The organism is Pseudomonas sp. Os17, from assembly GCF_001547895.1.
In the GTDB taxonomy this organism is placed as follows: Bacteria; Pseudomonadota; Gammaproteobacteria; order Pseudomonadales; family Pseudomonadaceae; genus Aquipseudomonas.
In genome coordinates this window covers 1216389-1447074 of record NZ_AP014627.1, presented here as the reverse complement: position 1 = coordinate 1447074, position 230686 = coordinate 1216389, and the positions used below count along the sequence as shown (strand labels likewise).

Sequence of the window (230686 nt, the reverse complement as noted above, 5' to 3'; positions counted from 1 at the left end):
GCAAACGGCCACCACCAGTGAGTCTCGGAATCCGCGGCCTTGGCCACTGCCGGAGCGGGAGCCGGCTCGGCCTTCTTGGCTTCGGCGACCGGCTTGTCAGCCGAGTCCTTGGAGGAGAACGGCCACCACCAGCTGCTGCTTTCGGCCTTCGCGGCGGGCGCGGCTGGGGCGGCGGCCACAGGAGCGGGCGCGGGCGCCGGTTCGGCAGCCGCAGCAACGGCGGGCTTGGCGGCGGCCGGTGCTTTGCCGGCTGGAGCTGCAGGTTTGGCAGAAGCGGTGGCTTTGGCGGCAGGTGCCGGCGCAGCGGCTTTGGCCGCTACCGCCGGTTTGCCCGCAGGAGCGGCAGGCGCCGCTTCGGCTGCGGCCGGTTTCTCGGCCGCTTGCGGGGCTTGATTGCTGCTGCTCTTGTCGGACCCGAACGACCACCAATGGCCGCCATCCGCTTCATTTTGTGGGGTTTGTGCACAACCTGTGACGGTCAGGCAGATGGCCAAGGCTAGAGACTTGTTTGACGACATGGGATATCCACAAAATGAGATAAAAAATTCGGTCTAAATAACCGCTACAAACAGACGCTTGGAAATTATAAAAGCCACAGGGTTCATGCCTGCAGCTTTTCCAGCATGTTTAAGCAAAAAAGTTCTTAACAGCAACCTTTTTACAGACAATCCGACAAAACCCGCACCAGCTTCTGCGCCCGCGGATCCATCAAGACATAAGGCCCCAGGGTGTTTGTCACAAAACCGAAGGCCACGTCATGCTCCGGGTCAGCAAATCCGATGGAGCCGCCCGCCCCCGGATGCCCAAATGCCCGGGCGCCCAGGCCGAACGTGGCATTGGCGACCTGGGGCTGATCGAGCATGCAACCCAGGCCGAACCGGGTCTGGGTCAGCAAGGTCTTGTCCATGCCCAGGCTGTGCTCACGGGTCAGTTCCTCGAGCATGTCGGCCTCCAGCAAACTGCCGTCCAGCAAGCCGCTATAGAAACCGGCAAGACTGCGGGCATTGCCATGGCCATTGGCCGCCGGCTGCTGCATGCGCCGCCACTCGGGTTTATTGGTGCTGGTCATGATAGACGGCGGATTGGTAAAGGCCCGGGTGGTCATCGCCGTGGGCTCGCGCATGGTCACTTGCAACAGGCGCTGGGCCGCGGCATCGCCGACATTGCCCTTGCCCCGGGCGATATGCGCGACCCGATGAAATTCCTCGTCAGCCAGGCCCACATGGAAATCCAGCCCCAAAGGCTTGGCCACCCGGGCCACGATCGACTCCCCCGGGCCACGGCCATCGGCCCGCCGGATCAGTTCCCCCACCAGCCAGCCATAGGTGATGGCGGCGTAACCGTGCCCTTCACCCGGCGTCCACCAGGGCTGCTCTGCAGCCAGGGCATCCACCATGGTCTGCCAGTCGTACAGGGCTTCGGCAGGCAGCAGCTCACGCAGCGCCGGCAGCCCGGCCTGGTGGCAGAGCAACTGACGCAGGGTAATCGCCGCCTTGCCCGAGGCGGCGAACGCCGGCCAGCAATCGGCCACTGGCGCATCCAGCTTGAGCTTGCCTTCGGCCACCAGTTGCAGCGCGGTGACTGCGGTGAAGGTCTTGGTGCAGGAGAACAGGTTGGCGATGGTGTCGCTGTGCCAGGCCTCGGCGCCATCCTTGTCGGCGGTGCCGGCCCAGAGGTCGATGACGGTTTCGCCACCGATCTGGATGCACAATGCCGCGCCGCGCTCCTGGGGATCCTCGAACAATGCCGCGAAAGCTTCGCGTACTGCCTCGAATTTAAGTTCGTAATGACCCTGAATCTGCACCCTGACTCCCCCAGCACATTTGCTCGACAACGAGGCGCGCATTGTTCCAGCCCGTAACGGATTTGGGAACAGCCGGCGGGGCTGCGCTCATGGCGCCAGAGCCCCCGCCCGATCAGTGACCGTTGGCGGCGTGGCCACCGGCATGCACGCCGCTGTCCCTGGCGCCGTGCGCCTGGCCGGCGTCACCGGCGCCCTGTGCGGCGGCACCGGCCTGTTGCGCCTGGGCCTGAGCCTTCTGCGCTTCCTTGGCCAATTGCTCAAGCGCCTGCAGGTTGCTCTTGCGCACCGTGTCGACAAAGCCCTGAAACGGCACATCGGTAATGCCCACCAGACCAAAATGTCCGTTTTCACCGTCCAGCAGGCGCCCAGTCACGGGCTGGTCCAGATACTGGAACCAATGCACACCGACGATCGACGGCTCGCTCAGCGCCTGCTTGAGGAAGTTGGCGTAGGCCGGGCCACGCTCCTCTTCCCGGGCCAGTTCGGTCACACCGCCCCAGAACGGACCGCGATCCCGGGAGCCGAAGTTGAATTCGGTCACCAGCACCGGCTTGTCCAGGCTGCGCAGATAGGCAAAGTCCTGACCGTCCTGAGGCTTGAGGGTGTAGAGGTTGAAACTCAAGACGTCGCAGTACTGGGCGCAGGCGGCCACCGCTTCGGGGTTGCTGACGGCAAAACGACCGCCCAGCAGCAGATGATTGGGTGCATGCCACTTCAACGAATCGGCGATGGTCTTGAAATAAGTCTCGGCAAAGACTTTCTGGAAATACTTGAAGTCAGCCTCGATTTCCGGGTGCTCGGGGCTCGGCAACGGCGGCACGAAGCCCGGGTCTTCCATCAGTTCCCAGGCCGGCAGGTCGATGCCCCAGGCTTTCGACAGGCCCGCCTGATTGCGGTACTTGTCCCGCAGTTGCTTGAGGAAGGCCCGCTTGGCCGGGACGTCGGTGGTCAGGCGCAACGTGCCGTAGGCCAAGGCATAGCGGGCTTTAGGATCGTCACCCGGACCGGCCCAGGCCAGCTCGTTGTCGGCAAAGTAGCCGATCAGCCAGGGATCGTCGCGGTGATCGCGGGCGGCAATGGCCACCGCGCGCTCGGTGGCCATGGCAAAGCGCGGGTCGAAGGGATCGGGCATGCCGCCCCACCAATCGCTGCCGGTGCTGATGCTGGCGTAGTCGCCGACGATGGACAGCGGCACGGTGTAGGGCACACGGTCGGCCAGCCCCAGGGCCGGCGCGCTCCAGTTGCCGATGGTGTTGAATCCCCAGGCCTGCAGACGATCCAGGGTGTGAGCGACCCAGCGCTTCTCATCAAACGCCGGCGGCGCGCACGCAATGGCCGCCTCCGAAGCCACAGGCTGGGCTTGGCTGGCGGCCGCCTGCTGCGCCGCCGGGTCGTCGTGGGTGCAGGGCTTGCCATACGTGCGTTGCAGGTTGGCCCGGTAGAAGTCGTACCAGCGGCCGGCGTTATAGCCACGCCCCTGGTCGGCACCGTTGCCCCCGCGGTTGTCGCCCTCGCCGTAATAGGCGGCCAGGGGCTCGTCGTCCTTGGGCAAGGCACTGAACATCCACTCGCGCCCGGCGACATAGGTCTGACTGTTGTCCGCGGCCACGGTGTTGACCCCCAGGGAGTAGAACGGATGCCCCTGAGGGGTAACCAGGAACCAGCGGCCATCGCGTTTTTCCGTGCGGAAGAAGCCGCTGGCCTTGAAGTCCGGGCCCAGGCTTGAGCCGCCGAACTGGTCCAGCGGCGCCTTTTCCCGCTCGCCGAGCCAGCCCTTGAGCTGTTGCTGTTCCCTGGCATCGGCCGCCTTGAGCTGATCATCGCTGCTGACTTTTTCCGGCCAGCGGGCCCGGGTCGACTGACCGTAGCCATCCACCAGCGAGCCGTAGACCGCCTTGACCACGCCCTCACCGTCCAGCAAGCCGAAGCGTTCGAGGAGGATGCTCTGGGTCGCCTTGGGGTTATCCAGGGATAGGGTGACCGACACCACCTGACTGCGGTCCAGTTGCCCTTCGCTACTGGCCAGCAGAATGCGCTGGCCGTCCACGGTCATCGGCATCGGCGGAGCGGCCTTCATGCCCTGGCTCAGGGGGCCGCTGGCCACCAGGGGCACCAGCAGGGTCTGCGCCGGACCGGCGGGCAGGTCGACGCGGCTGACCAGGGTCTTGCCGTCGTTACTCTGAATGGTCACGTAGAGCGTCAGGGCCCAGTTCATCGCACTCTGGATGCGCAGGCTCATCATCCCCGACTGCGACCAGTCCCAGGCGCCACTCTGTGGCGTCAGGCTCAGGCTCGGCTTGGCGGTGGGGTTGAAGGTGATCCGCCGCAGCACTTCGCCCTCGGCCGTCTGCTCCGCGTTGGACTGCGGCAGGCTGGCATCTTGTGTCGCCACCTGCACCACGGCGGCAGGTCGGACAAAGTTGAACAGCGTCTGTTGTCCGGCTGGGGCCGCCAGTACGGGCGCGGCAAACAACAGGGCAAATACAGTGGGCAACGAACGGCGAATCATATGAACCTGGCTCTCCCTAAAGGCCGATGAACGGCCGGTGCTGAAGCGGTGACGTGAAATAGACAGCACGGCGCGCAAAGGTGCGCGCCGTGCTCAAGATATTTCTCGGCGAAATGGCGGCAAGGCATTGAGGATAGCCTTGCCGTAGCGCTGGGTGACCAGACGGCGGTCCAGCAGGGTGATGGTGCCGCGGTCCTGTTCGGTGCGCAGCAGGCGACCGCAGGCCTGGACCAGCTTGAGGGAGGCGTCCGGCACCGAGATCTCCATGAACGGATTGCCGCCCCGGGCCTCGATCCACTCCGCCAGCGCCGCTTCCACCGGATCGTCCGGCACCGAGAACGGGATCTTGGCGATCACCACGTGCTCACAGTAGGCACCGGGCAGGTCCACCCCTTCGGCAAAGCTCGCCAGCCCGAACAGCACGCTGGAATCGCCACCGTCGACCCGGGCCTTGTGCTTGTTCAGGGTTTCCTGCTTGGACAGGTTGCCCTGGATGAACACCTGCTTGCGCCAGTCGCGATCCAGGCCGTCGAACACGTCCTGCATCTGTTTGCGCGAGGAGAACAGCACCAGGGTGCCGCGGGAACCTTCCACCAGTTGCGGCAGGTCGCGAATGATCGCCGCGGTATGCGCCGGCGCATCCCGCGGATCGGCCCGCAGGTCGGGCACCCGCAGCACCCCGGCATCAGCGTGATGGAAGGGGCTGGGCACCACGGCGGTCACGGCTTTCTTCGGCAGGCCGGCGCGCATGCGGAAACGGTCGAAGGTGCCCAGGGCGGTCAGGGTCGCCGAGGTCACCAGGGCGCCGTAGGCCACGTTCCACAGATTGCGCCGGAGCATCTCCGCGGCAAGGATCGGGCTGGCGTTGACCTCGATGTCGAACAGCGAGCCGCTCTCGGCCAGGGTCAGCCAGCGAGCCATGGGCGGGTTGTCTTCCGGGTCCTCGACGGTGAATGCGGTCCACAACTCCCAGTTGCCCGAGGCCCGCGCCAGCAGGCTGCCAAACAGCGGGTACCACTCTTCGGCCTGGTTGCTGGCGATGCCGATATTGACCTCGCCATCCATGCCTTCCTTGAGCAGCTCGGTGAGGCGGGTGAACAGGTCGGTCAGACGGGAGAAGCCCTTCTTCAGCTCGATGCCCATCTCGCGCATGTGCTCGGGGATCAGCCCGCCGACGAAGCGATGGCGCGGCCGTTCGCGGCCCTCCATGTCTTCGCCGGTCTTGAAGTCGGCGATCTGCTCGCAGGCGCTGAACATGAACTGCTGCTGGGTCTTGATCTCCCGCGCCAGCTCCGGCACCTGCTCGATCAGGCGCCCCAGGTCCCCGGGCAGCGGATGCTGGGCCAGCAGCTTGGTCAGGTTCTTGGCGGTCTGCTCCAGCCAGTCGGCGGTGGAGCGCAGCCGGGTGTAATGGGCAAAGTGGCCAATGGCCTTGTCCGGCAGGTGGTGGCCTTCGTCGAACACATAAAGGGTGTCGCGCGGGTCCGGCAGCACGGCGCCGCCGCCCAGGGCCAGGTCGGCCAGGACCATGTCGTGGTTGGTGACGATCACGTCCACCTTGCCCATGCCTTCGCGGGCCTTGTAGAAGGCGCACTGGCCGAAGTTCGGGCAATGGCGGTTGGTGCACTGGCTGTGGTCGGTGGTCAGGCGCGCCCAGTCGGCGTCTTCCAGGGCCGTGGGCCAGCTGTCGCGGTCACCGTCCCATTTATTGCCGGCGAGCTTCTCGATCATGCTGGTGAACAGCTTCTGGCTGGCTTCATCCACTTCGATCTTGAAGCCTTCCTCCTCGAACAGCTGGGCCGTGGCGGTCTGGGCGTGGCCTTCCTGGAGCAGCATGTCGAGCTTGGACAGGCACATGTAGCGCCCCCGCCCCTTGGCCAGGGAGAAGCTGAAGTTCAGCCCGCTGTTGCGCATCAGGTCGGGCAGGTCCTTGTAGACGATCTGCTCCTGCAGGGCGACGGTGGCGGTGGCGATCACCAGGCGCTTGCCGGCGGCCTTGGCCGTGGGAATCGCCGCCAGGCTGTAGGCCACGGTCTTGCCGGTACCGGTGCCGGCTTCCACCGCGACCACCGCCGGGTCGCCACTGCGCCGGCCTTCGTCGTCGGTGTCGATATCACCCAGGACCTTGGCCACTTCGGCGATCATCAGGCGCTGGCCATAACGCGGCTTGAGGCTCTTGGCTTCGAGAAAACGCGAATAGGCGCCCTGGATCGTGGTTTTGAGTTCGTTGCTGATCATGGTTTTTCGGGCGCACAAAACGCTGGATAAATTTTCAGTGGTTCGAATCGGCCGCTATCATACCCCGCTAATTCATCCCGCGCAGAACGGAGTACCCGAATGACCCCTTTCGCCCTTGCCTACACCCTGCATGTGCTGGCCGCCCTGGTTTGGGTCGGCGGCATGTTCTTCGCCTGGATGGTCCTGCGCCCCGCGGCCGTGGTCGCTCTGGAAGGCCCCGCACGACTGAAGCTGTGGGCCCAGGTGTTTCCGCGCTTTTTCGTCTGGGTATGGCTGGCCGTGGTGCTGTTGCCGATCAGCGGTATCGGCCTGCTGCATTTGCGCTTCAGCGGCTTTGAAACCGCGCCCAAGTATGTGCAGATCATGATGGGGCTGTATCTGGTGATGACCGCCCTGTTCATTCGCATCCAGTCCCTGCAACTGCCGGAGCTGCGCAAGGCGCTGGCCGCCGAGGATTGGCCCGCTGGCGCCGCGGCGCTGGGCAAGATCCGCCGGCTGGTGGGCAGCAACCTGATCATCGGCCTGGTGCTGGTGGCCCTGGCCGCGGCCCGGCCGACCTTCTGAAAGCAAGCGCCCGCTACAGGAGCGGGCGACTGGGAAAGCGCGGCCTCAAGGCCGCTGTTACAAACGCTGGACCGTCAGCGTGCCGGCTTCTCCCGCCGGCCCTGGCTGGCCTTGGGCGCCGGGACGACCGCTCTTGCCGCCGTCGGTGCGATACACCAGGCAGCCCTTGGACTTGCCCCCCGCGCCCGGCTTGCCTCCAGCACCGGCCAGGCCACCGGCACCGCCATCGACCAGCACCTTGATCCGCTCGCCTGGGAAGTCGCGGGGCAACTCGAGCCGGACCTGGGCGCCCGCCGCCCCGGGTCGTCCGTCGCCGCCGTTGTCACCATCGGCGCCGCGCCCGGCCTGGCCCCAGGTGCACCCCGGCTCCTGGCCATTGGCGCCGTCGAGGCCGACATAGCCGGGAACACCGGCACCGCCTCGAGCGTCCACCGACAAGGTCTCGGCCTTCAGGGATTCGAACCGCAGGTTCAGATTGCGCCCCGGCTTGGGCGCCTTTTCATAGGTGCCCGGCGCGCCGCGGGAGCTGATCTGGCTGCCGCTGTCCAACTGCGCACGCTGGACCCGCAATTGCAGGCTTTGCCCGGTCGGCACGATGGCGATGCGCGCCTCACGTCCCAGGTGCAGCTCCTCTACCTTGAGCTCGGTGACATTGGCCGGAATCAGCAAGGTGCCGTAGTCCGCCACGTCGAGGCGCTCCAGCTGCAGGGTGCTGGCGGTATTGGGCAGGCGCATGAAGGAGTTGCTTTCGACCTGCACCACCTGGGCCACGGCCAGGGGACTGCAGAACAGGGCCAGCAGGCAGAGCTTACGCATGATCGGTCTCGACAGCAGGAACAGCAGCGGGAAGGGTTTGCAGGTGGAAGATGCCCACCAGCAGGATTTGCCAACGATCACGCCAGGGATGCGGACGGTCCTTGAGGCTGCCATTGAACAGCAGCAGTTCCAGCAGATGGGTCAACAGCAGCAGACTGCCCGCCAGATTCACCAGCAGGTGCAATGGATTGATCAATGGCTTGGCCAGATTGATCAGCACCACCAGCCAAAAAACCAAGGTCAGAAACTTACCCATCCCCCACAAGAACTTCATACGCTCCCCTCGTGAATTATTCTTTGCGCGCACAGTAACGACTTATCCCGGGGGGACGCCAGAGGAGGATGAAAATTCTTCCCGAAGGCTCTGTTTAGCCCCTCGATCGGCGAGGATCGCCTGCCACGGCCGAACTCGGCGGACGCATCGAGACCCAGGAGAAGACCAGCGCCGGCCTTATCAACAACGCCCGGAGCCGGAACCCGAAACGACCCTGCGCGGCAGTCACGCCGCGCAGGTCTAGGTTTCAGCGGTTGATCTGAATCTCCGTGCGACGGTTCATGGCTCGGCCTTCGGCGGTCTTGTTGTCCGCCACCGGCTTGCTTTCACCCGCGCCGGTCACCGAGACGAAGCTGTTGCGTGGAATGCCGTTGCTGATCAGGTACTCCACCACCGAGTGGGCACGCTTGTCCGAGAGTTTCTGGTTGTAGGCGTCGCTGCCGACGCTGTCGGTGTGGCCGGTCACTCGCAGTTGCGCGCTCGGCGCCTCCTGTTTCAGGCGGGTGACGATGGTGTTGAGCTTGGACTTGTCGGCTTCGGTCAGCTTGGCCGAGTCGAAATGGAAGTACACATCGCGAATGACGATGGTTTCTTCCTTGACCACTACCACCTCTTCCACCACGGGTGGCGGTGGTGGGCAGCCGTTGGCATCGACCTTCACGCCCCTTGGGGTATGTGGGCACTTGTCACGGCTGTCCGGCACACCATCGCCGTCCTCGTCGCCATCACCTTTTACCCAGCAATAGGCGCCGGCCAGGCCACCGACCAGCAATGCGCCACCGCCCGCCCACGAGGAGCTTTCGGTGGCGCCCAGCGCCGCGCCCGTGACACCGCCCACCGCGGCGCAGATCGGCCAGTCGGTTTTCTGCAAACCTGCACAACCAGTCAACACACTGGTTAACAGAACCAAGGGTACTGCCGTCCGAATGATGCTCATCTGATTTCTCCTGAGGGATCGGCTCAAGGCCGATTCACGGAGTAAAGACCCCGGCATTGATCTGCGCCAGCAGTAGGCCAGCGCCGTTTTCACCCCGTAAACACGGGAACCTCGCGCAATAAGTGGTGAACCGCTCTAGGCCCGAAGGTGGCGGCACGCTAGTCTTGGGCGTTCTGATCGAGGAGCTAAGATGAGCGCCGGCATTTCTACTCGTACACCCCAGCAGGCCCTGGCGGCCCTGCTGGATCGCTATGCACCGCAACAGCTGCTGCTGATCGGCGCCAGCGACTTCCCGGCCCTGACGGCCTTCAAGGAAGCCCACCCCGGCACTCAGGTCGCCCAGGCAGCGCCCGGCCCCTTGCCCGCGGAACTGGCGGCCCGGCGTTTCGACCTGGCCCTGGCGGTGGACTGCCTGGAGCATTTGCCCAAGCGCGACGGCCTGAACCTGCTGGGGGGCATCCGCAACCTCAATGCCAGTCGGATTGCGGTACTGGCCGACCTGTCCGCCTGCGGCTGGCAGGAAACCGATTTTTTCTCCCTGGCCCTGCAGGCCAGCGAACGCTTCCAGCGGGAACAGCAGGTACTGACCCTGTTTACCTATGATCTGCTTGAATACAAACAGGTGCCCGACTGGCTCAATTCACGCTTCTGGGCGAACCCGGAGAACTTTGGAAAGTATTGGTGGTAACACGATGAGCGCCTCGATTTGTCCCTGCGGCAGCGGCAACCTGCTGGATGCCTGCTGCGGCCATTACCATGCCGGCCATCCCGCGCCCTGCGCCGAGGCCCTGATGCGTTCGCGCTACAGCGCCTATGTGCTGGGCCAGGTGGATTACCTGCTGGCCACGACCCTGCCGGTGCAGCAGGCCGGCCTGGATCGCCAGTCCATCAGCGAATGGAGTGCGCAAAGCACCTGGCTGGGGCTGCAAGTGGAGAGCTCGGAGGTCTTCGGTGGCCAGCCGGAGCATGCCTTCGTCACCTTCACCGCGCGCTGGCACGACAGCCAGGGCGAGCACAGCCACCGTGAGCGGTCATCCTTCGTGCAGAACCAGGGACGCTGGTATTTCATCGATCCGACGGTGCCGCTGAACGCCGGGCGCAACGACGCCTGCCCTTGCGGCAGCGGGCAAAAATTCAAGAAGTGCTGCGCCAGCTACTTCACCCGCTGAACCGGGAATGCCCCAGGCCCAGGACGGGCCCGGGGAATTCAAAGGGAGTCTTGTAATGATCGGTGAACTGCGCATCCTGCGAACCCTCTGCCTGCTCGGACTGCTGAGCCTGTCGGGGTGCGTGTCCTGGTTCACCGAGGAGGAACTGGACCCCGCGGTGCATCTGGTGAAAGTCGAGGTGGTCAAGGCCAATCTGCTGGAACAGCGCTTCACCCTGCACCTGCGGGTGGACAATCCCAACGACAGCGACCTGACCGTGCGCCGCCTGACCTACCGGGTCTATCTGCAGCGCTTCCTGCTCAGCGAGGGCGAGCACGAACACTGGTTCACCGTCTCGCCCCACAGCAGCCGCTTGTTCAAGGTGCCGGTGCGCACCAACCTCTGGCCGCAGATCCGCGACGTGGTGAAACTGCTGCGCAAGCCTGAACACCCCATTCCCTATCGCCTGGAAGGCGAACTGGAAATCGGATTATTCATCGGCAAGGACGTGCACCTGAAGCGCAATGGCGTGATAATTCCCGGCGATTTTATTCCGGAGTAACCCGCAATGACCCAGCAACCTCATGTCCATGGCCCTGACTGCAACCACGATCATGACCATCACGATCACGACCATGGCCATGTTCACGGCCCGCACTGCAACCACGCGCACCAGGAGCCGGTCCGCAACGCGCTGAAAGACGTCGGCCGCAACGATCCTTGCCCTTGCGGCAGCAGCAAGAAGTTCAAGAAGTGCCACGGCGCTTGATCTGAGCGCAGGCCGGGCTGCCAGGGCGCTACGCCGTCAGCGGCAACACTGCCCGGCCTCCCCGGCCAGGAGCTGCTCCTGGCTCAGGACCGTGGCGTACTCGCCCTGCAGATTGGCCAGCGACATGGCATGCACCTCCTCGGCAGTACGGGCCCGACCGGCAAAGTCGGGCTTGTCGAAGGTGTAGCAGGCATCGGCCACCACCCATACCGCAAAACCCAGGTTGCCTGCAGTGCGCGCCGTCGACTCCACCGAGTTGTTGGTGGCGACACCGACCATCACCAGCCCCGTAATCCCTTCCCGGCGTAAATCCGCTTCCAGCGGGTTGGCACAAAACGCATCCGGCACCTGCTTGCGAATCAGCCACTCGCCGTCCTGGGGACGAAAGCGCGGCTGAAATTCCACCCCGGATTGCCCGGGCCAGAACACCGAGTCCCGGGAGCGCGACAGGTGCTGCACATGAATCACCGGCCAAGCGCGGGCCCGCCAGTGAGCCAGCAGCTCAAGCATGCGTGCCTCCGCCTCGGGGTTGTTGCGCGGCCCGAGCCGGGGCTCGAGGATGCCTTGCTGCTGGTCGATGAGCATCAGTGCGGTGCTGGCCGAAAGGGGCATATTTTCTCCGCTGCGGTCATTGAATTCGATGCACTTGAGCATCACATGCCTATTCAGGCAAGCCATCGAGGGCAAACAGGACGACCTCATGCCGGCATTGGCTGTCCATAACGTACGGATACATTCCAATTGGAGCACTGCATGATCGACCTGTATTACTGGACCACCCCCAACGGCCACAAGATCACCCTGTTCCTCGAAGAGGCCGGCCTGCCCTACACCCTGCACCCGGTGAACATCGGCCTGGGTGAACAGTTCAAGCCCGAGTTCCTGAAGATCGCCCCGAACAACCGCATTCCGGCCATCGTCGATCCGCAACCTGCCGATGGCGGCCAGCCGCTGTCGCTGTTCGAGTCAGGCGCGATCCTCCTCTACCTTGCGGAAAAGACCGGCCAGTTCCTGCCCCAGGATCTGCGCGGGCGCCAGGAAACCCTGCAATGGCTGTTCTGGCAGATGGGCGGGCTGGGACCGATGGCCGGGCAGAATCATCATTTCAGCCACGCCGCCCCGGAAAAAGTCCCCTACGCCATCAAGCGCTACGTGGATGAGACTGCGCGCCTGTACGGCGTGCTGGACCGACGCCTGGCGGACCGCGCGTTCGTCGCGGGCAGCACCTACAGCATTGCCGACATGGCGATCTACCCCTGGATCGCTTCGTACAAGAAGCAGAGCCAGAAACTCGAGGACTTCCCGCACCTGCATCGCTGGTTCAACAGCATCCAGGCCCGACCGGCCACTGAACGGGCCTATGCCCTGGTCGAGCAGGTCAATCCCGCCATCTGAACCTCGCCTTGCGGGAGCCGACTTGCCAGCGAAGGCGTCCGCAAGCTCCAAGGCCAGGCGCCAGGACCTGTTCGCCCACTAGCCGGCTCCTGTGTGCTTTGGCCGCGGCCGAAGGGCCGGCGATGGCTATTTGCTGCGCCTTCAAGAAATACCTCCCGCCCCCGCTTGCGCGGCACTCGCCTGCTCACTAACGTAGCGCCTTTATCGACGTTACCCCCCGCAGGAGCTTGACCATGGCCTCGCCAGCCCTTTCACATTTTCTTCCCCGGCTCGGCGTTGCCGCGGCTGTGGCCGGTGCCCTGAGCCTGGCCGGTTGCCAATCCTGGAACTCGCAGAACAGCCTGCCCCCGACCTCTGGCGTGCAGCCCCTCAAGGGCCTGGCCCAGAACGTCTCCGTGCGCCGCAACGCCGTGGGCGTGCCGCTGATCGAAAGCAATAGTTTCCATGACGCGCTGTTCACCCTGGGCTACGTGCATGCCAGCGACCGCATCGGCGAAATGGTCACCCTGCGCCTGCTGGCCCAGGGCCGCCTGGCAGAGATGTCCGGCGCCGAGGCGCTGGATGTCGACCGCCTGATGCGCGCGGTAAACCTGAAGAAAAGCGCCGACGAGCTGTACAAGGCCTCATCGCCACGGATCAAGCGCTTCTTCGAGGTCTACGCCCGGGGGGTCAACGCCTACCTGTTCCGCTACCGCGACAAGCTGCCGCCAGACCTCGCCGCCCGTGGCTACATTCCTGAATACTGGAAGGCCGAAGACTCGGCACTGATCTTCTGCCTGCTGAATTTCGGCCAGTCGGCCAATCTGCTGGAAGAGATCAACAGCCTGGTACTGGCGCAAAGGGTCGGCAGCGACAAACTGCCCTGGCTGACCCCGAGCTACCCCGATGAGCCGCTGCCCATGGCCGAGGCCGACAAGCTCAAGGGGCTGGCATTGTATGTGCCGGGTTTGAGCGAGCTCAGCCTGGCCGCCAAGCAGATGTCGACCCTCAACTCACTGGGCGTCACCGCCGCCAGCAACCTGGCCGTCGCCCCGCAGCGCGCTCGCAGCGGTCGCAGCCTGCTAGCCAGCGACAGCCAGATCGGTGCCTGGTACTACGTACAGATCCGCGCACCGAAATATCAGGCGGCCGGGGCCTCGATCGCCGGTTTACCGGCCATTCTGCAAGGGTTCAACGGCAAGCTGGCCTGGAGCATGAGCTCGGCGATGGGCGACAACCAGGACCTGTTCCTGGAAAAACTCAAGCGCCAGGGCAATGCCCTGTACTACCAGAACAACGGAAAATGGCAGCCGGTCATCGTTCGCAACGAGACCTACTTCGTCAAAGGCCAGCGGCCGATTCGCGAAGCCGTGTACGAAACCCGCCACGGTCCGCTGCTCAACAGCGCCCTGGGGATCAACGCCAACAATGCCCTGGACAGTGGCTACGGCGTGGCGCTGCAAATGCCGGAGCTCAAGGACGACAAGAGCCTGGATGCGTTCTTCGATCTGTCACGGGCACAGAATGTGGAGAAAGCCTCCGACGCCAGCCGCGAGATTCGCGCTATTGCCCTGAATATGGTCTATGCCGATGCCAGCAACATCGGCTGGCAGGTCACCGGACGCTTCCCCAACCGCCGCGAAGGCGAAGGCCTGCTGCCGTCTCCCGGCTGGGACGGACGCTATGACTGGGATGGCTATGCCGATCCGATGCTCCACCCTTATGACCAGGACCCGCCCCAAGGCTGGATCGCCACCGCCAATCAGCGGGTCATCTCCCGCGGTTACGGCATGCAGTTGTCCAACTCCTGGGAGGCGCCGGAGCGGGCCGAGCGCATCGGGCAATTGCTGTCTGGCGGCAAGCAGGACAACCGCAGCCTGATTGCCCTGCAGTACGACCAGACCACCCTGTTCGCGGCCAAGTTGAAAAAGATGTTCGAGGCGCCGGGCATGGCCCAGCCGCTGAAAAACGCCATTGACACCCTGCCCGAGGCAGACCGCGCCAAGGCCCGGGAAGCCTACAGCCGGCTGATGGCGTTCGACGGCAAGCTCACTGCCGGCTCTGCCGACGCCGCGCTCTACGAACTGTTCCTCCAGGAAAGCGCCAAGCAGACCTTCCTCAAACAGCTCGGTCCGGAGCCCGGCGTTGCCTGGCAGGCGTTCGTTGCCAATGCGGGCCTGTCCTATTCGGCCCAGGCCGACCATCTTCTGAGCCGCGAAGACAGCCCGTTCTGGGGCGACGCGCGGAACGGGCAAAAAGAGGACAAGCCAGCCATTATCGCCCGCAGCCTGGCGGCGGCCATCAGTTCAGGCGAGCAACTGCTGGGCACGGACCGCAAGGCCTGGCAGTGGGGCAAGTTGCACAGCTACCGTTGGACCAACAACAGTGGCCAGGCGATACGCGGTCCCTTGCAGGCCGGTGGCGACCAGAACACCGTCAACAGCGCCGGCTATCGCTGGGGACAGGACTTTGCCATCACCACGACCCCGGCCCTGCGTTTCGTCGTCGACTTCGCGCTGAGCGAGCCGTTGATGGGCCTCAACAGCAGTGGCCAATCCAGCAACCCGGTGAGCCCGAACTACGCCAATGGCATCGACGGCTGGCTCAAGGCCCAGTACCTGAGCTTCCCGATGCAACCGCAAAACTTTGAACGCAGCTACGGCAAGACCCGTCTGACCCTGGTCCCGGGCAAGTAAGCGCCTGGCCCAGCCACCCGCTTGCCCATCCGGTGCAAGCGGGCCTGCCCCAAAACGAACAGCCCGCCCCCGCCGAGGGCATGACGCGCCAGCGTGATGCCCAAGCCAGCGCCTCCCGCGATCAACCGCGCACCTTGCACCTTATTGGCGCCCGCCCCAAAACACGCCCCACTTGAGCGCACGCCGCCCCTTACACCGACACCTGCCAACGGTTTTAAAACACTTGTTCGGGACTCTGGTTCGGAAATTGCTACTTTCAATATGTCTTATGCGTTCCAGTAACAGTACTCATGCGCCACAAGCGCTCATATTGGTTCTTAGGGATTGAATAATGAAAAAAGCATTGCTGACCCTTTCTGCACTGGCTCTTTGCATGGCCGCCGGCTCCGCGCTGGCCAAGGAATACAAGGAACTGCGCTTTGGCGTCGACCCGTCCTATGCCCCCTTCGAATCCAAGGCCGCCGACGGCAGCCTGGTGGGCTTCGACATCGACCTGGGCAACGCCATCTGCGCCGAGCTGAAGGTCAAGTGCAAATGGGTCGAAAGTGACTTCGACGGCATGATTCCCGGCCTCAAGGCCAATAAGTTCGACGGTGTGATCTCTTCCATGACCGTTACCCCGGCCCGTGAAAAAGTCATCGACTTCTCCAACGAGCTGTTCTCCGGCCCCACCTCGTTCGTGTTCAAGAAGGGCTCGGGCCTGAGCGCGGACACCGCCACGCTCAAGGGCAAGACCGTCGGCTACGAGCAGGGCACCATTCAGGAAGCCTATGCCAAGGCCGTGCTGGACAAGGCCGGGGTCAAGACCCAGGCCTATCAGAACCAGGACCAGGTCTACGCCGACCTGACCTCCGGGCGCCTGGACGCCTCGATTCAGGACATGCTGCAAGCCGAGCTGGGCTTCCTCAAATCGCCACAGGGCGCGGACTACGAAGTCAGCAAGCCGGTGGAAGACCCCTTGCTGCCGGCCAAGACCGCCGTCGGTATCTCGAAAGGTAACAAAGAGCTGAAAGCGCTCCTGGATAAAGGTATCAAAGCGTTACACGATGATGGCACCTACGCCACCATCCAGAAAAAACACTTCGGTGACCTGAACCTCTACAGCGGTAAATAACCTGTCGGCGCCCATCCTCGATGGGCGCCTTTTTTATCGCTACGGGTCACTGATCGATGCTCGAAGAACTTCTAAAAAACCTGGGGCTTTCCGCATTCAGCCTGAAGGGTTTCGGCCCCCTGCTGCTGGAAGGCACCTGGATGACCATCAAATTGTCGGTGTTGTCGCTTCTGGTCAGCGTCCTGCTCGGCCTGATCGGCGCCAGCGCCAAACTCTCCAGCATGGCCTTGCTACGGATTCCGGCCCAGCTCTACACCACCCTGATCCGCGGCGTGCCGGACCTGGTGCTGATGCTGCTGATTTTCTACAGCCTGCAGACCTGGCTGACCTCCTTCACCGACTTCATGGAGTGGGAATACATCGAGATCAACCCCTTCAGCGCCGGGGTGATCACCCTCGGCTTCATCTATGGCGCCTATTTCACCGAAACCTTTCGCGGGGCGATCCTTGCCGTGCCCCGGGGCCAGGTGGAAGCGGCCACTGCCTATGGCCTGAAACGCGGTCAGCGCTTTCGCTTCGTGGTCTTCCCGCAGATGATGCGCTTCGCCCTGCCGGGCATCGGCAACAACTGGATGGTGATGCTCAAGGCCACGGCCCTGGTATCGATCATCGGCCTGGCCGATCTGGTCAAGGCCGCCCAGGACGCCGGCAAGAGCACCTATCAGCTGTTCTACTTTCTGGTCCTGGCGGCGCTGATCTATCTGCTGATCACCAGTGCCTCCAACTTTGTCCTGCGCAAGCTTGAACGGCGTTACGCCGCCGGCGCCCGGGAGGCCGTGCGATGATCGAACTCCTGCAGGAATACTGGCGTCCCTTCCTCTACAGCGACGGTTACCACATGACCGGGCTGGCCATGACCATGTGGCTGCTCACGGCGTCGATCTGCATCGGTTTCCTGGTGTCGATCCCGCTGTCCATCGCCCGGGTTTCGCCCAAGCGCTACATCCGCTGGCCAGTGCAGTTCTACACCTACCTGTTTCGCGGCACGCCGCTCTATATCCAGCTGCTGATCTGCTACACCGGGATCTACAGCATCGCCGCGATCCGCGCGCAACCGCTGCTGGATGCGTTCTTTCGTGACGCGATGAACTGCACCATCCTCGCCTTCGCCCTGAATACCTGCGCCTACACCACGGAGATTTTCGCCGGGGCCATTCGCAGCATGGCCCACGGCGAAGTCGAAGCGGCCAAGGCCTACGGCCTGAGCGGCTGGAAGCTGTATGCCTACGTGATCATGCCCTCGGCCCTGCGCCGCTCGCTGCCTTACTACAGCAACGAAGTGATCCTGATGCTGCACTCCACCACGGTGGCCTTTACCGCGACCATTCCCGACATTCTGAAAATCGCCCGGGACGCCAACTCGGCGACCTTCCTGACCTTTCAGTCGTTCGGCATCGCCGCCCTCATCTACCTGTGCGTGACCTTCACCCTGGTGGGCCTGTTCCGTCTCGCCGAGCGCCGCTGGCTGGCCTTCCTCGGACCGACCCACTAGGACTTGCAGCAGGAATAACCGTCAATGCGCCACGAGATCCACGACCTGCTCGCCCCCTTGCCGGGCACCGCGCGCCAGGTCCACAGCTTTCATTTCGGCCCCACCCAGGCCGCGGGCAAGATCTACATCCAGTCGTCCCTGCATGCCGATGAGTTGCCCGGCATGCTGGTGGCCTGGCACCTCAAGCAGCGCCTGACGGAACTGGAAGCCGAAGGTCGCCTGCGGCATGAAATCGTTCTGGTGCCGGTGGCCAACCCGGTAGGCCTGGAGCAGATACTGATGGACGTGCCCCTGGGTCGCTATCAGTTGGAGAGCGGGCAGAACTTCAATCGCGGCTTCGTCGATCTCAGCGAAGAGGTGGGCAACGCCGTCGAAGGACTGCTCAATCACGACCCCCGGCACAACCTCGATCTGGTGCGTCGGCACCTGGCCGACGCCCTGGCCCGGCAACGCCCCGAGACACAACTGCAATCCCTGCGCTTGACCCTGCAACGGCTGGCCTGCGACGCCGACATGGTGCTGGACCTGCATTGCGACTTCGAAGCCGTGGCGCACCTGTACACCACCCCCGAAGCCTGGCCGCAGGTCGAGCCCCTGGCCCGCTACATCGGCGCCGAAGCCTGCCTGCTGGCCACCGACTCGGCGGCCTGGTCGTTCGATGAGTGCTTCAGCCTGCTGTGGTGGCAACTGCAACAGCGCTTCGGCGAGCGCTTTGCCATTCCCACCGGCAGCTTCGCGGTCACCGTCGAACTGCGCGGCCAGGGCGACGTCAATCATGGCCTGGCCCGTCTCGACTGCCAGGCCATGCTCGATTACCTGACCCATTTCGGTGCCATCGCCGCCGAGGCGCCGCCCTTGCCTGAACTGCCCTTCCCGGCCACGCCGCTGGCGGGAGTGGAACCGGTAGCAACGCCGGTGGGCGGGCTGCTGGTGTTCACCGCACTGCCGGGGGAATACCTGCAAGCCGGACAGCAGGTGGCTGAAATCATCGACCCGATCCACGACCGGGTCACCCCTATCCATTGCAACAACGCCGGGCTCCTGTATGCCCGCTCGCTGCGGCGCATGGCCACCGCCGGCATGGTGATCGCCCATGTCGCCGGCCGCGAAGCCTATCGCAGCGGCTATCTACTTTCGCCTTGAGGATGCAAGCCCCATGTACAAATTGACCGTTGAAGGCCTGCATAAATGCTATGGCGACAATGAAGTGCTCAAAGGTGTGTCTCTCAAGGCCAAGACCGGCGACGTGATCAGCCTGATCGGCGCCAGTGGCTCGGGCAAAAGCACCTTTCTACGTTGCATCAACTTTCTCGAAACCCCGGACGACGGCGCCATGAGCCTGGATGGCCAGCAGATCCGCATGGTCAGCGACCGTCACGGCATGCACGTGGCCGATCCTGCCGAGTTGCAGCGGATCCGCACGCGCCTGGCGATGGTGTTCCAGCATTTCAACCTGTGGAGCCACATGACCGTGCTGGAAAACATCACCATGGCCCCGCGCCGGGTGCTGGGGATCAGCACCAAGGACGCCGAAGAGCGGGCCCGGCGCTACCTGGACAAGGTCGGTCTGCCGGCCCGCGTCGCCGGCCAGTACCCGGCGTTCCTGTCCGGCGGCCAGCAGCAGCGGGTGGCCATCGCCCGGGCATTGGCCATGGAGCCGGAAGTCATGCTGTTCGACGAACCGACCTCGGCCCTGGACCCGGAACTGGTGGGCGAGGTGCTCAAGGTGATCCAGGGCCTGGCCGAAGAAGGCCGGACCATGATCATGGTCACCCACGAAATGAGCTTTGCGCGCAAGGTGTCGAGCCAGGTGCTGTTTCTGCACAAGGGCCTGGTGGAAGAAGAAGGCGCCCCGGAGGACGTGCTGGGCAACCCGAAAAGCGAGCGCCTGCAGCAGTTCCTCAGTGGCAATCTGAAGTAGCGACCCGCTACGACGCTCCCGTCCGCACCGGCTTGCCGCGGGCGGGGCGTCGAGCGGCGACGGGCCGGCTCAGGCCACGGGTGCGGGTGGCGGCTCGTCGGGCAAGGTGGGCTCGCCTGGTTCCTGGGGGTCAAGGGGTTGCGGGGTATCCGGGTCAGGCTGACCGGGAATGCCACCCGCCATCTCGGCGGACGGATGGGCCAGTAGGGTCCAGGCCAAGAGCCCGACCTGATTGGGTTCCAGCTGGGCCAAGGTGGCGCTGATTCGCGGATCTATCTTCATAGGGCACTCCTGAGCTGGGCCCGGCATGCCTTGCGCATACCGGAAATACACCCAATAGAGTGTGGGTCCGCTCAGGAATTCCCGCTGTCTGTCAGACGGACGTACTCAGGTGCGCGGCAGGGTGACGCCACGTTGGCCCTGGTATTTGCCGCCCCGGTCCTTGTAGGACACTTCGCACTCTTCATCGGACTCCAGGAACAGCATCTGCGCCACGCCTTCGTTGGCGTAGATCTTCGCCGGCAAGGTGGTGGTGTTGGAGAACTCCAGGGTCACGTGGCCTTCCCACTCAGGTTCCAGCGGGGTCACGTTGACGATGATGCCGCAACGGGCATAGGTGCTCTTGCCCAGGCAGATGGTCAGCACGTTGCGCGGAATGCGGAAGTACTCGACGGTACGCGCCAGGGCAAAGGAGTTCGGCGGGATGATGCAGACGTCGCTCTTGATGTCGACGAAGCTCTTTTCATCGAAGTTCTTCGGATCGACGGTGGCCGAATTGATGTTGGTGAACACCTTGAATTCATCGGCGCAGCGCACGTCGTAGCCGTAGCTCGACACCCCGAAGGAGATCAGCCGATCCGGGCCTTCGCCACGCATCTGGCGCTCTACGAAGGGCTCGATCATGCCGTGCTCTTGCGCCATGCGGCGAATCCACTTGTCCGATTTGATGCTCATGGCGGGTGTCCTGAAATAGCGAGGTGAAAAAAAACGGTCAGGCATCTTACCGGGGCGCGGGGTCGGGTTCAAAGTCCGGGGCGTTTTTCTCGCCCGACTCCACGATTTTCAAGGGCTCGGCGACGAACGACGGGCCGTCAGTCACGAAAACCGAGAAACCTTGGCCCTAGCCATTGGCACGTTCAGGAAAAAGGGTTAAGGTGGCGCCACTGTGCTGCTTGTGTCACTGAGAATCTCTACACGATGTTGAATTTCGATCCAACCATCTCCAAGAATTTTTCCTGCTCTTTGCACTCAGTCTCGGCCAGGGCTTTTCCTGAGTCGCAGTTAACTTTGTCCAAGGAGATACACCATGTCTAATCGCCAAACCGGTACCGTTAAGTGGTTCAACGATGAAAAAGGCTTCGGCTTCATCACTCCACAATCCGGTGACGACCTGTTCGTACACTTCAAAGCTATCCAATCCGACGGCTTCAAAAGCCTGAAAGAAGGCCAACAGGTTTCTTTCATCGCTACCCGCGGTCAGAAAGGCATGCAAGCTGAAGAAGTACAAGTTATCTAACTTGTACTGATCCAGTAAAAAAGCCCCGCCCTCAACAGCGGGGCTTTTTTGTGCCCGGTGTTTTTGTCGGCGCCTTTTACTGAAAAGGCGCCCGGGCCGCTCCGGTTTACCAGGCCACGCCAAAGCCCACTGTGTAGCGGGTCTTGTCCAGATCGCTGTCTTTGGTGCCGCGAATCAGGTCCTTTTCCGCCTTCAGGTTCAGCGACGCCCAGTCGGTGACCTTGTAGCGCAACCCCATCTCGGCATCCAGCGCATAGTCGGCCACCCCGGAAAGCGGTCGCCCGACTTCGCCATTGGTGAAGAACTCCACCCGTTTACCGATCAGATAGCGGTTGTAGTCCCACTTCATTGCCAGGGAATAGAAGTTGTCCCTGCCGCCTTCGGCGTACTCGTAATCTGTACGGTTGAGCAGCGAGCCCAGGGAGAACGCCCCCAATTCATCGTCCCAGAACTGGTAGCCAGGGCCGGTACCCACGACCCGCTGCCGCTCCAGCTCCTCGACCTTGTCACGCTTGTAGGTCAGGCGCCCTTCCCAGAACCATTTTTCACTGATGAAACGGTCCAGGGCATATTCGGCACTCCAGTTGTCCGTGGTCACCACATGATCCTGGAACTCACGGTTGTACTCACCCTGCGCATTGTGGCGCCAAGCCCCATGGCGCGCCGACGTCTTGAAGTCGATGTCGTAGTCATCGGTATCCTTCTCCGCACGCTTGTAGTCCATGGCGACATCGACATTGCCCTTCCAGACCATGTCCTCCACCAGCGGCCTGGGCTTCATGATCTGCTGGATACTCGCCAGCTCCACCGTCTTGGGCGCTTCACCGTTGGCGAGAATGACCTTGCCCTCCTCCGCCGCCTGCAACGACTTAGTCTTCTCGCCGATGTAGGCATCCTGCTTGACCAACAGCTCCTGGTCGCTTTCCAGGGTCTTGACCTGTTTCCAGTCGATGGAAATAGCGCCGCCATAGTCGGTCTGGAGCAACAGCTTGCCGCCGTCGAAAACCTTGATCTTGCCGCTCAGGCGATCACCGTTCTTCAACCAGACGGTATCGGCCAGGACAGGCGTGGAGGCGCTGAGCACCGCGAAACACAACAACGTTTTAGGCAACATAGGTAATACAGGGCTCGATCTTGCGAAAAAAAACGGCATTATTCCTGCTGAACACGCCTTAGTCAGGACTGACCCGGGTATTGAGAGTGAGTTCAATATGCATCCCCCCCTCATCCCCTGAACCGACCAACGCCTCTTCATTGATCTGGAACCGCGAATGTGACCGAACACGGCGACGCCCCGCAGGACCCGGCGCAAATCCGACGCACGGCGCTGTACCTGACCCTAGCCCAGGTTCCCGCAGGCAAGGTGGTGAGCTACGGCCAACTGGCAGAAATGGCCGGCCTGGGCCGCGCCGCGCGCTGGGTTGGCCGCACCCTCAGCCAGTTGCCGGCCGACACCCGCCTGCCGTGGCACCGGGTACTGGCCGCCGGCGGCCGCATCAGCCTGCCGGCCGGCAGCCCGTCAGGCGATGAGCAGCGCGCCAGACTGCGCGGCGAAGGCATCACTATCCGGAATAATCGCGTGGATATTCAGCGCCATGGCTGGCGCCCGGTAGAGCACAGCGGTTAGAGTGCGCGCTTTGTTTCCGTAATCTGAGGCAGACTTCAGCCCATGCCCCGTAAAACCTGGCGCGCCGCACTTGCCGCCTATGCCAGCCCCTCGACGCTCGTGCTGTTGCTGCTTGGTTTCGCTGCCGGCATGCCTTACATGCTGGTGTTCTCGACTCTCTCGGTGTGGTTGCGCGAGGCCGGTGTGGCCCGCGAAACCATCGGTTACGCCAGCCTGATCGGTTTGGCCTATGCCTTTAAATGGGTATGGTCCCCGCTGCTTGACCAATGGCGCCTGCCAATACTGGGCAAGCTCGGCCGACGCCGCTCCTGGCTGGTACTGGCCCAGACCCTGGTGATTCTCGGCCTGATCGGCATGGGCTTCTGTGACCCGCAAAAACATCTGTCCTGGCTGATCGCCATTGCCGTGATCGTGGCCTTTGCCTCGGCGACCCAGGACATCGCCATCGACGCCTACCGCCTGGAAATCGCCGACGACAGCCGCCAGGCCGCCCTGGCCGCCAGCTACATGTCCGGCTATCGGGTAGCGGTGCTGCTAGCGACCGCCGGCGCCCTGTTCTTTGCCGAAGGCTTCGGCTCCACCGGCTTCAGCTACAAGCATTCAGCCTGGACCGGCACCTACGTGCTGTTCGGCGTGCTGATGATTCCCGCGCTGATCACCACCCTGCTGATGCGTGAGCCCGCCGTGCCACTGCGCACCCAACTCTCCGCGGGACGCTACAGCTTCGCTCACCAGCTGATCTCGGTATTCGTCCTGATCGTGCTGCTGGTTTCGGTGCCCGCCACCTTCACCCAGCTCTACAACACCGACTTCGCCAGCGTGATCTTCGATGGCATGAGCCTTTTGGACCTGCTGCTGGAAGACCGGGCGTTCCTGCGGGCCATCCTCTATATCACCCTCACCGCCCTATGCCTGTCGGCCATGGGCCGCCGGGGCCTGGCGCCGGTGCTGACGCCGGTCAACGACTTCATCCTGCGCTATCGCTGGCAAGCCTTCCTGCTGCTGGGGCTCATCGCCACCTATCGCATGTCGGACACGGTCATGGGCGTCATGGCCAACGTGTTCTATATCGACCAGGGCTTCACCAAGGACCAGATCGCCGGGGTCAGCAAGATCTTCGGCCTGATCATGACCCTGCTCGGGGCCGGTATGGGCGGCCTGCTGATCGTGCGCTTCGGCATCCTGCCGATCCTGTTCATCGGTGGCGCCGCCTCCGCCGCCACCAACCTGCTGTTCCTCATGCTCGCCGACATGGGCCCGAACCTGGAAATGCTGATTGTCACCATTTCCCTGGACAACTTCAGTTCGGGCATGGCCACTTCGGCTTTCGTCGCCTACCTGTCGAGCCTGACCAACCTCAAGTTCTCCGCCACCCAGTACGCCCTGCTCAGCTCGATCATGCTGTTGCTGCCGCGCCTGATCGGCGGCTATTCCGGGGTCATGGTGGAGAAGTTCGGCTACCACGACTTCTTCCTCATCACCGCGATACTCGGGGTCCCGACGCTGATCCTGATCGCCCTGCACTGGTTCCAGGAGAGCCGCCGCGCCGGGCCCAAACCCGAGCCGGAGCACCCCGCCAATGGCACCGCCGTGAGCGAAGAATCCTAGAAAATCCCGGGAGTTACGGGCCGTTCCCCGTCGCTCCCCGCCCTTCCAAGCGCAATCCTGTACGCCAGCGGAACTCGCCCGTACAATGCTCCGTCACTTCCAGTCTTCAGCAACCGACAACGGCCTACCATGCGTACCAGTCAATATTTGCTCGCCACACAGAAAGAAACGCCTTCCGACGCGGTCGTGATCAGCCATCAGCTGATGCTGCGCGCCGGCATGATCCGTAAACTGGCTTCCGGCCTGTACACCTGGCTGCCGATGGGCTTGCGGGTGATGCGCAAGGTTGAAGCCATCGTTCGCGAAGAAATGAACGCCGCGGGCGCGCTTGAAGTGTTGATGCCGAGCACTCAGCCGGCTGAGCTGTGGCAGGAATCCGGTCGCTGGGAAGAATACGGCCCTGAGCTGCTGCGCTTCAAAGACCGGCACGGTCGCGATTTCTGCGCCGGTCCGACCCACGAAGAAGTGATCACCGATCTGGCGCGCAACGAGCTGAGCAGCTACAAGCAGCTGCCGCTGAACCTGTACCAGATCCAGACCAAATTCCGCGATGAGATCCGCCCGCGCTTCGGCCTGATGCGCGGTCGCGAGTTCATCATGAAGGACGCCTACTCCTTCCACGCCGACCAGGCGTCCTTGCAGGTCACCTACGACCGCATGCACCAGGCTTATTGCAACGTCTTCACCCGCCTGGGCCTGAAGTTCCGTCCGGTTGAAGCGGACAACGGCTCCATCGGCGGCGCCGGCTCCCACGAATTCCACGTACTGGCCGAGTCCGGCGAAGACGATATCGTCTTCAGCAACGGTTCCGACTACGCCGCGAACATCGAGAAGGCCGAAGCCGTGCCGCGCGAAACCTCGCGCCCGGCGCCGACCGAAGAGATGCGCCTGGTCGACACCCCTGACGCGAAAACCATCGCCCAGCTGGTGGAAGGCTACAACCTGCCGATCGAGAAGACCGTCAAGACCCTGGTGGTGCATGCCGAAGAAGCCGGCAAGCTGATCGCCCTGATCATCCGTGGCGACCACGAACTGAACGAAATCAAGGCCGCCAACCAGCCTGGCGTTGCCAGCCCGCTGGTCATGGCTTCCGAAGCCGAACTGCGTGCCGCCATCGGTGCCGGTGCCGGCTCCCTGGGCCCGGTGAACCTGCCACTGCCAATCATCATCGACCGTTCGGTGGAGCTGATGAGCGACTTCGGCGTCGGCGCCAACATCGACGACAAGCACTACTTCGGCGTCAACTGGGAGCGTGACCTGCCCGTTCCGACCGTGGCCGACCTGCGTAACGTGGTCGCTGGCGACCCGAGCCCGGACGGCAAGGGCACCCTGGAAATCAAGCGCGGTATCGAAGTCGGGCACATCTTCCAGCTGGGCAACAAGTACAGCAAGGCGATGAAGTGCGAAGTGCTGGGCGAGAACGGCAAGCCGGTGACCCTGGAAATGGGCTGCTACGGCATTGGCGTGTCCCGCGTGGTGGCCGCCGCCATCGAACAGAACAACGACGAAAACGGCATCATCTGGAGCGACACCCTGGCGCCGTTCCAGATCGCCCTGGTACCGCTGCGCTACGAAACCGAGCAGGTTCGCGAAGCCACCGACAAACTCTACGCAGAACTGACTGCCGCCGGTTTCGAAGTGCTGCTGGACGATCGCGACAAGAAAACCAGCCCGGGCATCAAGTTCGCGGACATGGAGCTGATCGGCATTCCTCACCGCATCGTGGTCAGCGATCGCGGCCTCGCCGAAGGCAACCTGGAATACAAGAGCCGTACCGAAGCCGAGGCGCAAGCGCTGCCCGTGGCCGACGTTCTGTCCTTCCTCCAAGCCCGTATCCGTCGCTGAAACCAGATAGAGAAGTCATGTTCAAGCGAAACACCTTAAGCCTCGGGGGCGCCGCCTTGTGCGGCGCCCTGCTGGTCAGCGGCTGCGCCAATCAGATGTCGCAACGCAGCGAACACGAGGAACGGATCGAGCGCAAATTGCTCGATCACAGCCTGCAGATCGATGTCGGTGAGCCTAAGGTGCTTGAGCTGCCGCAACGCCGGGTACGTATCCACGAGCAGAAGACCTTCGAAGTCACCGAGTTCGAGGTCACCCGCCGCTACGATCGCTATACGCCCTACCAACCCTGGCGGGAGATTTACGAGATCCCGCTGGGTGCGGTAGCGCTGGTGGCCGGCGTCGGTGCCAACGTGGTCAATGTGTTCGCCCTGGGCAATCTGCCGGACAGCGTCACCAAGGACTGGGTCAGCTATGGCGTGTCGGGGCTCAACCCGTTCATGAACATGCCGTCCCACGGTCGGGCCCAGCAGAACCTGGCAGCCATCGATGAAGTCCAGCGTGACAAGCGCCTGGAGTATTCGAGCCTGCCCTGGAGCGAGCGCCCGGTGCAGGTCAAGGCCGGCAAGCAGACCTACGACATGAGCACCGATCGCAATGGTGTGCTGCGCTTGAACCTGCTGGACGCGCCGTTCTCCGAACAGGACCTGAACCACATCGGCAAGTTGCAGATCAGTGTCGAGGACGCCCAGGACGAAGTGCACTCCGACTCGTCCCTGAGCCTGAGCAGCAGCCTGCGCGGCAAGCTGGTGGAAGCTCACGCCCTGATCTACGACGACCTGGAAGATGACGAAGTGAGCCAATGGGTGCACCGAGTCAAGCGCCTGTCGGAACTGGGCCTGGAAGAAGAAGCCAGCGAACTGGAGCAGAGCCTGATCGAGCTGACCCGCAACGATCCGGAACTGCAGAGCGAGTTTCTCAAGTCCCTGACCAAGAACGCCGGCCGCCTGGTCGCCGACCCCGGCAGCAACTGACACCCCCTGTAGGAGCCGGCTTACCGGCGAAAAGCGCTACCGCGGCTGAATAACAGCCCGGTTCGCTGGCAAGCCAGCGCCTACACTCCGCCCTGGAACAGCTCCAGCTGTTCATGAGCGCCGCGCAGATCCTGCAAACGCACACCAATGCCCAACAGGCGCACCGGCTTGCCGCCCCGCTTGAAGGCCTGGGTCAGCAGTTGCCGATAACTCTCCAGGTCCCGCCCCGCCCCCGCCTGTTCCAGGGTGGTCTGGGTAAAGTCATGGAACTTCACTTTGACGAACGGCTTGCCCGGTCGGTAACTGGCGTCGATACGGGTCATGCGTCCGGCCAGCGTCTCCATCAGCTCCGGCAACTTCTGCAGGCAACTGTCCAGATCCGGCAGATCCACGTCATAGGTGTTTTCCACGCTGATGGACTGGCGCCGACTGTCATTCTGCACCGGCCGCTCGTCGATTCCCCTGGCCAGGCTCCACAGGCGCTCACCGAAACTGCCGAACTCGCGCACCAGCGCCAGCTTGCTCCAGTCGCGCAACTGCAGGCAGTCGACAATCCCCAGGCGACCCAGTTTGTCCGCCGTGACTTTGCCCACCCCATGCAACTTGCTCACCGGCAATTCGGAGACAAAATCCTCCACCTGATCCGGAGTGATGACGAACAGGCCGTTGGGCTTTTTCCAGTCGCTGGCGATCTTGGCCAGAAACTTGTTGGGCGCGACCCCGGCCGAGACGGTGATATGCAACTGATTGGACACCCGCCGCCGAATGTCCTGGGCGATGCGCGTTGCGCTGCCGGCGAAGTTCGGGCTGTCGGAAACATCCAGGTAGGCCTCGTCCAGGGACAAGGGTTCGATCAGATCGGTGTAATCCCGAAAGATCGCATGAATCTCTTTCGACGCCTCGCGGTAGGCATCCATGCGCGGCCGGACGATCACCAGGTCCGGACACAGGGTCAACGCGTGCCGCGACGACATGGCCGAACGCACACCATAGGCCCGCGCCTCATAGTTGCAGGTCGCAATCACCCCCCGCCGATCCGCGGAGCCGCCCACTGCCAGCGGCTTGCTGGCCAGCTGCGGGTCATCGCGCATTTCGATGGCGGCATAGAAGCAATCACAGTCAATGTGGATGATTTTGCGCTGCATCATATAAAGGCAGGGATCATTGAAAGCTGAAGTCGGAATCAAAGCGGGCGATCAGTATCTACCGCCCCCTGTATATAGCACCAGTACCTTGCATCTCGGAGCAATCGGCAAAGCGCCATGAGACATTTATTCTCTCAATGAGCGCCAAGCCTTCCATAGAGCTGCAAGCCACGTTCTACCTGGGCCCAAGCCTCGCCAAACGCTCCTGCGAGCACGCTAAGCGATTGAACAGGAAGCCTTTTTTAAAAATTAATGATTGACAGGCGCCCGCGACGCTGTAGAATCCGCCCACACAGACGCGGGATGGAGCAGTCTGGTAGCTCGTCGGGCTCATAACCCGAAGGTCGTCGGTTCAAATCCGGCTCCCGCAACCAAACATCAAAAAAGGCTACTCGAAAGAGTGGCCTTTTTTGTGCACGTCTGTTTTTCCCTGCCCGTACTCACCAGCAGCGCGGCAAAACTCTTTAGCTGTCGCTGACTTAAGCGGCAGAGTCGGCCATTCGACGTTTATTTGACCTGTCGGACCATTAATGGTTGACACTCAGTCGTTCGCCTGTAGAATGCCGCCACACAGACGCGGGATGGAGCAGTCTGGTAGCTCGTCGGGCTCATAACCCGAAGGTCGTCGGTTCAAATCCGGCTCCCGCAACCAAACATCAAAAAAGGCTACTCGAAAGAGTGGCCTTTTTTGTATCTGTTGAAAAAGTTCTTTCGCAACAATGACCTGAGAAAGTATTGCGAACCGTTAGCGGTGCTTCGACCCTTCAAGACGCGAGCTATGCTCTGTCTCGAGCAACCACCCGGCGGCAAGCGCCCAGGGTCGCCGGGCCACGGTGAGACGCGTTAATATCTGAAACTATTTTTTCTACAGGGATTGGTAACTTGGCTGGATACCCCCATCCTGTCGCGCACAATCCAAGAGGTGATTGATGCGCGCCAACACGTCTGACTCACAAGACAGCGATACCACCGCTACCGCCACTCAACCTGTGACAGCCACTCGCTTGCGCTGGCTGGACCTGTTGAGCAAATACCGCCAGCCCCTGGGCCTGGCCGTAACCCTGTTGCTGTTCGCCATTGCCCTGGTCGCTTGCCGGCATTTGCTCAGCGAGCTGGACTTCTACGCGCTGCACGACTCGATCCTTGAAGTGCCCAAGCCGGCCCTGCTCGGCGCCCTGGGCGCGACCATCGTCGGCTTCATCATTCTGCTGGGCTACGAGTGGTCCGCCAGTCGCTATGCCGGAGTCAACCTGCCCGGTCGCACCCTGGCCCTGGGCGGCTTCACCGCCTTCGCCATCGGCAACGCCATCGGCCTGTCGCTGCTGTCCGGCGGCTCGGTGCGTTATCGCCTGTATGCACGCCACGGGCTGGGGGCCTCAGACGTCGCCCACATGACCCTGTTCGCCAGCCTCTCCCTGGGCTGCGCCTTGCCACCGCTGGCGGCCCTGGCCACCCTGAGCAACCTGCCGGCCGCTTCGGCGGCCCTGCGCATGCCAGAGAGCCTGTTGGCCGGCATCGCCCTGGCCATCCTGCTGCTGGGCGCGGTACTGGCCGTCGGCATCTATCGCCGGCGCCTGCCGGAGCAACCCCTGCGCGACAACCTGCTGGTCCGGGTCGGACGCCGCACCCTGCGCCTGCCAGGTCGCCGCCTGACCTTCCTGCAACTGATCATCACCGCCCTGGACGTCGCCGCAGCCGCCACCGTGCTCTACCTGCTGCTGCCCGAAGCACCGCCCTTCGGCGCCTTCCTGCTGGTCTACCTGCTGGCCCTGGCAGCGGGCGTACTGAGCCATGTGCCCGGCGGCGTCGGGGTGTTCGAAGCCATCCTGCTGGCAGCCTTCGCCGACAAGCTCGGCGCCGCGCCCCTGGCCGCCGCACTGCTGCTGTACCGCCTGATCTACGTGGTGCTGCCGATGCTGGCGGCCTGCGTCCTGCTGCTGATCAACGAAGCCCAGCGCCTGTTCCAGACCCGGCAATCGCTGCGGGTGGCTTCCGGCCTGGCGGCACCGATCCTGGCGGTGCTGGTGTTTCTTTCCGGCGTGGTGCTGCTGTTCTCCGGCGCCACCCCGGAAATCGACACCCGCCTGCAACACATCGGCTTTCTCATTCCCCATCGCCTGGTGGACGCCTCGCACTTCGGCGCCAGCCTGATCGGCGTGCTCTGCCTGCTACTGGCCCAGGGCCTGCGCCGGCGCCTGTCGGCGGCCTGGATGCTCACCACCATTCTGCTGCTGGTGGGCGCCCTGCTCTCGCTGCTCAAAGGCTTCGACTGGGAAGAAGCCTGCCTGATGACCCTCACGGCCAGCCTGCTGGCGGTGTTCCGGCGCTCGTTCTACCGCCCCAGCCGCCTGACCGAACTGCCCTTCTCGCCGCTGTATCTGGTGGCCAGCGTCTGTGTGCTCGGTGCCTCCATCTGGCTGCTGCTGTTCGCCTATCAGGACGTGCCCTACAGCCATCAGCTGTGGTGGCAGTTCACCCTCGACGCCGATGCTCCCCGGGGCCTGCGCTCGCTGCTGGGCGCCGCAGTGCTGTTGCTGGTGGTGTCCCTGACCTGGCTGCTGCGCACCGCGCGCCCGGTGATCCACCTGCCCACCAGCGAAGAGCTGGACAAGGCGGCGCAGATCCTCATGGCCTCCTCCCAACCCGATGGCGGCCTGGCCCTGACCGGTGACAAGGCGCTGCTGTTCCACCCCAACGACGACGCCTTCCTCATGTACGCCCGCCGTGGCCGCAGCCTGGTGGCGCTGTACGACCCCATCGGCCCGACCCAGCAACGCGCGGAAATGATCTGGCAGTTCCGCGACCTGTGCGACGTGCACCATGCACGCCCGGTGTTCTACCAGGTACGGGCGGAAAACCTGCCCTACTACATGGACATCGGCCTGACCGCGATCAAGCTCGGCGAAGAAGCCCGGGTCGATCTCAAGCGCTTTGATCTCGAAGCCAAGGGCAAGGAGATGAAGGACCTGCGCTACACCTGGAACCGCGGCACCCGCGACGGCCTGTCGCTGGAGATCCACGAACCCGGGCAAGCGCCGATGGATGAGCTGAAGGTCATCTCCGATGCCTGGCTGACCGGCAAGAACGTCCGCGAGAAAGGCTTCTCCCTGGGCCGCTTCAGCGACGACTACCTCAAGCACTTCCGTATCGCGATCATCCGTTTTGAAGGGCGCCCGGTGGCCTTCGCCAACCTGCTCGAGACCTACAGCCACGACCTGGCCAGCCTCGACCTGATGCGGGCGCACCCGGACGCGCCGAAGCTGACCATGGAGTTCATGATGGTCGGCCTGATCCAGCACTATAAAAATCATGGATACGCCCGCTTCAGCCTGGGCATGGTGCCGCTGTCCGGCCTGCAACCCCGGCGTGGCGCGCCGTTGACCCAACGCCTGGGCTCGATGGTGTTCCGTCGTGGCGAGCAGCTGTACAACTTCCAGGGCCTGCGCCGCTTCAAAGACAAATTCCAGCCTGACTGGGAACCTCGTTACATGGCCGTGCCGGCAGGTCTGGACCCGCTGGTCGCATTGGCCGACACTGCCGCCCTGATTGCAGGCGGCTTGACTGGATTGGTGAAACGCTAATGATTCGACGCTCTTGGCGGTACCTGCTGGCAACCCTGGTGGTGCTGGCTCTGATTGCAGGTGGCGGCTACTGGTGGTGGAACCGCCCAGCTCCCGAACCCACCCTGGAACAACTGACCCAGGCCGACGGTTCGACCCTGACCCGAGTGACCCCAGGCACCAAGGCCAAGGCCCGAGTGGTGGTGGCGGTGCTGCCTGACGCCACCTTGACCGACAAGCAACTGCTGGCCCTGAGCCGCAGCGGTGCGGCGCAGATCGTCCAGGTGGTCCTGCCCAAGGACGACTGCAAGCTGCAGGAGCAAGCCCTGCAAGACGCCCTGCCCCAGCTCAACGGCCCGGCCACCCTGGTCAGCGGCATCGGCCCGGGCGCCGCCCTGGCCTGGCGCTGGATCGCCTCCCAGAACGACGACAAGGCCCAGGCCGTGTCGGTAGGCTTCACCATCAACCCTGCGCCCGGCTGCACCGATCCACTGCCCAAGACCCTGGCCCACGGCCACTGGCTGGTGGCCTGGAACGACAACCCGGACGACGAAAGTGCCGGGTTCGTGCGTGACACCCCCAACGCCACCACCAGCATCAGCGACTACGACATCCACCTGCCCCAGGTGCTGAACAACGAGCTGCGCAAGCTGCTGGTGGGTTCGGAGAACGGCGGCCTGAGCATCCCCGTGGTGGAAGTCCCGGCCGGCCAGGCCAAGGACACCGTGACCCTGTTCCTCTCCGGCGATGGCGGCTGGCGCGACCTGGACCGCGACGTGGCCGGCGAGATGGCCAAGATCGGCTACCCGGTGGTGGGCATCGACACCCTGCGCTACTACTGGCAGCACAAGACCCCGGAACAGAGCGCCATCGACCTCACCGAGCTGATGCAGCACTACCGGCAGAAGTGGGGCACCAAGCGTTTCGTGCTGACCGGCTACTCCTTCGGCGCCGACGTGCTGCCGGCGATCTACAACCGCCTGCCGGAAGCCGAGCAACAGCGCATCGACGCCATTATTCTGCTGGCCTTCGCCCGCACTGGCAGCTTCGAGATCGAAGTCGAAGGCTGGCTGGGCAACGCTGGCAAGGAAGCCGCCACCGGCCCGGAAATGGCCAAGCTGCCAGCGGCCAAGGTGGTGTGCATCTATGGCGTGGAAGAAGTCGATGAAAGCGGTTGCACCGACAAGACCGCCGTCGGTGAAGCCATGAAGCTGCCAGGGGGCCATCACTTCGATGAGAACTACCCGGCACTGGCCAAGCGCCTGGTGGATGCCATCGAGAAGCGCCAGGTCAAGGATCAGGCCACCGCTCAAGAGTGAGCTGAGCCTCGCCCCATAAAAGCCCCCGCAGCCCTGAAGCTGCGGGGGCTTTTTTACATCAGTTGCCTGAGTTGTCTCGCTGAAAGCGGCGCAATAGCGGATGACTCCCGCCCAGGTTGTAGGCAAACTCCGAGAGTTGTGTAAGAGGTGCGTTTTGGGCACTTTGCTGCCTTGTTGGCCTGCGCTTGCACGGGCTAGGCTCCGGGTGTCGCTGAACTTCAGCAACCGGGCTTGGAAACCCGAAGAGTCTGGGCAACTAGCACCCCATAGTGATTGCAGGCGAATTTAGCACCTGCAATCCATCTGTTATGGCGGCTGTGCGTGGGAGACCTTCGGGTCTGCCGGTTTCCTGGATTCCCGGTTTTCCAACCTGCGTACAGCTGCCACCCATTCGCTTGGAAACGAACGTGGTAGCTCCTCAAATTCAGGAGTTGGACCATGAACAATGCGAACCCGCCTCAACTGTCAGATCTGAAAACTATCGGCTTAAGCACTTTCCTTTACTGCTCGGAACGCCCGCTGTTCCAGGTCAGCCCCGGCCTCCCCATCGGCGACGCCCTGGCCCAAGCCTCCGACCTGCTGTCCCTGGCCAAGGCCTTTGCCGAGGACGCCGCCTACAGCCAGGACAGCGATCGTCACGCCTGGGCCGCGCACTACCTGACCGCCATGGGCAAGGCGGTGGTGGACGATGTGGTGCAGGCGCTCGCCGCGTAAATCTTGCGGTCAGCGGGCTCCGGGAGAAACCGTCCAACCACCAGCATCGATGTCGATGGTCAGTCCGTTATCGCGAGCAAGCTCGCTCCTACAGGGCCGTGAAACGAAAAAGCCCCCGCTGCCGCAAGGCAACGGGGGCTTTTATGGGCTCGGGTTTATATCTCGACCTGGGTGCCCAGTTCGATCACCCGGTTCACCGGCAGCTTGAAGAAGCGCAGGTTGCCGTTGGCGTTCTTCAACATGAAGGCGAACAGCGCTTCGCGCCAGCGGGCCATGCCTTCGAGCTTGGAGGCGATCACCGTCTCGCGGCTGAGGAAGTAGGTGGTGCGCATCGGGCTGAAGTCCAGTTCATCCAGGTGGCACAGCTTCAGGGCTTCCGGCACGTCCGGCTCGTCGGTGAACCCAAAATGCAGGATCACCCGGAAGAAGCCTTCGCCGTAGGCATCCACCTCGAAACGCCGCTGGGCGGGCACCCGGGGAATGTCTTCATAGACCACGGTCAACAGCACCACTTGCTCATGCAACACCTGGTTGTGCAGCAGGTTGTGCAACAGTGCGTGGGGCACGGCGTCCGGCCGTGCAGTGAGGAACACCGCGGTGCCCTGGACCCGATGCGGCGGCTGCACGCGGATGCTGCCGATGAAGATCGGCAGCGGCAGGCCGCCTTCGTCCAGGCGATCCACCAGCAGTTCCTTGCCGCGCTTCCAGGTGGTCATGAGGACGAACAGCACGATCCCCGCCAGCACCGGGAAGGCACCGCCCTGGACGATCTTCGGTACGTTGGCGGCGAAGAACAGCCCGTCCACCAGCAAGAAACCCACCAGGATCGGCACGGTCAGCACCGGTGGCCATTTCCACAGCAGCAGCATCACCGCCGATACCAGGATGCTGGTGATCAGCATGGTCCCGGTCACCGCCACGCCGTAGGCCGAGGCCAGGGCACCGGAGGACTCGAAGCCCAGCACCAGCAGGATCACGCCCACCATCAGCGACCAGTTCACCGCGCCAATGTAGATCTGCCCCTGCTCGGCACTGGAGGTGTGCTGGATGTACATGCGCGGGATGTAGCCCAGTTGGATCGCCTGACGGGTCAGGGAGAAGGCCCCGGAAATCACCGCCTGGGAGGCGATCACCGTGGCCAGGGTCGCCAGCACCACCAGCGGGATCAGGGCCCAGCCCGGCGCCAGCAGGTAGAACGGGTTGCGCGCGGCGTCGGGGTTTTCCAGCAGCAACGCGCCCTGGCCGAAGTAGTTCAGCACCAGGGCCGGCAGCACCAGGGCGAACCAGGCACGGGCAATGGGCTTGCGGCCGAAGTGGCCCATGTCGGCGTACAGGGCCTCGGCGCCGGTCAGCGCCAGCACCACGGCGCCAAGAATGGCCACGCCCATGCCGGGATGGACGATGAAGAAGCGCACGCCCCACACCGGGTTGAGCGCCTGCAGCACTTCCGGGTGCTGGAGAATGCCGTTGACCCCCAAGCCACCCAGCACCAGGAACCAGGCCACCATCACCGGGCCGAACAGCTTGCCAATGCGATCGGTGCCGTGTTTCTGGATCAGAAACAGCCCCACCAGCACCACCAAGGCCATGGGCACCACCCAGTGCTCCAGGCCGCTGAACGCCAGCTCCAGCCCTTCCACCGCCGACAATACCGAGATCGCCGGGGTGATCATGCTGTCGCCATAGAACAAGGCAGCGCCGATCAAGCCGAGGATCACCAGCACCGAACGCAGACGTGGGTAGGAGCCGGCCGCCCGCCGGGCCAGTGCCGTCAGGGCCATGATGCCGCCCTCGCCCTGGTTGTCGGCCCGCAGGATGAACAGCACGTACTTGATCGAAACGACCCAGACCAACGACCAGAAAATCAGCGCCAGGATGCCAAACACCCCATCGTGGTTGACCTGGACGCCATAACTGCCGGAAAACACCTCTTTGAGGGTATAGAGCGGGCTGGTGCCGATATCGCCATACACCACCCCGACCGCTGCCACCAGCATCCCCAGAGGCTTAGCCCCGGAGTGCTCGCCACTCACCGCCTGACCACTTGCCTGACCCATCAATGACTCCTACTACCAAGACCGGGGCTTCTTATATAGAAAGCGCAAGGTTATACAAGGGCTATTCTCTAAACTTGTGCAGTTTCCCATGTAACTTGCAGGTTTTTATTACCACTGGGTACTTAACTAAAGCCGCATGAAAACCACCGGGCATAACGCGAAGAAGCATAGTCCAGCGCTCGTCGTATTTCCCCTGCATAAAGCTGGTCAAGCGCCTCGACCATCGCTAGAATTGCGCACTTTTTGATCAGAGGCGCAGCCAGCGCCCAACTGTCGCACTTGCCCCCCAAGTGGCTCGACACCCAATACCGAGGTTAGACATGTCCACCCCCTCCGCGCCGGCCAACCCGAAAGTCGGCTTCGTATCCCTGGGTTGCCCAAAAGCTCTGGTCGACTCCGAGCGCATCCTCACTCAACTGCGCATGGAAGGCTATGACGTGGTGTCCACCTACCAGGACGCCGATGTCGTGGTGGTCAACACCTGCGGTTTCATCGACTCGGCCAAGGCCGAATCCCTGGAAGTGATCGGCGAAGCCATCAAGGAAAACGGCAAGGTCATCGTCACCGGCTGCATGGGCGTCGAAGAAGGCAATATCCGTGACGTGCACCCAAGCGTGCTGGCGGTGACCGGCCCGCAACAGTACGAGCAGGTGGTCAACGCCGTGCACGAAGTGGTGCCGCCGAAACAGGACCACAACCCGCTGATCGACCTGGTGCCGCCGCAAGGCATCAAGCTGACGCCACGGCACTACGCCTACCTGAAGATTTCCGAAGGCTGCAACCACAGCTGCAGCTTCTGCATCATTCCGTCGATGCGCGGCAAGCTGGTCAGCCGCCCGGTGGGCGATGTGCTCGACGAGGCCCAGCGCCTGGTCAAGTCCGGGGTCAAGGAACTGCTGGTGATCTCCCAGGACACCAGCGCCTATGGTGTCGACGTCAAGTACCGCACCGGCTTCTGGAACGGCGCGCCGGTGAAGACCCGCATGACCGAACTGTGCGAGGCCCTGAGTACCCTGGGTGTGTGGGTGCGCCTGCACTACGTGTACCCCTACCCGCACGTGGACGAGCTGATTCCGCTGATGGCCGCCGGCAAGATCCTGCCGTACCTGGACATCCCGTTCCAGCACGCCAGCCCGAAAGTGCTCAAGGCCATGAAGCGTCCGGCCTTCGAAGACAAGACCCTGGCGCGGATCAAGGCCTGGCGCGAGATCTGCCCGGAGCTGATCATCCGCTCGACCTTTATCGTCGGCTTCCCCGGCGAAACCGAAGAAGACTTCCAGTACCTGCTCAACTGGCTGACCGAAGCCCAGCTGGACCGCGTCGGCTGCTTCCAGTACTCGCCGGTGGAAGGCGCTCCGGCCAACGACCTGGACCTGGAAGTGGTCCCGGACGAGGTCAAGCAGGACCGCTGGGAACGCTTCATGGCGCACCAGCAGGAAATCAGCTCGGCACGCCTGCAACAGCGCATCGGCAAGGAGATCGAAGTGCTGATCGACGAAGTTGATGAGAATGGCGCGGTGGGCCGCTGCTTCTTCGATGCGCCGGAGATCGACGGCAACGTGTTCATCGATGGCGCCGGCGACCTGAAGCCGGGTGACAAGGTCTGGTGCCGGGTCACCGACGCCGACGAATACGACCTCTGGGCCGAAACCCTGTAAGGCGTAAAAAAACTGCCAAGCCCCGCTCTCGCCACGAGATGCGGGGCTTTTTTCGGTCTATCGTTAGCCCTTGCCAATCACCTCAGGGACAAGCGGCATGCGCCACCACTCGGTCATCCACACACCGAAAGTCAGCGACTACCCGGAACTGGTCCGCGTCTGGGAAGACTCGGTGCGCGCCACCCACGACTTTCTCCCGGACAGCTACATAGCGCTGCTGCGCAACCTAGTGCTGACCCGCTACCTGGATGCGGTGATGCTGATCTGTACCCGCGACCCACGCCAGCGCATCACCGGTTTCGCTGGCGTGGCAGCGGGCAAGATCGAGATGCTGTTCATCGACCCGGCCCATCGCGGCCAGGGCCTGGGCCGGCAATTGCTGCACTACGCGGTGGAGCACTTGAACGCCTATCAGCTGGACGTCAACGAGCAGAACCCCCAGGCCTTGGGTTTCTACTTCAAGCAGGGTTTCGAAGTGGTCGGCCGCTCGGAACAGGACGGCCTGGGCCAGCCCTACCCGCTGCTGCACATGCGCCTGAAGCAGCCACAGCTGCAAGCCCTGCGCGGCTAAAAGCCACAGCCGGCAAATGGACCCGCGATTAACCAGCGCCAGGCAGGTACAATAGCTGCCCTCTTTTGTTACGGCCCCTGACATGACTGACCCGATTCGTCTCTCCAAACGCCTCATCGAACTGGTCGGCTGCTCCCGCCGGGAGGCTGAGCTGTTCATCGAGGGCGGCTGGGTCACCGTAGACGGCGAAGTCATCGACGAGCCGCAGTTCAAGGTCGGCGCGCAAACCGTCGTGCTCGACCCCGAAGCCAAGGCCACCGCACCGGAGCCGGTGACCATCCTGCTCAACGTGCCCGCCGGCCAGGACCTGGACAGCGCCATGCAGTCCATCAGCGTCGACAGCCTGTCGCAGGAGCACCGCTACGGCAAACGTCCGCTGCGTGGGCATTTCCTGCGCCTGAGCGCCAGTGACGACCTGCAACCCAATGCCAGCGGCCTGCTGGTGTTCACCCAGGACTGGAAGGTGCTGCGCAAGCTGACCGCGGACGCGGCCAAGATCGAGCAGGAATACGTGGTCGAGGTCGAAGGCGAGATGATCGATCACGGCCTCAACCGCCTGAACCACGGCCTGACCTACAAGGGCCGCGAGCTGCCGCCGGTCAAGGCCAGCTGGCAGAACGAAAACCGCCTGCGCTTCGCCATGAAGAATCCGCAGCCGGGTGTGATCGCGCAGTTTTGCCAAGCCGTCGGCCTCAAGGTCGTCGCCATTCGCCGCATCCGTGTCGGCGGCGTGTCCATCGGCAAGGTGCCGCTGGGCCAGTGGCGCTACCTGTCGGCCAAAGAGAAGTTCTAAAGCCGCCCCCATTCAGACGCCGTGCCCTGGCGCGGCGCTCCACGCGCATTGATCAGGACTGTAACCATGATTCATAACGATGTACTGCGCAGCGTGCGCTACATGCTCGACATCAGCGACAAGAAGGTCGTGGACATCATCAAGCTGACCGGCTTCAAGGTCAGCCTCAACGACATCGTCAGCTACTTGAAGAAGGATGAGGAAGAAGGCTTCGTGCACTGCCCTGACGAAGTCATGGCGCACTTCCTCGACGGCCTGGTGATCTTCAAGCGCGGCAAGGACGAAAGCCGTCCGCCGCTGCCGATCGAGCTGCCGGTGACCAACAACATCATCCTGAAGAAGCTGCGGGTAGCCTTCGAGCTCAAGGAAGAAGACATGCACGCCGTGCTCAAGGCCGCCGACTTCCCGGTGTCCAAGCCGGAGCTGAGCGCGCTGTTTCGCAAGTTTGGCCACACCAACTACCGCCCCTGCGGCGACCAGCTGCTGCGCAACTTCCTCAAGGGCCTGACCCTGCGTGTTAGAGCGTAAGACAGCTGCAAGCTTCAAGCTGCAAGTTCAAGGCTTGTAGCTGGCGGCTTGTAGCGCAAGGCTTGAGGCTTGCCAAATGACCTACAGCGTTTCCCCCATCGGCTTCGTGCGCTCCTGCTTCAAGGAGAAGTTCGCCATCCCGCGCCAACCGCAACTGGCCCCGGCCGCTCGCGGCGTATTGGAGCTGGTGGCGCCCTTCGATCAGGGCGACGCGGTGCAAGGACTGGAGCAGGTCAGCCACGTCTGGCTGCTGTTCCTGTTTCACCAGGCCCTGGAGGACAAGCCACGGCTCAAGGTGCGCCCGCCGCGCCTGGGGGGCAACAAGTCCATGGGGGTCTTCGCTACCCGTGCCACCCACAGACCCAACGGCATCGGCCAGTCGGTGGTCAAGCTGGACAAGGTCGAGGCCAACCGCCTGTGGATCTCCGGCATCGACCTGCTGGACGGCACGCCGATCCTCGATATCAAGCCCTACGTGCCCTACGCCGACATCATTGCCACGGCGAGCAATGACATCGCCAGCGCCGCGCCGCAGATTATTCTGGTGCAGTGGCAGGATAATGCCCTGCAACAGGCTCAGATCCACGCTCAGCGCCTTCAGGAGCCCCTGGTGGAGTTGATCGAGCAGTGCCTGGCCCAGGATCCGCGCCCGGCCTATCAGGTGCCCACTGCCGAGCGGGAATACGGCGCGCAGTTCTGGGACCTGGATGTGCGCTGGCATTACCCCGAGCCGGGGCTGATCCGGGTGCTGGAAGTGGTCCCGGCGGGCTGAACCCCGGAAACGAAAAAGCCCGCGTTGCCTTGACAGGCAACGCGGGCTTTTTTGCGTTCGGGAGATCGTGCCCAATCAGCACGAATGCGCTGCTTGGGCGATCTTCGCGAGCAAGCTCGCTCCTACTTTTCGACGAAGGCGCGTTCGATCAGGTAGTCACCCGGTTCGCGCATGCGCGGCGAAACGGTCAGGCCGAAGCTGTTGAGCACTTCGCTGGTTTCTTCCAGCATGCTCGGGCTGCCGCACAGCATGGCGCGGTCGTCCTGCGGGTTGATCGGTGGCAGACCGATGTCGCGGAACAGCTTGCCGCTGCGCATCAGGTCGGTGAGACGGCCTTCGTTCTCGAACGGCTCGCGGGTCACGGTGGGGTAGTAGATCAACTTTTCACGCAGCGCTTCGCCGAAGAACTCGTTCTGCGGCAGGTGCTCGGTGATGAACTCGCGGTAGGCGACTTCGTTGACGTAGCGTACGCCGTGGCACAGGATCACTTTTTCGAAACGCTCATAGGTTTCCGGATCCTGGATCACGCTCATGAACGGCGCCAGACCGGTGCCGGTGCTGAGCAGGTACAGGTGCTTGCCCGGCTTCAAGTCATCCAGTACCAGGGTACCGGTTGGCTTCTTGCTGATGATGATCTCGTCGCCTTCCTTCAGATGCTGCAGTTGGGAAGTCAGCGGACCGTCCGGAACCTTGATGCTGAAGAATTCGAGATGCTCTTCCCAGTTCGGGCTGGCAATGGAGTAAGCACGCATAAGCGGACGGCCATTGGGCTGTTGCAGGCCGATCATCACGAACTGACCGTTCTCGAAGCGCAGACCCGGGTCGCGGGTGCACTTGAAGCTGAACAGAGTGTCATTCCAGTGATGAACACTGAGGACACGCTCGTGGTTCATGTTGCTCATGTACGGGGGCTCCTAGAAATTGCCTGCGCTGACCATGAGCGCAATTGCACAGCATTCTAATGGCGGCGACAATATCTGTTAACTGGATTATTAAGATAAGGGTTATCGGTTATATCGATATGCGATTTACTCTCCGTCAACTGCAAGTCTTCGTCGCCGTCGCCCAGCAAGAGAGCGTTTCTCGCGCTGCCGGGCTCCTGGCCCTGTCGCAATCCGCGGCGAGCACCTCGATCACCGAACTCGAGCGCCAATCCAGCTGCCAGCTGTTCGACCGTGCCGGCAAGCGCTTGAGTCTCAATGCCCTGGGCAAACAGTTGTTGCCCCAGGCGGTGGCCCTGCTCGATCAGGCCAAGGAAATCGAGGACCTGCTCAACGGCAAGTCCGGCTTCGGCTCGCTGTCGGTGGGTGCGACCCTGACCATCGGCAACTACCTGGCGACCCTGCTGATCGGCAGCTTCATGCAGGTACACCCGGAAAGCCAGGTGAAGCTCCATGTGCAGAACACTGCGCATATCGTGCAACAGGTGGCTCACTACGAAATTGATCTGGGTCTAATCGAAGGCGACTGCAGCCACCCGGATATCGAGGTGCAGACCTGGGTCGAGGATGAGCTGGTGGTGTTCTGCGCGCCTCAGCATCCGCTGGCCAAACGCGGCCACGCCAGCATGGAGGAATTGACCCACGAAGCCTGGATTCTTCGCGAACAGGGTTCCGGCACGCGCCTGACCTTCGACCAGGCCATGCGTCATCATCGCAGCGCACTGAACATTCGCCTGGAGCTGGAACATACCGAAGCCATCAAGCGCGCAGTGGAGTCGGGATTGGGTATTGGCTGCATCTCCCGCCTGGCGCTGCGGGACGCCTTTCGCCGGGGCAGCCTGGTGCCGGTGGAAACGTCGGGGCTGGATTTGGCCCGGCAGTTCTATTTCATCTGGCACAAACAGAAGTACCAGACCTCGGCGATGCGCGAATTTCTCGAACTGTGCCGTTCGTTCACCGCCGGGGTGCAGCGCAGCGACGAGATCGTCCTGCCGAGCATTCCTTAGATCAGGATCACCGCCCAGACGATAGTGATCATGCTCAGGGCAACAAACTGCGCGGCACTGCCCATGTCCTTGGCGTTTTTCGACAACGGGTGGCGATCCAGGGAAATGCGATCGATGGCCGCCTCCACCGCCGAGTTGAGCAGCTCGACGATCAGCGCCAGCAGGCACACGGCTATCAGCAGCGCGCGCTCGACCCGGCTGACATGGAGCAAAAAGCTCAAGGGAATCAGGATCACATTGAGCAGCACCAGTTGACGAAAGGCTGCCTCGCCGGTGAAAGCGGCGCGCAAGCCATCGAACGAATAGCCGGCGGCGTTAAGGATGCGTTTAAGACCGGTTTGACCTTTGAAAGGCGACATAGGCAGGGCAACTGAAGAAAAAGAAGTGGGGAAGCTAGTTCAACCAAAGTCAAAAAAGCGTGAACCAGCAGCCGGTTAATGGCTGGAAATTGACTCAAGTTGTTGCAGAAGCAAGGCCGCCTGGGTGCGTGTGCGAACCCCAAGCTTGCGGAAGATCGCCGTCACGTGGGCCTTGATCGTCGCTTCCGACACACTCAGTTCATACGCGATCTGCTTGTTCAGCAAACCTTCACAGACCATGGTCAAGACCCGGAACTGCTGGGGCGTCAGGCTGGCCAGGCCTTCGCTGGCGGCCTTGGCTTCCGCCGAAACACTGACTTCTTCAAACGCCTGGGGCGGCCACCAGACATCACCGTCCAGCACACTGCGCACCGCTTGTTGAATGACTTCCAGGGAGCTGGACTTGGGAATGAAACCGCTGGCCCCGAACTCTCGGGAACGGACCATGACGGAGGCTTCTTCCTGGGCCGACACCATCACCACTGGAATCTGCGGGTATTGCCCGCGCAACAGCACCAGACCGGAAAAGCCGTAGGCGCCGGGCATGTTCAGGTCCAGCAGGACCAGGTCCCAGTCGGCTTTTTCGGTCAGGCGGGTTTCCAGTTCAGCGATGCTCGCCACTTCCACCAGACGCACATCAGGCCCCAGGCCCAGGGTGACGGCTTGATGCAGCGCACTGCGAAACAGCGGGTGGTCATCGGCAATCAGGATTTCGTATGTGGCCATTTTTCAAATGATCCTGTTTTTCATGGCAGGACTGATGCATTCAGCCCTTATCCAGGCAACACGAGTGCTCGCCAGAGTGCGACACCCAAAGAGCACGAACACCGCGAAAAGCCTGAGCAAAACGGTGGTTCAAACAGCGCTGGCGCCCTAATCGGCGCCAAGCATGCCCAGCGCAGCCGGGGTGGTCAAGCGTGAAGCTTTGCGGCATCTTAGCCGGCTAACTAATAAGAGTGCCATCATGCGAAGCCAAGCCTTGCGTGCCGATGTCCTGATGCTGATCACCGCCGTGATCTGGGGATCGGCGTTTGTCGCCCAAACCTCCGGCATGGATCATATCGGGCCCTTCCTTTATTCCGGACTGCGCTTCGCTCTGGGTTCACTCTGCCTGCTACCGCTGGTCCTGCGCAGGGCGGCGGCCGATCGCCCTGCCGCACCGCTGCTCAATCGCGGCCTGTTGCTGGGCGGCATGCTGATGGGGCTGGCCCTTGCTCTGGGGATCAATCTGCAGCAGGTCGGGCTGTTGTTTACCAGTGTCACCAATGCCGGGTTCATCACCGGGCTTTACGTCATTGTAGTGCCGCTGCTGGGATTGCTGATTGGCCACAAGACCGGCCTGGGCACCTGGATCGGCGCGGTGCTGGCCGTGGTGGGGATGTTCCTGCTGAGCGTCGGCGACGGCTTTCAGGTGGCCTCCGGCGACTGGCTGCAACTGATCGGCGCCTTTGTCTGGGGTGGGCACGTGATTCTGGTGGGCGTATTCGCCAGCCGCCATGACCCGATTCGCCTGGCCTTCCTGCAATTTGCCACCTGCTCAGTGGTGAGCCTGATCCTGGCGCTATGCCTGGAGCCGATTCGCTGGAGCGCGATCGTCGCTGCCGGGCCAGCCATTCTTTATGGCGGCGTGATTGCGGTCGGCGTCGGTTACACCTTGCAGGTGATCGCTCAAAAGAACGCAATTGCCTCCCACGCCGCGATCATCCTCTCCCTCGAAGCCGTGTTCGCCGCCGTCGCCGGGGCCTGGCTACTGGATGAGTCGCTGCAGATGCGCGGCTATTTCGGCTGCGCCCTGATGCTCGGCGGCATGCTGGTTGCCCAGCTATGGCCGCAAAAAAAACAGGCAAACGCCACCACTACACAAAGGGCTTGAGCCGGGAGTGCACTTCATCCTGGGGATCGATGGCTTTCTGGAACTTCGCCGACAGGTAATGGGTGCTGAACACATCAAGGTAGGCATCCAGGACCTGGCTGACCTGCTCGTCCCCCGCCAGCTCCAGGCATAACGCGGCAACCTCGGCGGTACAGAAATGGTCGTCGCGCTTGGAGCGGCGCAGTTTGTAGCGCGACAGCTTCTCGGACGACAGGCTCAGGACCGGCAAGTGCTCAAGATACGGGCTCTTGCGAAACATCTTGCGGGCTTCGCTCCAGGTGGCATCCAACAGAATGAACAACGGGCGCTTGCCTTCTTGCCGCCGGACCTCACTGACCACCCGCTCGGGGGCCACGAACTCGCCGGGGAACACGATATAAGGCTGCCACTGCGGATCCGCCAGCAAGGCCAGCAATTGTGGATCGACCTCGGTGCGGGACCAGTGAAACGCCCAAGTGTCGGCAATCACATCGGCGATCAACCACCCGGTATTGCTCGGTTTGAGCGGCTCCACATCGTGCATCACCAGGCACATGGCCGATTCGGCACTGACCTTTGGCCGCCAGGCACACAGGCAATGACTGGGAATCACGCGGCAGCGCGGGCAACGCTCGGCTCGCGAGCCCCGGGCGAAAAAGGGTTTGACCACACGAGCCATACGCAAATCACGTAGGCGGGATACCGCGTGGCTCATCGCAGGCCACACCGGCAAAGGGCAGGAATCAACACGTCAAAAACTCGAGGCGGGAAAAAGTCGGACAAGTTTATCAGAGCTATCTGTTCAAACCTGTACCGCCTTCCTGGCTCTCCCCCTATAATTCGTCGCCACTGAACGCACAGTCGAGTGACTGGTCGAAGCTTCAGTCATTGCACCAGGAGAGTTTCATGTTGCGCTTTACCATCCCTACCGTCGCCCTTCTGCTGGCCTTGCCTCTGGGAGTCCAGGCTGCGTCTTTGCAAGAGTTCGAACTGAGCAAAATGCTGGAGAAGGTCGCTGCGGAAAGCAACGTCGGCACTCCCCGGGAAATCAACGAAAACATCCTCGATCAGGGTTATACCGTTGAAGGCAAAGAGCTGATCAACCACCTCAGCGTCCAGTCCGCTCACGCCGCCCAGATGCGCGCCAATCCCAAGGCGGTCTACCTGCAACTGGGTGCCAGCGTCTGCCGCAACCCCAACTACCGCAAGCTAATGGCCAAAGGCGCAATCATGCGCTACGAATTTACCGAGAACCGTACCAATCGCCCGGTGGCCTCGGCACGCTTCCAGGAATCGGACTGCCCCTCCCAGAACACTCCCAAGAAGAAGTAATCAAGAGCGGGCCGCGCGTCGCTGCAGATCCTCGGCGCGCAACTCCGCCACCAGGGCCTGCAGGTAACGCGAGTGCGGCTCCTCGCCCGCCAGGCGCCGCCGGCACTCTTCCTCAAGGCTCAAATCATGGGCCGCCGCAGCGGCTTGCAATAGCTGGTACAACTGCGGATCGATTTCCAGCACAACAGTGGTCATCCCTTGCCTCCTTGCCCTTCGCTTTCACGAATGAACGCCCGCGGCCCCTTCCCGGGCCCAGCGCTGTAACTTAGTAAATCAGGGGTACAGCCCCCTGCCGCCGCGCCCGACCAATGGTGCACAAGCCGATAAGTTCATCAAGAAGCGATTGCCAGCCAAGACTTTCTGGGCACATGATCAAGTCATGTCCGAAGGTTTCCATTAATGCATTGAGGACGGTTCAGGAGGCCGCCCTGATGCGCCTTGCAGTGCAATTGTTTTCTCAATAAAGGAAAGCAGGACCTCTGTGGATACCTCGATTGCCGCCCAGCGACGGTCAGCAGCAATCGGCGCAGGAGCATTGCTCGCACGCTGGGCCGAGCAGGCAGCGACACAGGCTGTGTCGTGGCACATTCGAATACCTCGAGCGTGCACAAGGTTCTGTGCAGAAGGAGAAGCTGAATGCCTTACCAATCGAATGACCTATTAACCCGTCATTTTCAGAGCAAGGGCGCCGACCTCACGAGCCAGGTCGAAGCGCAACTCAACCAGATTGCCCCCAACAGCCCGAATATCCCTCTTTATCGCGACATGGTTCTCACTGTCCTGCGCATGGCCGAGGACGACCTCAATCGCTGGAACGCCAAGATCACCCTGCAAGCCCTGCGTGAACTGGAACATGCCTTCAGAGTCCTGGAACAGTTCAAGGGTCGGCGCAAGGTGACGGTATTCGGCTCGGCGCGAACCCCCAGCGAGCACCCGCTGTATGCCATGGCCAAGGAGCTGGGCGCTGCCCTGGCACGCTCGGACCTGATGGTCATCACCGGCGCCGGAGGCGGCATCATGGCCGCAGCCCATGACGGCGCGGGCCTGGAGCACAGCCTGGGATTCAACATCACCCTGCCTTTCGAACAACATGCCAACCCGACTGTCGGCGGTACGGAGAACCTGCTGTCATTCCACTTTTTCTTCACTCGCAAGCTGTTCTTCGTCAAGGAAGCGGATGCTCTGGTGCTCTGCCCCGGTGGATTCGGCACCCTGGATGAAGCACTGGAAGTCCTGACCCTGATCCAGACCGGCAAAAGCCCCCTGGTACCGGTGGTGCTACTGGACGTACCTGGCGGGCAATTCTGGCAGGGCGCCCTGGACTTCATCCGCAACCAGCTGGAAGCCAATCGCTACATCCTGCCCAGCGACCTGAAACTGGTGCGTCTGGTGCATAGCACCGAAGACGCCGTCAAGGAAATCCAGCAGTTCTACGCCAACTTCCACTCCAGCCGCTGGCTGAAGCAAGAGTTCGTCATTCGCATGCACCACAATCTCACCGAACAGGCGCTGGCACAGATGCAGACGGAGTTCTCCGACCTGTGCCTCAGTGGTCGGTTTCAGCAACATGCCTACCGTGGAGAGGAGCACGATGAAGCGCAATTCAGCCATTTGACACGGCTGTCGTTCACTTTCAACGCTCGCGACAATGGCCGCCTGCGGGAACTGATCGACTTCATCAACCTGCCGCAGAACTGGGCCAGACAGCCCCCCAAGGCCCACCAAAGCGTGAGAGAAACCAGCGACGCCAACTGATCCGCCTCTCGCCCGCGGCATCACGCAGCGGGTACAGCCTCAGTCATCCAGCCCTCGGCCGCTCAACAGGCGGCCGATCATGTCCATGGAATAGCCGCGATAACTCAGAAAGCGCCCTTGCTTGGCCCGCTCCCGGGCATCCGCAGGAAAGTGCCCGGCAAACTTGCGCTGCCAGACGTCTCGCAACTGCTCTTGCCAGTCGATACCGCACTCACGCAGGGCAAGATCGATATCACTTCGCTGCAAGCCGCGCTGACTGAGTTCTTCGCGAATACGCATTGGCCCGTAACCTGAGCGGGCACGGTAGGAAACAAAGCTTTCGAGATAACGGGATTCGGACAGCAATCCCTCTTCCGTCAAACGGTCAAGGGCAGCTTCGATCATTTCAGGAGGGGCGCCGCGCTGACGCAGTTTACGCGTCAGCTCGACTCGACCGTGCTCGCGTCGCGCGAGCAGGTCCATTGCAGTTCGCCGCACCGCGACGAGGGTATCGAGTACGGCGGTCATTGGATCAATCAGATATCAGCGTCGGCCATATCGTCTTCGGTCTCTTTGACCGGATTGGCTTTGACGTCTGGCGAGGCTGTCAGCAGCTTCTCGCGAATCTGCTTCTCCAGCGCGTTGCCGATTTCCGGGTTGTCCTGCAGGAACTTGGCCGAGTTGGCCTTGCCCTGACCGATCTTGTTGCCCTGGTAGCTGTACCAGGCACCGGATTTTTCCAGGAAACCGTGCAGCACGCCAAGATCGATGATCTCGCCGTTGAGGTAGATACCCTTGCCGTAAAGAATCTGGAACTCGGCCTGACGGAACGGCGGAGCCACCTTGTTCTTGACGATCTTGACTCGGGTTTCGCTACCGACCACCTCATCGCCTTCCTTCACCGCGCCGGTACGACGGATGTCCAGACGAACCGAAGCGTAGAACTTCAGGGCGTTACCACCGGTGGTGGTTTCCGGACTGCCGAACATCACGCCGATCTTCATGCGGATCTGGTTAATGAAGATCACCAGGCAGTTGGCGTTCTTGATGTTACCGGTGATTTTACGCAGCGCCTGGGACATCAGGCGGGCTTGCAGGCCCACGTGCATGTCGCCCATTTCGCCTTCGATTTCAGCCTTGGGCACCAGAGCCGCCACGGAGTCGACGATGATCACGTCAACCGCGTTGGAACGCACCAGCATGTCGGTGATTTCCAGGGCCTGCTCGCCGGTATCCGGCTGAGAAACCAGCAGATCGTCGACATTGACCCCCAGCTTGCCGGCGTATTCCGGGTCCAGCGCGTGCTCGGCATCGACGAAGGCACAAGTGGCACCGGCTTTCTGCGCCTGAGCGATGACCGACAGGGTCAGGGTGGTCTTACCGGACGATTCAGGACCGTAGATTTCAACGATACGGCCTTTTGGCAGACCGCCAATGCCCAGAGCGATGTCCAGACCCAGAGAGCCGGTGGAAATGGCCGGGATCGCCTGACGGTCATGATCGCCCATACGCATTACGGCACCCTTGCCGAATTGACGTTCGATCTGACCCAGGGCCGCAGCCAAGGCTTTCTTCTTGTTGTCGTCCATTAAAGTCCTCACGTAATCAATAAGGCCTGACGGCCAACACCTGTATAAGTAGCCAGTATTATTCCACAGCGCTCAAGGATCGCCTACCCCTGATTTGCGATTTCTGCTGCGGCGTGTTGCAGCAGCCCCTCTAGCGCGGCCTTCACCGTTTGTCGGCGAACCTCATCGCGATTCCCGGGGAAGTGCCGGCACTCGGCAGTCAGCGTCTCTCCCGCGCCCCAGGCCAGCCACACGGTACCCACCGGCTTCTGCGCGGAACCGCCATCCGGCCCGGCGATACCACTGACCGCCACGGCAAAATGTGCATGGCTCTTGGCCTGCGCTCCGCGAACCATGGCCTCTACCACCTCACGACTGACCGCACCGACCGAGTTGAACAACCCGGCCGGTACATTCAGTTGCAAAGTCTTCTGGCGATTGGAATAAGTGACATAACCGGCCTCGAACCAGGCCGAACTGCCCGGAATCCGCGTGATCGCCTCGGCAATACCGCCGCCGGTGCAGGACTCCGCGGCGGTGACATGGGCATTCAGAACCTGCAGACGCCGGCCAAGTTCAGCGGCAAGCTGGGTAATTTCTTTCACAATCCTCTCCTGATGGGGCTGGCGTGTGCTTACCGTACACCAGCAAAGACGGCTTGCAAGTGACAAGCCGTCAGGAAAACCAACGGCTCTGGAACACGGCTTCAGACAACGAAGCCCCAAAGAACAGGAAAGCGCTCGCGCAAGCTCGCGAAGCTCGACACACAACTCAGGCCAGCAAGTCCCAAGTCAACGCGATTGCACCACCCGGAGTGGATGCATAGGCCCACAATGCCTGGCCTGCGGGAATACGGATCGGGTACGGCATGACAATCTCGGAGTCACTGCCGGAAATGCTGGAGCCGTTGCCCGAGAAGATGATGGCCGCATTGGAGATGGAAGACCCGGTCGGTCCCACATACAGATCGACCACACCGGTCGAGGTCTTGATCAACCCCGTCTGGATGATCAGCCCCCCCGTGTTTTGGGCCGCCGAAACGATCTCCACAATGCCTTTTGGGAATACGGTAATGAAGTGCTTGCCCATGGTTACTGCGTTCATATTTTTCACCTTTGAATGGAAGGGGCGGTCACGGAAAGTGCCGTTTTCATGTCGCTCAAAGGCGATGGGGTCGAAGCTCTTGGGCTTCTCGATGGACGAGCTGCAACAGCACACCCACCGATATCTTGAAGACGCCAGGCAAAGGCCCCGCACGATCGCGGGGCTTCTTGCGGCCTTTTAGAACACGTTGTCCCAGGTGTAGCTAGCGGTTTGCCACTTGTGATCCGGGTAAAAGACACGCGGCGGCTTGATGGTCGGGGTGTACCCGAAACGGGCCCAGATCGGCCGCTCGGTCACGATGCTCAAGCTGCCGTTGGCCTGCAGGCGAATGGTTGCGCCCGGATGGCCAGCAGTACCACTTTGCCAAACGACGGCATTGTTCGCTGCGTAGATCACCAGGTTACCGTCTGCCTGCATGACGCATCGCGCACCGCCCCTGTTCTGGGTGTACGTCGCCCAGACAACGCTCCAGTTCGGACCGTAGACCACCAGGTTGCCATCGCCCTGGAAGACCAGGGAATGATCACCAGCACGGTAGAACTGGCCCGGTACCAACTCCGCAGGGCCACCGATGATCATGGCCGCCCCGACTGCCGGAGTGAACACGCGACCGTTGGGCGCATACCAGTGAGGGATGGTGTCGATGGTCACGATGTTCCCGTCATCCTGAACCTGGGTGAACGCACGCAAGGACGCATCCTCGCGAGAGCCCATGGTGGGATCGCTCGGTGTCGTCGACCAGATACGGCCGCGCAACGGGTCATCCAGAACGAAGCCGTAATTCATAAAGACCATCATCGGGTCTTTCTTGTTGCCCTTGCTCACATTGGTAAAGGGCGTGTTCTGGTCGGCGACCCACGCCAACTGGGCGCCGTCATAAAGTGCAAGGTTGCCATCAGGCTGAAAGAGCAACTTGAAGCGTTTGTTCGGGGACTGCAGATACTGGTTCGGCGCCATGTAATAGCGAGCCGGCAGCACCGAAGAACCGTTGTCAGTGAAGTCGTAGCGAATCCAAGCCATGTTGATACCTATTGAGTCGAATGATCAGTCGCGGAAAAGTCCGCTCTCATGTCGCTCACAGGCGATTGCCCAAGGCTCGAGGCCTTCACGTGATTCAAGGTTCCACAGCGGGAACATTTGATCTGGAGCTCGGTAAACTCACCCACGCGGGCGAGAAGTCGTTTGCAATGACCGCATCTGCATTCTTTTAACATCGACAAGTCCATTTGATTTCAACTGCCCCACACTGCGGCAGCGATCCATTTCATAAAGGTCTCAAGGCCGTCAGTGCATCGCCGGAGCACCTTGCAACAGCGACTGAGACTCCCGCACCCACTGCTGCAATGCCCTCAATTGCTCGGCATTGGCATGGCATTGGCTGTAGTTGTCGACGACGCTGGCGGCGACGGTAGAGAGTGCAAGGCCCGAGGCGGCGTCATCAGCGACGCCGGGGCCTGGGGCCACGGGCAGGTTGGCGGCGCCGGCGTCGTGCACCCGGACAAAACCACCAGGCACAACACAGGCGTTATCAGCTGCTTTCGAAACATAGATCGGAACCTCCTTGGTGATAGTGGCGCCCGCCTGATAGACCTTGACGACGCGATCGACGTACTCGACCACCACCTTCTCCTTGACCCTGCCCAACGCCTGGCCCTGCTCGAAGGATTGCTGCAGTCGGGCCTCGTCCAGGCGCTGCTGTTGACTGCGTTCGCTGCCAACTCCGCTGACGAAGCCAAGGGCATAAAGCAACCCCGCTACGACGGCGAGGGCCAGCCAACTGCGGATATTCATCACGTCCTCCTCGGACCGATATGAAATGCATCAAACGGCCGAAAAAATCCCTGTAGCCGCTGCCGCAGGCTGCGAAAAGGTCCGCAGGACCTTCCCTCCAGGTCCAATCGCAGCCTACGGCAGCGACTACAGAAGGTGCCCGCCTCCGCATGAACTCAGACCACGGGCAGGCACAGCACCGCCCGCGCCCTGGCCCAGAGTTGCAGGCGATCCTGCAAGCCGTTCAAACCGCCATTGATGCGACGGGTGATGCTGTTGAACTCATCGCGATCGGCCAGGGCATTGAGCCCGCCGCGCTCCCAGAACCAGGCCGCCGACTCGGCGGCCCATTGCGGCTGCTCCAGCAGCTCGGGCAACTCCAGCAGGCGCTCATCGCCAAACAGCCCGAGGCTGCACTGGCGATAGTTGCTGCGCCCGGTGATCTGGATCAGCCCGCGCCCGCGATAGCGCTGACCGTCGCCATCGGCCTCGGGGGTGTTGCCCAGGCGTGCCGCGAGCGTGCCGGTGTCGTACTTGCTCAGGTATTGATCACTGCCCAGCTCGCGCACGTATTGCAGTTGCCCGGATTCGTGACCGATCTGGGCGAGAAAGGCCGCCTGGCGCTTCGGCGTATCGATCTGCCGATGAGCCATGGCGGTGTTGAGTGGAGAAACAAAAACGCCCGCTTGGCGGCGGGCGTTAGGCATGATTTGTTGCAGTTGTTGTTCGGTTATAGGCATATACAACCTTCAATCGAAAAAGCGTCCTTGGAGCACAGTGAGATTTTACAGAATTGCCTCAGAATGAGATGTGCATAGAGGGCGCTCCCCTACCCCTGCTGGCGGCCCTAGTTCATCTGTCAACATCCAGTGCATACGCTCGATCGGGTCAAGCGGAATCGCCGACTCCTCGACAAACCAAAAATACACGCCACCAGGAACGTCCTGACGAGCAATTTCATCGATCGTCAATCCGCAATTGCAGGGTGTCAAAGATGCAACTGTCTCACCAGGCAACTGATAAACAATACGCATAGCCATTACTTACCTCCGAAAATCTGCACGCTATTGTAAGGAAAGTCTGTCGGCTGAAAATTTGCGCCTGTTCCCATACCAGGAGCGCTAACACTGACAACACGCAAAGAGGTAGCAGTAGGAGTAGTTGTGGCGCCTGAGGCGAGATTCAAGGAGTTGTTACCTCCTCCAACCGTATAGCAATAACTAAATCCAGCATTCGCCAGTACACCAGGGATAATGTTGACGGTGAAGTCACCAACACCATTGTCTGTGACGCTCGATACGTTGTAACTATCTCGAATAGTGACAGCTCCGGTCCCATTCCAACTCACCCAGGCTGAGCATGTTCCCTTAGCAGCGCGGTACTTCCTGGGAGTCACTATCAGTGAATCGTCAATGCCGGAATCGACTTGAGCCTGAGTACTCACCCTCGCAATTCCCTGCTTGTTTTCGGTTGCCTGGGCCAATTGGGATGTAAGAGCCGCAATGTCTATATTTCCCTGATTAATCGGAGCATTCCAAGCTTTGATGCACCACATGACAGCCAGGTTGCGTGGACGGGTTTCAATGCCACCAGATGAATTTGTCCTTAAGTTTTCATCCTCAGTGACTCCATTCCCTGTATCGCCATAGACCCAGGAGTCAAATACATTTCCAGCGTATGAAGAGTCCTTTACTGAGTGTGTATGACTCTTGAACTCGTCAGCTTGCCAACTGCCAAGTCCCCTTCCCGCATCCACCCCCCGTCCATGATCCCAACCCCGCAAAAACTCCCCCCGCGACTCCGGCAAACGGAAGTTACCCGCCCCCTCGCCTCCGGTGTTGAAGGTCGTGCCCAAATAGGCCGCCAAATCCGGATAAGTCGCAGCGCTCTGCACACTGCCATCCACCTCCAGAAACCCCGCCGGCACCGTGCCCTTGGGAAACGGCACCATGGCCCCCACCGGCAGGGCCGACATGTTCTTCAGCAGCGCCTCAATCTCCGCCTTGGTATAGGTCACCGACTTGGTATAAGCATCGGTAATCCCGTACTCCGCCAAGGTGGTGCGGATCTTTTCCGGCGGAATCGAATCACGGACGATCGCCTTGATCGCCGCCAGTAGCTGATCATGCTCGGCCTCGGCCGGCTCCTTCCCACCCGCACGAATCACGTTGAGCAATTCATCGGTCACCGCATTTCCCCAGTCGGAAGAAATCAGTGAGCCGACTTGCCCTGTGACCGGGTTCTCGTCGACAAACTTCCCATTAACCAGCCCGACACTGGGCACACTCTTTGGATAATCCACTCGTCTGTCCTCTAGTTGAAATTGAAACCCACCAACGCAAGGTAGATGGGTAACCAATAAGTCAGAGACTCCAGGCCTAGGCCTGGAACGATCTCAATGTGCCGTGTGCATCAACTCGCCCAGATGCCGAACTCTGGCCAAACCGATAACGAACTGAATCGCATCGACAGTTGACTAGAGAGATCCGCATCGGGACTTATCAAAAGGTAAGAAAGGTGAAATGCCCCATCGAAGGACGAGGAGTCGGAAACAATGCCTTTAGCATCGTCCCGGTAATCAGAGGGTTGAAACAGGTAACTCGCAAACCACCAAAAACATCAATGAAGCGCTGTCACAACAATTCAGGCACTGCGGAAAACTCAACAGCCGGCCAACCTGCAATGAGCATCGACGCCTCATACAAGCCAGCATCAACAGCATCAACCAACTCGCTCTCACGCATAAAGCAAGCCTGTACGTAAGCATCAACGGCACTATCACAAACCTGTACCTGACGTGCATCGAGCTGTACGAAAGAGCCATTTTCCAACTTCCAGTGGATTACGTAGTTGGCATCTCGACTTGCCCTTACTGCGGCTCGAGTGAGCTTTGCCTGGCTTGCACGATCCGTTTGAATAGCCAAGCCTTGTACAACGATACCGGCTTCCTCACGCCTGAATCGCTCATCGGCAATCAATGCCAACCTATCGGTAGCGTTAAGAGCGAGAGTCGGATATTCGACTGAGAAAACCTCCCCTTCCAGCAAGTGCTCGACACCGTCCACCGCCCTGCAACCCCGGCCATCGGCTCGAACTGCAAAACCATTCATAAGTTGTCCTCCCATCCAATACATTGCAAAACACCTGTCGCCGCAAAAGATCCGAATCGAATCGTTGGTCCTTCCAGCAAAAACTGACCATTAGCAGTAGGTACCGGCGAAGACGGGTTATAACCGCCGACAAAGGGCGCAGCATTGAGCGTTGCGGTATTCAAATAAACAGGTGCTTGCGCGGTATAGGCACTGCTGGGGGCAAAGCCAACGTAGCCGTTGTTGGTACCGGCAGTCAGTGAAATTTTTGCCGCCGTCGGCGGAACAAAAGCAGAGACGGCAACATCCGCAGCGGGGCTGACAACCCCAGAAGCCATGACCGGCAGATTTTGCACATTGGAACCCGGAACCACCTTGTACTGAACGCAGTTACCCGCCTGAATAAACGACAACAGAAACTTGTTTGCCGTGGGGTCGGTTCGCGTCCAACTGACCCGGGCCTTGTGGGTGTAACCCACAGGTAGCACAGGAGCTTTCTCACTGAGCGACAGCAAACCCGCAACCCCAGCACCTCCCCATATCACCCAGACGCTGTACCAGGTGGAACCGGTCAGCACTCCTGTATCCAGTCCGTTGGCGCCGATGACCGTAGCGTTGATCTTGAGAGTCACATCACCCAGTGTCTTGAACGACAAATCGTTACCGACCACCAACTGCTCAGCCACCACATTAACGATCGAACTGAGCCCGGAAGCAGAAACCTTCAGACCTTTACAAATCCCGACCACAGCATTTTTCTGTGCATTACGAACATCAACGGCCAGAGCAGCAACATCGATGCTTCCCTGATTGGTCGGTGCGTTCCAGGCTTTGACGCACCACATCACCGCAAGGTTTCTAGGTCGGGTTTCCATACCACCTGAGAATGCGGTTTCTGTCAGGTACTTGTTGCCATCGGTAGCAATACCGCCAGCGTATCCAGACCCTGTTTCGGTAACGACGTTGGCGTCAAGCGCGTGCTTGTGACTCCTCAATTCGTCGGGCTGCCAGCTACCCAGAGCCCGCCCAGCATCCACCCCCCGCCCATGATCCCAACCCCGCAGAAACTCCCCCCGCGACTCCGGCAAACGGAAATTCCCCGCCCCTTCACCACCGGTGTTGAAGGTCGTTCCCAAATAAGCCGCCAGATCCGGATAAGTCGCAGCGCTCTGCACACTGCCATCCACCTCCAGGAACCCCGCCGGCACCGTGCCCTTGGGAAACGGCACCATGGCCCCCACCGGCAGGGCCGACATGTTCTTCAGCAGCGCCTCGATCTCGGCCTTGGTGTAGGTCACCGACTTGGTATAGGCGTCGGTGATGCCGTACTCGGCCAAGGTGCTGCGAATCTTCTCTGGCGGTATCGAATCCCGGACGATCGCCTTGATCGCCGCCAGCAACTGGTCGTGCTCGGCCTCGGCCGGCTCCTTCCCACCCGCACGAATCACATTGAGCAATTCGTCGGTAACCGCGTTTCCCCATTGCGAGGAAATCAGTGAGCCGACTTGCCCCGTGACCGGGTTCTCGTCGACAAACTTGCCGTTCACCAGCCCTACGCTGGGAACACTTTTCGGATAATCCACTTGTGCTTGTCTTCTCTAGTCATAGTTGATGTACACCTGTGTATGCGCCGGTGTACTGCGATGGATAAGGCACTCCAGGGCGCTCCCCGGATTCATGCCAAAACGTTCACCCCAATAGCTCGCGCCGAAACGCCGGCCCAGTTGCAGGCGGCCGCCGGTATTGAGGGTCCACATGAAGTTCGCCCGCCAGGTGCCGAAATGCGCATGACCAAAGCGTGAGCGGCCCATGCGCGGGGTACTCAGCTCAGTGACGCTGGCATTGGGGTAGCCCTGGCTGCGGGCGATTTCGACGAAGTAGGCAGCGCGCTGGCTGCCCACCGCCAACAGACGGCGGCGCACGGCCAGCCGTCGGTCTTCGAACAGCGGGGTCAGGCCCAGGCAGGGATCGGGCAGGTTCATGACCTTTTCCCAATCGGTCACCAGTTCGCTGACGCTGGCCGGGTCCATTTCGTTTTGCAGGTCAACGGCCCGGGCGTCGATGCGCGCCAGCTCCTGGGAGACGCCCTGCAACACTCGTTCAAGCTCCGGCACCCGCTCCGGGTCCCAGGCCGAGCCGCTGGGCAGCAGGCTGCGCAACTGATCCTGGTACTGGGCGGCGCTTCTTATTGCTGCCATTGGCAACCTCCGAAAACCAGCAACTGATTATTCGCCGCCGGAACATCGGCCAGGGGCGCCAGCAGCCGGTGATCCTGCTCGCCGGTGGCGCTGCTGATGGCTTCGCGGATATGGCTGAGCAACAGGGTCTGGCCCAGGCCGGCCTCGCGGCTGTGCAGATCGCGCAGCTGGTCCTCGACCGCGGCGCGCACCGCGCTGGTGTCGGGGGTCAGGCGCAACGTGTAGGTCACCGGCAGCATCACCGGGGCCAGCACATGCACCTCGGCAGTGACCGGGCGCAGTGGCTCGATATAGGCCTGGACCTGCGCCAGTTGCTCGGCATTGGGGATCGGCTGCGGGTCATCGTCACGCATGACGAACAGGCCCACCGTGCCTGGCCCCAGGTAATTGCGCCGGCACCAGGCACGGGTGATCCCCGGGCATTCCAGGGCCCAGGTTTCGTAGTCGTCCGCCGAGCCGCCGTGGGGAATGATCCGATAGGAGCGGATCACCCGGGAGCGCAGGGATTCGAGGCTTTCTTCGGCCACGCCACCGCTCAGCCCCGGGGCCAGCACGGTGAACGCGTTGCCGATGCCTTGCACCGGCTGCACCGCGGTCAACTCCAGGCCGGCGCCGGCATTGCCCAGGGCGCCGCCATCGACCGCCTGGATCGTGGTGCTGTTGAGCCCGGCGCTGGTGGTGCGCGCGGCGGTCACTTTGTAACTGCGACCGTCGCTGCTCTGCAGCAGGGTATCGACATCCAGCACGGCTCCGGCCGCGGCCGTGAAGCTGACGCTGCCACGGGCCGCCTGGGCGGCCTTGCGCGGCTGGTTCAGGCGCAGGGCAGCGATGCGCTCCAGAGTCGACTCATCGGCCTTGTCCGGAAGGATCTGCTCGGCGATCCAATCCAGGTAGCCGTACAGGCCAAAGGCGGCCCCACTCAGGGTTCGGGCCAGCACTTGGGCATCGGACTGGCGCAGCGAATCGCTGGCCAGGTCGCTTTGGGTGCGTTGAATCAGCACCGGCAGCGAAGGGGTTTCAAACGGCATAGGTCACCTGCCAACTGTGAATGGGGTTGAGGTCCAGGCGTTCGCCGTCGGCCAGGATCAGCACCGTGCGCAGGTTCAGGCGCTGGGCATCGAGGCGTTCGCTGAGAATCTCGACGGCGTTGCAATGACCATCGTCGATCAGCCACTGCAAGGCCTCGCGGGCATAGAACTCGGCGTCGAGCTGGGTCTGCCGGGTCAGCTTGACCCGGCGCAGCAGCCACAGCCGCGAACCGATGCGGTCGTCGGCCACCGTGGGAAAACTGTCGCCCCACCAGCCATAGCGCTGATCGTCGTCCAGGGCATCGTCATCGGCGGCGCGGCGCCAGGTGAACAGGCTGATTTCCACGGCCCGGGTCAGGGCGTTCTTCAGGTCATAGGTGGCGAACATGCTTAACCTCCCACCGGCGCGCCGGTCTGGCCCGGACCGGGTTGCACGCCGCTGTGGACGTGGTTGATCTGGCTGATGCCGGCGGCAAGCTGATCGCCCTGGGAGACGATCTTGCCGCTCATGCTCAGGGTCGGGCTGTCGATGTTGACGCCGCTGCTGGCGCGGATGTTCAGGGTCGCGGTGTCGATGTCGATGACGCGCCCACGCTTGAAGTGGATCTTGTCGCCCTCGTCGGTGTAGATCGCCACCTCACCGGCGGCCAGGGCCTTGAGGCGATAGCGCCGGTCGGCCACCACCAGCACCACCGCGTGGGACCGGTCGCCGCCGAGGAAGGTGGCGATGCCCTCGGCGCCGGCCAGGGGATTGCTGGTGAAACCGTAAGGCTCGAAATGCTCCATGTCGTCGTTGACCTCGCCGGCGGTAAGGCGCATTTGCAGCGATTGCAGTTTGTTGGCCGAGTTGGCGAGCACCACGGTGCCCCGCGCCAACAGGCGTGTCAGTAGGCTCATGCTGAGTTCCTTGGAGGGTAGGAGCCGGCTTGCCGGCGAACAGGGGTTGCGCGGTTTCGGGCCGGATGCCTTCGCCGGCCAGCCGGCGCCTACGGATAGGCGCGGGTTTCAGGTGTTGCCGGCTGTCGGGTTGGCGTCGAAGGTCTGCGGCGGCGCCACCTGCAGGGTGGTGATCGAGCCCTGCTCGGACAGCGACCAGGTGACCTTGGAGATCAGCATGTCCCGGTCGAACCCCAGCACCGGGTCGATCACTCGCACCAGGGTGTTGTGGCGCCACAAATCGCCATTGCTCTGGCGCCAGCCCTGCACCTGGTAGGTGGTGGTCAGGGCCTTGCCGGTGCGGGTGCCGCACTCCCAGTCAGCGCGCTGCTGAGCCAGCTCGGCACTCAGTTGCGCGGCTTCGTTGATCACCGTGACCCGCTTACGCGAAACCCTTGCATCGCTGGCCCGGCCAGACACTTCGCTGACCGCCGCCCCGCTGCTCTGATCGCTGCCCTTGTGCTGGCCGATCACCCGGTACTCGGAAAACACCGCGGAAAAATCCATCGGTGCATTGGCCGAGAGAATGTTCTTGCCCAGCTCCAGGGCATCACTAGCCCGCCCGCCGCTGCCCGGCGCCGCCAGCAGCAGGTAACCGTCGGCGTCGTCGGTGGAGAACACCCGGTACAGGGTCAGCAAACGGTCGATGGAGGCGAACACCGTCTCCCCCGGCACGATGCTGTGGGTGTGCAGCTTGCCGGTCGGGGCGATCTCGCTGCGCACCCCGACCCCGTAGGAGCCGGCCAGGGCGCGGACGATGCTCAGCACGTCCTGCTGGCGCCACTGACTCGGCCGGTTGATGGCCGCGCAATCCACCAGATCCTGGGTCAGCGAACCGCCCTGGATGCTCAGGCTGATCTGCTTGCCGTCGTAACTGATCGGCGCCTTGTAGACATGCCCGGTGAGCACCAGGTCGCAACCGATGCGCACCTGACAGCGAGCGCCCGGGCGGATCCGCACCTGCGAGTCCTGCCCCGGCCATTGCCAGGTGATGTTGAGGCTGAAGGTGCGGAACTGACGCTCCAGATCGGCGCTGATCTCCACGCTCTTCCAGCCGCTGTAGTCCAGCCCGTCCACCGTCAGGGTGACGATATTTGCCAGTTCGTCCATGGGTCACTCCCGAGCAATTTGCAGGTCGGCGGGCGGCAGGAAACCCGGGTGAGGCACCCGATTGCGCTGCACCACTTCGCCGACCCGGGTCGCATCGGCAAACCGCTGATAGGCCAGCACCAGCGCCGGAAGGCTGCTCTTGGGGCTGAGGCTGACCAGCCGCACCCCCGAGGAAGCCACGGCATTGAGGTGCCCCTGCACCTGCTGACGCAGAGTGTTGAGCGCCTGGTAATGCACCGCGTCGGCCTTGAGCGAGGCTTGCCAGATCAGCTCATTGAACTGATCGCGCAGCGCCAGCACATCGTCGGCCACCGGCACCTCCAGGCGCTGCACCGGCCGGCTGGCCTGCTGCGCCAGGGGCGGGGTGTTCTTGAGCTTCACCACCGGGGTGGCTACCGGCAACGCCGACACCAGGCGGGCGATCTGCACCAGCAGCGCATCCTGCACCAGGTTGGCCACTGCCTCGGCCGCCGCCGTGGTGTCCTTGCCGGTGGTCAGCTTCGGCGCATCGATGCGCCGGGCCGCCTCCACCTGCTGGGCAATATCGGCGAGCATCTGCCGATAGCCGCTGCGGGCAAAATCCTTGAGCCCGCGCACATCCTCCAGCAACCCCTTGAACTCCGTGCTCAGCTCCCTGGGTATGTCCTTGACCGCCTTGACCAGGGTGTTGAGGTCGCCATAGAACTCGATCAGCGGCTTGAACTCGTGCTCGATGACCGCATACACCTCGGTCAGCCCCTTGCGCAGCGCGTCCACGCCGATCCGCGCCTGCTTGATCAGATTGGTGGCGAACTCGAAACGCAGCACCGCCGAGCCCAGCAAGGTATCGCTGGCCACCAGCACCTGCTGCTGGGTGTTGACCACCGCCGAGGGAAAGCGCAGCGGCTGGTCCGGATAGAACTTCAGGCTGAAGGTCACCAGGCCGCCGTCCTGGCGGCTCTGGGTCATCTCGCATTCGCCGACCTTGACCTGCATCCGCCCAAGCCAGGGGTGCACCAGCTCGCCGCTGCCCTCCTCCAGGGCCTTGAGCAGCCTGTCGCGCTGCTCCAGGCAATCGGCGCCGACGATAAAGGCCGTCAGGTCATGGATTTTCGCCTGCTGGCCAAGGCCCTCGAAAAACGGCTGGTCACGCTGCGGGTACTCGTGCAACTGACCTTTCTGGCCCACCGGGGTTTTCGCCTGATCGACCCAGAACGGCACACCGCGAAAGGACGCGGGCAACAAACGATCACGCCAGTTATCCGCCATTGGAACCTCCTAGGGAAAGTGAGCGATAGCCCAGGGTCGAAGCCACGTTCAGGCCTGGTTGATTGGTCTTGGCCTGTTCGGCACGCAGGCCGGGAGGTGCGTTCTCAAAGCGCAACAGCAACCCGCCTTCAAGCCGAGTGCGATTGTTGGCCGCCGCCTGTTGCAGCAGCGAACTGGAGCTTTGCGGCAAATTGCCCGGGGTCAGCAGCGGAGAAGGTTTATCGGTCAGCGAGTCCTCACCCCGGTTTGCCGAGTTGTTGTGCTCCACCACACTCTCGGTCAGCGAGTTGATGCTCCCGGTGACACTGACAAGCAAATTGCCAAAGGTCGCTCTGAGCTTTTCGCGGATTGGCTCCAGGACCTTTTCCAGCCGCTCACGAAACGAAGAGAACCACTGGATCAAACCGTCGAGGTCCTTTCTCATCCCCTCACCGGGTGACCAACTGAATAGGCTGGCAACGTTGTTCTTTGCCGTGATCGACAACGCCCAGATCAGATCCCAGATCGCTGCAAACAGCCCCACCACGGGTTGCCAGTTACTGCTTATCAAGCCAAGCGGGCTCCACTCGAAAACCTCTCGCAGGCTGCGAAAAAGCACCTGGACAGCCTCTCTGATCGGCTCCAGGTTTCTGATCAACACCCCAAACCCGCTCATGTTGAAGAGCAGATTCAACGCCTGATACACCCGCCCGGTACCGGCGCTGAAGTCTTGCCAGAGGGCGCTCAGGTAAGCGCTGACCGGCCCCCAGTTGGCAATCAATTGCCCGATGGGCGTCCATGCGAACACCTCCTTGAAAAGACCAACCATGGACATGACCGTGGGTGAAATCTTCCCCCACAGCTGGATGAAAAACCGTGAAACCGGCTTCCAATTGGCCACCACCACACCGGCTACCGCAGCAATCGCCAGCATCGCCAAACCTATAGGCGAGGACAGTGCGGCAAAGACCGTGGCCGCCGAGGCTGCCACCGTAAAGGCGATTGCTGCGGCCGCTAGCCCCTCCACCAACCCGGGGTTATCAGCGACAAATTGACCGACCGATGTCAGTACGGGCTGAAGTCCCGTGACAATGCTGTTGATGGCCGGCAACAGTGCAACCCCCACATTGAGAGTGATTCTTTCCACCGCCTCATCAAAGTGCTTGAGGTTTTGCGCGGTATTGCCCAGCTCGTTCTCCGGACTTGCCTCCCCCCTGACCGCGGCAGCAGTGACAGCCTGGATGTTCTCCGCCTTGATCGCCGACTGCATGCCCGCAACAAAGGGGGTCAATAGGCCCTGCCCAGAGAACAATCCTGAAAGATCCAGATCTCCCAGACCACTTTCTTCCAGGCTTTTCCTGAACTTGCCCACCACTTGGCGAATGCCGGTGAGCTCCGGGTCGACGGCTTTGCTTGCGCTCTCGGCCACAGCAGGCTTGACCACCTCAGTTTCGGCTTTGACCTGCTGCACAGGTGCTGCCGGTTTAGCCTGTCTTGCCTGCTTGGGCCGCCGGCCCTTGGTCTTGTTTCTTTTTCGATACGCCATCACTGCACCTGCTGCATCGCATTGATCCGTTGCGCGTGCTCCAGGGATTCCCGGAGCACATCCAGTGGCCTGGCCATCATCTGTTCGGGGTCGACCTTCCAGAACCAGGCCAGGTCATAGGCGACAGCGATCAGGTCGGCGATGGCTGCGATGCCGCACTCATGAAAAAACTCGCCACCGCCCAGCTCAGGGCGTTGAGGTCCACCAGGTCCAGCTGGTTCACCGAGGACGGTGGAATACCGGCGCAGACCGCGATGTACTTGGCCGCGACATCCATGTCGAGGCTGACTTCTTCGCTCTTGTCGATCTTGTACGGCAGCGCCTTGATCGCCCGCACTTCCTGCACCGTCGGACGGCGCAGGGTGAGTTCGCTCAGGGGCTCGCCGTGGGCCTCGATCGGCACCTGCAGCTTGACCAGGTTGCTCATTGCCAGGTCCCCTTCTGCCCTTCGAAGTTCAGCTCGATGCTGGCGTCGTCGCCCTTGGCAATAGGCTCGTCCACCAGGTAGGCGCCGGCCAGCACGTAGACCTTGCCGTTGGCGAACTCGCAGGTGACGGTCATGTCGGAGCCGGCAATCAGTTGCTTGAGCGGAAAGTCCGGGGTGTGCAGCGCGGTGACTTTGAACGACGGGGTGAGGTCGGTTTCCTTGTAGAAGCCCGGAACCACGGTTTCCCGCTTGACGGCCATCAGCGGTGCTTCGCAGCCGCCGCTGATGGTCAGTTGAGCGCCGTCCACTTTGACGTAGCAGGTGCCCGCAATCAGTTGACCCATGATGTTTCTCCCAAAAAATAAGCCCGCTCAAGGCGGGCTGAAAAAGCGCAGTGATGCAGGTCCGGCTCAGGCCGCGGCGTCGTACTGCAGGCGGAATTGATTGAGCAGCGCGAACACCCGCAGGCCGTTGATATAGTCCGGCGGGAACAGCACGTTGACCCGGCTCGGGTCCTGCACGTCGCGCTCGACGATCAGGTGCTCGGCGAACAGGTCGGCGTTCTCCACATGGCCTTCCAGCTCCAGCTTGGCGTACTGGGCGATCAGCTCACCGCGAATGGTGCTCGGGGTGACGATCGGCTGGCCGGCGCCGAAACGGGTGCCGTCGGCGGCCAGCTTGTGGCGCCCGTACTTGCTGGTGATCACGCTTTGCAGGCGACGCACGATGAACGCCGACTGGTGCATGGTTTCGCTGTCCAGGTAGGAGTTGTCGGCCTGGCCGTAGGCGTTCTTCTGGTAGGTGGTGATCGCCCGCTGAATGCGCATGTAGCCGCCTTCGTAGTAGGCGGTGGCGATGCCGTAGCTGAGCAGCGACTGACGCTCGGTGAGGGTGAAGCGTTCGCTGGCCGGCGCCGGGTCGATCCCCGGCAGGCTGCCGCTCTGGGTCGGACGGCTGGCGTCGGCGGAGATGAACACCGAGGTCCGCGCCGCCAAGGCTGCGGCCTGAACCCACACCGGCTGGGGCACGCCGGTTTCCAGGGCCTGGATGGTGATGTGCTGGTCGTTGCGCGCCTGACCGGCCGCCACCAGGGTGCCGACGGTGCCGCGCTTGGCGCTGTAGACATGGCCGAACAGCTGCTTGGCCCAGGACCAGCGGCCGGTGTTGTCGTCCATCACCGCTTGCCAGGCATTGAGGCTGGCGGTGTCGGTCCAGGGCATGCAGATGAACTCGAACGGCTCGTCGCCCAGAGCCGCCAGGGCCGCGACCTGATCCGGCACGCCGGTGCCGCCGGCCATCTTGCCCAGCACCAGGGTCAGGCCGGCCGGGGTTTCTTCGCCATTGCTCTTGCCCAGGCGATTGAGTTGCAGGCTGATGTCGTTGCCGCTGTCGCCGGTCCACTTGGCGCTCAGGGTCACCGTGCCGTCGACCGCCGCCGCGGTCACCGGCAGGTCCACCGCCGCGTTGACCTTCAGCGCCAGGGCGCTGGCCGCCTGGGCAGCGCTGGCGCCACTGACGATCGAAGCCTGCACCCGCACCCCGCCGACGTACAGATTGAGCAGGCCGGCGGCGCTGGCGCTACCGGTGAGCTTCAGCTCGGCCTTGGCCACGCTGCCCTCGGTGCTGTGCAGCGGCAGGCACCAGATCTCGCCCACCGGGTCGGTCTTGCGCCAGGTTTCATACATCGAGGCGAGCATCGAACCTTGCCCGCCGATGCTCTTGGCCAGGGCCACGCTGGACACCAGCACCAGCTTGCCGAGATCGTCGCCGGCCTGGTTGTCATTGACCTGGGCGACGATCAGCCGGCGCATGGCCGACGACGCGCTATTGGCCGCCGAGTTGTCCATCTCGGCGTAGAACAGCGGAACACGGATGTCCGCCGGGATATTGCTGAAACCGATCGCCATTATTTGGCTCCTTGAGATTTCGCCGCTTTCACGGCTTTGCTAGTGATATCGCCATCGGCCAGACGCCGGCGCCACCAGGCGTTGTCCGGCACTTCACGGCCGGAGGCGGGCAGCAGATCGCCTGCTTCCGGGTCCGGTACGGCACGGCCAGCGACCGGCAGCACGGTGATGCGTTTGCTCATTGCTTCAGCTCTCCTGAAAAAGTCAGCTCCAGGCGCCCGTCGGGCCCTGGACGTTGCAGATTGGGGTCCGCCGGATCGATGGCATCGACCCGCACCGTGACCCCGGTAAAGGACGGCAGGCCGTCGAGTTCACGCTCATGCCAGGTTTCCGCCGGCTGCCCGGGCAGATTGCGCCCCAGCTGGAATTCGGCGAAGAAGCGCAGGCGGTAGAGCAGGCGGGTGGCGTCGAACGACACCAGTTCACCGCCGTCGTATTGGATCGGGTTGTACTCGGCGCCGGGTTTGAAACCGACCAGGGCGCGCCAGAGTTCGGCGCGCAGGTCGTGCAGCGGATTCAGCGCTTTTGTGGGGTCGGTGGCGCCAAGTGCCAGAACCACTTCAAAACGATCGCGGATGGTCTGGCGAATGATGTTTTGTCCGGCGCTGGCGCTGGCCAGATCATTGACCGGCGCCAGATAGGCAACCGGGGTTGATGCACCAGCGCCGGTTGCGGCATCGCTGCCAACAACGATGTGCCCCGCAAGGCTCGGGCACTGTGCTTGTAGCTGATCGAGAACAGCCGTGAGTTTCATCACAAGACTCCTGGAACGGGATTCATCAAGGCAACGGCGAGGCTGAATTGTTGGAGGCATGAAAAAACCCGTCGCAACGGGTTTTGCAGCAAGCGCCGGGAACCGCTGCCCCAGGTTGCTGGCGGGATCTGTGACCGACGGCTGCAGAGCCGATCCGAGCCGTCACTCCCGCCCCGCCGACAACAGCTCAGCACCGGCCTTGAGCCCCGCCTGCAGCGCCGTCCAGAACTCGGCATTTTCATAGCCCATGGCCCAGACGCTGGTACCACCCAGGCCCAGCTTGGTCACCAGCGCGGTCTTGGTCTTGATGCTCGTAGCATCGTCGTACCAGAGCACCGGTTGCGCGCGCTCCGGGGTCCACTCCACGCCATCGGCGAAGCTCTTGACCGGCCCCCAGGTGGCGTAAGGCGTTGCGGAAGCGGCGTCCCGGTGGGTGACGGCGCGGTGCTCGGCAATGATTTCCCGATAGGCCGACCAGTGCACCCGGTTGCCAATGCTGTAGTCCTGACCGTAGGCCGGCAGCCCGGCCAGGACCTTGCCCGGCGCGACTCGCGATACCGCGTAGCCGAGCACAGCCCGTTGCCAGTCGGCGCCGGAGCCCGGGCCGGGCCAGACTTCGTCGTGGAAACCGCCGCTGCTCCAGCCGGGGCCGACCTGGTCGTAGGTCATGACCTGGACGTAATCCACCGCCGCGCCCAGGGCCTTGTAGTCGTAGCCTTGCAGGTACTCGGGCTCGCGGTCGCTGGACTTGGGCGGGACGCTGATGATCAGTTTTTTGCCGCTGGCATGCAGGGCGTTGCCCAGGGCTTTGACATAGACGGAAAACGCCTTGGCATTCCTCGGTTCGACCTGTTCGAAGTCCAGGTTGATCCCGGCAAAACCGCCCTCCTTGGCCAGCCTCACCAGTTGCTTGATGCTGCCGGCACTCAAGGTCTTGTCGTTGACGATGGAGTGGGAAATGGCCGGGTCAAAATCCGCAATGCCCTGGTTGTAGTCGGACACGGTGGGGTACAGCGGCAGCGATTTGGACTGGGCGAAGCGAATGATGTTTTCGCTGGTCGGGTTCATCCCTTCCTGGTGCAACTGGCCGGTGACGGTCAGCCCGTAGATGCTGCCCAGGCCCACTGCAGACAGGTTGCCGTGGAACGCTTGCAGGTTGCTGTAGGAGGCTTCGACCTGGCCGTCGGTGTAGGCCAGGACAAAGGGCCCGGCATGGGCTGTGGCCGCCAGCAGCAAGCTGCAGCCGACGATCAATGTCTGGAACAGAAAGCGCAGGCCTCGCTTCGAGGCCGGGCTGCTGATGCCTGGGTTCATGACTACTCCTGCGGATTGTCCGCGTACTTGAAAAGGCAGAGTGGGTTGCAGCGCAACGCTGCACATGGGGTGGCTACGGCAAAGCTCGCGGGGCTGACGCAGCGTCAAAGCTGCACCACTCTGAGTGGTTTTTTGGCGGGGGTTTTCTTCGCCTTGGCTTTGGCCTTGCCTTGCTTGCCGCCGTTGCATTCGACCGTGGTGCTCCACCCCGACGGGTTGAACAGCTGCTCTACCGAGTCCACCAGGTACTCGCCGTCCAGTCCGGCCTTGAAGCCCTGGGCATTGATCAGGCGCTCGGCAAACAGATCGGTGCGCCCGGGCATCTCCAGGCGCAGGCTGGCGCTGCTGCGGTTGAAGGCTGCCAAGCGAGCCTTGGCCGCCTGCTCGGCGGCGGACTTGTTGGGGTACAGGTGCCGATCGGTGTGCACCGCCGGCACGCTGGCCGGTGAATCGCTGTTGCCCAGGTCGATGACCTTGAGCGTGCCGCTCTTCGGGTCCTGATGCTTGGTCTGCACCGCCTTGTGGGTGCTGCTGTCACTGAGGCGGAACTGATAGCGGCTGACGTCGCGGCGGCTGAGGCTGACAACGCCCAGGGCCTTGCCGCTGGCACTCAACCCGGACTGACGGGGCAGCACCAGCAACCTGCCTTCGGCCACCTTGGCGGTGCAGTCGTACTGTCGGGCCAGGCGGGTGATGAAGTTGAAGTCGGACTCGTTGAGCTGGTCGATCCGCGGCACCTTGGTCGCCACCGGACAGACCGGCTGCCAGCCGTTGCGGGCCGCCAGATCGCGGACGATCTGCGCCAGCGCCACGTTCTCCCAACTGCCGCTGCGGGTGGTCTTGCCACTGCCGCGCATGTCGCTGGCCTTGCCGCGGATCTCGATGGAATCCGGCGGCCCGTTGACCACCACTTCATCCACCGTGTAGCGCCCCAGGCGGGTCAATGCCTGCCCGGCATAGCCAAGGAACACTTCGATGACGGCGCCACGACCGGGCAAGGCGACCGCGCCGTCACGGTCATCGATGCGCAGTTCGAACTCGTCCGCTTCCATGCCCGGCTTGTCCAGGGTGCGCAGGGTCAGCAGCCGGTCATTGATCTGCGCGGTGATGTCGCGGCCATCGGCCAGGATGCGAAAGACCGGGGTCATGGCCTGTGCTCCAGAAAATGAAGACCCCGCACGCAGCGGGGTCTGTTGAGCGGAGGCCAGGTCAGTCCCATAGCTGAACCATCGCCTCTGTGCGGATCGGCAGCTCCGGTAGCAGGATCAGTACCCCGGCCCGAAAGGGTTGTGGCTCATCGGCCAGGCCCTGGTTGGCGTCCAGCACCGCCTCGACGCTGCCATTGAGGTGCCCGTAGTAGCGATGACACAGGGTGTCGAGCAGATCGCCGTCAGAGGTTCTGCAGGTCGTTGCCATAGCTCACAAACTCCAGTGAAAACCCTTGTTTGCGGGGAATGCCGCCCGCCAGCAGGTGGCTCTGTTCCTCGTCGATGCTGGTGAGGCACCAGGTACCCAGCACTTCGCCGTAGCCCGTGGTCAGGCTCAGGGGCTGCAGGCGCCGGCCAATGCTGCGCAACGCCTGCAACTGCCCCAGCCCGCCCTTGAACCCGGGAAAGATCGCGCCCTTGAGGGAGATCTTGTCGTCGCCCTGCCCCACCGCCTGCTGCGCAATGCTGCGGCTCAGGCGCTCCTGGGCCGCCCAGCGAAAGCCGGTTTGCCGGCGCAACTCATCGAAGGCCGCGGTATCGAGGTTGAAGTAGAACGGCTCGGCCGCGGCCCCCAGGGGCTGCAGGATCAGCAGGTGCGGGAAGGGTTTCACCGCCTCCGCCGCCGGGGTGTCCTGAGGCGCCAGCGCGCCGGAAGGAAAGATATTGCCCAGGGCCGGGCTGATCTGCCCGCCGATTCGGTTGATCGCCGCGCCGGCCTTGGCCACCTGCTCCTGCAAGGCGCCAAGACGCTGCTGCATCTGCCCCGCCACGGTCAAGGCCTGGCTGTACTTGGCCGCGACCTCACCCACCGCCGACTGCGCCGCGCCGATGCTGCGCATCGTGCGTTGCAGCTTGGCGCCCAGCACCGGGCCGACCCAGGGCAGATTTTCCAGCTCCGAGGCGGCGCCGGTGATGTCGCTGATGGCGCCGTTCATGGGCCCGAGCATTTCATCGGCGCTGCGTCGCCCCGCCTCCGCTGCCGCCACCAGGGACGTGAGCCCCGATTGCAGCTGTTCCATATAGGCCATGCCGCCTCCTTAAACGTGTGCCGCGTCGAACAACTGACGACCCGCCGCCTGGCGGCTGTATTCGTCGAACTGAAAGCGCAGATAGGGTTCCAGCTCCCGGGCCAGTTGCGCCGGATCCCTGACATCGCCCTGGACCGAGATCGACAGGTAAGGCGCGAAGCTGAACTGCTGTTCAATCGCCGGTAGTGCCGCCGATTTGAACGGCTCCGGAGGATTGCTCAGCGAAAGGCTCGACGCCGACGGTGCCGGACTGGCCAGCGAACGCGCGGCCTGGCCCATCAGCGGGGAGGGCTGGCCCGGCTGGAAGGACTTGGCGATATCGCCCATGACCGGCGGGATGTTCTGCCCGGCATTGCGCATCATCAGCGGACCGGCAGCGGGCATTTGCTTGAGCGAGTCGTCGGAGCCGAACAGTTTTTTGCCCAAGGCGCCACCTGCGGCAGAACCGCCCCAGGCGCCCAGTGCACCGCCCACCAGCCCACCAATAACAGTACCGATGACCGGCACCACGGAACCAATGGCGGCCCCTGCTGCTGCTCCGGCAGCGGCGCCTGCAAGATTGCCTGCCGCCTCGCCATAGCCTTCGGCTTTTTCATCCTGGGTCTTGGCATTCAGATAGGTGTCCGCAACCTGGAAACCGGCACCAAGCACCGATAGGATCGCGCCGCCCTTGAGCAAAGGTGCGAACCCTTTGGCCACAGAGCCAGCGCCTTTCAGTGCTGCACCGGCCACGCCAGACCTGACCGCCCCTCTGGGCATTTTTTCCAGACCACTGGGCGTCAAAGGGCTCTTGCCACCTTGAATGCCCGCCCCCCTCGCAGGTGGCCTGCGCCTTTCAGCCTTACGCCCACCACGGCCCCGACGGCGTTGCTTGTCCAAGCCGCAGTCGATCATGGGCTCGCAACAGTCAATGCCTGGCGCATTGCGACCGGGCGCTCGCTTTCTCGCCTTTGGCTTGCCTGCAAGCTCACAGCAGTCAATGCCTCCCGCACTGCGGCCAGGCGCTCGCTTTGCCGCCTTGGGGTCAATCTTCAACCCACCCCGCAAGACATTGATCAGGCCCTTGCTCATGGTGTAGACCGCCATGAGCTTTTGCACCGCGACATACGCGGCGCCCAAAGCGACCACACCCTGCACCAACGATGGGTTGTGCTCCGCCAGTTCGCTCAGCTTGCCGACCACCACGGTGATGCTTTTGGCCACCAGATCCGTCACCGGTTGCAGGGCCTGCCCCACGACCCGCTGGCCTTCATCGATGGCTAAACCTGCTTCAGCCCACAACTGCTTGGAGGCTTCTCGACGCTCCGCGAGGTTCCTGGCGAGAACGCCAGAGGCGCTCAACGAGTCCTTCTTCACTTGCTCATACTGCTGCCGGCCCTGGGTCTGGGCCAGCAAGGCCGCCTTGATCTGCATATCGGTGAACAGGTCACCGGTGCGCAGGGACTCTTCCAGGGCCTCAAGCATGGCCTTGGCCTTGGCCGGGTCGGTTTCCTGGCTGATCTGCGCCTGGGCCTCGGCCATCTTCGCCGCCTTGGCCGGGTCGATGGCCCTGACGTAGCGCATGGCCAGGGCAAAGCTCGCCTCCAGGCTCGACATGCCCTTCTGGATACCGGTGTTCAGCGAAGCCTGATAATCAATGCCGGCGTCTTCATAAGCCTTGACCGCCTCACTGGAGCCGATTTTCTCGATCCAGTTCTGCAGTTGGCCAGCGGCCTGATCAGCACTGCCCGCAGTGTTCATCTGCACTTGCAGCATGGACCCCAGCTGACTCACCGCCTCCATGCCGGTGAGTCCTTCCGCGCTCGCGCTCTTGAGCACCGCCGGGAGCAAGCGCGCCATGTCGGCCGCCTCGAAATTGCCGGCCTGCCCCTGCAGGGCGATGGCCTCAAGAGCCTGCTCCATGACCTTGGGGTCGCTGATTCCAGCTTTGAGCTCCAGGGCCCGCATCAGCTTCGCGGTGTCGTCGACGCTCGCGCCCTGCCCCACCGCAAACTTGGCGGCCAACCCTGTGTAGCCTTGCGCCTTGTCCAGCGACATGCCGCTGGCCATCATCTGGCTCACCAGAGCCGCCACATCGTTACGGGCCATGCCCGTGTCACGGGAGGTCTGAATCACCGTGCGGCTCAGCTGCGCTTCCTGAGGCTGGTTGACCACATTGGCCTTGATCGCCATGTCGCGGATCAGCGCCTGATAATCGGCACTGATCTTGACCGGGGCGCGCAGTTTATCGACGCCAAACTTTGCCCAGCCATAAGCCGCCTTGAAGTCGGCCTTGCCTTGGGCGACCTGCAGCAGCCCACGAGCCTGAAGCTCAGAACCCCGGGCCACCTTGCCCAGCGCTTGATATTCCTGGCGCAGCTTGTGCACCTCAATACCCTGCTGGCGCAGCCCGTTGCGGCTCTCTTCCAACCGGCGCAACAGCCCGGCTGCGGAAGTGGCGCCGGTGTCATGGGCCTTTTTCCATTCATCCTGCAGACGCAGGGTCTGGCCAATGGTCTTCTCCAGCACCCTGGCCTTGCTGCCCTGCTGTTCCAGCTGCTTGATCCGGTCTTCCACCGTCTTGAAGGCGGCGTCCCAGGTCGAACTGAGGGCAGTACCCACTACCACCAACCCCGATACCAGCTTGTTCGCCATGTGCTTCTCCTGCTCCTTGGGTGACGGGCTCAATCCGTGAGCCACCAGACCATGTCGGAAAAGCCCATGGTCATGATTTCCTCGGCGGAAAAATGCAGCTCGCGAGCGAGCCGTTTCGCCGCCACCTTCATCACCGCCGGATCAAAGCTCGTCGTCTTGCACCAGGCGAAAATAGCCGGCCTGCAGGCGCTGATAGTCCTTGAGTGCCATGCTCTCCAGGTCCTTGGTGCTGATTTGCGCGAGGCTGGCAAACAGCATCAGCTCGCGCTGTTCATCGTCACCAGCGCCGGCGGCACTGGCGGCGCGCACATCACGTACCGTCGGCGCCCGCAGGGTGAGCCGGTCGCAGACCACACCGTTCATCTCCACCGGCTTGCTCAGCGCCAGCACCACGCTGTCGCTGCTCAGGGTCATCCAGGCCGGGGTCTTGTCGCTTGCTTGAGACATGGGGTGTCTTCCTTACAGGCCCAGGGCCGAACGTTGGGCGGCGAGCTGGTCGACGCCGTTGATCACGCGCTTCATGCCCAGGGCATCGATCTCGTAGATCAGCCGACCGTCGACTTCCAGCTTGTAGTAGGTCAGGGCCACGTTGTGCTTGATCTCGGCCTTGTCACCGGACTTCCAGTCGCCCATGTCGACCTCCTTGAGCAGGCCGCGCAGGGTGACGATCACCGGGGTGACCTTGCCCTTGAGGCCCTTGAAGGCGCCACGGAACACACCGTTGAAACCGCTGCCATCGGCCAGGCCGAACATCTTCAGCGACTCGCGGCGCACGCCGGTGGTGGTGAAGCCGGCCTCTTGCTTCTCCATGCCCATGTCCAGTTCCACCGGCACATCCATGCCGCCGACACGGTGTTCCTCGGTCTTGAGGGTCAACTTGGGCAGGGTCAGGCTCGGCACGTCGCCTTGAAAGCTGATGCCATCGACGAACAGGTTCATGTTCGCCAGGGTTTCGGGAATCATTGCCATTGCGGGGGCTCCTTAAGCGGCTTGGTCGAGGACTTCGGTCAACCACTGGTTGGTGACCTCGACGCGGAAGTGGGGGTTTTCGGCGGGCGGCACGTCGGTAAAGCGGATGTTCCAGTACACCTTGCCCTGCTCCAGCTGGCTGGCGGTGTTCAGTTCAGTGTCCGCGTAGACCTCGAAATTGATGATCGCTCCCTGGTTCTTCAGATCACGCATGAAGGCCTGCAGGCCCTCGGTGACATCCTTGACGTAGGTCGCGGTGATCGAGCGGTCCACGGCCCATTTGTGGCCGAAGAGGATGGCGTCCATGACGATGTCCATGGTCCGCACCCGGGTGACGAAGGCCCACTTCGGATCGCTGGACAGCGTGCGGTTGCCCCACAGGCGGAAGCCCGCATCGCGAATGATGGTGGTGATGTTGGCGTTGTTCAGCAGATTGGCGCGGCAGGTTTCATCGCCGTCGAGGAACTCGATCGGCCGCTTGGTGCCGGTGATGCCGACAAACTCCTTGTTCGACGGCGAGGCCCAGAAGCCGTACTCGTTGTCGGTCCAGGCGAACAGACCGGCAACCCAGGCCGAGGCCGGCGCATCGACGGTGGCATTGGCGCCGTTGTCCCAGTGCTGAACGCCCGGATCGACCATATAGGCGCGCTTGGCACCGAAGTTCTTGGCGTAGGCCATGGCCGCTTCGTCGGTGGTATTGGGACCATCGAGAATGGCCAGGCCACGCAGCTTGTCCGCCAGGGCCACCAGGGCAGTGCCGATGGCCAGGGTCGAACTGTGCTTGGGGGTGACCAGCAGACGTGGCTGGGCGTTGAAACGGCTCTTGCCGTCCAGCAGCGCCTGCAAGCCGGTACGCTTACCGTCGGCCAGCACCCCGCCGATGATCGCCGAAGTCTGCTCGGCCGCGTCGGTCATCTTGGCCACGCCACAAGCGATGATCACCGCCTTGGCCCGCTGGTAGATGGCCTGGCAGGCCTTGGTGATGGCCGCATCCGGGCCCCAGGCGGCAATGGCCTCGCGCTCGTTGGTGATCAGCAGCAGATCGTTGGCCTTGGCAGCGGCGGTCGGGCCTTCGGTGAAAGTGTCCACCAGGCCGATGATCGAAGACGACGGCAGCGAAATGGTGCGCGTGCCGGTGTCGACGTTAGTCACGGTAACGCCGTGAAAAAAACCACTCATGGATAAACTCCAGACATGAAAAAGCCCCGGGTGAAGGGGGCTCGTAGGGATGATTGATTGGTGGGAAGCGAGAAAGAAAACGCCCCGGCGGTGCGGGGCGTTTAATCGGTTTGCTCGGCGATCCAGGATGGGGCTACTGGGCGGTGCTCGGCTTGCGGGAAGTCCGGGGATTGGGGCCAATCGCGTAGGGATTGCATGTACATAAGCAACTCCTTGAACTGCTCACCGGTCAGCGTCGTGGCTGTCCCGATTTCGAGCTGGTCACGGTGACGCTCGCGCAGCCACATGACAGATGCCAGCTCCAAATCGCGCCACTGGCGTTCCTGTGCTGCTGGATCCGGAAGCACCTCGGGGGCATCGATCAGATAGGGCAAGCCCAGTTCATCATGAACCCGAATCTTGCCTGGCATTGGGTTTCCAATTACCGAGAGATAACGCTCATCAGATATCTCTACTGCGTCGTCAGGTATCGACGTATGCAACCCCATCAGGTAAGTGGTCTTTGTGCTCTGGCTATAAAAACGCTGCATATTTCACCATCCAATCGCGATGTAAGAGACGTCATATCCGGTCCCGCCTACTGCCGAGTAAAAGATCGCTCCCTCACGCGAGGGGGCCCCGGTTGAAACACCGCCGCTTGGCGCGGATGCCCCGCCGAAAGATGCAGAGCAGCGACCAAATGCATTGGGGAAAGCCATGGGCCATGTCACTGGAACTGCCGCTGCACTCGGCTTCGGAACATACCCCCACTGAACAACTAGCCCTCCCAGCCATGAGGGGAAAGCCACATATCCGTTTGCCGCCAAGCTCATTGCAAAACCGAGGCGTAGTTTTTTAGGCGTTGCGATCATCGCGTCGTTTGCACTGTCCAGCATCTGCGCATCCGTGGCGACCTTGGCCGTCCCATGTTTTATCTCCGTCGCCTGAGCCGCCAACGGCGCCAGTGCGGCGATGTCGATGGTGCCCTGATTGACTGGCGCGTTCCAAGCCTTGATGCACCACATGACAGAGAGGTTGCGCGGACGGGTTTCAGCTCCCCCAGTCGGGCTGGTTGGCTGGGTTAGTTCTCCAACTTTCGCTCCGTTGTGCAACGGCCCAGAAGACCCGCCGCTGCCGTATGTATTTTGATTACCGATTGGATGAGTGTGCGACTTGAACTCATCAGCCTGCCAAGTGCCAAGAGCACGCCCAGCATCCACACCGCGCCCATGGTCCCATCCCCGCAAGAACTCCCCCCGAGACTCAGGCAATCGGAAGTTTCCAGCACCCTCATCGCCCTTGTTGAAGGTGGTCCCGAGATAAGCCGCAAGATCGGGATAAGCGGCAATGCTTTGCACGCTACCGTTAAGTTCAAGATAGCCCGGTGGAACCTCACCCTTGGGAAATGGAATGATGGCACCGACAGGGTGCGCAGACTTGAGTGCGGCCAGTTCCTTTACCAGCGCTGCTACGTCGATGTTTCCCTGATTGATGGGTGCGTTCCAGGCTTTGATGCACCACATGACCGCCAGGTTGCGTGGGCGGACGTACATTGCAGAAGCTATACCGGGACCACTAATATTTGCCCCGGTCCCAACGTACTGAACATTTGGTAGAGCCGTCGGAGTCCCATCAGAGTTCAGCCGCGCCCTGAATGCTGCAGAGTCATCATTGAGATCATTGTAAAACGCTACAACGCTTACTCCTGAAACTACCGCATCGCCTGCTGAGACAATCGACGCATCTTGCCGACTTCCAATTTCCCGCCCAGCATCCACCCCACGCCCATGATCCCACCCCCGCAGGAACTCGCCCCGAGACTCGGGCAAGCGAAAGTTTCCAGCCCCCTCATCCCCCTTGTTGAAAGTGCTCCCCAGATACGCCGCCAGGTCTGGATAAGCCGCAATGCTCTGCACACTGCCATCGATCTCCAGAAACCCCGGCGGCACGCTGGCCCTGGGAAACGCCACCATCGAGCCCACCGGCAACGATGACGACTGCGCCACAATCGACTCGATCTCAGCCTTGGTGTAGGTGTCGGTAATGCCATGCCCGGCCAGGGTGCTCGGGTTGGTCCCGGCGATCACCCGGCCGTACTTGTCGACCGTGACATTGGCATAGGAGCCCGCGCTGATGCCGGTTCGCCCGATGGCCATCTCGAAGGCCAGCGGCGTGGTGCCGAGGACAATCGGCCCGTCGGTAACCAACTGCCAGACGCTGTCGCCGTTGACCGTGCCCTTCTCGATGCTGACGAACAGCCCGGGGGTGACCTCCAGGCTGGTGTCAGCATCCTGGGCACGGGTCCAGACGCCCGTCGACGACACGACATACAGCCCGTTGTCCTTGGCCTGGGCCTGGTTTTTCACCAGCACCCGGGCATCGGCCGGCAGCAGCACGCCGTCGATGGTCTGAATTCCGCTCAAGGCGATATTGGCGGTGGTGGCCACCAGCGCCGAATGCTTGAACTCCAGTTTGGCCAGGGCCTCGATCACCGCACTGTCGACATACTCGCGAGTCGCCAGCACCACAGCAGGATCAATCTTCAACACGATCTGCGCGGTATTGGCAACGATGAAGTTCATGCGGATGACTTGGGTCTTGCCGGTGCCCTGGGCCAGCAGGGGCTTGAAGCTCGGGGCGCAGTTGGCCACCGCCACCAGGTCGCCGTCGGCGTCGAACAGGCCGATCTCGCGGATCCAGCGCCCACCGACATCAGGCGGGATCACCTGCTCGGTGATGATGATGTTGGGGTTGGCCGGGTCGGTGCGCACCTGGTTGACCGGGGCGCGGCGCCATTCGTTGATCAGCTTGGTCTGGGCCTTGTTCGGGATGGGGTCGGTGCCGTTGGCATCGCCGACCGCCATTTCCTTGAAGGTCCAGGACGTGCCCAGGGCCGTGGCATTCGCCTGTTTCGCCTCGCCCACTGCCGTGAGGATGGCGAAGAACTGACTGTTGGAATCAATCATGAGTACACATCCAGGGTGTCTGTTTCATCAATACACATGACCTGGCCATAACGGCCGGTCACTTCAATGTCGCGGGGTGTCGGGGGATAAACGTCGAGCACTTCACCTTGATCCACGTAGGCGCCGTAACCGATGACACCGGAGGTTTCCAGGCTGATGGCCAGGCCGGTCATGTGCCGGCTGACCGGCCGGGCGTCGTCGATCAACCGGGTCAGCTCCTGGTACATCTCCTCGGTGATGCCGGTATCCAGCACCCCGACTTTCAAGGCAAAGGTGGCCGGTTCGCCTTCAGGGACCGTCTGCCACCATTCGACCACTTCGATCAGGTAGCCCAGCGGTTCCACCACCCGGCGCAGCGCACCGATGGTGCCTTTGCGGGCGTGGATGAAGTACGAGGCGCGAATGGCGTTACGCTTGACCGTCTCGGACCAGCGCGGGTCCCAGCGATCCACCGACCAGGCCCAGGCCAGTTGCGGCAGCAGATGCACCGGGCAGGTCGCCGGGTCGTACAGGGTGCGCAGCATGATGGCGCTGTCACCGCTACCGGCCGCCTCCAGGGCGCGCTCCAGCGGCGTGCTATTGATCGGCAATAGGCTGGTCATCTCAGCTCCCCAGCGTGACGCTGTAACCGGTGCAATACGCCGCTTGAGCCTTGGTCGGGGTGATGTCTTGCCAACCCGCCAGATCGACCCGAGCCACGCCGGCCACATGCAACTGCGCATCAATGGCCGAACGGGCCACCTCGATGCCCAGGCGCCGGCGTGGGTTGACCCAGGCAGCCAGCTTGCGCTCGGCTTCAGCCAGGGCAGCGTCACCTTCCGGGCCGGAGCCCTTCATGTGCAGCACCGCGTCGATGCGATACGGCAAGACCTGGGCACTCTGGACCGTGACCCGGTCGCCGAGCGGTCGCACGTCTTCATCGTTGAGGGCTGCGGCAACGGTCGCCAGCAAGTCAGGACTGGCCGCGCCATTTCCCTCCAGGCTCAGCACCGTGACCGTCACCCGGGCCGGTGCCGGGCTTTCGGCCTCGGCGTCGGCTACCAGCGCAGAAGCGTTACGGGCATGCAGGATGTAGCTGTTGCGCGGGCCGGCCGTGGTCAGTCCTTCATAGGCCAATTGCACGCGCTCGCGCAGCGCGTCGTCAGCTTCCTTGACCTCCTCCAACGGCGGTAACGCCTGCGGGTCTGCGGCCTGGATCACCAGGCGCTGCAGTTTGACGTTGGCCGCCAGGTGGTCCAGGTCCGTGCCCTGGGCATGGGCCAGCAGCAACGCCTTGGCGGCGTCGTTGACCCGGGCCCGCAGCAGCATGTCAGCGTAAGCCGAGACTTCCAGCAGTTTGCTCACCGGGTCGCTTTCCAGGTTGGCCGTCCAGTTCTCGCCCATGTGCCGGCGAAAGGTGTCCAGCTTGCCCTGGTACAAGGCCTCGAAATCCAGGGCTTCAAGCACCTGGGGGGCCGGCAGCGCCGACAGGTCCAACGTACTCATGCCGTCACCTCCAAAACCGCGCGATTGCCCAGGTACTGGCCGGTCAGTTGAAAACTGATCTGGCCTCCCACCACCGCGACCACACTGACCCGCTCCAGCTTCAAGCGTGGCTCCCAGCGCAACAGCGCCCGTGCCACTTCGGCCTGCACCGCGCTTTTCCAGCCGCCGGTCACTGGCAGGTCGACATAACGACGCAGGTTGCTGCCGTATTCGGGGCGCATCCGCCGGCTGCCCAGGGGCGTGGTCAGGATGTCCTCGATGGACTGCCGCACATGCTCGATGCCGGACAGCGACAGGCCGGTACGGCGATCCATTCCGATCATGGCCTTACTCCTGTGCTTGCAGATCCGGGTGGCTGGCGAGGTAGTCCAGGGCAACGCGGTCGCCGGCCTTGACCGATACCTGTCCCTGGACCACCGGCAATTGGCGGCCATCCGGCAGGATCAGATGGCGCGAGGTGTAAAGGCTGTCGCGAAACACCACAGCACCGGTGCCGGCCGGGCGGCCGGTTTTTTTCTTGGGGGTGGCCATTGGATTCTCCGGGTAGAAAAAACCGCTCTAGGCGGGTTGCTTGAGTGATAGGTGGGTCGTGCGGGCGATGGGGCCAAGGATCACTGCGGCGGAGCCGTTGCACCGGGGCCTGACATCACACCCGGGTGGGTATGGGTCGAACCGACGTTGACTCCGTTGTGCTTCAGGCTCCCACCGTTGATCTGCACATCGCCATTCAAGGTGATCGCTCCGCTCAGGGTGATGCTGTCGGCCTTGCCGGTAATGCTGCTGTCGGTCACCACCGCCGAGCTGGCGCCGACCTGAATGCTCACCGTGCCACTGGGCAGGCTGATGCTGTAGCTCTTGGCCTGCCAGTCATAGACCAGCGAGCCGCCATCCTCGAAACGCCAGACCTCGACATGGTCGCGGTTGTCCGGCTGGGGACCGGCGTTGCCATACAGGCCGGGAACGAAGGTGCCCTGGGCCGGCTCGCCGCTGGGGCTGATCAGCACGCCCTGCTCCCCCAGGCTCGGTGCCCGCCAGTGCCGGGCCTTGCCCGCGGCCTGGCTGTGCCAGCGCAGCCAGGCGCTGGTCCACCCGGCACCATCGGAAACCCGTACCAGACCGGCAGCCAGATCCACGCCGACCACGCTGCAAGGCAGGATCAGACCGGCAATCATGCGGTCGTGGGTTGCAGACACGTAACTCACGCCATGTGCTCCGGCGACTGGTAGTCGCCCTCGTGGCCGGGTCCGGTATCGGGGCTGAAGCCCAACACCAGCGTGCCCGGTGGTTGATCGGGCCAGGGCCATTGCTCCTGGCCCAGGTAGACCAACTGCTGCCACTGCACGATCCACTCGGCGCGATAAGCCGGATCGGCCACCGGGCCGGCAGGCTTGGCCCATACCGCCGTTGCCCCCTCGACAAAGTCCAGGTTCCACTGCTGGCAACGCAACAGCTCAAGCAACTGCGCCGCCAGCATGGCCGCCTGCAAAGGCGCCTGTGCCAGTTCGGGGTCAACCCGTATCCGCGCCTCGAAGGTGGCCCGCATGCAACTGCGGCCATCCCCGGGGTCGGCGGCCTGGTCCAGGCCGGTAACCGCGAAGTGGAGCGTCGGTTCAGTGACGCCTTCGAGGATCTTGGGGAAGGCCTCAACCCTCTGCAGTTGCGGCATCGCCAGCTTGATGGTGGAGGTGATGGCGTCTTTTAGCTGGGTCAGTTCGTTCATTGTGTAGTTCCTGAATCAGGTCGAGGCGCCCCAGCCGCCAGGGCCGATGAGCCTTGTTGAAGGCCGGAGCCGATGCGGAATCAGCGCTGATCCGGGTTCGAGTCCCGTGAGGGCGGTTCGCATACTCCGATGCGCTTGGCCGCCCAGCGCTCGTAGAGGCCGATGGCGACGTCGGCACCGGCCATGGCGGTCAGGCAACCGAAGGCACAGGCGGTCCAGATCGAGACGCCGGCGGCATACAGCAGCATGATGGCCGAGACCCCGCAGACCACGCAGGCTCCAGAGCGCAGCGCCAGGCGCCGTAACAGCGACCAGCCACGGGCGCCCTCCTTGTCGGCGCGCCACATTTCGCCGGAAACGCCACCGACCAGCGCCAGGACGATGACCAGCCAGATCGGCATGTCCAGCAACGCTTGCTGCTCGTTTGTCATTCACGTCTCCCGTGCGGATTGAGGCCAGCGAGATGGCCAGTTGATGGAAAGCTGAAAAGGGTGATTCAAGGGGTCCCTGTCTATTGGCGGCCCACGTTAGGCAGGCATTCCAAAAAGCCCGGTCGCCCGGGCTTTTCAGTAATGCAAACCTTGGTCTTTCGGCACTACTGGTGCGGTACGGACCCATTCAAATTGTTCCTCCGACCGCGACCCTGTCCGCCGGATAACTGCTTCTGGTGCTTTACGCTGCACACCCGGGTCAGTTGCCAACCCTCTGAACCGTCGAGGCCGGTTCATCGCTGCCTTTGCTTTGCCACTAAAGAGCGTCGTTGCAGCCGTTGTTGAACGGCTTGAGATGGATAATATGCATTCATGCATATGCAGTCAATGCGTAAATGCATTTATTTATGCGCAAAAATTGCACGCGCGCATGGAGCCCGCATAAATGCAGGGGGGGAGGATTTTTCGAGGGCGAAAAAAAGCCCGCTCAGTGGCGGGCTGTGTCTGACCGTGATGACTTAGCGGGCGTACATGCCCCACCAGAAAACGTGACCGAGGATGCTGATCTGCTCCTCCTGGATCTCCTGGAAGCTGTAGTCCTCGTCCGGATGTTCATCGCGGTTGAAACTGCGCAGGCGGATCCCGGTGGGCAGGCGATACAGCTGCTTCACCCGCAGCTGGCCATTGTGGTTGATCGCGTAGAGGTCGCCATCGATGATGTCGCCAATGGCGCATTTGCCGGCATTGACCCCGACCGTGGCGCCATCGCGCAGCACCGGCAACATGCTATTGCCCCGCACCGTGACGCACTTGGCCTGATCGAACTGCACGCCGTTGTGCCGCAGGCTGCGCTTGCCGAAGCGCAGGCTGGCGCGCTCGCTTTCCTCGATGACGAATCTTCCTGATCCAGCAGCCAATTCAACCTCACGCAGAAAGGGAACCGACACCTCGTCGTCATCGACAGGGGTATCGTCGTCCCACAGGCTTATGTCCTTGAGTTCCGAATGAATCTCGTCACGGGGGGCCGCCGCGCGGGCAGGCGCGATGTCCACGCGCCCGCGCAGTTGATCGGTGCTCACCTGGAAGTATTCGGCGATCCGCGAGATGTGCTTATCCGAGGGATCGACGATCTTCCCGCTGAGAATCCGCGAGAGGGTGGATTGAGGCACACCGGTACGGCGGTGAAGCTCCGTGGGGGAGATTCCGTCGCGATCCAGCAGCTCTCTTAAGACGGTAGAAACATTGCGTATTTGCATAGAACGCATATTGCTCGATCTTTTAGGCAATGACAAATGCTGTTTTGCATATTTGCAATGCATTTGCCGGACAAACCTGCTCGCGCCTTGGTGCCTGCGAGCCCGGGGCACCCATGGTAACCTTGCCGCCATCTGCAAAAAGCCGGGCCCAGCGCTCCTTTGCTTCACCCATTCAACGAATCCGCCTAAATACCAATGAGTAAAACTACCTCCGATCTGTCCTCCCACACGCCGATGATGCAGCAGTACTGGCGCCTCAAGAACCAGCACCCTGATCAGTTGATGTTCTACCGCATGGGCGACTTCTACGAGATCTTCTATGAAGACGCGAAGAAGGCCGCCAAGCTGCTGGACATCACCCTGACGGCGCGCGGACAGTCGGCGGGCCAGGCGATTCCCATGTGCGGCATTCCCTACCACGCCGCCGAGGGCTACCTGGCCAAACTGGTGAAACTCGGCGAGTCGGTGGTGATCTGCGAGCAGGTTGGTGACCCCGCGACCAGCAAAGGCCCGGTGGAGCGCCAGGTGGTGCGCATCATCACCCCGGGTACTGTCAGCGACGAAGCCCTGCTGGACGAGCGCCGCGACAACCTGATTGCCGCCGTGCTGGGCGATGAGCGCCTGTTCGGCCTGGCGGTACTGGATATCACCAGCGGCAACTTCAGCGTCCTGGAAATCAAGGGCTGGGAAAACCTGCTGGCCGAGCTGGAGCGGATCAATCCGGTCGAACTGCTGATCCCCGATGACTGGCCACAGGGCCTGCCGGCGGAAAAACGCCGCGGTACAAGGCGCCGCGCGCCCTGGGATTTCGAGCGCGATTCGGCTCACAAGAGCCTCTGCCAGCAGTTCTCCACCCAGGACCTCAAGGGCTTTGGTTGCGAGACCCTGACCCTGGCCATCGGCGCCGCCGGTTGCCTGCTCAGCTACGCCAAGGAAACCCAGCGCACCGCCCTGCCCCACTTGCGCAGCCTGCGTCACGAACGCCTGGACGACACCGTGGTGCTGGACGGCGCCAGCCGCCGCAACCTGGAGCTGGACACCAATCTGGCCGGTGGGCGCGACAACACCCTGCAATCGGTGGTCGATCGCTGCCAGACCGCCATGGGCAGCCGCCTGCTGACTCGCTGGTTGAACCGCCCGCTGCGCGACCTCAAGGTCCTGCAGGCGCGTCAGTCGTCCATTACCTGTTTGCTGGACGGTTACCGCTTCGAACGGCTGCAACCGCAGCTGAAGGAAATCGGCGACATTGAGCGGATTCTCGCGCGAATCGGCTTGCGCAACGCCCGTCCGCGCGACCTGGCCCGCCTGCGCGACGCCCTGGCCGCGCTGCCGGAACTGCAAGAGGCGATGACTGAGCTGGAGGCGGATCACCTCAAGCAGTTGGCGCTCACCACCAGCACCTACCCGGAGCTGGCAGCGCTGCTGGCCAAGGCCATCATCGACAACCCGCCGGCGGTGATCCGTGACGGCGGCGTGCTCAAGACCGGCTACGACGCCGAGCTGGACGAGCTGCAATCCTTGAGCGAGAACGCCGGGCAGTTCCTGATCGACCTGGAAGCCCGCGAGAAAGCCCGTACCGGCCTGGCCAACCTCAAGGTCGGCTACAACCGCATTCACGGCTATTTCATCGAGCTGCCCAGCAAGCAGGCCGAGCAGGCACCGGCGGACTACATTCGCCGGCAGACCCTGAAAGGCGCCGAGCGCTTCATCACGCCGGAACTCAAAGCGTTCGAAGACAAGGCGCTGTCGGCCAAGAGCCGGGCCCTGGCCCGGGAGAAGATGCTCTACGATGCGCTGCTGGAAACCCTGATCAGCCATCTGCCACCCCTGCAGGACACCGCCGGCGCCCTGGCGGAGCTGGATGTGCTGAGCAACCTGGCCGAGCGCGCCTTGAACCTGGACCTCAATTGCCCGCGTTTTGTCAGCGAGCCGTGCATGCGCATCACCCAGGGTCGTCACCCGGTGGTGGAGCAAGTCTTGACCACGCCTTTTGTGGCCAACGACCTGAGCCTGGACGACAACACGCGGATGCTGGTGATCACCGGTCCGAACATGGGCGGTAAATCCACCTATATGCGCCAGACCGCGCTGATCGTGCTGCTGGCCCATATCGGCAGCTTCGTCCCGGCGGCCAGCTGCGAGCTGTCTCTGGTGGACCGGATCTTCACCCGGATCGGTTCCAGCGACGACCTGGCCGGCGGCCGTTCGACCTTCATGGTGGAAATGAGCGAAACCGCGAACATCCTGCACAACGCCACGGAGCGCAGCCTGGTGTTGATGGACGAAGTGGGCCGCGGTACCAGCACTTTCGACGGACTATCCCTGGCCTGGGCTGCGGCAGAACGTCTCGCCCAGCTACGGGCCTACACCCTGTTCGCCACCCACTACTTCGAGCTGACCGTACTGCCGGAAAGCGAACCGCTGGTGGCCAACGTGCACCTCAATGCCACCGAGCACAATGAACGCATCGTGTTCCTGCACCACGTCCTGCCAGGACCTGCCAGCCAGAGCTACGGCCTGGCGGTAGCCCAGCTGGCCGGGGTTCCCAGCGCTGTCATCAGCCGCGCCAGGGAGCACTTGAGCCGTCTGGAAACCACCAGTTTGCCCCATGAGGTGGCGCCTCCAGCACCGGGTAAATCCTCGGTTCCGCAGCAAAGCGACATGTTCGCCAGCCTGCCGCATCCGGTACTGGACGAACTGGCCAAGCTGGATCTGGATGACATGACCCCGCGCCGAGCGCTGGAAATGCTCTATACATTGAAGACGCGCATCTAACGCGAACGCCTTCAAGCTGTTAGAATCTCGCGCGGTTTGGGATGCTGCGGACTATTAGCCTGGTTCGCAGACTATCGCTCCCAAACCTGGCGACCCCGTCATGTTGGGGCTCCGCTGCCGCCGCCTGAGGAGAGAATTAGAAATGACCTTCGTCGTCACCGACAACTGCATCAAGTGCAAGTACACCGACTGCGTAGAAGTCTGTCCGGTGGACTGCTTTTACGAAGGCCCGAACTTCCTGGTGATTCACCCGGATGAGTGCATTGACTGCGCGCTGTGCGAGCCTGAGTGCCCCGCTGTAGCTATTTTCTCCGAGGATGAAGTCCCGGAAGAAATGCAGGAATTCATTCAGTTGAACGTCGAGCTGGCAGAGATCTGGCCGAACATCACTGAAAAGAAAGAACCGTTGCCGGATGCCGAAGAGTGGGATGGCGTCAAAGGCAAGATCAAAGACCTCGAACGCTGATTGCCCCGCGTTCCTGAAAAGGCCCCTTGCGGGCCTTTTTGCGTTTCTGGGAAGGGGGTTCTTGCGATTGGGGACTTTTCGCCAGGCAAAAAAAAGGGGCGGTATGACCCGCCCACTTTTTCCCTAGTCCCTGTGTTCCTTTTCATCGTCCTGATGAATCGCTTCCTGCGATGTCCTGACCATCGTCCTTGATGGCTGTGTCTATCCGTCGACACAGGGCTGATATTAGAGAGTTCCCTGATAAGAGCAATCGCACCTATCCCGGGAAATACTGTCGAAGGCCAACAGGAAAAATAAAAAATACCCTTATAAATCAAATAGATAAAAAATAGCCTAAGGTGTTTTAGGCAAGCCTGAAGCACTAGCGAACCGAACACCTACGAAAAAGTAATCTATTGCTTACACGCAAGTTAAGAGTAATCCCATCCTTGATCAGAATCCGCGCACTCAGGGCCAAAACACTTAGCCAATAAAAAGCCCCGAACGAATCGGGGCTCTTGCGAATCAGTTCCAGAAGCTACTGGAACAGCGACTCACTGGACAGGCCATTCTTCTCAAGGATCTCCCGCAGGCGCTTGAGCCCTTCAACCTGAATCTGCCGAACCCGCTCGCGGGTCAGGCCGATCTCCAGGCCGACGTCTTCGAGCGTGCTGCTCTCGTGACCCCGCAGACCAAAGCGGCGAACCACAACTTCACGCTGCTTTTCAGTCAGTTCGGAAAGCCATTGATCGATGCTTTGTGACAGATCGTCGTCCTGCAAAAGCTCACAAGGATCCGTCGGACGGTCATCCGTCAGGGTGTCCAGCAGGGTTTTGTCCGAATCCGGTCCCAGCGAGACATCAACCGAAGAAACCCGCTCATTCAGACCGAGCATGCGTTTGACTTCGGCCACCGGCTTCTCCAGCAGGTTGGCGATTTCTTCGGGAGAGGGTTCATGATCGAGTTTTTGCGTCAACTCACGGGCGGCGCGCAGGTAGACGTTGAGCTCTTTGACCACATGAATCGGCAGCCGAATGGTGCGGGTCTGATTCATGATCGCCCGTTCGATGGTCTGACGAATCCACCAGGTGGCGTAGGTCGAAAAGCGGAAACCGCGTTCCGGGTCGAACTTCTCAACTGCCCGGATCAGGCCGAGGTTGCCCTCTTCGATCAGGTCCAGCAGCGACAAGCCGCGATTGACATAGCGCCGGGCGATTTTCACCACCAGGCGCAAGTTGCTTTCAATCATGCGTTTGCGCCCGGCCGGGTCGCCACTCTGCGACAAACGCGCAAAGTGCACTTCCTCTTCAGGAGAGAGCAATGGAGAAAAACCGATTTCATTGAGATACAACTGCGTCGCATCGAGGGCGCGCGTGTAATCAATGTACTTGTGTTGCTTAAGTGATGCGGAGCTTTTGGATTTGGCGCGAACGGAAGGTGGAGTTGCCCCCTCATTATTCGACATCGAATCCATATCGATACTGCTCTCCATAAGGAGAACTTCATCGTCGATGTCAAACTCCGGCACTTCTTTACTGAGAGCCATTGTTATAGTCCTTTGGTGAGTTCGACCTCAGGCTCAAGCGGCGCCTTAATCCTTGGCAACGCTGGAGCCTGTTCCCTCTACGTGAGTGGAACAGGCTGGTGACGGATCAACGTCGTGGCAGGAATTGCAGCGGATCTACAGGTTTACCTTGTCGGCGAATCTCAAAGTGCAGTTTCACCCGGTCTGTACCAGTTGATCCCATCTCGGCAATTGTCTGTCCGACTTTGACCTGCTGTCCCTCCCGAACCAATAGCTTGCGGTTGTGGCCGTAAGCACTGACGTAGGTTTCGTTGTGTTTGATGATGACTAATTCGCCGTAGCCCCTTAAGCCACTCCCGGCGTAAACCACCGTCCCATCAGACGCAGCTAAAACAGGCTGTCCCAAATCCCCGGCGATATCAATGCCTTTATTCAAACTACCGTTTGAAGAGAATTTTCCAATCAGAACGCCGTTTGAAGGCCAGCCCCAACCTGTCGGTGCGGGGCCCGCAGGCGTAACCGGGGCAGGCGCCGGCTTGCTGGCCGCGGGGGCTGCGGGGGCTGCGGTGCCCGATGCTGGAGCCGTTGCGGGGGCCGTAGCAGCACCAACGGGACGACGAATAACCGTGGTCTTGCTCGACGACGAGGCACCGGACTGGGTACTGGTAACCACCGTGGCCGGCGCTGCGCCAGTGCGGCCATCAAAGCGAATGGTTTGCCCGGGATGGATGGTATAGGGCTCGGCAATATTGTTGCGAGCGGCCAATGCCTTGTAGTCCCAGCCATAGCGGAAGGCAATGGAGAACAAGGTGTCGCCACGACGCACCACATATTGCCCAGTCGTGACTGTCGGACGCTGAGGCGCGGCGGTATTACTGCGCTCAACCACACCTACGCTGCTGGACTTGGTACTGGAACAACCGACCAACAAGGAACTCAAGACAAGGCCAATCATCAGTCGCTGAAAGCTTGATATACCTATTCGCTGCGCAATGACTGTGAGACTCACCCGCCGCTCCCTTTATGGTGGTTGACGATATAGATTGCCTTGCTCAGGCGTGAAATGACGCAAGTATAACTGGACGACCGCGCTTTACCGCTGGCAAAGCGCACCACACAGTGGCAAGAAATGACCATTGAAGGCCACCAGACTCATTGACGATCAATACGGCACTAAGACACAGCGCTTCAAACAGAATTCACCCAGCCCCGACAAATACTCAGGCCAGCGGCCCATTGAGCAGAGGCACAAAACGCACCGCCCCCAGGACATGCCGGGCAAAGCCGTGTTCTTCTCGAATGATCAGCATCAACTGCTGCACTTCTCCTGCCCCCACCGGAATCACCAGGCGTCCGCCCGGAGCCAGCTGGTCGAGCAGCGCCTGGGGAACATCAGTGGCCACAGCGGTCACGATGATGCCGTTGTAAGGCGCCAAGGCTGGCCAGCCCTCCCAACCGTCACCCCAGCGAAACACCACATTGCGCAGGTTCAACTCCTGCAGCCGTTCCTTGGCACGGTCCTGCAGGACCTTGATCCGCTCCACCGAAAACACCCGCTCCACCAACTGCGACAGCACCGCCGTCTGGTAGCCGGACCCGGTGCCTATCTCCAGGACCTTGTCCAGAGGGCCGGCCTCCAGCAGCAGCTCGCTCATGCGCGCCACCATGTAAGGCTGGGAGATGGTCTGGTTGTGGCCGATCGGCAGGGCCGTGTCTTCATAGGCCCGATGGGCCAGGGCTTCATCAACGAACAGGTGCCGCGGCGTACGACGAATGACTTCCAATACCTGTGGATTGGACAGCCCTTCATCGTAGAGCCGTTGAATCAGGCGTTCGCGGGTACGCTGGGAAGTCATGCCGATCCCCCGTCGCAGCAAATCGTCTTGCTCACGAGCCATCAGCGCAGCCCCTCCAACCAGCCGTCCAGGCTCCGGAACGCGTCATTGAACGTGCGATCCAGCTGCAACGGAGTGATGGAGACATAACCTTGCATCACCGCATGAAAATCGGTGCCCGGGCCGCCATCTTCGGCATCTCCGGCGGCGGCAATCCAGTAACCCGACTTGCCGCGGGGATCGACGACCTTCATCGGTGCCGCCGCGCGCGCGCGATGGCCCAGGCGGGTCAGCTGTATGCCACGAATATGATCCAGTGGCAGGTTGGGAATATTCACGTTCAACACCGTCCGTGGTGGTAAATCCAGCAAGCCCTGAGCCTGCACCAGCTTGCGCGCGAAATGGGCCGCCGTGGCAAGGTTTTCCACCTGCCGCGACACCAGCGAAAAGGCAATCGCCGGACGCTGCAGAAAGCGCCCTTCCAGGGCTGCGGCGACCGTTCCGGAGTACAGCACGTCATCCCCGAGGTTGGCCCCCAGGTTGATCCCCGACACCACCATGTCCGGCTCATGCTCCAGCAGGCCGTTGAGCCCCAGGTGCACACAGTCGGTCGGCGTGCCGTTGATGCTGATGAAGCCATTGCCGAGGGTATGCGGATGCAACGGACGGTCAAGCGTCAGCGAGCTGCTGGCGCCGCTTTTGTCCTGGTCCGGTGCGATCACCACACAGTCGGCGTAATCCGCCAGCGCAGCATGCAGCGCGGCGATACCGGGTGCGGTTACCCCATCATCGTTAGAAATCAGAATACGCATGAGCTGTCCGTCTGCCCCACCGGCACCAGATCGACGAGTTCACGCACCAATGCGGTGGCGAAACACCCGGCCGGCAGGACGAATTCCAGTTGCAGAATGTCAGGCTCGGGATAATGCCACGTCAAACCGCCAATGGGCAGCCGCAGGATGCGTCGTTCGTGGCTCATGCCGGCTCTGATCAGCCAATCACACAGTGCCGCCTCACGGCCGGCAATCTGTTGCTCAAGCTCGTAGGACACACCGCTCGCCGGAGAGGCGCCCTCGCCCCACAACGGACCGGTGGGGTGCAGGTCGAGAATCGCCAGGCGCGGGTCCGAGCACTCGTCAGGCCCGGCCATGAAAAAACTGCGACTGTCGGTAAACGCCAGCAGGTCACCGACTTGCGCCTGCTGCCAGCTGCCGTCTGCCACCCGTGCCGCCAGCACCTGATTGAACAGATAGCTGCGGGCCGTGGAAAGCAGGCGCGAACGCACATTGCGCTGCTCTGGCAAGGCCTGGCGCGCGGCCCAGCTACGGGCATCCACCAGGTTGCCGCCGTCGTGGCCAAACCGCTGGGCGCCAAAATAGTTGGGAATCCCGTGCTGGGCGATCTGGCGCAAACGCTCATCGATGGCCGCATGATCCGCCGTGAGCTCTGTCAGGCGCAGGGTAAAACCGTTGGCCGCATGGGCACCGCGCTGCAGCTTGCGCTTGTGGCGGGTAGCCTTGAGGATTTTCAGGGTGTGGTTTTCCGCAGCGCCAAGATCCGGGTCAGCCTTGCCCGGCAGTTGCACGCTGAACCATTGGCGAGTCAGCGCCTGGCGATCCTTGAGCCCGGCGTAGCTGACGGTGCGCAACGATACTCCGGCGGCCTTGGCAATCCGCCGCGCGGCCTCTTCGGTATTCAGGCCACGCTTTTCCACCCACAGCCACAGGTGCTCGCCTTCACCGCTCAGCGGGATATCGAGCACTTCATCGACTTGGAAATCTTCGGCAGTGGCCTTGAGCACCGCGCTGCCCAGGGCGTCACCATAGGCCCGCGGGCCCAACAGTTGCGATTCATTCATGGGCGCAGCAACAAGGCCACGGAGTGCACCGCGATACCTTCCTCGCGGCCGACGAAACCGAGTTTTTCAGTGGTGGTGGCCTTCACGTTCACTTGGTCCAGTTCAACTTGCAGGTCCTCGGCAATCAAGGCCCGCATGGTTTCAATATGAGGCGCCATTTTCGGGGCCTGGGCGACGATGGTGTTGTCGACGTTGCCGACCTTCCAGCCTTTGGCGTGGATCAGCGCGACAACATGACGCAGCAGGACGCGGCTGTCGGCACCTTTGAACTGCGGATCGGTGTCCGGAAAATGCTTGCCGATGTCCCCCAGCGCCGCAGCGCCCAGCAGGGCATCACTGAGCGCGTGCAACAACACGTCACCGTCGGAGTGGGCGAGCAAGCCGCAATGATGGGCGATGCGCACACCACCCAAAGTAATGAAGTCGCCCTCAGCGAAACGGTGCACATCGTAGCCGTGGCCAATACGCATAAAAAAACGCCCCGAAAAAGTCAGGGCGTGATTCTACCTGCTTTGGCAGGCATTAGGCGTTAAGAGCACGTGCATGGTGCTGCAAGTGATCGTCGATAAAGCTGGCGATGAAGAAGTAGCTGTGGTCGTAGCCCGGCTGCATCCGCAGCGTCAGCTGATGGCCGGCGCTCCTGGCCGCCTGCTGCAGCACTTCTGGCTTGAGCTGGGTGGCGAGAAAGTCATCTCGATCCCCTTGATCCACCAGCAACGTCAGTTTTTCCCTGGCTTCGGCAAGCAGTACGCTGGCATCCCATTCACGCCAGCGTGAACGTTCCTCACCCAGGTAACGGGAAAACGCCTTCTGCCCCCAAGGACAATCCATGGGATTACTGATAGGAGCGAACGCCGAAACCGACTGATAGCGACCGGGATTACGCAAGGCACAGACCAATGCCCCATGACCGCCCATGGAGTGCCCGCTGATCCCACGTTTCTGCGACGCGGGAAAATGCGCCTCTACCAATTCCGGCAGTTCGTTCACCACATAGTCATGCATCCGATAATGCTGGGCCCAGGGCTCCTGGGTCGCGTTCAGATAGAACCCGGCTCCCAGGCCAAAGTCCCAGGCGCCCTCAGGGTCACCGGGCACGCCGGCGCCGCGAGGGCTGGTATCCGGAGCGACGATGATCAGACCAAGCTCCGCCGCCAGCCGTTGGGCGCCGGCCTTTTGCATGAAGTTCTCGTCGGTGCAGGTCAGGCCGGACAACCAGTAAAGCACCGGTAGCTTGCCGCCCTGTTCCGCCTGGGGCGGCAAATACACCGCGAACACCATGTCGCAGCCCAACACCTGGGAATGATGCTTGTAGCGTTTGTGCCAGCCGCCGAAGCTCTTCTGGCAGGAAAGGTTTTCCAGACTCATGGCAGACCTCCAGCCACAAGCCGCAAGCTACAAGCCGCAAGTGGGAATCCCTTCTTGGTGCTTGTGGCTTGCCGCTTGCCGCTGCTCTTAGAAATGAATGACCGAACGAATGCTCTTGCCTTCGTGCATCAGGTCGAAGGCCTTGTTGATGTCTTCCAGGCCCATGGTGTGAGTAATGAAGGTATCCAGCGGGATTTCGCCGGTCTGGGACATTTCCACGTAGCTTGGCAGTTCGCTGCGACCACGCACGCCGCCAAAAGCCGAACCACGCCATACGCGACCGGTCACCAACTGGAAGGGACGGGTCGAAATTTCCTGGCCGGCACCGGCCACCCCAATGATCACCGACTCGCCCCAGCCCTTGTGGCAGCATTCCAGCGCGGCGCGCATCAGCTGGACATTGCCGATGCATTCGAAGGAGAAATCCACGCCGCCGTCGGTCATGTCGACAATGACCTCCTGGATCGGACGATCGAAGTCCTTGGGGTTGACGCAGTCAGTAGCGCCCAGTTGCTTGGCGATCTCGAACTTGGCCGGGTTGATATCGATGGCAATAATGCGCCCGGCCTTGGCCTTGACCGCGCCGATTACCGCCGACAGGCCAATGCCGCCCAGGCCGAAGATGGCCACGGTGTCACCGGCCTTGACCTTGGCGGTGTTGATCACCGCACCAATGCCAGTGGTCACGCCGCAACCCAGCAGGCAGACCTTTTCCAGCGGCGCTTCCTTGGGGATCTTGGCCACGGAAATTTCCGGCAGCACGGTGTACTCGGAGAATGTCGAGGTGCCCATGTAGTGGAAAATGGGCTGGCCTTTGTAGGAAAAGCGCGTGGTGCCGTCAGGCATCAAGCCTTTGCCCTGGGTTGCACGAATGGCCTGACAGAGGTTGGTCTTGCCCGACAGGCAGAATTTGCACTGGCCGCATTCCGGGGTGTACAGCGGAATCACATGATCGCCCACGGCCACCGAGGTCACGCCCTCACCCACCGCTTCTACGACTGCACCACCCTCATGGCCGAGGATCGCCGGAAAGATGCCTTCCGGATCGGCGCCGGACAGGGTGTAGGCGTCGGTGTGGCAGACGCCGGAAGCGACGACCCGCAACAGCACTTCGCCGGCCTTGGGCATGGCGACATCCACTTCGACGATTTCCAGGGGCTTCTTGGCCTCGAAGGCTACGGCAGCACGTGACTTGATCATCCTGACTCTCCAGCGAATAAAAACGAGGCAGTGAGTGTAAAACAGCGCAATGCGATGAATAATCCAGGCAAAAGCAAAACATTATTGCCATGCAGGGATAATCAATGAGCGAAAACCGTTGGGAAGGCATCGACGAATTTGTCGCGGTTGCCGAATGCAGCCAGTTCACTGCCGCTGCCGAGCGCCTGGGGGTTTCCTCATCTCACATCAGCCGCCAGGTGGCGCGCCTCGAAGAGCGCTTGCAGACCCGCCTGCTGTATCGCAGTACCCGTCGCGTCACCCTGACCGAGGCCGGACAGACCTTCCTCCAGCATTGCCAACGCTTGCAGGACGGTCGCGAGGAAGCGTTGCGCGCCGTAGGGGACCTGACCAGCGAGCCCAAGGGCATGCTGCGCATGACTTGCGCAGTGGCCTATGGCGAGCGGTTCATCGTGCCACTGGTCACGCGCTTCATGAGCCTTTATCCACAGTTGCGGGTGGACATCGAATTGAGCAACCGGCCTCTGGACCTGGTGCACGAGGGGCTCGACCTGGCCATTCGCCTGGGACGCCTGCAGGACTCACGCCTGGTCGCCACTCGCCTGGCACCACGCCGCATGTACCTATGTGCATCGCCCTCCTATCTGGAGCGCTATGGCCGCCCTCACAGCCTGTCGGAATTGAGCCGGCACAACTGCCTGATTGGCAGCTCGGATATCTGGCAGTTGGAGGTCGATGGGCGCGAATTTTCGCAACGGGTGCAAGGCAACTGGCGCTGCAACAGCGGACAGGCAGTGCTGGATGCGGCGTTACAAGGCGTCGGGCTCTGCCAACTGCCGGACTACTACGTGCTGGAGCACCTGCAGGACGGTACGCTGGTTTCCTTGCTGGACGCTCACCAGCCGCCCAATACCGCGGTCTGGGCGCTGTACCCGCAGCAACGGCATCTGTCGCCGAAAGTGCGCAAGCTGGTGGACTATCTCAAGCACGGCTTGGCCGAACGCCCGGAATACCGCGATGTGTAGCCGCTGCCGCAGGCTGCGACAAGGCCCGCAGGGCCTTCAGGTTTCAAGAGCGGCGCCTCCTTCGGAGTCGTTCGCAGCCTGCGGCAGCGGCTACGAGGTTCGTCGGCCGCCCGCGATCAGCGCCGATTGGACCAACGCTGGCGCAGCCACTCAAGGTCCTCGGGACGAGTGACCTTGAGGTTGTCGGAGCGGCCTTCGATCAGGCGTGGCGCCTGCCCGGCCCATTCCATTGCCGAAGCCTCATCGGTGACCGCCACATCGGCCACCAGGCTGTCGGCCAGGGCCCGGTGCAGCGCGCCAAGCCGGAACATCTGCGGTGTGTAGGCTTGCCAGATCAGGCTGCGATCCACGGTTTCCAGAACCCTTCCGTGCTTGTCGATCCGCTTCAGGGTGTCCCGGGCCGGCACCGCCAGCAGCCCGCCCACCGGGTCGTGCGCCAACTCGCCCAGTAACTTGTCCAGGTCATCTCGGGAAAGATTGGGGCGCGCGGCATCGTGAACCAGCACCCAGTCTTCGTCGGCCGCGCCCTGGGCGTGCAGATGAAGCAGGGCATTGAGCACCGAACCGGAGCGCTCGGCGCCACCTTCGACCCGCTGAATCCGCGAATCGTGGGCGCAGGCCAGGGTCGGCCAGTAGGGATCATCCAGCGCCAGACTGACCACCAGCCCCTTGAGGCCGGGATGATCGAGAAAACAGCCGAGGCTGTGTTCGAGAATTGTGCGTCCGCCCAGTTGCAGGTACTGCTTGGGACGGTCCGCGGCCATGCGGGCACCGACGCCCGCGGCAGGAATCACGGCCCAGAAGGCCGGTAGCCGATTGCTCATTGGGCCAACTGGTAGAGGGTTTCACCCTCCTTGACCATGCCCAGCTCATGGCGAGCCCGCTCTTCCACGGTCTCCATGCCCTTCTTCAACTCCATGACTTCCGCATCGAGTACGCGATTTCGCTCCAGCAGACGCTCGTTTTCAGCGTGCTGGTCGGCAATCTGCTGAGTCAGGTCAGCTACCTGGGCCAAGCTGCCGTTCCCCACCCACAGGCGGTACTGCAAGCCGGCCAGCAGCAAGAGCAAGACCAGGAACAACCAATTGGGACTGCGCATCGAATATCGGGTATCCAGTGAAAAAAGACAGCCATGCCAACAACTTCGGACCTACTGATAGCACGAAGCCTGGAAGAACCAGGCTTGTGCTCTTAAGGCATCAGATTAGTGGCAAAAAACTCGCTGTCGCGATTTTCCCGACACAATCCGGTGTCTTTTTACCATCTACTGCTTAGCCGCGAAACTCGCCGCGACCGTTGTACTTGGCCTTGCCGTTCAATTGCTCTTCGATACGCAGCAATTGGTTGTACTTGGATACGCGATCGGAACGGCACAGGGAGCCGGTCTTGATCTGGCCAGCCGAGGTGCCCACGGCCAGGTCGGCAATGGTCGAATCTTCGGTTTCGCCGGAACGGTGCGAGATCACGGCGGTGTAACCGGCAGCCTTGGCCATCTGGATGGCTTCCAGGGTTTCGGTCAGGGTGCCGATCTGGTTGAACTTGATCAGGATCGAGTTGGCGATCTTCTTGTCGATGCCTTCTTTCAGGATCTTGGTGTTGGTCACGAACAGGTCGTCACCGACCAGTTGCACCTTGTCGCCGATCTTGTCGGTAAGAATCTTCCAGCCCGCCCAGTCAGACTCGTCCAGGCCGTCTTCGATGGAGATGATCGGGTAGCGCTGAGTCAGACCTTTGAGGTACTCGGCGAAACCTTCGGCGGTGAACACCTGGCCTTCGCCGGACAGGTTGTACTTGCCGTCTTCATAGAATTCGCTGGCGGCGCAGTCCAGAGCCAGGGTCACGTCGGTGCCCAGGGTGTAACCGGCGTTGGCCACGGCTTCGGAGATGACTTTCAGCGCGTCTTCGTTGGAGGCCAGGTTCGGGGCGAAGCCACCTTCGTCACCCACCGCAGTGTTCAGGCCACGGGCCTTCAGCACGGCTTTGAGGTGATGGAAAATCTCGGTGCCCATGCGCAGACCTTCCGAGAAAGACTTGGCGCCGACTGGCTGCACCATGAATTCCTGGATGTCGACGTTGTTATCGGCGTGCTCGCCACCGTTGATGATGTTCATCATCGGTACAGGCATCGAGTAGACGCCTGGAGTGCCGTTGAGGTTGGCGATGTGGGCGTACAGCGGCAGGTCCTGGTCCTGGGCAGCAGCCTTGGCCGCAGCCAGGGACACGGCGAGGATGGCGTTGGCGCCCAGGGAGGCTTTGTTCTCGGTACCGTCCAGGGCGATCATCGCGTGATCCAGCGCTTTCTGGTCGATCGGGTCTTTACCCAGCAACAGATCGCGGATCGGACCGTTGATGTTGGCTACCGCCTTGAGCACGCCCTTGCCCAGGTAACGGCTCTTGTCGCCATCACGCAGCTCCAGCGCTTCGCGCGAGCCGGTGGAGGCACCGGACGGCGCGCAAGCACTGCCGATGATGCCGTTGTCGAGAAGCACGTCCGCTTCGACAGTGGGGTTGCCACGGGAGTCGAGAACTTCACGACCTTTGATGTCGACGATTTTTGCCATTGTTGTAAACACTCCAAAGTTGACGAAAACGCTGAGTACCGCTCGATTTATAACTTGTGGGTCAAACTGCTGGTTCATAGGAGCCGGCTTGCCGGCGAACAGGCCCGCGAAAACGCGGTGCCGGTCAGCCGGCTCCTACAGAGGAAGTCGCCGTTTTTTACGCGGTTTCTACCGTGGGGAAACTCTTGACCAGTTCGTCCAGAGCCTTGAGCTGAGCCAGGAACGGCTCAAGCTTGTCCAGACGCAGGGCGCAGGGACCGTCGCACTTGGCGTGGTCGGGATCCGGATGGGCTTCCAGGAACAGACCCGCCAGGGATTGGCTCATGCCGGCCTTGGCCAGGTCGGTGACCTGGGCCCGACGACCGCCAGCGGAGTCGGCGCGACCGCCCGGCATCTGCAGGGCATGGGTAACGTCGAAGAACACCGGGTACTCGAACTGTTTCATGATGCCGAAGCCGAGCATGTCCACCACCAGGTTGTTGTAGCCGAAGCTGGAACCGCGCTCGCAGAGGATCAACTGATCGTTGCCCGCCTCTTCGCACTTGCTCAGGATGTGCTTCATTTCCTGGGGCGCGAGGAACTGGGCCTTCTTGATGTTGATCACCGCGCCGGTCTTGGCCATGGCCACCACTAGGTCGGTCTGCCGCGAGAGAAACGCCGGCAACTGGATGATGTCGCAGACTTCGGCGACCACGGCGGCCTGGGCCGGCTCGTGGACGTCGGTGATGATCGGCACGCCGAAGGCCTGCTTCACGTCTTCGAAAATCCGCATGCCCTCTTCCAGGCCCGGGCCACGGTAGGAGGTCACCGACGAACGGTTGGCCTTGTCGAAGCTGGCCTTGAACACGTAGGGGATCCCGAGCTTCTCGGTCACCCGCACGTACTCTTCACAGACCTGCATCGCCATGTCGCGGCTTTCCAGCACGTTCATGCCGCCGAACAGCACCATCGGCTTGTCGTTGGCGATCTCGATGTTGCCTACGCGGATGATCTTCTGCGCCATCAGGTTCAAGCCTTCTTCTGGTGTTGAGCCAATGCAGCTTTGACGAAACCGCTGAACAGTGGGTGACCGTCACGTGGCGTCGAGGTGAACTCGGGGTGGAACTGGCAAGCGACGAACCATGGATGATCCGCAGCTTCGACCACTTCGACCAGCGCGCCGTCGCCCGAGCGACCGGAGATCTTCAGGCCCGCCTCGATCAGTTGCGGCAGCAACTTGTTGTTCACTTCATAACGGTGGCGGTGACGCTCGACGATCACGTCCTTGGCGTAGCAGTCGTGCACCTTGGAGCCCGCTTCGAGCAAGCATTCCTGAGCGCCCAGGCGCATGGTGCCGCCCAGGTCGGACGCTTCGTTACGCACTTCGACGGCGCCGGTGGCATCTTCCCACTCGGTGATCAGGCCGACGACCGGGTGACCGCTGGCGCGATCGAATTCGGTGGAGTTGGCATCTTTCCAGCCCATGACATTACGGGCGAATTCGATGACAGCCACTTGCATGCCCAGGCAGATACCCAGGTACGGCACCTTGTTCTCGCGAGCGTATTGCACAGCGGTGATCTTGCCTTCCACGCCACGCAAGCCGAAACCGCCCGGAACCAGGATCGCGTCGACGCCTTCCAGCAGCGCGGTGCCCTGGTTCTCGATGTCTTCGGAGTCGATGTAGCGCAGGTTGACCTTGGTGCGGTTGGTGATGCCGGCGTGACTCATCGCTTCGATCAGCGACTTGTAGGCGTCCAGCAGCTCCATGTACTTGCCGACCATGGCGATGGTGACTTCGTGCTCGGGGTTGAGCTTGGCGTCCACCACCTTTTCCCACTCGGACAGGTCGGCGCCGTTGCATTGCAGACCGAAACGCTCGACGACGAAGTCATCCAGGCCCTGGGCGTGCAGCACGGCCGGGATCTTGTAGATGGTGTCGACGTCTTCCAGGGAAATCACCGCACGCTCTTCAACGTTGGTGAACAGGGCGATCTTGCGACGCGAGGACACATCCACCGGATGGTCGGAGCGGCAGATCAGCACGTCAGGCTGCAGGCCGATGGAGCGCAGCTCCTTCACCGAGTGCTGGGTTGGCTTGGTCTTGGTTTCGCCGGCAGTGGCGATGTACGGAACCAGGGTCAGGTGCATCAGCATCGCGCGCTTGGAGCCGACTTCGACCCGCAACTGGCGGATGGCTTCGAGGAACGGTTGCGACTCGATGTCGCCCACGGTACCGCCGATTTCCACCAGGGCCACGTCGGCATCGCCGGCGCCCTTGATGATGCGACGCTTGATCTCGTCGGTGATGTGCGGAATCACCTGGATGGTGGCGCCCAGGTAGTCACCACGGCGCTCCTTGCGCAGTACGTGCTCGTAGACACGGCCAGTGGTGAAGTTGTTGTTCTGGGTCATGGTCGTGCGGATGAACCGCTCGTAGTGGCCCAGGTCCAGGTCGGTCTCGGCGCCGTCGTGGGTGACGAACACTTCACCGTGCTGGAACGGGCTCATAGTGCCTGGGTCGACGTTGATGTACGGGTCCAGCTTGAGCATGGTGACCTTAAGCCCCCGCGCCTCCAGGATGGCCGCCAATGAAGCCGAGGCAATGCCTTTCCCCAATGAAGAAACAACACCGCCCGTGACGAATATGTAGCGCGTCATGAAAAACCCTAGAAGTCTGCGTTAAAGCGGTCAGTGCCGCCGGGGAAAGCGAAGGAAGGCCGAAGCCCCCGATCACCTGCATTAATCACAGTGCACCTTTCAAAAAAACCGCCGCGTGGTGACAGACCGGATGCAAAAACACCGGTAGGTTGCTCGCTACACATTTTTTGGAATCGCCCAGCAAAGACTGCTTGGTAATCGGCAACTCCTGCAATTCAGGCGAATCCACAGAAGTTGTATCAAGAAGGGAGCGTAGTCTACCGGAAAGCCCCTTTCAGCTCAAACCTTGATCGCTGGTCAGTGGTCGCCAATGCAATTGCCAGTCGGCCAGAGGTTCCGCGCCGGGCCCAGGCAGGTTAGCCAGCGCCAACAGCCGCTCCCCCTGATACAACAGCGGCAATCTGCCACGGACAAAACCCGGTAGCCCGGCTTCGTTGAGCAAACGCTTCAGGTCACGATGGCCGCGCCCTGCCACCTGCACGACCTCCCCTCCCTGTCGGTAGCCTATGCGCAACGGTCCCTGGGGCGCCCTTCCACTGAAAAACACCTGGCCATTGCCCGGCAAACGCAATGGGCATGTCGGATCCAGCCATTCAACCGGCCCCTGCACCGGCTGCAACCAGGCACCGGACAACCACCAGACCCGCCCGCACGCACGATGCAGCTCACCATCGGCCAGGCGCCACAGCGGCCGGCCATCGGCGCCGGCATCCCGCAGGTTCTCCCAGCCGTGCCAATGATCGGTATCGGGCAAACGGCCAAAACCACCCAGCCAATGGCTCAGGGCATTGCGCTGGCGGGCCGGGGACAGGGCCTGCAACGGCGCAAGGGCCAGCGACGGCAGGCCAAGCCAGGAAAAACAGTCCCCGCCCTCGGCAGCCGACAGGTCCAGCGCCGCCAGCTCGTCGAGCAGGCCCTGGGCCTCCCTCAGGTGCGCGGCGCTGCGACTCATGCAGGTAGCGGCCTGAGGCCAGCGGGCCAGCAAAGAGGGCATGACCTGATGCCGCAGGTAGTTGCGCGAATACTGATGATCGGCATTCGAAGGGTCCTCGACCCAACTCAGGCCATGCTCGGAGGCATAGCGCTCAAGCTCCTGACGCGACACGCCAAGCAAAGGTCGCAGCAACTGCCCGCCCCCCAGAGGCCGGCACATCGGCATTGCCGACAAGCCCCGGACCCCGGCTCCGCGCAACAGACGAAACAGCAGGGTTTCGGCCTGATCATCACGATGCTGCGCCGTCAGCAGCAGTTCATGCGCCGCGGTGAGCGCTGCAAAAGCCCCGTATCGAGCCTCACGGGCGGCCTGTTCAAGACTGGCACCAGCCTGCACCTGCACGCGAATCACTTTCAGGGGCACGCCCAGGGCATCACAGATCGCCTGGCAATGATCCGGCCAGGCATCCGCCGCTTCTTGCAGCCCATGGTGGATATGCACAGCCTGCAGTGTCGGCAAGCGTTGCCGGTGCGCCAGACTGGCAAGCAGGTGCAGCAGGACAGTGGAGTCAAGACCACCGGAGAGGGCGACACGCCAGACCTTGGCATCGAGCCAGGGCCTCAGACTGTGCAGTAATTGGGGGCTGAGAGCGTTCATGCAGCGATCGAAACCTGTAGGAGCGGCCGGCTGGCGCAGTCACTTGCCCCGCTATAAGCAACGACGCCGCCATCGAATCGATGGCGGCGCCTGGGTCGCGAACGAGCGTGCCCCTATCGGGGAAAGCGCTAGTCGATCAGAGACCGTAGCTCATCAGGCGGTCATAACGACGGGCCAGCAAGGTGTCGTTATCCATTTCCTTGAGCATCGCCAGCTGCGAGCTGAGCTCGGCACGGATCGAAGCGGCAGCCGCCGCCGGATCACGGTGGGCGCCGCCCAGTGGCTCGCTGATGACCTTGTCGACAATGCCCAGGCCTTTCAGACGCTCTGCGGTGATGCCCATGGCCTCTGCCGCATCGGCAGCCTTTTCCGAGGTTTTCCACAGGATCGAGGCGCAGCCTTCCGGCGAAATCACCGCATAAGTGGAATATTGCAGCATGTTCAACTGGTCGCAGACGCCGATGGCCAATGCGCCGCCGGAACCGCCCTCACCGATCACGGTAGCGATAATCGGGGTCTTCAGGCGCGCCATGACCCGCAGGTTCCAGGCAATGGCCTCGCTCTGGTTGCGCTCTTCAGCGTCGATGCCCGGATAGGCGCCCGGGGTGTCGATGAAGGTCAGGATCGGCATCTTGAAGCGTTCGGCCATTTCCATCAGGCGGCAGGCCTTGCGATAACCTTCCGGACGCGGCATGCCGAAGTTGCGACGCACTTTCTCGCGTACTTCGCGGCCTTTCTGATGACCGATGATCATCACCGGCTGCTCGTCCAGGCGGGCAACCCCACCGACAATCGCCGCGTCGTCGGAGAAGTGGCGATCGCCATGCAGCTCGTCGAACTCGGTGAAGATGTGCTGGATGTAGTCCAGGGTGTATGGACGACGTGGGTGCCGTGCCAGACGTGCGATCTGCCAGCTGGTGAGCTTGCCGAAGATGTCCTCGGTCAGGGTGTTGCTCTTGTCCTGCAGGCGGGAAATCTCATCGCCGATATTCAGCGAATTGTCATTACCGACCAAGCGCAACTCTTCGATCTTGGCTTGCAGGTCGGCGATCGGCTGTTCGAAATCAAGAAAATTCGGGTTCATAGGCGTCCGTCTGGGCTCGACGTCCAAGGGGGCTTGGGCCGGCCGGTTGTCTATTCGCGCCCTACCTTAAGGGACGGACGCGTTGAGGTCGAGATTAAAAATTCAGGTGACGACAAGGCGCAATGATGGCGCCTCTCCGTCAACGGTATTGGAGGAAGACGTTGTCTCGCCCGAACTGGTCACGCAGGGCTTGAATCAAGCTGTCCGCCGGGTCGATCCGCCAGTTCTCGCCAAACTGCAGCAGGGCCTTGGCGTCGTTACGGCTGTACTCCATGGTGATCGGGCACGCGCCGCGGTGGCGCTTGAACAACTCACCCAGCCAGCGTAGCTGATCGCCCTTGAGGGCATCGGTATGGACTTTCAGGCGCAGGCTTTCCGCCAGGTTGGTCCGCGCATCCTCCATGCTCATCACCCGTTTGACCCGCAAGCGCAAGCCTCCGGAGAAGTCGTCGTTGCTCACCTCGCCTTCCACCACCACCATGGCATCGGTCTGCAACAGCGATTGCGCCGAATGGAACGCATCGGCAAACAACGAGGCCTCGATCCGTCCCGAGCGGTCGTCGAGGGTGATGAAACCCATCTTGTCGCCCTTCTTGTTCTTCATCACCCGCAGGGCAATGATCATCCCCGCCACCGTCTGGGTATCCCGGGCCGGCTTCAGATCGATGATGCGCTGACGGGCGAAACGACGGATCTCGCCTTCATACTCATCGATCGGATGCCCGGTCAGGTACAGCCCAAGGGTATCTTTCTCGCCCTTCAGGCGCTCCTTGAGGGTCAGTTCCTTGGCCTTGCGGTGGTTGGCATAGACGTCCGCGTCTTCCTCGACAAACACTCCGCCGAACAGGTCGGCGTGACCACTGTCGTGGGTCCGGGCGGTCTGTTCCGCCGCCTTGATCGCCTCTTCCATGGCCGCCAGCAACACGGCACGGTTCTGATCGATGTTGGCCTGATAAGCCTTGGGCTCATCGAAGAAGTGCGGGCCGAGACGGTCCAGGGCGCCACTGCGAATCAGACCATCCAGGGTCCGCTTGTTGATGCGCTTGAGGTCGACCCGGGCACAGAAATCGAACAGGTCCTTGAACGGCCCCTCGACACGGGCTTCGGTGATGGCTTCCACCGGCCCCTCGCCCACCCCTTTGATCGCACCAAGCCCATAAACGATGCGGCCTTCGTCGTTCACCGTGAACTTGAACTCGGAGGTGTTCACATCCGGCGCATCGAGGCGCAGCTTCATGGTCCGCACTTCCTCGATCAAGGTCACGACCTTGTCGGTGTTGTGCATATCCGCAGACAGTACCGCCGCCATGAAGGGCGCCGGGTAGTGCGCCTTGAGCCAGGCAGTCTGGTAGGACACCAGGCCGTAGGCGGCGGAGTGGGATTTGTTGAAGCCGTAACCGGCGAACTTTTCCACCAGGTCGAAGATGTTACCCGCCAGGTCGGCGTCGATGTTGTTGCTGGCGCACCCCTCAATGAAACCGCCACGCTGCTTGGCCATTTCCTCGGGTTTCTTCTTACCCATGGCCCGACGCAGCATGTCCGCACCGCCGAGGGTGTAACCGGCCATGACCTGGGCGATCTGCATCACCTGTTCCTGATATAGGATGATGCCGTAGGTCGGCGCCAGCACCGGGCGCAGACCCTCGTACTGATAGTCGGGGTGCGGGTAGGCCAGTTCGGCGCGACCGTGCTTACGGTTGATGAAGTCATCCACCATCCCCGATTGCAGCGGCCCCGGACGGAACAGGGCCACCAGTGCGATCAAGTCTTCCAGGCAGTCGGGCTTGAGCTTCTTGATCAGCTCCTTCATGCCCCGGGATTCAAGCTGGAATACCGCGGTGGTTTCAGCTTTCTGCAACAGGCTGTAGGTCGGCTTGTCGTCCAGCGGGATAAAGGCGATATCCAGCGGTTCCTCGCCCACCTTGGCGCGGTCGCGGTTAATGGTTTTCAGCGCCCAATCGATGATGGTCAGGGTCCGCAGGCCGAGGAAGTCGAACTTCACCAGACCGGCCGCCTCGACGTCATCCTTGTCGAACTGGGTTACCAGGCCGCCGCCTTCTTCGTCGCAGTAGATCGGCGAGAAGTCGGTGAGCTTGGTCGGCGCGATCACCACGCCACCGGCGTGCTTGCCGACGTTACGCACCACGCCTTCGAGCTTGCGCGCCATTTCCCAGATTTCCGCCGCCTCTTCATCGACCTTGATGAAGTCCCGCAGGATCTCTTCCTGCTCGTAGGCTTTTTCGAGCGTCATGCCGACTTCGAAGGGGATCATCTTCGACAGACGGTCGGCCAGACCATAGGACTTGCCCTGGACCCGCGCCACGTCGCGGACCACCGCCTTGGCCGCCATGGAACCGAAGGTAATGATCTGGCTCACCGCGTTGCGGCCGTATTTCTCGGCCACGTAGTCGATCACCCGGTCACGGCCATCCATGCAGAAGTCGACGTCGAAGTCGGGCATCGATACCCGTTCCGGGTTAAGGAAACGTTCGAACAGCAGGTCGTATTCCAGCGGGTCGAGGTCGGTGATCTTCTGCACGTAGGCCACCAGGGAACCGGCACCCGACCCCCGGCCGGGACCTACCGGCACGCCGTTGTTCTTGGCCCACTGAATAAAGTCCATCACGATCAGGAAGTAACCGGGGAACCCCATCTGGATGATGATATCCAGCTCGAAGTTCAGGCGATCGACATAGACCTGGCGCTTGGCCTCGTAGTCCTCGGTGGTGTCCCTGGGCAGCAGCACGCTGAGGCGCTCTTCCAGGCCGTCGAAGGAAACCTTGCGGAAGTACTCATCGATGGTCATGCCATCGGGAATCGGGTAGTCGGGCAAGAAGTGCTTGCCCAGCTTGACCTCGATGTTGCAACGCTTGGCGATCTCGACCGTGTTTTCCAGGGCCTCGGGCAGGTCGCTGAACAGCTCGGCCATTTCCTCGGCGCTTTTCAGGTACTGCTGGTCGCTGTAGTTCTTCGAACGACGCGGATCGTCCAGGGCCCGGCCTTCGCCGATGCAGACCCGGGTCTCGTGAGCTTCGAAGTCTTCCTGCTTGATAAAGCGCACATCGTTGGTGGCCACCAGCGGCGCGCCAATCTTGTCGGCCAGGGCCACGGCGGCGTGCAGTTGCTCTTCATCATTGGGCCGGTTGGTACGCTGCACTTCCAGGTAGAAACGGTCCGGGAATACCGTCATCCACTCCCGGGCCAGGGTCTCGGCGACCTCCAGGTCACCGGCGATCAGCGCCATGCCGATCTCCCCCTCCTTGGCCGCCGAGAGCATGATCAGGCCTTCCGCGGCTTCCGCGACCCATTCGCGTTCGATGATGATCTGGCCGTTGCGCTGGCCATCGATAAAGCCCCGGGAAATCAGCTCAGTGAGATTGCGATAGCCCACGGCATTCATCACCAGCAGACTGATGCGGCTCAGGGCATTGTCCGGGTCCTTGTTCGACAGCCATAGGTCGGCACCACAGATCGGCTTGATCCCGGCACCCATGCTGGCCTTGTAGAACTTGACCAGGGAACACATGTTGTTCTGGTCGGTAACCGCTACCGCAGGCATGCCCATGCCGGTCAGGGCTTTGACCAGCGGTTTGATCCGCACCAGGCCGTCGACCAGGGAGTACTCAGTGTGCAGGCGCAGGTGAACGAATGAAGCCGGCATAATGATCCTGTAATAAGCGCGAAAACAACAAGGCCCGGATTGTACCGGGCCTCGACTAAAACATCAGCCTCAGGACGGAATCTCGCCCCGCGCCTCAAGGGCCTCATAGGCTTGTCGCACCGGGGCGAAGGAGCGCCGGTGAATCGGGGTCGGTCCCAGGCGGGCCAGGGCCTCCAGGTGCACCGGCGTCGGATAGCCCTTGTGGCCGCCAATACCGTAGCCCGGGTAGATCAGCTCAAAGGCAGCCATCTCGCGGTCGCGGCTGACCTTGGCCAGAATCGATGCCGCGGCAATCGCCGGAACCTTGCTATCGCCCTTGACCACCGCTTCGGCGGGCATGGCCAGCTTGGGGCAGCGGTTGCCATCGATCATTGCCAGCTTCGGGGTCACGCTCAGTCCCTCCACCGCCCGCTGCATGGCCAGCATGGTGGCGTGGAGGATATTCAGTTCGTCGATTTCCTCGACTTCAGCCCGGGCAATGCACCAGCTCAAGGCTTTTTCGCAGATTTCGTCGAACAGCTTCTCGCGACGGGCCTCGGTGAGTTTCTTCGAATCATTGAGACCAAGAATCGGCCGTTTCGGATCGAGAATCACCGCCGCAGTGACAACGGCTCCGCACAAGGGGCCACGGCCGACCTCATCGACACCGGCCACCAGATCCTCGGCATCCGCCACCAGGGTGAAGTCCAGGCCCATCTGCATCTTCGCGTTACTCATTGTGATTTGCCGATCAGCTCAAGTACCGCTTGCGCGGCCTGGTTGGACGCGTCGCGACGCAAGGTTCGGTGGATCTCGTCAAAACCGCGGGTCTGCTCTTCCCCGCCTTCGATCAACGGCGACAAGGTCTGCGCGAGGGCTTCGGCGGTGGCGTCATCCTGCAACAGCTCCGGCACCAGCAGGCGCTGGGCCAGCAGGTTCGGCAAGGAAATGTACGGACTCTTGACCATGCGCTTGAGAATCCAGAAGGTCAGCGGCGCCAAACGGTAGGCCACCACCATTGGACGCTTGTAGAGCAAGGCTTCGAGTGTCGCGGTGCCAGAAGCGATCAGCACCGCGTCACAGGCGGCCAGGGCCTTGTGGGACTGGCCATCGAGCAAGGTCAGCGGCAGGTCACGACTGGCCAGCAGTTCTTCGAGCTGGAGCCGACGCTCCGGGCTGGCGCACGGCATGATGAAGCGCACGCCGGGACGCAGGGTACGCAAGCGCTGTGCGGCATCCAGGAACAGGGCCCCCAGGCGCCCCACTTCACCGCCACGACTGCCGGGCATCAAGGCCACCAGAGGCCCGTCCGGCAGACCCAGTTCGGCACGCGCCGCCGCTCGGTCCGCCTGCAGCGGAATGGCATCGGCCAGAGAGTGGCCGACGAACTTCACCGGTACGCCTTTCTCTTCGTAGAACCGGGCCTCGAAGGGAAACAGCGTGAGCATCAGGTCGCACCCTTCGCGAATCTTCAGCACCCGTTTCTGGCGCCAGGCCCAGACCGACGGACTGACGTAATGCACGGTCTTGATCCCGGCCTGACGCAGCTTGAGTTCGATATTCAGGGTGAAATCCGGAGCATCGATACCGATGAATACATCCGGCTTTTCGGCAATCAGGGTCTGGATCAGCTTCTTGCGTCGCGCCAGCAACTCACGCAGTCGCCCAAGCACCTCGACCAAGCCCATGACCGCCAGGCGCTCCATGGGAAAGTAGGAGGTCAGACCTTCGGCGTGCATCAGCGGACCGCCGACGCCAATGAATTCGACAGCCGGGTGCTGAGCCTTGAGGGCTCGCATCAGACCGGCGCCGAGAATGTCGCCGGAGGCTTCGCCAGCCACCAGCGCAATACGCAGAGTGTTCATGATTAACGGGTGATGCCGCGAGTCGAAGACTGGATCGAGTCACGAAACACCGCGACTTCCGGGAACTCAACCGCCGCTTCGGCCAGTTCGGCCAAGGCTTGATCCACGGTCAGACCCTGACGGTAAACCACCTTGTAGGCGCGCCGCAGTGCGTGGATCGCATCCTCGCTGAAGCCGCGACGGCGCATCCCTTCAAAATTCATGCTGCGGGCTTCGGCGGGGTTGCCGAACACCGTGACGAACGCCGGTACATCCTTGCCGATGGCGGTGCCCATGCCGGAGAAGCTGTGGGCGCCGATATGGCAGTACTGATGCACCAGGGTGAATCCGGAAAGAATCGCCCAGTCGTCGACATGCACATGGCCGGCCAGCGCTGTGTTGTTGACCAGGATGCAGTGGTTGCCAATGACGCTGTCATGACCGATGTGGGCGTAGGCCATGATCAGGTTGTGATCGCCCAGGGTGGTTTCGGAACGGTCCTGGACGGTGCCACGGTGAATGGTCACGCCTTCGCGGATCACGTTGTGGTCACCGATGACCAGGCGGGTTTCCTCGCCTTTGTACTTCAGATCAGGGGTGTCCTCACCTACCGAAGAAAACTGGTAGATGCGGTTGTGCTTACCGATCCGGGTCGGGCCCTTGAGAATGACATGGGGCCCGATCACTGTACCCTCGCCGATTTCCACACCAGCGCCGATGATCGACCACGGGCCAACCTCAACGTCGTCGGCCAGAATGGCCGTCGGATCGATGATTGCGCGAGGGTCAATCAAACTCATAGTTTGCGTTCCGCACAGATGATTTCAGCAGAGCACACCGGCTTGCCGTCGACCGAGGCCTGACACTCGAACTTCCAGATCTGGCGCTTGCAGCTGATGAACTTGGCCTCAAGAATCAGCTGGTCGCCCGGCAGCACTGGCTGGCGGAAGCGCAGCTTGTCGGAACCGACGAAGTAATACAGGGTGCCATCGGCTGGCTTCACGTCGAGCATCTTGAAACCGAGAATGCCCGCAGCCTGAGCCATGGCTTCGATGATCAGTACGCCCGGCATGATCGGATGCGCAGGAAAGTGACCATTGAAGAACGGTTCGTTGATGCTGACATTCTTGTAGGCACGAATGCACTTGCCCTCAACATCCAGGTCCACTACCCGATCCACCAACAGGAAAGGGTAACGGTGAGGCAGGTATTCGCGAATCTCGTTGATGTCCATCATTTCGGGGGGAAGCCTGTAGTAAAGAGTGGGAGCGCGCGACTAACGCACGCCCCTCTAGCAAATCAAGGAGGCCGTCTAGCGGCTGTGCACACTTGATATGGAAATGGTATCAGCCATCTGATGAAGCATTGCCGTCAGGGGTCACGCCCCCAACGCGCTTTTCCAACTGACGCAGGCGTCGCGCAAGATCATCGAGCTGACGGATGCGTGCCGCGCTCTTGCGCCACTCGGCAGCAGGTTGCATGGCCGTACCGGAAGAGTAGGCACCCGGCTCGGTAATCGAGTGAGTCACCATGGTCATTCCAGTGAGGAATACGTTGTCACAAATATCGATGTGCCCGACCAGCCCAACACCGCCGGCGAGCATACAGTGCTTGCCGATCTTGGTGCTGCCGGAGATCCCCACACAAGCGGCCATGGCGGTGTGATCACCGACCTGAACGTTGTGGGCGATCTGAATCTGGTTATCGAGCTTCACGCCATTGCCGATGACGGTGTCGGCCAGGGCGCCACGATCGATCGCGGTGTTGACGCCAATCTCGACATCGTCACCTATGGTCACGCCGCCAATCTGCGCGATCTTCTGCCAGATGCCTTTCTCGTTGGCAAAGCCGAAGCCTTCGCCCCCCAGCACCGCGCCCGACTGGATAACCACTCGTTTACCGATGCGTACGTCGTGGTACAGGGTGACCCTTGGCGCCAGCCAGCCGCCCTCGCCGATCTCGCAGCGGGCACCGATAAAGCAATGAGCGCCGATGGTCACTCCGGCACCGATGCGAGCACCACTCTCGATCACCGCAAACGGGCCGATGCTGGCCGCTGGATCCACCTGCGCATCAGCAGCAATCACCGCGGACGGGTGAATGCCGGCCGGGGCCTTGGGCTTGGGGTCGAACAGATGGGAGATTCGGGCGTAGGACAGGTAAGGATCGGCCACCACCAATGCGTCGCCGGCATAGGCCTCGGCATCAGCGGCTTTCAGCAACACCGCACCGGCCTGGCAGTCCACCAAGTACTTGCGATATTGCGGGTTTGCCAAAAAGCTCAACTGAGCTGGGCCAGCCTCCTGCAAGGTGGCTAGCCCAGTGATTTCCTTCTCCGCGTCGCCACGCAAGGTAGCGCCGAGGAACTCGGCCAACTGGCCGAGTTTTATAATTGCGGTCATGGCTTACTTCAGCTGATTCATGCGCTCGATAACTTGGCGAGTGATGTCGTACTGAGGTTTGACATCGATCACTGCGCCACGCTCGAAGACCAGATCGAAACCGCCTTTCTTGATGACTTCTTCAACTGCGCTGTCCAGCTTCGGCTTCAGTTGCTTGAGCATCTCGCGGTCAGCAACAGCCTTGGCTTCGTTCAGTTCCTTGGACTGGAACTGGAAGTCACGGGCCTTTTGCTTGAACTCGAGCTCCAGACGTTCACGCTCGCCCTGCTGCATCTTGTCGCCACCGGCCACCAGGCGATCCTGGATACCCTTGGCGCTGCTTTCCAGGGTTTTCAGCTTGGTCAGTTGCGGACCGAACTTTTTCTCGGCGTCCACTGCGTACTTCTTCGCCGCGTCGGATTCCAGCAGTGCCATCTGATAATTCAGAACGGCAATTTTCATTTCGGCAAACGCCGGGCTCGCGACCAGAACGGAGGCCAGGAGAACCAATTGAGTCAACTTACGCACGATGCACTCCTACAAAATCCATTGTCGTTATCTTGGGTCAGGCTATTAGAAAGTCTGACCGAGGGAGAATTGGAACACCTGGGTCTCAGCGTTATTCGGTTTCTTCACTGGCATCGCCAGGGCAAAGCTCAATGGACCCAGGGCCGTAACCCAGGTCACACCGACGCCCACGGAGCTGGCCAGGTTGCTGAGGCTGATGTCATTGCACTGCGTCTTGGAAGAAATGCCGTTGGTATTTTTCACGTTCGAGCACTTGGAATCGAACACGTTACCCACATCCCAGAACACCGACGTCCGCAGGGAACGCTGATCCTTGACGAATGGCAGCGGGAACAACAGTTCGGCACCACCCTGGATCAAGACGTTACCACCGAACGGCAGCGGATCCTGATCAGTGTCATAAACAGTTCCAGCATTACCAGTTACAGCAGCACCACGACTTGGGGTACTGCGCGGCCCCAAAGTGCTGTCCTTGAAACCACGAACCGAGTTGAAGCCACCAGCATAGTAGTTCTCGTAGAACGGCAAACCATTTGTTGAACCGTAGCCATCACCGTAGCCCAGCTCGGTATGGAAACGCATGGTGTAGTTTTCAGTCAGCGGCTGGAACATCTGGCCACGGTAATCAAGTTTGAAGAACGACAAATCACTGCCTGGAGTAGTGGTCTCCAAAACCAAACTCTGGGAGTGACCTCGGGTGGCCAGTACGCCCTTATTCAAAGTCGATTCGGACCAGCCTGCGGATGCTTTGAAGTTCAGGTAGCTACTACCCTGTTCATTAACGAAGTTAAAAATCTCATCGACTGTGTATTGACCAGTCTTGATCTTGTCCTGCTGCGCAGTCAGGCCGAAGGTCAGACGCGAAGTCTCACTGATCGGGTAACCCACGCTGACACCGGCACCCAGGCTGTCCACCGCATAGCTGGCAACGTTGACGTCGAGGTCTTTGTAGTCAGTGGTGCGATAGAAGGCGTTGTAGCCCAGGCTCACGCCATCGGCGGTCCAGTAGGGGTCAACGTAGCCGAAGTTGTAGCGGCTCTGGTATTCACTGCGGGTCAGGCCAATGCTGACCTTGTTACCAGTACCCAGGAAGTTGTTCTGAGTGATCGAACCACCAAGGATCAGACCGGCACTCTGGGCGAAACCGACGCTGGCGGTGATCGACCCGGACGCTTGTTCTTCCACCGCGTAGTTCACGTCAACCTGGTCATCGACACCCGGAACAGCCGGAGTCTCGACGTTGACCTCCTTGAAGAAGCCCAGGCGCTCCAGGCGAGTCTTGGACTGGTCGATCAGGTAGGTCGAAGCCCAGCCACCTTCCATCTGGCGCATTTCGCGACGCAGAACTTCGTCCTCGGACTTGGTGTTGCCACGGAAGTTGATGCGGTTGACGTAGGCACGCTTGCCCGGGTCCACCACGAAGGTGATGTCCACGGTGTGATCTTCATCATGCGGCTGAGGCACGCCGTTGACGTTGGCGAAGGTGTAACCCTCGTTACCGAGACGACGAGTGATCAGTTCGGAAGTGGTGGTCATCAGCTTGCGCGAGAACACCTGGCCCTTCTCCACCAGCAACAGCGCCTTGACCTGGTCTTCAGGGACTTTCAGGTCGCCGCTGAGCTTCACGTCACGAACGCTGTACTTCTCGCCTTCGTTGACGTTGACAGTGATATAGACGTGCTTCTTGTCCGGAGTGATGGACACCTGGGTCGAAGCGATATCCATGTTGATATAGCCGCGATCGAGGTAGTAGGAACGCAGACGCTCCAGGTCACCGGACAGCTTTTCACGGGCGTACTTGTCGTCGTTCTTGAAGAACGACAGCCAGTTGGTGGTCTTGAGTTCGAACAGGCCGATCAGGTCTTCATCAGGGAAAACCGTGTTGCCCACCACGTTGATGTGCTGGATGGCAGCGACCGTACCTTCGTTGATCTTGACCTTCAGGCCAACGCGGTTGCGTGGTTGCGGCACCACTTCGGTCTCAACGGTGGCCGAGTAACGACCCTGGGCGACATATTGACGCTGCAGTTCGTTACGCACGCCTTCGAGAGTCGCACGCTGGAAGATTTCGCCTTCGGCCAGGCCAGACTGCTTCAGGCCCTTCATCAGGTCTTCGGTAGAGATCGCCTTGTTGCCTTCGATCTCGATACTGGCAACCGACGGCCGCTCGACTACCGTAATGACCAGGACGTTGCCATCGCGGCCCAGCTGGATGTCTTGAAAGAAACCGGTTTTGAACAGCGCACGAGTGGATTCCACCAGGCGACGGTCGTCCGCCTGCTCGCCGACGTTCAACGGCAAGGCACCAAAGACGCTACCCGCGGAAACGCGCTGAAGGCCGTTGACGCGGATATCGGAGATAGTGAAGGACTCGGCGTGAACTTCGGCGATCATCAATACGGTGAGAACCGCAGTTAGCAGCAGACGTTTCATGAAGTCCTTTCTTATTCCAACTGGCAATAAACAAACTGCCGCAAAATGCGGCAGATTCGCAATTCAGCGAAGCGTTACAGACGACCCAGATCGTTGACCAGAGCAAGCAGCATGACTCCGACCACCAAGCTGATACCGATCTGTATCCCCCAACCTTGCACCCGATCCGACAAGGGACGACCACGCGCCCACTCGATCAGATAGAACAACAAATGCCCCCCATCCAGTACCGGGATGGGCAACAAATTCAGAACACCCAGGCTAATACTCAGATAAGCAAGGAAATTCAAGAAATCAGCAATGCCCGACTGGGCAGAAGCGCCCGCCACTTTAGCAATGGTTATCGGTCCACTCAAGTTTTTTACCGAGAGCTCGCCGAACAACATTTTCTTCAGTGATTCCAGGGTCAGGACGCTCATGGTCCAGGTCCGCCGGGCCCCTTCGCCAATGGCCTCCAGCGGACCATAACTGACCTCGCGGAGCATCTCCGGCGGCCAGTCTACCGCCTTCACCCCGGCCCCAAGATAACCGCTGGGCGCCTTGCTTTCACCGCGACTGGCCAAAGTCACCGGGATCTCGACCTGAGCGCCATCGCGCTCCACCTGCAGCACAATCTTGCTGCCAGGGTGCATCCGCACCCGATCGACCACCTGCTGCCAGTCATTGAGCGGCTGCCCATCAAGGGCCAACAGGCGATCACCGCTTTTCAGGCCAGCCGTCTGGGCCGGGCCTTTCGGGTCCAGCTCGGCCAACACCGGCGGCAAGGCCGGCCGCCATGGGCGAACCCCCAGGGAGCGGATAGGGTCCGGCTCATCAGCCCCCTTGAGCCACTTGTCCAGTACCAGCTGACGGGGCGACTCCACAGTCGCGCCCTGCTCGCGCACCAACACCTGCAGCGCGCCACTTTCACCCAAACGACGCACCAGCTGCAGGTTGACCGCTGCCCAGCCAGTGGTCGGCTCACCGTCGATGGCGACGATTTCCTGACCGGCAGCAAGGCCCGCCTGCGCCGCAATACTGCCCGCCTCCACATCACCGATAACCGGCCGCACCTGCTGGCTGCCCAGCATCGCCAGACCCCAGAAGAACACCAGCGCCAGGAGGAAGTTGGCAATCGGCCCCGCGGCAACAATGGCAATGCGCTGGCGAACCGACTTGCGATTGAAGGATTGATCCAGCTCCTCGACGGCCACTTCGCCTTCACGCTCATCGAGCATTTTCACGTAGCCGCCCAGCGGAATGGCGGCGATCACGAACTCAGTGCCGCGACGATCGTGCCAGCGCAGCAGCGGCATGCCGAAGCCTACGGAGAAGCGCAGCACCTTGACGCCACAGCGGCGGGCGACCCAGAAGTGGCCGAATTCGTGGAAGGTGACCAGCACACCCAGGGCTACCAGGGTGCCGACAATCATATAGAGCGCGCTCATCTACTTTCTCCGCAATCCTGTTCGCCGCCACTCGCGCGGTCGCGCATCCTATCGCCCGTTACGCTGCAACCATTGTTCCGCCAGGCTCCGGGCCTTGGCGTCCGCCGCAAACACCGCATCGAGTTCATTGACTGCGACCACAGGTTCACGGACTAAAACTTCGTCGATGATACTCGCGATTTCCGGGTAACGGATGCGCCGTTCGAGAAACGCCGAAACCGCCACTTCGTTGGCCGCATTGAGCATCGCCGGCGCACTGCCACCCGCCTCGGCAGCCTGACGCGCCAGCCGCAGGCAAGGAAACCGCTGCTCGTCGGGTGCTTCGAAGTCCAGGCGGGCAATCGCAAACAGATCCAGCGGCGCAACACCAGAGTCGATACGCTCCGGCCAGGCCAGGGCATTGGCGATCGGCGTGCGCATATCGGGATTACCCAACTGCGCCAGCACCGAACCGTCGACATAATCCACCAGGGAGTGAATCACGCTCTGGGGATGCACCACCACTTCAACCTGTGAAGGCCTGGCATCGAACAACCAACAGGCCTCGATCAGCTCCAGGCCCTTGTTCATCATGCTCGCCGAGTCCACGGAGATCTTGCGTCCCATGGACCAGTTCGGATGGGCACAAGCCTGCTCGGGCGAGACACGCTCAAGCTCGGCCAGCGGCGTCTGACGGAACGGACCACCCGAGGCTGTCAGCAGAATCCGTCGCACCCCGATTGCCCCCAACCCCCGGGAGAAGTCGGCAGGCATGCACTGGAAGATTGCATTGTGCTCGCTGTCGATGGGCAGCAGCACCGAACCACTCTTGCCCACCGCCTGCATGAACAGCGCGCCGGACATCACCAATGCTTCCTTGTTGGCCAGCAGAATTTTCTTGCCGGCCTCAACGGCTGCCAGGGTCGGACGCAAACCGGCCGCCCCGACAATCGCCGCCATCACCGCATCGACCTCAGGCGCCGACGCGACGTCACACAAACCTTGCTCACCCACCAGAACCCGGGTCGAGAGACCGGCAGCCCGCAGCTCTTCCTGCAAACGACTGGCGGCAGCCGCCTCCGGCACCACCGCAAAGCGCGGCACGTGGCGAATGCACAATGCCAGCAACTCGGCCAGGCGACTGAACCCGGTGAGGGCAAACACCTGGTAGCGATCCGGATGACGGGCAATAACGTCCAAGGTACTCAGCCCTATGGAGCCCGTAGCCCCCAGAACCGTTACCTGCTGGACAGCACTCACAGTCCGGCCATCCACAGCAGTACCGCAAACACCGGGATAGCCGCCGTCAGGCTGTCGATCCGATCGAGCACGCCACCATGGCCCGGCAACAGGTTGCTGCTGTCCTTGATGCCCGACTGACGCTTGAACATGCTCTCGGTCAGATCACCGACCACGGAAATAAACACCACGATGGCCGCCCCCAGCAACCCCAGCAGGATCTGCCCGGCACTCCAGTCACGCACCAGCCCGACCACCGCGGTAATCACCAGGCTCAAGGCCAGGCCGCCATACACACCTTCCCAGCTCTTGCCAGGACTGACCTGAGGCGCCAGCTTGCGCTTGCCGAAAGCCTTGCCGGAGAAATAGGCGCCAATATCCGCGCCCCACACCAGCACCATGACCGACATGATCAACCAGTTGCCCAGTGGCAGCTGCTTGATGAACACCAGGCCCTGCCAGGCCGGCAACAGGATCAACAGACCGATCAGCAGCTTGGGCGCGACGCCCGACCAGTGCTCGCTGGTACGTGGATAAGTCAGCACCAGGAAGGTCGCCAACGCCCACCACAGCACTGCAGCGCCCAGCACCCAAGGAGCAACGCCCGGCACCAGGTGCATGAGCAGCAACATCGCCGCCACCACCAAGGCGAAGGCGACCCGAGCCGGCTGCGCCTCGAAACCGGCCAGGCGCGCCCACTCCCAGGCTCCCAGGCTCACCACCAGACCGATGAACAGGGCAAACCCCGAACCTTCCAGCAGGAAAAACCCGCACAAAGCGATCGGCAGCAGGATCAGTGCCGTAATGATTCGTTGTTTAAGCATTAAACCCGGGCTCCAGCCTCGACCTGCTCGCTCGTCTTACCGAAGCGCCGCTGGCGAGATGCGTAATCGGCCAGCGCATTGCGCATGGCTTCGTGTTTGAAGTCCGGCCAGAACAGGTCGGAGAAATACAACTCGGCATAGGCCAGTTGCCACAACAGGAAGTTACTGATGCGATGCTCGCCACCGGTACGGATGCACAAATCCGGCAACGGCAGATCGCCGGTTGCCAGGCAGGTTTGCAACAGACCCGGCGTGATGTCCTCGGGGCGCAGATGACCGGCCTGAACCTCACGCGCCAGGCGCTGGGCAGCCTGAGCGATGTCCCACTGCCCGCCATAGTTGGCGGCAATCTGCAGGATGAAACGATCGGGACCGGCCGTAATGGCTTCCGCCTCGCGCATTGCCGCCTGCAGCTCGGGATGGAAGCGCGAACGATCGCCAATGATCCGCAAGCTGATGTTGTTCTCGTTGAGGCGCTTGGCCTCACGACGCAACGCCTTGAAGAACAGGTCCATCAAGGCGCTGACCTCATCAGCCGGGCGCTGCCAGTTTTCACTGGAAAAGGCAAACAGGGTCAGCACCTCGACCTTGGCCTCAGCGCACACCTCGATCACCGCACGCACCGCATCGACACCCGCTTTATGCCCGGCAACACCCGGCATAAAGCGTTTTTTTTGCCCAGCGGTTATTTCCGTCCATGATGATCGCGACATGGCGCGGCACCGAGGACAACACGGACTGCTTGGTCTTTTCCATGAAAACGCCTGACCCTTAAACGGCCATCAAGTCCTTTTCTTTTTCCTCAGTCGCCTTGGCGATCTGAGCTTCAAAGTCCTTGATCAGCTTGTCGATTTCGGCGCTGCCACGACGCTCTTCGTCTTCGCTGATTTCCTTGTCCTTGGTCAGTTTCTTCAACTCGCCCAGGGCGTCGCGACGGATGTTGCGCACGGCAACCCGTGCATCTTCGGCCGCGGCGCGCGCCTGCTTGGTGAAGCCTTTGCGGGTTTCCTCGGTCAGCGGCGCCATCTTGATCAGCAGCAGCTCGCCCAGGTTGGTCGGGTTGAGGTTGAGACCGGCACTGCCAATGGCCTTGTCGATGGCGCCGAGCATGTTGCGCTCGAATGGCACGACCTGCAGGGTCTGGGAATCCTTCACGGTAACGTTGGCAACGCCGCTCAACGGCGTGTCGGTACCGTAGTAAGGCACCATCACGCTGCCCAGGATACTCGGGTGGGCCTTGCCGGTACGGATCTGGCCGAATGCATGCGCCAGCGATTCCAGGGACTTTTTCATGCGCTCCTGGGCGTCTTTCTTGATTTCGTTGATCATTGTTCGCCTTCCTCGATCAGGGTTCCTTCAGCGCCACCATGCACGATATTCAGCAGGGCGCCGGGCTTGTTCATGTTGAATACCCGCAGCGGCATCTTGTGGTCGCGGCACAGGCAGATGGCCGTCAGGTCCATCACTCCCAGCTTGCGATCCAGCACTTCATCGTAAGTCAGATGATCGAACTTCTCGGCATGCGGGTCCTTGAACGGGTCTGCAGTGTAAACACCGTCGACCTTGGTTGCCTTGAGCACGACATCGGCATCGATCTCGATGGCGCGCAGGCAGGCTGCGGAGTCGGTAGTGAAGAACGGGTTGCCGGTGCCGGCCGCGAAAATCACCACCTCTTTGGAGTTCAGGTGGCGCATGGCCTTGCGACGGTCATAGTGATCGGTCACGCCCACCATGGAAATGGCGGACATCACGATGGCCGAGATATTCGCACGTTCCAGCGCGTCGCGCATGGCCAGGGCGTTCATCACAGTGGCCAGCATGCCCATGTGGTCGCCCGTGACCCGATCCATCCCGGCTGCGCTCAATGCGGCGCCACGGAACAGGTTGCCACCACCGATTACCAGGCCTACCTGGACGCCGATGCCGACCAGTTGGCCGACTTCCAGCGCCATGCGATCCAGCACCTTGGGGTCGATCCCGAACTCTTCCGAGCCCATCAGGGCCTCGCCGCTAAGCTTGAGTAGAATGCGTTTATAGCGAGCTTGATAACCACTGCCCTGCTGAGCCATTGCGAATCTCTCCTGCGGCGTATTTTAAAAATTCTTTGCGGGCTGTTTTCAGCCTGCGTTCACTCTAGCTTGACGCTGTCACAGCGCCATCAGAACACGACTTTGTAAACCGGTTCCGAGGTCACACAACAAAATTGCCCTGCCCATTTGAAAAGAGGCTGCGCGCGTGAGCGGGCAGCCTCTTCTGGGCGACAGTTGAAAAACCGTCTTACTGTTGCTTGGCAGCAGCCAGTTGTGCAGCTACTTCTTCAGCGAAGTTGTCTTCTTTCTTCTCGATGCCTTCGCCTACGGCGAAACGAGTGAAGGAAACGATTTCAGCGCCGCCTTTCTTGGCCAGAGCACCTACGGTGATTTCTGGATCCTTGACGAAGGCTTGCTCAACCAGGCTGGCTTCAGCCAGGAACTTGCTGATACGGCCAGCGATCATCTTCTCGACGATTTCGGCAGGCTTGCCTTTCATCTTGTCTTCGTTCAACTGCAGGAACACGCCCTTTTCACGCTCGATGGCTTCGGCGGAAACTTGCGAAGGCAGCAGGAACTCAGGGTTGCTTGCCGCTACGTGCATGGCGATGTCCTTGGCCAGGTCAACGGAACCGCCCTTCAGGACAACCGCAACACCGATCTTGTTACCGTGCAGGTAAGTACCGACCACGTCACCTTCAACGCGAGCCAGACGACGGATGTTGACGTTCTCGCCGGTCTTGCCCACCAGGATCAGACGGTCGGCTTCTTGAGCTTCGATCAGCGGAGCGGCGTCGGTCAGTTTGTCAGCGAACGCTTTTTCAACGCTGGCAGCAACGAATGCCTTGAAGTCGTCCTGCAGAGCCAGGAAGTCGGTCTGCGAGTTCACTTCCAGCAGGACAGCGGCTTTACCGTCGTCCTTGATGGCGATAGCGCCTTCAGCAGCCACGTTGCCTGCTTTCTTGGCAGCCTTGATGGCGCCGGAAGCACGCATGTCATCAATGGCTTTTTCGATGTCGCCGCCGGCCTTGGTCAAGGCCTTTTTGCAATCCATCATGCCTTCGCCGGTACGCTCGCGCAGTTCTTTGACCAACGCTGCAGTAATCTCTGCCATTTTCAAAATCCTCTTGGATAGGTTTTCAACCATTCCACCCGATCGAACGGGCGTTCAATTCTTGGGCGCTGCCCCGAACTCACTTCATAACAGCCCCGGATTACAGAATCTGTCGGGGCGCGACGACGAAATGATTTTCGAGTTGGCAAAAAGGGGGCCAAGCCCCCTTTTTGCGTACTGAGTAAACGCTAAGCGTCAGTTACTCAGGCTTCAGCCGCCGGTGCTGCAGCTTCTTCGAACACTTCGGTGCCGCCAGCAACGTTGTTGCGACCACGGATCACAGCGTCAGCCATCGAACCCATGTACAGCTGGATGGCGCGAATGGCGTCATCGTTGCCTGGGATGATGTAGTCAACGCCTTCCGGGCTGCTGTTGGTATCGACAACGCCGATGACCGGGATGCCCAGCTTGTTGGCTTCGGTGATCGCGATGCGCTCGTGATCAACGTCAATCACGAACAGTGCGTCAGGCAGGCCGCCCATGTCCTTGATACCACCCAGGGAACGATCCAGCTTTTCCAGATCGCGAGTGCGCATCAGCGCCTCTTTCTTGGTCAGCTTGGCGAAAGTGCCGTCTTCTGCCTGCACTTCAAGGTCACGCAGACGCTTGATGGAAGCACGGATGGTTTTGTAGTTGGTCAGCATGCCGCCCAACCAGCGGTGATCGACGTACGGCGAACCGCAACGTGCTGCTTCTTCAGCAACGATCTTGCCAGCGGAACGCTTGGTGCCGACGAACAGAATCTTGTTTTTGCCCTGGGCCAGACGCTCTACGAAAGTCAGAGCTTCGTTGAACATTGGCAGGGTTTTTTCAAGGTTGATGATGTGAATCTTGTTGCGCGCGCCGAAAATGTACTTGCCCATTTTCGGATTCCAGTAACGGGTTTGGTGACCGAAGTGCACACCGGCCTTCAGCATATCGCGCATGTTGACTTGGGACATGATAGTTCCTTAATAAGTCGGGTTAGGCCTCCACGTATCCCAATGACCAACCAACAGCCTGCGCTGAGGGCACCCAGGTCATCGTGTCGACACGTGTGTGGGTTTGGGCTTTTCGGGGCATCCCCGGAAAGCGGCGCATTTTATACCACAGCGAGGGGCAAAACGGAACCCAGATTCACATCCGCCGATCCTTGGAGTTTTTGCCCTGTTGCTGGAATCGGCCCAGAATGCACCATTGTATGGAGACAAGCGCCAGCAGAACCTCAGATTTGCGCTGAGCGTCTGTTAGAATCGCTCCTTTGCGGCTTCCGAAAACCTTCCTGCTTCCACCCCGGCGCCAGCCTTGCCGGGGCAGGTTTTCAAGCCATTCCGTGTATATCGCGCCACTGAGCGTCAAGAGAGCCTGTATGACCGTCACCCTCAAAACTCCCGAGGACATCGCCAAAATGCGTGTCGCCGGCAAACTGGCCGCCGAAGTGCTGGAAATGATTGCCGAGCATGTCAAACCCGGGGTCACCACCGAAGAACTGGACCGCATCTGCCACGACTACATCGTCAACGTGCAGGGCGCCATCCCGGCCCCGCTGAACTACAAGGGCTTTCCCAAGTCCATCTGCACCTCGATCAACCACGTGGTGTGCCACGGCATCCCCAACGAGAAGCCGCTGAAGGATGGCGACACCCTGAACATCGACGTGACCGTCATCAAGGACGGCTACCACGGCGACACCAGCCGCATGTTCCACGTCGGCAATGTGCCGGTCTGGGCCGAGCGCCTGTCGCAGATCACCCAGGAATGCATGTACAAGGCCATCGAACTGGTGAAGCCGGGCTGCCGCCTGGGCGACATCGGCGAAGTGATCCAGAAGCACGCGGAAAAGAACGGCTTCTCGGTCGTGCGCGAATTCTGCGGCCACGGCATCGGCAAGGTATTCCACGAAGAGCCGCAGATCCTGCACTACGGCCGCGCCGGCACCGGCATGGAACTCAAGGCCGGCATGACCTTCACCATCGAGCCGATGATCAACCAGGGCAAGGCCGACACCAAGGTGCTGGGCGATGGCTGGACCGCCATTACCAAGGACCGCAAGCTCTCGGCGCAGTGGGAACACACCCTGCTGGTTACCGAGACCGGCTACGAAATCTTCACCCTGCGCAGCGATGACACCATCCCCCGGGTATCTGCCTGATCCACAACGCCGCGTCCCGACCTTATAGATAGAAAGGAAAGCCAATCGATGCCGCAGGTGGATCCCGAACTCTTCGACCGTGGCCAGTTCCAGGCGGAACTGGCACTGAAGGCCAGCCCCATCGCCGCCTTCAAGAAAGCCATCCGCCAGGCACGGGAAGTGCTCGACAACCGCTTTCGCAGCGGACGGGAAATCCGCCGGCTGATCGAGGACCGCGCCTGGTTCATCGATAACATCCTGCAAAAGGCCTGGGACCAGTTCAACTGGAGCACCGAGGCCGACATCACCCTGGTGGCGGTCGGCGGCTACGGCCGCGGCGAGCTTCACCCCTACTCCGACATCGATCTGCTGATCCTCCTGGACAACGCCGATCACGAGATCTTTCGCGACTCCATCGAGCGCTTCCTCACCCTGCTCTGGGACATTGGCCTGGAAGTCGGACAAAGCGTGCGTTCGGTGGACGAGTGCGCCGAGGAGGCCCGGGCCGACCTGACGGTGATCACCAACCTGATGGAAAGCCGCACCATCGCCGGGCCCGAGCACCTGCGCCAGCGCATGCTGGACGTCACCAGCACCGCGCACATGTGGCCGAGCAAGGACTTCTTCCTGGCCAAGCGCGCCGAACAGAAGGCCCGTCACCACAAGTACAACGACACCGAATACAACCTGGAGCCCAACGTCAAAGGCTCCCCCGGCGGCCTGCGGGATATCCAGACCATTCTCTGGGTGGCGAGGCGCCAATACGGCACCCTGAACCTGCGAGCCCTGGCCGGCGAAGGCTTCCTGGTGGAAAGCGAAAACGCCCTGCTGGCCTCCTCCCAGGAATTCCTGTGGAAGGTCCGCTACGCCCTGCACATGCTTGCCGGGCGCGCCGAGGACCGTTTGCTGCTGGATCACCAGCGCTCCATCGCCGAGCTGCTGGGGTTCAGCGGTGAAGACGTCAAGCAGTCGATAGAAAGCTTCATGCAGCAGTACTACCGGGTGGTGATGAGCATCGCCCAGTTGAGCGACCTGATCATCCAGCACTTCGAGGAAGTGATCCTCGCCCCCGAGGACGAAGCCCCGCCGCAGCCGATCAACGCCCGCTTCCAGCTGCATGACGGCTATATCGAGGCGATCAACGACAACGTGTTCAAGCGCACCCCGTTCGCCATGCTGGAGATCTTCGTGCTGATGGCCCAGCACCCGGAGATCAAGGGCGTGCGCGCCGACACCATCCGCCTGCTGCGCGAACACCGGCACCTGATCGACGACGACTTCCGCCACGACATCCGCAACACCAGCCTGTTCATCGAACTGTTCAAGTGCGAGATCGGCATCCACCGCAACCTGCGGCGGATGAACCGCTACGGCATCCTCGGACGCTACCTGCCGGAGTTCGGCTTCATCGTCGGACAGATGCAGCACGACCTGTTCCACATCTATACCGTGGACGCCCACACGCTGAATCTGATCAAGCACCTGCGCAAGATGCAGTACACGCCGATCTCCGAGAAATTCCCCCTGGCCAGCAAGCTCATGGGCAAGCTGCCCAAGCCCGAGCTGATCTACCTGGCCGGCCTGTATCACGACATCGGCAAGGGCCGCCACGGCGACCACTCGGAAATCGGCGCGGTGGATGCCGAAGCCTTCTGCGTGCGCCATCAGTTGCCTCTGTGGGACACCCGGCTGATCGTCTGGCTGGTGCAGAACCACCTGGTGATGTCCACCACCGCCCAGCGCAAGGACCTGTCCGACCCGCAGGTGATCCACGACTTCGCCCAGACCGTGGTCGACCAGACCCGCCTCGACTACCTCTACGTACTCACGGTCGCCGACATCTACGCCACCAACCCGACCCTGTGGAACTCCTGGCGCGCCAGCCTGCTGCGCCAGCTCTACACCGAAACCAAGCGCGCCCTGCGCCGCGGCCTGGAAAACCCGGTGGACCGCGAAGAGCAGATCCGCCAGACCCAGAGCGCCGCCCTGGACATCCTGGTGCGCAACGGCACCGACCCGGACGAAGTGGAACAACTCTGGTCGCAACTGGGCGACGACTACTTCCTGCGCCACACCGCCGGCGATGTGGCCTGGCACAGCGACGCGATCCTCCAGCAGCCGGCGGACGGCGGCCCGTTGGTGCTGATCAAGGAAATCACCCAGCGCGAGTTCGAGGGCGGCACCCAGATCTTCATCTACGCCCCGGACCAGCACGACTTCTTCGCGGTGACCGTGGCCGCCATGGACCAGCTCAACCTGAACATCCATGACGCACGCATCATCACCTCCAGCAGCCAGTTCACCCTCGACACCTACATCGTCCTGGACAACGACGGCGAGTCGATCGGCAACAACCCGCAGCGGGTCGAACAGATCCGCAAGGGCCTGACCGACGCCCTGCGCAACCCCGACGACTACCCGACCATCATCCAGCGCCGGGTGCCGCGCCAGCTCAAGCACTTTGCCTTCGAGCCCGAGGTGACCATCCACAACGACGCCCAGCGTCCGGTGACCGTGCTCGAGCTCAGCGCCCCGGACCGCCCGGGCCTGCTGGCGCGGATCGGCAAGATCTTCCTGGAGTTCGACCTGTCGCTGCAGAATGCCAAGATCGCCACCCTGGGCGAGCGCGTGGAAGACGTGTTCTTCATTACCGATGCGCACAACCAGCCCCTTTCCGACCCACAGCTGTGCAGCCGCTTGCAGGATGCGATCGTCGAACAGTTGAGTGTCAGCCACGAACCGACTATCGAAACGACCCGCCTGAGCATCTGACAGGTCTGAACCGCCGCTTTGAGTGAGAAAACGCACCGATGAACAACGCTCTGAACCAGTTGCAGCCTTACCCGTTCGAAAAGCTGCGGGCCCTGCTCGGCACCGTGACGCCCAACCCGGACAAGCGCCCGATTGCCCTGTCCATCGGCGAGCCCAAGCACCGCTCGCCGAGCTTTGTCGCCGAAGCCCTGGCCAGCAACCTCGATCAGATGGCGGTCTACCCCACCACCCTGGGCATCCCGGCGCTGCGTGAAGCGATTGGTGCCTGGTGCGAGCGCCGCTTCGGCGTGCCGACCGGCTGGATCGACCCGGCGCGCAACGTATTGCCGGTCAACGGCACCCGCGAAGCCCTGTTCGCCTTCACCCAGACTGTGGTCAACCGCGGCGAAGACGCCCTGGTGGTCAGCCCCAACCCCTTCTATCAGATCTACGAAGGCGCCGCCTTCCTCGCCGGAGCCAAGCCGCACTACCTGCCGTGCCTGGATGAAAACGGCTTCAACCCGGATTTCGACGCCGTACCGGCCGAGATCTGGCAGCGCTGCCAGATCCTCTTCCTGTGCTCCCCGGGCAACCCCACCGGCGCGCTGATCCCGCTGGACACCCTGAAAAAACTGATCGCCCTGGCCGACGAACACGACTTCGTGATCGCCGCCGACGAGTGCTACAGCGAGCTGTACTTCGACGAGCAGACCCCACCGCCGGGCCTGCTCAGCGCCTGTGTCGAACTGGGCCGCAAGGACTTCAAGCGCTGCGTGGTGTTCCATAGCCTGTCCAAGCGCTCCAACCTGCCGGGCCTGCGCTCCGGCTTCGTTGCCGGCGACGCCGAGATCCTCAAGGGTTTCCTGCTGTACCGCACCTACCACGGCTGCGCCATGCCGGTGCAGACCCAACTGGCCAGCGTCGCCGCCTGGAACGATGAAGTGCACGTGCGCGCCAACCGCGCCCTGTACCGCGAGAAGTTCGACGCGGTGCTGGCGATCCTCGCCCCCGTGATGGACGTACAACGCCCGGACGGCAGCTTCTACCTGTGGCCGAACGTGGCCGGGGATGACGCCGCCTTCTGCCGCGACCTGTTCGAGCAGGAACACGTGACCGTGGTTCCGGGTTCCTACCTGTCGCGGGATGTGGACGGCACCAACCCGGGCGCCGGACGGGTGCGCATGGCGCTGGTCGCGCCGCTGGCGGAATGCGTGGAAGCCGCCGAGCGGATTCGCGATTTCGTGTTGCGTCGGGCCTGAGCCCCTTCGTCGACAAGCCGGCTCCTGCACCCTCCCTGCAGGAGCCGGCTTGCCGGCAAAAGCGTCATCCGTTCACTTCACCAGCCCCAGATTCGCCTCGCTCAAATCCAGGTCCGCCAACACCTCGCGCAGCACATCGTCACCGATCTGGTGATGTCGGCTCAGGCGATACAGCTCCAGCCGTTGCGCACGCAGGGCCTTGAGCCGCAGGCGGCGCTCCAGCAAGTCCATCTGCAAGGCCAGGGCCTGGGCCTCGGCAGAGTCGTTGTAGACCTCCAACTGATGCCGGTACTCAGCCATCAAGCGTCCCTTGAGCTCGGTGGCCAGCGCCGCTTGCGCCGCGTCCGGAACCTCACTGGTTTCGGCCACCTCCTCGGCTTCCAGGGCATGGATCGCTGCCTCGGCAGTCTTGCGCCAGGCATCGCGCACTTCACCGCGGCGCTTGTCGTCGGGGCTCTTCACAATGCCGCGCAACAGTAGCGGCAGGGCAATGCAGGCCGCCACCAGGGACAGCAGAATCACTCCGGCGGCGATAAAGATCAGCAGGTCACGCTCGGGAAATGCCTCCCCGGCGCCCAGGAACAAAGGCACCGACATCACACCGGCCAAGGTCACCGCCCCACGTACCCCACCCACGGTCAGCAGCCAGCAGGAACGCGCCGTGGGCACCAGGGTCAGCTCGCCCTTGCCGCGCCAGCGCCGCAGCAGCCCGGACAGACGCCAGATGCTCTGCACCCAGATAAAGCGCAACACCAACAGCACCAGGAAGATCGCCAGCACATCCAGGCAGCGATAGAACAGGGTCGGCCAGAGCGAGGTCTCGTGACTGACCACGGCCTTGACGATGTCCGGCAGTTGCAGGCCCAAGAGCAGAAAAATCAGGCCGTTGAAGGCAAATTCCAGCAGCGACCAGACACTGCGATTGAGCAGCCGGGTGCTGGTCTGGCGCGGCAGCAGGTCGAGCCAGCTCTGCATCATCCCCGCCGCCACCGCCGAGAGAATGCCCGAGGCCCCCAGGCGCTCGGCCAGCACATAGGCGGCAAACGGCAACAGCAGCATGAACACCACATGGGTCGCCGGGTCGTCCCAGCCGCGGGCGATCATCCAGGCCCGCAGGCGCCCCACCAACCAGCTCAGGGCCACGCCGACCGCCAGCCCGCCCACCGCTACCAGAACAAAGGTCAGGCTGGCATTGGCCAGGGAAAACACCCCAGTCACGGCCGCCACCAGGGCGAACTTGAAGGTCACCAGGCCCGAAGCGTCGTTCATCAGGGCCTCGCCCTGGAGCATGTGCATCAGCGGGGTCGGCAGGCGATTCTGGGAAATCGCCGACACCGCCACGGCGTCGGTGGGCGACAGCACGGCCGCCAAGGCAAAAGCCACCGGCAGAGGAATGGTCGGCAACAGCCAGTGAATGAAGTAGCCGGCACCGACCACGGTAAACAGCACCAAACCCACCGCCAGGGTCAGAATCGGTCCCCGCAGACGCCAGAATTCGCGCTTGGGCATGCGCCAGCCATCGGAAAACAGCAGCGGCGGCAGAAACAGGAACAGGAACAGCTCCGGGTCCAGGGCGACGTGCAATCCCAGGGTCGGCCAGGCCAGCAAGGCGCCGGCGACAATCTGTAGCAAGGGCAAGGGCAGCGGAATCACCCGTCCGACCAGTCGCGAAAGACTCACCAGCATCAGCAGGATGAGGACGGTATAGGCGGTTTGCATAAAGCGAAAATCCAAGGCTCAACAGGAAAAATCGTACGCATCTCAGCTGAGAATCGCCGACGAAGTGCCATATTAGCCGCTTAAACTTGGCGCTGACCGCTGCACATAAGTCGCAAGCCCCGCACCCTGCCACGCAACAACCTGCGACAAAGCCGATTTCAGGCCGGCGCCGAAGCGCTGCGGTCGTGGCATAATCCGTGACCTTTGATCTCCAGCATCTCCAAAGGGGGCAATTCCTTGACCGCTTCAAGTAAAACGTTGCACCTTTTCGGCATCAAAGCCTGTGACACCATGAAAAAGGCGCGCACCTGGCTCGATGAACACGCTGTCAGCTATGACTTCCACGATTACAAAACCTCCGGCATTGACCGTGAGCACCTGAACCAATGGTGCGACGAGCACGGTTGGCAGGTGGTGTTGAACCGCGCAGGCACGACCTTTCGCAAACTCGATGACGAAAGCAAAGCCGATCTCGACCAGGCGAAAGCCGTTGAACTGATGCTCGCGCAACCTTCGATGATCAAGCGCCCGGTGCTCGATCTCGGAGACAAGACCCTGATTGGCTTCAAGCCAGACCTTTACGCAGCGGCGCTCAAGTAAGCCTGCTCACTCAATTTCGCAAGAGGTAACTGCATGTCCACTACCCTGTTCAGCCTGGCATTCGGTGTCGGCACCCAAAATCGTCAAGGCGCTTGGCTGGAAGTGTTCTACGCATCGCCACTGCTCAATCCTGCCGCCGAAATCGTTGCCGCTGTCGCACCGATCCTCGGCTACAGCGAAGGCAACCAGGCCATCACCTTCACCACCGCCCAGGCCGCGCAGATGGCCGATGCGCTGAAGAGCATCGACGCCACCCAGGCTGCCTTGCTGACCCGCCTGGCCGAAAGCCACAAGCCGCTGGTAGCCACCCTGCTGGCCGAAGACGCTCAGTTGACCTCCACTCCAGAGGCCTACCTGAAGCTGCACCTGCTGTCCCATCGCCTGGTCAAGCCACACGGCCTGAGCCTGGCCGGCGTGTTCCCGCTGCTGCCGAACGTGGCCTGGACCAGCCAGGGCGCAATCGATCTGGGCGAGCTGGCCGAGCGTCAACTGGAAGCCCGCCTGCGCGGCGAGCTGCTGGAAGTGTTCTCGGTGGACAAGTTCCCGAAAATGACCGACTACGTGGTGCCGAGCGGCGTACGTATCGCGGACAGCGCGCGGATCCGCCTGGGCGCCTACATCGGCGAAGGCACCACCGTGATGCACGAAGGCTTCGTCAACTTCAACGCCGGCACCGAAGGCCCGGGCATGATCGAAGGCCGTGTATCGGCTGGCGTGTTCGTCGGCAAGGGTTCGGACCTGGGCGGTGGCTGCTCCACCATGGGCACCCTGTCCGGTGGCGGCAACATCGTGATCAAGGTCGGCGAAGGCTGCCTGATCGGCGCCAACGCCGGTATCGGCATTCCCCTGGGCGACCGCAACACCGTGGAGTCGGGCCTGTACGTGACCGCTGGCACCAAGGTGGCGCTGCTGGACGAGAACAACCAGCTGGTCAAGGTGCTCAAGGCCCGGGAACTGGCCGGCCAGCCGGACCTGCTGTTCCGCCGCAACTCGGAAACCGGCGCCGTGGAGTGCAAGACCCACAAGTCGGCCATCGAGCTGAACGAAGCGCTGCACGCTCACAACTAAGCAGCGATTCGGTTTCACTGGAACCGGCCGGGCGCTTATCATCGGCGCCCGGCCTGTTCAAACGAGTTCTGCCACCATGCTTGTAGCCTCCCCCTGGCGCGCCGACTTCCCGGCCATCGCCGCCCTGCATCGCCAGGACCAGACGTACCTGGACAACGCCGCCACCACGCAAAAACCCCAAGCCCTGCTGGACGCCCTGGCCCACTACTACGCCAATGGCGCGGCCAATGTGCATCGCGCGCAACACCTGCCCGGCGCCCACGCCACCCAGGCCTTCGAAGACAGCCGCAGCAAGGTCGGCCAGTGGCTCAATGCCGGTGACAGCGGACAGATCATCTTCACCCACGGCGCCACTTCCGCGCTGAACCTCCTGGCCTACGGCCTGGAACACCAATTCACAGCGGGCGATGAAATCGTCATCAGCGCCCTGGAACACCACGCCAACCTGCTGCCCTGGCAGCAACTGGCCGAACGTCGTCAACTCAAGCTGATCGTCCTGCCGCTGGATGCCGACGGCATGATCGATATCGAGGCGGCCGGCCACCTGATCGGCCCGAGAACGCGGCTGCTGGCGCTAAGCCAGCTGTCCAACGTGCTCGGTGCCTGGCAGCCCTTGAGCCCGCTGCTGGCCATGGCCAGGGCCCGGGACGCACTGACCGTGATCGACGGCGCCCAGGGCGTGGTGCATGGCCGCCATGACGTGCAGGCCCTGGGCTGCGACTTCTATGTGTTCTCCAGCCATAAACTCTACGGCCCGGACGGGGTCGGTGTGCTCTTTGGCCGCCACGAGGCGCTCAAGGGGCTGCGCCACTGGCAGTTTGGTGGCGAGATGGTCCAGAACGCCGACTACCATCACGCCAGCTTCCGCCCGGCGCCGCTGGGCTTCGAGGCCGGCACCCCGCCGATTGCCGGGGTCATCGGCCTGGGTGCGACCCTGGATTACCTCGGCGGCCTGGATCAGTCGGCAGTGGCGGCGCACGAAGCCGCGTTGCACGCCTATCTGTTGCAGGGCTTGCAGGCACGCAACGGCATCCGCCTGTTGGGCTCCCCGCAACTGGCCTTGGTCAGCTTCGTCGTGGACGGCGTGCACAACGCCGACCTGGCGCACCTGCTGACCGAACAGGGCATTGCCGTGCGCGCCGGGCATCACTGCGCCATGCCGCTGATGAAAAGCCTGGGGCTGGCCGGAGCGATCCGGGTGTCGTTGGCGCTGTACAACGACTCCGAAGACCTGGAGCGCTTCTTCGAGGCCCTGGATCAGGCCCTGGAGTTGCTGCGATGAGCCTGCCGGCGGATGCCGTCGCCGCCCTGCAGGTGTTCCAGGGCGCTGCCGGCTGGGAACAGCGGGCACGCCTGCTGATGCAATGGGGCGAACGCCTGCCAGCCCTGAGCGAGGCCGACAAGGTCGAAGCCAATCGGGTGCACGGCTGCGAAAGCCAGGTCTGGCTGGTGGCGAGCCTGGAAAATGATCATTGGCAATTTGCCGCCGCCAGCGACGCGCGGCTGATTCGCGGCCTGGTGGCCTTGCTGCTGGCGCGGGTCAACGGCCTGACGGCGCAGCAATTGCGCGAGGTGGACCTGGCGGACTGGTTCAATCAGTTGGGCCTGTCGCGCCAGCTCTCGCCATCGCGCAGCAACGGCCTGAACGCGGTGCTGCAGCGCATGAACGAACTGGCCGGCCCCCTGTAGCCGCTGCCGAGCCTGCGAGGCTGCGAAAAGGTCCGCAGGACCTTGCCTGGCGCTCTCCCGCCAGACCTCCAGCGACCTCAAGCCACCACGGCCCGCCGGGCCGCTCGCCGCCTGCGGCAGCGGCTACAGGGGCTTGCTGCGCTCGGACGGGCGGCGCACGCCGGCAACGATCTTGTCCACCGCCTTGGTCGCCGCCACCATGCCAAAGGTCGCGGTCACCATCATCACCGCGCCAAAACCACCGGCGCAGTCGAGCTTGACCCCGTCGCCGACAAAGCTCTTCTGCAGGCAGATGCTGCCATCGGGTTTCGGATAACGCAGTTGCTCAGTAGAAAACACGCAGGGCACGCTGTAATGCCGGGTCACGGTGCGCGAGAAACCATAGTCGCGGCGCAACGTGGAGCGCACTTTGGAGGCCAATGGATCGTTGAAGGTGCGGTTCAGGTCGCAGACCTGGATCAGCGTCGGGTCGATCTGCCCGCCGGCGCCGCCGGTGGTGATGATCTGGATCTTGCGCCGCTTGCACCAGGCGATCAGCGCCGCCTTGGCATTCACGCTATCGATGCAGTCGATCACGCAGTCGATGTTCGGGGTGATGTATTCGGCAATGGTCTCGCGGGTGACGAAATCCGCCACCGCATGCACGCGGCAGTCCGGATTGATGCCGCGCAGGCGCTCGGCCATGACCTCGACCTTGGGCTTGCCCACGGTGCTGTCCAGGGCATGCAGTTGCCGGTTGCTGTTGCTGACGCAGACATCGTCGAGGTCGAACAGCGAGATCTCGCCCACCCCGCAGCGGGCAATGGCTTCCGCCGCCCAGGAACCGACACCGCCGACCCCGACAATCGCCACATGGGCCGCCCGCAGCCGCTCCAGGCCTTCAATGCCATACAAACGAGCGACGCCGGCAAACCGTGGATCTTCTGTACTCATGACCATCACCTAAAAAACCGGCGCGCATTATAGGGCTGGGAAGCGACAAGTTTTAAGCCGCCAGCTACAAGTAAAGAACTTAAACGCAATTACAGTGCCCAAGGTCTGGCTTTCCTCTGTGCGCTGTACGCTCAGTTGAGGGCCGGTGTAGGATGCCCGCCGTTTGGCGCCTGCCAACCCTTCCCTCGTTCCACACCCTTTGGAACCCGAAATAGCTATGTCATCGCGTAAATTTGGACTCAACCTGGTGATAGTGCTGGCCATTGCCGCGCTGTTCACCGGCTTCTGGGCGCTGATCAATCGCCCGGTCTCGGCCCCCGACTGGCCGGAACAGATCTCCGGTTTTTCCTACTCGCCTTTCCAGCAGGGCCAGTTCCCGCAGAAGGACCAGTACCCGTCCGACGATGAAATGCGTCGCGACCTGGAGATCATGAGCAAGCTGACGGACAACATCCGTACCTATTCGGTGGATGGCAGCCTGCAGGATATTCCCAAGCTGGCCGAAGAGTTCGGCCTGCGCGTGACCCTGGGCATCTGGATCAGCCCGGACCTGGAGCGCAACGAGCGGGAAATCATGCGCGCCATCGAACTGGCCAACAGCTCGCGTAGCGTGGTGCGGGTAGTGGTGGGCAACGAAGCGATCTTCCGCAAGGAAATCACCGCCGACCAGTTGTCGGTGATTCTCGACCGGGTCCGCGCTGCGGTGAAAGTCCCGGTGACCACCTCGGAACAGTGGCACGTCTGGGAGGAACACCCGGAGCTGGCCAAGCACGTCGACCTGATCGCCGCGCACATCCTGCCGTACTGGGAGTTCATCCCGGTGGACAAGGCCCAGCAGTTCGTCCTCGATCGCGCCCGCGACCTGAAGAAGATGTTCCCGAAAAAGCCGCTGCTGCTGTCCGAAGTGGGCTGGCCGAGCAACGGCCGCATGCGCGGTGGCGCCGACGCCAGTCCGGCGGACCAGGCGATCTACCTGCGCACCCTGGTCAACAAGCTCAACCGCCAGGGCTACAACTACTTCGTCATCGAAGCCTTCGACCAGCCGTGGAAGGCCAGCGACGAAGGTTCGGTGGGCGCCTACTGGGGCGTGTTCAACGCCGCGCGCCAGCAGAAATTCAACTTCGAAGGCCCGGTAGTGGCGATCCCGCAATGGCGGGTGCTGGCCATCGGCTCGGTGGTGCTGGCGCTGCTGTCGCTGACCCTGCTGATGATCGACGGCTCGGCCCTGCGCCAGCGTGGCCGCACCTTCCTGACCTTCATCGCCTTCCTCTGCGGTTCGGTGCTGGTGTGGATCGGCTACGACTACAGCCAGCAATACAGCACCTGGTTCAGCCTGACCGTGGGCTTTCTCCTCGCGCTCGGTGCGCTGGGGGTGTTCATCGTGCTGCTCACCGAGGCCCATGAGCTGGCCGAGGCGGTGTGGATCCACAAGCGCCGGCGCGAGTTCCTGCCGGTGGAAGGCGACTCCAGCTACCGGCCGAAAGTCTCGATCCACGTGCCGTGCTACAACGAGCCGCCGGAGATGGTCAAACAGACCCTCAATGCCCTGGCCAACCTCGATTACCCGGACTTCGAAGTCCTGATCATCGACAACAACACCAAGGACCCGGCGGTCTGGGAGCCGGTGCAGGCCTATTGCGAGACCCTGGGCCCGCGCTTCAAGTTCTTCCACGTCGCGCCATTGGCCGGTTTCAAGGGCGGTGCGCTGAACTACCTGCTGCCGCACACCGCCAAGGATGCCGAAGTGATCGCGGTGATCGACTCCGACTACTGCGTCGACCGCAACTGGCTCAAACACATGGTGCCGCACTTCGCCGATCCGAAGATCGCCATCGTGCAGTCGCCCCAGGACTACCGCGACCAGAACGAAAGCACCTTCAAGAAGCTCTGCTACGCGGAGTACAAGGGCTTCTTCCATATCGGCATGGTCACCCGCAACGACCGTGACGCGATCATCCAGCACGGCACCATGACCATGACCCGGCGCACAGTGCTGGAAGAGCTGGGCTGGGCCGACTGGTGCATCTGCGAAGACGCCGAGCTGGGCCTGCGGGTGTTCGAGAAGGGCCTGTCGGCGGCGTACCACCACGAAAGCTACGGCAAGGGCCTGATGCCCGATACCTTTATCGACTTCAAGAAGCAGCGCTTCCGCTGGGCCTATGGCGCGATCCAGATCATCAAGCGCCACACCGCCAGCCTGCTGCGCGGCAAGGACACCGAGCTGACCCGCGGCCAGCGCTACCACTTCCTCGCGGGCTGGCTGCCGTGGGTGGCGGATGGCATGAACATCTTCTTCACCGTCGGCGCCCTGCTGTGGTCGGCGGCGATGATCATCGTGCCGCAACGGGTCGACCCGCCGCTGCTGATCTTCGCGATCCCGCCGCTGGCGCTGTTCGTGTTCAAGGTCGGCAAGATCATCTTCCTCTACCGCAGGGCGGTGGGGGTCAACCTCAAGGACGCGTTCTGTGCGGCCCTGGCGGGCCTGGCCTTGTCCCACACCATCGCCAAGGCGGTGCTGTACGGCTTCTTCACCAGCAGCATCCCGTTCTTCCGCACCCCGAAGAACGCCGATAACCACGGCTTCTGGGTGGCGATCTCCGAAGCCCGGGAAGAGTTGTTCATCATGCTGCTGTTGTGGGGCGCGGCGCTGGGGATCTTCCTGGTGCAGGGCCTGCCGAGCAACGACATGCGCTTCTGGGTGACCATGCTCCTGGTGCAGTCGCTGCCTTATGTGGCGGCACTGGTCATGGCCTTCCTTTCGTCGCTGCCAAAACCTGCGGAACACCCCGAGCCGGCTCCAGCCGCCTAAATCGATGCAAAGCACTAAACGGCGGCCTCAGGCCGCCGTTTTGCTTTAAGATATCCGCCATTTTGCGCGCCTAGCCCGCAGCTCTCCCTGTAGGAGCGAGCCTGCTCGCGATAGATGTCAAGAATGACGCAAGCACCTGAGGCTCTGCGCCGCTCTTGAGTCCATCGCGAGCTTGCTCGCTGCTACAACAAGAAAAGAGCCGCGCCTGATCTTGCCTTGCACCGGAGTTACCCATGACGGCCCACGCCGAGCTTTCGCCGACCCTGCAACTTGCCTGTGATCTGATCCGCCGCCCCTCGGTGACGCCGGTCGACGCCGACTGCCAGAAGCTGATGATGCAGCGCCTGGGCGATGCCGGCTTCAAGCTGGAACCGATGCGCATCGAGGACGTGGACAATTTCTGGGCCACCCATGGCCGGCATGACGGCCCGGTGCTGTGCTTCGCCGGGCACACCGACGTGGTGCCCACCGGTCCGGTCCAGGCCTGGCAGAACGATCCGTTCGAAGCCCTGATCGATGAACACGGCATGCTTTGCGGCCGTGGCGCGGCGGACATGAAAGGCAGTCTGGCCGCCATGCTGGTGGCCGCCGAGCGCTTTGTCGCCGACTACCCGGACCACAAGGGCTCGGTGGCCTTCCTCATCACCAGCGACGAAGAAGGCCCGGCGCACCACGGCACCAAGGCGGTGGTGGAACGCCTGGCAGCACGCAAGGAGCGCCTGGACTGGTGCATCGTCGGCGAGCCTTCGAGCACCAGCCTGGTGGGCGACGTGGTCAAGAACGGCCGTCGCGGCTCCCTCGGCGCCAAGCTCACGGTCCGCGGGGTACAGGGCCACGTGGCCTACCCGCACCTGGCCAAGAACCCGATCCACCTGGCGGCAGCGGCCCTGGCGGAACTGGCGGCCGAGCATTGGGACGACGGCAATGCCTTCTTCCCGCCCACCAGCTTCCAGATCTCCAACCTTAATTCCGGCACCGGCGCCACCAACGTGATCCCCGGTGATCTGGTGGCGGTGTTCAACTTCCGCTTCTCCACCGAATCCACCGTGGAAGGCCTGCAGCAGCGGGTCGCGGCGATCCTCGACAAGCACGGCCTGGACTGGCACGTGGACTGGGCCCTGTCCGGCCTGCCATTCCTCACCGAACCCGGCGCCCTGCTGGACGCGGTTTCGGCCAGCATCAAGCAGGTCACCGGCCGCGAGACCAAGGCGTCCACCAGCGGTGGTACGTCCGACGGTCGTTTCATCGCCACCCTGGGCACCCAAGTGGTGGAACTGGGCCCGGTCAACGCCACGATCCACCAGGTCAACGAGCGGATCCTGGCCAGCGACCTGGATGTGCTGACCGAGATCTACTACCAGACTCTCGTCAAGTTGCTTGCCTGATGCTCGCCTGTCCTCTTTGCAGCGCCCCGCTGAATGCCGTGGACAACGGCGTGGCCTGCCCGGCCGGGCATCGCTTCGACCGGGCCCGCCAGGGCTACCTGAACCTGCTGCCGGTGCAGCACAAGAACAGCCGTGACCCGGGTGACAACCAGGCCATGGTCGAGGCCCGCCGCGACTTCCTCAACGCCGGGCACTACGCCCCGGTGGCCCGGCGCCTGGCAGAACTGGCGGCGGAACGCGCACCCCAGCGCTGGGTCGACATCGGCTGTGGCGAGGGCTACTACACCGCGCAACTGGCCGAGGCCTTGCCTGGCGCCGACGGGTATGCCCTGGATATTTCCCGGGAAGCGGTGAAACGCGCCTGCCGCCGCGCGCCGCAACTGACCTGGATGGTCGCCAGCATGGCGCGCATTCCGTTGGCCGATGCCAGCTGCCAGTTCCTCGCCAGCGTCTTCAGCCCCCTCGACTGGCAGGAAGCCAAGCGTCTGCTGAGCCCCGGCGGCGGGCTGATGAAAGTCGGCCCCACCAGCGGTCACCTGATGGAGCTGCGCGAGCGCCTGTACGACGAGGTGCGCGAGTACACCGACGACAAGCACCTGGCCCTGGTACCTGAAGGCATGGCCCTGGCCCACAGCGAAACCCTGGCGTTCAAGCTGTGCCTGGAACGCCCGGAAGATCGCGCCAACCTGCTGGCCATGACCCCTCACGGCTGGCGCGCCAGCGCCGAACGCCGGGCCGCGGTGATCGAGCAGGCCGAGCCTTTCGAGGTCAGCGTGTCGATGCGCTACGATTACTTCGTGCTGCAATAAACCCCACTAGAACCCACGACTTCGGGCAGCGGCCCGGGGTCGAAGAAATCCGCGAATGGATTTTTCAGACCGGCAATGAGGACATCCATGCGCCAGCCCGATATCGAGATTTACCTGAAAGACGCCGACGTCGACTACAAGGCCATCGCCGCCTGGCTCGGTGCCGTGCTCGGCCCTTGCAGCGACTGGGTGCAGAAAGGCCAGACCTACAAATGCAGCGCAGGCAACGTGCCAGTGACCTGGCTGCCCAAAGCGGTGGGCAAGTGGAACAGCCTGTACCTGGAAAGCGACCAGACCCCATGGGATGACGACATCGCCTGCGCCCGCGCCGCCTTTGCCGCCTTGAACGTGGAAGTGCGCTGCGCACCGGGCAGCTGGGTCGAGGAAGAAGGTGAAGAGTCGGCCGATCGCTGGATTCGCATCAGCGCCGACGGTGAAGAAGAGATTACCTGGCGCACCGCCTGAACATTGAACCCGTAGGAGCCGGCTTGCCGGCGAAGGCGCCGCCAAAGCTTGCATCGCCAGTGCCCCTGTTCGCTGGCAAGCCAGCTCCTACCGGGTTGGTTACAGGCCGACGACGTCTTCGGCTTGCAGACCTTTCTGGCCTTCGACCACGGCGTACTCCACCTGCTGGCCTTCGGTCAGGGAGCGGTGGCCTTCGCCACGGATCGCTCGATAGTGGACAAACACGTCCGCCCCACCTTCACGCTGGATAAAGCCGTAGCCCTTGGCGTCGTTGAACCACTTCACGTTGCCGGTCTCACGAGTAGTCATGAATCCATACCTCATTTTTTTATTATTGGATTGGCGCACTGCAACCAAACCTTGAGAACTTTCCCCAGACCTGTGTCTCTATGACAGGAGGCAACACGGCCGCGAGAGAGTCGGCCGAGTATATGACAGGCGTAAAAACTCTCAACTCAATCTTGTTTCGGCGCTTTTTTGCCGATTTTCGGCGAATCCGGCACACTACCGGCCCCGAGCAGTTGCTCGGTTTTGTGTTCATCCACATATTCACTCACGCAGAAGCCGTATGACCCGCTCCCCGATCCGCCGTCTCGTGTTTGGCACCTTGCGCCGCCTGCTGTACCTCTGGGTGCGCTCGGAAACCATCAACCAGTCGTCCTTCACCCTCGACCTCGACCGCAGCCGGCCGGTGTTCTACGTCCTGCAAAACCCGTCCCTGACTGACCTGGCCGTGGTCGATAGCGAATGCACCAAGGCCGGGCTGCCACGCCCGGTGCTGCCGGTGTCGGTGGGCAATCTGCTGGAGCCTGCGGCCTTCTTCTACCTGACCCCGGAGCCCGACTGGCTCGGCCGCCAGGACAAGCGCGGCGCGCCGCCGACCCTGACCCGACTGGTCAGCGCCCTGGCCCAGAACGCCGCCGAAGACGCGCAGATCATTCCGGTCAGCGTGTTCTGGGGCCAGTCCCCGGACAGTGAATCGAGCCCGTGGAAACTGCTGTTCGCCGACAGCTGGGCAGTCACCGGGCGCCTGCGCCGGCTGCTGAGCATCATGATCCTGGGACGCAAGACCCGGGTGCAGTTCTCCGCGCCGATCAACCTGCGGGAACTGATCGAACACAACAAGGGCCACGAACGCACCGTGCGCATGGCCCAGCGCATCCTGCGGGTGCACTTTCGCAACCTCAAGGCCGCGGTTATCGGCCCGGACATTTCCCACCGACGTAACCTGGTCAAGGGCCTGCTCAACCAGCCCCTGGTGAAACAGGCGATCCTCGACGAGGCCGAGCGCGAGAAGATCTCCCCGGAAAAAGCCAAGGCCCAGGCCCTGCGCTACGGCAACGAGATCGCCTCGGACTACACCTACACCGCGATCCGCTTCCTGGAAGTGGTGCTCAGCTGGTTCTGGAACAAGATCTACGACGGGATCAAGGTCAACCATCTGGAAGGCGTGCAGAAGATCGCCCAGGGTCACGAAGTGATCTACGTGCCCTGCCACCGCAGCCATATCGACTACCTGCTGCTGTCCTACCTGCTGTTTCGCAACGGCCTGACGCCGCCGCACATCGCCGCCGGGATCAACCTCAACATGCCGGTGATCGGCAGCCTGCTGCGCCGCGGCGGGGCCTTCTTCATGCGCCGCACCTTCAAGGGCAACCCGCTGTACACCTCGGTGTTCAACGAATACCTGCACACCCTGTTCACCAAGGGCTTCCCGGTGGAGTACTTCGTCGAAGGCGGGCGTTCGCGCACCGGGCGCATGCTGCAGCCCAAGACCGGAATGCTGGCCATCACCCTGCGCAGCTTCCTGCGCTCGTCGCGCATGCCCATCGTCTTCGTGCCGGTGTACATCGGCTACGAGCGGGTCCTGGAAGGCCGCACCTACCTGGGCGAACTGCGCGGCGCGAGCAAGAAGAAGGAGTCGATCTTCGACATCTTCAAGGTCATCGGTGCCCTCAAGCAGCGCTTCGGCCAGGTGGCGGTGAACTTCGGCGAACCGATCAAGCTGGCGGAGTTCCTCGACCAGGAGCAACCGGACTGGCGCTCCCAGGAGCTGGGCCCGCAGTACCGCCCGGCCTGGCTCAACGAAACCACCAACCGCCTGGGCGAGCGGGTGGCCCAGCACCTCAATGAAGCCGCGGCGATCAACCCGGTGAACCTGGTGGCCCTGGCCCTGCTCTCCACCAGCCGCCTGGCCCTGGACGAACGCGCCATGGCCCGGGTCCTGGACCTGTACCTGGCACTGCTGCGCCGCGTGCCCTACTCGCCCCACACCACCTTGCCGGAAGGCGATGGCCGGGCGCTGATCCAGCACGTCAAGGACATGGACCTGCTGGCCGAGCAAAGCGACGCCCTGGGCAAGATCCTCTACCTGGACGAGCAGAACGCCGTCCTGATGACCTACTACCGCAACAACGTGCTGCACATCTTCGCCCTGCCGGCCCTGCTGGCGAGCTTCTTCCAGAGCTCGTCACGCATGAGCCGCGAACAGATCCTGCGCTACACCCGGGCGCTGTATCCCTACCTGCAGGCGGAGTTGTTCATTCGCTGGTCGCTGGAGGAACTCGACGCGGTGGTGGATCAATGGCTGGAGGCCTTCGTCGAACAGGGCCTGCTGCGTTTCGAGAAAGACCTGTACCTGCGCCCGGCGCCCAGCTCGCGGCATTTTGTCCTGCTGACGCTGCTGTCCAAGAGCATCGCCCAGACCCTGCAACGCTTCTACATGGCCATTTCCCTGCTGCTCAACAGTGGCCAGAACAGCATCAGCGCCGAAGAGCTGGAAGACCTGTGCACGGTCATGGCCCAGCGCCTGTCGATCCTGCATGGCCTCAATGCCCCGGAGTTCTTCGACAAGAGTCTGTTCCGCCACTTCATCCAGACCCTGCTGGACCAGGACGTATTGCGCCGCGACGAAGCCGGCAAGCTGAGCTACCACCCACTGCTGGGGGACCTGGCCGAAGGCGCGGCCAAGCGCGTGCTGCCGGCGGAGATTCGCCTGTCGATCCGCCAGGTCGCCCTGCACCGCAGCGAAGATGCCGCCGAGCAGCTCGCGGCACCGGTGCAAAGCGACTAGATTCTTATCGGCGCCGCAGAATCTGCGGCGCCCCCGATACGGAGATCCGCAATGAAAAAACTCACCCTGCTGGCAGCCACTGCGCTGCTCGGCGCCTGCCAAGCCATGCAGCCTGCGGCCAAGGCCAGCCTCGATGGTGAAGTCTTCTACCTGCAGCGCATCGCCCTGCCGCCCACCGCCACCCTGAGCGTGAGCCTGCAGGACGTGTCCCTGGCAGATGCGCCGGCGCAAGTCCTGGCCGAGCAGAACGGTCCGATCAAGGGCCAGGTGCCGCTGCCCTTCCACCTCAGCTACGACCCGGCCCAGGTCAAGCCAGGCCACCGCTACGCGGTCAGTGCGCGGATCGAACTGGACGGCAAGCTGATGTTCATCACCACCGAACACAACGGAGTCAATCTGGACGGCAAGGATCCCCAGCCGCTGAAACTCCGTGTCGACGCTGTACGTTAACTCTCATTGTCCAAGGAAGCCGCCATGCTCCGTACTTCGCTCCGCTTCACCAGCCTGTGCGCTGGCCTGATGATCTCCGCCAGTGCTCTGGCCCTGTCCCTCAGCGACCTGTCCCAGGGTGACGCCAGCGGCGGCCTCAAGGACGCCCTGACCCAAGGTGCGCAGATCGCCGTGAAACAGCTGGGGACCCCTGGCGGTTTCAGCAACAACCCCGATGTGCGCATCGAACTGCCGGGCAACCTCGGCAAAGTGGCGAAGAAAATGAAACAGTTCGGCATGGGTGACCAGGTCGATCAGTTGGAAACCAGCATGAACAAGGCCGCTGAAGCGGCAGTGCCGCAAGCCCAGGCGCTGCTGGTGGATGCGGTGAAGAAAATGACCGTGGCGGACGCCAAGGGCATTCTCGCCGGAGGCAAGGACTCTGCCACCCAGTACCTGGACAAGAGCAGCCGCGAGCAGATCCGCGCCAAGTTCCTGCCGATCGTCAAGCAAGCCACCGACCAGGTGGGTCTGGCCAAGCAGTACAACTCCTTCGCCGGCCAGGCCGCGACCCTGGGTGTGCTGGATGCCAAGAGCGCCAACATCGAAAGCTACGTGACCGAGCAAGCCCTCAATGGCCTGTTCGAAATGATCGGCAAGCAGGAAGAAGCCATTCGCCAGAACCCGGCGGCCGCGGCCACCAGCCTGGCCAAGAAAGTCTTCGGCACCCTGTAAGACCTTCCCCTCACCTGCAGGAGCCAGCTTGCTGGCGAAGGCGTCTGCCGACAGACGCCGGCCTCAAGGCCTCTTCGCCGGCAAGCCGGCTCCTGCTGGATGCAACCCTGCGCAGCGCTTGCTAGGTTTTCTTGACCCGGAACCACGCCGCATAAAGTGCCGGCAGGAACAGCAGGGTCAGCGCCGTCGCCACGATCAGCCCGCCCATGATGGCCACCGCCATCGGCCCGAAGAACACGCTGCGCGACAGCGGGATCATCGCCAGCACCGCCGCCAGGGCCGTCAGCACGATGGGCCGGAAACGCCGTACCGTGGCTTCGATGATCGCATCCCAGGGCGTGTGCCCGGCCTTGATGTCCTGCTCGATCTGGTCCACCAGGATCACCGAGTTGCGCATGATCATTCCCGACAGGGCAATGGTCCCGAGCATGGCCACGAAGCCGAACGGCTGGCGGAACACCAGCAGGAACAGGGTGACCCCGATCAGCCCCAGGGGCGCGGTGAGAAACACCATGGCCGTGCGCGAGAAACTGCGCAGTTGGATCATCAGCAAGGTCAGCACCACCACGATGAACAGTGGCACGCCCGCCTTCACCGAGTTCTGGCCACGGGCCGAGTCCTCGACGGTGCCGCCCACCTCCAGCAGGTAGCCATCCGGCAGTTCGGCGCGGATCGGCTCCAGGGTCGGCAGAATCTGCTGCACCAGGGTCGCCGGCTGTTCCTTGCCGTAGATATCGGCCCGTACCGTGACGTTGGGCAGGCGGTTGCGGTGCCAGATCACCCCTTCCTCGAAGCCATACTCCAGGGTCGCCACCTGGGACAGCGACACGCTCTTGCCGTTGTCGGTAGGCACCGCCAGGCTCGGCAACAATGCCAGTTCGGTGCGCTCCTGCCGGGTACCCCGCAGGAGGATCTCGATCAGCTCGTTGTCCTCGCGGTACTGGCTGACGGTGGAGCCGATCAGTGAGCTCTGCAGGAACTTCGACAGGTTGGCGGTGCTGACGCCCAGGGCCCGGGCCCGGTCCTGATCGACGTTCAGGTAAACCACCTTGCTCGGCTCCTCCCAGTCCAGATGCACGTTGACCACATGGGGGTTCTCCCGCACCTTGGCCGCCACCTTGCGGGCCAGGGCTCGAACCTCCTCGATGTGCTCGCCGGTGACCCGGAACTGCACCGGATAGCCCACGGGCGGACCGTTTTCCAGCCGCGTGACCCGCGAGCGCAGGGCCGGGAACTGTTCATTGAGGGTGGAGATCAGCCAACCCCGCAGGCTTTCCCGCTCCTCGATGGACTTGGCCAGCACCACGAACTGGGCAAAGCTGGTGGCCGGCAGTTGCTGGTCCAGCGGCAGGTAGAAACGCGGCGAACCGGTGCCCACATAGGCCACGTAGTTATCGATGCCCGGGTGATCCTTGAGCATCGCCTCCAGACGCTTGACCTCGTCGGCGGTATTGCTCAGGGACGCGCCCTCCGCCAGCTTCAGGTCAACCATCAGTTCCAGGCGTCCCGAGGCCGGGAAGAACTGCTGCGGCACGAAGCGGAACAGCACGACCGAGCCGACAAACGCCAGGATGGTCAGGACGATCACGGTCTTTCGCCGCTCCACACACCAGCCGACCACGCGGCGCACGCGCTGATAAAACGGCGTACCGTGGGGGTTGGACTCGGCGCCGTGCTTGGCGGCATGGATCTTGGCCAGGTCCGGGAGGAGCTTCTCTCCCAGGTAGGGGACGAACACCACGGCGGCGATCCACGAAGCCACCAGGGCGATGGTCACCACCTGAAAGATCGAGCGGGTGTACTCGCCGGTGCCGGACTGGGCCGTGGCAATCGGCAAAAAGCCTGCGGCGGTGATCAGGGTGCCGGTGAGCATGGGGAAGGCGGTACTGGTCCAGGCAAAGCTGGCGGCCTTGATCCGGTCGAAGCCCTGCTCCATCTTGATCGCCATCATCTCCACCGCGATGATCGCGTCGTCCACCAACAGCCCCAGGGCCAGCACCAGAGCACCGAGGGAGATCTTGTGCAGACCGATCCCCAGGTAGTACATGGTGGCGAACGTCATCGCCAGCACCAGGGGAATCGCCAGGGCCACCACCATCCCGGTACGCACGCCGAGGGAGAAGAAGCTCACCAGCAGCACAATGATCAGCGCCTCGGCCAGCACCCGCACGAACTCGCCGACCCCGGTCTTCACTGCCGCCGGCTGGTCGGACACCTTGCGCAGCTCCATCCCTGCCGGCAGGCTGTTCTGCAGGCGCGAGAACTCGCCTTCCAGGGCCTTGCCCAGCACCAGGATGTCGCCGCCTTCCTTCATCGCCACCGCCAGGCCGATTGCGTCTTCGCCCATGAAGCGCATGCGTGGTGCCGGCGGATCATTGAACCCCCGGCGCACCTCCGCCACATCGCCGATGCGGAAGGTACGGTCAGCGATCCGGATCGGGAAATTGCGAATCTGCTCCACCGTCTGGAAATTGCCCGATACCCGCAATTGCACCCGCTCGCTGGGGGTTTCGAAGAACCCGGCGGTGGAGACGGCGTTCTGCTCCTCCAGCGCCTGCTGCACCGCCGCCAACGGCAGTCCCAGGGTCGCCAGCTTGACGTTGGACAGTTCGATCCAGATCTTTTCGTCCTGCAGGCCCAGCAGGTCGACCTTGCCCACGTCCTTGACCCGTTGCAGCTGGATCTGGATGCGGTCGGCGTAATCCTTGAGCACGGCGTAGTCGAAGCCCTTGCCCGTCAGCGCATAGATATTGCCGAAGGTGGTGCCGAACTCATCGTTGAAGAACGGACCCTGGATGCCCGGCGGCAAGGTCTGGCGGATATCGCTGATCTTCTTGCGTACCTGGTACCAGAGATCGGGAATCTCGTTGGAATGCATCGAGTCCCGGGCGATGAAGGTCACCTGGGATTCCCCGGGGCGGGAGAAGGAAACGATGCGATCGTATTCGCCGGTTTCCATCAGTTTCTTTTCAATGCGCTCGGTGACCTGGCGCGACACTTCCTGGGCCGTGGCCCCGGGCCAGTTGGTGCGGATCACCATGGCCTTGAAGGTGAAGGGCGGGTCTTCGCTCTGACCCAGCTTGGTGTAGGACAAGGCGCCGACAATGGCCAGCAACAGCATCAGGAACAGGACGATCTGGCGATTGCGCAACGCCCAGGCGGAAAGGTTGAAACCCATCGGGACTACTCCTTGGCCGCCAGGTTAACCATACGGTTGTCACGATCCACCGGGCGCACCTGCAAGCCCTCATGGAGCACATGCACGCCGGCAGCCACCACCCAATCGCTGGCACTCAAGCCTTCGAGCACCGGCACGCTCTTCTCGCCAAAGGCGCCGACCCGCACCGGGGTCTTGTGCAGGGTGTTGTTGGCATCGACCCGCCAGACGAAGGTCGCGCCACCTTCAGCAGTCAAGGCCGACAACGGCACCGACAGCGACAGCGCATCGGCGTTCTGGATAAACACCCGGGCGCTCTGGCCCAGCTCGGCGGGCACTTTGCCGGCAGTGAAGGCAATGCGCGCGGCGAAGGTCCGGGACTTGGGATCGGCAGCCGGCGACAGCTCGCGGATACGTCCGTCGAAGCGCTGGCCCGGCTGGGTCCAGAGCTCGACCGACACGGGCTGGCCGACCTTGAAGCGACCGTAATTCTGCTCGGGGAAACTGATCAGCACCTCGCGCTCGCCATCGGTGGCCAGGGTGAAGACCGTCTGCCCGGCCGCCACCACCTGCCCCACTTCCACCGCACGCTTGGCCACCACGCCGTCCTGCGGCGCACGCAGCACGGCATAGCCGGCCTGGTTGTTGGCCACGTCGAACTCGGCCTTGATCTGCTTCAGCCGCGCTTCACCGGCGCGGTAGAGGTTTTCGGCATTGTCGTACTGGGAGCGGCTGACCATCTGCCGGTCCAGCAGGGTCTTGTAGCGATCGCGCTCGGCACGCACCAGATTGAGGTTGGCGCTGGCCGCCGTGACCTGGGCCCGGGTGGCTTCAAGCTGCAGGCGCACGTCCTGCGGGTCGAGTTCGGCCAGGGGTTGATTGGCCTTGACCCGCTCGCCTTCCTCAACCAGTCGTCGACTGACCTTGCCGCCAATGCGGAATGCCAGCTCGGGTTCGTAACGGGCGCGCACCTCGCCGGGATAACTGTCCGAAGCCCGTGCCGAAGGCTCTGGCTGGACCACCATGGCCGGTCGGATGCCAATTTGAACGGGCTCTTCGTGCCCACAAGCAGACAGAAAAAAAGCCAGGCTGACTGGCAAGGCATAGCGGAACATGGCGGCGACCCTTCGCTAATGGTGCTTTGAATAATTATACTGGCCGGTATGTTATTAATAGCAAACTCACCAGTCCAGTATTAACAGCGAAAAATGTCCGACAATCTTTCCGCAAACGTTGGGCCAGGCAGGCCCAAAGATCTGGCCAAGCGCCAGGCCATTCTCGAAGCAGCGAAAAACCTGTTTCTGAGCAATGGCTACGCCAGTACCAGCATGGATGCGGTCGCCGCCGAAGCCGGCGTTTCAAAGCTCACGGTGTATAGCCACTTCAATGACAAGGAGACCCTGTTCACCGCCGCGGTGGTGGCCAAGTGCGAAGAGCAATTGCCGACGCTGATCTACGAACTGACGCCCGACACGTCGGTGGAAAGCGTCCTGCTGAACATCGCCAGAGGCTTTCACCAACTGATCAACAGCGACGAGTCGGTGAACCTGCATCGCCTGATCATGGCCCTGGGCAATCAGGATCCCAAGCTCTCGCAGATGTTCATCGAAGCCGGCCCAGAACGCGTGTTGCAAGGCATGGAACGGCTGCTGAGGCGAATCAATGAGCTGGGCACCTTGCACATCGACAAGCCGCGCAATGCCGCCGAGCACTTCTTCTGCATGCTCAAGGGCGGGGCGAACTTCCGCCTGCTCTATGGCTGCGGCGAGCCGCTGAGGGGCGACGCGGCGGAAGAGCACGTGCAGGAAGTGGTGGCGCTGTTCATCCGCGCCTACAGGCCGTAGCAGCTGGGTTGAGCAGGCCCTGGCCTGCCAGCGAGCGGGCCATTAAGACAGCCTTCGCCGGCAAGCCGGGCCCTAGGGGGATCAGGCCTTGAGGGCCTTCTTCGGGTAGATGTCGTAGCGGCTGGACTTGCCCTCCAGCCCGTGGCTCGGCTTGGGCCCGTCAATGCACGGGGCCTTGCGCGGGCGCTTGACCACCACCCGATGGCTGGCCAGGGCCAGGGCCGCCGCCAGCAGCGCCGGCGCATCGTTGTCGTCCCCCACCAGCGGGCGGAACAGGCGCATTTCCTTTTTCACCAGCGCGCTTTTCTCCCGATGGGGAAACATCGGATCGAGGTAGATCACTTGAGGCGGCTCGCCTTCCCAGTTGCGCATCAGTTCGATGGAGTTGCCCTTTAGCAAATGCATGCGAGCCACGATCGGCGCCACTTCGGCGTCCAGCGCGGCACGGGCCAGGCCGTCCTCCAATAGCGCGCCAATCAATGGCTGACGTTCGATCAGGCTCATCTCGCACCCCAGGGTGGCGAGGACAAACCCGTCCTTGCCCAACCCCGCCGTCGCATCCAGCACGCGGGGGCGCACGCCTTGAGCCACCCCCACCGCCTTGGCGATCATCTGTCCGCTGCCGCCGCCGTACAGGCGTCGATGGGCTGCGCCGCCTTCGACGAAGTCGACCCGTACCGGCCCCGGCGCATCCGCCCCCAACTGCTGCAATTGCAGGCCCTGCTCACCGACCTGCAGCGCGAACTCCGGCTCGTCGATCTGCAAGGGCAGGCCCAGGCGCTCGGCCCATTGCCGCGCCAGGGGCTCGAAGCCAGCGCCCAGGGCCTCGACTTGGATGCGGCAGGCCGCGGGTTGCTCATTCATCTGAAACCACACTCAAAAAATTAATGATCGGCAAAAACTGCCGATAACAGAACTATCGGCCATTTTGCCAGAGCTCAAGCGTCGACCGAGAGCAATGTCAGACATTCAACGCACATCGATAGGTTATATCTCTCGCCACGGCGACTATGGCCTACGCAACTCCCAGGCACTGAGCGGCGTCAGCCATCTGTGGCAGGACTTCTTTGCCCAGGCCCTGGCCGAGCAACGGGGAGATGGCGCGAGCGTTGAAGGGCTGCCGGCGGTTGCCGTCGATGGGCCGGTAGAACCGGCGGGCGGTAGCGACGTGCTGGCGCAGATCGTCAATCAGCGCCACTGCGACGTGCAGGAAACCGAAGTTCGCCCTCCCGAGCCGCTGTTCCTGCCGATTGCCGAATTCGAAATGGAGCTGCTGGACAAACCCGCTACGCCTTTCCCGCCAGAAGAAATCGTCGCCCAGCAACGCCAGCAGGATTTCGAAAGTGGCTGGGTACGGCCGCTCGTGCTCAACGCCGGTCAGCCAGTGCCTGCTCCAGGTCCTGCGCCGGAGCCGCGCCCGCTGCACCTGCCGATTGCCGAATTCGAGCTGGATCTGCTGGACAAGCCGGCCGAACCGTTCCCACCGGAGGAGCTCATCGAACAGCAACGGCAGATGGATTTCGACATCGGCTGGGCACGCCCGCTGATTCTGCAGAACCTGCGCATCGCCGCCTGAGCCGCTGTTTAGCGACACACCCACCAAGGCCCCACATCCAGATGGAAATGGTTGCGGTGCGCGCTGTTGTAGTCCGGCCCCAGCACCACATTGAACGCATCGCAGGCGCCGTCCCGGGCCAATCGCAAGAAGCGCCCTTCACTGCTGTCCTTGGGCCAATCCCGCAGCACGCTGATACTGCGTCCATCGCTCAAACGAAAGCCGGCAATATCCAGGGCGTTGGCGCTGGCATGCTGACTGCGCGCCCCCTTCTCGCGGCTGTACATATTGCGGCAGGCAAAGCTGCCCAGATGATCGACCCGCGCCACTCGCTGCCCATACACCGCCTGCGCCGCCGGCTGCAGTCCATGGCGCTCGTACAGGGCAAACGCCACCGCCAGCGGACAACTGGCGAGAAAGCTGCTGCTCAACGCCACCGACCCACCTTGCACCCGCAAGGTATTGCTCAGCGGACAGGCGACATCGCCACGACTGTCGGGTTGGCGACTGGTGCGCAAACCGGAGCGCCCCAGCACCTCATCGCACAGCTGCGGATCGTCCCGCAGCCGCGCCAGCTTGAAACGGGTCAGCAGATTGGGCTTGGCTTGCACATCCAGCGGCGCCCAGGGGTTCCACGCATCAGCCACCGGCAACCAGCCCAAGCGGATGCCAAGCAACAACAGGGCGCACAACAGCAACACGGCGCCCAACACTTTCAGCCTCCGCACATGCCCCCCCTGTTCATGGCTGCTTGAACAATTGATTGATCTGCCTAAACGGCATCGCCCGCTCGGCAAAATCGAAGCGGCCGTGATCGCGAATGTCCTCAGCCGCGCGGTAGAAGGCGCCATAGGCTGCCCGAGCCAGGGCGGAACCGACGCTGATGCGCTTGACCCCCAGCTCCGCCAGTTGCGCCACGCTCAGGTTGAGGCCGCCGGACATCAGCACGTTCACCGGCCTGGGGGCCACGGCCCGCACCACTTGCAGGATTTCCTCGGCACTGCGCAACCCCGGTGCATAGAGCACATCGGCCCCGGCTTCGGCAAAGGCCTGCAAACGGCGGATGGTGTCAGGCAGATCGTCACGACCGTGGAGCAGATTCTCCGCCCGAGCCGTCAGGGTGAAGGGAAATGGCAGGCTACGGGCTGCCACGACACAGGCCTCGATGCGCTCCACGGCCAGATTGAAGTCATAAATGGGTTCGTCGGCACGCCCGCTGGCATCCTCGATCGAACCGCCCACCACCCCACTGGCCGCGGCCAGCAACAGCGCCTGGGCGCAGCCTTCAGGGCTGTCGGAAAACCCGTTTTCCAGGTCCGCCGCCACCGGCAGGCTGCTGGCGTCGACGATCCCGCGGACGTTGTTCAAGGTGTCTTCCAGGCTGACCGCGCCCTCGGCATCCGGGCGCCCTAGAGAGAAGGCGTTGCCCGCGCTGGTGGTGGCCAGCGCTTCGAAACCGAGGCCGACCAGCATCCTCGCGGAACCGGCATCCCAGGGATTGGGAATGACAAAGGCTCCGGCACGCTCGTGCAGGGCCTTGAAAACGTTGGCTCGAAGGGATTGCGCGTCCATTTGCTCGCTCCTGAAAAAGGCGGTGAAACCGCCTCAGAGCAGGCCGAGCTGCTCCGCGGCGGGCTCTCTGTATAACTCAGGCAACGCGGGCAAGCCAGGCAAACGTTGCATCAGCCGAGCGTGAAAACGTCGGGCCAGTTCCGCTGCCAGGCGGTTGTCCGAGGTGTGCAGGAACACATAGGGCGTGCGCCCTTCCTCGATCCAGGTGGCGACCTTGTCGATCCAGGGCAGCAGGAACGGATCGTTGGCCTCCAACTCCGGATGGCCGATGAAACGCACCTGGGGAAACTGCGTGAAGGCCGCCGGCCGTGGCGGCACCCGGGGCTTTTTCGACTGTGCATGCAGCACTGCCGGAGCGCTGGACGTACAACTGAACAGGGCCCGCGGATCCAGGCAGATGCGCTCCACACCCCGCTCGCGCAGCAATCGGTTGAGCCTGCGCTCGGCATCGCCCTTGGCAAAGAATTCCGGGTGCCGGACCTCCACCGCCAGCGGCCGCTGCAGACCATCGATAAACCCCGCCAGCTCCGCCAGGCGCTGGGGCGCGAAGCTGGCCGGCAGTTGCAACCACAGGGGCGAGACCCGCTCACCCAACGGGCTGAGCAACTGAACAAAGGTCTCGGCTGCGCTCAACTGCTGGCGCAGGTCACCGCCGTGACTGATATCGCCGGGAAACTTGGCGGTGAAGCGAAAGTGCTCGGGCATGATCTCGGCCCAGCGCTGCACCGTGGTTGGCGCGGGACGGGCATAGAAGGTGGTGTTGCCTTCGACGGCGTTGAAGACCTGGGAATACAGGCCGAGGAAATCATTCGCTCGGGCATCTTGCGGATACAGGTACTCACGCCAGGCGTTTTCGCTCCAGGAAGGACAACCGAGGAAATAAGGCAGCATCAGATGTGCAGGTCGAGCCCCACCACTTCCAGGTCCCAATCGACAAAGCCGGCGGTGGTCAAGTAGCTGGCCAGAGCATTGGCCACGCTCTTTTTCATCGCGCGCTGGAAGATCATGTCCTGAGGACGGGCGGGGAGATTACCGGTGCGGGAGGCAGAAGCCTGGGAACGGCTTTGGGATTCGGGCTGGACTTCGACCGCATCGGCATCGTCCAGAGACTCGTCTACCAGCACCGGGCCTTTGCGAGGCTTGCGCTTGATGGGGTAGGACTGCGAGGAGATGCCGTCTATGCGCATACTGAAAAGCCCGGGATCAATGATGGCAATTTAGCGGCACTGCTGCGACTTAGCAAATGCCCGAGTGATAACTAGAACACAGAAAAGCCAAAAGGTTTAAAACCGGGCAGGAAGGATGCTGAAAAACAGACGATTGGCGGCTGTCGGCAGAAAAAATCTGAACAACCGCAAACACTTGGAGCACCCTCAACGGGCTTTGGGCGTGGCCACCTTATCCCGCAGATAGACCGGCTGAGCCTCGTCGGCGACAATCGCCTCGCCCCGCTCCCAGGCAAATTTCGCCAGGGTCAGCAGGTCTTCGGCATGGGGCAGCATGCCCGCGTCCCGAGCGCTGAGCGTGACGGCAATGCGCTCGCCATACCCCCAGCCCGTGCCCGCGCCAAACCAGTCACCACTGGCGCCTGCCGGCAAGCTCGCGACTTCCGGCGCCAGCACGGCTTCGGCCCCGACCAGGCGCATCTCGCCGGCCGTTTCCCGATAACAGCCCCAATAGACTTCATCCATGCGCGCATCGATGGCCGCGGCCACCTGAGTCGCACCGTGCTCACGCAGGGCGCGCTGGGCCAGCACCGCCAGGTTGGACACCGGCAGCACCGGACGCTCCAGGGCGAAGGCCAGCCCCTGCACCACGCCAATGGCGATGCGCACACCGGTAAAGGCGCCCGGCCCACGGCCGAAGGCAATCGCATCCACCGCCTGTAAGGTGGTACCGGCATTGGCCAGCAGTTCCTTGATCATCGGCAACAGCTTCTGCGCATGCAGGCGCGGGATCACCTCGTAATGGCTCGTGACCTTGCCGTCATGCAGCAAAGCAACGGAGCAAGCTTCAGTCGCGGTGTCCAGGGCCAGCAAGGTGCTCATTCGGGGTTCCATCGGCATTGAAAAAAGTGACGCATTATAAACAGCAACGGCCCGCAAGCGGGCCGTTGAACGATCAAACGATCAGGTAATTCAGCTCAGGGCTTCAAGTACCTTGGCAGTGATCACTTCCACCGAACCCACACCCGGGATGTGGCTGTACTTCGGCTTGCCCTGGGTCGAGGCCAGTTGCTGGTAGAACTCCACCAGCGGCTTGGTCTGGGAGTGATAGACCGACAGGCGATGACGCACGGTTTCTTCGGTGTCGTCCTTGCGCTGCACCAGGTCTTCACCGGTGATGTCGTCCTTGCCGGCAATCTTCGGCGGGTTGTAGACGGTGTGGTACACACGGCCCGACGCCTCGTGTACACGGCGACCGGCGATACGCTGGACGATCTCTTCGTCGTCGACAGCGATTTCCACCACGTTGTCCAGTTCCACACCGGCTTTGACCAGTGCTTCGGCCTGAGGAATGGTGCGCGGGAAACCGTCGAACAGGAAACCCTTGGCGCAGTCAGGCTGGCTGATGCGTTCCTTGACCAGGTTGATGATCAGGTCGTCGGACACCAGGCCACCGCTGTCCATCACGCTCTTGGCCTTCAGGCCCAGCTCGGTGCCGGCCTTGACCGCAGCACGCAGCATGTCGCCGGTGGAGATCTGTGGAATGCCGAACTTTTCGGTGATGAACTTTGCCTGAGTACCTTTACCGGCCCCGGGAGCTCCCAGCAGAATTACGCGCATCGATGTGCTCCTCAATTTTTTATTTAGAAACGCTCGGATTCGCCTCGTGGGGCCAATCTCAAAAATAGGGTGATGACCGCCCAAACGGCCAAAGGCTGATCAAGATACACAGCCGACACAGCCCGCACAAGCAGTCGAAAGTCGGAGGAACCCGGCCTTTTTATGCCACTTTGGCCGGGTAGAACAAGTCGCAACCCCATAACAAAGTGTCGCCAGATGAATCTGAGCGACACCTTGGGTTTGTCCTGATCAGGGCTGCGCCAGAGCAGGCAAACAGCCCTCTGCCGCCTCAGCCGGTGTTGCGCAAACCGGCGGCGATACCGGCCACGGAGACCAGCAACGCCTGTTCCACGGGACTTCCTTGCGGCGCCTCCTGCTGGCGCGAGCGCGCCAGCAGCTCCGCCTGCAGCAAGTGCAGCGGATCCAGGTAGGTATTGCGCAGGCGGATGAACTCCAGGGTATCGGGGCTGTGGGCCAGCAATTGCGACTGTCCGGTCAACCCCAGGACCACCGCGCAGGCCTGCGACAATAGGTCGCGTAAATGCGCACCCAATGGCAGCAGTTCCGCCTCCACCAGGCGCTCGTCATAAGAGCGGGCAATGTCCGCATCGGCCTTGGCCAGCACCATTTCCAGCATATCGATGCGGGTGCGGAAGAACGGCCACTGTTCACGCATCTGCCCCAGCAACTCACCCTCGCCCCGGGCCAGCGCCTTGCTCAAGGCCGCCTCCCAGCCGAGCCACGCCGGCAGCATCAGGCGGGTCTGGGTCCAGCCGAAGATCCACGGAATCGCCCGCAAGCTTTCAATCCCACCGGCCCGGCGCTTGGCCGGACGACTGCCCAGGGGCAGGCGGCCCAACTCCTGCTCCGGGGTGGACTGGCGGAAGTACTCGACAAACTGCGGATTGTCGCGCACCACCGCGCGATAGGCCTGGACCCCGTCGCTGGCCAGTTCGTCCATCAGGTGACGCCAAGCCGGTTCCGGTGGTGGCGGCGGCAGCAGGGTCGCCTCCAGCACGGCGGCCAGGTAGAGGTTGAGGTTCTGCTCGGCAATGTCCGGCAGGCCGAATTTGAAACGGATCATTTCCCCCTGTTCGGTGGTACGGAAACGCCCCGCCACCGAACCCGGCGGCTGCGACAGGATCGCCGCGTGGGCCGGACCACCGCCGCGTCCCACAGTACCGCCGCGGCCGTGGAACAGCAGCAACTCCACCTGTTGCTCACGGCAGATATCCACCAGCCGCTCCTGCGCCCGATACTGCGCCCAGGCGGCCGCGGTGGTCCCGGCGTCCTTGGCCGAATCCGAGTAGCCGATCATCACCTCCTGAGGCCCCTGCAGCCGCGAGCGGTAGCCCGGCAAGTGCAGCAGTTTCTCCATCACCGGGCCGGCGTTGTCCAGGTCCGCCAGGGTTTCGAACAGCGGCACCACGCGCATCGGCCGCAGGACCCCGGACTCCTTGAGCAACAACTGCACCGCCAGCACATCGGAGGCCGCCCCCGCCATGGAAATCACGTAGGAACCCAGGGACGCCGCCGGCGCCTGGGCGATCTCGCGGCAAGTGGCAAGCACTTCGGCAGTGTCCGCCGAAGGCTTGAAGTAGCCCGGCAGCAACGGCCGCCGGCTGGCCAGTTCGCGATTGAGGAAGGTGATGCGGTCCTCTTCGCTCCAGTCGGCATAGCGCCCCAGGCCCAGGTAATCGGTGATCTCGGTCATGGCCGAGGTATGCCGGCTGGAGTCCTGACGCACATCCAGACGCACCAGAAACAGGCCGAACGTCACCGCCCGGCGCAGGCAATCGAGCAGCGGGCCATCGGCAATCACGCCCATCCCGCATTCATGCAGCGACTGGTAGCACAGCTGCAAGGGCTCGAGCAGCTCGCGGTTGTTCTGCAACACCTCGGGCCCGGCCGGCACCGCCGCGCCAAGCGCCGCCTGGGCCCAGTTGCGGGTGGCCCGCAGGCGCTCGCGAAGTTGCTTGAGCAACGCACGGTAGGGTTCGGCACTGTCCCCGGCCTTGGCCAGCAGGGCCGGGCTGGCCTGCTGCATGGACAGCTCGGCGGCCAGGTGATCGACGTCACGCAAATACAGATCGGCGGCCATCCAGCGCGCCAGCAGCAGGACTTCGCGGGTCACGCTGGCAGTGACATTGGGGTTGCCGTCACGGTCGCCGCCCATCCACGAAGCGAAACGGATCGGCGCCGACTCCAGGGGCAAACGCAGGCCGGTGGCTTCGAACAGCGCCTTGTCGGCCTTGCGCAGGTAATTGGGGATCGCCTGCCACAGCGAGTGCTCGATCACCGCAAACCCCCACTTGGCCTCATCCACCGGGGTCGGCCGGGTGCGGCGGATTTCCTCGGTGTGCCAGGCCTCGGCGATCAGCCGTTGCAGGCGCTCCTGAATCTGCCCGCGCTCGGCACTGGTGAGATCGCGATGGTCCTGGGCCGCCAGCTGCGCGGCTATCGCATCGTACTTCTGGATCAGGGTGCGGCGCGCCACTTCGGTGGGGTGAGCGGTGAGCACCAGCTCGATCTCCAGACGCGCCAATTGCCGGGCCAGGGCATCGGCGGAGTGGCCCTCGGCCCGCAGGCGCGCCAGCAGCTCCGGCAGTACCCGGGCTTCGAAGGGCGCCGGTTGCGACTCGTCGCGACGGTGAATCAACTGATACTGCTCGGCGATGTTCGCCAGGTTGAGGAACTGGTTGAAGGCCCGGGCCACCGGCAGCAGTTCGTCTTCGCTCAGCGAATCGAGACTGGCGCTCAATTCGGCACCAGGCGAGCCCCGGCGATCGGCCTTGGCGCCCTTGCGGATCTGCTCGATCTTGTCGAGGAAAGCCTCCCCGTACTGATCTCGGATGGTATTGCCCAACAGTTCTCCCAAGAGGTGAACGTCTTCGCGCAAGCGCGCATCAATATCGGTCATCGAGGTGGTCTCCAGCAGACTCAAGGCGGCACGGAAGGCTCAAGAGTGCCGCTTGCACGCCTGCCTTAGCAAGCGTGCAACCTCACCCCGGGCCAACCCTGGCCGATGGGACTAGTCTCAAGGGTAGGCCGCACAAGGGCCACGCACCGGCCCCGGCCGGTTACTCAACCCAACCTGCCACAAGCAGGCGTTCATCGAGGTCAACATGAAAATCCGTGAACTGGCACAACATTGGGAAGAAAACGCCAAGGGGCGCCTGAGCAAAACCGCCTACCGGATTCACCTGGACGTGGAAGCCGCCGCCCGCCTGGCCGCCCTCTCCGAGATGTACCCCAAACGCCAGACCGAGGAACTGCTCGGCGAACTGATTGGCGCCGCCCTGGAAGAGCTGGAAGCCAGCTTCCCCTACATCCAGGGTCGGCAGGTGGTGGCCACCGACGAGGAAGGCGATCCGCTCTACGAGGATATCGGTCCGACCCCACGCTTCCTGGCCCTGTCACGCCAGCATCTGCAGCTCATGGCCAGCCAGTCCGACAAGCCGAAGCACTGAGTCGGCGCCCTCTCCAACTCCCGTTGAACTTCATCGTCCCCAGCCCTGAGCAGGGCCGGGGATACCCCGCTGCACGGCAAAAGTTCCCGATTTAGAGCCCTGTCCGAGTCGTCAGTTTTTTTCCGGCCAATCGCCATCTTTCTCTGAACTATTCAAAAAAGCCTCGGGTCACACCCAGTAGCCATCACTGGAACGGCCGTTTCAAATTTTGCCATCAGCGCTCGTCACTCAGCACCACGGCGCCAGGACCGGGATGGACATTGATGTTTTCCAGGAGTTACCCAATGGAGTTGAAGACCATGAAGATCAGCACTGCCAAATCCTCGTTCACCTCTCTGCGCGGGCTGAAGCTGGCCGCGCTGGCCCTCGGTAGCAGCATGGTACTGGCCGGTTGTGCCGGTAACCCGCCTTCCGAGCAGTACGCGGTCACGCAATCTGCGGTCAATAGCGCAGTGAGCGCAGGCGGTACCGAATTCGCCGCCGTGGAAATGAAGTCGGCCCAGGACAAGCTCAAGCAAGCCGAGATTGCCATGCACGACAAGAAGTACGACGAAGCCCGCCGCCTGGCCGAACAAGCCGAGTGGGACGCCCGTGTCGCCGAGCGCAAGGCCCAGGCCGCCAAGGCCGAGCAGGCGCTGAAGGACTCGCAGAAAGGCGTTCAGGAACTGCGTCAGGAAGGTATGCGCAGCGTGCAGTAAGCCGCCGCCGATTCCCACGTACTCGTATTTGATTGAAAGGACGAACCATTATGCGCAAACAACTGATGATCCCTGCCCTGTTGGCCATGAGCGTAGCCCTGGCGGCGTGCTCCACCCCACCCAACGCCAACCTGGAAAACGCCCGGACCAACTTCTCCGGCCTGCAAGCCAACCCGCAGGCGAGCAAGGTCGCGGCCCTGGAAACCAAGGACGCCGCCGACTGGATGGACAAGGCCGACAAGGCCTACCTGAACAAGGAAGACGAGAAGAAAGTCGACCAGCTGGCCTACCTGACCAACCAGCGGGTTGAAGTGGCCAAGGAAACCATTGCCCTGCGCACCGCCGAAGCCAAGCTCAAGGACGCCGGCGACCAGCGCGCCCGCGCGATCCTCGAGGCCCGTGACGCGCAGATCAAGCAGCTGCAGGACAGCCTCAACGCCAAGCAGACCGATCGCGGCACCCTGGTGACCTTCGGTGACGTGCTGTTCGCCACCAACAAGTCCGACCTGAAGTCCAGCGGCCTGGTGAACATCAACAAGCTGGCGCAATTCCTCCAGCAGAACCCGGACCGCAAGGTGATCGTCGAAGGCTACACCGACAGCACCGGCAGCGATTCCTACAACCAGTCCCTGTCCGAGCGCCGTGCCGGTTCGGTGCAGATGGCCCTGATCCGCATGGGTGTCGACCCGTCGCGCATCGTCAGCCAGGGTTATGGCAAGGAGTATCCGGTGGCCGATAACGGCAGCGTTTCCGGTCGCGCCATGAACCGTCGCGTGGAAGTGACCATTTCCAACGACAACCAGCCGGTGGCACCACGTTCGGCCATCAGCCGCAACTGATGAGCCTCTGCCTTATATAGGCAGGTGAAACACAACGCCGCCGACCTGTTCAGGTCGGCGGCGTTTTTGTGTGCGTCTTCGCCGGCACGCCGGCTCCTGCAAAAAAACTGCAGATCACTGCTGCAGCTGGGGCGTCTCCTGGCCCATGCAGCGCACGGCCTGCTTCTTCTTGTTCACCAGGACCCCAGTCAGGCCCTTCTGCTGGGTGTCGAACAGCACCAGCACGCCATCGATGCACTGGGCCACTTCATCGGCCGGTTGCAGGGAGATCTTGTAGTCCTCGCCCGGCACGGTCTTGAGCATGGTGAAGTCGCTGAGCAGCAGCGCGTCCTCCGGTTTGGCGAAGTGCAGATAGCCGTAGTACCACAGGCTGCCCACGGTAACGATGATGCTGCAGATACCGGTGATGATCATGGGAATGGCGTTGCGTTCTTCACTCATTGCGGACTCTCTGGAGGTTCAACGGCTGAATTCGGGGGCGTCGGATAATTGGGGATTTCCCCCAGCCGACGCAACCCGTCGAAATGCTGCGGATCATCGAGGTAGCGCAGCATCACGCTGCGCCAGGTCGGATCGGCAAAGGTTTGCACATGGCCGCCGCGAGTCAGTTGCAGGACCCTGGGCGGGGGCGCAGCTTGATACACGCGGATGCCGTTGGAAAGGGGCACGATCGGATCATCGATGCTGTGGTAGATGAGTTTCGGCACCCCAGTCAGGCGCGGCAGAAGGTAAACCGCGCTGTCGCTGTCCGGCACCAGCCAGGACAGCGGCGCCTGCAACGGCCAGGTCAGCCAGGAGGTACTCAGGGCATAACGCCCGACATCGCGATAACTGGCCGGCACGCCATCGAGGACGATGGCCTTGAGCCGGGCCTGACGCTCGGGGTGCTCCACCAGGTAGTGGATCGCCAGCGCGCCACCCAGGCTTTGCCCCAGCACGATCAGGGGTTTGCCTTGCACCTCAGGGGCCTGGTCCAGCCACTTGAACGCAGCGTCGACGTCCTGGTAGATCGCCGGCAGGCTCGGCGCGCCCTCGGACAGGCCATAGCCGCGATAGTCCAGCAGCAGCACCTGATAGCCCTGCTCCGGCAACCACCAACTGCCCCCCAGGTGCCAGGCCAGGTTGCCGCCGTTGCCGTGCAGGTGCAGCACCGTGCCCTTGACCGCCACCCCCGGCTTGGCCGGCAGCCACCAGCCGTGCAGCTTGAGGCCGTCGGCGCTGGTCAGGGTCACGTCACGGTATTCGAGCCCGGCCCGTTCGGGAGTGAATGGCAGCCCGGGTTCGGGATAGAACAGCAGCGAGCTGCAACCATTGAGGCACAGCAACAAGGTCAGCGCGGCCAGGATGCGCATCATCGGCCACTCCGTGCAGCTAGCAGTACGTCCATGTGTGCCCCCCGGAAAGATTCAAAGGATATTGGAGTAGTCCGCCTCGATCCGGTCCAGGCTCAGGTGGTTGAGGAAGTTGGAGAAACACATCCAGGCCGACAGGGCATTCAGGTCACGGAACTGGTCCGGCAGGTACTTGGGCGGCACCACCAGGCCTTCATCCACCAACTGGCGCAAGGTACGCATGTCTTCCAGGGTGGTCTTGCCGCAGAAGAGCAAGGGGATCTGCTCCAGCTTGCCCTTGCGCACGGCCAGCTGAATGTAGTTGTAAACCATGATGAAGCCCTTGAGATAGGACAAGTCTTTGGTAAACGGCAGCCCCGTGGGCACCGAACCGCGGAACACCCGGCTGGCGTTTCCGTAGCTCTCGGCCATCTCGAACCCCTGCTCGCGGAAAAACTCGAACACCTGCAGGAAGTCCGCCCCCTCCTCCACCATGTGGATGGCCCGGGTGCGGTTGGTCAGCTTGCGCAGGCGGCTCGGGTAGGAAGCGAAGGTGATGATCTCCATGAGGATCGCCAGGCCTTCCTGGGTCACCGTGGACGAGGGCGGCCCCTTGGCCAGGAAGGTACAGATCGGCTGGTTCAGGCCATTGAGGGTGGTGCCGACATGCACCAGTCCTTCATGGACTTCCAGGGCCCGCACATCGCGTTCGTTGAACATCGCGTCGCTGCGGATCTTGATGTAGTCGGCGCCCGCTGCGGCGTCGGCGACGATACCGTCGGACTCGAACACGCGGATGGTTTCCTCGGCCTCGCCGAACACCTTGTTCAGCCGGCCCTGCAACAGGCCGACCGCCTGCTTGGCGCTGAGGACCTTGGGTTCGTCCTTGAGGTCGCCGCGCCCGTCGATGTTGTTCAGGTAGTCGGACATCATCAGCCCGAGGTCCGCCAGGGTCGGATCGCCGGCGTGGAAGGCATCGGACGCGGCGCCGTAGAGCTCCTGGGAGATCAGCCCGAAGTCGCCGGTGCCCCGGGCTTCGAGCATGCGCACCACCATGCGGTATTCCTTGCACATGCGGCGCATGATCTGCCCCACCGGGCTGAACTGGCCCAGTTGCCGGGTGATGTCGCGCTCGATGTTCTGGAATTCGAGCTTTACCGCTCCGGAATCGAAGGACAGCGGCCGTCCTTCGTAATAGGCGCGATCCACGGCGGGCAATTCCTTGCCCTTGGCCTTGAGAAAGCCCTTGCGGATGTTCTCGTCCCACTTCACCGCATCCAGTACGCGGATCGGGGTCTGCGCCAGCACTATGCGATCGGACAAAGTGCGTATCGTCTGCTGGTAGTCGTCCACCGGAAGTTCCTATTGATTGGGTCTGTGGCGCAGGCTCAGCGGGCCACGCGCTTGAAACGTGCCGTCTCGACGAACAGGTCGGAGTTGGCGGGGTCGTCAAGGTAAGCGAAGACCTCGGGCAACGGACTGCTGATCAGCACCCCCTCGCCTTCGGCCGTGGGCATGGATTGCCCGCTCAGGGCCTTTTGACCCAGGGACTGGCGCATCTGTTCCAGGTCCAGGGTATAGAGCACCAGTTCGTGCCTGGCCGTCAGTTCGAACCCGGCAATGCTGTAGTGCCCGCCGAAGGCCTGGGGCACCGCGGCCGACAGATACCAGCGATTGCCATGTTGCGCCACCGTGAACTCGTAGGTATCGCGCGGGCGCGCCGTGCCACCGGGGAAACTCGCGGCCCGATAGCGGTTGGGGCCGATCTGGCGCAGTTCGATGTTCAGCGGCTCGCCCCAGGCGTTCTGGCTGGCCCACTTGCCCAGCAACGCGGCAGGCGCCGCCTGCTCGGCAGGCAGTGGCTCCTTGAAGACCACCAGGCAACCGCTGAGCAGAAGAAACGCCAGAGCCATCAGGACGCGCCAGGCTTGCATGCAACTCTCCCTTGAACACCAGAATCACTCTAGCCGCTGACGCCGGCTGCACAGCCCGGGACGGATAAATCAGACCGAAGCCAGCACCAGATGCATGTAGCGGGTGAGGATGCCAAGCATCTCCTCCTCCGCCTGCGGCTCGCTGTCGTTGAGCAGGCCCTGATATTCCATCCGGCCGATTATAGACGTCAACACCTTGGCATCCTGCTGCGGCTCCCGGGAGCCCAGGACCTGAAAGAACTGGCAGGTGCCCTGCAACAGGATCTGCTGGTGCGAGCGCACCAGTTGCGCCAGGCGCGGATTGAGCAGCGCCTCCTGGCGGAACGCCTGCTCGGCCATCAGGTGCTCGCGGCGGGTGTACAACTGGCGCTGTACGTAGTCGGCGGTCAGGCGGGCAATGTCATCGGCCAATTGCGCGCGCGACGCTGGGCTGCCATCACCGTAGGCGACCATCTCGCGCAGCAACCCTTCGTTGCTGGCCCACAGCTTGGCCATGTAGGCCGCGCTGCGCTCGACGTACTGGGCGAAGGTATCGGTGAGCAGGTCATCGATATCCTTGAAGTAATAGGTGGTGGCCGACAAGGGCACACCGGCTTCGGCGGCCACCGCGCGGTGACGCACGGCCCGCACACCGTCACGCACGACAATGCGCATGGCGGCGTCGAGAATCTCCTGTCTGCGCTGTTCGCTGCCCTGTCGGCTGGCCTTGCGCCCCTGGTACTGAACGCTTTCAGCCACCGCAGTGGCGATGCCAGCTGCACCTTCTTGAGCAATTGCGCGGTTCACGACAGGTATTCCCTCTGAAAAATCACACAGAATTAGAAGCGGTACGTCAGTTCCAACCAGACAATAAAAAGCCGCCTGTCAAAGGCGGCTTCATATTCACGACATTCAGGCTTGCGGCCGCATGTGTGGGAACAGGATCACGTCGCGGATCGACGGCGAGTTGGTCAGCAGCATCACCAGGCGGTCGATACCGATACCTTCACCGGCGGTGGGCGGCATGCCGTATTCCAGGGCACGAACGAAGTCGGCGTCGTAGTGCATGGCTTCGTCGTCGCCGGCGTCCTTGTCCGCCACCTGGGCCATGAAGCGCTCGGCCTGGTCTTCCGCGTCATTGAGCTCGGAGTAGGCGTTGGCGATTTCGCGGCCGCCGATGAACAGCTCGAAGCGGTCGGTGACGTTGGGGTTGTCGTCGTTGCGGCGAGCCAGCGGCGACACTTCGAACGGGTACTGGGTGATGAAGTGCGGCTGTTCCAGCTTGTGCTCCACCAGCTCTTCGAAAATCATCACCTGCAGCTTGCCCAGGCCTTCGAAGCCCAGCACCTTGGCCCCGGCCTTCTTGGCGATGGCACGCGCCTTGTCGATGTCGTTCAGGTCGTCGGCGGTCAGCTCGGGGTTGTACTTGAGGATCGAGTCGAATACCGACAGACGGGCGAACGGCTCGCCGAAGTGGAACACCTTGTCGCCATACGGCACGTCGGTGCTGCCCAGCACCAGCTGCGCCAGTTCACGGAACAACTCTTCGGTCAGGTCCATGTTGTCTTCGTAGTCGGCGTAGGCCTGGTAGAACTCCAACATGGTGAATTCAGGGTTGTGCCGGGTCGAAACGCCTTCGTTACGGAAGTTGCGGTTGATCTCGAACACCTTCTCGAAACCACCGACCACCAGGCGCTTGAGGTACAGCTCGGGGGCGATACGCAGGAACATTTCCATGTCCAGGGCGTTGTGGTGGGTTTCGAACGGCTTGGCCGCGGCGCCGCCAGGAATGGTCTGCAGCATCGGCGTTTCGACTTCGAGGAAGTCGCGCTTCATCAGGAAGCTGCGGATGTGCGCGATCACTTGCGAACGTACGCGGAAGGTCTGGCGCACGTCTTCGTTGACGATCAGGTCAACGTAGCGCTGGCGGTAGCGCTGCTCGGTGTCGGTCAGGCCGTGGTGCTTGTCCGGCAGCGGGCGCAGGGATTTGGTCAGCAGGCGCACCTGGGTCATTTCAACGTACAGGTCGCCCTTGCCGGAACGGGCCAGGGTGCCTTCGGCAGCAATGATGTCGCCCATGTCCCAGGTTTTCACCGCGGCCAGGGTCTCTTCGGACAGGGTCTTGCGGTTGACGTAGACCTGGATGCGCCCGGTCATGTCCTGGATCACCATGAACGAGCCACGGTTGAGCATGATGCGACCGGCAACCTTGACCGGGATTGCAGCCTCCGCCAGCTCTTCCTTGGTCTTGTCGGCGTACTGCTTCTGCAGGTCCTGGCAGTAGTTTTCGCGGCGGAAGTCGTTCGGGAAGGCATTGCCCTTGGCGCGCTCGGCAGCAAGCTTTTCCTTGCGCAGGGCGATCAGGGAGTTCTCTTCCTGTTGCAGGGCTTGCGGGTCGAGTTGTTGGTCGCTCATGTCTTTAGATATTCCATCAGGTTCGTTGCCCCCGGGCCTTGCGGCCCGGGGATCGCCAGCAGAGCTGGCTCCTACAGGGATCGCGTTGAATCAGCCGATCCTGTATCGCGTCTTTTTACAGGCCGGATTTCAGGCTGGCTTCCAGGTATTCGTCGATGTCGCCGTCGAGCACCTTGTCGCAGTCGCTGCGTTCGATGTTGGTGCGCAGGTCCTTGATCCGCGACGCGTCGAGCACGTACGAACGAATCTGATGACCCCAGCCGATGTCCGACTTGGTGTCTTCCAGGGCCTGGGAAGCCGCGTTGCGCTTCTGCATTTCCTGCTCGTACAACTTGGCCCGCAGCATTTTCATGGCGGTGTCCTTGTTGGCGTGCTGGGAACGTTCGTTCTGGCAGCTGACCACGGTGTTGGTCGGTACGTGGGTGATACGCACGGCCGAGTCGGTGGTGTTTACGTGCTGACCACCGGCACCGGAGGAACGATAGGTATCGATCCGCAGGTCGGCCGGGTTGATTTCGATTTCCACCTTGTCGTCGATCTCTGGCGAAACGAACACTGCCGAGAACGAAGTGTGGCGACGGTTGCCGGAGTCGAACGGGCTCTTGCGCACCAGGCGGTGTACACCGATCTCGGTACGCAGCCAGCCAAAGGCGTATTCGCCCTTGATGTGCACGGTCGCGCCCTTGATCCCGGCCACTTCACCGGCGGACAGCTCCATGATGGTGGCGTCGAAACCGCGCTTGTCGGCCCAGCGCAGGTACATGCGCAGCAGGATGTTGGCCCAGTCCTGGGCCTCGGTGCCGCCGGAGCCGGCCTGGATGTCCAGGTAGGCGTTGTTCGGGTCCATTTCGTGGCTGAACATGCGGCGGAATTCTAGCTTGGCGAGGTTTTCCTCGAGACGGGCCAGCTCGGCGACGACATCGCCCACCGCGCCTTCGTCGTTTTCTTCGACCGCCATGTCCAGCAGGTCGCGGCAATCGGCCAGGCCGCCATTCAGCTCGTCCAGGGTCTCGACGATCTGCGCCAGGGCAGCGCGCTCGCGCCCCAGTTCCTGGGCGTATTCGGGTTTGTTCCAGACACTCGGATCTTCAAGCTCGCGATTGACCTCGGTCAGACGCTCATGCTTTTGATCGTAGTCAAAGATACCCCCGAATAGTTTCGGAGCGCTCGGACAGGTCCTTGATGGTGTTCAGGATCGGGTTGATTTCCATGGGGGGCGGCACTCGTTGGCGAACTTTTGAAAGCCGGCGATTATAACGGAATCACCGAATCACGGCAGCCCGCTTAGCGGCTTTAGCGGCCAATCGGCCATCTAATTTCAGCGACAGCCCCACTGAAATCCAAGTGCACACTGAATTTCATTGCCCTCACTGACCTGCAAACCCTGTCCGGCAGTCACATCGCCTTCGATACTCACAGGCCGCGACGTAAAATCACGGCGCCCTTGAGACCGGCCGGCGCAATACAATGCCGCCTGAAATGACACGCAAGCAGTAGGCTCATGGGACGCACACTCAACAACGCCGAAATAGAAGAGATCCAGCGCAGGGAGCGGCGAAACGGGAGAGGCGTCCAGGCGTTTTTCGCCGCGCTCTTCAGCGCACTGGCCTTTATGCCATTGATGGGAATCTGGCTGATGGTCTCACCAGCGCTGGCCTGCGCCCTGGTCGTGCCCTGGCTGATCTTTTTGTGGTGGTGGATCTACTACCGCACAAGAATGCTGGTGGATGAGGTCGGTGAGCGAACCCAATGGCTGCAGGCCAGGTTCAGCTGTCGCTGGGTCCACGTCCATAGGGGCGGCTACATGGACTACCGCTTTGGCGACTACCCGATCGCCCCTGGCAACCTGCTGAACAACTGGTTCATCGACAAGACACTCAACACCTACACCACCTATCGCATCGAAGCGGTAAAGCTCACTTGTCGGCACACCGCGAGCCACAGCTACTACCTGTTCAGAGACACCCTGGTGGAGGTCGCACAGGATCAGGCGCCGGCCACGCCAATGGCTGACGCCTAGAGCGCACGCCCAACCCGCCTACTCGATCCCGACCTGATTGCGGCCATTGTTTTTCGCCAGGTACAACCCCTTGTCCGCCGCCGAAATCAACTGCCGGCAATGGCTGTTGGGCTGCGGGGTGATGGTGGAAAGTCCGATGCTGATGGTCAGGCTGGAGCCTTCCACGGGGGCGTTATGGGGAATCTTCAGGGCTTCGACGGTCTGGCGCAGCTTCTCGGCCACCAGCCGCGCCCCGCCCGGTGAAGTGTTGGGCAGCACCAGCACAAACTCCTCGCCGCCATAGCGCGCCGGAAGGTCCGAAGGCCGGCTGCTGGCCTCGCGAATCGCCGTGGCCACTTTACGCAGGGCTTCATCACCCTCCAGGTGGCCAAAGGTGTCGTTGTAGATCTTGAAGTAGTCGACGTCGATCATCAGCAATGACAACTGACTCTGCTCGCGCATCGCCCGGCGCCACTCCAGCTCCAGGTATTCGTCGAAGTGCCGGCGGTTGGACAGCCCGGTCAGGCCGTCGGAGTTCATCAGCCGCTGCAGCACCAGGTTGGTGTCCAGCAACTGCTGCTGACTGACCCGCAGCGCCCGGTAGGCGGCGTCACGTTGCAGCAGGGTCATGTAGGAGCGCGAGTGGTAGCGGATCCGCGCCACCAGCTCGATGTTGTCCGGCAGCTTGACCAGGTAGTCATTGGCTCCGGCGGCAAAGGCCGCGCTCTTGATCAGCGGGTCTTCCTTGGTCGAGAGCACGATGATCGGGATGTTCTGGGTCGCCGGGTGGTTGCGGTACTCGCGCACCAGGGTCAGGCCGTCCAGCCCCGGCATCACCAGGTCCTGGAGGATCACCGTGGGCTTGATGCGGATCGCCTGGGCAATGGCCTGGTGCGGATCGGCGCAGAAGTGGAAGTCGATGTTTTCTTCATTCGCCAACCCACGCCGAACCGCTTCGCCGATCATGGCCTGGTCGTCCACCAGCAACACCATGGCGGCATTTTCGTCGGTCTTGAATTCGTCGAGCTGTAAATCATTCATGGGTTGTCACCTGAGTTGCTACCTGGCCAGGACAGCTGCGTTTATCAGTCATTTGGCAAATATCTCCAGCAAACGTGGAGCGATCTTGTCCAGTGGGCGAATCTCTGTGGCGGCACCGATGGCAGCGGCCGCCTTGGGCATGCCATACACCGCGCTACTGTTCTGGTCCTGCGCGATGGTCAGGAATCCCTGGTCGCGCATCAGCTTCAAGCCCTGGGCTCCGTCACGGCCCATGCCGGTCAGCAGCACCCCCACCGCATCGCCATTCCAGTAGCTGGCGACGCTTTCGAAGAACACGTCGATGGAGGGCCGGTAGATCTCGTTCACCGGCTCGGCGGTGTAGGCCAGGGTGCCGTTCTTCAGCAAACGAATGTGGTGGTTGGTGCCCGCCAGCAATACCGTGCCACTTTGCGGCGGCTCGCCCTCCCGGGCCAGGCGCACCTGCAGGCCGGAGGCGCTGCTGAGCCACTCGGCCATGCCGGCGGCAAACACCTGATCGACATGCTGGACCAGCACGATGGCGGCGGGAAAGTCCTTTGGCAAGGCTTTGAGCAGCACCTCCAGAGCGGCCGGGCCTCCGGCGGAGGAGCCAATGGCCACCAGCCCCTGCCGGGGAGCGCCGCTGCGCAAGGGCACCGGCGCCGAACGGACCCGGCTGCCACGCTGGCCGATCAGCCAGCCGATATTGAGGATCTTGCGCAGCAGCGGCGCCGCCGCTTCCTGGGCATTGCCGGCCCCCAGGGCCGGGGTATCGACCACGTCCAGCGCGCCGTGGCCCATGGCCTCGAACACTCTGTGGACATTCTGCTGGCGGTCGACGGTGACGATCACGATGGCGCACGGCGACTCGGCCATGATCCGCCGCGTGGCCTCGACGCCGTCCATCACCGGCATGATCAGGTCCATGAGAATCAGGTCCGGGGTCAGCTCGGCGCAGTACTTCACCGCGTCGGCGCCATTGGTGGCGACCCACACCACTTCATGGCTGGGGTCGAAGGCCAGCGCCCGGCGCAGGGCCTCCACCGCCATGGGCATGTCGTTGACGATGGCGATCTTCATGCCCGCGCGCCTCCAATCAGTTCCACCACCGCGTCCAGCAGCGCGTCGTCATGGAAACTGGCCTTGGCAAGATAGTAGTCGGCGCCGGCATCCAGGCCACGGCGCCGGTCCTCCTCACGATCCTTGTAGGACACCACCATCACCGGCAGGGACTGCAGGCGATTATCGCGACGCAAGAGTGTGACCAATTCAATTCCGTCCATTCGCGGCATGTCGATATCGGTGATCAGCAAGTCGAAACTTTCCGAACGCAAGGCATTCCAGCCGTCCATGCCATCCACCGCCACGGCCACATCGTAGCCGCGGTTGATCAGCAGCTTGCGTTGCAACTCACGCACCGTCAGTGAGTCGTCGACCACCAGAATACGCTTGCGCGCAGCCTGTGCGTGCAACGAATGATTGCCCGCGATGCGCTCCAGGCGTCCGGTATTGAGCAGCTTGTCCACCGAACGCAGCATGTCCTCGACATCCACGATCAGCGCCACCCGGCCATCATCGAGCAGGGCTCCGGCGGAAATATCCTGAATCTTGCCCAGGCGGTCGTCCAGGGGCAGCACCACCAGAGTGCGCTCGCCGATAAAGCGCTCCACGGCGATCCCGTACACCGCGTCACGCTCACGGATCACCACCACCTTGAGGGTTGGCGCGCTGCTCGGGGTCGCCGGGCGCTGCAGCAGCTGGCTGGCCGCCACCAGGCCGACATGCCGCCCCTCGTGCCAGAAATGCTGACGCCCTTCGACCTGGACGATCTCCTCCGGCTGCAGATCGCACATGCGCTCGATGTGAGCCAGGGGAAAGGCATAGGCCTCGTCGCCGACTTCCACCACCAGACTGCGCACCACCGACAGGGTCAGCGGCACCTCCAGGTGGAAGCGACTGCCCTGGCCGCTGGTCTGCTCCAGCAACACCGCCCCGCGCAACTGCCGGACCATGTGTTGCACCGCATCCAGGCCGACGCCGCGCCCGGACACTTCGGTGACCTTGTCCCGCAGGCTGAAGCCGGGCAGGAACAGGAACGTCAGCAATTCTTCCTCGCTGAGCTGGGCGGCCGTCTGCGCCGGCGACAGCTGGCGCTCGACGATGCTCTGGCGCAGACGCTCCAGGTCCACGCCGTTGCCGTCGTCGCCCAACTCCAGCACCAGCAGGCCGGCCTGGTGCGAGGCCCGCAGGCGGATCACCCCTTCTGCCGGCTTGCCCGCCAGCAAGCGCTGCTCGGGCAATTCGATGCCATGGTCGACGGCGTTGCGCAGCAGGTGGGTCAGCGGCGCTTCGAGTTTCTCCAGCACGTCGCGATCGACCTGGGTCTTCTCACCCTCGATCTCCAGGCGCACCTGCTTGCCCAGGCTGCGCCCCAGATCACGGACCATGCGCGCCTGGCCGCTGAGCACATCGGCAAAGGGCCGCATGCGACAGGCCAGGGCCGTGTCATACAGCACCTGGGCCCGCTGGCTGGCCTGCCAGCCGAACTCATCGAGTTCGGCGGTCTTCTGCGCCAGCAGTTGCTGGGATTCGGCCAGCAGCCGCCGCGCATCCTCCAGGGCTTCCTGGGCCTCCAGGCTGAGGCTGTGTTCCTTGAGGTGCAGGTTGAGGTTTTCCAGGGCCGCCAGGCTGTTGCTCTGGATCCGCTTGAGACGCTGCATAGTGGCCAGGTAGGGCTTGAGCCGCTGGGTTTCCACCAGGGACTTGCTCGACAGGTCCAACAGGCTGTTGAGGCGTTCGGCGGTGACCCGCAGCACCCGCTCGCCGCCTTCGGTCACGCGCCGGCCCGGACGCGCCGCACTCACGCTCGATTCCACCGCTGGCTCATTCGGCAACGCCAGGGATTCGGGCTCGCTCAACGCCTCCGGCATGGCGTCGACCGGCTCCGCCACGGCGGGCATGGGCAAGCGCGCATCCGGCGTCGCCGGCCCATGGCTCAGCAGGTGCTCCATCAGCGCCACGTAGGCAAGCACGTCCGGGGCGGCCAGTTCGGCGCCTCCGGGCGTGGCGATGCGCATCAACAGGTCGGTGCCCTGCAACAGCGCATCGATGTGTTCGGGCTGCAGGTAGAGTCGCCCTTCCTGGGCACTGACCAGGCAATCCTCCATCACGTGGGCGACGCTGACCCCGGCATCCACCCCGACAATCCGTGCCGCGCCCTTGAGGGAATGGGCCGCGCGCATGCAGGCTTCCAACTGGTCGGCCTGGGTCGGATTGCGTTCCAGCGCCAGCAGTCCGGCACTGAGCACCTGGGTCTGGGCCTCGGCTTCCAGGCTGAACAGCTCCAGCAGCGAGGCATCGCGCATTTGATCGGGGGTCATGTCAGGCTCCGGGTCACGGCCAAGAGCAACTGCTCTTCATCCAGCAAGCGCAGGCTGCGGCCCTGCCATTGCAACACGCCACGGGTGTACTTGGCATTGGCCTGCTCGCCGGACAGCGACGCGCCATCGAGAATGCGCTCGTCAATGGCATGGATACCGTCCACCTCATCCACCGGCACCACCACCGGGCCACCCTCGGCACCGATGATCAGCATCCGCGGCATGATCCGCGCCGAAGGGGCAGCGCCGGCTGGCGCGCCATCGAGCCCCAGCAGTTCGCTCAACGACAGGCAGGCCACCAGCGCCCCGCGCACATTGGCCACCCCCAGCAGCGCCCGCGAACGCTGGTGGGGCAAGGAGTGGATCGCCTGCAGCGGCGCCACTTCCAGCAGGCAGCGGGTGGCCAGCCCCAGCCACTCCTCGCCCAGACGCAAGATCAGCAGCGAGCGGGTGACCACATCGCTGTCGGGCGAAAGGGCCACCGATTGCTCGCGGTCCTCCTGGCGCAGCGAATAGCGATCCAGCAGGCGCGTGGCCGCGGCGGAGTACACCGAACAGTTGCGGCAATGAATGTGCTCGGCCAGCAACGGGCAGGACTTGTCGCCGTGGATACCGATGCGGTTCCAGCAATCGTCGATGGCCTGGGCATCGTCACGGGTCAGGTCCAATGAGAGGGAATGGCTCATCGTTTCAACTCACTGTCGGCAGCGCGGGTGCTGCGCACAGCCCGCGCCTGCAATCGTTGGGCACCGGCGACATCGCCCTGGGACGCCAGCAGCGCCGCCAGGTGCGCCAGGGCCTCGGGGTGCTGGGGCGCCAGGTACAGGGCCTTGCGGTAAAAGCCCTGGGCCTCCATGGCGTTGCCGGCCACGTCACTGAGCAGCCCCAGCCAGTAGAACACCTGGGCCACCGGCTCATGCTGCTGCAGGTAGCGCTCACAGGCGGCACGGGCCTCGGCACTCTTGCCCTCGTTGGCCAGGGCGGCAATGGTGGCCAACAGGCTCGCCGCATCGCTGGGCGGCGCGCTGTCCAGCGCTGGAGCCGGCACCGGAACCGCCCGGGTGGCGAAGGGCCGCGGCCGCGGCGCCGGGGCTGCCGGGGTCAGCGGATGACGCGGCCGCAACGGCAGGGACAGCGGCTGCGGCAAGGTCACCGGCAGCGGCGCCGGTTCCGGCTCCTGGTGCCGGCTGAAGGCAAAGGACTGGGGAATGCCGATCGAACGCATGCCCAGGCGCCCCAGCAGACTGCCCTCGGCGGGGCCGATAAACAGCACGCCCTCTTCATGGGTCAGGCGCTTGAGCACCTCGAACACCTGACGCTGGGTTGGCTGGTCGAAATAGATCAGCAGGTTGCGACAGAAGACAAAGTCGAAAGGTGGCTCTGCGGCCAGCAATCCGGGGTCCAGGACATTGCCCACCTGCAGCCGCACCTGCTCGCGCACCCGCTCGCTGAGGCAATAACGATCGCCCTCGACATGAAAGTGCCGCTCACGAAACTCGGTGTGCTGGCCGCGAAAGGAGTTCTTGCCATAGCTGGCGCCCCGGGCCCGCTCCACCGACAGCGGGCTGACATCCAGGCCGTCGACCTTGAATTGATGAGGCGCCAGGCCACCGTCGAGCAGGGCCATGGCGATCGAATAGGGCTCTTCACCGGTGGAGCACGGCAGGCTCAGCAGGCGCAGGGCGCGCATGCCCTTGATCTGCCCCAGGCGGGCCTTGGCCAGCTTGACCAGGGTGGCGAAGGATTCCGGGTAGCGGAAAAACCAGGTTTCCGGAACGATCACCGCCTCGATCAGGGCCTGCTGCTCCTCCCGGGAGCCCTGCAGCTTCTGCCAGTATTCGTCGCTGCTGTGGACGTACAGGGCATTGCAGCGCTGGCGCACCGCGCGCTCGATGATCGCCGGGCCGACCGACGCTACGTCCAGGCCGATGCGCTCCTTGAGAAAATCGAAAAACCGTTGCTCGTCACTCATCGAGGCTCCTCAAGCGACGCCGGGTCCAGGGGCTCCTCGGGAAACAGCAGCTCACGCACCTCGGCCGTCAGCAAGTCGTCGACCCGCACCCATTGCAGCAGCCCCAGGTCATCCTCGCGCACCGGCCCCAGGTAAGGGGCCTGGCGGTTGTCCAGGCCATAGGGCTGGAATTCCCGGGGATCGCAGCGCAGGGTGTCATTGGCCTGCTCCAGCAGCAGCCCCAGCACCCGCGGCGGCCGCTCGGCATCGCTGCGGTAGTGCACCAGCACCAGCCGGGTACTGGTGCGCAATTGTGCGGGACGGCCGAAGGTCAGCTCGCACAGGTCGATGACCGGCACCACCACCCCGCGGTAGGCAAACACCCCGGCGACCCAGGACGGCGCCCGGGCAATGGGCTTGAGCTGCAGGCGCGGCAGCACCTCCACCACATCCACGGCCCGCAGGGCGTAGCGCTCCTGACCGATGCGAAACATCAGGAACAGAGCGTTTTTCGCCCCCGCAGCGCCACTGCGCTTGTGCGCCAGTTCGTCCATCAGACTTTGAAACGCGAGACGCCGCTGCGCAGGCCCACCGCGACCTGGCTCAGCTCATCGATGGCGAAGCTGGCCTGACGCAGGGACTCGACGGTCTGGCTGCTGGCATCGCCCAATTGCACCAGGGCGTGATTGATCTGCTCGGCGCCGGTGGCCTGGGCCTGCATGCCTTCGTTGACCATCAGCACCCGCGGCGCCAGGGCCTGGACCTGATGGATGATCTGCGACAGCTGCTCGCCCACCTGCTGCACTTCGGCCATGCCGCGACGCACTTCCTCGGAAAACTTGTCCATGCCCATGACCCCCGCCGACACTGCCGACTGGATCTCGCGGACCATCTGCTCGATGTCGTAGGTGGCGACGGCGGTCTGGTCCGCCAGGCGGCGCACCTCGGTGGCCACCACGGCAAAGCCGCGGCCGTATTCGCCGGCTTTTTCCGCCTCGATGGCGGCGTTGAGCGACAACAGGTTGGTCTGGTCGGCCACCTTGACGATGGTCACCACTACCTGGTTGATGTTGCCGGCCTTCTCGTTGAGGATCGCCAGCTTGGCGTTCACCAGGTCCGCGGCGCCCATCACCGAGTGCATGGTGTCTTCCATCCGCGCCAGGCCCTGCTGGCCCGAGCCGGCGAGCACCGAGGCCTGGTCGGCGGCGCTGGAGACCTCCGTCATGGTGCGCACCAGATCCCGGGAGGTCGCGGCGATCTCCCGCGAAGTGGCGCCGATTTCCGTGGTAGTGGCCGCGGTTTCGGTGGCGGTGGCCTGTTGCTGCTTGGACGTGGCGGCAATTTCGGTCACCGAGGTGGTCACCTGCACCGACGAGCGCTGGGCCTGGGACACCAGGGCGGTGAGCTCGGTCATCATGTCGTTGAAGCCGGTTTCCACGGCGCCGAACTCGTCCTTGCGGTCCAGGTTCAGGCGGCCGCTCAGATCGCCGGTGCGCATGACATCAAGAATGCTCACGATGCGGTTCATCGGCGCCATGATCGCCCGCATCAGCAGCAGGCCACACAGACCGGCGGCAAGAATGGCCACCAGCAAGGACACGCCCATGCTGACCTTGGCCGTCGCCACGGCCTCGTCGATGGCGTCGCTGGCGGCGTCGGCCACGGCCTTGTTCTCGCTGATGATGTCATTGAGCTTCATCCGTCCGGCAATCCAGGCCGGGGTCAGTTGCTCATTGAACAGGCGAATCGCCTCGGCTTCCTGGCGCTTCTGATGCAGGTCGAGCACCGCGGCCTGGATGCGGTTGAACTCCTGGTGGTCTTTCTCGAAGGCATCGAACTCGGTCTGATCCTGGCGACTGTTGAGGGTCTGCTTGTAGTTGCCCATCTGGGTCTGCAGGCGCTCTTCGAATACCTTGAAGTCGGCCTTGTCTTCGGAACTGATGTCCTGATTCTGCTTGAGGCCAATGATCTCCTGGGTCTGCAGGTAGGTATCGACCCAGGCGCTGCGGATCATCGAACTGTAATAGACCCCGGGGATCGCATCGTCACGCATGCTGTTTTCACCGGCTTCGATCTTCAACAGGCGCGAGTACGAGACGACGACCATCAGCAGCATGATGGCGATAATCACCGCAAAGCTCGCCAAAATGCGTTGGCGCAACGTCCAGTTCTTCACAGTCAGTCCTCGGGGCCATTCAAAAATGGAGGGAGTATAGCCGAGGACGATCGCGGTTTTACGGGTGGTTTAACGACACAGGCAGCACTTTGGGCAAATTTGCGCGCCCGCTCTGGCTCGCGCTTTAGCGGGCTTTTTCCGCCCCTGAAGGCATATCGGCAAATCCCTCGGGCAGAACCGCCATCCATGGCAAAGGGGGCCCGTGCAAGTCAGTGAGCGTTCTGGCGCACCTGGTTTTCCAGTTCAGCCTTGAGCCCCACTGGCAGTTGCAGTTGGCGCGCCAGTTCATCCAGGTAGGCCTTCTCCATGAAGTGTTCTTCATCCACCAGCATCACGCTGGCCAGGTACATCTCGGCGGCCATTTCCGGGGTGCTGGCGGCGCGGGCCACGTCCGCAGGGTCCAGCGGCTTGTGCAACTCGCTGTGCAGCCACTGTTGCAGCTGCGGGTCGTTGTCCAGCTTGCGCAACTGGTCCTCGATCAGCGCCCGCTCGCGCTCGTCGACATGGCCGTCGGCCTTGGCCGCCGCCACCAGGGCCTTGAGGATCGCCTGGCTGTGCTGCTCGACCTGTTGCGCCGGCAACCGGTCGAGGGTCCGCGGCTCATTGGCCGGGGCCGTGCCCTGTTGCGCCTGCCAGTTGCCGTAGGCCTTGTAGGCCAGCACGCCGAGGGCCGCGAGGCCGCCATAGGTCAGGGCCTTGCCGCCGAACTTGCGGGCCTTCTTGTTGCCCAGCAGCAAGCCCATGGCCCCGGCTGCCAGGGCCCCGCCGCCAGCGCCGCCGAGCAGTCCGCCAAGACCGCCGGACTTGCCCCCGAGCAAATCGCCAAGGCCGCCCTGGCGGGCCTTGCCGCGCTCGCCGGACGCGGTGCCGGCCTGGTTCTGCAACAGCTCCTGGCCGGACTTGAGTAATTGATCGAGCAATCCACGGGTGTTCATCTGCCGCCTCCGCAAAGTCAGTGTCGTGTCGACACATCAGGCCGCAAGCCTAGAGAGAAGTGCCGAGGCTCAGGGGACGATAGTGCTTCTGAATGTTGCTTTCACCGGATCAGGGAAAGGTGCTAAACAAGGCATCGGTTTTACCAATACAGCGCCCAATACTTCTAAAAAGCCGCCCGGTAGCCCCGCCATGATGACCTTGCGCCAGATCCGTCACTTTATCGCCGTGGCCGAAACCGGCTCGATCTCCGCCGCCGCCCAGGCGGTGTTCATTTCCCAGTCGACCCTGACCCTGGCCATCCAGCAACTGGAGCAGGAAATCGGCGTCAACCTGTTCAGCCGCCATGCCAAGGGCATGACCCTGACCCATCAGGGGCATCAGTTCCTGCGTCAGGCGCACCTGATCCTGGCCACGGTGGACAACGCCAAGCGCAGCCTGCAACAGAACAGCGACCCGGTGGCCGGACAGTTGACCGTGGGGGTGACCAGCCTGGTGGCCGGCTATTACCTGGCGGACCTGCTGACCCGCTTCCAGCGCGCCTACCCCAATGTCGACATCCGGGTCATGGAGGACGAACGGCCCTATATCGAACACCTGCTGGTCAGTGGCGAAATCGACGTCGGGGTGCTGATCCTGTCCAACCTCGAAGACCGCCACGCGCTGCAGACCGAAGTCCTGACCCACTCGCCGCACCGCCTCTGGCTGCCGCCCCGGCATCCCTTGCTGGAACACGACAGCATCAACCTGGCGGACGTGGCCCGGGAGCCGCTGATCCAGCTCAACGTCGATGAAATGGAGCGCAACGCCCAGCGCCTGTGGAGCACGGCCGGGCTGCAGCCACGGATCAGCCTGCGCACCGCCTCCACCGAAGCGGTGCGCAGCCTGGTGGCCGCCGGGCTCGGCCTGTCGATCCAGCCGGACATGACCTACCGCCCCTGGTCCCTGGAGGGCGACATCATCGAGGCCCGGCCCCTGGCGGACCTCAACCAGACCCTGGATGTGGGCCTGGCCTGGCGCCGGGGCACCGCGCGCCCGGCCCTGGTGGACCCTTTCCTCACCGTGGCCCGGGAGCAGCCCCCGGGCGGGCGCAAGCCATCTATTTAATCGAACGGCCCCTTCAGTATTAAGAATTTGTCGACCTCAGGCCCCGCCACTAGTCTCTGGGCATTCCCGATAAGAGCAGGCCGGGCACTCACCCCCAGGGGAGCCCCATGGCCCTAGCAGAAAAGAGAACCCGCAAAATGGCTGGCCCACAGACTCCGCTGTGCACGGCATTGCTGATCGACGGCGAACTGGTGAACGGCCAGGGTCGGGTCGAGCCGATTCTCAACCCGGCCACCGGCGAGGTGCTGACGCAGATCGCCGAAGCCAGCAGCGAGCAGGTGGAAAGCGCGATCCTCGCCGCCCACCGGGCATTCTCCAGTTGGTCGCGGACCACCCCGCAGCAACGCTCGAACCTGCTCCTGGCGATTGCCGACAGCCTGGAAAGACAGGCCGACTACCTGGCCCGCCTGGAAGCCCTGAACTGCGGCAAGCCGCTGCACCTGGCGCGCCAGGACGACCTCGGCGCCAGCATCGACGTGTTCCGGTTCTTCGCCGGTGCGGTGCGCTGCCAGACCGGCCAGTTGAGCGGCGAGTACCTGCCCGGCTACACCAGCATGGTGCGCCGCGATCCCATCGGCGTAGTGGCCTCGATCGCGCCCTGGAACTACCCGATCATGATGGCCGCCTGGAAGATCGCCCCGGCCCTGGCGGCGGGCAACACCCTGGTGTTCAAGCCCTCGGAACACACCCCGCTGTCGATCCTGGCCCTGGCCCCGAGCCTGGCGCAGTTGCTGCCACGGGGCGTGATCAACATCGTCTGCGGTGGCGGCGAAGGGGTCGGCAGCCATCTGGTCAGCCATCCGAAGGTGCGCATGGTGTCCCTGACCGGCGACATAGTCACCGGCCAGAAAATCCTCCAGGCCGCGGCCAAAACCCTCAAGCGCACCCACCTGGAACTGGGGGGCAAGGCACCGGTGATCGTCTGCGACGATGCCGACCTGGAGGCCGTGGTCGAGGGCGTGCGCAGCTACGGCTACTACAACGCCGGCCAGGACTGCACCGCTGCTTGCCGGGTCTACGCCCAGGCCGGCATCCACGACCGCCTGGTGGCGGAGCTGGGCAGCGCCGTCAGCAGCCTGCGCTTTGCCAGCAAGCGCGACGCCGACAACGAAATCGGCCCGCTGATCAGCACCCGCCAGCGCGACCGGGTGGCCAGCTTCGTCGAGCGCGCCCTGAGCCAGCCCCACATCGAACGCATCACCGGCGCGGCGGTGCACTCCGGCGCCGGTTTCTACTACCAGCCGACCTTGCTGGCCGGCTGTCGCCAGAACGACGAGATCGTCCAGCGCGAGGTGTTCGGACCGGTGGTCACCGTCACCCGCTTCGAACAACTGGAGCAGGCCCTGGACTGGGCCAACGACTCGGAATACGGCCTGGCCTCTTCGGTCTGGACACAAAACCTGGACAAGGCCATGCAAGTGGCGGCGCGCCTGCAATACGGCTGCACCTGGATCAACAGTCATTTCATGCTGGCCAGTGAAATGCCCCACGGCGGCCTCAAGCGCTCCGGCTACGGCAAGGACCTGTCCAGCGACTCACTGCAGGACTACAGCGTGGTGCGCCACATCATGGCGCGCCACGGCAACGAGCTGGAATAACACCACTACGCTAATAACAAGCCGTCCGCGGCCGCAGCACTCATCGTCAACCACTGCCCCGATCCTAATAAAAGCAGAGGCAATTCCTATGTCCGCGCACAAGACCGCAATCCTCAGTGCTCTCACCACCGCCCTGCTGGCCAGCGCCAGCCTGCAGGCCGCCGAACCGCTCAAGGCCGTGGGCCCGGGCGAAGGCCAACTGGATATCGTCGCCTGGCCGGGGTACATCGAACGGGGCGAGAGCGACAAGAATTACGACTGGGTCACCGGCTTCGAGCAGGAAACCGGCTGCAAGGTCAACGTCAAGACCGCCGCCACCTCCGACGAGATGGTCAGCCTCATGGCCAAGGGCGGCTACGACCTGGTGACCGCCTCCGGCGACGCCTCCCTGCGGTTGATTGCCGGCAAGCGGGTGCAACCGATCAACACCGCGCTGATCGCCAACTGGAAGAACCTCGACCCGCGCCTCAAGGACGGCCCCTGGTACGTGGTCGAGCACAAGACCTACGGCACCCCCTACCAATGGGGCCCCAACGTGCTGATGTACAACACCCAGGTGTTCAAGCAGGCGCCCACCAGCTGGGACGTGGTGTTCACGGCGCAGAACCTGCCGGACGGCAAGCCCAACAAAGGCCGCGTCCAGGCCTATGACGGCCCGATCTACATCGCCGACGCGGCGCTGTACCTCAAGACCGCACGGCCGGAACTGGGCATCCAGAGTCCCTATGAGCTGACCGAGGCCCAGTACAAGGCGGTGCTCGATCTGCTGCGCGCCCAGCAACCGCTGATCCACCGCTACTGGCACGACACCACGGTGCAGATGAGTGACTTCAAGAACGAGGGCGTGGTGGCCTCCAGCGCCTGGCCCTATCAGGTCAATGGCCTGGTCAACGAGAAACAGCCGATCGCCTCGACCATTCCCAAGGAAGGCGCCACCGGCTGGGCCGACACCACCATGCTGCACGCCGAGGCCAAGCACCCCAACTGCGCCTACAAGTGGATGGACTGGTCGCTCAAGCCCAAGGTCCAGGGCGACGTCGCCGCCTGGTTCGGCTCGTTGCCGGCGGTGCCAGCGGCCTGCAAAGAGAGCGAGCTGCTGGGGGCCGAGGGCTGCAAGACCAACGGTTTCGATCAGTTCGACAAGATCGCCTTCTGGAAAACCCCGCAGGCCGAGGGCGGCAAGTTCGTGCCCTACAGCCGCTGGACCCAGGACTACATCGCCATCATGGGTGGCCGCTAGAACGACCTGTCCAACCAGGCCCTCGTCGACCCAGCAGTCCAGGCAGGCCGCCAGTGGCGGCCCTGCCTTTGCGGAGCAGTGCACCATGACCCTTGCAGTCCAGTTCACCCAGGTTTCCCGGCAGTTCGGCGAGGTCAAGGCCGTCGACCGGGTGTCCATCGATATCCACGACGGTGAATTCTTCTCCATGCTCGGCCCGTCCGGTTCGGGCAAGACCACCTGCCTGCGGCTGATTGCCGGCTTCGAGCAGCCCAGCGCCGGCTCTATCCGCATTCACGGCGCCGAGGCCGCGGGCCTGCCGCCCTATCAACGGGACGTCAACACGGTGTTCCAGGACTACGCGCTGTTCCCCCACATGAACGTGCGGGACAACGTCGCCTACGGCCTGAAGGTCAAGGGCGTGGCCCGCCAAGAACGCCTGGAGCGCGCCGAGGCGGCCCTGCAGATGGTGGCCCTGGGCGGTTATGGCGAGCGCAAGCCGGCGCAACTGTCCGGTGGCCAGCGCCAGCGGGTGGCCCTGGCCCGGGCCCTGGTCAACCGGCCACGGGTACTGCTGCTGGATGAACCCCTGGGGGCGCTGGACCTGAAACTGCGCGAGCAGATGCAGGGCGAACTGAAGAAACTCCAGCGCCAGTTGGGCATCACCTTCATCTTCGTCACCCACGATCAGACCGAGGCCCTGTCGATGTCCGACCGGGTGGCGGTATTCAACAAGGGCCGCATCGAACAGGTGGACAGCCCGCGCAACCTGTACATGAAACCCGCCACCACCTTCGTCGCCGAATTCGTCGGCACTTCCAACGTGATTCGCGGCGAGCTGGCGCAACAGCTCAGCGGCAGCCCGCAGCCCTTCTCCATCCGCCCGGAACACGTGCGTTTCGCCCAAGGCCCGCTGGCGGCCTCGGAGATCGAGATCAGCGGCCTGCTGCACGACATCCAGTACCAGGGCAGCGCCACCCGCTTCGAAATGAAGCTGGACAACGGCCAGACCCTGAACATCAGCCAGGCCAACAACCAATGGCTGGACACCGGCAGCAGCCACTGCACCGGACAACGCATCAGCGCCCGCTGGGCCCGGGAGGCGATGATCCCGCTGACCGACACCCCGACCAGCGAGGCCTGAGATGAGCACCCAGGCCCTCGTCCAAGGCAGCGGCGACACGCCCCTGCGGCGCTTGTCCAACCTGCTGTACCGGCGCCCCAACCTGTACCTGACGCTGCTGCTGGTGCCGCCGCTGATCTGGTTCGGCGCGATCTACCTCGGCTCCCTGCTGACCCTGCTGTGGCAGGGTTTCTACACCTTCGACGACTTCACCATGGCGGTCACCCCGGAGCTGACCCTGGGCAACTTCGCCGCGCTGCTGCAGCCGTCGAACGTCGACATCATCCTGCGCACCCTGGGCATGGCCGTGGCGGTGTCCATCGCCAGCGCCATCGTCGCCTTTCCCATCGCCTACTACATGGCCCGCTACACCAGCGGCAAGACCAAGGCGTTCTTCTACATCGCGGTGATGCTGCCGATGTGGGCCAGCTACATCGTCAAGGCCTATGCCTGGACCCTGCTGCTGGCCAAGGGCGGCGTGGCCCAGTGGTTCATCCAGCACCTGGGGCTGGAGACGGGGCTGCAATGGCTGCTGGGCGTTCCCGGGGTCGGCGGCAGCACCCTGTCGACCTCGCACCTGGGGCGCTTCCTGGTGTTCGTCTACATCTGGCTGCCGTTCATGATCCTGCCGATCCAGGCGTCCCTGGAGCGTCTGCCGCCCTCGCTGCTGCAAGCCTCGGCGGACCTCGGGGCCACGCCGCGCCAGACCTTCATGCTGGTGGTCCTGCCGCTGGCGGTGCCGGGCATCGCCGCCGGCTCGATCTTCACCTTCTCCCTGACCCTGGGGGACTTCATCGTGCCGCAACTGGTGGGCCCGCCGGGCTACTTCGTCGGCAGCATGGTCTACGCCCAGCAAGGCGCCATCGGCAACCTGCCGATGGCAGCCGCCTTCACCCTGGTGCCCATCGTGCTGATCGCCATCTACCTGTCCATCGTCAAACGCCTGGGGGCCTTCGATGCACTCTGAACGAGCATCCTTCGGCCTGCGTCTGGCGGCCTGGGGCGGGCTGGTGTTCCTGCACTTCCCGATCCTGATCATCGTCCTCTACGCCTTCAACACCGAGGACGCGGCCTTCAGCTTTCCGCCCCGGGGCCTGACCCTGAAGTGGTTCAGCGTGGCCTTCAACCGCCCCGACGTGCTGGACGCCATCCAGCTGTCGCTGCAGATCGCCGCCATCGCCACCCTGATCGCCCTGGTCCTCGGCACCCTGGCCTCGGCGGCCCTGTACCGCCGCGAGTTCTTCGGCAAGCAGGGCATCTCGCTGATGCTGATCCTGCCCATCGCCCTGCCGGGCATCATCACCGGCATCGCCCTGCTGGCGACCTTCAAGACCCTGGGCATCGAGCCGGGGCTGTTCACCATCGTCGTCGGCCACGCCACCTTCTGCGTGGTGATCGTCCACAACAACGTGATCGCCCGACTGCGGCGCACCTCCCACAGCCTGATCGAAGCCTCCATGGACCTGGGCGCCGACGGCTGGCAGACCTTCCGCTACATCATCCTGCCCAACCTCGGTTCGGCCTTGCTGGCGGGGGGCATGCTGGCGTTCGCCCTGTCGTTCGATGAAATCATCGTCACCACCTTCACCGCCGGCCATGAACGCACCCTACCGCTGTGGCTGCTCAACCAGTTGAGCCGGCCCCGGGACGTACCGGTGACCAACGTGGTGGCCATGCTGGTGATGCTGGTGACCATGCTGCCGATCCTCGGCGCCTACTACCTGACCCGTGGCGGCGAAAGCGTGGCCGGCAGCGGCGGCAAATAACCCGCTTCCCTACCCTCAGCGCCAAGAAAGGAGATGAACATGCAGAGCAAATTGCTGATCAACGGCCAACTGGTGGCCGGCGAGGGGCCGGCCCAGCCGGTGTACAACCCGGCCCTGGGCAGCGTGCTGGTGGAGATCAACGAGGCCAGCCAGGCCCAGGTGGACGCCGCGGTGCGGGCCGCCGACGACGCCTTCGCCAGTTGGTCGCAGACCCCGCCCAAGGACCGCTCGCTGCTGCTGCTCAAGCTCGCCGACACCATCGAGGCCCACGGCGCCGAGCTGGCCAGGCTGGAATCGGACAACTGCGGCAAGCCCCTGAGCGCGGCCCTGAATGATGAAATCCCGGCCATCGCCGACGTGTTCCGCTTCTTCGCCGGCGCCAGCCGCTGCCTGGGCGGCTCGGCGGCGGGGGAATACCTGCCCGGGCACACCTCGATGATCCGCCGCGACCCGGTGGGGGTGATCGCCTCCATCGCCCCCTGGAACTACCCGCTGATGATGGTCGCCTGGAAGATCGCCCCGGCCCTGGCCGCCGGCAATACCGTGGTGCTCAAGCCCTCGGAACAGACCCCGCTGACCGCCCTGCGCCTGGCCGAACTGGCCAGCGAGTTTTTCCCGGCCGGCGTGCTCAACCTGGTGTTCGGCCGTGGCCCGAGCGTCGGCCAGCCGCTGGTGACCCACCCCAAAGTGCGCATGGTGTCGCTCACCGGTTCGATCGCCACGGGCGCGAACATCATTTCCAGCACCGCCGACAGCGTCAAACGCATGCACATGGAACTGGGGGGCAAGGCCCCGGTGATCATCTTCGACGACGCCGACCTCGACGCTGCGGTGGCGGGCATCCGCGCCTTCGGCTTCTACAACGCCGGCCAGGACTGCACTGCCGCTTGCCGGATCTACGTGCAGGCCGGGGTCTACGAACGCTTCGTCGAGCAGCTCGGCGCCGCCGTCGGCAGTATCCGCCACGGCCTGCAGGACGACCCGGCGACCGAGCTGGGGCCGCTGATCACCGCCGCGCATCGCGACCGCGTGGCCGGGTTTGTCGAGCGCGCCCTCGCCCAGCCACACATGCGCCTGATCACCGGGGGCAAGGCCGTGCCGGGCAACGGCTACTTCTTCGAACCCACGGTGCTGGCCGACGCCCGGCAGGACGACGAAATCGTCCGCCGCGAAGTCTTCGGCCCGGTGGTTTCGGTGACCCGCTTCGAGGATGAAGCCCAGGTCCTGGGGTGGGCCAACGACTCGGACTACGGCCTGGCCTCCTCGGTGTGGACTGCCGACGTCGGCCGCGCCCATCGCTTGTCGGCACGCCTGCAATACGGCTGCACCTGGGTCAACACTCACTTCATGCTGGTCAGCGAAATGCCCCACGGCGGACAGAAACTGTCCGGCTACGGCAAGGACATGTCCCTGTATGGCCTGGAGGACTACACCACGGTCCGCCACGTCATGTTCAAGCACTGAGCCTGCACGGGCCATCGGCAGGCGCTGGCCCCACAGCGCCTGCCGCTCGATCCCCAGCCGCCAGACTGGATTAGCGCCCCCAGTTGCGGCACTATCCGCCGCCTGAAAACCCCGGCGCCATCGACCGGAATCGCTGAACACCTTCCGGCAGCAAGGATGCGCCCATGCCCCGCCCTCCCACCACCACCGCCCGCGAGCGCCGTCCATGAGCCTGGACGCCACAAGCCGTTATCACCTGCTGCGCATCTGCACCAGCCTGGTGCCGCTTGCGCTGCCGGCGCCGCTGTTCTATCTGGCGCATGTCTGGGGCATACCGGTGTATCGCAGCTACTTCGGCGCCCTGGCCAAGGGCTTTGGCCTGGGTGTGATGGTGGATTTACTGTTTTATCTGCTGATCATCGTCAGCGTGCTGGTGGCCCTGGTGCCCAACCTGAAGGCCAAGCTGGGCCTGGTCGGCGCCCTGGTGCTGTTCACCGCCTGGGCGATGTTTCCCGACCATCCGGTACGCGGCTACGTCTATTGCCTGCTGATGAGCGTGCCGCCGCTGCTGGCGATCGCTCTGGCCCAGTGGCTGTGCCGCCGCCTGCTGCCCGCGCCCGCCCCGGACAGCCCATGACCGACGCTCTGTCTCCCACCTCAACGAGTTCGCCGATGCCCGCCCTTCGTCATCTTTTGCGCCCACTGTGCGCCGCCCTGTTGCTCGGTGGTGCCGCTCAAGCGGCCCAGGCCGCTGCCCCCGCCTGCCCGTCCAGCGACCTGCCGACCTTCCTCCAGGCCTTTGCCAGCAGCCCGGAGCTGCAGCAGGCGTTCACCGATTCGCCGCTGATCGAACAGCGCCCGGCCCACGACGAGTACGGACGCGAGATCACCACCCGGCACAAGCTGACGGGCGATACCCGACACCTGCTGACCCTGCTCGATCCGAAGGCCCAGGCCCGGGCCGGACTGCAATCCTTCTGGGAGAGCCAGACCCTGGTGGTGCATGACCCGCTGGGCGATGTGGTCCAGGCCTTCGTCTTTCAACAGGGCGCCTGCTGGCAGCTGGTGCGGGTGGAGCAGTGGTCCATGGACGGCCTGCTCGACCAGGACGCCCCGGCCAACGAAACAGCCTTGCAACGGCAGATGCGCAAGGCCGATCTGTTCCTGGGCTACGGCGGCCGGGAGCAATACCTGTTGACCCAGTACTTCTTCGAGCTGGGTCAGCAGATTCTGCTGGACGCCGCCCGCCATGGCTCGGCCAAGGCGGCCGTGCAGGCCGTGAGCCTGGGCTACTCGGGCATGGCGCCGGAGCTCAAGCTCGGGGAGCCGGAAGAACTGCTGCTGCCCTATGCCCAGACCGATGCCGAGGCGGCGCTGATGCTGTCGATGTACTACTGCGATCCGCTCGGCGATGGCTCGGTCAATGAATGCCAGCAACCCCGCAAGTCCGAAGAGCTGGTGCAGCGCACCGCCCGGGAACTGGACTCGGCCAGCGCCTTCTACTACCTGGGCAGCGGCTACGCCGAGGGTAAGTGGGGCACCACCGATGCCCCCCGGGCCCTGGCCTGCTACCGGGAAGCGATCAAGCGTGGCGACCTGAACAGCCTCAACCGCCTGACCTGGTGGACCAAAAAGGGCGAAACGCCCGCCGCCGGAGCCCAGTGCCTGCCGGCGCAGAGCTGAACCCGGAGCGGCGTGCCAGCCCCGGCGCAGGCCCGTTGACTTTTTTTCACAAGAGTTTGATTGCCCCCACGCCGCCTGATCGCGTTAATTGAGCCTTCACTCCTTTAACCGACAGGCCAGCCCATGCCCCTCGTCCCTCTGGAACATGCCCTGTTGCTCGGGCCCCGGACATGAACGCGCCATTGCCGCGCCAGGCCGCACGCCTGCAGCAGGTCGATGCCCTGCGCGGCTTCGCACTGCTGGGCATCCTGGCGGTGAACATCTGGTCTTTCGCCGATCCCTACTACGCCTCGCCGGTCAGCAACCCGGCCTACGCCAGCGACCTCGACCACCTGATCCGCTGGCTGGTGTCGGTGCTGTTCGAGGCCAAGTTCTACCTGCTGTTCTCCTTCCTGTTCGGCTACAGCTTCACCCTGCAGATGGCCTCCGCCGAGCGGGCGGGTGAACGCTTCGTGCCGCGCATACTGCGGCGGCAACTGGCCTTGCTGGCCATCGGCCTGGTGCATGGCGCGCTGCTGTTCTACGGCGAGATCCTCACCCTGTACGCGCTGCTGGGCCTGGTGCTGCTGGCGTTGCGCGGGCTGACAGCACGGATGGCGGCCATCCTGGCGATCCTGTTGATCGGCGCCACGGCGCTGCTGATTCTGCTGTTTGGCATCGAGTTGCTGAACGCCGGCCTCTATACCGGGGCCGCCGACGACCAGCCGCTGCTCAAGGATCTGGCCCTGGGTGGAGATGCGCTGGACACCCTCGGCTACAACGCTGCGCATTTGCTGGAAACCGCCTCGGCCCTGTGGCTGCTGCAGGGGCCCAGCACCCTGGCGATGTTCCTCCTGGGTTATGTGGCCGGACGCAAGGGCCTGCTGGTGGCGCCCGAGCGCTTTGCCGCGCGGGTGCCCCGGCTGCTGGCCCTGACCCTGCCCATCGGCCTGGGGGGCGCCCTGTTCTACGGTTACTGCAGCGCCTACGCGCCTGGTGGCGGCCTGGAGGTCATCGGCTACGGCATCAGCCAGATCAGCGCACCGCTGCTCTCGGCCAGCTACGCCATGCTGCTGCTTCGGGCCTTCGACTCGCCTCTGGGCCAGCGCCTGTGCCAACGCCTGGCGCCGCTGGGACGGATGTCATTGAGCAACTACCTGCTGCAATCGCTGATCCTGTGCCTGCTGTTCACCGGCTACGGGCTGGGGCTGATCAACCACCTGCAGCCCCTGTGGATTCCCCTGCTGGTGATCGCCATCTACCTGTTGCAGATGCAGCTCAGCGCAGGCTGGCTGCGCAGCCATCAGTACGGCCCCTGCGAATGGCTGCTGCGGGCGCTGACCATCGGCGCCTGGCCGCACTGGCGCAAGCGCGCGCAGGCTTAAACCAGCCGCAGACAGAGGTGGATATCCTCCGGCTCGATGCGCAGCAGCTCCGGGTCCGGGGTCGCCAGCACTTCGCAGCCCAGGCGCCGGTAGAAGTCAACCGTGTGCCACGACGGCGTGGCCGATACATACAAGCCCTGGGCGCCCATGGCCAGGGCCTGCTCCCGGGCCAGGGCGAACAGCTGCCGGCCCAGGCCAAGGCCGCGATAAGCCTGGCTCACGTGGAGGAATTTCAACTGTCGCAAATCCAGCCCGGCGCACTCGATCGCCAGGCAATCGACCACCGCTGCCGCCACCAGCACCTCAGCGTCGAAAATCCCGTACAACCAGCCGCCACGCTGGTAACACTGCTGCAAGATCAGCGCGTCATGCTCGGCCTCGCCCTCCGGCCAGCCGCTGACCACCTCATGCTGGGCATAGCCGATCAGACGGCCATCCTGCACACGGTAGAAGCCGTCGATGACTTCGGCGCGGTCGATCCATTTGAGCTGCGGGATATCGTTTGCGGTAAGGGCGCGCGGGTGCAACATGAGGCCGGTTCCTGAGGCGATTCAAGTGGTTACCAATGGACACAAGCTAAGCATTTTTCTGCCTGGGGCGAACCGTTTATTCTACCGCCCCTCTATTTATCGTCCGCTGCGTCTGGCCAATGGCATGGCCGGACCTCACCTTGCGATCCCCCCAGTCAGCCAGGAGCGGCTGACGATCCCAGCCCCCCACAAGGTTCATCTATGCACCGCAGGCACCTCCTCAAAGCTTCCATGGCCCTGGCGGCCTACACCGGCCTCTCGGCCAGCGGGCTGCTGGCCGCACGAGCCTGGGCCGGCGCCGCTGACGGCGACGCCCAGGCCTTCGATTTCGAGCGCCTCAAGGCCCAGGCCAAGCAGTTGGCCGGCAACCCGTATGTAGACACCAAGCAAGTGCTGCCGCCAACCCTGGCGCAGATGACGCCGCAGCACTTCAACGCCATCCAGTACGACAGCCGGCATTCGCTGTGGAATGAGTTGAACGGCCAGCTGGATGTGCAGTTCTTCCATGTGGGCATGGGCTTCAAGCAACCGGTGCGCATGCACAGCGTCGACCCCAAGACCCGCCTGGCCCGGGAGGTGCACTTCCGCCCGTCGCTGTTCAACTACCAGAACACCAGCGTCGACACCGCCCAGCTCAAGGGCGACCTGGGCTTTGCCGGGTTCAAGCTGTTCAAGGCCCCGGAGCTGGACAGGCATGACGTGGTGTCCTTCCTCGGCGCCAGCTATTTCCGTGCGGTGGACGCCACCGGCCAGTACGGCCTGTCGGCCCGGGGCCTGGCCATCGACACCTACGCCAAGCGCCGCGAGGAATTCCCCGACTTCACCCAGTTCTGGTTCGAGACTCCGGACAAGGACAGCACCCGTTTCGTGGTCTACGCCCTGCTGGATTCGCCAAGCGCCACCGGTGCCTACCGCTTCGACATCGACTGCCAGGCCGAGCGCGTGGTGATGGCGATCGACGCCCACATCAACGCCCGCACCGCCATCGAGCAGTTGGGCATCGCCCCCATGACCAGCATGTTCAGTTGCGGCACCCATGAACGGCGCATGTGCGACACCATCCACCCGCAGATCCACGACTCCGACCGCCTGGCCATGTGGCGCGGCAATGGCGAGTGGATCTGCCGCCCGCTGAACAACCCGGCGACCCTGCAATTCAACGCCTTCGCCGACAAGGACCCGAAAGGCTTCGGCCTGGTGCAGACCGACCATGAATTCGCCAGCTACCAGGACACCGTGGACTGGTACAGCCGCCGGCCGAGCCTGTGGGTCGAGCCCACCACCGCCTGGGGCGAAGGCAGCATCGACCTGCTGGAGATCCCCACCACCGGCGAGACCATGGACAACATCGTGGCCTTCTGGACCCCGAAGCAACCCGTGGCCGCCGGCGACTCCCTGAACTACGGCTACAAGCTCTACTGGAGCGCCCTGCCGCCGGTGGGCACGCCGTTGGCGCGAGTGCACGCCACCCGCTCGGGCATGGGCGGCTTCGTCGAGGGCTGGGCCCCGGGCGAGCATTACCCGCCAGTCTGGGCCCGACGCTTTGCCGTGGACTTCACCGGTGGCGGCCTCGATCGCCTGCCTGCCGGCACCGGCATCGAACCGGTGGTCACCGCCTCCCACGGCGAGGTCAAGGATTTCAGCATCCTGGTGCTGGACGAGATCAAGGGCTACCGCATCCTCTTCGACTGGTACCCCACCAACGACAGCGTCGATCCGGTGGAACTGCGGCTGTTCATCCGCACCCACGACCGCACCCTGAGCGAAACCTGGCTGTACCAGTACTTCCCGCCGGCGCCGGACAAGCGCAAATACCCCTGATCGGCTGACAGCCCCCGGCACGCCCTAGGGGCCTCTTCGCCGGCAAGCCGGCTCCTACAGACCGCACCGCCTCCGTAGGAGCGGGCTTGCCAGCGAAGGCGTCGGTGCATACAGCGCCTGCCTCAGGGGCCTCTTCGCCGGCAAGCCGGCTCCTACAGACCGCACCGCCCCCGTAGGAGCGGGCTTGCCCGCGAAGGCGTCGGTGCATACAGCGCCTGCCTCAAGGGCCTCTTCGCCGGCAGGCCGGCTCCTACAGACCGCACCGCCTCCGTAGGAGCGGGCTTGCCCGCGAAGGCGGCCAGCAGCCAGGCACAAAAAAACCGGCCCACACGGGCCGGTTTTTTTACATCGGCACAACCTTAATCGCGCAAGTCCGACTCATGAATCGGCTGGTCCCTGTGAGTGGCCCGCTGGTACTGCGCCGGCCAGATCGCCTTGCGCCCGCCCAGGTCGTCATCGGCATGCAGCGGCCAGTACGGGTCGCGCAACAGCTCCCGGGCGAGGAAGATGATGTCCGCCTGGCAGGTGCGCAGAATGTGCTCGGCCTGGGCCGGTTCGGTGATCAAGCCCACGGTGCCGGTGGCGATCCCCGACTCCTTGCGCACCCGCTCGGCAAAGCGCGTCTGATAGCCCGGCCCGGTGGGTATCTCGGCATTGGCCGCGGTGCCGCCGGACGACACATCGATCAAGTCCACCCCCAGGTCCTTGAGACGCCGCGCCAGCTCCACGGTTTCGTCGGGGTTCCAGCCGTCCTCCACCCAATCGGTGGCCGACACCCGCACAAACAGCGGCAACTCCTCGGGCCAGACTTTTCGTACCGCCTCGGTCACTTGCAACACCAGGCGAATGCGATTTTCAAACGAGCCGCCGTACTGGTCCTGACGCTGATTGCTCAGGGGCGAGAGGAACTGGTGCAGCAAATAGCCATGGGCGGCATGCACTTCCACCACCTTGAAGCCGGCCACCAGGGCCCGCTTGGCGGCCGCGACGAAGGCCTGGATGATCTCGCCGATCTGCCCTTCGTCCAGTTGGGTGGGCGGCGTGTGCTGTGGGTCGAAGGCAATCCGCGAGGGCCCCACCGGCACCCAGCCGCCATCCTCGGGCTTGACGCTGCCGGACTTGCCGAGCCAGGGCCGATGAGTACTGGCCTTGCGCCCGGCATGGGCCAGCTGGATGCCGGCCACGGCGCCCTGGGCGGTGATGAAACGGGTGATGCGCTGCAAGGGTTCGATCTGCGCATCGTTCCACAGGCCCAGGTCCTGGGCGGTGATCCGGCCCTCGGCGGTGACCGCCGTGGCTTCGGTGAAGATCAGCCCGGCGCCGCCGACGGCACGGCTGCCCAGGTGCACCAGATGCCAGTCGTTGGCCAGCCCGTCCACCGACGAGTACTGGCACATGGGCGACACGGCGATGCGGTTGAGAAGGGTCAGTTGACGCAAGGTATAGGGTTCAAGCAGCAGACTCATGGGGCACCTCTCGATCAATGGTCAGGCTCCAGGGTTCTGTTTGAACGGTCGACGAGTGACTGCGAAGTGAAGCGCCCGCCCCCGCGGGTAGAAGAATGACAAAAGGTCACAAGGCCAATCAGACAGTGCTTAGAGACTAGTCGACAACACTGCCGTCGGCTGGGTTCCTGACACGGCACCGGGCAAAAAACCTGTTGCACTGGCCGCTGCCAGCGGCAGCGGCCAGGCCAATGTCAGCTAAATGGGGCGCGGCGATTGCCATCGAGCAAGGCATCCACCACGCCACGGGCCATTTCCACGGAATGCACCAGCGACCAGATCAGGCCGCGCTCCACGCCGCTGGCGTGCTCGGTGATTTCATCGGACACCTCCTCGGCGGCCTTGAGCAGCATGGACACATGAATCAATGCTTCTTCGGCACTGATGCCGGGGCGCACAGCGAAGGGGTTATCAGGCCCTGCAGGGCCGGCCACGGTGGGTTGCAGAGTCGCGATCAACGAGCCATTTACGCAAGTGTTGGCCAGGGCATGGCGCACAGCTTCATTGGCCAGATCGTGGTCTGGATTACGACGGGAAGAAGGATGGAGAACCGGCGGATCGGGGAGGATCTTTTTCATGGTGTAGCTCCTCGACGATGAAGCCTCCACACCTAACGCTGCTAGACGTTTAAACAGGGTGGCGGCTGTACGCGGGCTAGCAGACCGGGTCGAGGAACCGGTGCGCCCGAAAGCGCCCCCACGCACAGCCGCCATAACAACACACTGCAAATCTGCATGGCAGTGCTGATGGCATCGCTTGCGTTCGACCCGGGCTGCTATTCCCGATCACTGATAGGCAGTGATGAACCGAAACTAGTCAGCTGAGTAGATCGCCACAAGCGCCCGGGAGTGTCTCGGAAACCCCTTACAAAAGAAAGAGACATACCGCCATCCCGCTTTCCAAAAGTCTGGCGAAACCACCCTCGTCGCCCTTAACGCGGTTCGATATGGGCAATCATCAACTGCACGGTTTCCTGGCCCCGGAACTCGTTGAGGTCGAGCTTGTAGGCCAGTTCCACCCAGCGGATGGTCGGGTTGGGCCAGACTTCGCGGTCGATGCCGAAGGCGATGCCGTCCAGCTTCAGCGAGCCGCATTCGCTGCGCAGCACCACTTTCAGGTGACGCTCGCCGACGATGCGTTGCTCCACCAGTTCGAACACCCCATGGAACATCGGCTCGGGGAAGTGCTGGCCCCAGGGCCCGGCATGGCGCAGGGCGCGGGCCAGTTCCAGGTGGAACTCTTCCACCGCCAGGGTGCCGTCCGACAGCAGGCGCCCGGTGAGGTCTTCTTCGCGCAGCTGGCGCCGCACTTCTGCGTCGAAGGCCTCGGCAAAGGCCGGGAAGTTCTGCTCCGGCAGCGACAGCCCGGCGGCCATGGCGTGGCCGCCGAACTTGCTGATCAGTTGCGGATGGCGCGCGGCCACGGCATCCAGGGCATCGCGGATATGAAAGCCCGGCACCGAACGCGCCGAGCCCTTGAGCATGCCGTCGCCGGCATCGGCAAAGGCGATGGTCGGGCGGTGGTAACGCTCTTTCAGGCGCGAGGCGAGAATCCCGATCACCCCCTGGTGCCAGTCGGCATCGAACAGGCACAGGCCGAACGGCATGGACTCCACCGGCAGTTCCTTGAGCTGGGCCAGGGCCTCGCGCTGCATGCCCTGCTCGATGGATTTGCGGTCCTGGTTCAGCTCGTCGAGCTGGGCGGCCATGGCCCGGGCCGCCGAGACGTCGTCGCTGAGCAGGCACTCGATGCCCAGGCTCATGTCGTCCAGGCGCCCGGCGGCGTTGAGCCGCGGGCCGAGGATAAAGCCCAGGTCGGTGGAGGTGATGCGCGAATGATCGCGCTTGGCCACTTCAAGAATCGCCTTGAGCCCCGGCCGGGCGCGACCGGCGCGAATCCGCTCCAGGCCCTGGTGCACCAGGATGCGGTTGTTGGCGTCCAGGGGCACCACGTCCGCCACGCTGCCCAGGGCCACCAGGTCCAGCAGCTCGCCGATGTTCGGCTGCGGCCGGGTTTCATAGCGTCCCAGGCTGCGCAGGCGCGCGCGCAGGGCCATCAGCACATAGAAGATCACCCCGACCCCGGCCAGGGCCTTGCTGGGGAATTCGCAGCCCGGCTGGTTGGGGTTGACGATGGCATCCGCCGCCGGTAGTTCATGGCCGGGCAAGTGGTGGTCGGTGACCAGCACTTGCAAGCCTGCGGCCTTGGCTGCGGCCACGCCTTCGACGCTGGAGATGCCGTTGTCCACGGTAATCAGCAACTGCGGCTCGCGCTGCAGGGCCACGGCGACGATTTCCGGGGTCAGGCCGTAGCCGTATTCGAAGCGGTTGGGCACCAGGTAATCGACATGGGCTGCGCCCAGCAGGCGCAGGCCCAGCAGGCCCACGGTGCTGGCGGTGGCGCCGTCGGCATCGAAGTCGCCGACGATAAGGATGCGCTGGCGCTGGTCCAGGGCGGTCACCAGCAAATCCACCGCGGCATCGATACCCTTGAGCTGCTGATACGGGATCAGCCGCGCCAGGCTCTTGTCCAGCTCCTCCACCGACTGCACGCCACGGGCGGCGTAGAGGCGGGTCAGCAGTGGCGGCAGGTCGCCGAGAAAGGGCAGGACGGCGGGCAACTCACGGGGTTCGATACGCATGGGCTAACAGCAACTTCTCTTGGGGGACGGTGGGTCGTTCAGGAGCGGCGCGGGCAATCAGCCGCGCTCGCCCAGCAGCCATTCCAGCTGGACTTCATGCTGGCCGCGATCGTCGGTGACGAAGATCGTGCCTTCGCTGATCATCACGTCCCACTTGATGACCCGCGGCATGTCCTTGGCCAGGGTCTCAAGGACCTCCTGGGGCACGCCGGCGATGTTGAGGTTCTTCAGGTTCTTCACCGCGTCCACCACCCGGGTCTGCCAGACCCGCAGGCTGCCGTAGGCCAGCAGGCTGGTGCGCTCGGTACGGCGCGAGCACCAGGTCAGGCGATCGGCGTCCGGCTGGCCGACTTCGATCCAGTGCAGCACGCGGTCGTCCAGGCTCTTTTCCCACAGGGCCGGCTCATCCACTTCCGACAGACCACGACCAAACGACAGCTGCTCGTTGTACCAGAAGGCGTAGGCCAGCAGGCGCACGGTCATGCGTTCCTCGGTTTCCGAAGGGTGACGGGCGATGGTCTGCTTGACGCTTTCGTAGACCCCGCGGTCGAGGTCGGTCAGGTTCAGTTCGAATTTGTAGGTGGTGGACGGCTGGGCCATGTGCGGGCTTCTTGAGTGTGCGAAAAGGCGGCAAGTCTAACCCGAAACCTGCCGCCCTGCCCGACCGCTGACCGGCCGGAAGCCCTTGCGCTGAAATCCGCTGAAATGCATTGCCTCGGTAAAGTCGGTTGCCAGCCTGCCACCAGGGTTTTATAACCCCCGCGCGAATCGGCCGGCGCGCACCGCGCCAACGCCGCAGTTCAATAGAAAAGGACGTCCATGACTCTCTTTGTCACCCTGCTTGTCATCGTGCTGCTGTTCATCGCGCTGATTTTGTATGCCCGCCAGAAAACCGCCGATCGCAACGAGAGCCTGGAGCTGACCGGCAACCTCACCGCCCAGATCAACCAGACCCTGCTGCTGAGCAAGGCCGAACCGCTGCTGGCGCTGAAACTGGCAGAGCAACTGCCCGGCGAAGCCCGGGAACTGGCCTCGCAGCTGGTGGCCAGCGAGCTCTACCTGGCGGGCCACAAGGCCCAGGCCCGGGAGCTGTACCAGCAATTGCCGCCCCACGCCCGGGACTACGTACTCAATACCCTGATCGAAACGCTGCTCGACACTGACGATAGCCAAGCCTGCCTGGAACTCCTGGAGAACTGGGGGGAATCCCTGCCCAGCTGGCCGCTGCTGCAAGTGCGTATCCTCCAGGCCCGTGGCGAACAGGAGCGGGCCCTGGCCGTGCTCGGCGAACTGAGCGACCCGCGCCAAGCGGCCGCCCATGAGCGCCAGAGCATCGGCAACCTGCTGACACTGGCGCGCCTGCAGCATCAGGCCGGGATGCAGGACGCGGCGCTGGTCAGCGTCGAGCAGGCATGGTCGGTGTTCGAGGGGCCCGAGGAGGGCCATCGCCAGTCGATTCTGCGCCAACTGTTCGAGGCCAGCGCGACCCTGGGCCAGTTCGACTCGATCCTCACCCGCGCCGCGTCGCTGCCGGCCGAAGAGCAGGCCCAGGCGGTCGCCGCCCTGATCAAGGCCGGTCAACTGGACTCTGCCCTCAGCCTGCTGGCCCCCATCAGCGACGATCTCTACTCCACCACGCACAGCGAACTGATGGACCTGGCCCTGGCCCTGCCGCCCATCGACAACGCCCTGCGCCTGTTGGAGAAGGCCCCCGACCTGCATCGCTACAGCCTGCTGCTGAGCCTGCTGAACCACATGGCGACACAAGGCCAGACCGCAGAAGCCGAAGCACTGCTGCCGACGCTGGAAACTGAGCCGAGCCAGCATCCGGGGCTGATGCTCAGTCTCTGTGAACAGCACCACGCCACGCAGCCGCAATGGGCCGAGGCACTGCTGGCCAAGGCGCTGCAACAGATCGACGGTTACAAGCATGACCATGAGTTCTGGAGCGGCATGCGCATCCAGGCGCTGCGAACCCAGCTACAGCTGCAAAGCCGACTGCCGGCCCATCGTCGGGACAGCTGGCTGGTACGCAGCAGCCTTGAGGAATTGCACAGGCTGCATCAGCAGGAGGAAGGCGAACAGCAATTGCTGTGCATTCGCGAGCAGACCAAGCTGCTGCACGACCTGGGGCAGACAGCCCAGGCCAGGACCCTGCTGGAGCAGGCCCTGGCGTTGCTGGACAGCGACAGCCTGCCGGAGGTCGATGAGATGGACAAAACCTTCTACCTGGAGGACATCGCCAGCGCCTACCTGAGCATCGACGAAGCACAGCAGGCCCAGGCCCTGCAGGATCGATTGCACAGCCTGGAGGCCGGCAGTCGCGACCTGGAAGAGGACCTGCTGCTCAATCACATCGAGCACCAGCGCTACGCCCAGGCCATCGAGGCCCTGAACCTGAGCGTCCTGCTCAGCGACAAGAAACCTCTGTCACGCCTGTATCAGGCCCTGGAAGAGCTGCACCAGCGCGCCCCCGAGCGCGCCGCCGAACTTCAGCAACAACTGATGGAGCGGTTCAGCAGCGGGCAGGCCTGGCGCGCCTCTCAGGCGAATTGACCGCCCCCCCCCCCGAGCTGACACCCGCCTGGCTGCAACCCGGTCGTCCAGGACGACCCCATGCAACGCGCCAGGCCACGACCCGTCCCCAAGGAAAACCGAATCATGGAAGTGCTTATCATCCTGCTGCTCATTACCGGCGTGATCTCGCTGCTGGTGGTGTATGCCCACAAGAGCCGCAGCTCCGCCAATGACCTGGGCATCACCCTGGACGAGGCTGCGCAGATCAATCGCGCGGCGCACCTGAGCGCCATCGAACCGCAAGTGGGCTTGCAACTGGCCCAGCGCCTGACGGGCAAAGCCCGGCAATTGGGGCTGATGCAGATACCTGCGGCGCTGTACCGACAAGGCGACCAGGAACAGGCCCTGGAGGTCCTGGCCGAACTCGATGAAACCTACCAGCCCATGGCGCTGAACCAACTGCTCGAAACCCTGCTCGACAAGGACGGCCCGCAGGCTGTGCTGAGCCTGCTGGAGCGCCTGCATCAACCCCTGCCGTCAGCGCCCATGCTGCGCATACCATTGCTGGTGGCCAGCGGTGAACACGAGCAGGCCCGCGCCTTGCTGGTGACCTTCGGTGTCGAGCAATTGAGCCAGGACTCCGCCAGCGAGCATCGGCAGTTGGCTGCCCTGCAACGCAGCTTGGGCCTGGCCGACGAGGCTGCCATCAGCATCGGCCTGGCCTGGCAACTGCTGCTCAAACAGCCGGTCAACGAACTGGACCCACACGAGATAGAGCAGACCCTGCGCGAGTACCGTGCCCAGGGGCAGGATGCGCAGTTCCCGGCCATGGCCGCGCAATTGCCCGGATCGGCTCGGATCGTCGTCGTGACCCTGCTCATGGAAACCGGGGAATTCGAGGCCGGGTTCGAACTGCTGACACTGGCCCCCGAGCCCGAGGACTACTTCGGCTACCCGCCGCTGCTCAAGCTGATACTGGACGCCAACCGCCCGGATCTGGCTCAACGGCTGATCGCCCAGATGCCGGAAAGTTACGCCAGCGAGCTGCTGTTGAGCCTGCTGAACTGGCATGTCGGGCGCAATGAAATGGCCGAGGCCGAGGCGGCCTTGCAGGCTGGCGCCGTCTCGACCCCGCAGCGTATCTGGTGCCTGGTCTGCCTGTGGGGCACCTACGCCGAGGAACACCCGCAATGGTGCGCCCATCTGCTGGAGCAGGCCTTGCTGGCACTGGAGACCTTGCGTGGCGATGAGCAATGGCCGTGGCTGCGCCTGCTGATCCTGGAAACCCAACTGCGGGTGCAGGCCGACCTGCCGCGCCTGCGTCGAGACAGCTGGCTGATCCGCAACAATCTGGAGGAAATGGCGCATCTCAACACCCAGCTCGAATACGCCGATCGTCCGATGAAACTGGCGTTGCAGGCCAAGCTGCTACACGACCTGGAACAAACCCGGCAAGCCGGCGAACTGCTGGATCAGGCTGTGCAAGCGCTCGACGACGACAGTCAAAATGCGACGCTGGACCCTGCGGAAAAAACCTTCTTCCTGGAACAGCTGGCGCTGAGCTACGTCTACATCGACGATCAGGCAAAAGCCGCCGAGCTAAAGACTCGCCTGGAACAGCTGGCGGCCTATGCCAGCCAGTTGAGCCAGGCCATGGTGCTGAACCATATCCGCCAGCAACGCTTCGAGGAGGCGATTGCCGGCCTGGAACTGCGCAACCTGTTTATCGGCGAAAACCCGGTGCAGCAGTTGCACCTGGCCCTGGAAACCCTGAGCCAGAGTGCACCGGAAAAAGCCCATGAGCTGCGCCAGAAGCTGATCGACAGCCTAGCCGCCGAGAGCGCCTGGGGTTACCCGAACGCCGCCTGAGGCCGTATGAGGCCCGCCGCTACACGCCTTAACGCGGCGCGTAGCGGGCCCAGAGTTCGTTGAACTCCTTGAGGTAACTGGCCACCAGTTGCGGGTGGTCGATCACCAGCAGGTTTTCCTCATTGCCGGTGGTGGCGCTGCGGGTCCAGTTGAAGCTGCCATTGAGCAGGGTTCGGCCATCGAACACGGCGAACTTGTGATGCATGTGGAACGGCGTGTCGTCGATCCGCACCGGCACCCCGGCCTCGCGCAGCGCGGCGATATCGCTGCCGACATCGAATTGCTTTTCACTGTCGCTGATCACCCGCACGGCCACGCCGCGCTGGTGGCAGGCGCGGATTTCGTCGCTCAGTTGATCGTCGGAAATGGTGAACACGCAGATATCCACCGAGACTCGCGCCTGGCGGCACAGGTCGCGGATCTTGCGCCGGCAGTCTTCACCGGGGCTGAAGTGGGCGCTGGCCATGTCGCGCACCGGGGCGCTGTGGGTGTCCAGGGTCTTGATCACCTGCTCCAGCCATTTCAGCGCCGGCAGCACATTGGCGCTGTCCGCCAGCGCCAGCTCGCGCACCAGGTCAAAGGCCCGGTTGCGCAGGTAGCGCACCTGGTCGCTGCCCAGTTCGCTGCCCAGTTGGCGCAGTTCGTTCCGTTCTTCGTTGCTCAGTTTCAGGTCCAGCAGGCTGTCGCGCAGCTGCCGGTCCAGGTGGGCAAAATCCATGTCGTGATCCTTGGCTGTTCGCCGGCAAGCCGGCGCCTACGGTTGGGAGTCCTTGAGGGTCGGCACATCACCGTGGCTGAGCATGCGGCTCAATTCGTCCACCCGCGTGGCGATGTCGCCAATGCGCTGGTGGCTGTGCAGGTCGACGTCGATCTTCTTGTGCATGACCTTGAGCAGCGGCAGGAAACTCTGCTCCAGGTGCTCGGAGAGGTTTTCCAGCACTTCACGCATGCCCTGCTGTTCCGCCGGCCGGGCCAGGCCGCGCACGCCTTCCACCAGATCGTTGAGCTGGGCCACCACCCGGGTGCCGACATCGCTGTCGCTGCCGCCCATGGAGCGGTTGCGCACGAAGTCGCGCTTGATCTGCGCCCAGCGTTCGCGCTGTTCCGGGGTCTGGTTGCCCCGCAGCTCGGCGAGCTTGAGCAGGTTTTCCTCGGCGCCGGTGGTCAGCAGCTGGGATTCGCCCTGGTAGTGGTCGGCCAAGAGTTGCAGGAGCTCGGCGTCGTTCATCACCGCCGAGATCTTCTCCGCCATCTTGTTCATGTTGCGGTAGCTGCCCTGCAGCTTGAACGGCGGCTCGCTGCGGTACTGGTCGGCCTGGGCGGCGCTGGCGATGTACTGCTGGTTGACCCGCAGCACCACGTCGCGCACCTGCATCAGGCGTTGCAGGGTGGTGGTGATTTCGTTGATCTCGGCGCCGCTGTAGCTGTGGCTCAGTTCGTTGCTGGAGAAGGCCTTGCCTTCGGCCTTGGCGACGAAGCGGTAGACGTCCGCCATGTCGCGGGTGGCCAGGGGCGCCAGCACCGGGTTGGAGGTCAGGCCGTTCTCGATGTAGCTCAGGGCGAAGGCTTCCTGCATGCCGCCCAGGGTGTCGCCGAGGTTATAGATGTCGGCCCGGTTGGCCAGCATGTCGGGGATCTTGAACACCTCGCCGGACTCGGTGTACGGGTTGCCCGACATCACCACGCAGAACTTCTTGCCGCGCATGTCGTAGGTCTTGGTGCGGCCTTTCCACACGCCTTCGATGCGCCGGGTGCCGTCGCACAGCGAGATGAATTTCTGCAGGAACTCGGGGTGGGTGTGCTGGATGTCGTCGACATAGAGCATCACGTTGTTGCCCATTTCCAGGGCCAGGTTGAGCTTCTCCAGCTCCTGGCGCGAGGTGGCGTCCGGCGCCTGGGCCGGGTCCAGGGAGCGCACCTGGTGCCCCAGGGCCGGGCCGTTGATCTTCATGAAGATCAGGCCCAGGCGGTGCGCCACGTATTCCATCAAGGTGGTCTTGCCGTAGCCCGGTGGCGAAATCAGCATCAACAGGCCCATCAGGTCGGTGCGTTTGTTCTCGCCCACGGTGCCCATCTGCTTGGCCAGGTTGTCGCCGATAAAGCCCAGGTACACATCGTTGATCAGCTTGTTACGCACGAACGAGCTCAGCGGCCGCGGCTTGAATTCGCTCAGGCGCAGGGCCGAGCGTTCGCGGCTGATGATGCCCTGGCGCAGCGCCTGGTAGCGCTGCAGGCCGGGCAGGAACTGTTCGCGGTGGGCCCGCAGGCGGGCAAATAAACCGTCCACGGTGAGGGACAGGCTGCGCTCCTGGATGCGCGGGTGTTCGCCCATCAGGTTGCCGACGCTGAACCGCAGGTCGACTTCGGTGATGCGCTTGGCAAAGTCGTCCCGCAACAGCGACAGGGCCACGGCCTCGGGCACGTAGTCGCTCCACTCGGCGAACTCGCCCTCGGCACACAGCGCCGACAGCCAGTTGCCGGCCAGCGCCCACTGCGCGGCGGGCCGCTCGGCCAGTTGGGCCAGGGCCTGCTGGTAGTCGTCCCACATGCGCGCGCCTTGCAGGCGCAGGGTCAGGGCTTCCTGCAACTGCCTGGCGTACTTGCTGAAGGTGAACTCGATGCGTTCTGCAGCCAGTTCCTGCACCAGGTACTCGGCGGCTTCCGGCAACAGCTCCGCCGGCAGGCTGAAGGCCTGCTGCTGACGCCAGTCCTGCAGCGCCAGGAAGATTTCGTCCTGCAACTGCAACAAGCCTTCACGACGACCGAACAGTTGCTGGATATGCCGGCTGGTGCGGGCCCGCTCGGCCCATTGCTGCGGTTGCGGCTGGTGCTGCTGGCGGTCCCAGAACAACGCGGCAAAAGCCCGCGCCGAAGCGCCGAAACGCAGCAGGCCGGCACTGTCGCGCAGGGGCAGCAGTTGCAGGAGGATCGCCGCGGCATCGTGATCGTGGATGCCCTTCTCGTAGCCTTCCTTGTAGCGCGGCGCAGCGAAGTCGCGGATCACCCGCGCCAGTTCCTCGGGGTGCGCCAGCAAGGGTTTCAGGCTTTCCAGGCTCAGGCCTTCCTGGCCGCGGTCGGCGGCATCCAGCACTTGCCCGGCCAGGTACTCGGCGCGGTACAGCTGGGCCGATTCCGACTCCAGGGCCACCTGCCAGAAGTCCCGCAGGGCCTCCAGCTCGGGGTCGCGCAGGGGTTCGAGGAAATCCGTGCCGGTCAGGTGCAGGTGCAGTTCGTCGCCCCGGGGCATCAGGGTCAGGTCCAGCTCCTGGGTGTTGACGCTGAAGCGGTGGCGCGGCCCCAGCTTGATGACGTTGCCGCCCTCTTCGAACAGCTCGGTCTTGTCGCGCAGGGCACGTACGGCCTGATCCCGGGCGCCCTTGAGGCGCGACTCGACATCGTCGGCCTTGACGCTGTCCTTGAGCTCGCGCAGGCGCTCGGCCAGCTCCCGCAGCTTGAGGATCAGCGGGTCGGCGGCGAAGAACGCGTTGAGTTCCTCGGCCTGGGTGAACTTGGCGGTGCGCCGGCCGAGGCTGTCGAGAATCCGCCGCGCCGCGTCCAGCAGGCCCTGGGCCTTGCGCTGGCGCTCGTCGAGCAGCGATTGCTTGTGGGCCTCGAAGGTTTCCAGCAGTTCCTCGCGCTTGCCGAGGATGTCGCCGAGGAACTGTTCGTGATCGCCGAAGCGACTCTCCAGCTCTTCGAGCTGCACCAGCAGCCGCGACAGTTGCTCGTCGCAACGCTCGGGGTCCTGGGCCTGGGCCAGGGCGTTGGTGATGCCCTGGCTGAAGAGTTTGAACTGCGCGCCGAACTGCGCCACGGTCTCGGTCGAGCCCAGGCCCTTGCGCCGTTGCTCGGCGCGGGCCTTGGCCTGGTTCAGGCGGGCGTAGATCTGCGAGATCGACTCGATGATCCGAGTGCGCTGGGTGGCGTCGTCGATCTGCAACGAGGCCATCAGGCTCGACAGCATGTCCAGGTCGCCGGCCATGGCTTGCAGGGCGCCCAGGGGCTCGTTGAGCTGGGCCACGGTTTCGGCTTTCTGCGCCTGGGCGTCGAGGGTTTCCAACTGGGTGACGAAGGGCAGCAGGGCCTGGTCGCTGGCGAGGAAGGTCGCGGTGCCGGCGGCGGTGCGCTCCTGGGCCTTGAGCAGCTCGGCTTCCATGGCGTCGATGCGCGCCACGTCGATGTAGCGGTAGTCGCGAATGGTCAGCAGCAGGCCGCGCTGGGCAGTGATGCCGTTGAGCGCATCGACGAAGCTCTGCACCTGGTCCCAGCTGTCCACCAGCAGGCTGTCGAGCAGGGCTTTCTGCTTGGCCTCGGCGGCCACCATGGCCTGGTCCGACTGGCGGCGGATGCTTTCGACTTTCTCGTATTCATCCAGCACCAGCTCCGAGGTCGAGGCCACCTCGCGCAGCAATGGGGCCAGGCCTTCGAGCTCGGCGCTGCCCAGCCAGTGGTACACATCGAACAGGCGCCGGGTGTTCTGGCACAGCAGCGAATAGCGCTGCACCGACACCGCCGGGGTGTCGATCTCGCGGCACAGGTCGTAGAGATCGGAAACGCTGCGCACCAGCTCGGCATTGCCGATGCGCCCGAGGAAACCGCTGCGGGTCGGTTGCCGCGCGGCGTATTCCTCGGTGAAGAACGGGGTCTGCCAGACCTGCATCGGGTGGACCCGGGTCGGCTCGTCGCCTTCGGCGGCGAAGATCACCATGCGCCCGTCTTCCAGGCGCGCGTAACCGTGACCGAACAACGGGTTCTGCAACTGGCGGTTGATCATGTTGTAGGTCAGCAGCACCGAGCGGCCCTGCTCCGGGTGGTAGAAGATGTACTGCACATCTTCACCGTTGGGCGAGCGCACCGAGCGCTTGAAGCGCATGCCGTCCATGGACTGTTCGAAGGTCTTGTACTCGCCGCTCTGCAGGTAATAGCCACCGGGGAAGATGATCCCGTGGTCTTCCGGCAACTGCACGCAGGCCAGGCCGATGGCGTCGATGCGCTCCACCTGGCGAGTCAGGCTGTTGAACACCAGGTAGCGCCACTGCTCTTCGCGGTACGGCAGGACCTTGAGCAGGATCAGGCTGCCCAGGCGGGCGAATTCGATCTGCGAGTCGTCCAGGGACTGGGTCTTGTCCAGCACCTCTTCGCGGTAGATGCCCAGGCCGGACTCGGTGTTGTTCTCGACCTTGATGGTCAGGTCGCCGCCGATGGTTTCGACGAACACCGTGTCGAGGATGTTCAGGTGCGGGAAGCGGCCTTCGACCACCATCTCGCGGGTGGCTTTCTTCCATTCGAAGTCGAAGGGCGCCGGCAGGGCGATATCCCGTTCGCCACGGTTGTCGATGTAACGGACTTCGCGCCCGTCCACCGAGATCGACCAGCGGAACACCCGCACATCGGTGACGCGCTCGCCGATCTGGAAACTCGCCAGCAGCTTGCCGTCACGGATCGCCAGTTGCAGCAGGCGGGTGTTCTTGTAATAGGTGTAGAGCTCGTTGAAATCGTTGAGGAAGCCCTGGGCCGCCAGGAAGCTGCCTTCCAGGGGCACCGGCTCGGCTTCGTAGCCTTCGCCCTCCTCCACCAGCCGGTAAAGGGAAAACACGTCGGCGACGCTGGTTTCCTTCTTCAGGCCGATGAACACGTTGTAGCCGAACAACAGGCAGTCGCCGACCTGGACGATGTCCCGGGCGATGCAGTTGTTCTCGGTGCGGATGCGCACCCGCCCGACCACTTCCATGCGGCTGTTGCCGAACTCGTCGAGACGCCTCTGGTTGAGGTCGTCGGTGGTGGCCCGCAGGCGCTGGCCCTGGTCCAGCAGGCGCTTGTGCAGCACCTCATAGGCGCCGCCTTCGGCGACGGCCTTGTCCAATACGTCCTGCGGGGGAGTTGCGACTTGAGCGTCCGACATCGTGGCCTTCCTGGATCTACGGCGGTGTGCAAAAAAAGCGGGCTCCTCAAACCTGGAGCCCGGTGCCCGACACAAGGCCGGTAGCCGCTGCCGCGGGCTGCGTGCTTGAGGGCCCGAAGGCCCTCAAGGGCTGCGCCTCCTACGGAGTCGGTCGCAGCCTTCGGCAGCGGCTACAGGTGTGTCAGGTGTGGGTCAGGCTTCGGCAGACGGCGTGTCGGCCTTGCGCGAGACGGCAGCGGCGGCCAGTTCGGCGGCAACCGCCGGGGCGCCCTTGCCATTGAGCAGGCGTGCCAGGACGTCCTGGACCACCGGGCTCTTGCCCACCACGCCCTCGATGGCCTTGCCCACCGACAGCGACTTGGCGAAGGAGTTGAAGAAGTCGCCTTCGCCGCCGACGATCTCGATCTTGGCCTTGCTGAGGGCCGCCGACAGCACTTCGGCCTGGTCCTTGGCGATCTCCTTGTTGGCGGCGATGGCGGCCATCGCTTCCTCGAAGTTCTTCTCCAGTTGCATGCGGAACTCTTCGTGGGACCGCGCGCTGTCGCTGAGGGAATCCAGGGCACCGAACTTCTTGCCCAGGCCTTCGGCTTCGGCGTTCAGGCGCTGCAGCAGCACTTCGGCTTCGGCCGAACCCAGGTCCTTGGTGGCCTTGGCCTTGGCCGCGCCCAGTTGCTCTTCGCCACGGGCCTGAGCCCCGAGTTTCTCTTCCATGACCTTGGCTTCGGCCAGGCCGTCCTTCTCCTTGGCCGCCGCCTGGGCTTCCATGATGCGGGCGTCGGCCAGGCCTTTTTCCTGCTCGCCACGGGCTTCGGCAATCAGCTGCTCGGTGCGGACGCGGGCTTGCGCCAGGCCTTCTTTTTCCTGGGCCGCTGCAGTGATTTCCAGCACGCGGGCATCGGCCAGGCCAGGCGCGGCGCGCTCGGCTTCCAGGCCTTCGGCCAGGCGTTTCTTGGCTTCGGCCTGCTTGGCCGCGGCTTCCAGCTCGGCCTGGGCCAGGTTGTTGATTTCCACCGCCTTGTGCTTGGAGCGGGTTTCGTCGGCTTCGGCCTGTTTGACCTGGCGTACCAGATCCTGCTCGGCTTCGGCCTGGGCCTGGATCACCACCACTTGCTTGGCACGCTCGGCTTCGGAAACCTCGCGCACTTCCTTGATCCGCTCTTCTTCCTGGGCCACGGTCTTCTCCACCGCGACCCGCTCACGGATCACCGTGGCGATGTTCTTGCGCTGCTCTTCCAGGGCCTTTTCTTTCTCGATGCGCTGCAGTTCCACTTCACGCTCGCGGGCCACCACTTCCAGGTCCTTGGCGCGGGTGACTTTCTCCACTTCGATGACCACCGCACGCTGGCGGTTCTGCTGGGCCACTTCGACTTCGCGCTGATGGTTCTCGGTGCGCACGTCGATTTCCTGCTGCGCCTGGATACGGGCCTGTTCGGCCTTCAGACGCTCTTCTTCCTTGACCTTGGCGGTCTCGGCTTCCTCGCGGGCGCGGATGGTTTCGATCTCGCGCTTCTGCCGCGCTTCGGCGTCGGCCTGCTGGCGTTCCAGCGACAGCGAGGCTTCGCGGGTCTCGACGTTCTTCTTCTGGATCGCCAGTTCCTGGTTGCGCTCCAGTTCGTTGGTGATGACGTTCTGCGCCGCGGTCAGCTCGGTGATCTTGCGGATACCCTCGGCGTCGAGAATGTTGCTCGGGTCCAGGGAATGCTTGGCGGTCTGCTCCAGGTAGTCGATGGCCACGTCTTCCAGCACATAGCCGTTGAGGTCGTTGCCGATGATCTCGATGATGCGGTCGCGGAAGTCCTGGCGGTTTTCGAACAGCTGGACGAAGTCGAACTGCTTGCCCACGGTCTTCAGCGCTTCGGAGAACTTGGCGTTGAACAGCTCGTTGACCGCGGCGCGGTCGGAGGCGCGGTCGACACCGATGGCCTTGGCCACCTTGAGCACGTCTTCCTGGGTTTCATTGACCCGCAGGTAGAAGGCCACGGTGATGTCGGCGCGCATGTTGTCGCGGCAGATCAGACCATCCTTGGCCCGACGGTCGACTTCCAGGGTGATCAGCGAGATGCGCATGAACTCCTTGAGGTGGATGACCGGGTACACCAGGGCGCCGGTGAAGTGCACCTTGGGGGTCGAGGACATGTCGTTGACGATCAGCGCCGTGCCTTGGGGGACCTTGATGTAGAAGGCCTTGAACAGGGCCAACAGGCCGAAGACCACCAGGACGACGAGGCCGATCCCGAGCAGGATGGGCAGCAGCGACGGTAAATTCATGCAATCAATCTCCTTTGATTCTGAGGAAGCCCGGGCTCAGAGGCCGCGAAACTCGTCCTCGGTAATGACCCGATAGGCGTGTTGCGCCTCCAGATACTCCAGTAACACGACGCGATCGCCGCGTTTGAAAGCTCGCGCCTCATCGGCACGCACACGCAGGATCAGGCCCGCGCCGCCGTTCTCGAGCACGGCTTCGCCGTGTTCCAGGGTGACTCTGCCGCTACGCACCACAGCGGTCTGCCCCAGCACCGACTGGCTGCTGGTGGCTTCCATCTTGTGAAACAGCGGACGCAGCGGGCGGCAGATGGCCGCGCTGATGGGCGCTGCCAGAAACAGCGCAACCACGGCCAGCAACAGGCCCAGGGGATAGCGCAGCCAGCCCAGGGGCAGGTGGCTGAGGACGTAGAGTTCGGCGAAATAGGTCAGGAACCAGCTGAAGAACATCAGCAGGGTCAGCACCAGGGTGACCGGCACCCCGTTGAGCTTGAACTTGATCAGCAGCCCGGCCAGGCCTTCGCCGGCGTGGGCGCTGTCGAGCAGCGAGTCGGCCTCGAAGTCCAGCAGGTCGACTTCAAGCATGCCCATGGCCACCACGGCCCAGTAGATCACGGCCAGGCAGAGCATGAAGCTGAACAGCACTGTGGGGAACGACAACACTGTCTGCAGGAAGATTTCCATTGCTTTCCTATCCCTGAAAAAGCCGGGCAAGGCCCGACGACCCCGCCCCTACAACACAACGATGAATCAGGACTTGTTACGGTCCTTGAGGCGCGCCAGCACGCTGTCGGCGCTGGTGCTGCCGGCGACGATCCCGGCCTCGCGCAACTTGGCGTCCAGGGCGTCGTCGGGGTTGCTGGTGCTGGCCAGCTCCGCTGCGGCTTCCATCTTCGCCGCGCGCTCGGCCTGCTTCTGCTTGATCCGCTCCAGGGACTCCACCGCGGTGTGCAGCTTGCTCTGGGAGCCGCCGTAGCGCTGGGCCACGGCCTGCTGGGCCTTCTGCACGCTCTCGGTGGCCTTGACGGTATCCACCTGCTGTTTCAAATGTTTGATATTGCCCTCGGCCTGGGTCACGGCCTTGCGCAACTGGGCCACGCTGGCGGCGAAACCGTCGGCCTGCTCGCGTTCCACGGCCAGGTCGTTCTCCAGGTTGGCGATTTTCTGCGCCACTTCCTGGGCGAGCTGTTCGTTGCCCGACTCCAGGGCCTTGAGGGCGTAGGTTTCATATTCGGCGATCTTCGCCGCGCTGCCATTGGCGCGCTCGGCGGCGAGTTTCTGCCGGGCCATGATCTCGGCCAGGGCCTCCTTGGACTTGCGCAGTTCCTGATCGGCGTCGCGGATTTCCTGATCGAGAATCCTCAGTGCCTGGCTGTCCACCAGGGCTTCACCCGCTTCGTTGGCGCCACCGCGCAGGGCGGTAAGCAACTTGCTCCATACGTTCATGTGCATTCCTCCAGGTCAGGCCTGAGCCTTCAGGTAGCCTTCATAGGCCTCGGTAGCCCTGATCACGTTGCTGGCCAGGGTTTCGATCTCGTAGAGCACGTTGGAGAGGATCGAGGTAGCGCTGAGCGCGCCGAACATCATGTAGAAGCGCTCGCCGCCAAGACGGGTTTCCAGGCCGATGCTCGACAGCGGGAACAGCTGGCGGCTGAGCAGGACTTCTTCATTGAAGGCCTGCACATCGGTCACTTCGCTTTGCGGCCAGAGCAGGGCTTCGACCAGAATCTGCTCGCCGGACAGGGCAACGAACAGCGGCAGGTCGCCGTATTCGCGCATGGTCACGTGCAAGCTCGGTTCGGCGCCTTCAAGCAGCTCAACGCAGGCTTCGCCGCTGCTGAACAACTCGGTGGCCATCAGGGCCTGGCACAGCGATCGGGCATTCCAGATCTGCGGCATGCTCATTTCTCCATCCTTTTCCACAGGAGCCAGCCCCTTGGAGGGCTGACGCAGTTTGCGTTCAACCGCCAGCAACGCCTGGGCGTTCTCCGGCAGTATCCAGACTTCCTTTTTCACCAGGCCCTGATCACGCAGGCGCTGGCGGAATAAACGTTGGTAATGGGCTGAGGATTTGTTTTCCATGGCGCACAGACTAGAGCATCACATGTAAGGAGTTCAATTCATCACATGTAAGTTTTTGATCGAGTATTTGTAACGAGATTTATCAGACTTACCGTTCCGGCAAGAGCACAGGCTCCGTCACGGACATAGACCAGATTGCGTCCTTTGCAAGCGCGTTCTCTCGAAAGGCGTCATTAAACCTGTCACCAAAGGGAATGAGAAGCACAATTGTCTGCGCAGCCACCCGGAAATAATCAACGCGGGCCGGCGCCGGACGCTGACTTAATCACGACCAATGGTCTAGGCTAGGCGGATTTTCCTGCCCAGCGGATGCCCCATGAACAGTCTCAGCAAGCCCCTCGCCGGATTGAAAGTGATCGAACTCGGCACCCTGATCGCCGGCCCCTTCGCCTCGCGCATCTGCGCCGAGTTCGGTGCAGAGGTGATCAAGGTCGAATCCCCGGACGGCGGCGATCCGTTGCGCAAGTGGCGCAAGCTGTATGAAGGCACTTCGCTGTGGTGGTTCGTCCAGGCGCGCAACAAGAAATCCCTGACCCTGAACCTCAAGCACCCCGAAGGCCTGGCGGTGCTCAAGCAACTGCTGGGCGAAGCGGACATCCTGATCGAGAACTTCCGCCCCGGCGTGCTGGAGAAGCTCGGCCTAGGCTGGGACGTGCTGCACGCCCTGAACCCGAAACTGGTGATGGTGCGCCTGTCCGGCTTCGGCCAGACCGGACCGATGAAGGACCAGCCGGGCTTCGGCGCCGTGGGCGAATCCATGGGTGGCCTGCGCTACATCACCGGCTTCGAGGACCGCCCGCCGGTGCGCACCGGAATCTCCATCGGCGACTCCATCGCCGCTCTGTGGGGCGTGATCGGCGCCCTGATGGCCCTGCGTCATCGCGAGGTCAACGGCGGCCAGGGGCAAGTGGTGGACGTGGCGCTGTACGAGGCGATCTTCGCCATGATGGAGAGCATGGTTCCGGAGTTCGACGTGTTCGGCTTTATCCGCGAGCGCAGCGGCAACATCATGCCCGGCATCACCCCGTCGTCGATCCACACCAGCGCCGACGGCAGGCACGTGCAGATCGGCGCCAACGGCGACGCGATCTTCAAGCGCTTCATGCACCTCATCGGCCGCGACGACCTGGCCAACGATCCCGCGCTGGCCAGCAACGACGGACGCGACACTCGCCGCGACGAACTGTACGGGGTGATCGATCGCTGGGTGGCGTCCCTGCCCCTGGAACGGGTGCTGGAGCAACTGAACCAGGCCGAAGTCCCGGCCAGCCGGATCTTCAGCGCCGAAGACATGTTCAACGATCCGCAATTTCTGGCCCGGGAAATGTTCCTCCAGGCCAAGCTGCCGGACGGCAAGGCCTTCAAGATGCCCGGCATCGTGCCGAAACTCTCTGAGACGCCCGGCTCCGCGGACTGGATCGGCCCCGAACTGGGCGAACATTCGGCACAGGTCCTGGAGGGCCTGGGCTACAGCAGCGAGCAGATCCAGCACTTGCGCAACTCTGGGGCAATCTAACCTGAAACAGCCGTCTCACACCGACGCTCCACAACCGGCACATCGACGCTCGAAGCCCGGCCTTGGCCGACTGACGACGGCGCTCGCGGTGTGCCTGCTGTGGCTGCCCTGCCCACCCGGCCACGCCGGGGAAATGCTCACCTGGCTGCTGCGCGACCTGCCCCCCTTGAATGTGTTCGAAGGCCAGCAGAAAGGCCGCGGCGTCATCGACCTGCTGATGCCACAACTGATCGCCAGCCTGCCCGAGTACCAGCACGAGCTGGTCCGGGTCAATCGCGCCCGAGGCATGCAGATGCTGCGCGAGCCCAGCTTCACCTGCGACCCGGCGCTGATCTGGAGCAAGGAGCGCGCGCAGTGGGTCGCCTACTCCATCACCAGCTTTCGCGTATTGAGCAATGGCCTGGCGATCCGCCGCGCCGACCGCGAACAACTCGCGCACTTCCTGCATGACGGCAAGGTCGACCTGCATGGCCTGCTCGAGAGCGGCAAAGAACTGATTGGCGTGGTGGCCGAGCGCAGCTACGGGCAACAGCTCGACAACCTGCTACAGCAAGTGTCGCCGCAGCAGATTCGCGCCCACTATGGCAACGACGCCCTGGGCAGCCTGCTGCAGATGCAGCGCCTGGGCCGCCTGCAACTGCTCCTGGGCTACTGGCCGGAAATCCGCTATCAGGCCATGCAGCAGGGTATCGACCCGCAGGATCTGGAGTTCTATCCGATCGAAGGCACCAGCAAGTATCAGGAAATCCACGTCGGCTGCTCCGACACCCCACAGGGCAGGCAGGCCATCACCCAGATCAACCAGGCCCTGCTCAAGCTGCGCGAAGAGCAACTGGTGGAGCTGTATGCCGCCTGGCTGGACCCCGGAATGCGCGACGAATACCGCGCCGACGCCCGCGCCTACTTCCAGGACCTGCACGACCACTGACAAATCCCGGGCAAAAAGAAACCCCGAGAAGTGGGGAGACGACTCGGGGTTAAACGCGGTCTTTGACGACCGGTATCAGCCGGCTGCAAGCACCGGAGCACAATGCCTGATCCTGCTGATACTGAGTCTGACTGATACGACTGGCGGAAGGTTCCGTAAAAATTTGCATCAGCGGTGCTGATCGAACACCTTGCCTTCGGCGGCGTGGCGCAAGGCTGCGATCACGCAAGGCTCCAGCCGCCCTTCAGCGATCAACACATCACGGTGCAGCCCATCGACCACATCGGTCAGCAGGCGCTTGTCGGTGAGCTGGGCCTGATTGACCTCACGCTCCACGACAATCGCACCAGCGGTATTCTTCAGCCTCACCAGGCATTCACCGTGGGCGCCACAGGGCATCAGCGTGACCTGGTAGGGACTCAACGACTCACTCAATAAAAGACTGATACTTTCCATCTAGATCACCACTCAATAGCTCGAATTAGAGGTTCGAAAACAAAAATGCCGGTAGCTTTCTGACATTCAAGTGACCATCGCTCAGAGAAGAAAGTTCGCCACGCCTACTGCTGCCGACCTGAGTCAATCGAGCATGCACGGGTAACATGACAGATATAAAACGGCCAACCAGGCGCAACCCACGCCGCCGTTGCATTGGAGCCCAAGCTTTGAAAGCAATGTCGAACCACAGATTGCGCATCATCCTTGCCGACGACCACCCGATCTTCCTGATCGGCCTGCGTGCCGTGCTGGAGCAAAACGACAGCTTGATGATCGTCGGTGAAGCCCGATCCCCCTCCGCCCTCGTCCAGTTGCTGCAGGACACGGAATGCGATGTGCTGGTAACGGATTTCATGATGCCCGAGGAGCAACAGAACGACGGCCTGCGCCTGATCGAACAACTGCGCCGGCATCATCCCGATCTGCCCATCGTGGTGGTGACCATGCTCAACCACGCCGGACTGTTCCGCTCGATCCTCGACCTCGGCGTGATGGGCCTGCTGAGCAAGGCCAGCCTGGCCGATGAGTTGCCGTCCGCCATTGCCCGGGCACGACAGCACAAACGCTATGTCGCCCAGGCCATCAGCCGGGCCCTGAGCCTTGCCGGCGAAGTGGGCCCGGATCGCCTGGTGTCCAAGGACCAGTTGTCCCCCCGGGAGCTGGAAGTGATCCGCCTGCTGGCCGCCGGCCATGCCGTGGGGGAAATTGCCACCCGGCTCAACCGCAGCAAACAGACCGTCAGCGCACAGAAAGTCAGCGCCATGCGCAAACTGGGTCTTTCCAGCGAAGCGGCGCTGTACATCTACGTTCAGGAACATGGGCTGTCCTAGGCACACAAACCGGCCAACTGCTCGCCCGGCCCATTGCATCCCGCTCCTGAAGTTTCGACCAGCCATTGGCGCAACTCGGCGGCGCTCATCGGTGGCGCGATAAAACAACCCTGCAGATGAACCGCCCCCAACGCCCTGGCCGCCAAACAGTCGGCCTCACTCTCGATGCCCGTCACCACCACCGCCAGGGACATGCGCCGAGCCATGCTCGTGGCGCCACCGACCAGTGCCAGCTTGCGTTCATCGGCCGCCATGCCTGCAACAAACACCGGAGGGATCTTCAGCTCGGTGAAAGGCAGCTCCAGCAGGCGCTGCAGACTGGTGCCCCCGGTACCGAAATCGCCAATGGACAACTTGCAGCCCAGCATCCGCAGGCGCAACAGTGCCTCGACATGGGCGCTATCGGTTTGCAATTGGGTGGTGTCGACCAGCTCCAGGGTCAACATCCGCGCCGGGACTTCGAAGCGCCTCAGCAAGGCTTCCAACTGCCGAGGGAACAGCGGCCGCTCAAGGATGCCGGTGGGAATGTTCACCGCAATCGGCAGCCAGTAGCCCAGCACCAGCTTCACTCCGGCCACCAGCTCAAGTGCCTGCTCCAGCATGTGCCAGGTGAAGAGTTCTTGCAGGCCGGCGAACTCGATCAGGGGAAGAAACTCGCCCGGCATCAGCAAGCCCCGCTCGGGATGCTGCCAGCGGGCCAGTGCCTCGACACCCTGCAACCCGCCCTGCTGGTGGATGACGGGCTGAAAGTGCGCCACGCCACAACCCAGCACCGCCGCCAGCCCCTCGTCCGTGGTCACAGGTTCGCGAACAAAGGGTTCAAGGCCCAGCAAGTCCCGGAGCAGTGTCTGATTCAGCTCGGGGCCATCGGCCCTGGAGTGCAACTGATAGGCACAGAGCAAGTCGCCAATCACCGCGGCCGACGCCGGTTTTGGCAGGCATGCGAGCACTTTCAGGCCCAATTCACGGGCCATGCCGGACGCGCCCTCAAGCACATCCGGCTCCGCGTCGCTGAGAATGATCAGGGCCTTGGCCTGCTGGTGCCGGGCCAGATCACGGATCAGTTCCAGGCCGTCAGCCTGCTCCAGGTACAGATCGCAGATGGCGATATCCACCGGCCCCTTGCTGTCCAGCGAACGCCGCGCGGATGCCACGTTCTCGGCAGCCAGCACGTTGAAAACGCCATTGGCGTTGAGCATCTGGTGCAAGGCCATCAACTGGAACGAGTTATCTTCGAGAATCAGCACGTTAAGCGTATTCATGGGGGGCAACCTCCGAGACGGCGCAAGTGAAACAGTCCACTACGAGCCGACACGGTAGTCAGATATTTCCTAACCACACATAGGACAAGTCTTATTCGTCCAGAGCCGCCTGAATGTCGCTACGCAAGATCCCGATAACGTCTCGCAACTCCGGCCAATGACTGGCCAGCGCCTGCGCCTGCTGCCCCTTGACCACCTCTTCCAACGCGATACAGACCTTGGCCAGGGGCAAGGCGTCAATCAGGCAACACACCCCCTTGAGACGGTGCAAGGTGCCTCCCAGGCCCCGCCAATCCTGCGCCGCCAGGGCCGCCTCCAGCGCCTGCTGCTCCTCGTCGAGATTACGCAACAACTCCTGCAACATGCGCTGCAGCACCGGTTCATCGGCCTGAGTCATCCCGCGCAAGGTCTGGATATTGAATGACGGTGACGGCAGGAAACGCGCGAGGGACTGAGCCAATTGATCCAGGGTCACCGGCTTGACCAGCAATTGATCCATGCCGGCACGCTCGCAGCGCTCTCGCTCGTCTTCGAAAGCATTGGCGGTACAACCGATCACCGGACAGCGCCGACGCCCCTCTTGCGCCTCGATCCGGCGGATGGCCTCGGTCAGTGCATAGCCGCTCATCTGCGGCATGTTGCAATCGGTCATCAGTACGTCAAAGGCCCCGGAACGCCACTGCTGCAGCGCCTCCTGGGCATTGTCACAGGCCACGACCCGGTGTCCGAGAAACATCAACTGCTGGCTCAGGACCATCCGATTGGCGCTCAAGTCATCCACCACCAGCACCTCGATGCTGCGACTCGGCGGGCGCTCGGCAGACGGTGACGCCTGAGGCTCGAGATCGTCGCTGACCCGTTCCGGATACAGCTCGAGGGTGACCACGGTTCCCGCACCCGGTTCGCTCGACAGGTGAATGCGCCCGCCCATCAACTCGATCAGCTGCCGACAAATGCTCAGACCCAGCCCGGTACCGCCATACGTCGAGGAGGTCATGGCGTCGGCCTGAACAAAAGGCGTGAAAATGTTCGCTTGCTGCTCGGCACTGATACCCGGGCCGGTGTCCGCAACACTGATGCGCAGGCACTCGATACCGGACTCGTCGGGCTGACGCTCGACCGTCACCCGCACCTCACCTTCCGCGGTGAACTTCAGGGCGTTGCTCAACAGGTTGTGCAGGACCTGGCGCAAGCGCAGCGGGTCGAAGAAATAACGGCCCTGGGCCTCTGCGTTGAACACCAACCGTAAATGCACCCCCTGATTACGCGCCGTCACCTCGAACAACTGCCGAACACTCTCGAAAAACGGCTTGAGGGCGGTGACCTGTGGCACCAACTGCATGTGGCCGGCTTCGATCTTGGCCAGATCAAGGCTGTCCCCCATCAGGCTGATCAACTCCTGGGCGGAGCGATAGGCCACCCGCAAGGCCTCGGAGAAGGGCGCGCCCCTGACCCTGGCCTGCTCCTTTTCCAGCTCAAGCAAGCCGACGATGGCCGTCATGGGCGTGCGGATCTCATGGCTCATGGTGGACAGAAATGCGCTTTTCGCGGCATTGGCCTGATCGGCCGCCTGACGCGCCTCCACCAGCTGATTCTCCAGGCGCTTGCGCTCGGTGATATCGATCCAGCCGCCCAGCAAGCCTTGCAGGAGCCCGTCGGCGCTATAGAAGGGCACTGTCCATTGATAGGCGTGAATCGAACCATTGCGCGTCTCCACCTGCCGATCGGCGAACACCGACGCCTCGCTGGCCAGCAATTGCATGATCTCGCCATGCAACTGGCGAGCGGTGGCCGCAGGCAACAGGTCCAGCTCGGTCAGTTGTCGTCCGCGAATCAGCTCCAGGCTCGTCCCCAACTGCTGCTCGTAACTCTTGTTGCAAGTGATCAGGCGCCCTTCCAGGTCTCGGACAAAGATCGGATTGGGAATACCGTCGAGCAGAGCACGCATGAACACCAACTGATCATTGAGTCGTTGCTCGGCCTGCAATCGCTGCTGAATCTGGCGCTTGAGCCGACTGCTCCAGGCCAGGGAGGCCAGCCCGAACAGCAGCGCCGTGGCAATGGCCCAGTAGACCCAGGTCGGCACACGCTGCCAGGCCGGCATCGGCACCGGCGTGGCTCCCAGCCACTTGAGGCGAATGGCACTGAGCTCCGCCACCGGCAGCGCCTCCAGCGACTTGTTCAAGATGCTCAGCAGTTCGGGCTGATCCTTGCGCACGGAAAACTCGTCAGCCGACCAGGTGCCTTCGACACTGCGTCCGACCCGCAATCCGTCATCGGCCGCCCCCAGCGCCTGAACCTGGACCTCATTCTGAATGGTTGCCCGGGCCTCGCCACTACTCACCAGGGCCCGCGCCTCTTCATCGCTGGCGACACTGCGCAAGCGGATATCGGGGTAGTTGCGGCGAATGTAGCTCTCAAGGGTGTGCCGGGCCGGCAGCGCCAGTACCTCGCCTGCCAACTGTTCCAGGCTGCTCAGGCGCCGATCCTCGGGGCGCACGACAAAAACCCAGGCGGCACCACCAAAGGCATGGGAAAAATTCAGGAACAGTCGCCGATCCTCACTGGCCGTGAGGGTCGAGTTCATCTGCGCCTGCCCGCTTTCCAGCAGCTCCAGGGTCTGCGCCGTGGTAAGGCTCTCCTTGTGCACAAAATGCAGACCGGTCATGCGCGAGATGCGGTTGAGCAAATCGATGTTCAGGCCAGCCCAGCGCCCCTCCTTGTCCTTGAACACATGGGGCGGATACTGCTGGGACGCGACCATCACATGCGGGTGCTGGAGAATCCAGGCCTGCTCCTCGGCGCTGAGTTCGATGCGCTCACCCGAGATATTCGCCCCCAGCCCGGTGGTCCAACGGGCCTGTATTTCCCGCTGCAGGGACTCGTCGATGCTCTGCAGCGCCTGCTCCAGCATGCCCGCCAGCAGCACGTTGTCATCCCGCGTGGCAAAGGCAAAGCCCGTCGGCGGCAGGCGGCTTTCATCCTGAATCCGCACCGCCAGATAAGGGCGCAGGGCCTGGTAGGCGCGGACGATGATCTCATTGCCGATGAAGGCGTCGGCATCGCCCTGATTCAATGCCTCCAAGCCGCTGTAGAGGTTCGGCGAGAGCATGATCTGACTGTTCGGATACGCCGCATGAACCTGCTCGGCGTTGGCATAGCCATCCAATAACACCAGTTTCTTGCCGGCCAGGTCATCGCTGGAGCTCACCCCGTCACGACGCACCACCACTACCGCCCTGTCAGGCATGTAGTCACTGGTGAAACGCAGCCCCGAGACACCGCGCTCATAGCCATTGGCACTGGTCAGGACATCGATACTGCCGTTGCGCAGCGCTTCAATCGCCTGCTCTCGCTCGGAAAACCCCAGGACCTCCATCGTGACACCCAACCGCTCGCCCACCAGCGCCAGGTAGTCGGCGCTGATTCCTTGATAGCGATTGCGGTCCCGGGTGATATCAATGGGCTGGTAATCATCGATGGCGATGCCGACCCTCAGCGTCTTATGCGTCGCCAGCCACTGGCGTTCGGCAGGTGCCAGGGCCAGGGGTTCAAGGTCAACGAAAGCCGGCACCAGCTTGAAGGGTAGATTCTTCGTCGCAGCCGCCAGCAACGCGCCACAGAACAGGCAGGCCAGCAGGCCCCCGACAAGCCGCCACAAGGCAAGTGACATGCAATGGGTTTGGCGGTTGCTCATCCGTGCCTCCCTGCCCCAGCCGGGCCAAGCTCATGCAACAGGTGCGAGAAAAAACAAAGCCCGTCAGGAGACGGGCTTCGTGGACGACAAGACCATCCGGTCAGAGCGGCTTGCCACGATTGCCGTGCTGGCTGACGAAAGCCTGCACCGCTTTCAGGTCGTTGGCCAGGACCGTGCAGCGTTCTTCACGCTGGAACAGGTCGGACAGGTGCGCCGGCAGCTCCAGGGCCTTGCCGACACCGGCCTTCTCCACGGCATCCGGGAACTTGACCGGGTGCGCGGTGCCCAGGACCACCATCGGCGTGTCCAGGCTGCGACGGCATTCACGGGCGGCCTTGACGCCGATCGCGGTGTGCGGGTCCAGCACTTCGCCGGTCTGGGCGAAGACTTCGGCGATGGTTTCGCAGGTCTGCTCGTCGTTCACCGCCAGGGAATCGAACAGCTTGCGCGCTTCGGTCCAGCGGTCCTGTTCGACGCTGAAACCGCCGCCTTGCTTGAAGCTGTCCATCAGCGCAGCCAGGGCCGCACCGTTGCGACCGTGCAGGTCGAACAGCAGGCGTTCGAAGTTCGACGACACCATGATGTCCATGGACGGCGACAGGGTCGCGTGCAGGGTTTCCTTGACGTACTGATTGCCGCTCATGAAGCGGTGCAGGATGTCGTTGCGGTTGGTGGCGACGATCAGCTGGCTGATCGGCAGGCCCATGTTGCGCGCCAGGTAGCCGGCGAAGATGTCGCCGAAGTTGCCGGTGGGCACCGAGAACGCGATGGAGCGCGCCGGACCGCCCAACTGCAGGGCCGCGTGGAAGTAGTAGACGATCTGGGCCATGATCCGCGCCCAGTTGATCGAGTTCACCGCCACCAGGCGCGTGCCCTTGAGGAAGCCCTGGTCGGCGAAGCTGGCCTTGACCATCTCCTGGCAGTCGTCGAAGTTGCCTTCGATGGCGATGTTGTGGATGTTCTCGCCGAGGATGGTGGTCATCTGCCGGCGCTGCACTTCCGATACCCGGTTGTGCGGATGCAGGATGAAGATGTCGACGTTGTCGCAACGCTTGCAGCCTTCGATGGCCGCCGAACCGGTGTCACCGGAGGTGGCGCCGATGATCACCACGCGCTCGCCGCGCTTCTCCAGCACGTAGTCCAGCAGGCGACCCAGCAGTTGCAGGGCGAAGTCCTTGAACGCCAGGGTCGGGCCGTGAAACAGCTCCAGCACCCACTCGTTGCCGTTGAGCTGACGCAGCGGCGCAATGGCGTTGTGGGAGAACGCCCCGTAGGTTTCTTCGAGGATCTTCTTGAAGTCGGCATCCGGAATGCTGCCGGTGACGAACGGGCGCATGACCCGGAACGCCAGCTCGTGGTACGGCAGGCCGGCCCAGGAAGCGATTTCTTCCTGGGTGAAACGTGGCAGGTTCTCCGGTACGTAGAGACCGCCGTCGCTGGCCAGACCGGCCAGCAGCACATCTTCGAAATTCAGGGCCGGTGCCTGGCCACGAGTACTGATATAGCGCATGGGGACAAACCTTCGGTTTGAGCTGCAAGTTGCAAGCTACAGGCGACAAGTCAGAGCAGTTGCGCTTCTGGCTTGCCGCTTGGAACTTGAAGCTTGCCGCTGCTTCAATTGAGATGTTCGACGCGGATACGGACCACTGGGCCTACGACGCCCTGCAGGGCCTCCAGCGCGGTAATCGCATCGTTGATGTGCTGCTCCAGAACGCGGTGGGTCAGCAGGATCATCGGCACCAGGCCGTCCTGCTCTTCCACTTCCTTCTGCATGATCGATTCGATGTTGATGCCACGCTCGGAAAGAATGCTCGCCACCTGGGCCAGTACGCCCGGGTGATCCTTGGCCTGGATGCGCAGGTAGTAGGCGCTTTCGCAGGACTCGATCGGCAGGATCGGGTGATCAGACAGGGAGTCCGGCTGGAAGGCCAGGTGCGGCACGCGGTTTTCCGGGTCGCTGGTCATGGCGCGAACCACGTCCACCAGGTCGGCCACCACCGAGGAAGCGGTCGGCTCCATGCCGGCGCCGGCGCCGTAGAACAGGGTCGAACCGGCAGCGTCGCCATTGACCATGACCGCGTTCATCACGCCGTTGACGTTGGCGATCAGGCGATCGGCCGGGATCAGGGTCGGGTGCACCCGCAGCTCGATGCCAGCCTCGGTGCGGCGCGCCACACCCAGGTGCTTGATGCGGTAGCCCAGGGCTTCGGCGTAGTTCACGTCGGCGGTGGTCAGCTTGGTGATGCCTTCGGTGTAGGCCTTGTCGAACTGCAGCGGGATACCAAAGGCGATGGACGCCAGGATGGTCAGCTTGTGCGCGGCGTCGATGCCTTCGACGTCGAAGGTCGGATCGGCTTCGGCATAACCCAGGGCCTGGGCTTCAGCCAGCACGTCTTCGAAGGTGCGGCCCTTCTCGCGCATTTCCGAGAGGATGAAGTTGCCGGTGCCGTTGATGATCCCCGCCAGCCAGTTGATGCGGTTGGCCGACAGCCCTTCGCGGATCGCCTTGATCACCGGGATGCCACCGGCCACGGCCGCTTCGAAGGCCACGATCACGCCCTTCTCCTGGGCCTTGGCGAAGATTTCGTTACCGTGCACGGCGATCAGCGCCTTGTTCGCGGTGACCACGTGCTTGCCGTTCTCGATGGCCTTGAGCACCAGCTCGCGGGCCACGGTGTAGCCGCCCACCAGCTCGATAACGATATCGATCTCGGGGTTGGTGGCCACGGCGAATACATCGTTGGTAATCGAAATACCGGTCGTTTGGAACTGCGGCTTTGGCGTACGGGTAGCAATTTGCGCTACTTCGATTCCACGCCCGGCACGGCGGGCAATCTCCTCGGCGTTACGCTGAAGTACGTTTAGGGTACCGCCACCGACAGTACCCAGCCCACAGATGCCTACTTTGACCGGATTCACTCTGAACTCCCCATAAAACGGCCGACTCAAGGCCGGCCGTGGAAAACAGCCGCAAACAGCGCGGCTCTCTATTAATGCCCCTCCAGCTACACGCAGAGGGGCATGATCGTCAAAGGCTAGCGTGACGATGCAGGATTATTTCGCACCCAGCGCCAGTTTGGCGATCTGTGGTGCCGGCTGGTAGCCGGGAATTACCTGGCCATCGGCCAGAACGATGGCCGGCGTGCCATTGACGCCGATCGACTGACCCAAGGCGAACTGCTTGGACACCGGGTTATCGCACTTGGCGGCCTTGATTTCCTTGCCGTCGACCATCTTGTCCATCGCGGCTTTCTTGTCCGCCGAGCACCAGACCGCCTGCAGCTGTTCGTCACCCGGCGAGCCCAGGCCCTGGCGCGGGAAGGCCACGTAGCGCACTTCCACACCCTGCTTGTTCAGCGCCGGGATTTCCGCGTGCAGCTTGTGGCAGTAGGGGCAGGTGGTGTCGGTAAATACGGTGATGTGGGTCTTGGTTTCGCCAATGGCCGGATAGACCACAGTTTCTGCGACCGGAATGCCGTTGATCAACTTGGAAATGCCCAGGCGCTCGGTTTTTTCCGTGAGATTCACCGGCTTGCCGTCCTTGAGCTGGAACAGATAGCCCTGAACCACGAACTGGCCGTCGGCGCTGGCGTAGAGCACGCGACTGCCCTTGAGCTTGACCTCATACAGGCCCGCCAGGGGGCTGGCGGTGATGCTTTCCACCGGCACTTCGAGCTGCAGCGTCTCGAGGCTCTTGCGGATGGCTTTCTCGGCACTGTCATCGGCCACGGCGAAGGTGCTGAGCAGCGCCAGGGAGGCGGCGGCAATAATCTGGGTCAAACGCATGGGAACTCCTGAAGGCGGGCAAATGGGCAAACGCCAAGGCTGGTCGGGACCAAACGCGGGCAAACACCCTTTTTGCAAACCGGCAAAGCCTATCACATCTGTTTGCCGGCACCGACTACGGGCGACGCAAAGCGCCGCACGGACGCCCATTCAGCCCCTTGGATGATGTTTGGCGTGCAGATCCTGCAGCCGCGCGCGCGCCACGTGGGTGTAGATCTGGGTGGTGGACAGGTCGCTGTGCCCCAGCAGCATCTGTACCACCCGCAAATCGGCACCGTGATTGAGCAGGTGTGTTGCAAACGCATGGCGCAGGGTATGGGGCGACAGCGCCTTGCCGATCCCGGCGACCTTGGCCTGGTGCTTGATCCGGTGCCAGAAGGTCTGTCGGGTCATCTGCTCGCCGCGCTGGCTGGGAAACAGCACATCGCTGGGCCGCCCGCCCAGCAACTCGGCACGGCCATCGCGCATATAGCGCTCGACCCAGACAATCGCCTCCTCGCCCATGGGCACCAGGCGCTCCTTGCTGCCCTTGCCCATGACCCGCAACACGCCCTGACGCAGGTTGACCTGCTCCAGGGTCAGGCTGATCAGCTCGGTGACCCGCAACCCGCAGGCATAGAGCACTTCAAGCATGGCGCGGTCGCGCTGGCCGATGGCCTCGCTCAGGTCCGGGGCGGCCAGCAGCGCCTCGACATCCGCTTCCGACAGCGACTTGGGCAACGGCCGCCCCAGTTGCGGCATGTCGATCCGCAGGGTCGGATCGACTTCAATCAGCTTCTCCCTGAGCAGATAGCGATAGAACCCGCGCATGCCGGAGAGAAACCGCGCCGTCGAACGGGGCTTGTAGGCCTGCTCCACGCGCCAGGCCAGGTGATCGAGGATCAACTCGCGACCGGCTCGCGGCAGCTCCAGCCCCTGCTCCTGCAGCCAGCCGTTGAACAGCGCCAGATCGCTGCGGTAAGCGTCGCGGGTATTGTCGGACAAGCCTTTCTCCAACCACAGGGCATCGAGAAAACGGTCGATCAGAGGGTGGTCGATGGCGGGCATAAAGACTCGAAAGGCGCGGCCCAGGGGCTGCGGGTAAAAAAATAGTGAACTGCACGGAGGGTCGCTAGTCTTTCATAGCCAGCCATTTCAAGGAACAGGGTGCATTGATGAGCGAACAACAGATTCTGCTGGCCTTCGGCGGCATCGGCGTGGCGGCACTGGGCTGCCAATGGCTGGCCTGGAGGCTGAAGCTGCCGGCCATTCTGTTCCTGCTGCTCAGCGGCATCCTGGCCGGCCCCGTGCTCGGCTGGCTCGACCCGCAGGAAATGTTCGGCCCGCTGCTGATGCCCCTGGTGTCGCTGGCGGTGGCGCTGATCCTGTTCGAAGGCAGCCTGACCCTGCACCTCTCGGAATGGCGCGAGATCGGCAGTGTGGTCCATCGCCTGGTCACCCTCGGCGCGCTGTCCACCTGGGCGGTGATCACCCTGGCCACCCATTGGCTGCTGGGCTTCGACTGGATGCTGGCCCTGCTGTTCGGCACCCTGACCCTGGTCACCGGACCGACGGTGATCGTGCCCATGCTGCGGGTGGTGCGCCCCAAGGCCTCGATCGCCAACATCCTGCGCTGGGAAGGCATCGTCATCGATCCCATCGGCGCCCTGCTGGCGGTGGTGGTCTACAGCTTCATCATCGCCAGTGCCGCCGGCGATGGCCTGAGCCACAGCTTGCTGACCTTCGGCGGCGTGATTCTGTGCGGCAGCCTGTTCGGCATTGTCGGCGGCTGGGTCCTGGGCAGCATCATGCGGCGCCAGTGGCTGCCGGAATACCTGCACAACCTGGCAAGCCTGGCCGGGGTACTGGGGATCTTCATTGCCTCCAACCAGGTGATGCACGAATCCGGGCTGCTGGCGGTGACCCTGATGGGCATGTGGATGGCCAACATGAAGGGCGTGGACGTGCGGCACATCCTGCACTTCAAGGAGAACCTCAGCGTGCTGCTGATCTCCGGGCTGTTCATCCTGCTGGCAGCGCGCCTGGACCTCAAGGCGCTGATCGCCCTGGGCCCGCTGGTGCTGATCCTGCTGCTGGTGATCCAGTTCATCGCCCGCCCGCTGAACGTGCTGCTGTCCACCGCCGGCTCCAGCCTCAACTGGCGCGAGCGGGCGTTGCTGGCGTGGATTGCCCCACGGGGGATTGTCGCCGCCGCGGTGTCGGCCATCTTCGCCATCCGCCTGGACGAAGCCGGTCATCAGGGCGCGCTGCTGCTGGTGCCGCTGACCTTCGCCGTGATCATCGGCACCGTGGTCCTGCAAAGCGCCACCGCTCGCCCTCTGGCGCGCCTGTTGAACGTCGCCGAACCGGCGCCCAGCGGCTTTCTGATCGTCGGGGCCAACGGTCCGGCCCGCACCCTGGGCAAGGCCCTGCAGCAACTGGGCAGCCGGGTGCTGCTGACCGACTCCAGCTGGGAGAACATCCGCACAGCACGCATGGAAGGCCTGCCGACCTACTTCGGCAACCCGGCCTCGCAACATGCCGACGCGCACCTGGACCTGGTGGGCCTGGGGCATCTGCTGGCGCTCTCGCCTTCCGGCGAGCTCAACACCCTGGCGGCCATGCGCTTTCGTCATGACTTCGGTCATCAGCGCCTGTTCGCCCTGGCCAACAGCCAGGAAAGCCGGCGCACCGACAAACACCGCGCCAGTCACGAACACCGAGGCCAGCTACTGGGCAGCGAGGCCCTGAGCTACACCAAGCTGGCCAGCCTGCTGGGCCAGGGCGCGGAGCTGTACAGCACGCACCTGACCGAGGCCTTCGGCTGGGATGACTACCAAGCCCTGCACGGCGAACGCGCCACCCTGCTGTTCGCCCGCGACAGCAACGGCTGGGTGCACGTAGTCACCCCGGAGAGCGACCTCAAGCCGGCACCGGGCTGGACCCTGCTGGCGCTGATCCAGCCCGAGTCCCCGTAACCAGCCCCAGTAGGAACCGGCTGCCGGCGAATAGCCCCGATAGCGTGCTCGCCGGCAAGCCGCCTCCTACGCCGCAAACCCCGGAAGCACCGGCACCGGGCGCTTTTCATCATCGATGGCGACAAAGCTGAACAGGCCATGGATGGCTTTTTCCCGCCCATCGCAGCTCATGCTTTCGACAAACACCTCGACTTCGACCTTGAGGCTGGTGTTGCCCACCTTCACCACTCGCCCGACCAACTCGACGATCGAACCGGCGGCAATCGGGTGCTTGAAATCAATGCGGTCGGTGGACACCGTCACCAGCGGCAAGCGACAGAAACGCGTGGCCGCAATGAACGAAACCTCATCCATCCAGGCCAGGGCCGTGCCGCCGAACAGGGTGTTGTGATGGTTGGTGGTGGACGGGAATACCGCCTTGGTCACGCGGGTCACCGAGAGTTCGGTACGACGCTGGATTTCTTGCTCACGAGGGGTCATCGAATTACTGCCTGAATGAATAGATCCGCGCATGGGCACGCTGCGGGCATGGAATGCCGATGAGCGCTGTCGGGCAGCGACCAAAGGCTTGAGGGAAACAATCGGGGGCCGCCTGCCTGTGGATAACGTCAGGTCAGGAGCGCCGGGAGGGTGTCACGCGCCCTGGGCGTCCATGCGGGTTGCACGGCGTGGGCGATCACACTTTATTGGGCCGGCGAGTATATCGCCGCCCGCCAGGGGCCGAAAGAACCCGCCAGGGGACTGAGGCCAACGGCGGCGAGAAAAAATGCGATGATCCGCGCACTGTCAAAGGAGACCCGCCGCCATGGATGCCCCGCTCACGCCTTCACTCGTCACGCACCTGCAACAACGCCTGAATGCCGACCGAGTGGATCATCCAGACTTCATCGGCCCGCCGCTCGACATCAGCCCTCTGACACCCGCTCAACTGGGCAGCCTGTGGCCGGACATCCGCCGGGCCCTGCGCGCCCCTGGCAACCCGGCGGCGCAGCAGCTGGCGACCGCGATCGTGCAACAGGCCGCGGAACTGGAACTGAGCCCGGCCCTCGATCACAGCGCCCTGCTGGAGGCGTTGCGCAGTTGCCTGACCTGGCCGGAAGCGCTGGAGCAACTGGCCTGTTTCAGCGGCACACCGAGCGCCGCCCTGGCCGCGGAGCTGCGCAGGATCCTCGCGGAACCCGGCGCACAGTGGGCGGCGAATTACCCCCAGGCGTACATGCTGACGCAATGGGTGGATGAAGAAGCCCGTGGGGCGCTGCAACGCTGGGTGGAACAGCACCATGGGAATTCGCCCTACGCCCGGCAGGAGTTCGAACTGCTTGGGCAACTGGAGCCGCGCTCACAGCAGGCCCTGGCCGGTAGCGAGTACTGGACTGGCCATCATCACCTGAGCGCCGATCCGGCCAGGGTGTTGATGGATGACGCGGCATACGTCGAATTCTCACAGCAGATTCTCAACACGGCGGCCCAGCGCCTGGACGCGATTCACAGCGGCGCCACGCCCTATGTGGCCGATGGCGCCTTTACCACCGATGACACGCCGGTGATCGCCCGCGCCGCGCGGGTCGCCCTGCTGCGCGATGCCCCCTGGCTGCCACCGCTGATGGACATTTTGCTGCCCAAGGCCTGTGTCGCCCCGACCCAGGCCAAGACCGCGCCATCGCAGTCCCTGGCCATTGCCCTGGGGCACTGCATCGAGCAGGTGCCAACCCCGGAAAGCGTGCAGGCACTGCGCAGCGCCCTGAGCCTGGTGCGCCATGCCGGCATCCAGAAAAAACTCGCGCGCAACCTCAAGCCTGCCGAACGCGGCCTGGCCCAACGCCCCGAGATCGCCCTGCGCCTGGCCCCTACCAGCACGCCGGGCAAGGCCCAGCACGGGCTTCTGGCCAACTGCCTGGAATCCGGACTGTGGCAAGCCTTCGAGCTGCCTTTGCGCGACTGGCGAGCGCAACTGGCCAACTCCGCCGTGGGCTCGCCCTTTACCCGCTCATTGATTTGGGTTGCCCACTGCGACCATGGCCAACGCCGCAGCTTCCTGCTGGATGCGAACGCGCAAGCGATGGATCCCTGGGGCCAGCCGCTGGACCTGGAGGCCGGGAGCAGGATTTCGCTGTGGCACCCACTGTCGGCCAGCGCCGAGGAGCGCCACGCCTGGCAAAAGCTGATCAGCCAACGCCGGATCAAACAGCCGCTGCGCCAGGTGTTTCGCGAGTACTACCTGCCGTCCCCGCCAGAGCTGGAAAGCCACCACTGCCAGGCATTCGCCGGCTACAGCCTGTCCATCCGCCCACTGATCGGCCTGGCCCGCCGCGAAGGCTGGAAGATCGACAGGGACGGTGGTCTGAACCGATGCCTGGGCGATGTCCGGGTGAGCTTCGCCGTGAACACGGCGCTGTATCCGGGCCTGGAGGGGCACTGCCTGTCGGGCAGCACAAGCTTTGCCCGGCGCACCGACCGACATTGGCAGCCGATGCAGCTTCAAGATGTGCCGCCCCAGGTGTTTTCAGAGGCCTGCCGGGCCATCGACCTGCTGGTCAGCGTCAGCAGTTTCGCCATCGAGGAACTGGCACAGAGCGCCACCGGCCAGCCCCTGCCGCAGATGCCGGTAGCCAGGCGTGAACAACGCCTGAATCTGTTGGCTGGGCAGAATCTCACCCAGATGACGCTGATGCGCCGCCACGTACTGGGCATGGCCTTCGCCACACTGATCGAGGAGGGGCTGGTGTCGCTGGAGGGACGTCATGTCCGGGTCGGCGACTATGCGGTGCATCTGGTCAGCGGGCGCGTGACGCGCAATGGGGCACCGGTGGAAGTGGCCCTGGCGGGGCAAAGTGGCAAATTGGCGGCGCTGCCCTGGCTGCCTTACGACGAGGTCCTGCTGGAGCGGATCGCCAATACGGTCTGCGTCCTGCTCAACCGCTCCGGGGATTAAATGACAGGCAACAAAAAAGCAGCCCGTAGGCTGCTTTTTTCTGCATCGGAAGCTGGACTTAAGCCAGTTTTTCCTTGATGCGAGCTGCTTTACCCGACAGGTCGCGCAGGTAGTACAGCTTGGCTTTACGCACGTCACCGCGACGCTTGACAGCCATGCTGTCGATCTGCGGGGAGTAGGTCTGGAAAGTACGCTCTACGCCAACACCGTTGGAGATTTTACGTACGGTGAACGCGCTGTTCACACCGCGGTTGCGCTTGGCGATAACTACGCCTTCGAACGCCTGCAGACGGGAACGATCGCCTTCCTTCACTTTCACCTGAACGACAATGGTGTCGCCCGGGGCAAAGGCTGGGATCTCTTTGGTCATCTGCTCTGCTTCGAGTGCAAGGATGATTTTGTTGGTCATGCTGTGCTCCTAAGGTAAATCGTCGGATCTACCATCGATACGTTGTTAACTATCGTCCCGCTCGCGGAGATATTCCTCGAGCAGCTTCTTCTCTTCTCCAGAAAGCGAGCGGCTTTCCAGAAGATCGGCGCGTCGTTCATAGGTCCGACCAAGGGACTGCTGTAAACGCCAACGCCGGATGTGTGCGTGATTGCCACTTAGCAATACGTCGGGAACACGCTGATCCGCATACACCTCCGGTCGGGTGTAGTGCGGGCAATCCAGCAGACCGTCCGTGAAGGAATCTTCCTCCGCGGAATCCACATGCCCTAAAGCTCCGGGCAGCAGTCGCGTAACCGCATCAATCAGGACCATCGCCGGCAGCTCGCCACCGGAGAGTACATAGTCGCCAATCGACCACTCTTCATCGACATGAGCTTCAATAAACCGCTCGTCAATGCCTTCATAACGACCAGCAATCAGGATCAATGCATCCTCATTCGCCAACTCGCGCACCGCCGACTGATTCAGTTGACGGCCTTGGGGCGACAGGTAGATCACCTTCGCACCCTCCCCGGCTGCGTTTCTGGCCTGAACCAGTGCATCCTCCAGGGGCTTGATCTTCATCACCATGCCCGGACCACCGCCAAACGGGCGATCGTCCACAGTGTGATGTCGATCCGTGGTGTAGTCTCGCGGATTCCAACAGGTCAGCTGCAACAGCCCCTGTTTCACCGCGCGGCTGGTTATGCCGTACTCGCTGATGGCGGAAAACATCTCGGGAAACAGACTGATCACTTCTACGCGCAAGTTAGCCACGCTTAGAAATCCGCGTCCCATTCCACCTTCATCTCACCCGCTGCCAGGTCGACGGCCAACACGCATTGCTCGGTATAGGGCAACAGGCGTTCGCGATCATCCAGGCTGCCAGCGCAAGGCTTGACCACCATTACATCGTTCGAGCCGGTCTCCAGCAGGTGATCGATCTGCCCGAGCAGTTGCCCGAGGGTGTCGATAACCTTGAGACCTTGCAGCTGGTACCAGTAGTACTCGCCGTCGGTCAGTTCAGGGAACAGGCTGCGCGGCACGCAGATCTCGTAACCGGCCAGAAGACGAGCTTCTTCGCGATCATCAAGACCCTTGAGCTTTGCGACCAGGAACTTGTCGTTCCCGCGTCCGCTGACCAGCTCAACCTGTTTCACGCTACCTTCGCGCTTGAGCGTCCAGGTTTTGTAGTCCAACAGGTTTTTAATCGGATCAGTAAAGGAAAAGACCTTCACTTCGCCGCGAACGCCATGAACAGAGTAGATTTTGCCGATAACGATCAAATCATCAGCAGGAGCTGGCGTCGCGTTCATAGGGTTCAGGCTGCAGCCTTAGCCGATTCCTTCAGCAACTGAGCAACGCGCTCAGAAGGCTGTGCACCCACGCTCAGCCAGTAGGCTACGCGCTCTTGGTTCACGGACAGGCGTACTTCTTGACCACGAGCGATCGGGTTGAAGAAGCCAACTTGTTCTTTGTGCGAACCGTCACGTGGGTTACGGCTGTCGGTCACGGTCAAGTGGTAAAACGGGCGCTTTTTGGAGCCGCCAAGGGCAAGACGGATTGTTAGCATGTGAACATCGTTCCTGTAGTCGGTGCTGCAAATCTAAATGCACAGCGGGCATGGGTGCCCGAAAGGCCGCATATTCTAAGGAATATCCGGACTTTTGCAAATGACTTTTTCCGGCGCCTATCGGCTGCCACTCAGATTTGCTATGGAGCCGCCGCAAGCGGCAGCGAGTGAGCGCGCCCCAATCGAGGGTTTGCCCAGGATTCCACGTCCCCGTGGAAATGCGCCGACATGACTGCCGGCGCGGATTCTTCAGATCTTCGGCATGCCGCCGCCGGGCAACATTCCGCCCATGCCGCGCATCATCTTGGCCATCCCGCCCTTGGCGGAGAACTTCTTCATCATCTTCTGCATCTGCTTGTGCTGCTTGATCAAGCGACCGATGTCCTGCACCTGGGTACCGGAACCCATGGCGATCCGGCGCTTGCGCGAACCGCTGATCAGCTCAGGGTCGCGGCGCTCGGCCGGGGTCATGGAGTTGATGATGGCTTCCATCTGCTTGAACTGCTTTTCAGCGGCGCTCTGTGCGTTGCCCATCTGCGCCAGATTGACGCCGCCGATGCTCGGCAGCTTGTCCATCAGGCCGCCCAGGCCACCCATGTTCTTCATTTGTTGCAGCTGGTCGCGGAAGTCTTCGAGGTCGAAGCCCTTGCCCTTCTTCAGCTTCTTGGCCAGTTTGTCGGCCTTTTCCTTGTCGAGGGTCTGCTCGGCCTGCTCGATCAGACTGAGCACGTCGCCCATGCCCAGGATCCGCGAAGCGATACGCTCAGGGTGGAACGGTTCCAGGGCCTCGGTCTTCTCGCCCATACCGATGAACTTGATCGGCTTGCCAGTGATCGCGCGAACCGACAGCGCGGCACCGCCACGGGCGTCGCCGTCGACCTTGGTCAGGATCACCCCGGTCAGCGGCAGCGCATCACCAAAGGCCTTGGCGGTGTTGGCGGCGTCCTGGCCGGTCATGGCGTCGACCACGAACAGGGTTTCCACCGGTTTGATCGCCGCGTGCAGCGCCTGGATCTCGTCCATCATCTCGCTGTCGACGTGCAGGCGACCGGCGGTGTCGACGATCACCACGTCGATGAACTTGAGTTTTGCTTCCTTAATAGCCGCTTCGGCGATGGCCACCGGCTTCTGGCTCAGGTCCGACGGGAAGAAGGTCACGCCGATGTCGTTGGCCAGGGTCTCCAGCTGCTTGATCGCCGCCGGACGGTAAACGTCGGCGGACACCACCATCACGCTCTTCTTCTTGCGTTCCTTGAGGAAGCGCGCAAGCTTGCCGGCGGTGGTGGTCTTGCCCGCGCCCTGCAGACCGGCCATCAGCACCACGGCTGGCGGCACAGCGCTGAGGTTCAAGTCTTCGTTGGCCGCGCCCATCAGGCTTTCCAGCTCGGCCTGGACGATCTTCACAAAGGCCTGGCCCGGGGTCAGGCTGCGGGACACTTCGGTGCCGACCGCACGTTCCTTCACCGAGTTGACGAAGTCCTTGACCACCGGCAACGCGACGTCGGCTTCGAGCAGCGCCATGCGCACTTCGCGCAGGGTGTCTTTGATGTTGTCCTCGGTCAGCTTGGCCTTGCCGGTGACATGGCGCAGCGTCTGCGAGAGACGGTCGGTTAGGTTTTCAAACATGCTCGATCCTTTCAGGCCCAAGGTAGACCGGGGTAATGGCGGCCCAGAGCGTAATAAACAAGTGCTCGATGAGCCTGCGGCGTGGGCAGGTCGCGGATTATAGCGAAGACTGTGCGTGGCGGACACCTCGCCGTCTGCTTGCGTGGTCTTTCAGGGCTGTGGGTTCTATGCCAAACTCAGCGACTTTCGGGCCTGCCTAACAGGATTTATGCTCCCCTTGTCACCCAGCTTGCTACCCACCCTCGCCGCCGCCGTCCTTTATGCCGCTGCGACCTTCTATCAAGGCTCTCGCCTGGCCTCCGGCGCCAAGGCAAACAAGCGCCTACTGGTTACGCTGGGCATCCTGGCCCTGCTCGCCCATGGCCTCAGCCTGCTGACCCACCTGCTGACTCCGGCGGGCCTGGGCCTGGACTTCTTCAGCGCCGCCAGCCTGATCGCCGCAGCGGTCATTGCCCTGACCCTGCTGGCCTGCTGGCGGATTCCGGTGGAAAACCTGCTGGTGCTGTTATTTCCCCTGGGCGCCCTGACGGCCCTGCTGGCGCAGTTCGTGCCCACCGGCACGGTGCCGGTGATCGATGAGGAGCCGGGGATTCTCGCCCACATCCTGTTGTCGATCCTGGCCTACGGCATGTTCACCATCGCGGTCTTCCAGTCGTTGCTGCTGCTGGTGCAGGACCACCAATTGAAGAACAAGCACCCTTCCGGCCTGATCAGGAACTTCCCGCCCCTGCAGACCATGGAAAGCCTGCTGTTCGGCTTTCTCTGGGCCGGCTGGACCCTGCTGTCGCTGTCGCTGATCTCCGGCTGGCTGTTCGTCGAAAACCTGTTCGCCCAGCACCTGGTGCACAAGACCTTGCTGGCCTGCCTGGCCTGGGTGGTGTTCAGCGTGCTGCTGTGGGGGCGCAACCGCCTGGGCTGGCGCGGGCACAAGGCGATTCGCTGGACCCTCGCAGGCTTCTGCCTGCTGATGCTGGCGTACTTCGGCAGCAAGCTGGTTCGTGAATACATCCTGCACATCTGACGACCGGCCATGACCGACTCCCTGCCCTCCGGGCCCATGCTCGCGGTAATCGCCCTGCTGATCGTCTGGTCGGGCCTGTTCACCGCCATCGACGCCGCCCAGCAACACCTGCTGACCCAACGCAACGGCTCGCGCTCCGGGGACAAAGCGACAGCGCGACTGGCCTTCCCCAAGGAAAGCCTGATCCTGTGCAATACCCTGTGCCGGGTCCTGGCGGTGATCATCAGCACCTTGCTGGCGCTGTTCTACTGGGCGGAAGAAGGCCCCTGGCTGGCCTGCCTGATCAGCACCAGCGGCTTGCTGGTACTGGCCGAATACCTGCCCCGCACCCTGGCATTGCGCTACCCGGAAGGCACCCTGAGCTTCGGCAACAGCCTGCTGGCGATCCCCATGAAGCTCGTCTATCCCCTGGCCTGGCTGCTCAACGCCATCGGCCAACTGCTGTTGCGCCCGTTTGCCGCCAAGGCCAGCGCGGTCAAGCACAGCGACGATGATCCGGCGCTGCTGGACGACGAGCCCGCGCCTCAGGAACACCACGCCCTGTCCGGCATCCACGCCCTGGACAACATCACCGTCAACGACATCCTGGTGCCCCGCAGCGA

At 62.9% G+C, this 230686-nt stretch carries 214 protein-coding genes, 2 tRNA genes and 1 pseudogene (2 of these 217 only partly in view); 74 read left to right on the top strand and 143 right to left on the bottom strand.

Features of this window, described 5'->3' with window-relative positions:
• From POS17_RS06500 to dinG, 4 genes are all read right to left on the bottom strand, one after another.
• A protein-coding gene (locus tag POS17_RS06500; protein ID WP_060837848.1) for an OmpA family protein crosses the window boundary here: on the bottom strand, positions 1-518 show its start. The gene continues 721 nt to the left of window position 1, outside the view; the window shows 518 of its 1239 coding nt (coding positions 1-518); it begins with the start codon at positions 516-518; its stop codon lies beyond the left edge, outside the window.
• 140 nt (positions 519-658) lie between these two features.
• Positions 659-1804, bottom strand: a complete 1146-nt coding sequence (locus POS17_RS06495) for a serine hydrolase domain-containing protein (protein ID WP_060837847.1) — start codon at positions 1802-1804, stop codon at positions 659-661.
• Between the two features lie 112 nt (positions 1805-1916).
• Positions 1917-4313: a beta-galactosidase gene (locus tag POS17_RS06490; RefSeq protein ID WP_060837846.1), complete on the bottom strand. Its 2397-nt coding sequence runs from the start codon at positions 4311-4313 to the stop codon at positions 1917-1919.
• Positions 4314-4406: 93 nt separating this feature from the next.
• Positions 4407-6551, bottom strand: a complete 2145-nt coding sequence (dinG, locus tag POS17_RS06485) for an ATP-dependent DNA helicase DinG (protein ID WP_060837845.1) — start codon at positions 6549-6551, stop codon at positions 4407-4409.
• A gap of 99 nt (positions 6552-6650) precedes the next feature.
• Between dinG and POS17_RS06480 the strand changes: the two genes are divergently transcribed.
• Positions 6651-7115: a CopD family protein gene (locus POS17_RS06480; RefSeq protein ID WP_060837844.1), complete on the top strand. Its 465-nt coding sequence runs from the start codon at positions 6651-6653 to the stop codon at positions 7113-7115.
• A 57-nt stretch (positions 7116-7172) separates the two neighbouring features.
• Here POS17_RS06480 and POS17_RS06475 read toward each other — a convergent pair whose 3' ends face one another.
• The 3 genes from POS17_RS06475 to POS17_RS06465 all read right to left on the bottom strand — a co-directional run bounded on the left by POS17_RS06475 (position 7173) and on the right by POS17_RS06465 (position 9142).
• Complete coding sequence (locus tag POS17_RS06475; RefSeq protein ID WP_060837843.1) at positions 7173-7931, bottom strand: hypothetical protein; 759 nt, start codon at positions 7929-7931, stop codon at positions 7173-7175.
• Positions 7924-8205, bottom strand: coding sequence for a DUF1145 domain-containing protein (locus tag POS17_RS06470; protein WP_060837842.1), 282 nt, complete (start codon positions 8203-8205; stop codon positions 7924-7926). Before POS17_RS06470 ends, POS17_RS06475 begins: the two co-directional genes overlap by 8 nt.
• A 247-nt stretch (positions 8206-8452) precedes the next feature.
• Complete coding sequence (locus tag POS17_RS06465) at positions 8453-9142, bottom strand: OmpA family protein (RefSeq protein WP_060837841.1); 690 nt, start codon at positions 9140-9142, stop codon at positions 8453-8455.
• Positions 9143-9332: 190 nt separating this feature from the next.
• Here POS17_RS06465 and POS17_RS06460 point away from each other — a divergent pair, with 190 nt between their 5' ends.
• Genes POS17_RS06460 through POS17_RS06445 form a run of 4 tightly spaced genes read left to right on the top strand, consistent with a single transcriptional unit; the run spans position 9333 to position 11059 of the window.
• On the top strand, positions 9333-9830 hold the full coding sequence (locus tag POS17_RS06460; protein ID WP_060837840.1) for a DUF6231 family protein: 498 nt from the start codon (positions 9333-9335) through the stop codon (positions 9828-9830).
• A 4-nt stretch (positions 9831-9834) separates the two neighbouring features.
• Positions 9835-10311, top strand: coding sequence for a YchJ family protein (locus POS17_RS06455; protein WP_060837839.1), 477 nt, complete (start codon positions 9835-9837; stop codon positions 10309-10311).
• Between the two features lie 55 nt (positions 10312-10366).
• Positions 10367-10852: an LEA type 2 family protein gene (locus POS17_RS06450; RefSeq protein WP_060837838.1), complete on the top strand. Its 486-nt coding sequence runs from the start codon at positions 10367-10369 to the stop codon at positions 10850-10852.
• 6 nt (positions 10853-10858) lie between these two features.
• Entirely contained in the window at positions 10859-11059 is a 201-nt protein-coding gene (locus tag POS17_RS06445) for an SEC-C metal-binding domain-containing protein (RefSeq protein ID WP_007923047.1), read from the top strand.
• A gap of 36 nt (positions 11060-11095) precedes the next feature.
• On the opposite strand, the gene POS17_RS06440 is transcribed toward POS17_RS06445, so the two are convergent.
• Positions 11096-11671 (bottom strand): cysteine hydrolase family protein, encoded by a 576-nt coding sequence (locus POS17_RS06440; RefSeq protein ID WP_060841881.1) that lies wholly within the window; start codon positions 11669-11671, stop codon positions 11096-11098.
• A 141-nt stretch (positions 11672-11812) separates the two neighbouring features.
• On the opposite strand from POS17_RS06440, the gene POS17_RS06435 reads away from it, so the two are divergent.
• From POS17_RS06435 to POS17_RS06405, 7 genes are all read left to right on the top strand, one after another.
• Positions 11813-12454, top strand: a complete 642-nt coding sequence (locus tag POS17_RS06435; protein ID WP_060837837.1) for a glutathione binding-like protein — start codon at positions 11813-11815, stop codon at positions 12452-12454.
• Positions 12455-12687: 233 nt separating this feature from the next.
• The gene (locus POS17_RS06430; protein WP_060837836.1) at positions 12688-15129 is read left to right on the top strand and encodes a penicillin acylase family protein; all 2442 of its coding nucleotides are present in this window, start codon (positions 12688-12690) and stop codon (positions 15127-15129) included.
• A 331-nt stretch (positions 15130-15460) separates the two neighbouring features.
• Positions 15461-16243: a transporter substrate-binding domain-containing protein gene (locus POS17_RS06425; protein ID WP_060837835.1), complete on the top strand. Its 783-nt coding sequence runs from the start codon at positions 15461-15463 to the stop codon at positions 16241-16243.
• A 56-nt stretch (positions 16244-16299) separates the two neighbouring features.
• Positions 16300-17028: an ABC transporter permease gene (locus POS17_RS06420; RefSeq protein ID WP_060837834.1), complete on the top strand. Its 729-nt coding sequence runs from the start codon at positions 16300-16302 to the stop codon at positions 17026-17028.
• Positions 17025-17735 (top strand): ABC transporter permease, encoded by a 711-nt coding sequence (locus tag POS17_RS06415; protein WP_016965526.1) that lies wholly within the window; start codon positions 17025-17027, stop codon positions 17733-17735. The genes POS17_RS06420 and POS17_RS06415 overlap by 4 nt, the downstream gene beginning before the upstream one ends.
• 24 nt (positions 17736-17759) lie before the next feature.
• Positions 17760-18878: a succinylglutamate desuccinylase/aspartoacylase family protein gene (locus tag POS17_RS06410; RefSeq protein ID WP_060837833.1), complete on the top strand. Its 1119-nt coding sequence runs from the start codon at positions 17760-17762 to the stop codon at positions 18876-18878.
• 13 nt (positions 18879-18891) lie between these two features.
• Complete coding sequence (locus tag POS17_RS06405; RefSeq protein WP_060837832.1) at positions 18892-19656, top strand: ABC transporter ATP-binding protein; 765 nt, start codon at positions 18892-18894, stop codon at positions 19654-19656.
• Between the two features lie 69 nt (positions 19657-19725).
• Here the strand turns inward: POS17_RS06405 and POS17_RS06400 are convergent, their stop codons facing one another.
• Positions 19726-19938 (bottom strand): hypothetical protein, encoded by a 213-nt coding sequence (locus POS17_RS06400; RefSeq protein WP_060837831.1) that lies wholly within the window; start codon positions 19936-19938, stop codon positions 19726-19728.
• Between the two features lie 105 nt (positions 19939-20043).
• Complete coding sequence (gene dcd / locus POS17_RS06395) at positions 20044-20610, bottom strand: dCTP deaminase (protein WP_016965530.1); 567 nt, start codon at positions 20608-20610, stop codon at positions 20044-20046.
• A gap of 352 nt (positions 20611-20962) precedes the next feature.
• Between dcd and POS17_RS06390 the strand changes: the two genes are divergently transcribed.
• A complete protein-coding gene (locus POS17_RS06390) occupies positions 20963-21172 on the top strand; it encodes a cold-shock protein (RefSeq protein ID WP_002554837.1) in 210 nt (69 codons plus the stop codon).
• A 106-nt stretch (positions 21173-21278) separates the two neighbouring features.
• Here POS17_RS06390 and POS17_RS06385 read toward each other — a convergent pair whose 3' ends face one another.
• Positions 21279-22286 (bottom strand): DUF481 domain-containing protein, encoded by a 1008-nt coding sequence (locus POS17_RS06385; RefSeq protein WP_060837830.1) that lies wholly within the window; start codon positions 22284-22286, stop codon positions 21279-21281.
• Positions 22287-22445: 159 nt separating this feature from the next.
• Between POS17_RS06385 and POS17_RS06380 the strand changes: the two genes are divergently transcribed.
• The 4 genes from POS17_RS06380 to POS17_RS06365 all read left to right on the top strand — a co-directional run bounded on the left by POS17_RS06380 (position 22446) and on the right by POS17_RS06365 (position 27223).
• Positions 22446-22799 (top strand): MGMT family protein, encoded by a 354-nt coding sequence (locus POS17_RS06380; RefSeq protein ID WP_060837829.1) that lies wholly within the window; start codon positions 22446-22448, stop codon positions 22797-22799.
• Between the two features lie 42 nt (positions 22800-22841).
• The gene (locus POS17_RS06375) at positions 22842-24407 is read left to right on the top strand and encodes an AmpG family muropeptide MFS transporter (protein ID WP_060837828.1); all 1566 of its coding nucleotides are present in this window, start codon (positions 22842-22844) and stop codon (positions 24405-24407) included.
• Positions 24408-24536: 129 nt separating this feature from the next.
• Positions 24537-26252, top strand: coding sequence for a proline--tRNA ligase (locus POS17_RS06370; RefSeq protein ID WP_060837827.1), 1716 nt, complete (start codon positions 24537-24539; stop codon positions 26250-26252).
• Between the two features lie 17 nt (positions 26253-26269).
• Complete coding sequence (locus tag POS17_RS06365) at positions 26270-27223, top strand: hypothetical protein (protein WP_060837826.1); 954 nt, start codon at positions 26270-26272, stop codon at positions 27221-27223.
• An 80-nt stretch (positions 27224-27303) separates the two neighbouring features.
• Here the strand turns inward: POS17_RS06365 and dinB are convergent, their stop codons facing one another.
• On the bottom strand, positions 27304-28371 hold the full coding sequence (gene dinB, locus POS17_RS06360; RefSeq protein ID WP_060837825.1) for a DNA polymerase IV: 1068 nt from the start codon (positions 28369-28371) through the stop codon (positions 27304-27306).
• 294 nt (positions 28372-28665) lie between these two features.
• Here dinB and POS17_RS06355 point away from each other — a divergent pair.
• The 5 genes from POS17_RS06355 (at position 28666) to POS17_RS06335 (ending at position 33961) form a co-directional block, all read left to right on the top strand.
• A tRNA-Met gene (locus POS17_RS06355) sits at positions 28666-28742 on the top strand.
• Between the two features lie 201 nt (positions 28743-28943).
• Positions 28944-29020 (top strand) — tRNA-Met (locus POS17_RS06350).
• A gap of 277 nt (positions 29021-29297) precedes the next feature.
• A complete protein-coding gene (gene mprF / locus POS17_RS06345; protein ID WP_060837824.1) occupies positions 29298-31949 on the top strand; it encodes a bifunctional lysylphosphatidylglycerol flippase/synthetase MprF in 2652 nt (883 codons plus the stop codon).
• Positions 31949-33247 (top strand): virulence factor family protein, encoded by a 1299-nt coding sequence (locus tag POS17_RS06340; RefSeq protein ID WP_060837823.1) that lies wholly within the window; start codon positions 31949-31951, stop codon positions 33245-33247. Before mprF ends, POS17_RS06340 begins: the two co-directional genes overlap by 1 nt.
• Positions 33248-33685: 438 nt before the next feature.
• A complete protein-coding gene (locus POS17_RS06335) occupies positions 33686-33961 on the top strand; it encodes a DUF3077 domain-containing protein (RefSeq protein WP_016964747.1) in 276 nt (91 codons plus the stop codon).
• Positions 33962-34116: 155 nt separating this feature from the next.
• Here the strand turns inward: POS17_RS06335 and POS17_RS06330 are convergent, their stop codons facing one another.
• Entirely contained in the window at positions 34117-35958 is a 1842-nt protein-coding gene (locus POS17_RS06330; RefSeq protein ID WP_375136254.1) for a potassium transporter Kup, read from the bottom strand.
• 380 nt (positions 35959-36338) lie between these two features.
• Here POS17_RS06330 and rimO point away from each other — a divergent pair, with 380 nt between their 5' ends.
• The 5 genes from rimO (at position 36339) to tsaA (ending at position 40340) form a co-directional block, all read left to right on the top strand.
• On the top strand, positions 36339-37676 hold the full coding sequence (gene rimO / locus POS17_RS06325; RefSeq protein ID WP_047284184.1) for a 30S ribosomal protein S12 methylthiotransferase RimO: 1338 nt from the start codon (positions 36339-36341) through the stop codon (positions 37674-37676).
• Between the two features lie 97 nt (positions 37677-37773).
• Positions 37774-38247 carry a GNAT family N-acetyltransferase gene (locus POS17_RS06320; RefSeq protein ID WP_060837821.1) on the top strand — a complete coding sequence of 158 codons (474 nt, stop codon included), beginning with the start codon at positions 37774-37776 and terminating at the stop codon, positions 38245-38247.
• 82 nt (positions 38248-38329) lie between these two features.
• Positions 38330-39040 carry an rRNA pseudouridine synthase gene (locus POS17_RS06315; protein WP_060837820.1) on the top strand — a complete coding sequence of 237 codons (711 nt, stop codon included), beginning with the start codon at positions 38330-38332 and terminating at the stop codon, positions 39038-39040.
• A gap of 66 nt (positions 39041-39106) precedes the next feature.
• Positions 39107-39568, top strand: a complete 462-nt coding sequence (locus tag POS17_RS06310) for a DUF1456 family protein (RefSeq protein ID WP_016966060.1) — start codon at positions 39107-39109, stop codon at positions 39566-39568.
• Positions 39569-39644: 76 nt separating this feature from the next.
• Positions 39645-40340 (top strand): tRNA (N6-threonylcarbamoyladenosine(37)-N6)-methyltransferase TrmO, encoded by a 696-nt coding sequence (gene tsaA, locus POS17_RS06305; RefSeq protein ID WP_060837819.1) that lies wholly within the window; start codon positions 39645-39647, stop codon positions 40338-40340.
• A gap of 122 nt (positions 40341-40462) precedes the next feature.
• Here the strand turns inward: tsaA and fpr are convergent, their stop codons facing one another.
• Positions 40463-41242 carry a ferredoxin-NADP reductase gene (gene fpr, locus POS17_RS06300; RefSeq protein ID WP_016966062.1) on the bottom strand — a complete coding sequence of 260 codons (780 nt, stop codon included), beginning with the start codon at positions 41240-41242 and terminating at the stop codon, positions 40463-40465.
• Between the two features lie 119 nt (positions 41243-41361).
• On the opposite strand from fpr, the gene POS17_RS06295 reads away from it, so the two are divergent.
• A complete protein-coding gene (locus POS17_RS06295; RefSeq protein WP_060837818.1) occupies positions 41362-42288 on the top strand; it encodes a LysR family transcriptional regulator in 927 nt (308 codons plus the stop codon).
• Here POS17_RS06295 and POS17_RS06290 read toward each other — a convergent pair.
• Together POS17_RS06290 and erdR are read right to left on the bottom strand one after the other, a co-directional pair.
• Complete coding sequence (locus POS17_RS06290) at positions 42285-42653, bottom strand: diacylglycerol kinase (RefSeq protein ID WP_173655929.1); 369 nt, start codon at positions 42651-42653, stop codon at positions 42285-42287. The genes POS17_RS06295 and POS17_RS06290 overlap by 4 nt on opposite strands.
• 69 nt (positions 42654-42722) lie before the next feature.
• The gene (gene erdR, locus POS17_RS06285) at positions 42723-43373 is read right to left on the bottom strand and encodes a response regulator transcription factor ErdR (RefSeq protein ID WP_060837817.1); all 651 of its coding nucleotides are present in this window, start codon (positions 43371-43373) and stop codon (positions 42723-42725) included.
• A gap of 238 nt (positions 43374-43611) precedes the next feature.
• On the opposite strand from erdR, the gene POS17_RS06280 reads away from it, so the two are divergent.
• A complete protein-coding gene (locus POS17_RS06280) occupies positions 43612-44520 on the top strand; it encodes a DMT family transporter (RefSeq protein WP_060837816.1) in 909 nt (302 codons plus the stop codon).
• Here POS17_RS06280 and POS17_RS06275 read toward each other — a convergent pair.
• Complete coding sequence (locus tag POS17_RS06275; protein WP_060837815.1) at positions 44504-45214, bottom strand: tRNA-uridine aminocarboxypropyltransferase; 711 nt, start codon at positions 45212-45214, stop codon at positions 44504-44506. The genes POS17_RS06280 and POS17_RS06275 overlap by 17 nt on opposite strands.
• A gap of 191 nt (positions 45215-45405) precedes the next feature.
• On the opposite strand from POS17_RS06275, the gene POS17_RS06270 reads away from it, so the two are divergent.
• Positions 45406-45831 carry a quorum-sensing-regulated virulence factor family protein gene (locus tag POS17_RS06270; protein WP_060837814.1) on the top strand — a complete coding sequence of 142 codons (426 nt, stop codon included), beginning with the start codon at positions 45406-45408 and terminating at the stop codon, positions 45829-45831.
• On the opposite strand, the gene POS17_RS06265 is transcribed toward POS17_RS06270, so the two are convergent.
• Positions 45832-46026 carry a hypothetical protein gene (locus tag POS17_RS06265; RefSeq protein ID WP_060837813.1) on the bottom strand — a complete coding sequence of 65 codons (195 nt, stop codon included), beginning with the start codon at positions 46024-46026 and terminating at the stop codon, positions 45832-45834.
• 441 nt (positions 46027-46467) lie between these two features.
• Between POS17_RS06265 and POS17_RS06260 the strand changes: the two genes are divergently transcribed.
• Positions 46468-47586: a TIGR00730 family Rossman fold protein gene (locus POS17_RS06260; protein ID WP_060837812.1), complete on the top strand. Its 1119-nt coding sequence runs from the start codon at positions 46468-46470 to the stop codon at positions 47584-47586.
• Between the two features lie 39 nt (positions 47587-47625).
• On the opposite strand, the gene recX is transcribed toward POS17_RS06260, so the two are convergent.
• From recX to POS17_RS06055, 42 genes are all read right to left on the bottom strand, one after another.
• On the bottom strand, positions 47626-48093 hold the full coding sequence (gene recX / locus POS17_RS06255) for a recombination regulator RecX (RefSeq protein ID WP_060837811.1): 468 nt from the start codon (positions 48091-48093) through the stop codon (positions 47626-47628).
• A gap of 8 nt (positions 48094-48101) precedes the next feature.
• On the bottom strand, positions 48102-49154 hold the full coding sequence (gene recA / locus POS17_RS06250; protein WP_011059579.1) for a recombinase RecA: 1053 nt from the start codon (positions 49152-49154) through the stop codon (positions 48102-48104).
• A gap of 83 nt (positions 49155-49237) precedes the next feature.
• On the bottom strand, positions 49238-49738 hold the full coding sequence (locus POS17_RS06245; protein WP_060837810.1) for a CinA family protein: 501 nt from the start codon (positions 49736-49738) through the stop codon (positions 49238-49240).
• Between the two features lie 166 nt (positions 49739-49904).
• Positions 49905-50237: a hypothetical protein gene (locus tag POS17_RS06240; RefSeq protein WP_020372545.1), complete on the bottom strand. Its 333-nt coding sequence runs from the start codon at positions 50235-50237 to the stop codon at positions 49905-49907.
• Between the two features lie 177 nt (positions 50238-50414).
• Positions 50415-51257, bottom strand: coding sequence for a putidacin L1 family lectin-like bacteriocin (locus POS17_RS06230; protein WP_060837808.1), 843 nt, complete (start codon positions 51255-51257; stop codon positions 50415-50417).
• 8 nt (positions 51258-51265) lie between these two features.
• On the bottom strand, positions 51266-51451 hold the full coding sequence (locus POS17_RS30730) for a Com family DNA-binding transcriptional regulator (protein WP_082729320.1): 186 nt from the start codon (positions 51449-51451) through the stop codon (positions 51266-51268).
• Between the two features lie 70 nt (positions 51452-51521).
• The gene (locus POS17_RS06225; RefSeq protein ID WP_060837807.1) at positions 51522-52028 is read right to left on the bottom strand and encodes a hypothetical protein; all 507 of its coding nucleotides are present in this window, start codon (positions 52026-52028) and stop codon (positions 51522-51524) included.
• 155 nt (positions 52029-52183) lie between these two features.
• Entirely contained in the window at positions 52184-52747 is a 564-nt protein-coding gene (locus POS17_RS06220; protein WP_060837806.1) for a glycoside hydrolase family 19 protein, read from the bottom strand.
• 45 nt (positions 52748-52792) lie between these two features.
• Positions 52793-53047, bottom strand: a complete 255-nt coding sequence (locus POS17_RS31535) for a hypothetical protein (protein WP_129405450.1) — start codon at positions 53045-53047, stop codon at positions 52793-52795.
• Positions 53047-54309 carry a phage tail protein gene (locus POS17_RS06215; protein WP_231979008.1) on the bottom strand — a complete coding sequence of 421 codons (1263 nt, stop codon included), beginning with the start codon at positions 54307-54309 and terminating at the stop codon, positions 53047-53049. The genes POS17_RS31535 and POS17_RS06215 overlap by 1 nt, the downstream gene beginning before the upstream one ends.
• 331 nt (positions 54310-54640) lie before the next feature.
• The gene (locus tag POS17_RS06210; RefSeq protein ID WP_060837805.1) at positions 54641-55117 is read right to left on the bottom strand and encodes a DUF4376 domain-containing protein; all 477 of its coding nucleotides are present in this window, start codon (positions 55115-55117) and stop codon (positions 54641-54643) included.
• Positions 55114-56679: a phage tail protein gene (locus POS17_RS06205; RefSeq protein ID WP_060837804.1), complete on the bottom strand. Its 1566-nt coding sequence runs from the start codon at positions 56677-56679 to the stop codon at positions 55114-55116. Before POS17_RS06205 ends, POS17_RS06210 begins: the two co-directional genes overlap by 4 nt.
• 15 nt (positions 56680-56694) lie before the next feature.
• Positions 56695-57294, bottom strand: a complete 600-nt coding sequence (locus POS17_RS06200) for a YmfQ family protein (RefSeq protein ID WP_060837803.1) — start codon at positions 57292-57294, stop codon at positions 56695-56697.
• On the bottom strand, positions 57282-58322 hold the full coding sequence (locus tag POS17_RS06195) for a baseplate J/gp47 family protein (RefSeq protein ID WP_060837802.1): 1041 nt from the start codon (positions 58320-58322) through the stop codon (positions 57282-57284). The genes POS17_RS06200 and POS17_RS06195 overlap by 13 nt, the downstream gene beginning before the upstream one ends.
• On the bottom strand, positions 58312-58710 hold the full coding sequence (locus tag POS17_RS06190; RefSeq protein WP_060837801.1) for a phage GP46 family protein: 399 nt from the start codon (positions 58708-58710) through the stop codon (positions 58312-58314). The genes POS17_RS06195 and POS17_RS06190 overlap by 11 nt, the downstream gene beginning before the upstream one ends.
• Before the next feature lie 2 nt (positions 58711-58712).
• A complete protein-coding gene (locus tag POS17_RS06185; protein WP_060837800.1) occupies positions 58713-59219 on the bottom strand; it encodes a phage baseplate assembly protein V in 507 nt (168 codons plus the stop codon).
• 108 nt (positions 59220-59327) lie between these two features.
• Complete coding sequence (locus tag POS17_RS06180) at positions 59328-60368, bottom strand: phage baseplate assembly protein (protein ID WP_060837799.1); 1041 nt, start codon at positions 60366-60368, stop codon at positions 59328-59330.
• A 3-nt stretch (positions 60369-60371) separates the two neighbouring features.
• Positions 60372-61616 (bottom strand): DNA circularization protein, encoded by a 1245-nt coding sequence (locus POS17_RS06175; protein WP_060837798.1) that lies wholly within the window; start codon positions 61614-61616, stop codon positions 60372-60374.
• A complete protein-coding gene (locus tag POS17_RS06170) occupies positions 61606-63141 on the bottom strand; it encodes a hypothetical protein (RefSeq protein WP_060837797.1) in 1536 nt (511 codons plus the stop codon). Before POS17_RS06170 ends, POS17_RS06175 begins: the two co-directional genes overlap by 11 nt.
• 130 nt (positions 63142-63271) lie before the next feature.
• On the bottom strand, positions 63272-63568 hold the full coding sequence (locus tag POS17_RS06165) for a phage tail assembly protein (protein WP_060837796.1): 297 nt from the start codon (positions 63566-63568) through the stop codon (positions 63272-63274).
• The gene (locus POS17_RS06160) at positions 63565-63912 is read right to left on the bottom strand and encodes a phage tail tube protein (RefSeq protein WP_016965085.1); all 348 of its coding nucleotides are present in this window, start codon (positions 63910-63912) and stop codon (positions 63565-63567) included. The genes POS17_RS06165 and POS17_RS06160 overlap by 4 nt, the downstream gene beginning before the upstream one ends.
• A gap of 66 nt (positions 63913-63978) precedes the next feature.
• Positions 63979-65475, bottom strand: a complete 1497-nt coding sequence (locus POS17_RS06155) for a phage tail sheath subtilisin-like domain-containing protein (protein ID WP_060837795.1) — start codon at positions 65473-65475, stop codon at positions 63979-63981.
• Complete coding sequence (locus tag POS17_RS06150; RefSeq protein ID WP_047302105.1) at positions 65475-65657, bottom strand: DUF2635 domain-containing protein; 183 nt, start codon at positions 65655-65657, stop codon at positions 65475-65477. Before POS17_RS06150 ends, POS17_RS06155 begins: the two co-directional genes overlap by 1 nt.
• Positions 65654-66229, bottom strand: coding sequence for a phage tail terminator protein (locus POS17_RS06145; protein WP_060837794.1), 576 nt, complete (start codon positions 66227-66229; stop codon positions 65654-65656). Before POS17_RS06145 ends, POS17_RS06150 begins: the two co-directional genes overlap by 4 nt.
• 162 nt (positions 66230-66391) lie before the next feature.
• Positions 66392-67543: a glycosyl hydrolase family 18 protein gene (locus POS17_RS06140; RefSeq protein ID WP_060837793.1), complete on the bottom strand. Its 1152-nt coding sequence runs from the start codon at positions 67541-67543 to the stop codon at positions 66392-66394.
• A gap of 104 nt (positions 67544-67647) precedes the next feature.
• Positions 67648-68691 carry a phage late control D family protein gene (locus POS17_RS06135; RefSeq protein WP_060837792.1) on the bottom strand — a complete coding sequence of 348 codons (1044 nt, stop codon included), beginning with the start codon at positions 68689-68691 and terminating at the stop codon, positions 67648-67650.
• A 61-nt stretch (positions 68692-68752) separates the two neighbouring features.
• Complete coding sequence (locus POS17_RS06130; RefSeq protein WP_047302087.1) at positions 68753-68959, bottom strand: tail protein X; 207 nt, start codon at positions 68957-68959, stop codon at positions 68753-68755.
• Complete coding sequence (locus POS17_RS06125) at positions 68934-69779, bottom strand: phage tail protein (protein ID WP_060837791.1); 846 nt, start codon at positions 69777-69779, stop codon at positions 68934-68936. Before POS17_RS06125 ends, POS17_RS06130 begins: the two co-directional genes overlap by 26 nt.
• A 9-nt stretch (positions 69780-69788) precedes the next feature.
• Positions 69789-72413 carry a phage tail tape measure protein gene (locus POS17_RS06120; protein WP_060837790.1) on the bottom strand — a complete coding sequence of 875 codons (2625 nt, stop codon included), beginning with the start codon at positions 72411-72413 and terminating at the stop codon, positions 69789-69791.
• 141 nt (positions 72414-72554) lie between these two features.
• Positions 72555-72860 (bottom strand): phage tail assembly protein, encoded by a 306-nt coding sequence (locus POS17_RS06115; RefSeq protein ID WP_060837789.1) that lies wholly within the window; start codon positions 72858-72860, stop codon positions 72555-72557.
• A gap of 12 nt (positions 72861-72872) precedes the next feature.
• On the bottom strand, positions 72873-73382 hold the full coding sequence (locus POS17_RS06110; protein ID WP_016965333.1) for a phage major tail tube protein: 510 nt from the start codon (positions 73380-73382) through the stop codon (positions 72873-72875).
• A gap of 12 nt (positions 73383-73394) precedes the next feature.
• On the bottom strand, positions 73395-74561 hold the full coding sequence (locus tag POS17_RS06105; protein ID WP_060837788.1) for a phage tail sheath subtilisin-like domain-containing protein: 1167 nt from the start codon (positions 74559-74561) through the stop codon (positions 73395-73397).
• A gap of 101 nt (positions 74562-74662) precedes the next feature.
• The gene (locus tag POS17_RS06100; RefSeq protein WP_060837787.1) at positions 74663-75091 is read right to left on the bottom strand and encodes a phage tail assembly chaperone; all 429 of its coding nucleotides are present in this window, start codon (positions 75089-75091) and stop codon (positions 74663-74665) included.
• A gap of 3 nt (positions 75092-75094) precedes the next feature.
• A complete protein-coding gene (locus tag POS17_RS32125) occupies positions 75095-77506 on the bottom strand; it encodes a phage tail-collar fiber domain-containing protein (protein WP_173655888.1) in 2412 nt (803 codons plus the stop codon).
• Entirely contained in the window at positions 77503-78108 is a 606-nt protein-coding gene (locus POS17_RS06090; RefSeq protein WP_060837786.1) for a phage tail protein I, read from the bottom strand. The genes POS17_RS32125 and POS17_RS06090 overlap by 4 nt, the downstream gene beginning before the upstream one ends.
• Position 78109: 1 nt before the next feature.
• Entirely contained in the window at positions 78110-78991 is an 882-nt protein-coding gene (locus POS17_RS06085; protein WP_060837785.1) for a baseplate assembly protein, read from the bottom strand.
• Positions 78988-79314 carry a GPW/gp25 family protein gene (locus tag POS17_RS06080; RefSeq protein ID WP_060837784.1) on the bottom strand — a complete coding sequence of 109 codons (327 nt, stop codon included), beginning with the start codon at positions 79312-79314 and terminating at the stop codon, positions 78988-78990. Before POS17_RS06080 ends, POS17_RS06085 begins: the two co-directional genes overlap by 4 nt.
• A gap of 4 nt (positions 79315-79318) precedes the next feature.
• Positions 79319-79522, bottom strand: coding sequence for a hypothetical protein (locus tag POS17_RS06075; protein ID WP_060837783.1), 204 nt, complete (start codon positions 79520-79522; stop codon positions 79319-79321).
• Between the two features lie 80 nt (positions 79523-79602).
• Positions 79603-80193, bottom strand: a complete 591-nt coding sequence (locus POS17_RS06070) for a phage baseplate assembly protein V (protein ID WP_060837782.1) — start codon at positions 80191-80193, stop codon at positions 79603-79605.
• Positions 80190-80711 carry a hypothetical protein gene (locus POS17_RS06065; protein ID WP_060837781.1) on the bottom strand — a complete coding sequence of 174 codons (522 nt, stop codon included), beginning with the start codon at positions 80709-80711 and terminating at the stop codon, positions 80190-80192. Before POS17_RS06065 ends, POS17_RS06070 begins: the two co-directional genes overlap by 4 nt.
• An 80-nt stretch (positions 80712-80791) precedes the next feature.
• A complete protein-coding gene (locus tag POS17_RS06060; protein WP_016967167.1) occupies positions 80792-81142 on the bottom strand; it encodes a phage holin family protein in 351 nt (116 codons plus the stop codon).
• Between the two features lie 518 nt (positions 81143-81660).
• A complete protein-coding gene (locus POS17_RS06055; protein WP_060837780.1) occupies positions 81661-82407 on the bottom strand; it encodes a LexA family transcriptional regulator in 747 nt (248 codons plus the stop codon).
• A 186-nt stretch (positions 82408-82593) separates the two neighbouring features.
• On the opposite strand from POS17_RS06055, the gene mutS reads away from it, so the two are divergent.
• Together mutS and fdxA are read left to right on the top strand one after the other, a co-directional pair.
• The gene (gene mutS, locus POS17_RS06050) at positions 82594-85173 is read left to right on the top strand and encodes a DNA mismatch repair protein MutS (RefSeq protein ID WP_060837779.1); all 2580 of its coding nucleotides are present in this window, start codon (positions 82594-82596) and stop codon (positions 85171-85173) included.
• 142 nt (positions 85174-85315) lie between these two features.
• Complete coding sequence (gene fdxA, locus POS17_RS06045) at positions 85316-85639, top strand: ferredoxin FdxA (protein ID WP_016964674.1); 324 nt, start codon at positions 85316-85318, stop codon at positions 85637-85639.
• Positions 85640-86156: 517 nt separating this feature from the next.
• Here the strand turns inward: fdxA and rpoS are convergent.
• The 8 genes from rpoS to POS17_RS06010 form a co-directional block, all read right to left on the bottom strand.
• Positions 86157-87164 carry an RNA polymerase sigma factor RpoS gene (gene rpoS / locus POS17_RS06040; RefSeq protein WP_016964675.1) on the bottom strand — a complete coding sequence of 336 codons (1008 nt, stop codon included), beginning with the start codon at positions 87162-87164 and terminating at the stop codon, positions 86157-86159.
• Between the two features lie 106 nt (positions 87165-87270).
• On the bottom strand, positions 87271-88152 hold the full coding sequence (locus tag POS17_RS30725; protein WP_082729826.1) for a peptidoglycan DD-metalloendopeptidase family protein: 882 nt from the start codon (positions 88150-88152) through the stop codon (positions 87271-87273).
• A gap of 211 nt (positions 88153-88363) precedes the next feature.
• Complete coding sequence (locus POS17_RS06035; protein ID WP_173655928.1) at positions 88364-88999, bottom strand: protein-L-isoaspartate(D-aspartate) O-methyltransferase; 636 nt, start codon at positions 88997-88999, stop codon at positions 88364-88366.
• 41 nt (positions 89000-89040) lie between these two features.
• Positions 89041-89790, bottom strand: coding sequence for a 5'/3'-nucleotidase SurE (gene surE, locus POS17_RS06030; RefSeq protein ID WP_047302063.1), 750 nt, complete (start codon positions 89788-89790; stop codon positions 89041-89043).
• Positions 89778-90836: a tRNA pseudouridine(13) synthase TruD gene (truD, locus tag POS17_RS06025; RefSeq protein WP_060837778.1), complete on the bottom strand. Its 1059-nt coding sequence runs from the start codon at positions 90834-90836 to the stop codon at positions 89778-89780. The genes surE and truD overlap by 13 nt, the downstream gene beginning before the upstream one ends.
• Entirely contained in the window at positions 90833-91306 is a 474-nt protein-coding gene (gene ispF, locus POS17_RS06020; RefSeq protein ID WP_060837777.1) for a 2-C-methyl-D-erythritol 2,4-cyclodiphosphate synthase, read from the bottom strand. Before ispF ends, truD begins: the two co-directional genes overlap by 4 nt.
• 52 nt (positions 91307-91358) lie before the next feature.
• Positions 91359-92204: an S-formylglutathione hydrolase gene (gene fghA, locus POS17_RS06015; protein WP_060837776.1), complete on the bottom strand. Its 846-nt coding sequence runs from the start codon at positions 92202-92204 to the stop codon at positions 91359-91361.
• A gap of 87 nt (positions 92205-92291) precedes the next feature.
• Positions 92292-93404 carry an S-(hydroxymethyl)glutathione dehydrogenase/class III alcohol dehydrogenase gene (locus POS17_RS06010; protein WP_060837775.1) on the bottom strand — a complete coding sequence of 371 codons (1113 nt, stop codon included), beginning with the start codon at positions 93402-93404 and terminating at the stop codon, positions 92292-92294.
• Between the two features lie 104 nt (positions 93405-93508).
• Here POS17_RS06010 and POS17_RS06005 point away from each other — a divergent pair, with 104 nt between their 5' ends.
• Entirely contained in the window at positions 93509-94408 is a 900-nt protein-coding gene (locus POS17_RS06005; RefSeq protein ID WP_060837774.1) for a LysR substrate-binding domain-containing protein, read from the top strand.
• Between the two features lie 116 nt (positions 94409-94524).
• On the opposite strand, the gene ispD is transcribed toward POS17_RS06005, so the two are convergent.
• The 23 genes and pseudogenes from ispD to rpsB form a co-directional block, all read right to left on the bottom strand.
• Positions 94525-95232, bottom strand: a complete 708-nt coding sequence (gene ispD / locus POS17_RS06000) for a 2-C-methyl-D-erythritol 4-phosphate cytidylyltransferase (RefSeq protein ID WP_060837773.1) — start codon at positions 95230-95232, stop codon at positions 94525-94527.
• On the bottom strand, positions 95229-95507 hold the full coding sequence (gene ftsB, locus POS17_RS05995; RefSeq protein WP_011059544.1) for a cell division protein FtsB: 279 nt from the start codon (positions 95505-95507) through the stop codon (positions 95229-95231). Before ftsB ends, ispD begins: the two co-directional genes overlap by 4 nt.
• A gap of 172 nt (positions 95508-95679) precedes the next feature.
• Positions 95680-96969: a phosphopyruvate hydratase gene (gene eno / locus POS17_RS05990; RefSeq protein ID WP_060837772.1), complete on the bottom strand. Its 1290-nt coding sequence runs from the start codon at positions 96967-96969 to the stop codon at positions 95680-95682.
• Between the two features lie 157 nt (positions 96970-97126).
• The gene (kdsA, locus tag POS17_RS05985; RefSeq protein WP_042940934.1) at positions 97127-97972 is read right to left on the bottom strand and encodes a 3-deoxy-8-phosphooctulonate synthase; all 846 of its coding nucleotides are present in this window, start codon (positions 97970-97972) and stop codon (positions 97127-97129) included.
• A 5-nt stretch (positions 97973-97977) separates the two neighbouring features.
• On the bottom strand, positions 97978-99609 hold the full coding sequence (locus tag POS17_RS05980) for a CTP synthase (protein WP_016964687.1): 1632 nt from the start codon (positions 99607-99609) through the stop codon (positions 97978-97980).
• A 274-nt stretch (positions 99610-99883) separates the two neighbouring features.
• Complete coding sequence (tilS, locus tag POS17_RS05975; RefSeq protein ID WP_060837771.1) at positions 99884-101200, bottom strand: tRNA lysidine(34) synthetase TilS; 1317 nt, start codon at positions 101198-101200, stop codon at positions 99884-99886.
• A 136-nt stretch (positions 101201-101336) separates the two neighbouring features.
• Positions 101337-102284 carry an acetyl-CoA carboxylase carboxyltransferase subunit alpha gene (locus POS17_RS05970; protein ID WP_016964689.1) on the bottom strand — a complete coding sequence of 316 codons (948 nt, stop codon included), beginning with the start codon at positions 102282-102284 and terminating at the stop codon, positions 101337-101339.
• A gap of 139 nt (positions 102285-102423) precedes the next feature.
• The gene (dnaE, locus tag POS17_RS05965) at positions 102424-105945 is read right to left on the bottom strand and encodes a DNA polymerase III subunit alpha (protein ID WP_060837770.1); all 3522 of its coding nucleotides are present in this window, start codon (positions 105943-105945) and stop codon (positions 102424-102426) included.
• A gap of 69 nt (positions 105946-106014) precedes the next feature.
• On the bottom strand, positions 106015-106647 hold the full coding sequence (rnhB, locus tag POS17_RS05960; RefSeq protein ID WP_060837769.1) for a ribonuclease HII: 633 nt from the start codon (positions 106645-106647) through the stop codon (positions 106015-106017).
• Positions 106648-106658: 11 nt separating this feature from the next.
• The gene (gene lpxB / locus POS17_RS05955) at positions 106659-107789 is read right to left on the bottom strand and encodes a lipid-A-disaccharide synthase (protein WP_060837768.1); all 1131 of its coding nucleotides are present in this window, start codon (positions 107787-107789) and stop codon (positions 106659-106661) included.
• 2 nt (positions 107790-107791) lie between these two features.
• Entirely contained in the window at positions 107792-108568 is a 777-nt protein-coding gene (lpxA, locus tag POS17_RS05950) for an acyl-ACP--UDP-N-acetylglucosamine O-acyltransferase (RefSeq protein WP_060837767.1), read from the bottom strand.
• The gene (gene fabZ / locus POS17_RS05945) at positions 108565-109005 is read right to left on the bottom strand and encodes a 3-hydroxyacyl-ACP dehydratase FabZ (RefSeq protein ID WP_007924058.1); all 441 of its coding nucleotides are present in this window, start codon (positions 109003-109005) and stop codon (positions 108565-108567) included. The genes lpxA and fabZ overlap by 4 nt, the downstream gene beginning before the upstream one ends.
• A 109-nt stretch (positions 109006-109114) precedes the next feature.
• The gene (gene lpxD / locus POS17_RS05940) at positions 109115-110170 is read right to left on the bottom strand and encodes a UDP-3-O-(3-hydroxymyristoyl)glucosamine N-acyltransferase (protein ID WP_060837766.1); all 1056 of its coding nucleotides are present in this window, start codon (positions 110168-110170) and stop codon (positions 109115-109117) included.
• 3 nt (positions 110171-110173) lie between these two features.
• Positions 110174-110677 carry an OmpH family outer membrane protein gene (locus POS17_RS05935; protein WP_016964695.1) on the bottom strand — a complete coding sequence of 168 codons (504 nt, stop codon included), beginning with the start codon at positions 110675-110677 and terminating at the stop codon, positions 110174-110176.
• Positions 110678-110722: 45 nt separating this feature from the next.
• Positions 110723-113110, bottom strand: a complete 2388-nt coding sequence (bamA, locus tag POS17_RS05930; RefSeq protein ID WP_060837765.1) for an outer membrane protein assembly factor BamA — start codon at positions 113108-113110, stop codon at positions 110723-110725.
• Between the two features lie 74 nt (positions 113111-113184).
• Positions 113185-114537 carry a sigma E protease regulator RseP gene (gene rseP / locus POS17_RS05925; RefSeq protein WP_060837764.1) on the bottom strand — a complete coding sequence of 451 codons (1353 nt, stop codon included), beginning with the start codon at positions 114535-114537 and terminating at the stop codon, positions 113185-113187.
• Positions 114538-114585: 48 nt separating this feature from the next.
• Positions 114586-115776, bottom strand: coding sequence for a 1-deoxy-D-xylulose-5-phosphate reductoisomerase (gene ispC / locus POS17_RS05920; protein WP_060837763.1), 1191 nt, complete (start codon positions 115774-115776; stop codon positions 114586-114588).
• On the bottom strand, positions 115773-116579 hold the full coding sequence (locus POS17_RS05915; protein WP_060837762.1) for a phosphatidate cytidylyltransferase: 807 nt from the start codon (positions 116577-116579) through the stop codon (positions 115773-115775). Before POS17_RS05915 ends, ispC begins: the two co-directional genes overlap by 4 nt.
• Positions 116579-117335, bottom strand: a pseudogene (gene uppS, locus POS17_RS05910) (polyprenyl diphosphate synthase). The gene POS17_RS05915 and the pseudogene uppS overlap by 1 nt, the downstream one beginning before the upstream one ends.
• A 15-nt stretch (positions 117336-117350) precedes the next feature.
• Positions 117351-117908, bottom strand: coding sequence for a ribosome recycling factor (gene frr, locus POS17_RS05905; protein WP_011059527.1), 558 nt, complete (start codon positions 117906-117908; stop codon positions 117351-117353).
• Positions 117905-118648 (bottom strand): UMP kinase, encoded by a 744-nt coding sequence (gene pyrH / locus POS17_RS05900; protein WP_011059526.1) that lies wholly within the window; start codon positions 118646-118648, stop codon positions 117905-117907. The genes frr and pyrH overlap by 4 nt, the downstream gene beginning before the upstream one ends.
• 208 nt (positions 118649-118856) lie before the next feature.
• A complete protein-coding gene (gene tsf / locus POS17_RS05895) occupies positions 118857-119723 on the bottom strand; it encodes a translation elongation factor Ts (RefSeq protein WP_060837761.1) in 867 nt (288 codons plus the stop codon).
• Between the two features lie 203 nt (positions 119724-119926).
• Positions 119927-120664 carry a 30S ribosomal protein S2 gene (gene rpsB / locus POS17_RS05890; RefSeq protein ID WP_011059524.1) on the bottom strand — a complete coding sequence of 246 codons (738 nt, stop codon included), beginning with the start codon at positions 120662-120664 and terminating at the stop codon, positions 119927-119929.
• Positions 120665-121071: 407 nt separating this feature from the next.
• Here rpsB and map point away from each other — a divergent pair, with 407 nt between their 5' ends.
• From map to dapC, 3 genes are read left to right on the top strand one after another with little or no spacing between them, the layout of a single operon-like run.
• Positions 121072-121854, top strand: a complete 783-nt coding sequence (map, locus tag POS17_RS05885) for a type I methionyl aminopeptidase (RefSeq protein ID WP_047302039.1) — start codon at positions 121072-121074, stop codon at positions 121852-121854.
• 48 nt (positions 121855-121902) lie between these two features.
• Positions 121903-124605 carry a [protein-PII] uridylyltransferase gene (locus tag POS17_RS05880; protein WP_060837760.1) on the top strand — a complete coding sequence of 901 codons (2703 nt, stop codon included), beginning with the start codon at positions 121903-121905 and terminating at the stop codon, positions 124603-124605.
• 38 nt (positions 124606-124643) lie between these two features.
• A complete protein-coding gene (gene dapC / locus POS17_RS05875; protein ID WP_060837759.1) occupies positions 124644-125843 on the top strand; it encodes a succinyldiaminopimelate transaminase in 1200 nt (399 codons plus the stop codon).
• A 72-nt stretch (positions 125844-125915) separates the two neighbouring features.
• Here the strand turns inward: dapC and POS17_RS05870 are convergent, their stop codons facing one another.
• Positions 125916-127562, bottom strand: a complete 1647-nt coding sequence (locus POS17_RS05870) for a Na+/H+ antiporter (RefSeq protein ID WP_060837758.1) — start codon at positions 127560-127562, stop codon at positions 125916-125918.
• Between the two features lie 237 nt (positions 127563-127799).
• On the opposite strand from POS17_RS05870, the gene POS17_RS05865 reads away from it, so the two are divergent.
• The 4 genes from POS17_RS05865 (at position 127800) to POS17_RS05850 (ending at position 130919) form a co-directional block, all read left to right on the top strand.
• Complete coding sequence (locus tag POS17_RS05865; protein WP_011059519.1) at positions 127800-128162, top strand: ArsC family reductase; 363 nt, start codon at positions 127800-127802, stop codon at positions 128160-128162.
• Between the two features lie 33 nt (positions 128163-128195).
• Positions 128196-129230, top strand: a complete 1035-nt coding sequence (gene dapD / locus POS17_RS05860; RefSeq protein WP_015634328.1) for a 2,3,4,5-tetrahydropyridine-2,6-dicarboxylate N-succinyltransferase — start codon at positions 128196-128198, stop codon at positions 129228-129230.
• Positions 129231-129306: 76 nt separating this feature from the next.
• The gene (locus tag POS17_RS05855; RefSeq protein WP_060837757.1) at positions 129307-130512 is read left to right on the top strand and encodes an aminotransferase class V-fold PLP-dependent enzyme; all 1206 of its coding nucleotides are present in this window, start codon (positions 129307-129309) and stop codon (positions 130510-130512) included.
• The gene (locus tag POS17_RS05850) at positions 130509-130919 is read left to right on the top strand and encodes a SufE family protein (protein ID WP_060837756.1); all 411 of its coding nucleotides are present in this window, start codon (positions 130509-130511) and stop codon (positions 130917-130919) included. The genes POS17_RS05855 and POS17_RS05850 overlap by 4 nt, the downstream gene beginning before the upstream one ends.
• 123 nt (positions 130920-131042) lie before the next feature.
• On the opposite strand, the gene tcdA is transcribed toward POS17_RS05850, so the two are convergent.
• On the bottom strand, positions 131043-131858 hold the full coding sequence (gene tcdA, locus POS17_RS05845) for a tRNA cyclic N6-threonylcarbamoyladenosine(37) synthase TcdA (RefSeq protein WP_082729825.1): 816 nt from the start codon (positions 131856-131858) through the stop codon (positions 131043-131045).
• Between the two features lie 211 nt (positions 131859-132069).
• On the opposite strand from tcdA, the gene POS17_RS05840 reads away from it, so the two are divergent.
• The 4 genes from POS17_RS05840 to POS17_RS05825 all read left to right on the top strand — a co-directional run bounded on the left by POS17_RS05840 (position 132070) and on the right by POS17_RS05825 (position 137320).
• Positions 132070-134661, top strand: coding sequence for a glycosyltransferase (locus POS17_RS05840; protein ID WP_060837754.1), 2592 nt, complete (start codon positions 132070-132072; stop codon positions 134659-134661).
• A 233-nt stretch (positions 134662-134894) separates the two neighbouring features.
• On the top strand, positions 134895-136046 hold the full coding sequence (gene dapE, locus POS17_RS05835; RefSeq protein ID WP_060837753.1) for a succinyl-diaminopimelate desuccinylase: 1152 nt from the start codon (positions 134895-134897) through the stop codon (positions 136044-136046).
• Positions 136046-136855, top strand: a complete 810-nt coding sequence (locus POS17_RS05830; RefSeq protein WP_060837752.1) for a putative RNA methyltransferase — start codon at positions 136046-136048, stop codon at positions 136853-136855. Before dapE ends, POS17_RS05830 begins: the two co-directional genes overlap by 1 nt.
• 87 nt (positions 136856-136942) lie before the next feature.
• Positions 136943-137320 (top strand): hypothetical protein, encoded by a 378-nt coding sequence (locus POS17_RS05825; protein ID WP_060837751.1) that lies wholly within the window; start codon positions 136943-136945, stop codon positions 137318-137320.
• Positions 137321-137419: 99 nt separating this feature from the next.
• Here POS17_RS05825 and POS17_RS05820 read toward each other — a convergent pair whose 3' ends face one another.
• The gene (locus tag POS17_RS05820) at positions 137420-137629 is read right to left on the bottom strand and encodes a cold-shock protein (RefSeq protein ID WP_011059510.1); all 210 of its coding nucleotides are present in this window, start codon (positions 137627-137629) and stop codon (positions 137420-137422) included.
• Positions 137630-137888: 259 nt separating this feature from the next.
• Here POS17_RS05820 and plsB point away from each other — a divergent pair, with 259 nt between their 5' ends.
• From plsB to POS17_RS05800, 3 genes are read left to right on the top strand one after another with little or no spacing between them, the layout of a single operon-like run.
• Positions 137889-140393 (top strand): glycerol-3-phosphate 1-O-acyltransferase PlsB, encoded by a 2505-nt coding sequence (plsB, locus tag POS17_RS05810; protein ID WP_060837749.1) that lies wholly within the window; start codon positions 137889-137891, stop codon positions 140391-140393.
• 51 nt (positions 140394-140444) lie between these two features.
• A complete protein-coding gene (locus POS17_RS05805; protein ID WP_060837748.1) occupies positions 140445-140843 on the top strand; it encodes a YbaY family lipoprotein in 399 nt (132 codons plus the stop codon).
• A 24-nt stretch (positions 140844-140867) separates the two neighbouring features.
• Positions 140868-141557: a DUF4197 domain-containing protein gene (locus POS17_RS05800; RefSeq protein WP_060837747.1), complete on the top strand. Its 690-nt coding sequence runs from the start codon at positions 140868-140870 to the stop codon at positions 141555-141557.
• A 121-nt stretch (positions 141558-141678) separates the two neighbouring features.
• Here POS17_RS05800 and POS17_RS05795 read toward each other — a convergent pair whose 3' ends face one another.
• Together POS17_RS05795 and POS17_RS05790 are read right to left on the bottom strand one after the other, a co-directional pair.
• Positions 141679-144735 carry an efflux RND transporter permease subunit gene (locus POS17_RS05795; RefSeq protein WP_060837746.1) on the bottom strand — a complete coding sequence of 1019 codons (3057 nt, stop codon included), beginning with the start codon at positions 144733-144735 and terminating at the stop codon, positions 141679-141681.
• Positions 144736-144740: 5 nt separating this feature from the next.
• Complete coding sequence (locus POS17_RS05790; RefSeq protein WP_060837745.1) at positions 144741-145829, bottom strand: efflux RND transporter periplasmic adaptor subunit; 1089 nt, start codon at positions 145827-145829, stop codon at positions 144741-144743.
• A gap of 93 nt (positions 145830-145922) precedes the next feature.
• Here POS17_RS05790 and POS17_RS05785 point away from each other — a divergent pair, with 93 nt between their 5' ends.
• The gene (locus tag POS17_RS05785; protein WP_060837744.1) at positions 145923-146558 is read left to right on the top strand and encodes a TetR/AcrR family transcriptional regulator; all 636 of its coding nucleotides are present in this window, start codon (positions 145923-145925) and stop codon (positions 146556-146558) included.
• Positions 146559-146639: 81 nt separating this feature from the next.
• Here POS17_RS05785 and POS17_RS05780 read toward each other — a convergent pair whose 3' ends face one another.
• Positions 146640-147422, bottom strand: a complete 783-nt coding sequence (locus tag POS17_RS05780) for a class I SAM-dependent methyltransferase (protein ID WP_060837743.1) — start codon at positions 147420-147422, stop codon at positions 146640-146642.
• 94 nt (positions 147423-147516) lie between these two features.
• Between POS17_RS05780 and POS17_RS05775 the strand changes: the two genes are divergently transcribed.
• Entirely contained in the window at positions 147517-148134 is a 618-nt protein-coding gene (locus POS17_RS05775) for a hypothetical protein (protein WP_060837742.1), read from the top strand.
• Between the two features lie 8 nt (positions 148135-148142).
• On the opposite strand, the gene POS17_RS05770 is transcribed toward POS17_RS05775, so the two are convergent.
• The 7 genes from POS17_RS05770 to ppc form a co-directional block, all read right to left on the bottom strand.
• Positions 148143-148841, bottom strand: a complete 699-nt coding sequence (locus POS17_RS05770; protein WP_060837741.1) for an extensin-like domain-containing protein — start codon at positions 148839-148841, stop codon at positions 148143-148145.
• 13 nt (positions 148842-148854) lie between these two features.
• Complete coding sequence (locus tag POS17_RS05765) at positions 148855-149685, bottom strand: isocitrate lyase/PEP mutase family protein (protein WP_060837740.1); 831 nt, start codon at positions 149683-149685, stop codon at positions 148855-148857.
• Between the two features lie 33 nt (positions 149686-149718).
• On the bottom strand, positions 149719-150579 hold the full coding sequence (locus POS17_RS05760) for a DUF72 domain-containing protein (protein WP_060841880.1): 861 nt from the start codon (positions 150577-150579) through the stop codon (positions 149719-149721).
• The gene (locus POS17_RS05755) at positions 150576-150872 is read right to left on the bottom strand and encodes a hypothetical protein (RefSeq protein WP_060837739.1); all 297 of its coding nucleotides are present in this window, start codon (positions 150870-150872) and stop codon (positions 150576-150578) included. Before POS17_RS05755 ends, POS17_RS05760 begins: the two co-directional genes overlap by 4 nt.
• 186 nt (positions 150873-151058) lie before the next feature.
• On the bottom strand, positions 151059-151733 hold the full coding sequence (gene tsaB, locus POS17_RS05750) for a tRNA (adenosine(37)-N6)-threonylcarbamoyltransferase complex dimerization subunit type 1 TsaB (RefSeq protein ID WP_060837738.1): 675 nt from the start codon (positions 151731-151733) through the stop codon (positions 151059-151061).
• A gap of 90 nt (positions 151734-151823) precedes the next feature.
• A complete protein-coding gene (gene adk / locus POS17_RS05745) occupies positions 151824-152471 on the bottom strand; it encodes an adenylate kinase (protein WP_060837737.1) in 648 nt (215 codons plus the stop codon).
• Between the two features lie 289 nt (positions 152472-152760).
• Complete coding sequence (gene ppc, locus POS17_RS05740; RefSeq protein WP_060837736.1) at positions 152761-155391, bottom strand: phosphoenolpyruvate carboxylase; 2631 nt, start codon at positions 155389-155391, stop codon at positions 152761-152763.
• Positions 155392-155596: 205 nt separating this feature from the next.
• Between ppc and POS17_RS05735 the strand changes: the two genes are divergently transcribed.
• From POS17_RS05735 to POS17_RS05725, 3 genes are all read left to right on the top strand, one after another.
• Positions 155597-155941 (top strand): hypothetical protein, encoded by a 345-nt coding sequence (locus POS17_RS05735; protein WP_060837735.1) that lies wholly within the window; start codon positions 155597-155599, stop codon positions 155939-155941.
• Positions 155942-156225: 284 nt separating this feature from the next.
• Positions 156226-156639 carry a DUF4398 domain-containing protein gene (locus tag POS17_RS05730; protein WP_016967758.1) on the top strand — a complete coding sequence of 138 codons (414 nt, stop codon included), beginning with the start codon at positions 156226-156228 and terminating at the stop codon, positions 156637-156639.
• Between the two features lie 50 nt (positions 156640-156689).
• The gene (locus POS17_RS05725; RefSeq protein ID WP_016967759.1) at positions 156690-157478 is read left to right on the top strand and encodes an OmpA family protein; all 789 of its coding nucleotides are present in this window, start codon (positions 156690-156692) and stop codon (positions 157476-157478) included.
• A gap of 114 nt (positions 157479-157592) precedes the next feature.
• On the opposite strand, the gene POS17_RS05720 is transcribed toward POS17_RS05725, so the two are convergent.
• The 7 genes from POS17_RS05720 to prfB all read right to left on the bottom strand — a co-directional run bounded on the left by POS17_RS05720 (position 157593) and on the right by prfB (position 164348).
• Positions 157593-157919 carry a hypothetical protein gene (locus POS17_RS05720; protein ID WP_016967760.1) on the bottom strand — a complete coding sequence of 109 codons (327 nt, stop codon included), beginning with the start codon at positions 157917-157919 and terminating at the stop codon, positions 157593-157595.
• Positions 157916-158830 (bottom strand): alpha/beta hydrolase, encoded by a 915-nt coding sequence (locus POS17_RS05715; protein ID WP_060841879.1) that lies wholly within the window; start codon positions 158828-158830, stop codon positions 157916-157918. Before POS17_RS05715 ends, POS17_RS05720 begins: the two co-directional genes overlap by 4 nt.
• 54 nt (positions 158831-158884) lie before the next feature.
• Positions 158885-160162 carry a flavohemoglobin expression-modulating QEGLA motif protein gene (locus tag POS17_RS05710; RefSeq protein WP_060837734.1) on the bottom strand — a complete coding sequence of 426 codons (1278 nt, stop codon included), beginning with the start codon at positions 160160-160162 and terminating at the stop codon, positions 158885-158887.
• 35 nt (positions 160163-160197) lie between these two features.
• Positions 160198-160743 (bottom strand): hypothetical protein, encoded by a 546-nt coding sequence (locus tag POS17_RS05705; RefSeq protein ID WP_060837733.1) that lies wholly within the window; start codon positions 160741-160743, stop codon positions 160198-160200.
• A gap of 69 nt (positions 160744-160812) precedes the next feature.
• Positions 160813-161529 (bottom strand): TetR/AcrR family transcriptional regulator, encoded by a 717-nt coding sequence (locus POS17_RS05700; protein ID WP_060837732.1) that lies wholly within the window; start codon positions 161527-161529, stop codon positions 160813-160815.
• A 105-nt stretch (positions 161530-161634) separates the two neighbouring features.
• Positions 161635-163137 carry a lysine--tRNA ligase gene (gene lysS, locus POS17_RS05695; protein WP_060837731.1) on the bottom strand — a complete coding sequence of 501 codons (1503 nt, stop codon included), beginning with the start codon at positions 163135-163137 and terminating at the stop codon, positions 161635-161637.
• 115 nt (positions 163138-163252) lie between these two features.
• A protein-coding gene (prfB, locus tag POS17_RS05690) for a peptide chain release factor 2 (protein ID WP_108544449.1) occupies positions 163253-164348 on the bottom strand; the annotation gives its coding sequence in 2 pieces (ribosomal slippage) (positions 163253-164275 and positions 164277-164348; 1095 coding nt in all).
• A 425-nt stretch (positions 164349-164773) separates the two neighbouring features.
• Here prfB and POS17_RS05685 point away from each other — a divergent pair.
• A complete protein-coding gene (locus POS17_RS05685) occupies positions 164774-165157 on the top strand; it encodes a hypothetical protein (protein ID WP_231979007.1) in 384 nt (127 codons plus the stop codon).
• An 18-nt stretch (positions 165158-165175) separates the two neighbouring features.
• On the opposite strand, the gene POS17_RS05680 is transcribed toward POS17_RS05685, so the two are convergent.
• The 8 genes from POS17_RS05680 to POS17_RS05645 all read right to left on the bottom strand — a co-directional run bounded on the left by POS17_RS05680 (position 165176) and on the right by POS17_RS05645 (position 174598).
• Complete coding sequence (locus POS17_RS05680) at positions 165176-166177, bottom strand: response regulator (RefSeq protein WP_016967768.1); 1002 nt, start codon at positions 166175-166177, stop codon at positions 165176-165178.
• Between the two features lie 48 nt (positions 166178-166225).
• Complete coding sequence (locus POS17_RS05675) at positions 166226-167236, bottom strand: chemotaxis response regulator protein-glutamate methylesterase (protein ID WP_060837729.1); 1011 nt, start codon at positions 167234-167236, stop codon at positions 166226-166228.
• Positions 167233-169536: a hybrid sensor histidine kinase/response regulator gene (locus POS17_RS05670; RefSeq protein ID WP_060837728.1), complete on the bottom strand. Its 2304-nt coding sequence runs from the start codon at positions 169534-169536 to the stop codon at positions 167233-167235. The genes POS17_RS05675 and POS17_RS05670 overlap by 4 nt, the downstream gene beginning before the upstream one ends.
• Positions 169533-170222 carry a chemotaxis protein CheW gene (locus POS17_RS05665; RefSeq protein ID WP_060837727.1) on the bottom strand — a complete coding sequence of 230 codons (690 nt, stop codon included), beginning with the start codon at positions 170220-170222 and terminating at the stop codon, positions 169533-169535. The genes POS17_RS05670 and POS17_RS05665 overlap by 4 nt, the downstream gene beginning before the upstream one ends.
• Positions 170219-171508, bottom strand: a complete 1290-nt coding sequence (locus tag POS17_RS05660; RefSeq protein WP_060837726.1) for a CheR family methyltransferase — start codon at positions 171506-171508, stop codon at positions 170219-170221. The genes POS17_RS05665 and POS17_RS05660 overlap by 4 nt, the downstream gene beginning before the upstream one ends.
• Positions 171505-172041 (bottom strand): chemotaxis protein CheW, encoded by a 537-nt coding sequence (locus tag POS17_RS05655; RefSeq protein WP_060837725.1) that lies wholly within the window; start codon positions 172039-172041, stop codon positions 171505-171507. The genes POS17_RS05660 and POS17_RS05655 overlap by 4 nt, the downstream gene beginning before the upstream one ends.
• Positions 172041-173603 carry a methyl-accepting chemotaxis protein gene (locus POS17_RS05650; RefSeq protein ID WP_414159990.1) on the bottom strand — a complete coding sequence of 521 codons (1563 nt, stop codon included), beginning with the start codon at positions 173601-173603 and terminating at the stop codon, positions 172041-172043. Before POS17_RS05650 ends, POS17_RS05655 begins: the two co-directional genes overlap by 1 nt.
• Before the next feature lie 269 nt (positions 173604-173872).
• Positions 173873-174598, bottom strand: a complete 726-nt coding sequence (locus POS17_RS05645; RefSeq protein ID WP_060837723.1) for a tellurite resistance TerB family protein — start codon at positions 174596-174598, stop codon at positions 173873-173875.
• Positions 174599-174788: 190 nt separating this feature from the next.
• Between POS17_RS05645 and POS17_RS05640 the strand changes: the two genes are divergently transcribed.
• The 10 genes from POS17_RS05640 (at position 174789) to POS17_RS05595 (ending at position 185899) form a co-directional block, all read left to right on the top strand.
• The gene (locus POS17_RS05640) at positions 174789-175703 is read left to right on the top strand and encodes a LysR family transcriptional regulator (RefSeq protein ID WP_060837722.1); all 915 of its coding nucleotides are present in this window, start codon (positions 174789-174791) and stop codon (positions 175701-175703) included.
• A gap of 107 nt (positions 175704-175810) precedes the next feature.
• Positions 175811-177301 carry a gamma-aminobutyraldehyde dehydrogenase gene (locus tag POS17_RS05635; RefSeq protein ID WP_082729824.1) on the top strand — a complete coding sequence of 497 codons (1491 nt, stop codon included), beginning with the start codon at positions 175811-175813 and terminating at the stop codon, positions 177299-177301.
• Between the two features lie 88 nt (positions 177302-177389).
• A complete protein-coding gene (gene ydcS / locus POS17_RS05630; RefSeq protein ID WP_060837720.1) occupies positions 177390-178541 on the top strand; it encodes a putative ABC transporter substrate-binding protein YdcS in 1152 nt (383 codons plus the stop codon).
• 85 nt (positions 178542-178626) lie between these two features.
• Positions 178627-179664, top strand: a complete 1038-nt coding sequence (locus POS17_RS05625; protein ID WP_060837719.1) for an ABC transporter ATP-binding protein — start codon at positions 178627-178629, stop codon at positions 179662-179664.
• A 1-nt stretch (position 179665) separates the two neighbouring features.
• Positions 179666-180610, top strand: a complete 945-nt coding sequence (locus tag POS17_RS05620; protein ID WP_060837718.1) for an ABC transporter permease — start codon at positions 179666-179668, stop codon at positions 180608-180610.
• Entirely contained in the window at positions 180600-181409 is an 810-nt protein-coding gene (locus POS17_RS05615) for an ABC transporter permease (protein ID WP_060837717.1), read from the top strand. The genes POS17_RS05620 and POS17_RS05615 overlap by 11 nt, the downstream gene beginning before the upstream one ends.
• Positions 181410-181448: 39 nt before the next feature.
• The gene (locus tag POS17_RS05610; protein ID WP_060837716.1) at positions 181449-182873 is read left to right on the top strand and encodes a gamma-aminobutyraldehyde dehydrogenase; all 1425 of its coding nucleotides are present in this window, start codon (positions 181449-181451) and stop codon (positions 182871-182873) included.
• 205 nt (positions 182874-183078) lie between these two features.
• A complete protein-coding gene (locus POS17_RS05605; protein WP_060837715.1) occupies positions 183079-183489 on the top strand; it encodes a hypothetical protein in 411 nt (136 codons plus the stop codon).
• 35 nt (positions 183490-183524) lie between these two features.
• Complete coding sequence (locus POS17_RS05600) at positions 183525-184535, top strand: hypothetical protein (protein ID WP_231979006.1); 1011 nt, start codon at positions 183525-183527, stop codon at positions 184533-184535.
• 170 nt (positions 184536-184705) lie between these two features.
• A complete protein-coding gene (locus POS17_RS05595) occupies positions 184706-185899 on the top strand; it encodes a DUF418 domain-containing protein (protein WP_060837713.1) in 1194 nt (397 codons plus the stop codon).
• Here POS17_RS05595 and POS17_RS05590 read toward each other — a convergent pair.
• Positions 185896-186429, bottom strand: coding sequence for a GNAT family N-acetyltransferase (locus tag POS17_RS05590; protein ID WP_047301982.1), 534 nt, complete (start codon positions 186427-186429; stop codon positions 185896-185898). The genes POS17_RS05595 and POS17_RS05590 overlap by 4 nt on opposite strands.
• Before the next feature lie 201 nt (positions 186430-186630).
• Between POS17_RS05590 and POS17_RS05585 the strand changes: the two genes are divergently transcribed.
• Positions 186631-188250 carry a glucan biosynthesis protein D gene (locus tag POS17_RS05585; protein ID WP_060837712.1) on the top strand — a complete coding sequence of 540 codons (1620 nt, stop codon included), beginning with the start codon at positions 186631-186633 and terminating at the stop codon, positions 188248-188250.
• A gap of 359 nt (positions 188251-188609) precedes the next feature.
• Here the strand turns inward: POS17_RS05585 and POS17_RS05580 are convergent, their stop codons facing one another.
• The 4 genes from POS17_RS05580 to POS17_RS05565 all read right to left on the bottom strand — a co-directional run bounded on the left by POS17_RS05580 (position 188610) and on the right by POS17_RS05565 (position 192996).
• Entirely contained in the window at positions 188610-189716 is a 1107-nt protein-coding gene (locus tag POS17_RS05580; RefSeq protein WP_060837711.1) for an NADH:flavin oxidoreductase/NADH oxidase, read from the bottom strand.
• 233 nt (positions 189717-189949) lie between these two features.
• Complete coding sequence (locus POS17_RS05575; protein ID WP_060837710.1) at positions 189950-190333, bottom strand: DUF6124 family protein; 384 nt, start codon at positions 190331-190333, stop codon at positions 189950-189952.
• Positions 190334-190686: 353 nt separating this feature from the next.
• The gene (gene recJ / locus POS17_RS05570) at positions 190687-192396 is read right to left on the bottom strand and encodes a single-stranded-DNA-specific exonuclease RecJ (RefSeq protein WP_060837709.1); all 1710 of its coding nucleotides are present in this window, start codon (positions 192394-192396) and stop codon (positions 190687-190689) included.
• Positions 192397-192453: 57 nt separating this feature from the next.
• Entirely contained in the window at positions 192454-192996 is a 543-nt protein-coding gene (locus POS17_RS05565; protein WP_060837708.1) for a YaeQ family protein, read from the bottom strand.
• Positions 192997-193215: 219 nt separating this feature from the next.
• Here POS17_RS05565 and POS17_RS05560 point away from each other — a divergent pair, with 219 nt between their 5' ends.
• Both POS17_RS05560 and POS17_RS05555 read left to right on the top strand, forming a co-directional pair.
• Positions 193216-194952, top strand: a complete 1737-nt coding sequence (locus POS17_RS05560) for a hypothetical protein (protein WP_060837707.1) — start codon at positions 193216-193218, stop codon at positions 194950-194952.
• 105 nt (positions 194953-195057) lie between these two features.
• Positions 195058-196782, top strand: coding sequence for a hypothetical protein (locus tag POS17_RS05555; protein ID WP_060837706.1), 1725 nt, complete (start codon positions 195058-195060; stop codon positions 196780-196782).
• 28 nt (positions 196783-196810) lie between these two features.
• On the opposite strand, the gene POS17_RS05550 is transcribed toward POS17_RS05555, so the two are convergent.
• From POS17_RS05550 to bacA, 6 genes are all read right to left on the bottom strand, one after another.
• The gene (locus tag POS17_RS05550; RefSeq protein ID WP_060837705.1) at positions 196811-197500 is read right to left on the bottom strand and encodes a phospholipase D-like domain-containing protein; all 690 of its coding nucleotides are present in this window, start codon (positions 197498-197500) and stop codon (positions 196811-196813) included.
• Between the two features lie 36 nt (positions 197501-197536).
• Positions 197537-202684: a DNA repair ATPase gene (locus tag POS17_RS05545; protein WP_060837704.1), complete on the bottom strand. Its 5148-nt coding sequence runs from the start codon at positions 202682-202684 to the stop codon at positions 197537-197539.
• Between the two features lie 192 nt (positions 202685-202876).
• Positions 202877-204952, bottom strand: coding sequence for a flotillin family protein (locus POS17_RS05540; RefSeq protein ID WP_060837703.1), 2076 nt, complete (start codon positions 204950-204952; stop codon positions 202877-202879).
• A 36-nt stretch (positions 204953-204988) separates the two neighbouring features.
• A complete protein-coding gene (locus tag POS17_RS05535) occupies positions 204989-205630 on the bottom strand; it encodes an OB-fold-containig protein (RefSeq protein WP_060837702.1) in 642 nt (213 codons plus the stop codon).
• A 66-nt stretch (positions 205631-205696) separates the two neighbouring features.
• Positions 205697-206392: a PspA/IM30 family protein gene (locus POS17_RS05530; protein ID WP_060837701.1), complete on the bottom strand. Its 696-nt coding sequence runs from the start codon at positions 206390-206392 to the stop codon at positions 205697-205699.
• 15 nt (positions 206393-206407) lie between these two features.
• Positions 206408-207028 carry a biofilm formation regulator BacA gene (bacA, locus tag POS17_RS05525; RefSeq protein WP_060837700.1) on the bottom strand — a complete coding sequence of 207 codons (621 nt, stop codon included), beginning with the start codon at positions 207026-207028 and terminating at the stop codon, positions 206408-206410.
• A 316-nt stretch (positions 207029-207344) separates the two neighbouring features.
• Between bacA and POS17_RS05520 the strand changes: the two genes are divergently transcribed.
• A complete protein-coding gene (locus POS17_RS05520; protein WP_060837699.1) occupies positions 207345-208544 on the top strand; it encodes a CaiB/BaiF CoA transferase family protein in 1200 nt (399 codons plus the stop codon).
• Positions 208545-208614: 70 nt separating this feature from the next.
• On the top strand, positions 208615-209472 hold the full coding sequence (locus POS17_RS05515) for a TIGR02285 family protein (RefSeq protein WP_442963166.1): 858 nt from the start codon (positions 208615-208617) through the stop codon (positions 209470-209472).
• 168 nt (positions 209473-209640) lie between these two features.
• On the opposite strand, the gene POS17_RS05510 is transcribed toward POS17_RS05515, so the two are convergent.
• Positions 209641-209928 carry a DUF3509 domain-containing protein gene (locus POS17_RS05510; RefSeq protein ID WP_060837698.1) on the bottom strand — a complete coding sequence of 96 codons (288 nt, stop codon included), beginning with the start codon at positions 209926-209928 and terminating at the stop codon, positions 209641-209643.
• Between the two features lie 218 nt (positions 209929-210146).
• On the opposite strand from POS17_RS05510, the gene POS17_RS05505 reads away from it, so the two are divergent.
• Positions 210147-210800 carry a response regulator transcription factor gene (locus POS17_RS05505; RefSeq protein ID WP_173655887.1) on the top strand — a complete coding sequence of 218 codons (654 nt, stop codon included), beginning with the start codon at positions 210147-210149 and terminating at the stop codon, positions 210798-210800.
• Here the strand turns inward: POS17_RS05505 and POS17_RS05500 are convergent.
• From POS17_RS05500 to xerD, 6 genes are all read right to left on the bottom strand, one after another.
• Entirely contained in the window at positions 210797-212062 is a 1266-nt protein-coding gene (locus POS17_RS05500; RefSeq protein ID WP_060837696.1) for an EAL domain-containing response regulator, read from the bottom strand. The genes POS17_RS05505 and POS17_RS05500 overlap by 4 nt on opposite strands.
• Positions 212063-212153: 91 nt before the next feature.
• Positions 212154-215759: an ATP-binding protein gene (locus tag POS17_RS05495; RefSeq protein WP_060837695.1), complete on the bottom strand. Its 3606-nt coding sequence runs from the start codon at positions 215757-215759 to the stop codon at positions 212154-212156.
• A 100-nt stretch (positions 215760-215859) separates the two neighbouring features.
• The gene (gene thrC, locus POS17_RS05490; RefSeq protein WP_011059452.1) at positions 215860-217269 is read right to left on the bottom strand and encodes a threonine synthase; all 1410 of its coding nucleotides are present in this window, start codon (positions 217267-217269) and stop codon (positions 215860-215862) included.
• Between the two features lie 104 nt (positions 217270-217373).
• Positions 217374-218678 carry a homoserine dehydrogenase gene (locus POS17_RS05485; RefSeq protein ID WP_060837694.1) on the bottom strand — a complete coding sequence of 435 codons (1305 nt, stop codon included), beginning with the start codon at positions 218676-218678 and terminating at the stop codon, positions 217374-217376.
• A gap of 135 nt (positions 218679-218813) precedes the next feature.
• Positions 218814-219545, bottom strand: coding sequence for a thioredoxin fold domain-containing protein (locus POS17_RS05480; protein WP_060837693.1), 732 nt, complete (start codon positions 219543-219545; stop codon positions 218814-218816).
• A 150-nt stretch (positions 219546-219695) separates the two neighbouring features.
• Complete coding sequence (gene xerD / locus POS17_RS05475) at positions 219696-220592, bottom strand: site-specific tyrosine recombinase XerD (protein WP_060837692.1); 897 nt, start codon at positions 220590-220592, stop codon at positions 219696-219698.
• A 107-nt stretch (positions 220593-220699) separates the two neighbouring features.
• On the opposite strand from xerD, the gene POS17_RS05470 reads away from it, so the two are divergent.
• Positions 220700-222502: a cation:proton antiporter gene (locus tag POS17_RS05470; RefSeq protein WP_060837691.1), complete on the top strand. Its 1803-nt coding sequence runs from the start codon at positions 220700-220702 to the stop codon at positions 222500-222502.
• Positions 222503-222568: 66 nt separating this feature from the next.
• Here POS17_RS05470 and POS17_RS05465 read toward each other — a convergent pair whose 3' ends face one another.
• A complete protein-coding gene (locus POS17_RS05465) occupies positions 222569-222982 on the bottom strand; it encodes an acyl-CoA thioesterase (RefSeq protein WP_060837690.1) in 414 nt (137 codons plus the stop codon).
• Between the two features lie 325 nt (positions 222983-223307).
• Between POS17_RS05465 and POS17_RS05460 the strand changes: the two genes are divergently transcribed.
• Positions 223308-225434, top strand: a complete 2127-nt coding sequence (locus POS17_RS05460; protein WP_060837689.1) for a DUF4132 domain-containing protein — start codon at positions 223308-223310, stop codon at positions 225432-225434.
• A gap of 58 nt (positions 225435-225492) precedes the next feature.
• Here POS17_RS05460 and rplS read toward each other — a convergent pair whose 3' ends face one another.
• The 5 genes from rplS to ffh form a co-directional block, all read right to left on the bottom strand.
• Positions 225493-225843, bottom strand: a complete 351-nt coding sequence (gene rplS, locus POS17_RS05455) for a 50S ribosomal protein L19 (RefSeq protein WP_009047143.1) — start codon at positions 225841-225843, stop codon at positions 225493-225495.
• Between the two features lie 45 nt (positions 225844-225888).
• Positions 225889-226662 carry a tRNA (guanosine(37)-N1)-methyltransferase TrmD gene (trmD, locus tag POS17_RS05450; protein WP_016967526.1) on the bottom strand — a complete coding sequence of 258 codons (774 nt, stop codon included), beginning with the start codon at positions 226660-226662 and terminating at the stop codon, positions 225889-225891.
• Entirely contained in the window at positions 226644-227180 is a 537-nt protein-coding gene (gene rimM, locus POS17_RS05445; RefSeq protein ID WP_016967527.1) for a ribosome maturation factor RimM, read from the bottom strand. Before rimM ends, trmD begins: the two co-directional genes overlap by 19 nt.
• Positions 227181-227185: 5 nt before the next feature.
• Positions 227186-227437, bottom strand: a complete 252-nt coding sequence (gene rpsP / locus POS17_RS05440; protein ID WP_007927680.1) for a 30S ribosomal protein S16 — start codon at positions 227435-227437, stop codon at positions 227186-227188.
• A gap of 249 nt (positions 227438-227686) precedes the next feature.
• Positions 227687-229063, bottom strand: a complete 1377-nt coding sequence (gene ffh / locus POS17_RS05435; protein WP_060837688.1) for a signal recognition particle protein — start codon at positions 229061-229063, stop codon at positions 227687-227689.
• Positions 229064-229271: 208 nt separating this feature from the next.
• Between ffh and POS17_RS05430 the strand changes: the two genes are divergently transcribed.
• Positions 229272-230084: a cytochrome C assembly family protein gene (locus POS17_RS05430; RefSeq protein ID WP_060837687.1), complete on the top strand. Its 813-nt coding sequence runs from the start codon at positions 229272-229274 to the stop codon at positions 230082-230084.
• Positions 230085-230093: 9 nt separating this feature from the next.
• A protein-coding gene (locus POS17_RS05425) for an HlyC/CorC family transporter (protein WP_060837686.1) crosses the window boundary here: on the top strand, positions 230094-230686 show its 5' end (the start). It continues 637 nt past the right edge of the window; only the first 593 of its 1230 coding nucleotides appear in the window; its start codon is at positions 230094-230096; its stop codon lies off the right edge, out of view.

Coding starts and splice junctions, on each gene's coding strand:
- POS17_RS06490 (WP_060837846.1), bottom strand. CDS start 4,313: ATGATTCGCCGTTCGTTGCCCACTGTATTTGCCCTGTTGTTTGCCGCG.
- dinG (WP_060837845.1), bottom strand. CDS start 6,551: ATGATCAGCAACGAACTCAAAACCACGATCCAGGGCGCCTATTCGCGT.
- POS17_RS06480 (WP_060837844.1), top strand. CDS start 6,651: ATGACCCCTTTCGCCCTTGCCTACACCCTGCATGTGCTGGCCGCCCTG.
- POS17_RS06475 (WP_060837843.1), bottom strand. CDS start 7,931: ATGCGTAAGCTCTGCCTGCTGGCCCTGTTCTGCAGTCCCCTGGCCGTG.
- POS17_RS06470 (WP_060837842.1), bottom strand. CDS start 8,205: ATGAAGTTCTTGTGGGGGATGGGTAAGTTTCTGACCTTGGTTTTTTGG.
- POS17_RS06465 (WP_060837841.1), bottom strand. CDS start 9,142: ATGAGCATCATTCGGACGGCAGTACCCTTGGTTCTGTTAACCAGTGTG.
- POS17_RS06460 (WP_060837840.1), top strand. CDS start 9,333: ATGAGCGCCGGCATTTCTACTCGTACACCCCAGCAGGCCCTGGCGGCC.
- POS17_RS06455 (WP_060837839.1), top strand. CDS start 9,835: ATGAGCGCCTCGATTTGTCCCTGCGGCAGCGGCAACCTGCTGGATGCC.
- POS17_RS06450 (WP_060837838.1), top strand. CDS start 10,367: ATGATCGGTGAACTGCGCATCCTGCGAACCCTCTGCCTGCTCGGACTG.
- POS17_RS06445 (WP_007923047.1), top strand. CDS start 10,859: ATGACCCAGCAACCTCATGTCCATGGCCCTGACTGCAACCACGATCAT.
- POS17_RS06440 (WP_060841881.1), bottom strand. CDS start 11,671: ATGCCCCTTTCGGCCAGCACCGCACTGATGCTCATCGACCAGCAGCAA.
- POS17_RS06435 (WP_060837837.1), top strand. CDS start 11,813: ATGATCGACCTGTATTACTGGACCACCCCCAACGGCCACAAGATCACC.
- POS17_RS06430 (WP_060837836.1), top strand. CDS start 12,688: ATGGCCTCGCCAGCCCTTTCACATTTTCTTCCCCGGCTCGGCGTTGCC.
- POS17_RS06425 (WP_060837835.1), top strand. CDS start 15,461: ATGAAAAAAGCATTGCTGACCCTTTCTGCACTGGCTCTTTGCATGGCC.
- POS17_RS06420 (WP_060837834.1), top strand. CDS start 16,300: ATGCTCGAAGAACTTCTAAAAAACCTGGGGCTTTCCGCATTCAGCCTG.
- POS17_RS06415 (WP_016965526.1), top strand. CDS start 17,025: ATGATCGAACTCCTGCAGGAATACTGGCGTCCCTTCCTCTACAGCGAC.
- POS17_RS06410 (WP_060837833.1), top strand. CDS start 17,760: ATGCGCCACGAGATCCACGACCTGCTCGCCCCCTTGCCGGGCACCGCG.
- POS17_RS06405 (WP_060837832.1), top strand. CDS start 18,892: ATGTACAAATTGACCGTTGAAGGCCTGCATAAATGCTATGGCGACAAT.
- POS17_RS06400 (WP_060837831.1), bottom strand. CDS start 19,938: ATGAAGATAGATCCGCGAATCAGCGCCACCTTGGCCCAGCTGGAACCC.
- dcd (WP_016965530.1), bottom strand. CDS start 20,610: ATGAGCATCAAATCGGACAAGTGGATTCGCCGCATGGCGCAAGAGCAC.
- POS17_RS06390 (WP_002554837.1), top strand. CDS start 20,963: ATGTCTAATCGCCAAACCGGTACCGTTAAGTGGTTCAACGATGAAAAA.
- POS17_RS06385 (WP_060837830.1), bottom strand. CDS start 22,286: ATGTTGCCTAAAACGTTGTTGTGTTTCGCGGTGCTCAGCGCCTCCACG.
- POS17_RS06375 (WP_060837828.1), top strand. CDS start 22,842: ATGCCCCGTAAAACCTGGCGCGCCGCACTTGCCGCCTATGCCAGCCCC.
- POS17_RS06370 (WP_060837827.1), top strand. CDS start 24,537: ATGCGTACCAGTCAATATTTGCTCGCCACACAGAAAGAAACGCCTTCC.
- POS17_RS06365 (WP_060837826.1), top strand. CDS start 26,270: ATGTTCAAGCGAAACACCTTAAGCCTCGGGGGCGCCGCCTTGTGCGGC.
- dinB (WP_060837825.1), bottom strand. CDS start 28,371: ATGATGCAGCGCAAAATCATCCACATTGACTGTGATTGCTTCTATGCC.
- mprF (WP_060837824.1), top strand. CDS start 29,298: ATGCGCGCCAACACGTCTGACTCACAAGACAGCGATACCACCGCTACC.
- POS17_RS06340 (WP_060837823.1), top strand. CDS start 31,949: ATGATTCGACGCTCTTGGCGGTACCTGCTGGCAACCCTGGTGGTGCTG.
- POS17_RS06335 (WP_016964747.1), top strand. CDS start 33,686: ATGAACAATGCGAACCCGCCTCAACTGTCAGATCTGAAAACTATCGGC.
- POS17_RS06330 (WP_375136254.1), bottom strand. CDS start 35,958: ATGCTGGTGGCAGCGGTCGGGGTGGTGTATGGCGATATCGGCACCAGC.
- rimO (WP_047284184.1), top strand. CDS start 36,339: ATGTCCACCCCCTCCGCGCCGGCCAACCCGAAAGTCGGCTTCGTATCC.
- POS17_RS06320 (WP_060837821.1), top strand. CDS start 37,774: ATGCGCCACCACTCGGTCATCCACACACCGAAAGTCAGCGACTACCCG.
- POS17_RS06315 (WP_060837820.1), top strand. CDS start 38,330: ATGACTGACCCGATTCGTCTCTCCAAACGCCTCATCGAACTGGTCGGC.
- POS17_RS06310 (WP_016966060.1), top strand. CDS start 39,107: ATGATTCATAACGATGTACTGCGCAGCGTGCGCTACATGCTCGACATC.
- tsaA (WP_060837819.1), top strand. CDS start 39,645: ATGACCTACAGCGTTTCCCCCATCGGCTTCGTGCGCTCCTGCTTCAAG.
- fpr (WP_016966062.1), bottom strand. CDS start 41,242: ATGAGCAACATGAACCACGAGCGTGTCCTCAGTGTTCATCACTGGAAT.
- POS17_RS06295 (WP_060837818.1), top strand. CDS start 41,362: ATGCGATTTACTCTCCGTCAACTGCAAGTCTTCGTCGCCGTCGCCCAG.
- erdR (WP_060837817.1), bottom strand. CDS start 43,373: ATGGCCACATACGAAATCCTGATTGCCGATGACCACCCGCTGTTTCGC.
- POS17_RS06280 (WP_060837816.1), top strand. CDS start 43,612: ATGCGAAGCCAAGCCTTGCGTGCCGATGTCCTGATGCTGATCACCGCC.
- POS17_RS06275 (WP_060837815.1), bottom strand. CDS start 45,214: ATGAGCCACGCGGTATCCCGCCTACGTGATTTGCGTATGGCTCGTGTG.
- POS17_RS06270 (WP_060837814.1), top strand. CDS start 45,406: ATGTTGCGCTTTACCATCCCTACCGTCGCCCTTCTGCTGGCCTTGCCT.
- POS17_RS06265 (WP_060837813.1), bottom strand. CDS start 46,026: ATGACCACTGTTGTGCTGGAAATCGATCCGCAGTTGTACCAGCTATTG.
- POS17_RS06260 (WP_060837812.1), top strand. CDS start 46,468: ATGCCTTACCAATCGAATGACCTATTAACCCGTCATTTTCAGAGCAAG.
- recX (WP_060837811.1), bottom strand. CDS start 48,093: ATGACCGCCGTACTCGATACCCTCGTCGCGGTGCGGCGAACTGCAATG.
- recA (WP_011059579.1), bottom strand. CDS start 49,154: ATGGACGACAACAAGAAGAAAGCCTTGGCTGCGGCCCTGGGTCAGATC.
- POS17_RS06240 (WP_020372545.1), bottom strand. CDS start 50,237: ATGAACGCAGTAACCATGGGCAAGCACTTCATTACCGTATTCCCAAAA.
- POS17_RS06230 (WP_060837808.1), bottom strand. CDS start 51,257: ATGGCTTGGATTCGCTACGACTTCACTGACAACGGTTCTTCGGTGCTG.
- POS17_RS30730 (WP_082729320.1), bottom strand. CDS start 51,451: ATGTTAAAAGAATGCAGATGCGGTCATTGCAAACGACTTCTCGCCCGC.
- POS17_RS06225 (WP_060837807.1), bottom strand. CDS start 52,028: ATGAATATCCGCAGTTGGCTGGCCCTCGCCGTCGTAGCGGGGTTGCTT.
- POS17_RS06220 (WP_060837806.1), bottom strand. CDS start 52,747: ATGCCTATAACCGAACAACAACTGCAACAAATCATGCCTAACGCCCGC.
- POS17_RS31535 (WP_129405450.1), bottom strand. CDS start 53,047: ATGGCTATGCGTATTGTTTATCAGTTGCCTGGTGAGACAGTTGCATCT.
- POS17_RS06210 (WP_060837805.1), bottom strand. CDS start 55,117: ATGAATGGTTTTGCAGTTCGAGCCGATGGCCGGGGTTGCAGGGCGGTG.
- POS17_RS06200 (WP_060837803.1), bottom strand. CDS start 57,294: ATGGCAGCAATAAGAAGCGCCGCCCAGTACCAGGATCAGTTGCGCAGC.
- POS17_RS06195 (WP_060837802.1), bottom strand. CDS start 58,322: ATGCCGTTTGAAACCCCTTCGCTGCCGGTGCTGATTCAACGCACCCAA.
- POS17_RS06190 (WP_060837801.1), bottom strand. CDS start 58,710: ATGTTCGCCACCTATGACCTGAAGAACGCCCTGACCCGGGCCGTGGAA.
- POS17_RS06185 (WP_060837800.1), bottom strand. CDS start 59,219: ATGAGCCTACTGACACGCCTGTTGGCGCGGGGCACCGTGGTGCTCGCC.
- POS17_RS06180 (WP_060837799.1), bottom strand. CDS start 60,368: ATGGACGAACTGGCAAATATCGTCACCCTGACGGTGGACGGGCTGGAC.
- POS17_RS06175 (WP_060837798.1), bottom strand. CDS start 61,616: ATGGCGGATAACTGGCGTGATCGTTTGTTGCCCGCGTCCTTTCGCGGT.
- POS17_RS06170 (WP_060837797.1), bottom strand. CDS start 63,141: ATGGCGTATCGAAAAAGAAACAAGACCAAGGGCCGGCGGCCCAAGCAG.
- POS17_RS06165 (WP_060837796.1), bottom strand. CDS start 63,568: ATGAGCAACCTGGTCAAGCTGCAGGTGCCGATCGAGGCCCACGGCGAG.
- POS17_RS06160 (WP_016965085.1), bottom strand. CDS start 63,912: ATGGGTCAACTGATTGCGGGCACCTGCTACGTCAAAGTGGACGGCGCT.
- POS17_RS06155 (WP_060837795.1), bottom strand. CDS start 65,475: ATGGCGATCGGTTTCAGCAATATCCCGGCGGACATCCGTGTTCCGCTG.
- POS17_RS06150 (WP_047302105.1), bottom strand. CDS start 65,657: ATGAGCAAACGCATCACCGTGCTGCCGGTCGCTGGCCGTGCCGTACCG.
- POS17_RS06145 (WP_060837794.1), bottom strand. CDS start 66,229: ATGAAACTCACGGCTGTTCTCGATCAGCTACAAGCACAGTGCCCGAGC.
- POS17_RS06140 (WP_060837793.1), bottom strand. CDS start 67,543: ATGAACCCAGGCATCAGCAGCCCGGCCTCGAAGCGAGGCCTGCGCTTT.
- POS17_RS06135 (WP_060837792.1), bottom strand. CDS start 68,691: ATGACCCCGGTCTTTCGCATCCTGGCCGATGGCCGCGACATCACCGCG.
- POS17_RS06130 (WP_047302087.1), bottom strand. CDS start 68,959: ATGGCAACGACCTGCAGAACCTCTGACGGCGATCTGCTCGACACCCTG.
- POS17_RS06125 (WP_060837791.1), bottom strand. CDS start 69,779: ATGGCCTATATGGAACAGCTGCAATCGGGGCTCACGTCCCTGGTGGCG.
- POS17_RS06120 (WP_060837790.1), bottom strand. CDS start 72,413: ATGGCGAACAAGCTGGTATCGGGGTTGGTGGTAGTGGGTACTGCCCTC.
- POS17_RS06115 (WP_060837789.1), bottom strand. CDS start 72,860: ATGTCTCAAGCAAGCGACAAGACCCCGGCCTGGATGACCCTGAGCAGC.
- POS17_RS06110 (WP_016965333.1), bottom strand. CDS start 73,382: ATGGCAATGATTCCCGAAACCCTGGCGAACATGAACCTGTTCGTCGAT.
- POS17_RS06105 (WP_060837788.1), bottom strand. CDS start 74,561: ATGAGTGGTTTTTTTCACGGCGTTACCGTGACTAACGTCGACACCGGC.
- POS17_RS06100 (WP_060837787.1), bottom strand. CDS start 75,091: ATGCAGCGTTTTTATAGCCAGAGCACAAAGACCACTTACCTGATGGGG.
- POS17_RS32125 (WP_173655888.1), bottom strand. CDS start 77,506: ATGATTGATTCCAACAGTCAGTTCTTCGCCATCCTCACGGCAGTGGGC.
- POS17_RS06090 (WP_060837786.1), bottom strand. CDS start 78,108: ATGACCAGCCTATTGCCGATCAATAGCACGCCGCTGGAGCGCGCCCTG.
- POS17_RS06085 (WP_060837785.1), bottom strand. CDS start 78,991: ATGAGTACGTTGGACCTGTCGGCGCTGCCGGCCCCCCAGGTGCTTGAA.
- POS17_RS06080 (WP_060837784.1), bottom strand. CDS start 79,314: ATGATCGGAATGGATCGCCGTACCGGCCTGTCGCTGTCCGGCATCGAG.
- POS17_RS06075 (WP_060837783.1), bottom strand. CDS start 79,522: ATGGCCACCCCCAAGAAAAAAACCGGCCGCCCGGCCGGCACCGGTGCT.
- POS17_RS06065 (WP_060837781.1), bottom strand. CDS start 80,711: ATGAACGAACTGACCCAGCTAAAAGACGCCATCACCTCCACCATCAAG.
- POS17_RS06060 (WP_016967167.1), bottom strand. CDS start 81,142: ATGACAAACGAGCAGCAAGCGTTGCTGGACATGCCGATCTGGCTGGTC.
- POS17_RS06055 (WP_060837780.1), bottom strand. CDS start 82,407: ATGCGTTCTATGCAAATACGCAATGTTTCTACCGTCTTAAGAGAGCTG.
- mutS (WP_060837779.1), top strand. CDS start 82,594: ATGAGTAAAACTACCTCCGATCTGTCCTCCCACACGCCGATGATGCAG.
- fdxA (WP_016964674.1), top strand. CDS start 85,316: ATGACCTTCGTCGTCACCGACAACTGCATCAAGTGCAAGTACACCGAC.
- rpoS (WP_016964675.1), bottom strand. CDS start 87,164: ATGGCTCTCAGTAAAGAAGTGCCGGAGTTTGACATCGACGATGAAGTT.
- POS17_RS06035 (WP_173655928.1), bottom strand. CDS start 88,999: ATGACTTCCCAGCGTACCCGCGAACGCCTGATTCAACGGCTCTACGAT.
- surE (WP_047302063.1), bottom strand. CDS start 89,790: ATGCGTATTCTGATTTCTAACGATGATGGGGTAACCGCACCCGGTATC.
- truD (WP_060837778.1), bottom strand. CDS start 90,836: ATGAATGAATCGCAACTGTTGGGCCCGCGGGCCTATGGTGACGCCCTG.
- ispF (WP_060837777.1), bottom strand. CDS start 91,306: ATGCGTATTGGCCACGGCTACGATGTGCACCGTTTCGCTGAGGGCGAC.
- fghA (WP_060837776.1), bottom strand. CDS start 92,204: ATGAGTCTGGAAAACCTTTCCTGCCAGAAGAGCTTCGGCGGCTGGCAC.
- POS17_RS06010 (WP_060837775.1), bottom strand. CDS start 93,404: ATGATCAAGTCACGTGCTGCCGTAGCCTTCGAGGCCAAGAAGCCCCTG.
- POS17_RS06005 (WP_060837774.1), top strand. CDS start 93,509: ATGAGCGAAAACCGTTGGGAAGGCATCGACGAATTTGTCGCGGTTGCC.
- ispD (WP_060837773.1), bottom strand. CDS start 95,232: ATGAGCAATCGGCTACCGGCCTTCTGGGCCGTGATTCCTGCCGCGGGC.
- ftsB (WP_011059544.1), bottom strand. CDS start 95,507: ATGCGCAGTCCCAATTGGTTGTTCCTGGTCTTGCTCTTGCTGCTGGCC.
- eno (WP_060837772.1), bottom strand. CDS start 96,969: ATGGCAAAAATCGTCGACATCAAAGGTCGTGAAGTTCTCGACTCCCGT.
- kdsA (WP_042940934.1), bottom strand. CDS start 97,972: ATGGCGCAGAAGATCATCCGCGTAGGCAACATCGAGATCGCCAACGAC.
- POS17_RS05980 (WP_016964687.1), bottom strand. CDS start 99,609: ATGACGCGCTACATATTCGTCACGGGCGGTGTTGTTTCTTCATTGGGG.
- tilS (WP_060837771.1), bottom strand. CDS start 101,200: ATGAACGCTCTCAGCCCCCAATTACTGCACAGTCTGAGGCCCTGGCTC.
- POS17_RS05970 (WP_016964689.1), bottom strand. CDS start 102,284: ATGAACCCGAATTTTCTTGATTTCGAACAGCCGATCGCCGACCTGCAA.
- dnaE (WP_060837770.1), bottom strand. CDS start 105,945: ATGCCGGCTTCATTCGTTCACCTGCGCCTGCACACTGAGTACTCCCTG.
- rnhB (WP_060837769.1), bottom strand. CDS start 106,647: ATGCAGATGGGCCTGGACTTCACCCTGGTGGCGGATGCCGAGGATCTG.
- lpxB (WP_060837768.1), bottom strand. CDS start 107,789: ATGAACACTCTGCGTATTGCGCTGGTGGCTGGCGAAGCCTCCGGCGAC.
- lpxA (WP_060837767.1), bottom strand. CDS start 108,568: ATGAGTTTGATTGACCCTCGCGCAATCATCGATCCGACGGCCATTCTG.
- fabZ (WP_007924058.1), bottom strand. CDS start 109,005: ATGATGGACATCAACGAGATTCGCGAATACCTGCCTCACCGTTACCCT.
- lpxD (WP_060837766.1), bottom strand. CDS start 110,170: ATGACCGCAATTATAAAACTCGGCCAGTTGGCCGAGTTCCTCGGCGCT.
- bamA (WP_060837765.1), bottom strand. CDS start 113,110: ATGAAACGTCTGCTGCTAACTGCGGTTCTCACCGTATTGATGATCGCC.
- rseP (WP_060837764.1), bottom strand. CDS start 114,537: ATGAGCGCGCTCTATATGATTGTCGGCACCCTGGTAGCCCTGGGTGTG.
- POS17_RS05915 (WP_060837762.1), bottom strand. CDS start 116,579: ATGCTTAAACAACGAATCATTACGGCACTGATCCTGCTGCCGATCGCT.
- frr (WP_011059527.1), bottom strand. CDS start 117,908: ATGATCAACGAAATCAAGAAAGACGCCCAGGAGCGCATGAAAAAGTCC.
- pyrH (WP_011059526.1), bottom strand. CDS start 118,648: ATGGCTCAGCAGGGCAGTGGTTATCAAGCTCGCTATAAACGCATTCTA.
- tsf (WP_060837761.1), bottom strand. CDS start 119,723: ATGGCAGAGATTACTGCAGCGTTGGTCAAAGAACTGCGCGAGCGTACC.
- rpsB (WP_011059524.1), bottom strand. CDS start 120,664: ATGTCCCAAGTCAACATGCGCGATATGCTGAAGGCCGGTGTGCACTTC.
- map (WP_047302039.1), top strand. CDS start 121,072: ATGACCGTCACCCTCAAAACTCCCGAGGACATCGCCAAAATGCGTGTC.
- POS17_RS05880 (WP_060837760.1), top strand. CDS start 121,903: ATGCCGCAGGTGGATCCCGAACTCTTCGACCGTGGCCAGTTCCAGGCG.
- dapC (WP_060837759.1), top strand. CDS start 124,644: ATGAACAACGCTCTGAACCAGTTGCAGCCTTACCCGTTCGAAAAGCTG.
- POS17_RS05870 (WP_060837758.1), bottom strand. CDS start 127,562: ATGCAAACCGCCTATACCGTCCTCATCCTGCTGATGCTGGTGAGTCTT.
- dapD (WP_015634328.1), top strand. CDS start 128,196: ATGTCCACTACCCTGTTCAGCCTGGCATTCGGTGTCGGCACCCAAAAT.
- POS17_RS05855 (WP_060837757.1), top strand. CDS start 129,307: ATGCTTGTAGCCTCCCCCTGGCGCGCCGACTTCCCGGCCATCGCCGCC.
- POS17_RS05850 (WP_060837756.1), top strand. CDS start 130,509: ATGAGCCTGCCGGCGGATGCCGTCGCCGCCCTGCAGGTGTTCCAGGGC.
- tcdA (WP_082729825.1), bottom strand. CDS start 131,858: ATGGTCATGAGTACAGAAGATCCACGGTTTGCCGGCGTCGCTCGTTTG.
- POS17_RS05840 (WP_060837754.1), top strand. CDS start 132,070: ATGTCATCGCGTAAATTTGGACTCAACCTGGTGATAGTGCTGGCCATT.
- dapE (WP_060837753.1), top strand. CDS start 134,895: ATGACGGCCCACGCCGAGCTTTCGCCGACCCTGCAACTTGCCTGTGAT.
- POS17_RS05830 (WP_060837752.1), top strand. CDS start 136,046: ATGCTCGCCTGTCCTCTTTGCAGCGCCCCGCTGAATGCCGTGGACAAC.
- POS17_RS05825 (WP_060837751.1), top strand. CDS start 136,943: ATGCGCCAGCCCGATATCGAGATTTACCTGAAAGACGCCGACGTCGAC.
- POS17_RS05820 (WP_011059510.1), bottom strand. CDS start 137,629: ATGACTACTCGTGAGACCGGCAACGTGAAGTGGTTCAACGACGCCAAG.
- plsB (WP_060837749.1), top strand. CDS start 137,889: ATGACCCGCTCCCCGATCCGCCGTCTCGTGTTTGGCACCTTGCGCCGC.
- POS17_RS05805 (WP_060837748.1), top strand. CDS start 140,445: ATGAAAAAACTCACCCTGCTGGCAGCCACTGCGCTGCTCGGCGCCTGC.
- POS17_RS05800 (WP_060837747.1), top strand. CDS start 140,868: ATGCTCCGTACTTCGCTCCGCTTCACCAGCCTGTGCGCTGGCCTGATG.
- POS17_RS05795 (WP_060837746.1), bottom strand. CDS start 144,735: ATGGGTTTCAACCTTTCCGCCTGGGCGTTGCGCAATCGCCAGATCGTC.
- POS17_RS05790 (WP_060837745.1), bottom strand. CDS start 145,829: ATGTTCCGCTATGCCTTGCCAGTCAGCCTGGCTTTTTTTCTGTCTGCT.
- POS17_RS05785 (WP_060837744.1), top strand. CDS start 145,923: ATGTCCGACAATCTTTCCGCAAACGTTGGGCCAGGCAGGCCCAAAGAT.
- POS17_RS05780 (WP_060837743.1), bottom strand. CDS start 147,422: ATGAATGAGCAACCCGCGGCCTGCCGCATCCAAGTCGAGGCCCTGGGC.
- POS17_RS05775 (WP_060837742.1), top strand. CDS start 147,517: ATGTCAGACATTCAACGCACATCGATAGGTTATATCTCTCGCCACGGC.
- POS17_RS05765 (WP_060837740.1), bottom strand. CDS start 149,685: ATGGACGCGCAATCCCTTCGAGCCAACGTTTTCAAGGCCCTGCACGAG.
- POS17_RS05755 (WP_060837739.1), bottom strand. CDS start 150,872: ATGCGCATAGACGGCATCTCCTCGCAGTCCTACCCCATCAAGCGCAAG.
- tsaB (WP_060837738.1), bottom strand. CDS start 151,733: ATGAGCACCTTGCTGGCCCTGGACACCGCGACTGAAGCTTGCTCCGTT.
- adk (WP_060837737.1), bottom strand. CDS start 152,471: ATGCGCGTAATTCTGCTGGGAGCTCCCGGGGCCGGTAAAGGTACTCAG.
- ppc (WP_060837736.1), bottom strand. CDS start 155,391: ATGACCGATATTGATGCGCGCTTGCGCGAAGACGTTCACCTCTTGGGA.
- POS17_RS05735 (WP_060837735.1), top strand. CDS start 155,597: ATGAAAATCCGTGAACTGGCACAACATTGGGAAGAAAACGCCAAGGGG.
- POS17_RS05730 (WP_016967758.1), top strand. CDS start 156,226: ATGGAGTTGAAGACCATGAAGATCAGCACTGCCAAATCCTCGTTCACC.
- POS17_RS05725 (WP_016967759.1), top strand. CDS start 156,690: ATGCGCAAACAACTGATGATCCCTGCCCTGTTGGCCATGAGCGTAGCC.
- POS17_RS05720 (WP_016967760.1), bottom strand. CDS start 157,919: ATGAGTGAAGAACGCAACGCCATTCCCATGATCATCACCGGTATCTGC.
- POS17_RS05715 (WP_060841879.1), bottom strand. CDS start 158,830: ATGCGCATCCTGGCCGCGCTGACCTTGTTGCTGTGCCTCAATGGTTGC.
- POS17_RS05705 (WP_060837733.1), bottom strand. CDS start 160,743: ATGCAAGCCTGGCGCGTCCTGATGGCTCTGGCGTTTCTTCTGCTCAGC.
- lysS (WP_060837731.1), bottom strand. CDS start 163,137: ATGAGCGACCAACAACTCGACCCGCAAGCCCTGCAACAGGAAGAGAAC.
- POS17_RS05685 (WP_231979007.1), top strand. CDS start 164,774: ATGGTCTCACCAGCGCTGGCCTGCGCCCTGGTCGTGCCCTGGCTGATC.
- POS17_RS05680 (WP_016967768.1), bottom strand. CDS start 166,177: ATGAATGATTTACAGCTCGACGAATTCAAGACCGACGAAAATGCCGCC.
- POS17_RS05675 (WP_060837729.1), bottom strand. CDS start 167,236: ATGAAGATCGCCATCGTCAACGACATGCCCATGGCGGTGGAGGCCCTG.
- POS17_RS05670 (WP_060837728.1), bottom strand. CDS start 169,536: ATGACCCCCGATCAAATGCGCGATGCCTCGCTGCTGGAGCTGTTCAGC.
- POS17_RS05665 (WP_060837727.1), bottom strand. CDS start 170,222: ATGAGCCATTCCCTCTCATTGGACCTGACCCGTGACGATGCCCAGGCC.
- POS17_RS05660 (WP_060837726.1), bottom strand. CDS start 171,508: ATGAGTGACGAGCAACGGTTTTTCGATTTTCTCAAGGAGCGCATCGGC.
- POS17_RS05655 (WP_060837725.1), bottom strand. CDS start 172,041: ATGGACGAACTGGCGCACAAGCGCAGTGGCGCTGCGGGGGCGAAAAAC.
- POS17_RS05650 (WP_414159990.1), bottom strand. CDS start 173,603: ATGCTGCTGATGGTCGTCGTCTCGTACTCGCGCCTGTTGAAGATCGAA.
- POS17_RS05645 (WP_060837723.1), bottom strand. CDS start 174,598: ATGAACACCCGTGGATTGCTCGATCAATTACTCAAGTCCGGCCAGGAG.
- POS17_RS05640 (WP_060837722.1), top strand. CDS start 174,789: ATGATGACCTTGCGCCAGATCCGTCACTTTATCGCCGTGGCCGAAACC.
- POS17_RS05635 (WP_082729824.1), top strand. CDS start 175,811: ATGGCCCTAGCAGAAAAGAGAACCCGCAAAATGGCTGGCCCACAGACT.
- ydcS (WP_060837720.1), top strand. CDS start 177,390: ATGTCCGCGCACAAGACCGCAATCCTCAGTGCTCTCACCACCGCCCTG.
- POS17_RS05625 (WP_060837719.1), top strand. CDS start 178,627: ATGACCCTTGCAGTCCAGTTCACCCAGGTTTCCCGGCAGTTCGGCGAG.
- POS17_RS05620 (WP_060837718.1), top strand. CDS start 179,666: ATGAGCACCCAGGCCCTCGTCCAAGGCAGCGGCGACACGCCCCTGCGG.
- POS17_RS05615 (WP_060837717.1), top strand. CDS start 180,600: ATGCACTCTGAACGAGCATCCTTCGGCCTGCGTCTGGCGGCCTGGGGC.
- POS17_RS05610 (WP_060837716.1), top strand. CDS start 181,449: ATGCAGAGCAAATTGCTGATCAACGGCCAACTGGTGGCCGGCGAGGGG.
- POS17_RS05605 (WP_060837715.1), top strand. CDS start 183,079: ATGAGCCTGGACGCCACAAGCCGTTATCACCTGCTGCGCATCTGCACC.
- POS17_RS05600 (WP_231979006.1), top strand. CDS start 183,525: ATGCCCGCCCTTCGTCATCTTTTGCGCCCACTGTGCGCCGCCCTGTTG.
- POS17_RS05595 (WP_060837713.1), top strand. CDS start 184,706: ATGAACGCGCCATTGCCGCGCCAGGCCGCACGCCTGCAGCAGGTCGAT.
- POS17_RS05590 (WP_047301982.1), bottom strand. CDS start 186,429: ATGTTGCACCCGCGCGCCCTTACCGCAAACGATATCCCGCAGCTCAAA.
- POS17_RS05585 (WP_060837712.1), top strand. CDS start 186,631: ATGCACCGCAGGCACCTCCTCAAAGCTTCCATGGCCCTGGCGGCCTAC.
- POS17_RS05580 (WP_060837711.1), bottom strand. CDS start 189,716: ATGAGTCTGCTGCTTGAACCCTATACCTTGCGTCAACTGACCCTTCTC.
- POS17_RS05575 (WP_060837710.1), bottom strand. CDS start 190,333: ATGAAAAAGATCCTCCCCGATCCGCCGGTTCTCCATCCTTCTTCCCGT.
- recJ (WP_060837709.1), bottom strand. CDS start 192,396: ATGCGTATCGAACCCCGTGAGTTGCCCGCCGTCCTGCCCTTTCTCGGC.
- POS17_RS05565 (WP_060837708.1), bottom strand. CDS start 192,996: ATGGCCCAGCCGTCCACCACCTACAAATTCGAACTGAACCTGACCGAC.
- POS17_RS05560 (WP_060837707.1), top strand. CDS start 193,216: ATGACTCTCTTTGTCACCCTGCTTGTCATCGTGCTGCTGTTCATCGCG.
- POS17_RS05555 (WP_060837706.1), top strand. CDS start 195,058: ATGGAAGTGCTTATCATCCTGCTGCTCATTACCGGCGTGATCTCGCTG.
- POS17_RS05550 (WP_060837705.1), bottom strand. CDS start 197,500: ATGGATTTTGCCCACCTGGACCGGCAGCTGCGCGACAGCCTGCTGGAC.
- POS17_RS05545 (WP_060837704.1), bottom strand. CDS start 202,684: ATGTCGGACGCTCAAGTCGCAACTCCCCCGCAGGACGTATTGGACAAG.
- POS17_RS05540 (WP_060837703.1), bottom strand. CDS start 204,952: ATGAATTTACCGTCGCTGCTGCCCATCCTGCTCGGGATCGGCCTCGTC.
- POS17_RS05535 (WP_060837702.1), bottom strand. CDS start 205,630: ATGGAAATCTTCCTGCAGACAGTGTTGTCGTTCCCCACAGTGCTGTTC.
- POS17_RS05530 (WP_060837701.1), bottom strand. CDS start 206,392: ATGAACGTATGGAGCAAGTTGCTTACCGCCCTGCGCGGTGGCGCCAAC.
- bacA (WP_060837700.1), bottom strand. CDS start 207,028: ATGGAAAACAAATCCTCAGCCCATTACCAACGTTTATTCCGCCAGCGC.
- POS17_RS05520 (WP_060837699.1), top strand. CDS start 207,345: ATGAACAGTCTCAGCAAGCCCCTCGCCGGATTGAAAGTGATCGAACTC.
- POS17_RS05510 (WP_060837698.1), bottom strand. CDS start 209,928: ATGGAAAGTATCAGTCTTTTATTGAGTGAGTCGTTGAGTCCCTACCAG.
- POS17_RS05505 (WP_173655887.1), top strand. CDS start 210,147: ATGTCGAACCACAGATTGCGCATCATCCTTGCCGACGACCACCCGATC.
- POS17_RS05500 (WP_060837696.1), bottom strand. CDS start 212,062: ATGAATACGCTTAACGTGCTGATTCTCGAAGATAACTCGTTCCAGTTG.
- POS17_RS05495 (WP_060837695.1), bottom strand. CDS start 215,759: ATGAGCAACCGCCAAACCCATTGCATGTCACTTGCCTTGTGGCGGCTT.
- thrC (WP_011059452.1), bottom strand. CDS start 217,269: ATGCGCTATATCAGTACTCGTGGCCAGGCACCGGCCCTGAATTTCGAA.
- POS17_RS05480 (WP_060837693.1), bottom strand. CDS start 219,545: ATGCGTTTGACCCAGATTATTGCCGCCGCCTCCCTGGCGCTGCTCAGC.
- xerD (WP_060837692.1), bottom strand. CDS start 220,592: ATGCCCGCCATCGACCACCCTCTGATCGACCGTTTTCTCGATGCCCTG.
- POS17_RS05470 (WP_060837691.1), top strand. CDS start 220,700: ATGAGCGAACAACAGATTCTGCTGGCCTTCGGCGGCATCGGCGTGGCG.
- POS17_RS05465 (WP_060837690.1), bottom strand. CDS start 222,982: ATGACCCCTCGTGAGCAAGAAATCCAGCGTCGTACCGAACTCTCGGTG.
- POS17_RS05460 (WP_060837689.1), top strand. CDS start 223,308: ATGGATGCCCCGCTCACGCCTTCACTCGTCACGCACCTGCAACAACGC.
- rplS (WP_009047143.1), bottom strand. CDS start 225,843: ATGACCAACAAAATCATCCTTGCACTCGAAGCAGAGCAGATGACCAAA.
- trmD (WP_016967526.1), bottom strand. CDS start 226,662: ATGGGACGCGGATTTCTAAGCGTGGCTAACTTGCGCGTAGAAGTGATC.
- rimM (WP_016967527.1), bottom strand. CDS start 227,180: ATGAACGCGACGCCAGCTCCTGCTGATGATTTGATCGTTATCGGCAAA.
- rpsP (WP_007927680.1), bottom strand. CDS start 227,437: ATGCTAACAATCCGTCTTGCCCTTGGCGGCTCCAAAAAGCGCCCGTTT.
- ffh (WP_060837688.1), bottom strand. CDS start 229,063: ATGTTTGAAAACCTAACCGACCGTCTCTCGCAGACGCTGCGCCATGTC.
- POS17_RS05430 (WP_060837687.1), top strand. CDS start 229,272: ATGCTCCCCTTGTCACCCAGCTTGCTACCCACCCTCGCCGCCGCCGTC.